Source organism: Halomonas sp. DP5Y7-2 (assembly GCF_019802025.1).
GTDB classification, from domain to species: domain Bacteria; phylum Pseudomonadota; class Gammaproteobacteria; order Pseudomonadales; family Halomonadaceae; genus Halomonas; species Halomonas litopenaei_A.
Map to the genome: position 1 here is coordinate 1 of NZ_JAHVHY010000002.1, position 230,686 is coordinate 230,686.

Below are 230,686 nucleotides of genomic sequence, written 5' to 3' on the forward strand. Positions count from 1 at the left end.
CTACGCTGTTGGCAATGCTGGCGTTGGCCCCATTACCGATGGCCACGCTGTTGCTGGCGCTGGCCTTGGCCACCGGGCCCATGGCCAGGCTGTCGGTACCGCTGGCATCGGCGCCATTCAGCGTCGAGTTGGCCTGGTAGTACTTAGCATCACCCTGCAGGTCGGTGATGGCGGAGGTATTTCCCCCAATGGCGGTGGTATTACCCTCAATGGACGTCTTATTGGCATCGGCCAACGTCTTGTTGGCGGTGATATTGCCTTCCGCCGTGTCCATACGGCCATCCAGCCCATCCACCTCCTGATTGGTGGCGTAGAGCTGGCTGCCATTGACCGCATCGGTACTGGTCGCGGATAGCTGGCCCGCCGCAACGTTGGTGATGGTGCGCTCACTGCCCGCTGCGCCCACACTGACGGTGCCCTTGGCATCGCCACCGGCGAAGGTGTGCTCGGTGCCCGCCACGGTGCCTTTTGCGGTATCTACGATAGCGGCCGTGGTAGCACCATTACCCAGGGCCACGCTGTCTGCCACCGAGGCATTGGCCCCATTACCGATGGCCACGCTGTTGGTGGCGCTGGCCTTGGCCTCCGGCCCCATAGCCAGACTGTCGGTGCCGGTGGCCGACGCCGCCGTGCCGGTGGAATTGGCCTGATAGTACTTGGCATCACCCTGCAAATCGGTGATAGCAGTGGTATTCCCATCAATGGCGGTCTTGTTGCCATCGATCAGCGTCTTGTTGCCATCAATCGACGTCTTGTTGGCGGTGACATTGCCCTCCGCCGTGTCCATACGGCCGTCCAGCCCATCCACCTCCTGATTGGTGGCGTAGAGCTGGCTGCCATTGACCGCGTCGGTACTGGTAGCGGATAGCTGGCCCGCTGCCACGTTGGTGATGGTGCGCTCGCTACCGACGGCACCCACGCTGACGGTGCCCTTGGCATCGCCACCGGCAAAGGTGTGCTCGGTGCCCGCCACGGTACCCTTGGCGGTATCGACGATGGCGGCCGTGGTGGCCCCGTTACCCAGGGCCACGCTGTCGGCCACCGTGGCCTTGGCGCCATTGCCGATAGCCACGCTGTTGGTGGCGCTAGCCTTAGCCACCGGACCCATGGCCAGGCTATCGGTGCCAGTGGCCGACGCTGCCGCACCGGTGGAGTTGGCCTGGTAGTACTTGGCGTCCGTCGTCAGATTGGCAATATCACTATTGATCGTGGTGATATCACCTCTGTTCTTGGCCACTTCTGTATTCGTAGCGAACAACTGACTTCCGTTCACCGCATCGGTACTGGTCGCGGATAGGCGACCTGCTGCCACGTTGGTGATGGTGCGCTCGCTACCGACGGCACCCACACTGACGGTGCCCTTGGCATCGCCACCGGCGAAGGTGTACTCGGTGCCCGCCACGGTACCCTTGGCGGTATCGACGATGGCAGCCGTGGTAGCACCGTTACCCAGGGCCACGCTGTCGGCCACCGTGGCCTTGGCGCCATTGCCAATAGCCACGCTATTGGCCTTGTCCGCCACCGCAGATGGGCCCATGGCCAGGCTGTCAGCGCCGGTGGCCGACGCTGCGGCACCAGTCGAGTTGGCCTGGTAATACTTGGCGTCCGTCGTCAGATTGGCAATATCACTATTGATCGTGGTGATATCGTCTCTGTTCTTGGCCACTTCTGTATTCGTAGCGAACAACTGACTACCGTTCACCGCATCGGTACTGGTCGCGGATAGCTGGCCCGCTGCCACGTGGGTGATGGTGCGCTCGCTACCGACGGCACCCACGCTGACGGTGCCCTTGGCATCGCCACCGGCGAAGGTGTGCTCGGTGCCCGCCACGGTACCCTTGGCGGTATCGACGATGGCGGCCGTGGTGGCCCCGTTACCCAGGGCCACGCTGTCAGCCACCGTGGCCTTGGCGCCATTGCCGATAGCCACGCTATTGGCCTTGTCCGCCACCGCAGATGGGCCCATGGCCAGGCTGTCGGCACCGGTGGCCGAGGCCGCAGTGCCGGTTGAGTTGGCCTGGTAGTAGTCAGCATCAGATTTAAGGTCAGCCAGCGCCGCCGTGTGACCATCGATGGTGGTCTTGTTGCCATCGATGGCGAGATTACTGGCGTGGAGCTGGCTACCGTTCACCGCATCGGTGCTGGTCGCTGACAAGCGGCCCGCCGCCACATGGGTAATCGTACGTTCAGTGCTGGAAACGGCATTACCTTCGCTATCTGTCGTCGCCGCAGAACCGACACTAACGGTGCCCTTTGGTGCAGTACCGGCAAAGGTGTATTTCGTCCCCGCTATCGTCGCATCAGTCGTGCCAACGGCCTGCTCCGTGGTCGTACCACTGCCCAGCGCAATACTCGAGGCTTCGCTGGCATTGGCCCCGTGCCCAATGGCGATAGCCTCCAGGGCGGACGCGGTACCGTTGGTGCCCATCACGATGGTGTGGTCGGCGCTCGCGGTTCCCGAGCTACCGACAACCGTCGCTCCCAGTCCGTCCACATTGGCATTATTGCCAATGATATTCGCCTGTTTCGATGCAGCAGACACCGTATTGCTGGATCCAGCAACGCCTGCAAAATCAGCGCTGATATCGTTGTTGTTGCCGAGCACGCGTACGGCGTTACCGTCTACGTCATTATGCATGCCGATAACGCTGGAGTACTGTGACGCGTCGCTGATCGTATTGGAGTCACCAATGGCGTTCGCACTCTCAGCGTTGGCACCGATAGAGCTGTTCGTGCCGATCACCACGCTATTGGCAGCGCTAGCGGTCAGTGCACTACCAAGACTCACCGCGCCATCAGCGCTTGACGTGCTTCCCTCCCCAATAGCGATGGCTTTGGTCCCGGTTGCACCAGACTCCCCCCCAAGGCGATGGCACCGTCTTCCGTCGCCTGCGCACCTGCGACGGTATTGCTGCCCATGGCGATGGCACCCACACCTGACGCTGTGGTTGGCGTCTGCAAGGTGTCATCGTTAAACAACTTGTCAATAGCGGCACCGATGGCAATAGACTGGCTTCCCGTAGCTTCAGCCCTTGCCCCCAACGCCATGCTACTTAACGCTGTCGCCCGCGCGCCTCCATCTGTATTGGCACCCAACGCAATTGCATTGTCGGCGAGTGATTGAACACCCCCCATCCTGGGCAAGCTGCCAGATACCGCCATGCCGCCACCTATCGCGATGCCATTCTTATGGCTGGTATAAGCGGAGCGGCCGATGGAAACACCGCCAGAACCATCAGTGACCGTCTGATCACCAAGTGCCACGCTAGACTGAGCGCTATTACCTGTCGTCGCTGCATACCCTACTGCAACGGACCCAGGGCCACCTGCCACGGCTCCAGCGCCGACCTGGACAGTGGTGGTTGCTCGTGTCAGTTGGCGGCTAGTTCGACTATCGCTACTGGCAGAGGTTAAGGTACTTGCATAGGGCTGCGTTTGGTCGGCATCGTCACTACTAGAGATTAGAGTGCCATCACACTCCAGACTTTCTTTCTCCGCATCTAGCACATCAACCTCAACAGAGACACCGTCACTACCCACCTTCTCACAAGGTGTCGTCCTCTCCGTCGTGGTCGCCATGACTGGTCCAGCTGCGCTTAATAACACCACTAACCCGAGTGAAGTGACGAGGGTCCGACCTGAATGCTCGTGCCCCGCCCGTCTAATAGCATCCGCGAGAGGTGTTAAGCCAGTGGGTATCCGCCCAATCCCGCTAACAAGTGCTTGACACTCCATTATCACTATCCTCTAACTTCAGCAATATTCATTCGCGAGCGCCATCTTTCCGTTGAGACAAAATATCGTCCCTCCAAGAAAACGCCTCTAGCATGATCAAGGGTCAAGGAAGCCACTGGGGAGAAAGGCGCCGACATTCGCAGTCGATCGAGCATCGGTTGAAGATGTACTTCATTCACCCGACCTTAGCGTGTCGTGATTCATCTCCTAAAACGCATCTGATGTAACTAAATATTCACATGTCAGCCAAAACCAACTCCGACCAACCATCTTGACCCAGCATAAAACTCGCATAACATATGTAACATTAGTCAGATACGAACACTTACACAAAGACTAATACTGATACCTACTGACAATCAACCAAATAATTAACTCATTAATCAGCCATTAAAATGAATATTAACATTACAACGTGCACACTAGATCCATTAGATCATACAAAAAGAATCGGGCCGCATGAAAAATATGGACGTTAACCCCAAAAATGCGAACTCATTATCCACCAAGAACAGGCAGGCCAACCTGTTGATTCTATTGATCTTATAAGCCATTAAGAAAAACGTGAATAAAACCTGTATTCTCACAGGATAAAGACTCGGCCACATGACCCAATAATACTTCATTAAAAACTATGAAGAATGCCATAGATCAACCTCCTAGACGCATGGGGCACCGAGGCAGTCAGTGGAGGTATTGGGCGGCCACAAGGTTATCTCTGTCGCCAACAGGAGATTTCAGGAAGTTAGGTTGCATCAGGTGCTGCCGCCAGCCGTCGGGACAGAGAGTCAGCCACCTGCATCATACAGTCACCTAGCAGGCGGGCTAACTGGCAACGCGACATGGGGTCAACACGACGATAGGCAACGGTCTTGCCCATCTCCTCACGTATAGATATACGACGAATCAAAAAAGCGCCCGGTATTTACCGGGCGCTATACACTTAACCATCGAGATGAGCGTCAACACGCCCATCTCAAGCGAGCATTACCTGGACTACTGAACCTTGCCTAAGTCCAGCAATACTTTGAGAGCGGCTACTATCACTACACCTCCAATTGACCGTTTTGAATCAGTTGGTTAAGGAAGTCGCCGCTGATGTCCCCACCCATGCTGACACCTTGTAGCAGAATGGTCTGATCGGCGTTCGCTCCGGAAGACGCGATACCGCCGTCCGATTTCACCGAGATCAGTGTGTCAGCGCCTTCCTGGCTGGCGACCAGATAGTCGGACACATCGCTCTCGACAGCGCCATCGAGAAGATCCGATAGGTCGAGCTTGTCCGCCTCGCCGCTGGCGGTGAAGCTGCCCAGGCCAAAGTCAGCGATGGTGTCCTTAGCGACGATACTGCTGGCATCTCCCTGCTCAAAAGCAAACACATCTGCCCCAAATCCCCCCATCAGCAGGTCATCGCCCGCACCGCCGATCAGCAGATCATTGCCCCCGCCGCCCACCAGCACATCATCTCCGGCGCCGCCACGCAGGGTATCGTTACCACCATCCTGGCGGGCTGAGTCCAGCAGCGAGGTGTAGTTGTCACTGATGTACTGACTCACCTGATCGCTTGTCGCCGTAACACCGTCATTGACCGCCCACTTCAGGTATTCGGTCAGGCCTTCATAGCCCAGGCCATCATGCCCCGCGGCCGTAAAGGCTTCACCGGTATCACCATTGGTCCAGACCAGATGATCGGTATTGATGGTGTCGCCGAAGATGACGTCGCTACCCGCACCGCCCTCCAGATTGTCGTTACCCAACGACTTGAGCGCATCGATCTGGCCACCATTTGCCAGGGCTGCGTCTAGATCATCGCTGTCATAGACGATATCCAGCTGGCCGTAGCTGGCCATGTCGTCATCGCCCAGCAAACGAGTTTCGAGCCGGATATCGTCAACATCCAGGCGATCATCACCTCCAATATTGTTCGCGACCTCGAAGACTAAACGGTACTGCCCTGCCTCCAGGAAGCCCGCATCCCAGGTGACCCAACTGCTGGTATCACCGAGCGACGAGCTCGAATAATGCTGCCAGCTACCGCCAACGAAGGTCTCGATGGTATAGCTGATCGAGTCTTCTGGAGATGTTTCATCCGTGCCATATTTGAAAAGCAACGCGGTCTTGAGGTTATCGCTTCCAGTTTCCGACACAAAGAAGGATGGGCTAATGACCTGAGCCGCAGTACCGTCAGCCTTCCAGTCTTCTATACGGAAGAAGCCAGCGGTCTGATAGGCTTTAGTGCCATCACCAGAGGTGCGCAACCAGTCCTCGACCCGTAGCGGCTCCATGGATCCGGCGAAGAAGCGGGCCAGGTACTCAGTTTCAACCAGCGTACCCGTATAGGAAATCCCATCCGTTCCCTGAACGTCGGTGTTGTCGAAGAAGCGAAGGACATCCGTCACCGTGCCTCGACCGATCCCGACGGCGTTGACCTCACTAAGGGATGACAGCTCTTCAAAGGCTTCAACCGCCTCGACGATGGCGTTCTTGTTGACCGCCCCCCCGCCATTGACGATGCCACCATTGTCATTGAGCCAATAGTTGGGCGCACCATCCGTCAGGAAGAAGGTCAGGTCTTCATAGTCGCTGTAGGCCGGATTGGCATCCTGCGCCGTCAGCCACTCGCTGGCCTTGCGAATCCCTGCTTCGTAGTTGGTAGCGCCTTGTGCGTCCAGGCCATTGATGAAGTTGATAACTGAATTGATGTCACTCCCGCTGGAGCCCAGGTCAAACGCAACATGCTGCACGGCGTTGCTGTCGAAATCGACGATCTGCAGATTGACCTTGCCATCGTGGCCAACCAGGTCGACCACGAGCTTTGTCAGGGCCTGCTTCACCAGCTGTATCTTGGTCAAGCCATCGGTTCCTGAACCCACCGCCATGCTGCCGGTGGTATCAACGATCAGCGAGATGTTGTAGTTGGTCGACGGCTTCAAGGTGGTCATCACGCCGCCTTGATCACCTACCAGAGCGTCGTCGCCCGCACCAGTAGTCGCACCATTGTCACCGTTATCGCCCACGAACAATTCATTAGACTCGGTCCGAGTCACCTGCACCCTGAGGTCAGCGGTCGCGGCATCACCATCACCGTCGGTGAGGGTATAGCGAATGCTGGCATTGCCATCGAAACCATCTGCCGGGGTAAAGGTCAGGGTGCCGTCAGCGTTGACGACAACGGAACCCACGTCCGCACCACCGACCACGTTGGCGCCAGTGATGCGAGCGCCATCGGCACCGGTACCGTCATTGGCCAGCACATTCACTGTGACTGGCTCACCTTCGGATGACATGGCGGAGTCAGCACGGGCGATCGGGGTGTCATCATCGATGATCACGCCCAGCTGACCACTTGCTGTATCACCGTCCGCATCCGTGATGGTGTAACCCACGTCCAGCTTGATGTCGTCTTCGACGCCTGCGACCGAATGATCCAACGGCTTTGCCAGGGTTACCTCGTAAGCACCGCTTGCGAGATCCGTCAGTTCAATCGTAAGCACCGGCCCCCCATTGGCACTTCCGACCAACGTCTGTCCATTGGCGCTGACCGACCAGCTGACGCTATGACCTTGAGATGTCAGATTCGGAAGTCCGCTGGTGCTCCACTTGAAGCTGCCAGCACCATCTTCCCCAAAACTGTAGCCAAGCGTCCCGGTCGCCACGGGGCTATTCTTCAACACATCATTGATACCACCCGCTACGCCACCCGCCAGCCCGTCTTCGTCAACGACTGCCAGAGGTACCTTGCCAGAGGGGTTCCCCTCGCCACCAGGTGTCGTCGGCGTGCCGTCGGTGCCTTCCACGGCTACCGATAGGCGGCCGACTGCCGTGTCTCCATCACCGTCAATTACGGTATAGTCGATCACCACATCGCCGCTATAGCCATCAGCGGGTTGGAACGTCAAAGAACCGTCGGCATTGACTGTCACCGTCCCGACGCTGGCGCCACCCACTACACTCGCACCAGTAACACGGGCACCATCGGCCCCCGTGCCGTCGTTGGCCAGTACATTCACCGTCACCGACTCTCCATCGGAGGTCGTTGCTGAGTCATTACGAACCACTGGGGTGTCGTCATCGATGATCACACCCAGCTGGCCATCCGCCGTATCGCCGTCCGCATCCGTGATGGTGTAACCCACATCCAGCTTGATGTCGTCTTCGATGCCTGCGACCGCATGATCCAACGGCTTCGATAGGGTGACCTGGTAGGCCCCGCTTGCGAGATCCGTTAGTTCAATGGTGAGTACTGGCGCTCCGTTGGCACTTCCCACCAGGGTGTGCCCATTAGCGCTGACCGACCAGCTGACGCTATGACCTTGAGATGTCAGATTCGGAAGTCCGCTGGTGCTCCACTTGAAGCTGCCAGCGCCATCTTCCCCAAAACTGTAGCCAAGCGAGCCTGTTGCGACGGGGCTATCCTTCAACACATCATTGATACCATCCGCTACGCCACCCGCCAGCCCGTCTTCGTCAACGACTGCCAGAGGTACCTTGCCAGAGGGGTTCCCCTCGCCACCAGGTGTCGTTGGTTCGCTACCGGTGCCACCGCCACCTTCCACCCATATAGACAGGCGACCGACTACCATGTCCCCATCACCGTCAACCACGGTGTAGTCGATGACCGCGTCGCCGCTATAGCCATCGGCGGGATGGAAGGTCAAGGAGCCGTCAGCATTGATCGTTACGCTGCCAACAAGGTCTCCTTCATCCACCGATGCGGTAAGGACTCCACCCGCGCCATCGGCGCCAAACCGATCGTTGTCGAGCACGTTAACGGTCACCGCTTCGCCCATCTGAGTTTCAGCGGTCTCATTGGCGACTACCGGACGATCGTCATCAACCACCACCTTGAGCTTGCCAGAGGCAGTGTCCCCATCAGCATCAGCGATGGTATAGCGAGCGTAAAACTGTATGTCGTCTTCCACACTCGGATTCACATGATCGAGCGGCTTGGACAGTACGACGCGGTAAAGACCGTCGAGCACGTTGGTCAGCTCGATGGTAATGACCTGTTCCCCGTCAGCATCCAAACCCTCAATGATCAACCCATTGCTTGATAGTGACCAAGTCACCGCACTGCCACCTGAGGTCAGGCTAGGCAAACCATCGGTGCTCCAGGTAAAGCTACCGGCTCCATCGTCGCCGAAGTCATACCTCAAGCTACCGGTGGCCACCGTCGGGTTGGTCGGCACATCCTGAATACCACCAGAAATCCCCCCGGCCAAACCATCCTCATCGACGATGGCCTGGGACGGCTCTGAGTCCGGGTCATCGTCAATTTCAGGCGTCGTCGGGCCCTCGCCACAGCCGCAGTCAATTTCCACGGTCGCACTACTCGTCGCACCGTCTCCATCCCCATCGGTGGTGACAATGTCAAAACGCAGCGTACCCGCCGCCAACTCGTTCGCAGTGAACTTCCAAGTGCCATCGGTGTTCACGATAAGAGTCCCAGCACCCGTCTCGATATTGCTGCCAAGCGGGTATTCGGTGCTGTCACCGGGCAGTCTCACCACGCTACTACGAATGCCATCAGCACCACCTGACTCGGCCCAGGTGCCGGTTACCACATCCCCTGGCTGCACGCCGTCAGGCGCGTCAATCCTGTTCATTGGTGAGTCGTCATCGACGTCAATGGCCAGACGGGCCGAGCTTTGGTTGCCGTTTTTATCGGTAATGGTGTAACCCACCGAGAAGACCAGGTTATCTTCCACACCAGATTCCGGGTGATCCAAGGGCCCCAGCAGAAATACCCTATATGCACCTGTCGCGACATCGGCCAATTTAATGTGCAGGATCGGCGTACCATCCGGCGTCTTAGCGGCAATCACTTGGCCATCCGCCGAGCGCTGGAAAGTCAGCGGTTCCCCTTGAGATGTCAGGGTCGGAAGACCATCTGCACTCCACTGAAAGGCGCCACTATCGGTAGGGCCAGCCGCACCGAAGTCGTAGGGTAACGAGCCCTGGAAGAGCACTGCCTTGCCCGCATCATCAGCGGCTCCCCCCACCAAGCCTCCGGCAAGACCGTCTTCATCAAGGTGAGCGATATCAGCAAAGTCCGAGTCGCTACTCGTGACGGCGGTACTGATGAGCTGTGTAGCATCTACATTTTGTGACGAACTCATTGATTAAGCTCCCTAGGCGACAACAGAGATACATTTTTTTACACGCCTACAGACTAGGAGACTCTTTTGCGGCCCAACATTGTACTCATGTGCACGCAACACTTACGGGAAGCAAAAATATATGGAATATGCACAATTTATGAGAAAAAGCTCAGCGCTCGCTCCAAAAAACCTCACGCATACGTTCAACGACGCAAAAGATAGATAAAAAAAATACTTACATTACAATATATTAAAAAATTCAGCATCGATTTACTGCAGGACATTACGCATACAGATGTTGCTTATATTTACAATAACGCATGCAACACATCGAGTTAGTAACGAATACAATCAAGTATGAAGAACCTCAGTTTCTGCTCGTATAGAATGCCGAAATATCTCAAAAAAAATGTCTAATAAATAGCTGAGTGCCCACCCTTTTCTCCTCTCCTTCCCAGCAGATAAGCCTCCCCTCTCTTTTCAAGAAAAGTCATACCCACAAAAAAAACGCCCGGACCAATGTCCGGGCGATGTGCGCGATGCAGCAGAGCAGAGGAGAGACTGCGCCGCTCTGTCAGCTGAAATCGATGCCGATACGCCGACCGACTTCTTCATAGGCCTCGATGACGCCGCCGAGTCCCTGACGAAAACGATCCTTGTCGAGCTTTTCTCGTGTTTCGGCGTCCCAAAGGCGACACCCATCAGGCGAGAATTCGTCTCCGAGCACAATCTTTCCGTGAAAAACACCGAACTCCAGCTTGTAGTCCACCAGCAGCATGCCGCCATCAGCAAACAGCTGCTTCAGCACCTCATTGACCTTGAAGGTCAGTGCCTTCATTTCGGCCAGCTGCTCAGAGGTTGCCCAGCCGAAGCTTTCCGCCAGCGACTCGTTGACCATGGGGTCATGCAGCTCGTCATTCTTCAGAAACAGTTCAAACGTCGGAGGATTGAGTGCCTGACCTTCTTCCACCCCTAGTCGCTTGACCAGGCTACCGGCGGCGATATTGCGCACCACGCACTCCACCGGAATCATGTCGAGCTTCTTGACCACACACTCGGTGTCCGACAGCAGTGTCTCGACGTGGGTGGGAATGCCCGCTTCCTCCAGCTTCGCCATGATAAAGGCATTGAAGCGGTTATTGACCTTGCCCTTGCGCTCCAGCGATTCCATGCGGCGACCATCGAAGGCGCTAGTATCATCTCGGAAGTGCAAAATCAGCCGATCAGGATCATCGGTGGCGTAGACGGACTTGGCCTTACCGGCATAGAGTTCTTCGCGCTTTTCCATGGGTGCCTCCACAGGCAATCAAAAGGGTTCTTAGTCAAAGGACCGAAGTCCTGAATCAATGGATCGCTTGCCAATCCAGGCCGTCGTCCTGGGCAGCCACGGTCAGGCGAGATTCATCGCCGCTCATCAGAGGCATCAGAGCCTCCAGAGCGAGTTCGGGGCGATTATTATGCTCCGACAGATGCGAGCAGACGATACGCTGAAGGCGGTCCAGCCCCAGTGTGGTCAGCAGTGCCGAAGCCTGGGCATTGGCCAGGTGCCCCCAGTGCCCGCCCACCCGACGCTTGAGGCTGGGCGGATAGGGGCCATCTGCGAGCATCTGGACATCATGATTACATTCGAGAACGAGCGCATCGCAGCCGCGAAACGCTCTCTGGACGTGCTCGGTGGGGTGTCCCAGATCCGTCAACAATCCCAGCCGAACATCGCTGGCGCTGATGCGAAACTGCACGGGTTCTCTGGCATCGTGAGGCACCGTGACGGCATCGATCTCCAGCCCCTTCACCGCAAACCGAGACTGGGGAGTGATCCAATGGGTACGAGGCAGGCGCCCCAGCTTTCCCGCTAACCAGGTGCCGGGCGTAAGGTGCACCGGCAGATCGTAACGGCGCGCCAGCGGGCCCACACCACGCACATGATCACCGTGCTCGTGGGTAACCAGCACGGCGTCGATCTGCCGCGGGTGAACGCCTAGCCGAGCCAGGCGTCGCTCGGCTTCCTTCAGCGCAAAACCACAGTCAACCAACAAAAGCGCATCGCCGTCGGTCACCAGGGTCGCATTGCCCTTACTACCGCTCCCGAGAGAGGCAAAGCGAAGGCCTCGGTGCACCGACTCGCTGGTAGATCCTTCCCCCATCAGCGCAGCAAGCCCTCCATGCGCTGCAGCAGCTCACGCTGGTCATCACCGGACAGAGGCTCCTCGTCGACCGCCCGAGCTTCCATCAATGTCTCCTGTCCCTGAGGCGTCAGCCGCATCTCGACGCGATGCATCGACTCGGTCAGGTCCATGGACATCAGTGAGTCAACGAAGCCGCGGGTGCGCTCGCTTTCGGTCACGTAGTCGATGACAAACCGCTTGCTGGCTTCATCTGCAGAGACCAATTCGCGACGATCTTCCATATCGAAGTTGTTCTCGAGCTGAAACGCCAGTTCGGCATAGGCCCGGTCGATATCGAAGGGCAGCACCATTACCCAATCGTCGCCACGGGGCTCGAAGCGGATGCTCTGACGATCCGCCGCTTGTTGGGCCGAGGCAGACGCGATACTGGCGGAGGCGCTGCGAGCCTCGAAATGACGCTGCAGCGAGTTCAGGCACAGACGGTTGAGCTGCCCCGCGGTATCACAGCGAATCTCGCTGGTACCCGTGCGCAGCCCCTGACGCAGCAACAGGCTGGCGTCGGAAGTCTCGATAACCCCAGTGGCGCTATCACTGCGCGTGATCTCGAGTCCCCGCTGCTCGGCAAAGCGCTCAAGCTCTGGCCACACCACCGCGGGCGCAGCACCCACCACCAGCCAGCGATCTGCATCGGTTTCTCGAACCGCCACATCACCGGCAGCCACCGCGGTGCTGGCTGACAAGGTCTGAGGCAAGGGCGCCGCAAAGTCACCCTCTCGAGCATAGAAACTGCCGCTCGCCTGAGGCACCGGCATGATGTCGCGGTAGCGGCTCTGGTCCCGGGTTCCAGGCAGCGTCAGAGGAGCCGCCTGCCGAGCGTCAGCATAGTCCTCGTTGCGGTCGTGATAGTGCCCTTCCTTGGCACAGCCAGCCAAAGCCAGTGCCGCGATCATCGCCAGCGGCAATCCTTTAAGCGCAGAATTCATGCGTCCACCTTGGTTGATAATTGAGTCCACGTCATCACGACCGAGAGGAATGCCGCAGCATCAGTCCTCGATCAGTCCCGCCAGCTGCAGCGCTTCGCTGATGGTGGAGTGGTATTTCTCGCTGAGCCAGGTCAGCGGCAAGCGGATCCCCGGCTCGATAATGCCCATACGGTTGAGCGCCCACTTCACGGGAATCGGGTTAGCCTCGATGCCGAGATTAGTGTGCAGTGGCAGCAACCGCGTGTTGATCTGGTGCGCTTTTTCCGTCTCGCCGGCAATCGCGGCGACACACAGGTCGTGCATGGCCTTGGGTGCGACATTGGCCGTGACCGAGATATCACCGTGGCCGCCCATCAGCATGAAGTCACAGGCCGTGGCATCATCGCCGGAGTACAGCATGAAGTCGCTGCCTTCGAGGCGTTCGATCAGGTCCTCTGCCCGCTCCAGGTTACCGGTGGCGTCCTTCAGGCCGATAATATTATCCACCTCGGCCAGACGCAGCACCGTCTCGTTGTAGATATCGGAGCAGGTACGGCCCGGCACGTTGTAGAGGATCACCGGCAAGTCACTGGTCTCGGCGATGACCTTGAAGTGCTGGTACAAGCCTTCCTGGGTCGGCTTGTTGTAGTAAGGCGCCACGGTCAGACAGTAGTCGGCACCGACTTCCTTGGCGTAGCGGGTCAGCTCCACCGCCTCGGTGGTGTTGTTGGAGCCAGTGCCAGCGATAACGGGAATACGGCCATTGACCTCTTCCACTACCGTGCGAATCACATCGAAATGCTCGGCAAAGGTCATGGTCGTGGGCTCACCGGTGGTGCCCGCCGCCACGATGGCATCGGTACCGTTATCCAGGTGAAAGTTAACCAGTTTGCGCAACACTTCCCAGTCGATATCGCCATTGGCCTTCATCGGTGTCGCCAGAGCGACGATACTGCCCGTGATCATCCTCGTTGTTCCTCTGTTGTCGGCTTGCCAAACACCTGATTTCCGCGATTCCGGCAAGCGTGGTTGGCCAAGGGGGTCGCGACCCGGGGAAGCGTGATCGTGACCAGAGCACAAATGGTACTCAGGCGGCCATACCCTGTACAGCCGCGTCTTTACATAGCGTGTTGCATTGCGTGTAATCGGACATCCATCTACGCCAATTTCGGAGCCCCCATGACTGTAACTGTTGGCGAACAGGTCCCCGACTTCAGCGCCACCGCCACCGGTGACACCACCTTCTCTCTGGCCGAGCAACGTGGCCGCCAGGTCGTGGTCTATTTCTATCCCAAGGCCAGCACCCCCGGCTGCACCACCGAAGGGGGCGACTTCCGGGACCACAAGGCCGACTTTGATGCTGCCAACACGCTGGTTGTTGGCGTGTCTCGGGATGGCATCCGCGCCCAGGAGAACTTCAAGGCCAAGCAGTCCTTCAACTTCGAGCTGATCTCCGACAAGGACGAAGCCGTCTGCCAGCTATTTGACGTCATCAAGCTCAAGAAGCTTTACGGCAAGGAACACCTGGGTATCGAGCGCAGCACCTTTCTGATCGACGCTGAAGGGCGACTGGCCAAGGAGTGGCGCAAGGTCAAGGTGAAAGGCCATGTGGAAGAAGTGCTGGCAGCAGCGCAGGCACTGAACGCCCAGCGCTAGCAGCAGGGCCAGGCCGCGACGGGGACGACCCGTCGCATCCACTGACCGACCGGCATCGACGCGCGAGATCAGCCGTCGGTGCCGGTACTCCCCGGTAGCCTTGCCATGCTGCGCTCCTTGATGCCCCGTGGCCAGGCATAGACCAGCGCCTTGAGCAGGGTCGCCAGCGGGATCGCAAAGAACACCCCCCAGAAGCCCCACACGCCGCCGAAGAACAGCACCGCCAGAATGATCGACACCGGATGCAGGTTGACCGCCTCGGAAAACAGCACCGGCACCAGCACGTTGCCATCCAGCGCCTGGATGACCCCATAGGCGACGATGACATACAGAAACTGATCCCCCAGGCCGAAATGAAATCCTGCCACGGCCGCCACGGGCAGTGTCGCCACCGCTGCGCCGATGTAAGGCACCAGCACGGAGAACCCCACCAGCACCGCCAGCAGCGCTGAGTAAGGCAGACCGAAAAAGGCGAAGGTGAAAAACGTCACCGTCCCGACGATGACAATTTCCGTCGCCTTACCCCGCACATAGTTGGCAATCTGGCAGTCCATCTCCTTCCATACCCGCGTCATCAGATCACGCTTGGCCGGCAGCAGTGACACCGTGAAGCCCACCAGGCGATCACGATCCTTGAGCATGAACAGCACCAGAATCGGCACCAGCACCAGATAGATGATCAATCCCAGCACGTTGCCGAGGGAAGCCAGCGACAGCGTCAGCGCACGCTGGCTCAACTGCGTTGCTTCGCGGCTCAGCACCCCGATCCAGTCCTGGACCAAGTCTGGAGTGATCAGCTGGGGGTAGCTCATCTGCAGGTCATCCAGCATCTGCTGACCGGCAGCGAACATCCTTGGTGCTTCCTGTATCAGGCTCGCCAGCTGATTCCAGATCAGCGGCAGCAACACCAGCGCCATCGCCAGCAGCACACCGACGAAGGCCAGGAAGACGGTCATTACCGCGACGAGATGCGGCACCTTGCGTCGCGTCAGGCTGTTGACCGCGCCCTGCAACAGAAAGGCCACTACCAGGGCGGTGAGGAACGGCGCCAGCATCTGGCCCAGCCAGATCACCACCGCAAAGCCGGCCACCAGCAGCACCAGCAGCAAAACCGCTTCCTCATCCGAGAAATAGTGGTCTACCCAGCTACGGAATACCGTCCGCAGGCTCATGCGTCACCCGCCTTGCGCAGCCAATAGACATAGACATCGTCGCGCTGTTCACGCCCTTCCAGCACATGAGAACTATGCTCGGCAAAGCTCTCGAAATCTCGCCAGGAGCCGGCGTCGGTCGCCCTGACTTCCAGCAACTGCCCAGGCGCCAGGCGTGAAAGCGCCTGCTTCGCCTTCAGCAGCGGCAGCGGACAGGGAAGTCCGCACGCATCTAGCACATCGTCAGGTTGCACTGCCATGATCTCTCCCGAGAGAATGCGATATTGGTCCGCCCCAAGCGTTGCCACCCCAAGGGCATACAGCCCCGCTGGCAAATTTGAGGCACTTTGATTTAAAGGCACTTTTCCGGCCGAATCAATGTCCCAAGGCAACCCCTTCATCGCTATCGACGAGGATCACGATGCTCAAGCGATCGCTGTTCGCCGCCACCGTTCGCCCCCTGCCCAGCGCGGGGTTGATCCTCGTTATGGCCCTGACCCAGACCGCGCCCCTCGCCCAGGCACAGTACCTGGACCAGGGCATTCGACTGAATGAGCCCAGAGAGCTCGACCTGCCCTCGCTGATGTCTACCGGCAGCAACGCCATCAGCGGTGAGGAAACCCGCCTAGGCCGAGCCTGGCTACGCCAGTTTCGCGCCCACGTACCTGAATGGCGGGACCCGCTGGCCCAGCACTACGTGGAAACCCTGGTAGGCCGTCTGGTGCCTTACAGCGATCTGGGCGGGATCAATATCGCGGTTACCCTGGTCGACAACAAGACCCTCAATGCCTTCGCCGTTCCCGGAGGTGTGGTCGGGGTCAACAGCGGCCTGTTCGGCTTCGCCACCCATGAAGCTGAGGTCGCCTCGGTTCTGGCCCACGAGCTGGGACACCTGTCCCAGCGACACTACGCGCGCAGCAAGGCTCGCGCGGAACAAACCCAGGTTCCCGCCATGGCCACCATGCTGGCAGGTTTGATCCTGGCCGCCAGTGGCGCCGGCGACGCCGGCATCGCTGCACTGGCCGGCAGCCAGGCGGCGATGATCCAGGACCAGCTGCGTTACTCCCGTCGCTATGAGGAAGAGGCCGATCGCATCGGGCTGCAGGCGATGGCCAGCGCCGGCTACGACCCCCAGGCGATGGTGGACATGTTCCGCTCCATGCAGCGCATGATGAGCCTGCAAGGTGGCACTCCTCCCGAATTCCTGTTGACCCACCCGATTACCGAGTCACGCATCAGCGATACCCAGTCAAGGGTCAACCAGACGCGCGTCAGCGGCTCCGCACCGGACGACCTGCAGTACCAGCTCATCCGGGCCAGGGCGCTGCTGGCGATCCACGAGCGCGCCCCGGGACAAGCCCTGACGGTACTACGTCAAGACCAGGCACCCGCCGATGCACAACGCTACCTGCAAGCCTTGATCGACGCCCGCTCGGGCCTGACCGACACGGCTCTCTCGGCGCTGGACAGCCTCTCCAGGGCTCACCCGGATACTGCGCTGCTACCGGCCAGCGCCGTCCAGGTCGCACTAGAAGGCGGCCGCGTGGATGATGCCATCGCACGCGCTCAACGCCAGCTGCGACTGATGCCGGGATATCCTCCCACCAGCCAACTGCTGGGCGAAGCGCTGCTTCAGCGCGACCCCGATGCGGCCTATCGCGAGCTGTTCGATCTGGCTCAACGGCGCCCTGAAGACCCCACCGTCTTCGGGCTGTTGGCCGAAGCCGCAGGCCGCAGCGGTCGCGAAGCGTGGGGGCACCTGGCGCGTGCCGAACAGCTGCAGCTGACCGGCGAGATCGATCGCGCCATTCGTCAGCTGGAGGTGGCCGAAGCGGTGGCGGATCGTCAGGGCGACCTTAACGCCAGAGCCAGCATTCAGCGACGCCGCGACGCTTTCCTCGACTACCGCCGCACGATGGAAAAATTCCGCTAGCGACAACGACAACGCCCACGAGATCCCTCTTCATCTAGGGCCTCGTGGGCGTTTCTTGCGGCAAGCGTTCTCCGGCGACGATCTCAGGCCTGGAACTCAAGCATCCGCGTCAGCGGCTTGAGCGCCTGAACCCGCAATGCATCACTGACCTGAATCTCACCCGAACCATGCCTCAATGCATCTGCCAGATTGTCGAGGGCGTTCATCGCCATCCAGGGACAATGCGCGCAGCTGCGACAGGTGGCGCCATTACCGGCAGTAGGCGCTTCAAACAGCGTCTTCTCTGGCACAGCCTGCTGCATCTTGAAGAAGATGCCGCGGTCGGTGGCCACGATCAGCTTGTCATTGGGCAATTCCTTGGCGGCCTTGATCAGCTGCGACGTGGAGCCGGCCACATCGGCCAGGCTGACCACCGCTTCCGGTGACTCCGGGTGAACCAGTACGGCAGCATCGGGATAGACCGACTTCAGATCCTCGACGCCCTTGGCCTTGAACTCTTCGTGGACGATACAGGCACCATCCCAGAGCAGCATGTCGGCGCCCGTGTGCTTCTGGATGTAGCCGCCCAGGTGCTTGTCCGGCGCCCACAGGATCTTCTCGCCCTTGGCCTTGAGGTGCTCGATCACGTCGACCGCGATGGATGAGGTGACGACCCAGTCGGCACGGGCCTTCACCGCCGCCGACGTGTTGGCGTAGACCACCACGGTGCGATCTGGATGCGCGTCGCAGAAAGCGGCGAACTCGTCCGCGGGGCAGCCCACATCCAGCGAGCAGGTCGCCTCCAGCGTTGGCATCAGCACACGCTTTTCCGGTGACAGGATCTTGGCCGTTTCGCCCATGAAGCGCACGCCGGCCACTACCAGGGTGTCTGCCTCGTGGCGGGCGCCAAAGCGCGCCATCTCAAGCGAGTCTGCCACGCAGCCGCCGGTCTCCTCGGCAAGCTGCTGGATCGCATCATCGGTGTAGTAGTGTGCGACCAGCACGGCATTATTGGCCTTCAGCAGTCGCTTGATCTCATCGACGCGAGCGGCGTCTTCCGAGGGAATACGGGTGGGGCAGTAGGGACGCGCGAGATGCTCTCGGATCTCGGCGCGGGAAGTCATGATTGTCATCGTGTCTACCACTGTGACCGGCAGGGAATCCCCCTGCAGATGGGACAGTGCCACCAGCCATCCGCTGCATGGCACGCCAGGAGGACCTCCGTCAGAGCGGCCAGCCCTTCAGGCCGGCGGCACCCTCCATGTGGGGTCCTCACCCTCGCCCATGCGTCTATCGCTACGGCGAGCTGCTACACAGTTTAACCCAGCAACCACAGGATGCCGAGTTCCGCTGCGTCAAGCTGACCAAGGAATGACGCCAGCACACCGGTGTGTCTCGGTCTGGCGGGCCTGACGGCAACGGGCCGTGGCCCTACGCCAGCGTGCAGCGTCATGAATACCCAACAAAAACGGCCCCCGCTCCGAAGAGCGAGGGCCGCGAAACTGGTGGGTCGTGTAGGATTCGAACCTACGACCAATTGGTTAAAAGCCAACTGCTCTACCAACTGAGCTAACGACCCAATCATGGAGGCAATCAGCCTGACCATGCACAGGTTCGGTTGGTGGGTCGTGTAGGATTCGAACCTACGACCAATTGGTTAAAAGCCAACTGCTCTACCAACTGAGCTAACGACCCTTCCGAACGGGTGCAGATATTACGGATATGCCCCTTTAGACGCAAGCCTTTTTTTCATTACCTGCGTTTTCTTGTCCCTCGGGGCATATCCGTGGGGCACCTCGACGCTGCACCCGGCCCAGGTCCGGGCTTGCCTTCGCGCCACAAACATCAGCCCTTGCGCATCAGCCCTTGCGGGTAGGCTTGCCACCACGCTTCATGGTCTGTACCGGACGGCGCTTGTGCTTGTCACGGCTCCAACGGTTCTTTTCATCAGGGGTCAGCTCAGGCACCTTGCGCGACTCAAGTCCCGCCACGCTGGCAAGATCGTCCACCTCGTCCTGGGACAGCTCCACCCACTCTCCGGCCTTGGCGCGCTTGTCGAGGAAGATGTTGCCGTAGCGCACACGCTTGAGGCGACTCACGGTGAGGCCTTGCGACTCCCACAAGCGTCTGACCTCACGGTTACGCCCTTCCATGATCACCACATGGAACCAGGTATTGATGCCCTCACCGCCGAACTCCTGCACGTCGGTGAAGCGTGCCGGGCCATCTTCCAGCATCACGCCGTCGACCATGGCCACGACATGCTCGCGCTTGACCTCCCCCATGACGCGAACCGCGTATTCGCGTTCGACCTCGGTGGAAGGGTGCATCAAGCGGTTGGCCAGCTCGCCGTCAGTGGTGAACAGCAGCAAGCCGCTGGTGTTGATGTCGAGTCGCCCGATGGCAATCCAGCGCTCTCCCTTGAGACGCGGCAACCGGTCGAACACGGTACGACGCCCCTCCGGATCCTTGCGCGTGCACAGCTCACCCTCCGGCTTGTTGTACATGATCACCCGACGCGGCACCTCATCAGCCGCGCGCAAGGTAATCGGCCGATCATCAAAGCTGACTCTATCGCGGTCCTCGACCCGATCACCCAGAGTCGCCACCGAGCCATTGACCTTGACCCGTCCATCGGAGATCGCGGTCTCCATCTCGCGGCGGGATCCCAGGCCGGCACGGGCCAGCACCTTTTGCAGTTTTTCGCTGGTGGTCGTCATTCATCGTTCTCGCTTTCTGTGGGTTCCACCCCCGAGGCAGTGTCATCGTCGACGCGGCCCCGGGCGCGTTCGGACAGCCTGGCTTCAAGATCGGCGAAGCTCAGCCCTGCCCGCTCGGACGCCTTCCCGGCGTGCTGCTCGTCGGCCATCCCGGCCGTCGTGTCGGCGCCCTCAATGGGCGCCTCGGTTTGATCGCCTGCCGCCCCCTCAGCCGTCCCAGCGTTCTGGTGAGGGATGTCTGCCTCATCCCGTCCTTGGCCTTCCTGAAGGTTATCCTGAAGGCCCTCCTGGAGGTCATCCTCCACAGGCTCGTCGGCCTGGGACAGCAGCGCGGGAGGTGGCGGAGGCGGCTCATCCTCGGTATCAAATTCCTCGAACTGCTTTAGCTCATGCATTGGCGGCAGTTCATCCAGCGTCTTGAGGCCGAAGTCATCAAGGAAGCTGCGGGTGGTGGCGTAGACCGCCGGACGGCCCGGTACATCCCGGTGTCCCACCACACGAATCCAGCCACGATCCAGCAACGTCCGCATGATCGAACCGCTTACGGTCACGCCGCGCACCTCTTCAATATCGCCGCGGGTGACCGGCTGACGGTAGGCAATCAGCGCCAGCGTTTCCAGCAGGGCGCGGGAATATCGCTGAGGCCGCTCGTCCCACAGCCTCGCCACCCAGTTCGCCAGGCGCGGACGAATCCGCAGCTGGTATCCCGAAGCGGTCTCGATCAGCTCCATGGCACCACTGACGTGGCGCTCGGTCAGACGCTCGAGCGCTTCCTTGAGACGTCGTCTGGTCGGACGCTCATGATCGTCAAACAGCTGCTCAAGCCGGTCCAGCGCCAGCGGCTGACCGGCAGCCAACAGCGCTGCCTCGACGATCTCGTCCAGCGCATCGGGCGTTTCCATCACGCTCATGCGGGCTTGTCTCCCTCGCTCAACCCCTCTCCGGTGGAGGCTGGTGCAGACTCATCGTAGGCATCACCGTGCCCATCGTCCAAACTCTCCTGGCCGGATATGTCGCCGTCCAGCATCTCATCTTCCACCCCCCCTTCCGCGAATGGCTCGACATCGAACGCGCTTTCGCCGTCATCGTCGAGCGCCTCGTAGGGGTCTTCTTCCTCGTCGCCGGCCAGTCTCGCTCGAACGTGGATCGGTGACATCGGCGCATTCTGCACAATTTCGATCATCGCTTCCTTGGCCAGCTCAAGGATCGCCATGAAGGTGACCACCACTCCGGCCCGGCCCTCCTCCAGCGAGAACAAGGCCTCGAAGGGCGTGTAGTGCTCATGGGTCAGGCGCTCCATGATGGCCAGCATGCGCTCGCGGGTGGACAGCACCTCGCTCTCGATCTGGTGCGCCTGGTTGAGTTCGGCGCGACGCAGGATACCCGCCAGGGCACCCAGCAATTCGTCGAGTTCCACCTCGGGGTGGATGATCCGCGACTCCACCGGAGGCAGTACCGCTCGGGCCGGAAACCAGTCGCGACCTATCCGCGGAAGCTCGGCCAACGCTTCGGCCGCCAGCTTGAGCCGCTCGTATTCCTGCAGGCGCCGAATCAGCTCGGCACGAGGATCTTCGTCTTCATCGCCGTCTTCACTCTTCGGCGGCCGCGGCAGCAGGGTGCGCGACTTGATCTCGGCCAGCATCGCCGCCATCAGCAGGTACTCGCCCGCCAGCTCGATCTCCATGGCCTTCATCAGCTCGACATACTCGATGTACTGATGGGTAATGGCGGCAACATTGATCGACAAGATGTCGAGATTCTGGCGGCGAATCAGATAAAGCAGCAGATCAAGCGGTCCCTCGAACGCCTCGAGAAACACCCGCAGCGCCTCGGGGGGAATGTAGAGATCTTCGGGTAATTCGGTGATCGGCTCATCAAACAGCCGGCCCAATGCCTGCACCTGGGTCGGCGCAGACGCCGTGTTCGCTGAGGAAGCATCCTCCCCCCCGGCATCGTTCTCGCTGGTTGTCGGCAAATCACTCACACACGTGAACCTGGTCGCGTTGGATCTGGCCCCGATGTGAGACCGACATGAAAGAACTACCGCTGCTTTACCGATCGCCCAGTTTATCAAGCTCTGCGCGTTCTGGCTAAGCCGAGACCGATGCCCTGAAGCGTCTGCTCAATGGCCTCGAGCCTCGACGACAGGGACGGTCGTTGCCTGGCTGCAGACGACAGCGCATGCTCCGCGCTGCCTGCGCTTTTGCACTCTTGCACTTTTGCACTCTTGCACTCTTGCACTTTTGCACTTTTGCACTACTGCACTACTGCACTACTGCGCGCTGTCGGCGGTGCGGTAGCGACCACGGTAGTCGAATAATTTCTCGCGAATCTGCCAGTGCCGCCCCACCTTGCGCCCTACCACAAAGTCCGGCGCTCTCAGCCGGTGCTGATCGTCGCAGACCTGCTGCGGCGTCGACGGCGCCAGTTCTACCCCAGGTGCACGGGCGTGATCACGCAAAAAGATCGCCGTAAAGGCCCTGCGCTGTGCCGGCGTTTCCAGCGCGAACCACTCCGACAGACTGGCGCCATCTTCGTCGTGATAGGTGACCTTGAGCCGAGGCAGGCCACGACCGTTGGTGGTCGCCTCAAGCTGCATGCCCGAGACTCGGAGCACTCTGGCATCCTTCAGCTTGAGCGCGTCGCGCAGCTTGTCATCGGCATCCACCAGCAACGCCTGACACCCATGGCAGCGTCGCGCCGCAATATCGTTCTCTGCGCCGCAGTCGCCGCAGGTCTTGAAGCGGAAGCGGAAATCGCACTGTCTTGCACCTGGCTCCGCCTGCGTCAACGCCTGCCCCTGGGCATCGACCAGCCCCTGACAGCGCCGACCGAAGTGCTCGATCACCAGTTCGCCATCGCGCTTTCCCCAGAAAAGGTTGGCATGTCCGCACTGCGGGCACGCCACCTGAACCGGCTCGCTATCGCTGTCTGGACGCGGGCTCCCCACCTCAGGCGCGTACAGGTCCCAAGGATTACCGGCATAGTCCAGGATCAGGCAGTCCTGCTTGCCCGGTGACAGACGCAGGCCGCGGCCGACGATCTGCTGGTAGAGACCGACCGACTCCGTAGGCCTCAGGATCGCAATCAGGTCCACATGGGGCGCATCAAACCCGGTGGTCAGCACCGACACATTGACCAGATACTTGAGGCGTTTAGCCTTGAACGCATCGATGATCCGGGTGCGCTCGTCCCCAGCGGTGGCTCCGGTGATCAAGGCGGCGTCCGCCGCGGGCAGATAGCCCAGAATTTCCTCAGCGTGGGCTACGCTGGCCGCGAACAGCATCACCCCCTGACGATCGGCAGCGCGCTCCATCACTTCACTGATGATGCCAGGCGTCGCACGGTGACCTGCCACGACACGATTCAGGTCCTCTTCGCGGTAGATACCGGTGCTGCCAGGCACCAGTCGGGAAAAATCGTAACGTGCCACCGCCGCATCAATCTTGACCGGCTTGGCCAGGTAGCCCTGGCGTACCATCAGCCTCAGCGGCTGTTCGAACACACAGTCGCGAAAGAAGCAGTCTTCATCCCCCCGCACCATGCCATGGTGATGACGATGATAGAGAAATCCCTGCCCCAGCCGATAAGGCGTCGCCGTCAGGCCCAGCACCTTGAGCGACGCGTTGCGCTGACGCAGGTGATCAATGACCCGATGGTAGGAAGACGAGGCCTCCAGCGACACCCGGTGACACTCATCGATCACCAGCAAGGTAAAAGGCCCGTGGGCGTTCTGTTCATCACTGACGGCATCCAGATGGCGCACCACCGACTGCACCGAGCCAAACACGACCTGCCGTGCGCTTTCCTTGCGGCCAAGGCCCGCGCTGAAAATATCTGCCTCCAGGCCGTAGGCCAGATACTTGGCGTGGTTCTGTTCCACCAGTTCCCGCACATGGGCAAGGACCAGCACACGGCCCTTGGCCAGCCGTGCCAATTCAGCAATCACCAGTGACTTGCCACTGCCCGTGGGCAGCACCACCACGGCGGGGTCATCGCTGCGACGAAAGTGACTGACCACTTGCGCCACGGCCTGCTGCTGGTAGGGGCGCAGTGTCGGTGTGCTTATTTGGTCAAATTTCGCACCAGCTACCGCCATTCGCGCAACACTCCTCTGCCGAGTTCGGCATGTCTTGATCTAGCGCAGGATACTTAACCCGTTCGATTCGTAGCATGGAGCGCCTGCGCGTGCGTGTCGAAGGGATAAAGGCCGCTATCGAAGGCGAAGCTGCCACCGGCATCACGACATGAGCGTCGTCAGGGTCCCCATCAGGGCGCCCAGCGGCGCGAGCCACCGCAGGTCATCCCACCAGGAAGGCGGTGCACTCTACGCCATCTTGGTAACCCGTCACAACAGGCTGACAGCCGGGCTCTCCCCGCCCAGCTGCGTCATCCATGTCGGCACCTCCCGCCGACCACCTTGTCCCCTTACCAAGGACCCCTTCATGATCCTTCGCCACTTTCGCCAGCTGGCTACGTGTTTCGTCATCGCCGGGTTACCGCTGCTGCACGGCTGCAGCGAAGAAGCGCCTCCCCTGACCAAGCAGGTGACTCGACCCGTCAAGTTACTGACCCTGGACGAGATCGGAAACAGCTCGATGAGCGCCTACCCCGGTGTCGTCGAGGCATCAGAGCGTACCGACCTGTCCTTCCGGGTTGGCGGCGAACTCAAGGAGCTGAATGTTCAGGCAGGCCAGGTCGTCAGCAGCGGCGAGCGGGTGGCCCTGCTCGACGACCGTGATGCTCGCAACGCCCTGTCCAACGCCCAATCCAGCTATGACCTGGCCCAGGCGACCTACCACCGCATGCAGGTCTCGGTGGAAAAGGGCGCCATCAGCCGCGCGGCCTTTGACGAAGCTCGCGCGGCCTTTCTCTCGGCCCAGGCCCAGTTCGACCTGGCCAAGGATCAGCTCGACTACACCGAGCTGAAAGCTCCCTTCGATGGCGTCATCGCCAGTGTTCCCGTCGACAACTTCCAGGTCATCGCCCCCCAGCAGACCATCGCGGTACTACAGCAGCCGGGCAATATCGACGTGACCTTCGAGCTGCCGGAACAACAGGTGCGCCGCCTCAATCGGGAGCGCATTCGCGATATCCAGAGCCGTGACGCTTCCCTGGCCTGGGTGCGTCTGGGTGACGATCCACGCCGTTTCCCGGCGCGCTACAAGGAGCACGACTCCCGCGCGTCAAGCGGCACCCTGAGCTACGAGGTCAAGCTGACCCTGCCCACCCCCGATGACGTCAACGTTCTGGCGGGCATGAGTGCCGTGGTGGAGATCGACATCAACGCCCTGACCGGGGACAGCGAGGGCCTGTGGCGGGTGCCTCTCGGCACCGTCGTCACCCTTGAGGATGCCCCGGACAACACCGTGGTGTGGCGCTACGTGGCCGACGACGAGACCGAAGGCCATGTCGAAGCAGTCGCGGTCGAGGTGCACACCACCAATGACGATGGCGTCTTCATTGCCGGTGATCTCCAGCCGGGAGATCAGCTGGTCACCGCAGGCGCCCACCTTATGCGTGACAAGCTGACGGTCACTCCCTGGGTCCAGGAAGCGGGGCTCTGACCATGATCGGCTATTTTCTACGCAACAAGACCATCAGCTGGATGATCACCCTGCTGCTATCGGTGGGCGGCGTGGTCTCCTTCCTTGGCCTTGGCCAGCTCGAATTCCCTGACTTCACCATCCGCATGGCGCTGGTCAGCACCGCCTACCCTGGCGCCACCCCACAGCAGGTCGAAGAAGAAGTCACCCTGCGGCTGGAAAAGGCCATTCAGGAGATCCCCAACCTCAAGCGGGTCAGCACGGTCAACAGTGCGGGCCTATCCCAGATCACGGTGGAGCTCGACACCGATGTCCAGGGTACCGCCCTGCCCCAATACTGGGACCTGCTCAGGCGCAAGATCGGCGATACCCAGGCCAGCCTGCCACCCGGCGCCGGCCAGTCGCTGGTGGTAGATGACTTCAGCGACGTCTACGGTCTGCTGCTCAACCTGTCCGGCGACGACTACAGCCTGTATGACCTGAAGAACCAGGCCGACTTCCTGCAGCGGGAGCTGCGCCTGGTCGATGGCGTCAAGAAGGTGGTCATTGCCGGCGACCGTCCCGAACAGGTCACCATCTCGCTCAACCGCGAGCGGATGCAGGCGCTGAACATCCCGCCAGATGCACTGATCGCCCTGCTTAACGCCCAGAATGCCGTGGCCGATGCCGGCAGCGTGCGTCGTGACGGCAAGATCATCTCACTGCAGCCTAGCGGCGAGTTCAAGAGCGTTCAGGCGCTGGAGGATCTGATCATCGGGCGCCCAGACGCCAACCCGGTACACCTGGGCGATATCGCCACCGTGACGCGTGGGCTGACGGACCAACCCGGGCAGCTCTATCACGCCGACGGAAAACCGGCGATCTCCATTGGCCTGTCCTTCGTTTCCGGTGTCAACGTGGTCAAGGTAGGCGAGGCAGTGGATGCGCGCCTGGCCGAACTAGAATCCCGCCTGCCAGTGGGCATGGAGCTGACGCCGGTCTACCACCAGCCCGAAGTGGTCAAGGAAGCGGTATCCGGCTTCGTCATCAACCTCATGGAATCGGTCGGCATCGTCATCGTCGTTCTACTGATCTTCATGGGCGTGCGTTCGGGCCTGCTGATGGGGCTGATTCTGACCATCACCATCCTCGGCACGCTGATGCTGATGGCCGCCCACGGCCTGCAATTGCAGAAGGTCTCCCTCGGCGCGCTGATCATCGCGCTGGGCATGCTGGTGGACAACGCCATCGTGGTGACCGAAGGCATGCTGATAGGCCTTGGCAAGGGCAAGAGCAAGCTCGCAGCGGCCAAGGAAGTGGCTGGCCAGAACTGGCTACCGCTGCTGGGTGCCACCGCCATCGCCATCACCGCCTTTGCTCCCATCGGTCTGTCGCCGGACGCCACTGGCGAACTGGTCGGTTCACTGTTCTGGGTGTTGTTCTACTCCCTGCTGCTCAGTTGGGTGACCGCCCTGACGCTGACGCCTTTCTTTTTCGACATGTTCTTCAAGGACGCACCGGCGGACGCGGAGCAGACAGACAGCGACCCCTACAGGGGACTGATCTTCGTTATCTTCGGCTGGCTGGTCGACAAGGGCATCCGCTTCCGCTGGCTCACCATCGCCACCTGCATCGGTTTGCTCGTCGGCGCCTTCGCACTGTCCTCCAATATCAAGAATGCCTTCTTTCCCGACTCCACCACTCCGCTGTTCTTTGTCGACGTGTGGATGCCGGAGGGCAGCGATATCCTCGAAAGCGAGCGGATCGCATCGCAGCTGGAGGCCCAGGTGGCCAAGATGGACCAGGTGGTCCACGTCACCAGTGTCATCGGCGGCGGCGCCCAGCGCTTTACCCTGACCTATTCGCCGGAGGACCGCTACGCCAGCTACAGCCAGCTGATCGTCGAGACCGACGACCTGAACAGCAGAGCCCAGCGCATGGCCGACATCATCACCCTGCTGCGCGACGAATACCCCCAGGTACAGTACAAGGTCCAGGCTCTGCAGGTGGGGCCATCGGCCAAGGCCAGCCTGGAGGCGCGGATCTACGGTCCTGATCCTGACACCCTGCGTACCCTGGCTACCCAGGTCAGCGACGTGTTCCGTGCCGATCCGCTGGTCGACAGCATCCGACTGTCCTGGGGCAATCGAGTGGAAGAACTGACCCCGGACTTTCTTGAACAGCAGGCCCGCCGCGTGGGCGTCACCCGCCAAGCCCTGCATCAGGCGCTGCTGATTCACAATGACGGTCAGGTCGCCGGGGTCTACCGCGAGGGCTCTGACCTGATACCCATCGTGCTGCGTGACGAAGCCTCCCAGCGCTACGGACTCAATGACCTTTCCAGCCTGAATGTGTGGAGCGCCGAACAACAGAAGTACGTCAGCGCCGGGTCCGTCATGGGACCGCTGCAGACACGTCTGCACGACCCATTGATCAAGCGCCGGGATCGTCAACGCATGTTGGCCGTGTACGCCGAACCGCTGCCGCTGTCCGGCGAGACGGCGGCCAATATCCTGGCCAGGCTGCAGCCGAAGATCGAGGCGATCCCATTGCCCGAGGGCTACCATCTCGGCTGGGGGGGCGAGGACGAAACCTCACGGGATGCCAAGGAAGCGCTGTTCAAGCTGCTGCCCCTCGGCATTCTCGGCATGTTTATCCTGACCATGCTGCTGTTTGGCAATCTGCGCCAGTCGCTGGCGATCTGGTCCATCGTGCCGTTGACCGTCATCGGCATCGTCGGCGGTCTGCTGGCATTCAACGCCCCCTTTACCTTCATGGCGCTGCTCGGCACCCTCAGCCTGGTGGGCATGGTGCTCAAGAACGCCATCGTGCTGGTAGAGGAAATCAAGATCCAGATGGGTGAGCACGATACGCCCTTCGATGCGATCATGGCCGCCGCCATCAGCCGGGTACGTCCCGTCTCCATGGCCGCGATCACCACCATGCTGGGCATGATTCCGCTGTTCGGTGATGCCTTCTTCGCGTCCATGGCAGTGGTCATCGTGTTCGGCCTGGGGGCGGCGACACTGCTGACCCTGGTGATTCTGCCCGTGATCTACGCCACCCTGTTCGGCATCTACCCGAACACACCGGCCCGGACGCCGGCCACGCAGTAACCAAGTCAGGCCCCCTACAGACAACGCTGAGGGTAGCGACAACGACAGGGCCCCGACGGTGCTGATGCACCGCCGGGGCCCTGTATCAATATCAGCAAGCGCTACGCCAAGGAGAGGCTATCTGGCCCGCGCCTCGTCACAGCCCTAGGCAAAGCGCGGCGGTCTGCCGTCCAGGCGGGCACGGCGGCTTGGCGCGCGCCCAATCAAAGCACTAGTCAAAGCGCGGCGGTCTGCCATCCAGGCGAGCACGGGTTGCTTCGCGCTGTTCCTGCCCGGCCAGCAGATTGCGCTGAAGCTCGGCCTCCATCGCCAGACGTCCGCGCTGGTCGAGACCGGGGGCTTCCCGCCACAACTTGCGCGCGGCGGCCACCGCCTTGGGCGAGCGTCGCGCCAGGTCGCCCGCCAGTTCAGCCGCAGCATCCCGCGGGTCCTCATCCAGGCGCGACGCCAGGCCCAGCACCATGGCTTCATCGCCGGCAAGATGACGCCCGGTCAGCATCATGTCTTGAAGGACATCGTGGCGCAGCCAGGCGGCGGTTACGCTGACCCCCATGTCCGCCATCAGCCCCCACTCGATCTCCGGCAACGCCAGGATCGCCTCGGGATGAACAATCCGAATATCTGCCCCCAGCGCCATCTGCAGACCTGCTCCATAGACATGGCCATGCAGCGCCGCCACCACCGGTGCGCCCAGCTCGCGCCAGCCCAGCGCCAGACGCTGAGCGGGGTTGATGCCACGGGCATCCGGGCTCAACAGCCAGGCGATGCGCTCCGGGGACGCCACCACCGAGGCCACGTCGAGACCAGAGCAGAAGCTTTCGCCCTCACCACTGAGCACCACCGCGCGAACCCCGACACGCTCGGCAAGCCACTGCTGGGCCTCCAGCAGAGCGTCGATCATCGGGGGGTCCATCGCATTGTGACGATCTGGCCGCTCAAGGTGAACGCTGGCCACGTGGTTGGCCAGGGTCACGCTCAGGCGATCATGGAAACGGCGCTGGGTGGGAGGCGACATGGAAGCTCCATCTGAAAAAGACCGATATCGGCAGCATCAAACTTGGCACCTGTTGCGTAGCAGCACAAGCTCAAGCATCAACCTTTCCTGCGAGTCATCATCGCCGGCAACGACAACGCCGCCCGAAGGCGGCGCTATCACAGGGTCTATCACCACAGGAGCTATCTCAGGGGCTATCTCAGGGGCTATCACCGGGGCTGTCTCAGGGGCTATCAGACACGCTGAGTCCTGAGAGGGACCTGGTTCAGCCCAGCCACACCCGCGCATTGCGGAACAACCGCAGCCAGGCGCCATCCTGGGTCCACTCTGACGGACGCCAGGAGTTGGTCACGGCGCGTACCACCCGCTCTGGGTGCGGCATCATGATGGTGACGCGGCCATCCGGTGTCGTCAGTCCGGTGATGCCGGACGGCGACCCATTCGGGTTGGCCGGGTAGCGCGTTGTGCACTGGCCGTAGTTATCGGTATAGCGCAATGCCACCTGCCCCGAGCCCTGCATGCTGCGCAGGTGGGCGCTATCGCGGAACTCGGCACGCCCCTCACCATGGGCCACGGCGATAGGCAGTCGCGATCCTTCCATCCCGGCCAGCAGGATCGACGGTGTCTTTTCTACCTGAACCATGGCCACACGGGCCTCGAACTGCTCCGACTCATTGCGCACGAAGCGCGGCCAGCTCTCGGCACCGGGAATCAGTTCCTTGAGCTGCGACAGCATCTGACAGCCATTGCAGACGCCCAGCGAGAAGCTGTCCTCACGGGCAAAGAAGGCGGCAAACTGCTCGCGAGCGCGCTCGTTGAACAACACCGACTTAGCCCAGCCACCGCCCGCGCCGAGTACGTCGCCGTAGGAGAAGCCACCGCAGGCGGCCAGCCCCTTGAACTCGTCCAGACCCACGCGCCCTTCCAGCAGGTCGCTCATGTGCACATCGACGGCCTCGAAACCGGCCTTGTCGAAGGCCCAGGCCATCTCCAGATGCCCGTTCACGCCCTGCTCACGCAGGATGGCCGCACGGGGGCGCGCCAGATTGACGAAGGGCGCCGTAATGTCCTCGTCCACATCAAAGGTAGGCGTGGCGCTCAGCCCGGGATCACGGGTATCCAGCAGGTTGTCGAACTCGTTCTTGGCGCACTCGGGGTTATCACGCAGGGCCTGCAGACGATAGCTGGTCTCGGACCAGGTACGCTGAGTCAGCTGGCGCGTGGTCTCGAGCAGCGGCTCCTCGAACAGCGTCACACGAATCTGGTCGTCGTAGCGAGGACGGGCGATGACGCCGCAGGTTTCGATCCCCGCCGCCGCGAACTGCGCCAGCACCTCTTCGGTGTGCTCACGGCTCACCTGGATGACGGCGCCCAGCTCTTCACTGAACAGCGCATTGACCGCCTCGGAGGCTTCATCGATCAACCAGTCCAGCTTGATCTCGAGACCGGCGCGGCTGGCAAAGGCCATTTCCAGCAGGGTGACGATCAGGCCACCGTCGCTGCGATCATGATAGGCCAACAGGCGGCCATCGGCGTTGAGCCCCTGGATCACGCTGAAGAACGCCTTGAGGTCCTCGGCATCGTCCAGGTCAGGACAATCGTTGCCAACCTGGCCATAGACCTGAGCCAGTGCAGAGCCACCGAGACGGTTGAGGCCGGCGCCCAGGTCGATCAGCAGCAGGTCGCTCTCGTCCTGATCCAGGCGAATCTGCGGCGTCAGCGTCTTCATCGCGTCGGTCACCGGGGCAAACCCGGTGATCGCCAGGGTCAGCGGCGAGGTGACGGCCTTCTGCTCGCCATCCTGCTCCCAGGCCGTGCGCATGGACATCGAATCCTTGCCGACCGGTACCGCAATACCCAGCGCCGGGCACAGCTCCATGCCTACGGCGTGCACGGCGTCGAACAATGCCTGGTTCTCACCGACGTGGTCGGCAGCACTCATCCAGTTGGCGGACATCTTGATATCGCCCAGCTTGGCGATGGGGGCCGCCGCCAGGTTGGTGATGGACTCGGCTACCGCCAGTCGCGCGCTGGCCGCGGGGTTGATCAAGGCCACCGGCGAACGCTCGCCCATGGCCATGGCTTCACCGGCATGGGTATCAAAGCTGGCGGTGGTCACGGCCACATCGGCCACCGGCACCTGCCACGGACCCACCATCTGGTCGCGCGCCACCTGTCCGGTGATGGAGCGATCGCCGATCGTGATCAGGAAGCTTTTGGACGCCACCGTCGGCAGTCGCAGCACTCGGTCCAGGGCTTCGCGAAGGTCCAGGTTATCGAGCATGACGCCCGGTAGCTCGAGGCTATTGCGCTCGAATTCCCGCTGCATTTTCGGCGGTTTGCCGAACAGAACGCTCATGGGCAGATCAACCGGGCGCGTATCGAAGTGGCCATCCACCACGGCCAGATGATGCTCGGCAGTCGCTTCACCGACCACCGCGTAGGGGCAGCGTTCGCGCTTGCACAGGGCGTCGAAGGTCTCGAGATCTTCGGGGGCCACCGCCAGCACGTAGCGCTCCTGGGCCTCGTTGCACCAGATTTCCAGCGGGCTCATGCCCGGCTCGGCGTTGGGCACTTCGCGCAGGCTGAACAGTCCACCACGGTCGCCATCCTTGACCAGCTCCGGCAAGGCATTGGACAGTCCACCGGCGCCCACGTCGTGAATGAAGCAGATGGGGTTGTCTTGACCCAGGGCCCAACAGCGGTCGATGACCTCCTGGGCACGTCGCTCGATCTCTGGGTTGTCGCGCTGGACCGAAGCGAAGTCGAGATCAAAGCTGGATGAGCCCGAGGCCATGGAAGAGGCCGCGCCGCCGCCCAGCCCGATGAGCATGGCCGGGCCGCCCATCACGATCAGCTTGCCGCCCACCGGGATCTCGCCCTTGGCAACGTGTTCATCACGGATGTTGCCGTAACCGCCAGCGATCATGATCGGCTTGTGGTAGCCACGACGCTCGATACCGCCGGCGCCCAGGGCGTCCTGCTCGTAGGTACGGAAGTAGCCCGTAAGGTTGGGACGCCCAAATTCGTTGTTGAAGGCGGCGCCACCGATGGGGCCCTCAAGCATGATGTCCAGCGCGGTGACGATCCGCTCGGGCTTGCCGTAGTCGAAGGCTTCCCAGGGCTGCACGAACTCGGGAATACGCAGGTTGGACACGGTAAAGCCGGTCAGGCCCGCCTTGGGCTTGCCGCCGATACCGGTGGCGCCTTCATCGCGAATCTCGCCGCCAGCACCGGTAGCGGCGCCCGGATGCGGGGCGATGGCGGTGGGGTGGTTATGAGTCTCGACCTTGGTCAGGATGTGGATTGGCTCCACCTTGCCGCCATAGCTGGCACGCTCTCCGTCCTTGCCGGTCAGCGGCGTGGGATAGAAACGTCGCGCCTCGCTGCCCTGGATGACGGCAGCATTGTCGCTGTAGGCGGACAAGATCCCCTCAGGCGAGGCCTGATAGGTGTTCTTGATCATCTTGAACAGCGAGTGGCTCTGGGCTTCACCGTCGATCAGCCAGTCGGCGTTGAAGATCTTGTGACGGCAGTGCTCTGAGTTGGCCTGGGCGAACATCATCAGCTCGACGTCGCTGGGGTTACGCCCCAACTCGACAAAGGCGTCGACCAGATAGTCGATCTCGTCCTCGGCCAGGGCCAGGCCGAGCTCGCGATTGGCGGTTTCCAGCGCGCTGCGGCCGCCTTCAAGAATGTCAACCTGGCCGAGCGGAGCCGGCTCGTGGTGGGCGAACAGGGTCGCCGCGTCGGCGCTATCGTGCAGCACGGTTTCGGTCATGCGATCGTGCAGGCCAGCGACGATGGCATCAAAGTGTGCTTGCTTGAGCTCACCGCGGACGCTCAAGCGGTAGCGAACACCTCGCTCCAGACGTTTGATCTGGGTCAAGCCACAGTTACGAGCAATGTCGGTGGCCTTGGACGACCACGGGGACTGGGTGCCAACCCGCGGCACCACCAGCAGCGTCAGGCCTTCCACGTCGGATTCCTGTTGCGCCGGACCGTAGTCGAGCAACCGTGACAGCAGGGCCTGCTCGTCAGCGTTGAGCTCCTCCCCCACATCGGCAAAGTGCACGTACTCGGCGTGCAGTGCCTCGATCTCGGGGACGGATGCACGCAGTTGAGCCAGCAGCTTGGCGTGACGGAAGTTGGACAGGGCGGGCGCTCCGCGCAGTTCGAGCATATCCAGGAGCCTCTGAAGGTCAGCGATAAAAGAAGGGGCCGCGGCGGGCGAGACGGCATATGATACTGGAAACCGGCGGGTGCGAGAAATCGTCGCGGATGACAGTTTCGCAGGGGCTGGGTAAGGTGGGCGCTCCACGGCCAGCGATGTCTTAAGATGAAGGACGGTTTACGTCACGCGCGACACCTGCGCACCCTTGTCACCATCGGCCTGGGCCTGGTTCTCGCATGCTGGCCCAGACCGCCCGTGCCCCCCTCCGACGTCACGCTGCAGCGAGTGCTGGAGCGCGACTTCATCACGGTGCACACCCGCAACACCCCCTTCACTTACTACGAGGGACGCCAAGGGCCCACAGGGTTCGAGTACGAGTTGATGCGGCGTTTCGCCGATCGCCTCGGGGTCAGCCTGAACCTCAGCGATGATCACCACGTGCAAAGCGTCCTCGACGCGGTGCGTGATCAGGGAGACTTGGGCGCCGCCGCGCTGCCGCTGGACCCGCTGGCACCGGGGCTGATGTTCTCGCGTCCGATTCTGTCGATGCAGCCCATGGTCGTCTACCGGCGTGACCTGCCACCGCCAGACGAGCTTGATGATCTGCTCGAACTGAACATCGGCATCGCCAAGGGCACCGGTATCAGTCGCGTCATGCACGAACTGCAGCAGCGTCGTCCCCAGCTCAGCTGGAAGGAGGCGGAGGACCTGGAAATCGCCGCCCTGCTGCGCCGAGTCGAAGATGGCGATCTGGACGCTGCGGTGGTCTATGCCCACCAGTTCCGGCTCAACCGACTGTTCTTCCCTGAGGTGGAAGATGGCTTCGATGTCGGCCAGCCGGTCACCATGGCCTGGGCCTTTGCCTCCCTGGACGGTCTGGCCCTGGTCGAACAGGCCAACGCCTTTCTAGAGGATTTGCAGGACAGCGGTGAGCTGGACCTTCTTGTCAGCCGCTACTTCGGCCACGATGACTATCTCGAGTATGTCGGTGCCCGGGTCTTCATCCACCACGTCAACCAGCGCCTGCCCCGCTACGATGAACTGTTCAAGCAGGCGGCAAGAGAGCAGCACTTTGACTGGAAGCTGCTGGCAGCTGTGGGGTATCAGGAGTCCCATTGGGACCCGGAAGCAACGTCACCCACCGGCGTCCGCGGCCTGATGATGCTGACCAATGCCACCGCCGAGGAAGTCGGCGTGGCCAATCGCCTGGACGCGGCCCAAAGCATCGAGGGAGGCGCCCGCTACTTGCGCAGCATCGAGGAACGTCTGCCTGACTCGATTCGCGGCGACGACAGACTCTACATGGCCCTGGCGGCCTACAACGTCGGCCTCGGGCACCTCTACGACGCCCGTGATATTGCCCGGATGCGGGGTGGCAACCCGGATCACTGGCGAGATGTTCGCGACGCGTTACCGCTCCTGCAGGAAAGCCAATGGCACAGCAAGACCCGCCATGGCTACGCCCGGGGTGGCGAACCGGTGATCTATGTGCAGAATATCCGCCGCTATCTTGAGATCCTCGATTACGTCGACCGCAGCCAACAGCAGTTTCACAAGCTGAATGCGCGCTTGCCGGACCAGGCGGATTCCGAGATCTTTGAACTCGTTCCGCCGATGCCATAGGACACCCCTGCCAATGTCGCGAATCGCCCTGGTCCTCACCCTGCTGGTTGCTGTGCTGGCAGCGACGGGCCTGATCATCAAGCCAGTGATGATCCAAGACCAGAGCTACATCGCCAGTTGGTCGCTATTGCTCGCGGTGAGCCTGGGGCAAGCCGCCTGGTACTGGCGGGGGGTGCGTCTGTCTGCTGTCTGTCTGGCGCCGGTGCTCGCCGTGCTGCTGTTGGGCCTGGCCAGCTACCTGCTGCCCGAGGGACTGATTCCTTACGCCACGCTCGAGCACTGGGCCGCGCGCCTGCCCGGCGTCAGCGGTATCGACAGCCTGCGTCCTCCGTTGATCGAGCTGTTCATTCTGCTGGCGCTGGCCGGAGGAGTGCTCGGACGCACACGTGCCAGCCTCGCCACGCCGCTGCTCCAGTCACTGTCACTGCTGTTGCTGATCACCGAGCTGTGGCTCGTGCTCAACGGCCACACCGACTCCCCGCAGAATCTTGCGGGCACCCCCGCCAGCATGGCGCTGCTGACGCTGCTTCTCGGCGCCCAGTTCAGCGGCGTCGTCGCCGGCTGGCGTCATACCCGTCCCGCCATTCTGCGCAGTCTGTTACCGTCCCTGGCACTGGTTTTGGTGACCATACTGGTGTGGCACCAGCAACGGCTGTACGAAGATCGCCGCCTGCAGGCCCAGATGCAGGAAGAGACGGAGCGATTGTCGGAGCAACTGAGCAACGAGGTGACGGCTCACCTTGAAGCAGTACGTCGCTTTGCCAGTTTCTGGAGCCTGCTCGACGTGCAACCTACCGCGACACAATGGCAGCGCCAGGCAGAACGTTACCATCGCGACTTTGCCTACTTCCTCAACATTGCCTACGTCGAACCCGACGGCACGATTCGCTACGTCTACCCCCGGGACGACGCCAATCTCGCCATCGTCGGGATCAATGCGCTGGACGTTAACCGCCCCTATATCGACGCCTTGTCACGGGCGCTGCGCGAGGGTGAAGAGGGGCACACCGGCGTCGTGCCCTTGCTGCAGGGAATGCCGGGCATGATCTACTACCTTCCCATCATCAGTGACCGCACCCAGCAGGTCACCGGGGCAGCCGCCATGGTGCTCAGCCTGCCGGTGCTGGCCGATCAGCTGTACGCCGCAACGCGCCTGAACCGGGAGCATAACCACATGCGCCTGGCCGTTGCCGACGATGTCATCCGTGACTGGCCGATAGCAGAGACACCCGGCCCCTGGACCCACGACAGCGTCATCGCCGTGGGGCGTCACGAACTGGTGGTGTCGCTCAGCGCCTCCTCGGCGTACCTGCTGGCCCAGCAGTCACGCCAGCCGGCCGCCAGCCTCAGCATTGGATTACTGCTGGCCTACCTGCTGTACATGGTGGTCTTCGGCCACCACCGCATGTCCGCGCAGCACACCAGCATGTTCCGCTCCAACGAGGAATTGCGTCGTGAAGTGCGCCACCGAACCCAGCTTCAGCGAGAGGTGGAATGGCTCGCCGGCCACGATGAGTTGACCCTGTTGCCGAACCGACGCTTATTTCTCACCACACTGCAGCGTGAACGACAGCGGCGTCCCTTGGCGGTCCTGCTGTGTGATATCGACCACTTCAAGAGCATCAACGACCAGCTGGGCCATCAGGCCGGTGATGAGGCCCTGCGCCGCTTCGCCAGAGTCGGGGCCCTGGCGATACCGGCAGATGCCGTGCTGGCACGCTACGGGGGCGAGGAGTTCGTGGTTCTACTGGTCGGGGATGATGCCGACAACGCCCTGGAAATCGCCGAGACCCTGCGCCAGGCGGTGATGCATAGCGGCATAGAACATGCCGATGGCCGCCCCATGACGGTCAGCGTTGGCGTCGCGACCCACGACGACCAGACTCTGGTTCCCGAAGATCTGCTGCATCGCGCCGACGTCGCGCTCTATCGTGCCAAGCGCAATGGGCGCAATCGCATAGAGACCGACGCCTGACGTCCCGTTGATCGCGGCCTATGAAGACGACTGGCTTGACGAGGATCAAGCCGCCGCCGGTTAAACGGGGGTTAGAGAGACACGAGGACATTAGGTTGCTTACCATTGGCGCATGACCGCTGAAATTTGCCGATATAAGCACATTTGCCAATACGGGAAAGGTCAGCAAGCCGCGCTGACAAGCAGCATCTGACATGTCTTCCCGGAGCCACATCATGCAACCCCTGCGGATTCCGCTGACGTTCGTCGCTCTGGCGCTGTCTGCAGCAGGACTGTGGGCAACGCTGGTAGTGTCAGACACGGCCTTCGGCGCCTCATCGACCGGCACCGCCCTTTGCCTGGCGCTGTTGATCGGCCTGGGCCAACTCGCCTGGTACCGCCAGCGACTATGGCTCAGTCAATGCCTGCTGGTGCCCCCTCTGGTCATAATGCTGGTGGTGCTGGCGAGCTACCTGCTGCCCGTGCCATGGCTATCCGCTCCGCTCTTCGACCAGCCATTGGCGCTCACCAGCTCGCCTCCACGTTGGGGCTTTAGCCCACCCAGCCTGTTGGATACCCTGCTGCTGACCTGTTTGAACCTCAGTCTGCTGCTGCGCACGCGGGCAAGTCTCGGTACGCCGCTCATGCACGCCCTGGCCGCGTTGGTCTGGGCGATGCTGGCCTACCTGCAATGGTGGCCTGGGGCGATGGTCCCCCTCGCACCCTTGGCCGGACCATGGTGCCTGACCGTCGCTGGCCTGCTGCTGGCCACCCAGTTTCTCACCGTCGCCACCGGATGGCGCCACACCTTATCCAGCATTATGCGTGGCCTGGGACCCGCCTTTCTGATCGCCAGCACCGCCATGGGGGTGTGGTACCTGCAGGAAAGTGAGGCCAATCACCAACTGATGGACAGAGCCCAGCGCGAGTCGGATCGACTTGCCCAGCAGATCAGCTCTCGGATCAATGAGAAACTGCTGGCCGTGCGTCGCCTGCGCCTGGACTGGGAACTCGACGGAGCCCTCCCGGATCCACTACGCTGGCAGGCGCAGACCCGAGCCTTTCTCGCTGACTTTCCCAACCTGGCCTTCATCGCCCTGGCAGACCCAGAGGGCAGGTTGAGACGGTTTCAGTCCGCACGTCACACCGGCCTGGATCGCGACGCAGCCCGCCATGTCGGACGGCTGATGCCAGACGCGCCAGACACCGCAACATCCCCCCGTGAGAGCGCCTCTTCCGTGCTGACCTTGCCGGACGGGGCACGCGGCATTATCAGCTTCCTGCCGGTCAGCTCGTCCGCCAGCCACCAGCGAATGGGCACGATCTGGCTGGCCTTCGATCTGGACCGGCTGACCACCCAAGCTATGCCTGCCGAGGCGCGCGACGGCCGTGTCTGGCAGGCCACACTGTGGGCGGGCAAGCGTCCGGTGTGGCGTCTTCCCGGCCCCGATATAGAGGGCCCCTGGTCGGTCAGCAGCAACATGACACTGTTGACGCACCCCCTGCGCCTGGAGGTTCGCCCCAGCCACGCGCTGCTCAGCCAACTCAAGCTGCACTACCCGGCCGCCTCTCTGTGCGCCGGCTTCGTTGTGGCCTGGCTGCTGTATCAGCTGCTCTACAGCCGTCATCAGCAGCGACAACAGCATCATCAGCTCGCCGGCACCAATATCGAGCTACGTCGCGAGATGCGTCGCCGTTCGCGACTGCAGAAAAACATCGAATGGCTGGCCGACCATGACGACCTGACAGGACTGTTGAATCGCCGCAAGTTTCTGGCGAACTTGCCGGAAAACGCCTCACAGCAGCCGCTGAGCCTGCTGCTGTGCGACCTGGATCACTTCAAGAGCATCAACGACCAGCAAGGTCACCAGGCGGGTGATCGAGCGCTCAAGCGTTTCGCCGAGACCGTTCGTAGACGACTGCCCGAGGGGGGACTCGCCGCCCGCTACGGGGGGAAGAGTTCGTCATCTACCTTCCTCAGGGCGACGCTGCGAAGGCCAGAGAGTGGGCCGAGTCGCTGCGTGAGGCGGTTCAGTCCAGCGGCATACAGCATGTCGATGGCCGCCCACTGACCGTCTGCATTGGCCTGATGACGCAGGCCCAAGGCCGCGTTGTGCCCAAGGATCTGTTGCATCAAGCGGACCTGGCACTCTATCGGGCCAAGCGAATGGGGCGCAACCGAGTGGAGGACGCCTCCGCCGCCCCCGAGGGAGCTGTCGAGAGCACAGACCTTCACGCTGAGCCCGGAGGCTGACGCCAGCTGCTGACGTACTTGAGTTGCCTGCCACCGGCCTCAGCTAGCGTCCTGCCCCTTGTGTGGTTCAGCCGCGGCGCGGCGCTCCACGAAAAATGCCTTCAACAGGCGAGAGGCGCGACTGGCCAGGACACCGCCTTGCACCTCCACCCGGTGAAAGTGCCAGGGCTGGGCCAACAGATTTGCCTTGGACTCAACCATTCCCGAGCGTGGCTCGCTGGCGCCATACACCAGGCGACGAATGCGCGCATGAATGACCGCGCCGCTGCACATCATGCAGGGTTCCAACGTGACGTACAGCGTGCACCCTTCCAGACGATAATTGGACAACGTGACGCCTGCGTCTCTCAGCGCCTGGACCTCGGCATGGGCGCTCGGATCATGACGGGAAACGGGGGAGTTGAATCCTCGGCCGACGATGTTTCCCTCGGCATCCACCACGATCGCCCCCACCGGCACTTCTCCCGCGCGCCCCGCCTGTTCGGCCAGCTCAAGCGCTCGGTGCATATAGAATTCATCACTGCGCAAGATGGGTCTCTCCCGTAAACTGGTCAACAAGCACATTACTGATTTCTGATCGCCGCGGCGAAGAACACCTTGTCGCAGCGGTCATCGACAGGCCGGTTCCAAGCCGGCTCATGGAGGATACGCGAATGTCCGACGCCTTGAAGGGCCTGGTTGACCTGCTGGGCCTGGAAATGCTGGAGGAGAACCTGTTCAGGGGCCGTAGCCAGGACCTGGGACTGCCTCAGCTGTTTGGTGGACAGGTGCTTGGGCAAGCCCTGTCCGCGGCCACTCAGACGGTCGATCCTGAGCGCCAAGTGCACTCGTTGCACGGTTACTTCCTGCGCCCGGGTGACGCTTCCATGCCGGTGGTCTACCAGGTCGACCGCGTGCGCGACGGCGGCAGCTTCACCACTCGTCGCATCACCGCTATTCAGAAAGGCCGCCCCATCTTCTTCTGCAGTGCGTCCTTCCACGGCCGTGAAGACGGCTTCAGCCATCAGGCCAGCATGCCCAGCCTCGATATCAGCGAGCCGGACGCCAGCGATGCGATACTGCGATTCCCCGGTCATCCCATCGAGTTTCGCCACGTCGAGGACAGCGCTGAGAAGGGGCAGCCTGCGCGCAAGCGACTGTGGTTCCGCCTGCGTGGCGAGCTTCCCGATGACGCCGCCCTGCACCGCTACCTGCTGGCGTACAGCTCGGACTTCAATCTGCTGACCACGTCGCTGGTTCCACACGGTATTCGCTTTGGCGATCCTTCACTGCAGATCGCCAGTCTCGATCACTCGCTCTGGTTCCATCAGGACGTCGTCGTCAACGACTGGCTATTGTACGACATGGACAGCCCTTGGGCAGGAGGGGCGCGAGGCCTCGCCCGCGGCAGCATCTACAACCGCAAGGGCGAGCTGGTGGCCTCCAGTGCCCAGGAGGGTCTGACACGGCTGCGCTAGGAGTCCTAGCGCCCACTCAGCACGAACAGCAAGGCGCTTGCTGTTCGTGCGAGCCAGCGGCGGCTGAGCATGTCGACGCCTGTACCCGGTCTCTCGCTGCGGGCTCAGCCGTCGGAAGGAACGTCCTTCTGGCCTGACCGCTGGTTCCTTGCGCGGATCTTGAGATTGAGCATCTCGACGGTGACCGAGAAGGCCATGGCGAAGTAAATGTAGCCTTTCGGAATATGGAAGCCGAGCCCCTCGGCCACCAACATGACGCCGATCAGAATGAGAAAGCTCAGTGCCAGCATCTTGATCGTCGGGTGACGATCAACAAATTCCCCTATCCCTTTGGCGGCCACCATCATCACACCCACGGCCGCCACTATCGCAATGACCATGACCGGAACATGGTCGACCATGCCCACTGCGGTGATGACGGAGTCCAGCGAAAACACTATGTCGATCACTGCAATCTGCGCCAGCACTGCCACCATGCTGGACGCCGCGGCCTTGGTCGCGGAAGTGTCGCCGGCACCTTCCACCGCCGCATGAATCTCGTGAGTGCTCTTTGCCAGCAGGAACAGCCCACCCAGCAACAGCACCAGATCACGCCCCGATATCTCCACGTCCAGTATCGTGAACAGGGGTGCCGTCAGGCTCATCACCCAAGCCAGCGATAGCAAAAGCGCAATGCGTGCCCCCATCGCCAGTCCCAGCCCCAGCATCCTGGCGCGCTGGCGCTGATGCTTCGGCAGGCGTCCCACCAGTATCGAAATGAAGATGATATTGTCGATGCCGAGCACGATTTCTAGCGCCGTCAACGTGCCCAGCGCAATCCATGCCTCGGGTGATGCCACCCAGTCGAACATGCCTTCCCTCCCGCCAGAACAGAGCCCAATGCGAAGGCAAGACGCCTTCCCGAGCACTATCAGCCACCTTCCGATTCAGCACAAGATGGTGAAGAAAAGAAGCCTAGGGAAGGAGAATGAGGGAACGAGGATGAGGGAATCAGAGCGAAGGAATGAGGGTGTGGGAGTGAGTGAAGAAAGATTGTGCGCGCTGGATCCTGGCCAACGAAGCCTCTCTAAAGACATCGCCACCTCGCCGGCACTGGCCGACGAGGGAGACCTACCGCTTGGATGCACGAGCGTGCCGCAACGGCACGCCAGGGCTTGGCCCCAACCTCAAAAGAGCATTACGTGAGGCGATCAAGGATGGTGCACGAGCACTCATGCTCGCCAACGTCGTCGATCAACACGCGATAGCGGGGTAAGGGATCCTGGTGGTCGTCCGGGCTAAGGCCTGATGTATCAATGATGTCTGCCGTATTGCCGGACACGAGCTGGTCATCTGCGACCATCACGAGCTCGCGACGGATCCGCAGGGTGTCGCCGATATGCATGATGCTTTCCTTTCGGTGGAGAGTGGGAGGAAGCTCCCTCGCCCACGGGATGCTCGGCACCGCCGTTCAAGGCAGTATCGAGCGCAGACCGGGTGATGCTGAGGGAATCCCTACGACAGCTCGTCCATCCTGCGCCCACGACTACCGCCCCGACATAACCTGGGTTAACGTAACCACAGGATTCATCTGCGTCACGATCACACCTCAAGGAGCCTTGCCGTGCCGTCCAAGGACAGCTGCATCGTCAGACACTTTCGTTATTACCGCAGCTTGAGCGAGCATGACCAGCAGTTGGTGGAAGCACTGGAAAAGTCCCCTCTGGACGTGACCGCAGGCTCGCAACTCTGGGAAGAGAGAGATCCTGCCAACGACTTCCTGACGCTGAGCGAAGGCTGGGCCTACTCCTATCGACAGCTGGAAGATGGATCGCGCCAGATTCTCGAGGTTTACCTTCCCGGGGACGTGATCGGGCTAAGGGAGTACGCCTTTCATCAGCGCCTGACCGGCGTACGCATGATCGAGGATGGAGTGGTTTGCCGCTTTCCCCATGATCGACTCGACGACATCTTTCGCCAGTCACCCAACCTGACCGCCATCCTGTTCGCCATGGCCAGCCGACAGCAGGTGCTGCTGACGGAACGCCTGGTCAACCTGTCGCGCCGCAGCGCTCGTCAGAAGCTCGCACACTTCATCATGGAAATGTATGAACGCCTGGCCAAGACCGCAGGACGACAACAGGACCATGCCCTGCGCCTGCCTCTGTCGCAGGAAATGCTGGCCGATGTGCTGGGCTTGAGTCCGGTACATGTCAGCCGCACCTTTACTGCACTGGACGAGGAAGGCCTTATCCATCGCAGCAGACATCGTCTGCTGCTGCCGGATCCGGCCGCCCTGGCTGACGCCGGACAGTTCGACAAGCGCTACCTGGCCGACAGCCTGTTCGCCGCGCATCGTTGACGCAGGTCGCTGACCGCGGTGGGGCCTGATCATCAGCGCCCCCTCGCTGCGGCTATCTTGTGCTGCCCTGCTTTCCCCTGCTTTCCCCTGTTTGCCCCTACCTGTCCGCCCACGCCTTCAGCTCGTCCTCGCCCGTTCCTGCCCATAGTTGACGCAGGTTGCATGCAATTTCGTTCCAAAGTCTAACTTCAGGCGCTGATGTTAGCCGCTACCCTTGTTATTGCATGCAATGTGAGAGAAGCGCCGTGACGTCTACCGACCACAGCACCGCCACGCCCGGCCCCACGGCCACCGCCCAGGTCCATGAGGCCATCAAGCAGCGAATTCTCGACGGGACCTATCGTCCCCTCCAGTTCGTTCGTGAGGCGGCGGTAGCCAGAGAGCTGGCGGTCAGTCGCACTCCAGTCAGAGAGGCGCTGCGCGAACTGGTGTCTGAAGGCTGGCTCGAGGCGATTCCCCATCAGGGCGCCAGGGTCAGCGAATGGACCGCAGACGATGCCCGGGAGGTCTTCGAGCTGCGCCTGGTCCTGGAGCCCATGGCCGTCGGCCTGGCGGCCAGGCGCATGGATCCCGCGACCATGACCCAACTGAAGGACCTGGCAACTCGCATGGAAGCGCTGACACAGGGACCACTCGGCGGCGCGGAGCACAGTGAGCTTGCCTCGCTCAATCACTGCTTTCATCGGCTGTTGATTCAGGCCAGCGGCAATCAGCGACTGGCCCAGATGCTCGAGAGTGTCGTGCGAACCTCGATCATCCGCCGCAACTTCGCGAGCTACGACCGCGAGGCCCTGCATCGCAGCATGCAGCATCACCGGGAAATGCTGACCGCCATCGCGGCAGACAATGCCGCTTGGGCCGAGAACGTGATGCGAGCCCACCTGCTCGCCGCCCGCGAATTGCATACCACTATCGTCACGTCGCCTGACACGGCCAGGTAACGCGCCCCATTGAACCTCTACCTACGGACTCCGCCATGAAAGACCTCATCGCCAACCTGCCTCTCGATGACCTGAAGGTGCTGGAACTAGGACAGTTGATTGCCGGCCCGACCTGCGGCCAGATCCTGGCCGACTTCGGCGCCCAGGTGGTCAAGATCGAGCCACCGGGCAAGGGTGACGCCATGCGCCAATGGGGCCAGACCGACGCCAACGGCGAGCCGCTGTGGTGGAACGTGATCGCGCGCAACAAGCAGTCGCTCACGCTGGACCTGCGCAAGCCCGAAGGTCAGGCCCTGCTCAAGCGCCTGGCGGCAGAGGCCGACGTGCTGATCGAGAACTTCCGTCCAGGCACCATGGAGCGCTGGGGGCTCGACTACAACAGCCTGTCTGCGGATAACCCTGGGTTGATCATGGTGCGGGTCACCGGCTTCGGCCAGGATGGCCCCTATGCCTCACGGGCAGGGTTTGCCGCTGTCTGCGAGGCCATGGGCGGCCTGCGTTACATCAGCGGTTATCCCGATCGTCCGCCGGTCCGGGTAGGTATCTCGCTGGGGGACACCCTGGCCGGCGTCCAAGGCGCCATGGGCGCGCTGCTCGCCCTTCACCAGCGCGAGCGCAGCGGGCAGGGCCAGGTGGTGGACAGCGCCATCTTCGAAGCGGTGATGGCGATGATGGAAAGCCTGATACCCGATTACGCCAGGGCCGGTAAGATTCGCGAACGCGCCGGCAGCTTCCTGCCCAAGATTGCGCCGTCCAACGCCTACCCCGCCAGGGATGGACGTGACGTCATCATCGGCGCCAATCAGGACACCGTCTTCCGCAGGCTGTGCCAGGCCATGGGCCAGCCAGGACTGGCAGACCACCCCGACTACGTCGACCATCGTGCCAGAGGCGACAACCAGCAGGCCATCGATGCGCTGATCGCCGGTTGGACGTCCCGCCACGATGCCCAGCACATCGTCGACCTGCTGGCCGAGGCAGGTGTGCCCGCCGGTCTCGTGTATACCGCCAAGGACATGCTGGAGGACGAGCACATCCGTGAGCGCGGCTCCATCGTCGACGTGCCTGACCGCAACGGCCAACCGCTGCCCATGCAGAATGTCTTTCCTCGTCTGTCGGCGACTCCTGGCCAGGTCCGCCATGTTGGTCCCGCCCTGGGCGAGCACACCGACACCATACTGGAAGACTGGCTGTCGATGGCGTCAGGCGATATCGACCAGCTGCGTAGAGACGGGGTCATCTGAGGGAGCGCTGACGTCATCAGCCGAGCGGCGCAGGCATTTATGCCGTGTTTCCCTAAGCCGCTGCTGCTCGTCAGTGCCGGCAACAGGCTACAACAACAACGAGGCCTCTGAATGGAACCCATCATCGTGCTGGCGCTGCTGATTGCGCTGATTGCCTTTGGCATCCCGATCTTTCTTTCACTCGGGCTTGCTGGCCTCGCGGGCCTCTATATGGCCCGCGGCTCCATGGCGTTCTTCTTCGCCCCTTCATCACTGTTTGGTCAGCTCAATGCGTTCGAGCTGATTGCCTTGCCCCTGTTCATCCTCATGGGCAACCTGCTGGGGGCAACGCCGGTAGGCAGCCATCTGTTCCGCGCGGCCCTGGCGTGGCTGCATTGGCTCAGGGGCAGCCTGGCCATTTCATCAGTGGGCGCTTCTGCGGTCTTCGGTGCCGTGTCGGGAGTCAGTCTGGCGGGGGTGGCAGCGGTCGGCTCCATCGCCGTGCCCCAGATGCTCGAACGTGGCTACAGCCGTTCGTTAGCGGCTGGAGCGGTCGTCAGCGCTGGCGCCCTGGCCATGCTGATTCCACCGAGCGTTCCCTTCATCATCTATGGCGCCGTGGCCAGCGTGTCGGTCGCCGACCTGTTCATTGGCGGCATCGTGCCAGGCGTCGTACTGGCGCTGGCCCTGTCACTCTTCATCTTTGTGCGGGTAAGCCTCAGGCCTGCAGAGGCGCCCGCCGTCGAGCAGCGTTTCAGCTGGCGAGAACGCTGGTACAGTCTCGCCCATATCTGGCATGCCGCATTACTTGTGCTGGTCGTGCTGGGGTCGATCTACTCGGGATTGGCCACCCCCAGCGAAGCCGCGGGGATTGGTGCCTTTGGGGCCCTACTCATCGCTGCGCTGGTGTTCCGCTGCCTGTCCTGGGCCTCCTTCGCCAGGATTCTCGCCAGTACGGCACGCATCAGCGGCGCCATTCTGCTGATTATCGGCTGCGCCAAGATCTTCGGCGACTATCTCAACATGGTCCGCGTGCCACAGCTTTTGACCGAGTCACTGACGGTGTCTGGTCTGCCTGACTGGGCGATCATGCTGGCCATCATGCTGCTGCTGATCCTGCTCGGCATGATTGTCGATGCGGTGTCCCTGATCGTGGTGACCACCCCTGTGCTGCTGCCGCTGATTCAGGCCATGGGCTATGACCCGCTGTGGTTCGGCATCGTCATGGTGCTGAACCTGGAGATCGCGGTCATCACACCGCCGGTGGGCCTTAATCTTTACGCGCTCAGAGGCGTCTGCCCCGAGCTATCCGTCGAGGAAATCATCAAGAGTGCGCTGCCCTTTGTCGCGGTGCAGTTCATCGTGCTGATGCTGTTCGTCATGTTTCCCAGCATCAGCCTATGGCTACCCGGCCTGATGCACTGACCAGACAAGCCTCAAACAACACTTCTGCCCAAGAGCCAAGCAACCGCTGAAGCAACGACAACGACAATGATAAGAGGACACGTTCCCATGACACTGACTCGCCGCCAACTGCTGAAGACCACCGCACTCGCCGGAGCCGGTACCGCACTGCTGGGGCCCCAGGCGCTCATGACACGGCGCGCCCAGGCCGCCACGACCTTCACCGGCGTCACCTATCTGCCACCGTCCTACAAGGCCTTGACCTACGGGTCGGCAGGATTCGTTGACTACCTGAGCAACAACGGGGGCGACGTCCTGGAGGTGGACTTCTATGATTCGGGCCAGCTGCTCAAGGCCGACGAGCAGCTTCCGGCGCTGCGCTCGCGCACGATCGATTTCATGTTTCATACCACCTCCTACATCACCCGCTCTCTCCCCATTCTTGGCATCACTGGCTTGCCCGGCGTCGTCGGGGAGCTGTACCGACACCCGGAGCGCCTTCGCCTTGGCAGCCCACTGTTCGAGCTGATCAACGAACAGCTGGCCAAGGAGAACCTCTACATGCTGTCCTCGGGCGGCGGGATTCTCGAGCCGGAATACATCTGGAGCACCCAGCAGCACGCAGTGCGTCAGCTAGACGATATTCGTGGCAAGAAGGTGCGCGTCGTCAGTTTCGAGGCCACCTCAGCGCTGGAGGCCTACGATATCGGCGCCGTGCGAATTCCCTCTTCAGAGACGTATATGGCCTTGCAGCGCGGCACCGTGGATGCGGGGGTCTTCAACATTTCGACCATCATCGGGCGCAGCCTTCAGGAGCAGGTCGACGTGTGCTACCAGCTGCCCATCACCGGCTTTTCGGTCGCCCCTTTCATGCTGCGAGATCGCTGGGACGCGCTGGATAACGACAGCCGGAACCTGCTGACTGACGCCGCACGCTGGTACGACGACAACTTCATCCACCACTGCAATGACGACATTTACCCCAATGACTACTGGCCCCAGGTGCGCGCCGAGAACGTCGAGGTCATCGCGCCCACCGAGGAGGACCTGGCGGCCTTCAACGAAACCACCCACAAGGTCTGGGATCACTGGAAAGGCGAGGTGGGTGAAGACATCGGAGAACGCGCCATTCAGCTGGCGCTGGGACAGTCGTGAGCGCCTGGGGTCATCGGAAGGAGAACGACAACACATGAACACACTTGCTCTGACATTGGTTCGTCTGGGCTGGGACAGGGTACTCACCTTGCTGCGGGCGGCATCCATGCTGGTGCTGGTCTTCATGATGGTGTCCATCTGCTACGACACCCTGATGCGCTACGCCTTCGCCGCCCCCACTCACTGGAGCCTGGAGATCAACTCCTTCCTGCTGGTCTATCTGGCCGTCATGGGCGCCGCCGAGGCCCAGCGCTTCGATGCCCATATACGCATCACCTTCTTCAAGGACAAGCTGCCCCAAGCGGTTCGCCGCTGGCTGGAGGTCCTTACGGGTCTTGCGGGCGTCATCTTCTGCGCCATTCTTGCCTGGCGTGGGGGGCTGATGGCGTATCAAGCCTTCGAATACGGCGAGCGGGTCTCAAGCTCTCTCGGCACGCCCATGGTGCTGCCCTACGCCTTGCTCCCCATCGGCTTCACCGCGCTGGGGCTGCAGTTTCTGATCGACACGCTAGCCAGCATGGGTCGCGGCGGACCGCTGCCGCCTCCCGATCAGCCGATCGCTGACCAGCCATCCCCTTCTGCCCTTGAACACTCTGGAGAATCGTCATGACTGCTACACCCGCCGCTGTCGAACTGGTCGAAGTCGCGCCCCGCGATGGCTTCCAATCGATTGCCGAACCCTTGCCCACCGAGCGCAAGATTCAGGTGATCCAGGCGCTGCTCGATGCCGGCATCACGCGCATGGAAATCGGCTCCTTCGTGAGTCCTCGCGCCATTCCTCAGATGGCAGATACCAGCGAATTGATTCACGCCTTCGCACATCGCAAGGACGTGCGCTTCTCCGCCCTGGTGCCCAACCTCAAGGGCGCGGAACTGGCCCTGGCCCATGACCTGGATGAACTGGTCTACGTGGTGTCGGTGTCAGAGGCGCACAACCTCAACAACGTGCGCCAAACGGTGGAGCAATCCCTTGAAGGGCTTTCCCGGGTGGTCGAGGCGCTGCGGGCCAAGGGCAATACCACGCTGCGCCTGGGTCTGGGCACCTGCTTCGACTGCCCCTTCGACGGCACGATCCGCTGGCAACAGGTGGATGACGTGCTGGAGCGGGCGCTAGCGATCATTGGCGATGTGCCGCTGGAGGTCGCGCTGTGTGACACCACTGGGCGGGCATCGCCCTACCAGGTAGCGGACCACTTCACCCAGCTGACGGAACGTCACCGCTCCTCGACGCTGGCCTGGGCCTTCCATGGCCACGATACCTTTGGCATGGGCGTTGCCAACGCGCTGGCCGCGGTGGCTCAGGGCGCCACCGCACTGGACGCGGCCAGCGGTGGGCTGGGTGGCTGTCCTTTCGCCCCTGGAGCCACCGGCAACACCGCCAGCGAGGATCTGGTCTATGCCCTGCAGGGCGGTGGTCTGGTCAGCGACATTGATCTGCCGCGCCTGCTGCACGCCGCCGACTTGATCGCCGCCCTGCCAGGGGGCAAGACAGAAAGCCACCTGCGGCGTGTCCCGCGGGATACCCTGAACAGGCCAGCCTCAGCCCCGGCTAGCCCATCGACTAGATAAAGCGCCAGCGCTTGAGCACGACCATCTCGACCGCGACAAGCACGACCATGAAGATGCAGAACAGCGCGAAGGCCAGCGGGCTATCGACACCGGGCATGCCGCCAATATTGACCCCAAGCAGCCCGGTGAGAAAGCTGATGGGCAGGAACACGCCGGAGATGATCGAGAGCAGGTAGGTGTTGCGATTGACCTTCTCCGTGTGCTGGTGAGCCTGGTACTGCTGCACCATCCCCACATGCTCGAGATAGAAATCCACCGACTCGTTGATGCGTTGAATGGTGTCTCGTCCATTGGCCAGGTCAAAGCGATCGTCGCCCAGCAATGGCGGCAAGTTGTCGATCATGGCCTCCAGGGCATAACGCTGGGGCTTGAGGAAGCGTCTCAGCTTGATCAGGCGCTTGTTGAGCGCCATCAGCACACTATTGTCGGTCTCGCGTGCTTCTTCCTGTGACGCGATAATGGCATCGAAGGGTTCGACAAAATCTTCGATCCGCTGGTGCAGCTTCTCGATGATCTCCACCACCACCGCTCCTAGATCATCCGGGCCGGTGTCCTGTTCCAGGTCATGGCGAATGTCGGCGATGGCACGGGAGGGCAATTTGCGGGTCGAGATCAGCACCCCGTTGTAGTGCAGGATGCGAATACTGAGCATGTCATCCGGCTGCTCGCCTGCGTTGAGGTTGACGCCCCGCAAGATCAACAGAAAGTTGCCATCGCCCAGTGACTCAAAGCGTGGTCGTGTGTCCTCGGCCAGAACACCGTCAATTGCGGACTCCGGGATACCGGCCTGTTCCAGCCGGTGATACGTCTCCTCGACATCCCGCTGAAAGTGGTACCAGGCGCCCACTTCGAGGGGGCCTGGTGCGGGCTCAGGCAGCTGGCGCCGCCCATGGGTGAACGACCAGGCATCGATAAAGAATGGCGCTGTCATCATGGCTCCATCATGGTTCAACACAACACCGGCGATAGGGCTGGCGATAGGGTTTGCGATAGTACCGGCGATAGAACGGCTACAACACGGTAAGGCTCAGCTCCGATATGCGCGCTGGCTGGCCGTAGAGGTAGCCCTGGAAACGATGGCAGCCATGCTGAATCAACCAGTCACGTTGCTCAAGGGTTTCCACCCCCTCGGCGATCACATCGAGCCCGAGACTGCGCGCCAGGGCAATGGTACTGGCCACGATGGCCGAGCTGGTGGCATTGTCGAGGACATCGCGAACGAACGACTGATCTACCTTCAGTTCGTCCAAGGGCAGGCGTTTCAGGTAGGCCAGCGATGAGTAACCGGTGCCAAAGTCATCCAGCGCAAAGGTCACCCCCAGTGCCTTGAGCTGTCTCATGGTGCGCTCGACGCCGTCACGGTCCCCGACAAACAGTGTCTCGGTCACTTCGAACTTGAGTCGCTCGGCAGGCGCCTTGGTACGGGCCAGGATGTCGCTGACCCTGGCCACAAAGCCCGGATCCTGAAACTGCCTGGGGCTGACATTGACCGACACGCTGGGACACGGCGTCTTCTTTGCTGCATCTGAGCCCGTTGTTCTCGCACCTTGCGTGACTGCCGCGCTCGTTGTCTCCCCTGGCTCTGTTCCCGCTGGCTGCGCCGCGATATCGCCCTGTGCCTGTTGCCAGGACACCAGAGTCAAGCAGGCCTGTTCGATCACCCAGAGTCCGAGCTCCTGAATCAGTGGGCGTTCCTCGGCCAGGGGAATGAACTCGGCAGGGGGCACCATCCCGCGCTGAGGATGCTGCCACCTCAACAGCGCTTCGACTCCAGTCAAGCGGTCGTATTCGTCGACTTGCTTTTGATAGGCCAGATAGAGCTCTCCACGATCGATCGCTCCGACCAGATCTTCGTAGAGCTGGGCGCGTTGCTGCATTCGCTGCTGCATGCCCGGGTCGAAGAAGCACACTGGCGTCACGGCGCGCGACTTGGCGTGGAAAAGTGCCATATCTGCCTGCTGCATCTGACGCTCTTTGGACACCTCATCACGGAACGGACTGATGCCAACACGGGCGGTGAGGGTCATGGGTCGCCCCTCGATCCACATCGGCGTTTCCAGCGTCGATAGCAGCTTGCTGGCGATGACCTCAGACAGGCGGGTAGCGGTTTCCAGCTCGGCCCCCAGGTGGCTCGCCACCACGATAAACTCATCCGCGCTGAAACGAGCCAGCGTATCGCTTTCCCGCAGTACCGCCTTGAAGCGCTTGGCGGCCTCGCGTAGCAGTGCATCACCACCACGATGCCCGAGGATATCGTTGACCTGCTTGAAGTTATCAAGATCGACAATCAGCAGAGCACCGTAGTGATTTTCGCGACGACTTAACGCCAATGCCTCTTCCAGGCGATCGAGCAGCAAGCGTCGATTCGCAAGGCCAGTAAGAGGGTCAAAAAAGGCCAGCTTGTGAATCTCCTCTTCGGCGGCCTTGTGTTCGGTGATGTCGCTAAGGGTCGCCACGTAGTTGCGCACACACCCCTGCTCGTCATGCACACTACTGATGGTCAGCCATTGCGGGTAGATCTCACCGCTCTTGCGGCGATTCCATATCTCCCCCTGCCACACCCCGTACTCTCTTATCTGGCACCACATCTCACGATAAAAATGCTCATCGTGTCGTCCTGAACGCAGAATGCCGGGACGCTGACCTCTCATTTCGCTCTCGGTGTATCCGGTGATCTCGGTGAACGTCTGATTGACGTTGAGAATCACGCCAGCTGCATCCGTGATCATCATTCCCAGGTGGGTCTCGAAGGCCACCGCGGCAATGCTCATGCGTGCTTGCAACATGCGATCCTGAGTGACATCACGCACCACCATCAAGGTCCCATCATGGACCCCAGTGTCACTGAACAGCGGACTGATCAACGCGCTGAACTCATGGCGCTCGCCATTAAGGCTCAAGCTATAATCAAGCCGATGGGCCTCGCCGCTGTCGATCTTCGATGCAAGAGTACTCCGCAGTCGTGCCGCAATGTCCTCAGGTAGAACGTCCGTGTAATGGCGTCCGATCAGCTGCTCGACAGGAGCCATCAACAGCCCTTCATCACCGGCATGGACGAAGGTGAAGACCCCTCTTCCATCCAACACCATCACCACATCCTGCATGGACTTGATCAACGCCTGTAGGCGATTTTCTCGCCGATGTGACGCCTGCTCTGCCCGCTGACGCTCGACCACCTCCCCGCGCAGCTCGGCCTGGACACGCCACTGTGCCAACATATGGCGCAACAGCCATCCACCGCTCAGAGCCAAGAGAGCGGCCAACGCCAGCAGCGACCACAGCCGCTGATACCAACCTGCCAACACCTCATCGGTCGTTTGCCCCACCACCAGCCATAGCGGCATCCCGTTGACCCGGCGAGCCAAAAAGAAGCGTGCCTGGCCATCCAGATGAGAGACTTCACGGAAGCGCAGTGTGTCAGGGGTGTTCGCCGTCAACAGCGGTGCTTCCACCCGGGGAACCACCTCACCTGTCGCCAGCGCCACATGGGGTACGCGAACCAGCAGACGCGAGGCGCTATCCACCAGTGCAATGCTTTCACCATCCACCAGCCCCAGGCCTGCGATCAGTTCGGCCAACGGCTGCGGATCCACCAGCGCCAGGGCCACGTGCTGCGATGAGGTCGGTGAGACACCGCGCTGCGCTACGGTCACCCGGAAACCATCGGCACGCGCTGTCCGGTGCAAGGGGGAGATCAAGGTGTCTCCAGGGGCCAGCGCTGCCAGGTGTTGATGAAAGCTATCGAGGGGAAGCCACCCATTGGCCAGCGCCGACTCTTGAGGTAAGGACAGCGGAGCCATCATCAGGCTATCGACCAAGGATAATTGCGCAGCCCGCTCGGTCAGCAAGGCATCTCGAGAGTAGCCTGCATCCACACCGTCGAGGGCATCGTCGAGGGTGAGAATTCCAGATAGCGTGCTGGACACCGTGTCGAAGGCGCCACTGACAAGGGCTTCTACTACACTCACGCGCGCCAGCAGACGCTGGTCGGTCCGTTCGAGCTCGCTTAGGTATTGCGCTCGCAAGGAACCGGCCAGCGTCACCACCAACACCATCAGAGCAACGACATAAATCGCGACGGCAAGACGCCGCCGCTGCCCTTGGGGCGACATTGGTCGGGACTCAGGCTCAGCGTGGCCTTCTGCTGTAGCGCGCCTGCCTGTCACCGACGCCACCAGCGGGCTTCACCCCGTCCGCCAGAGCGCTCATGACGTTGTCGGTGCAGGCCATGAGCACTCTCAGAAGCCTTCATGGGATAGGTCATCTCCGCTGGCGGTTGAAATAGCTGTCCAGTATCACACGAATGGTAGCCAAGACGTTGACTTGGCGCACATATAGCGAAGTTATCAGCTAAGAAAATGCAGGAAAACCGCCAAAGCACAACGAGGATTACTCCCCCAGAAACCCTCCGACCTGGCGTTGCCACAGCGAGGCGTATAGCCCGTCCTGGGCCAGCAAGCTGTGATGATCTCCCATCTCGACAATGCGTCCCCTGTCGATCACCACGAGTCGATCCAGCATCGCGATGGTGGACAGGCGATGCGCAATCGCGATGACCGTCTTGCCCTCCATCAACGTATAGAGCTGTTCCTGAATCGCCGACTCCACCTCTGAATCCAACGCGGATGTGGCCTCGTCCAGCACCAGGATGGGAGCATCCTTCAACAGCACCCGGGCGATCGCAATCCGCTGGCGCTGGCCGCCAGACAGCGTCACACCACGCTCTCCCACTTGCGCATCGAGCCCGCGCCGTCCCTGCGGATCGACCAGTTCATTAAGGAACTCATGCACATGCGCCTGACGCAATGCCTGCCACAGGCGTTCCTCGCTACATGGCTGGCTGCCATACAGCACGTTTTCGCGCAACGACCGATGCAGTAACGAGGTGTCCTGGGTCACCATGCCAATCTGCTGACGCAGTGACGACTGACTGACGCCGGCAATGTCCTGATCGTCCACCAGGATTCGTCCATCCTGGACATCGTGAAATCGCAACAGCAGCGATGCCAGCGTCGACTTGCCCGCACCCGAACGACCGATGATGCCGACTCTCTCACCCGGAGCGATCTGCAGCTCGAAGCCATCGAATACCTTGCGTCCAGGCAGCTGTCCCCGCGCATAGCCAAAGGTGATGTGGTCGAACACAATCTTGCCTCGAGACACCACAAGCCGGGGAGCGCCAGGCCGGTCTTGCACCTCAGGGACCTTCGACAGGGTGTTGATGCCGTCCTGCACGGTACCGATGTTCTCGAATAGACCTGCCACCTCCCACAGAATCCAATCCGACATGGAGCGCACTCGCATGACCAGGCCAATGGCGACGGCGGTCACTCCGAGTGATACCCATTCGTGGTACCAGGCCAGCACCACCAGCGCGGCCATGGCCACCAGCAGCATGGTGTTAAGCACCGTCAGCGCTACCGACAGTCCCGTCGCCAACCGCATCTGCCGATGCACGGTGTCCATGAAGCCATCCATCGCCTCCCGGGCGTAGGCCTGCTCGGCGCCGTCATCGGCAAACAGCTTGATGGTCTGGATGTTGCTGTAGCTGTCCACGACCCGTCCCGTCATCACCGCCCGGGCGTCGGCCTGGGCCATCGACACCCGACGCAACCGCGGAATGAACCAGCGCATCAACCCCAGGTAGCCTCCCAACCACACCAGCAGCGGCACCATCAGCCAGGGCTCTGCGCTGCCCAGCACCACCAATGCGCCGGTAAAATAGACCAGCACATACACCAGCATATCGAGCAGCTTGGTCACCGTCTCACGCATGGCCAGGGCGGTCTGCATGACCTTCTGGGACACCCGTCCCGCGAACTCGTCATGAAAGAACGATAGGCTCTGGTTCAACATCAAGCGGTGAGATAGCCAGCGCCCCAGCATTGGATAGTTGCCGAAAATGCCTTGATGGGTGATCAGAGACAGCACCAGTACCAGCAGCGGCAACCCCACCAACACCGCCACCCCCAACCCCACCAGCGGCATCAGGTGAGTATCGACAAAGCCGGTTCGATCCGCCTCGGCCAGCCAGTCCACCAGCTCGCCCATGGCGGTAAAGAACACCACCTCGGCGGCGGATACGAGGGCGGTGACCAGCGCCATGGACAGCAGCAGCCCGGCGAAGGGACGCGAGTAGTGCAGGATAAAGGGCCAAAGCTGGGGCGTCGGCACCGATTCGGGCTGATCCGGGTAGGGATCGACCAGCCGTTCAAAGAAACTCAGCATGTCGTGCTCTCAAGCGCATTGGCGCGCCAGTCTAGCGCTGAATGTGGTGCATCGGCACCCATGTCCCCAGCAGCAGACCTGGCCTACCGCTGGACCAATGCCATGTCGTGATTCGTCAGGCGCACCGCCCCTCGCTCGGTAACACGCACGGTGTTGCTCAAACCGATACCGAACTGCCCGGGAACACGCAGGCACAGGGGCAAGTGAAAGACCATGTTGCGCTCGAATCGAGTCGTCTGGCCCGGGGCGAGGTAACCGGTTCCCTCCACCCAACTAGGCGGAAACTGTGCCCCGACCGAGTATCCGTAGACCCCGGAATGAAAGAAGCTGTCGCGCTGCGGCGCCAGCAGCTGATCGGCCACGTTGGCGGCTTCCTCGAACCGGCGTCCTGGCACCATGGCCTTGCACAGCTCGGACTCCATGACGGCACAGAGCTCGGCTGCGCGCTGCATCTCGTCGGTGACGCTACCGATCACCACGGTGCGCATAACAGGGGCGGTATAGCGGCGCCAGACCGCGCCAAACTCCAGAAAGACCACATCCCCCTGGTGAACGGGGTGACGCTGATGGTTGACATGAATCGTGCCACTGCGCGGGCCGGTGGTCACGATAGGCGCCAGGCTGAAAAACTCGCTGCCAGCCTCCAGCATGGCCTGGGCGCCAGCGGCGGCGATGTGATTGTCGCTGACGCCCGGCTCGACCGCCTCAATGGCTCGTTCCAGTCCCTCAGCCGTCATCGCGGCGCTGCGCGCGAGACAATCGATCTCGGCGTCGCTCTTGACCAATCTCAGTGCGGCCATCAAGGGTCCTGCTGCGTGCTGGAAACGATCACCTCCCAAGCGTCCCTGAAGGTGCTGCATCACGCTGTGTCGAAGACCAGGGCTGTTGCCATCCACCCCGATGGCGCGACACTCTGACAGCACCTGCGCCAGCGGGTCGATGATCTCCTCGGGCGCCTCCCAGCGATAGCCGACAATCTCGTCGACCCGCGCGGTCACCACGGCGGGCCCGGTTTCGATCGAGGCCACCTGCAACAAGGTGCGCCGAGTCGTGACCACCAGCGCGGCATGTACCGACACTTCAAAGGTGTGGTACCCGCACAGATAGAAGATATCCGATGGCTGACACAGCAGCAGCGCATCCAGCCCCTGACGCTGCATCGCATCGCGGGTCCGGGCCAGCCGTCGATCAAACTCTTCAGCGGCAAAGGGAAGCTCGGCACCGGCCAGGCGTTCCGTCAACGCATGGCGATAGGCAAGATGATCCATAAGCGCTCTCCTTGGTCAGTATCCCCAGTGTAGACAGCTCATGCCCTATGCTTGGGCGACCCGGGCCGGTCACCCACCAGGGCAATCAGCCCTCTCGGCGGGAAATAAGGCTTCTCGCCAGGGGGCAGACTCTCGTAGAATTCTGTGTTCGTGTTGTCACGTCACAGGAATACGCAATGGGTAGGGCCTTTCAGAACCGCAAGGAATCCATGGCCAAGACGGCCGCCGCCAAGACCAAGGTCTACAGCAAGTATGGGCGCGAGATTTACGTCTGCGCCAAGGCCGGGGGGCCTGACCCCACCGCCAACTTGTCGCTGCGCAGTCTGCTGGACCGCGCCAAGAAAGATCAGGTACCCGGCCACGTCATCGAGCGCGCCCTCGAGAAGGCCTCCGGAGTGGGTGGTGAGGACTACTCCAGTGCGCGCTACGAAGGCTTCGGCCCCGGCAATGCCATGGTCATTGTCGAGTGCCTGACCGATAACCCCAACCGCACCTTCGGCGACGTGCGCGCCTGCTTTACCAAGACCAAAAGCAAGATCGGCACTCCCGGCAGCGTCAGCCACATGTTTGACCATCTGGCGATCCTGTCCTACGCCGGCGAAGACGAAGAAGCGGCGCTGGAAGCCCTGATGGAAGCTGACGTGGACGTCACTGACATCGAGAACGAAAACGGCGTGATCACCGTCTTCGCTCCGCCGACCGAATACGCCAAGGCTCGCCAGGCACTGCGCGATACCGTGGGCGCGGCAGAATTTGAGGTGGACGAGATCCAGTTCCTGCCTCAGGCGACGACCCCGCTGGAAGGGGACGACGTGGCCCTGTTCGAGAAGCTTCTCGACATGCTCAACGATCTCGACGACGTACAGAACGTGTATCACAGCGCTGAATTGGCGTGAGTGCGTAGCACTATTCATCTACCGGAACTGCTACATTGGATGTAGCAACCTGTAGCCGGGTGTCCGGCGGGAGCCTGCTTTCAGGCACGCTCTTCGCCCCACCCTGATGGTCAAGCACGTCGTCTGACGAGACGTCGAGACTCCCCTTACCGAATGCGAGGCTCCCGTGCATGGACCGACACTCGATTCTCGCCCAGACGGCACTCCAGCGCCCGGCCTCCATCCGCCATCGACGCCTGCGCAAACACCTGCTGACGCGCTGGGCCAGCCTGATGGGGGCTGGCGTTCACTTCCTGTTTATTCCGCTGTTCTGGTGGCTGGGCTATCCCGCGCTGGCACTGACCAACATCGTCAGCGTCGGCATGTGGCTGGGCGCCTATCTGGCCAACGAGCGGGGCGAACAGGATCGCGCTGTCTATCTGATCATCGCGGAGGCCTATTGCCACGCTATCATCGCCACGCTTGTGCTCGGCACCACAGCGGGCTTCCACTTCTACCTGCTGACCCTGGCCTGCTGGGCCGCGGTCACCCACTCGGTGAGGTGGGTATCGCTGCTGCTGGGGCTGATGGGGATGGTCATCTTCCTCTTCCTCGAATTTCCGATCGCCCAGCTGTTTCCCGTCGAGCAGGCAGCGCCCTTCCCGCTGATTCTGGCGACGCTGAATCTGGCGATCGCGCTGTTCACCATGATCGGCTTTGCCATGCTGGCAAGACACGTCTACGAAACGCAGGAAGAAAGCCTGACCAGCATGGCCACCCGAGACGCGCTGACCGGTCTTCACAACCGCCGCTACGCGGGGGAATACCTGCGTCAGCTGGCCAGTGACCGCAGGGAAGGCAAGGGCATCCCTTACAGTCTTGCCTTGATCGACATCGACCACTTCAAACTGATCAATGACAAGCATGGTCATCGCGTGGGCGACCAGTGCCTGATCCAGCTGTCGGACCTGCTGTTGCGTCATTTTCGACGCTCCGACGTACTATGCCGCTGGGGAGGCGAAGAGTTTCTGCTGATCTTCCCCGGCGCCGACCTTGGCGAAATACTGCCGGTACTGGAGAGCTTCAGAAAGCGACTGCACAGCTTGCCGATCATGCACAATGGCGATGTGATCTCGCTCACGGTCAGCGCTGGGGTGACCAGCCATTCTCCCGGCGTCAGCTACGATGCGCTGATCAACCATGCGGACAGACTGCTGTACCGTGCCAAGGCCGAAGGCCGAGATTGCATCGTCAGCGACCGTGCAGACGTCAGCACGACGACCGCCTGATAGCGCCTTGAAGGGACTGAGCTAAGCCGGGCCAGCCTAAGTCAAGCTAGCCCAGCCCAATTCACATCAGCCCAGCCCAGTTCACACCAGCCCAGCCCAGTTCACATCCGTTCAGGCCAGGTCAGGTCAGATGCACGACCTCGAAGCGCGCCAGGGTCGCGCCCTGGTCTCCCAGCAGGAACAGCTCGTCACCCAGTATTCGATAGCGGCGAGTCGCTTGAAGCGCTTCCAGCAACTCCTGTTCCTGGATCATCGTCTCTTGAGCGCAGGCCATTTTCGTCGTACCGAGCGGCGATAGCGCCAACGCGTCCGCTTCTACCTGGTAGTGGCCCATCAAGCGGTTGCAGCCGGTAAAGCCGGCGACGCGCCCCTCCTTTTCATGCAATACGAGATGCGCTTCACCGGTCAGCGGCGACTTGCCCGACAGTTCGACCAGCTTCCAATAGCGCCCTTCCAGCGGCTCTGACAGCACGGTCTCCAGTCGCTCCAGGCGGGCCCCTTGTTCACCCGCTTGATCCCCCTGGCCAAGCCAGCCACCATTGGCGCCCATTCGCCACTCATCAAACGGCTGAGGGACTGCCCCCATCAGTGCCAGACGACTCGCCTGGAGCTCATAGTCGCCGCGGTAGCGCCGGTCAGGCTGTTCCCCCGGCCCCAGGTGACGCTCCTTGAGCAGGAAGCGGCCAGCACCATCCAGGGACAGCTCGAGTCGTATGCCACGACAGTCATCGCAGGGTAGCTCTCCCAGGTAGGTGGCCGGCAGCGCCAGTGGCGCCTGTCCCTCTGACGGCTCTGCCGTATCGTCGTCTCGCTTGTCCATCGCGGCACTCGCTCCACCCGATACCAGCAGCGCCATCGACAGGACCGCCGCTACCACCAGCAGAAACACAGCGCCGGCCGCTGTTGGCCGAGGTAACACAGAGACATCTTTCATGCCGGTTCCTTGGATTATTGAACAACGTGACACCCGCTAGCTTCGACCCGCACCACCACCAGGGTTCCCTGAAAAGAATGGCCTGGTGCGGCAGGTCATGGGGAAGGCGGTATGTTCAGGGCGTGTCGCCGGCACTGACAGCAGACGCATTGAGTACCACGCGGTCGCGCCCGGCGTACTTGCCACGGTACAGCGCCTGATCGGCACGTCGCAGCAGGTCACTGGCCGACTCTCCCCGCTGGCGTCGCGCTACTCCCAGGGTGCAGGTCAACAGCACCGACTCGCCGCTATGCAGCAGCAGCGGTGTCGAGGCCAACCCATGGCGGATTCGCTCGGCCACTTCCATTGCCTGGTGCTCATCACGCTCCTTGAGCAGAATGACAAATTCTTCACCACCGTAGCGGCAGACAGGATCCACATCACGCACCACGTCCTCTATTACCGTTCCCAGGTGCTGCAGGGCGCGGTCCCCCTCGGCATGCCCCCAGCCATCATTGAAGCGTTTGAAGTTATCGATATCCAACATGATCAGTGACAGCGGGTGCTCACTCGCCTCGGCCTGAGCGATGGCTGCGGGCAGTGCTTCATCGAGATAACGCCGGTTGTGCACGCCGGTCAGCCCGTCCAGATAGCTCATGCCATGCAGCCGCGCCTTCTCTTCCAGCAATGTTTCGCGCTCGTGCTGCAGCAAGCTGATGCGATCGGCCAGGGCCAACGACAGCAAGATGGCTTCAAGCCCGGAACCCATTTGAAAACCGTGTAACGTCCAGACGTTATGGGGAATGATCCCATAGGTGACCAGCAGTAATAGCGATACCCCCACCACCAGCACCGACCACGCCATCAGCAGCCACTGGGCTGGGCGAAACCCTCGCCACAGGCCTCGTAGTGATGACACCAGAAAGGCCGCCAGCACTAGCGCACCCAGCACCGAGTAGATCACTACCGTCAAGAAGCTGGGTAGAAGCCAGGCCACCGCTATCGCCGCACACAACGGCCAGCACAACCAACGCATCAGCCTGTCCACCCAAGGGTCCTGAAAGGGCGTGCGCAAGAAGCGACGACAGAACTGGATACCGAAAATACTGATCACCGACAGGGAGGACAGCAGCAGCGCCTCGTTGAGGCGAGCGCCCATATGCGGAAAGAGCATCATCAAAAGGCCGTTCTGGCTCAGGAAGTAAAGCCCGGACCCGCTGAGAAACCCTAGGTACCACAGATAATTACCGTCGCGTAGACTGAACAGCAAGAGGCTATTGTAGGCAGCGAGTCCGGCAATCAGGCCGAAGTACAGCCCCTGGCCCAACAGCAGCTGACGCCAGTGATGATGCAGCTGGGCGTCATCGAGCACGGTAAGGTCAAAGCGGATCGCCTGATTGGTCACCACCTTAAGCAAGTACTCGCTCACTCCGTCAGGCAGCACAAACTGGGGAAGCGCTGCAGCGACACCCTCATTGTCGGCGAAATGCGCCGCCCTACGAACGGGATGGCAATCGTTCGCGGTGCATCCAAACAACTCGATGCCCTGTACCAGAGGATTCGAGAACACCAGGCGCTGGCCCGCCTGCACATTATGAATGACGACACGCAGCCACACGGGATGCGCCCTGAGGCCGAGGCTCACCTGCTCTTCCAGCCGACGTTGCACCAAGGCATCAGAGCTGTTGGGCGGCGGCGGCAGCTCATCTGTGTGGTCGAGCACCCACATTGTGACATTGGGCGGTGGCCGCGACGCTTCACCCGCCAGCTCCCAGGCCAGTGATACCACTGCCACCAGCAGTACCAGCCATAGTCGCCTATCCCTGCCGATTGCCGCTCCTGTCCCCCGAGACTGCATCGCAGCACTCCCCGTGACCCCGGTTCAGTGTAGCCAGTTTCCACTGGCGCTCAGCCGCCCGAGGCCGCAATCCGAGGACCTTTTGTTCAATCTCTCAGCATTCTTTTGTTCTGCCCCAGCAAGGACTCGCTTACCCAGTACGACCCAATAGAACCGACCCTAAAGGCCCCATCCAATAGAAACAGGGGACCGCCCCCGAGGGAGGGAGTGGCAAGGAGGACATATGCGAGTATGCTGAAACCTGGACGTGATGAAGGAACAGGAGAACGCTCACTTCACCAGCAAGGAGGTTACCATGAAGGTCTACAAGCCTCAGTGGCAGTGCACCCTGGACGTGACCGAAGGCGTGGAAACAACCGCAAGCTGGAAACACCGCCTGGCATGGCAGCTCAGGCACCTTGCCGACCGCCTCGAAGGCGGCAAGCGCACCCTCACCCTGGACGTGGATGTGCGGCCCGGCATCCCCCGTGAAGACGTGGATCGCTGCCTGGGCAAGGGCTTCGCCCTGTCCCAGACGTTGATGACAGAGCTGGCCCAGCACGCCGCCTGTGAAAACATCATGCGCGATGCCAAGGCAGAGCTTTACGAGAGCGACTGACCCACAACCTGGATCGACGACGCCAGGTCGACCGTACCCACTCAAACACAACACCCGCCCATCGGCGGGTGTTGTGATATTGGCAGCGTCATATCGACCGCTCTAGTGGCCTCGCAACAAGCAGCGAAGCAGGCTCTCCGTCACCATCTCGAGTATCAGGCTCCATCGGAAAGACTCCCTAGACAGGGCTATGAAACCGCAAAAAAATGCTTGAAAAAAACACCCATAAACAGTGGTCGAGGGCAAAGGTGACGACCTACCGCTACCGCAACATCTTTACTTTCAAACACATCAATTGAGGCGTCTAAGCGAAGACCTCTTCCTGGTATTTCGGAGTCTTCACTCATCTTCTTTCAGATACAACTATGCCTTTTCATACCCAGTCGTAAGAAATTTGAGCATAGCCTCAAATTAAACTTAGCATTTGTGTCTATTTTGCAAACACAACTATGCCAAAAAGAGCTTTTGACAATAAAACAATGTCGCAACACACATGCATTAAGCAATGCAACACACTGATTTTAAATTAAAAAAATAAACAAATTACTGCAAAATTAATACCCTTTATCTGAGTCACGAACAGGCATTTCAGCACAGCTCCATCCCCACACGTCTCCTACATCAATTCACATGCATATTCACCAGTGTGTCATTCGATGAGCAAAACAAAAACGCAGCAGATTCCAAGCATTTGTTTTATATATTAAAATTCTAGACACCATCAAACTTCACCTTACATGGCGAAGCAAATCGAGATCGGACGACACATCTCCTCCCCGCATACATAGGCAGCTTGCTCGCCTGATTCAGCACAGAAAATCTCGACGAGGGGCTCGCTCTCGTCTCAGGCACCACCTCTCTGTTACCTAAGGTTACATTGCGGCATTCTTAACGCCGTAATAGTGAGCATCGTAATCCTGATGACCAGATTACTAAGACGCCTTTATTCCAAAGGCCAAGTGATATCGACAGCACAATGCGCGGCATAGACTACCGCCGCTTAGTGCGACAGTAGGCAGAGAGTAGTGAACATGAAGACATCTTACGAAGACGCAAAGCTCAACTCGGGAACCATTTCCTTTACGCGCCGGCCACTCGCCGCCGCGATAGTCAAAACTGGGCGCGCACTTTTCCATTATCCCCTACTGCCAGCGCTAAGCCTTGTCGTAATGGCCGGCATGGCAACAACGGCTCAAGCGAACTCCATCAATACAGACGAGTCATGTACTGGAAGTACTCTGACGAATTCGGCCCTCATGGATCACGAGGGGACTCTTCTCAACACGCCGCAGGCCACCAACGGCAACGGGACCTCGCCCCTTTCAAACGACTGTAACGCCGCTGAAGGCGCCAGTGAGGCTACCGACGAGGACACCGCAGCGATCAGTGGTTTCAGCGCAGCCATCTCAACGAGGCAGTTAAGAGTGACCGGGGCTCAAGCCATCGAGATGGGCGACGGAAGTGAAGCCAGTGGCGGCAAGAGCATCGCCATAGGGGTCGATTCAGCGGCGTCAGGAGACCGATCAATCGCGCTGGGAGATGGCAATACGTCAAGCGCGACTCGAGCAGTGAGCCTGGGCAGTTCCGTTACCGCAAGCGCCGAAAATAGTGTGGTCATCGGCACGGATAGCTCGATCGCTACCAACGCGATCAATGCAACGGCGATCGGTTACTCCAATAGCGTGAGCGATCAGTCGAAGTACACCAGCGTACTCGGTATGAAAAACACTATCGATGGAAATGCCGTTCGCGTCCTTGGTAATAACAACGAGATCAATGCGGCCTATGCCGGCATTTCCGGCTCGAATAACACGGTATCCTCGGTTTCCTCACATGCCAATGTCGTAGGTAACAATGCTGCCGTCGACGGCCTCGAGGCTATTGTTGTGGGTAATTTCGGTGTTGCCAGCGCTGATCATACGATCGTGCTCGGTGCCGAGGGTGCTTCAACCGCCGCAGAAGCCATTGCGATTGGGCATGGCGCCAGCGCCAGCGAGGCGTCGAGCGTGGCGCTGGGAAGCAACTCGGTGACCGATGCAGCAGTGGCGACGTCGGGTATCACGCTCGCCGGTACGGACTACACCTTCGCCGGTAGCTCGCCAATCGCCACCGTGGGCATTGGCAGCGCTGGTCAAGAGCGCACCCTGACACATCTGGCCGCGGGCCGGGTCAGCGCCAGCAGCACCGATGCGATCAATGGTAGCCAGCTATACGCCACCAACCAGGCTGTGGAGGGCATCTCAAGTCGAGTGGATGACCTCGAGGGGCAGTACGCCAGCCTGAGCGACGATGCCCTGACCTATGACGCCGGCTCTGATAAAGGCAGCCTTACCCTCGGTGGAGAAAATGGCACCAGCATCACCAATCTGGCCGATGGCGACATCAGCAGTGGCAGCACTGATGCGGTAACCGGCGGACAGCTTTGGGACCTCAGTCAGCAGCTGAGCGGTGCTGGAGGTGGAGGCGGCCTTTATAGCAACATCAGTTCATCAGGGCCTGGCGCCCAGATCGATGCAGCAGATGGCATTGCCATGGGGGGCGGCGCGCGCGTTGAAGAGGGAGCTGAGGGCGGCATCGCCCTGGGCTCAGGTTCCGTCGCTGATCGAGGTGGAATGAACGGTGCCCGCGAGGCGTTCTCGGATGTCGCTGTTGGCTCTACCGCGGGAGCACTGTCGGTGGGTAGCGCGGGGGGTGAACGTCAGATCACCAACGTTGCAGGGGGCACCGAAGCCACCGACGCGGTCAATGTTCGCCAGCTTGAGTCCGTTCAGGCGGGCGCCGTCAACTACGACCGGCACGAGGATGGCAGCGTCGACTATGGCTCCGTGACCCTTGGCGATGCCGCTGCAGGCCCTACCACCGTTCACAACGTCGGACCTGGCGTCGCTGACACCGATGCAGCCAACGTCGGGCAGCTGAATGCCCTCAACCAGAACGTGCAGCGTCAGTTCAGTCGACTGGCGGACAAGATCGGTGACGTAGAGGACGAGGCGAATGCCGGCTCAGCTACCGCCATTGCCATGGCATCCGTTCCTCAGGCGTACCTGCCGGGGAGGAGCATGATCGCAGTCGGTGGAGGCAACTACTCAGGCGAATCCGCAGCGGCGGTAGGCGTTTCGCACCTGACTGAGAACGGCAAGTGGGCCTTCAAGCTCAACGGCTCCGGCGACTCTCAAGGGAATATGGGTGTCGGTGTCGGCGCAGGCTTCCACTGGTAACACGCACGGGTAGAACGCCTTTCTGGTACTAGAAAAAGCGAGATGGTGGTGGCGGGACTAGCCGATGATGCTCTGTCCAAGCCGGCAATGCTCCAGGTCGACAACGTCCCTGCCACTCACCATCCGCTTTCTTCTCTTTTGATGAGATTCCCTATCGTAAATCGTACGATAGCTAGACAGTGCTCTATGCCAAGCCATAGACGCCATCGCAGTTGGCAATATCGCTCTACGCCTGTGCATTCAGGTACTCGAACACCTCACCTATCATCTGACCTTTCCACCTGGCATGTACGCCATGGATCACTCATGTTTGCTCCATGTCGTTAAGGCACTTGTGGTTGGCACACTCTTACGCAGCAACACGTACCCATGTAACGTGGTGCTGTACGCTGCCCTTCGTGGCTCAATCCTCCGGGGCTCTGGCGTAGCCTGGTGGCCACCATCGGCGAACTCTCCGCGGGCGTCTCAGCGCTTGGCCGCTTTCGTATTTTCTGCTGGCTTCGTTCTTCTCTCGGTGTTCGCCGTCAATATCAGGACACACTACGAGAATGTCCCTATTTGCCTGGCCTGATGAGTCCATCCGCCCCCTTGACCCGCGGTGCCTTCATCAAGCGCTTCTCCGAAAGACTGCGGGACAAGAGGCTATGTAGGCCCACATTACGAGGTAAGTGCATCATGCAAACTGATCACCTGTATCTCAACGACGCTTATCACGTCACGTGCAGGGCCATCGTGTCTCATGTCTCAAAAGAAGGGCTACTGCTTGACCAAACGGTTTTCTACCCACAGGGGGGCGGCCAGGCAGGAGACAGCGGCTGGTTGACCCTGAAAGGTGGGTCCCGGTTACGGATTACAGAGTCGCGCAAGGCAGGTGAGGCATTTCCTGACAAGAATACCGTGCTGCATATCCCGGCTCTTGGTCAGACACCCCTGATTCAGAGAATCAAGCCTGGTGACGAGGTGTGTGCCAAAATCGACTGGCAGCGCCGCTACCGACACATGCGCCTACACACCGCCGCACATATGTTGTGTGCCGTGCTGCCGTATTCGGTCAACGGCTGCAGTATTACCGCTGACTATGCGCGCCTTGACTTCGTGACCAGCGACCCGCTGTCACGTGAACGCATTGAGACAGCCCTGGCGGCAATGGTCGAGGCGGCGCACCCGGTGACGGTCGAAACGATAAGCGACGAGGCATTGCAAGCCCATCCAGAGCTCGTGCGCACCATGAGCGTCTATCCGCCCATAGGCTGCGGGCAGGTGCGACTCGTGAACATCAAGGATACCGATTTGCAGCCATGCGGGGGGACCCATGTCGCCAATACACGGGAGGTTGGCGCGGTGAGCGTGATCAAGATAGAGAAGAAATCGGCAAGCACTCGCAGGGTGGTACTGGCACTGGAGTGGCCGAAGGCAGAATGAGTCACACGCCCAACGACGGATGCGCTCTCAGATCAAACCTCTCACGAGGCTACCTACAACCCGCTCCATATAATGCCGCGATGCTCGCTGAAGAAGCGAGCTCATTGCTTGCCCTCGGCATGGGAAAGGCAAGCGGCGTCCACGAAACCGTGGGAAGGAAGGACCGCTGCCGCAATGACTGAGCTGTTGGCTAGGCGGTCAGCAGTTCCATATTCCCTTGGTCACGCATTGGATGACGAAGCGCCTCCTTGGCGATATTCACTGCCAACGCCACCCTCGCTACCTCCCATACGCCAGCATCTATTTGGTAGCCCCCTCGCGCGTTGAGCCAATCAAGCACTTCTGCGAGATGCCAGATCGAAGCGCTACCTTCGTGAACCGGCAGGGGAAACGTGGCTCGGTGGGCGAGCATCAATTTCCGCATGGCCTGTCGGGAAACGCCCACGATGTCCGCCACATCGGTCAAGCCAACAAGGTCCGGCGAGGCCTCGATCAGGCGCGCGGAAGGAGCCGCGCTTTTGACATCGGCCAGAGCGGTGCGGACCGCCTCCTCAGCGCTATCCGCCTCGCGGGAGAACTCCAGCGCCAGACGACCAGGCTGCCCCACTCCCACTAGGGCGTCATCACAACCGGCTGCACCCAGCCGCTCTACCAGTGCATCCAGATCACTGTCGTGGTTAGCCAACTGATATTTCAGCGTGAAAATGTATTCCATGGCTCAATCCTCCGGTTCCGTCTCACTCCGGCGCTTGTGGGTGAAACATTTGTCCACCACCCTCCGAAGCGCCCGGGCATGGCTGCCGGGGTTTTTCGGCGTACTCCACACACTTGCGATACAGAACTCGCCACAGCGGCATTCATCATCATTGTAAGGACAGTAGATCTTGCCCCAGGCGTGGCTACCTCCTACCTCAACTCGATGGACGAGTCATTCCAAGGCTCGAGTATGGGAACGACAACCTAGGCTATAAAGCAGTTCCTCTCGGCCAAGCAGCCGGCTCACCATACTGACACCGAGCAGCTAACGACCACTAGCAGGGCATTCACACCGATGGAGTTGCTACCGCAATGGGTCAATACGTTGAGAAAAGCATCACTCTTTACCCTCAATGGGAGCAGAACTTGAACCGGAACATATGGCGAACGTCCCGGCACGAGCCAGGGCGCTTATAGCGCTGAATGTGCTGAACGAGAGAGTGGAGTGGCCCTTGCCCACCGTATTACGGGCATGTCACGGGCGTCGAGGCGCAGGATATGCTGACCGGCCTACATCCAGCACTAAAAAAAGCGACACAAGCTAATGAAATTCAAAAGCTTGCGTCGCCTTCTCAGTCACGACTGACCGTCACTTAACGGGGGATTATCATTCCCACTCAATCGTCGCCGGCGGCTTGGACGACACGTCGTAGGTGACGCGGGAGACACCGGACAGCTCGTTGATGATGCGGTTGGACACCTTCTCCAGCAGCTCGTAGGGCAGGTGCGCCCAACGGGCGGTCATGAAGTCGATGGTCTCGACGGCGCGCAGGGCGATAACCCACTCGTAGCGGCGCCCGTCGCCCACCACACCAACGGACTTCACTGGCAGGAAGACGGCGAAGGCCTGGCTAGTCTTGTGGTACCAGCCGGAGTTGTGCAGCTCTTCGATGAAGATGGCGTCGGCCTCGCGCAGGATATCGGCGTACTCCTTCTTCACCTCGCCGAGGATACGCACCCCCAGGCCCGGCCCCGGGAAGGGGTGACGGTAGACCATGTCGTAGGGCAGGCCGAGCTCAAGTCCCAGCTTGCGCACTTCGTCCTTGAACAGCTCGCGCAGCGGCTCGACCAGCTTGAGCTTCATGGTCTCCGGCAGGCCACCCACATTGTGGTGTGACTTGATCACGTGAGCCTTGCCGGTCTTGGCCGCGGCGGACTCGATCACGTCCGGGTAGATGGTGCCCTGGGCCAGGAAGTCCACGCCGTCGATCTTGGCAGCTTCTTCATCAAACACGTCGATGAAGGTGTTGCCGATGATCTTGCGCTTGGCCTCGGGGTCGGCCTCGCCCTCAAGCTTGCCGAGGAACAGGTCTTCGGCGTCGGCGCGGATGACGCGAACGCCCATGTGCTGAGCGAAGGTCTCCATGACCTGGTCACCTTCGTTCTTGCGCAGCAGGCCGTTGTCGACGAATACACAGGTCAGCTGGTCGCCGATAGCCTTGTGCAACAGGGCGGCCACCACCGAGGAATCGACGCCGCCAGACAGGCCCAGCAACACGTGGCGGTCGCCTACCTGCTCACGCACCCGGGCGATCTGGTCTTCGATGATCTTGGCCGGAGTCCAGTTGCGTTCGGCACCGCAGATGTCCAGCACGAAGTGCTCGAGGATGCGCTGGCCCTGCTGGGTATGCGTTACCTCTGGGTGGAACTGCACGCCGTAGAAGCGCTTTTCTTCCCAGGACATGGCAGCGATCGGACAGCTCGGGGTGGAAGCCGTCACGGTGAACGCTTCAGGCGCCTGGGCAACCTTGTCGCCGTGGCTCATCCACACATCCAGGAGGCCGCGACCGGTCTCGGGATCAACGTGGTCCTTGATGTCCTTGAACAGCGCCGTCTCGGCATCCAGGCGAATCTGGGCATAGCCGAATTCGCGCTTGTTGGAACCTTCGACCTTGCCGCCCAGCTGCTCGGCCATGGTCTGCATGCCATAGCAGATGCCAAACACCGGCAGGCCCATCTCGAACACGCAGGCAGGCGCCCGCGGCGAATCCAGCTCGGTCACCGACTCCGGCCCACCGGCCAGGATGATGCCATTGGGGCGATACTCGCGGATTTCTTCTTCGGTGATGTCGAAGGCGCGAATCTCGGAATAGACGCCAATCTCGCGAACCCGACGGGCAATCAGCTGGGTGTACTGGGAGCCGAAGTCGAGGATCAGGATCTTGTGGGCGTGGATATCGGTCATGGGAATTACCTTGCAGGCGGTGGCCAAAAGGCCTGGCGATCAAAGGGCAATAAAGTGAAAAAGCTGGAAGCGCCAAGGCGCTTCCAGCTTCAGGGCGACGGTAGACGCCTCACCCTACGCGATAGTTCGGGGCTTCCTTGGTGATCTGCACGTCATGCACGTGGGACTCGTTGAAGCCGGCACCCGTGATCTTGACGAACTCAGGCTTGGTGCGCATCTCGTCGATGCTGGCGCAACCGGTATAGCCCATGGACGCACGCAGGCCACCCATCAGCTGGTGCACGATGGCGCTCATCACCCCCTTGTAGGGGACACGGCCTTCAATGCCTTCCGGTACCAGCTTCTCGACACCGTCATCCTTGTCCTGGAAGTAGCGGTCGCTGGAACCCTGGGTCTGGGACATGGCGCCCATGGAGCCCATGCCACGATAGGCCTTGTAGGTACGTCCCTGGAACAGTTCCACCTCGCCCGGGGCTTCCTCGGTACCCGCCAGCAGACCACCCACCATGATGCAGCTGGCACCGGCTGCCACCGCCTTGGCGATGTCTCCAGAGAAGCGCACACCGCCGTCGGCGATCAGCGGAATGTCATAGGGCTTGACCGCCTCGGCCACGTTGGACACGGCCGTGATCTGGGGCACGCCCACACCGGCCACGATCCGGGTGGTACAGATGGAACCGGGACCGATGCCCACCTTGACCGCGTCGGCGCCTGCCTCGGCCAGTGCCTTGGCGGCGGCGGCCGTGGCAATGTTGCCACCGATCACCTGGATCTGGGGGAAGTGCTCCTTGACCCAGCGCACGCGCTCGATGACGCCGCGGGAGTGGCCATGGGCGGTATCGACCACGATGGCATCGACGCCAGCTTCTGCCAGAGCCTTGACCCGGTCAGGGGTCTCGGGACCAGTGCCCACGGCGGCGCCAACCAGCAGACGCCCATCTGCATCCTTGGCGGCATTGGGGAAGGTGCGCGCCTTCTCGATGTCCTGGAAGGTCACCAGGCCGCGCAGGCGGAACTCAGCGTCCACTACCAGCATCTTCTCGACGCGGTGTTCCTGCATCTTGCCCTTGATGACGTCCAGCGGGGTGCCTTCCGGTACCGTCACCAGACGCTCGCGCGGGGTCATGATGTCCGACACGCTGTCGCCATGGTTGGGCTGGAAGCGCATGTCACGCTCGGTGACCAGGCCAACCAGGGTCTCGCCTTCCACGACAGGGAAACCAGAGAACCCGTGTTCCTTGGCCATGGACAGCAGATCCTGCAGCTTGGCCTTGGGACCTACGGTCACCGGATCCTTGACGATGACGCTCTCGTGCTTCTTGACCTTGCGCACTTCCAGCGCCTGCTGGGCAATGCTCATGCTCTTGTGGATGATGCCAATGCCACCTTCCTGAGCCATGGCAATCGCCAGACGGGCTTCGGTCACAGTGTCCATGGCAGCAGAGGCGAGGGGGATGTTCAGGAAGAGGTCGCGAGTCAGGCGGGTCCGGAGGCTGACGTCCTTGGGCAGAACATCGGAGTAGCCGGGAACGAGCAATACGTCGTCAAACGTAAGTGCTTCTTGGGCCATACGTAGCATAATCGGCAACACCCACAGAGGCTTGGAGGGAGGGAAGAAGTTAATCGCGCATTATAACGTTTCGCCCCACCATCGGGCAATGTGCCCACTCGATACTGCCATGGCCCGGCCCTGTCCTGCGCCCTCTTGCACCGTCCTCAAGCCCGCCTGTGACGGGCGCTGCCTGCCCTCGATGAAGTCCCGCTATCGACGCGACAGCCCAGCTTCATCTGCGCCCACTGCTTATCTGTGTCGGGAGTCGCCCTGTGTCGAGAGTGACCCCGTGTCGATCGATGCTTTCGCATCCGCTGTTTCACCCTTTATCTCCGACGGTGCCTCTATCTCCGACGGTGCCTCGGTGCCGGCCTTGCCTGCGCTATCGCCAAAGCGTGCTTCCCAGCGATCGATAAACTCCTGGCGCCGCACAGGATCAACAAACGCCAGCAAGGACGCCTTGGGCAAAATCGGATACAGCCTCTCCCCGACCTGAGAGCGCAGCCGTGCTGCGGTATAGGGCCCGGTCACGTCGGGGCGAATGCTGAACAGTGGGGTCTGCCCCGCCAGCACATGCTGGCCGGCTCGACTCAACAGAAACTTGACGAAGGTGGCGGCCGCCTGCGGATGGCGGGCGTGACGATGAACGAACGCCAGACGCATCAGCACCAGGGAGTAATCCATGGGCACCTGCACGATGACCTCAGGATGCTCCTGGGCGTAGACCATGGCGTAGGACCCCAACAGGTTGTAGCCCAGCCAATAACGCCCGTCGCTCAGCCCCCGCAACATGTCTCGCGTGCTAGCTTCCAGCTGGGTGTCGACCGCCCCCATCGCCGCCACCAGATCCCAGAAGCGCGAGGAATAGCGTGCATCCTGCTGTGCCAGGGTATAGCCCACACCGCTGTCCAGCGGTGAGTAGGTCGTCACCCGGCCGGACAACCGCTCTGCCTCGGTGGCCAGCAGGCGGTGCAGGTCACCATGACTCTGGGGTGGCAGCATGTGTCGGGACAGGTCGAGTCGATAGGCCATCACCACCGGCTCGAAGGTAAAGGCGAACACCTCATCGCGCCAGCGCGCCCAGGCTGGCCAGCTGTCGACTTCGGGCCCCTGCAGACGCTGAGCCAGCCCCTGGTTGGCGCGGTCCATCTGCCAGGGCATCGCAGAGCTGATCACCACGTCAGGGGGCTCTGCTCTCCACTCCGCTCTCCACTCCGCGCCCCCTGGCTGAGACTCCTCGCTAGGATCGGCCGACGCGGAGCCTGCCACCACACTGCGATCCACCTCAAGCGTCGACCGGTCGATAAAGCTCAACGGAATCTCCGGATACGCGTCGCGGAAGGCCTCAAGCAGAGGCTCGACCACATCCAGATCAAGAGCGGCCGAGATCACCAGTGGATCCTCCACCGTCGGCACGCTGTCCTGTGAATCACCACAGCCCGCCAGCGACACTGCCACCAGCGACAGCGCCATCACCCACAGCAGCATGCTTCGCCAAGGCTTCATGCCTGCCCCCCTACTGGCACGTCGCTCTTCTCTTCTGACGCCGCTGTCAGCGGAGCCTGTTGCATCTCGTCGTCGGCCAGCGGCAGCGACAGTGTCACCCTCAACCCCTGGGGCTGGCAGTGCGCGAAGGACAGCGTTGCCCCCATTCGGCGGGCCGTGGTCTCGACGATGGCGAGTCCCAGACCTGAACCAGCGGTGTCCTGGCGCCCCGCCCGCTGGAACGGCTGGCCGAGGGTAGCCAGCGCCATATCGCTGACGCCCGGGCCATTGTCCACCACTGACACCTGAACACGCCGAGATGCCAAGTCCCTGGACGGGGTCTCTCGTTCCATCATCACCGTTATCGCGCTCCCTGCCGGGGTATAGCGCAGCGCATTGTCGATCAGATTGCCCAGCGCTTCTCGCAGCGCCCAACCCTCGACGCGCACCAGCACAGGCCCGGCGGGCACCTCGCCCAGCCCCAGGTCGTGATCCCGGGCCTGGTCTCGACCCGCCCAGTCCAGCGCAACATCGCGCACCAGCGCGGTCAGCTCCAGCGCCGGGCATCCCTGATCCTGGTCAAGGTGCCTAAGGCGCGCCAATGACAGCAACTGTCCCGCCAGGCGACTGGTATCGTCGACCCGCTGGTGCACCCGTACCAGCGCATCGCGCCAGTGCTCCGGGGAATGACTGCGAAGCCCGAGTTCACAGGTGGTCTTCAACCCGGCCAATGGGGTCTTCAACTGGTGGCTGGCATCGGCGGTAAAACGCAGCAGATCTTCTCGCCCCTGGCGCTGACGGGCAAACAGGTGATCCAGAGCCTGGACCAATTCGTGCAGCTCCTGGGGCACCTTGGCCGACAATGGCCGAAAGTCATCGGCACTACGCGACCTGAGCTGTCGTCGCAATCGTCGCAGCGGCAGCAGCACTGCGCGCACGGTTAGCCCCATCAGCGCGCTGGTCATCAGCACCATGGCCACAAACCGCGACAGGGAGCCGCGGAACAGCGCCCAGGCGAGCGCCTTGCGGCCTTCCAGGGTGTGACCGACCCAGACCTGTACCGGCAGCTGACTGACCCAACCCGCCGAGGCCACCCGCTGCCCATGGACCCGCAGATCACCCCGGGAGGTCATCAAGTCGCGGGACAGGCCACCGGCATCCAGCCTGTCCTGCCAGGCGGAGGGGATCACCACCGGCCAGTTGCGCGACAGCACGCCGCCGTCCTCGTCGAGCACCGCATAGAACACGCGATCCTGACTGTCGGTGGAGAGTATCTGCAGCGCCGCTTCGGGCACCACCACATGGGGCACCCCCTCTCGCCAGCGAACCGCTTCCGCGATCGTCAGTGCAGCCGCCTGCAATTGGGCATCGAAGGCGCGATTCGCCGCGCGCTGGCTGCTGATCCAGGCCTCCGCCATCAACGCCAGGCCCAACAGCAACACGGTGACCGACAACCACCCGAGCAACTGCCGTTTCAGCGAGCTCCCGAGGGTGATCACAGCATCGCTCCATGGCTAGACTGTCGAGACGACATCACGCGTCATCTTCCAGACGATATCCCAGCCCCCGAAACGTGCGAATCCGCAGTCCAGAGTCCTTGAGCCTTTTGCGCAGACGGCTGACATAGACCTCAAGGGCATTGGAGCCGACCTCACCAAAACCAAACAGACGCCCTTCCAGGGTTTCCCGCGGGGCAATGGCCCCGGCATGCAGCAGCAGGCTCTCGACCAACAGCAATTCGCGATGAGGCAGGGCCATGGGCTCACCGAACAGGCTGGCGGCACCGCTGGCCGGGTCGAAGGTCAGTGGGCCAAGGCTCAGGCGGTTATCGGCACGTTGCTGGCTGCGCCGCAGCAAGGCGCGCACGCGTGCTTCCAGCTCGGCTAATTGAAAGGGCTTGGCCAGGTAGTCGTCGGCCCCCAGGTCGAGTCCCCTGACTCGGTCATCGAGAGCATCCCTGGCCGTCAGCAGGATGACCGGCGTGCGATCGCCGCCATCACGCATCTCGGCCAGCAGCGACAGGCCATCACCGTCAGGCAGCCCGATATCGAGCAGCACCAGGTCGACGCCACCCTGGCGTAACGCTGAGCGCGCGGCGGCACGGGTCGACAGCACCTCGACAGTGTTGCCAAGCGGTGTCAGGGCCTCCACCAAGGAGCGGCTGATGAGGGCATCATCTTCAACGACGAGAAGGCGCATGAGACTAATGTCTTATCCGTAAATCAGGTGGATGACAGGTTGATGAAAGCTAGAAGGCCTAGCATCCGCTGGGCTGACGATACGCGCCGTATGCTTCGCTCCGGTTGGCCAGTGCTGCACGCCACTATCTTGCGCTAGCTTGCGCTAGCTTGCGCCAGCGCCGTGCCAGGCGCCGTCGGCAACACCCATCACTTTCGTCGACTCATAATAATATCTGATCAGGAGTACGCATGAAGACTACCATAGCCCTTCCCGCAGGCCTTGCTGCACTGCTGCTGGGTGCCAGCCTGGCGACCGGCACGGCCCAGGCTTCCGACGACGCCGAGTGCATCGCTCCGGCCAAGCCCGGCGGCGGCTACGATCTGACCTGCCGTCTGGCGGCCAATGGCCTGCTCGAGACGGGGCTGATCGAAGACCCGATGCTGGTGACCTACATGCCCGGCGGCATCGGCGCGGTAGCCTACAACCACGTCAACGGCGTGCGTACCGATGACCCCAACCTGATCGTTGCTGCCAGCACAGGCGCCGCCGTCAACCTGGCGCTGGGCAAGTTTGGCCAGTATGACGCCAGCGAAGTGCGCTGGGTCGGCGCGCTCGGCGTCGACTACGGTGCCATCGTGGTCAAGGCCGATGCTCCCTGGCAGAACCTGGAAGAGCTGATGACCGCGCTGCAGGAAGATCCGACCCAGGTCGCCTTCGGTGCCGGCGGCAGCGTCGGCAGCCAGGACTGGATGAAGGCAGCCCTCACCGCCAAGTCCGCAGACGTCGACCCCAGAAGCCTTCGCTACGTGGCCTTCGAAGGCGGCGGCGAAGCCCTGGCGGCTCTGCTGGGCAATCACATCCAGGTCTTCACCGGTGACCTCTCCGAGCTCAAGTCGCAGCTGGAAAGCGGTGATATCCGAGTCCTGGCCGCATTGGCCGAAGAGCGCGTCGACGGCCCCTACGCCGACATCCCCACCGCCGCGGAACAGGGCTATGACGTCGAGTGGCCGATCTGGCGCGGCTACTACATGGGCCCCGAGGTCAGCGATGAGGCTTACCAAGCCTGGGTCGAGAAGTTCGAACAGCTGGCCGAGAACGACACCTTCGCCGAGCTGCGGGAAGCTCGTGGCCTGTTCCCCATGGCGCTGTTCGGAGATGACTTCGACGGCTACGTGAAGGATCAGGTTGCCGAGTTCAAGCAGCTGGCCGCTGATGTGGGTCTGACACAATGAGTCTTGCCGCCGACCGCAGTCTGGGGATTGCCCTGATGGGGTTGGCGGCGTTTACCGCCGTCAACGCCCTGTCCCTCGAGGTGCCGTTCAGCTACGACCCCGTCGGCCCCAAGGCCTTTCCTCTGGGGCTCTCGATCCTGCTGGGCCTGCTGTCTGTGGTGCTGGTGATTCGTCCCGGCGAGAACGGCCACTGGCCGGACAAGCGCCTGGCGCTGCGCCTGGTCGGCGTCCTGGCCCTGCTGCTGGTCTACGCCTTGCTGTTCCCGCGCCTCGGTTTTGCCATCAGCTCGATGCTGGTGATCGCCGCCCTCGCCCGGCTATTCGAGGCAAGCTGGCCCAAGGCCATTGCCACCGGTGTGCTGATGGCCTTCGGCGGCCAGTGGCTGTTCACCCACGGCCTTGGCATCACCCTGCCCGGCCTGCCCTGGTAAGCCAGGCCACCGACGCGACCGCTTCCTGCTCAAGGTATCCCCATGTTCGACTTCCTTATCGAAGGCTTCGGCGTTGCCCTGACGCCACTCAACCTTGGCCTGGCCTTTCTTGGCGCCCTGCTGGGCACCCTGTTCGGGGCTTTGCCGGGGATCGGACCGATCAACGGTATCGCCATCCTGATGCCGCTGGCCTACACCCTGGGCCTGCCGGCCGAGTCCGCACTGATTCTGCTGGCGGGTATCTACACCGGCGCCGAATATGGCGGCCGGATGTCCAGCATTCTGCTCAACGTGCCGGGCGACGCCGGCGCCGTCATGACCACCCTGGACGGCCACCCGCTGGCCAAGAAAGGCCTAGCCGGCCCGGCTCTCGGCCTGTCTGCCGTGGCTTCCTTCATCGGCGCCACCATCGCCATCATCGGCCTGACCCTGTTTGCCCCGCTACTGGCCCGGGTCGCGGTGATGTTCGGTCCCGCTGAATTCTTCGCCCTGATGGTATTCGCCTTCTCTTCCATGTCCGTAATGATGGGCAAGGATCCGATCAAGACCGCCATCGGCGCCGTGCTGGGCGTACTGATCGGCACCGTTGGCGTCGACTCCGGTACCGGCGTCATGCGCTACACCTTCGGCATGCCGGAGCTCTACGATGGCATCGACTTTGTGGTGATGATCATCGGCCTGTTCGCCATCAGCGAAATCCTGCTGATGCTGGAACACGCCCATCGCAAGGACGTGGACAACGAGCTGCCACCGCTGGGACGCGTGTTCGTCAGCCTCAAGGAAGTGCTGGCCTGCAAGGGCACCATGCTGCGCTCAGGGGTGCTGGGTTTCATCATCGGGGTGTTGCCAGGTACCGGTGCCTCGGTCGCTGGTGCCGTCTCCTACACCACCGAAAAGCGCCTGGTCGACAAGGACAACACCTTTGGCACCGGTGACATGCGCGGCCTGGCCGCCCCCGAGGCCGCCAACAACGCCTCTGCCGCCGGTTCGTTCGTGCCCATGCTGACCCTTGGCATTCCCGGCTCCGGCACCACCGCCGTGTTGCTCGGCGCCCTGATGCTCTACAACATCACGCCGGGCCCGATGATGTTCTCGCAGAACCCGGAAGTGGCCGGTGGTCTGATTGCGTCACTGTATATTGGCAACCTGGTGCTGCTGGCTCTCAACCTGCCCCTGGCCGGGGTGTTCGCCAAGGTGCTGACGATCCCCCGTTGGGTACTGGTGCCCGCCATCGCCGTGCTATCCTTCGTCGGGGTCTATCAGCTGCATTCCGACCTGACCGCCATCTACCTGATGCTGATCATCGGCGTGTTCGGCTACCTGCTGCGCAAGCTGGGCTTCTCGCTGGCCCCGGTCATTCTCGGCTATGTGCTGGGCGGCTTGATGGAAGAGAACCTGCGCCGTGCTCTGGCGATCAGCGGAGGAGATACCTCCATCCTGTGGCAGTCCGGCATCTCGCTGGGACTGTGGATCGCCGCCATCGCGCTGCTGGTGCTACCGTGGCTGGTGCCGATGTTGCTGAAACGGCGTCCGTCGGCACAGTCTTGACGCTATCCCTGCGCGGCGCCTGATGGCGCCGCGCGCCGTTTAACCACGACCCACATCGACGGCCATCTGAACCGGTCGACCACTATCCCCGATATCGTTACTTACCCACGACCCACTGCCGGTCGCCCTGCCAGGAGACGCCATGCCCGCCATTCCCTCTTCTCTTCCCTCCGGCGCCTGGCGATTCCTTCCCACCCTGGCCCTGGGCTCGGTGGGCGGCTACCTGGCCTACCTCATCGATCTGCCGCTCCCGTGGCTGCTGGGGGCGCTGATCACCACCACCCTGATCAGCCTGACCGGCATCAAACTGGGTTCCCCCGGGCGCCTGCGCAAGGGGGTTCTGGTGGTGATCGGCGTCATGCTGGGTTCGGCCTTCACCCCGGAGCTTTCAGGCAATCTCTCTGCCTGGCTGGCCAGTGCCGCCATCATGCTCGCCGCCACGGCGGTGATGATGGTGGTCGCGGTCGCCTTCAGCTACAAGGTGGCGGGGCACTCGCTGGACACGGCCTTATATGCTGGAGCCCCTGGTGGACTGTCGGCGCTGCTGATGATGGCCCATGAGTCCGGCGCGGATCTCAAGGCGGTGGGAATCACCCACGCCGTGCGTATCCTGGTGCTGCTGCTGGCGATTCCTCCTATCCTCACCATCATGGGCCATGTAGATCTGGCCGGCGCCAGCAACGGGCCCACCCGCTGGAGTGAACTACCCACCCTGAGCGGAACCGCGTGGCTGGTGGCAGCGGCGGCGCTGGGCGCACTGGTAGGCAAGGTCCTGCGCCTGCCCAACGCCCTGCTGTTCGGCCCCGCCCTGGTGTCGTCGATACTGCACTTCTCGGGCATGACCCACGCGGTGCTTCCGCCTGCGTTGATCGCCCTGGCCCAGGTCGTCATCGGCACCTCGGTCGGCGTGCGCTTCGTCGGGGTCGCGCTGTCGGAGATGGCCAGGCATCTGGGGCTGGCCGTGGTGCAGGCACTGATTCTGGTGATTCTGGCGGTCATCGCCGCCTGGGTCGGCCAGGCCCTGACCGGCATGTCCGTCGCCGCGGCCCTGCTGGCCTACATGCCGGGTGGCGCGCCAGAGCTGAGCCTGGTGGCACTATCGCTCAACATCGAGCCGGCGTTCGTCACCTCCCACCATCTATTGCGCATCACCGTGCTGCTGATCGCCCTGCCGCCGCTGGTGACATGGGCCCACCGGCGACTCAAGCGCTAGGCTTTGTCCCTCGCCGCCTGCGGCTCATGCGTTGGCGCTGATGAAGTCCATCAAGCGCGGGAACACGTCTCGGTCGACCCGCGCCCCCATGAACACATCCTGGTGGCCATAGCCCTCGACAATGTCCAGGCGATGGCGACCAGGCGCCGCCTTCTCCAGTGCGCGGTGGCAGTGCAGATTGCTGTCGCTGAAGACTCGGTTATCGCGGCCGGTAAGCAGCAGGCATGGCGTCTCGATGCGCTCTGCGGCGACCAGGTAGTCATCGGGCAAGACGTCATACTCGGGCGCCTTGCGCATTCTCACGGTGCGATGCCCTCGGCGCAGCATCTTCATGACGTGACGGTGATAGTTGAGCCCTACCGGGCCATACAGGTCTCCACCTCGCCGGTGGGTGCGCTCGTCCAGGTTGTGATGGTGATATAGCGCCGGCCAGCCGGTGCCCCACATCAGCGACAGCATATGGCAGGCAGGCACGTCGCACTCCCGGTGAAACAGCGAGACGCCCTTCGACAGCAGCTTGCCCAGGGTCAGGCGAGGGTCGTCGCTCCAGCGCGGGCTGACATAAGGCTGCTGCAGGATGCGCTCAACGATAAAGGGAAACACGTGGCCCTTGACCATCGACCAGCGTGGCACGTGGGGCGTCAACGCCACACTGTTGAGCACGCAGGAGCGAATCCCCCGGATGGTGCCGCCGAACAGGGCCATGGCGACACTCATCGACCCAAGGCAATGAGCGATGACATGCAGCTGCAGCGCATCCCCGGCGGGATCGCCGGTCAGGCGACGAATCGCCGCTACCGCTGCCGGTATGTCATACACCGCGCAGTCATCCATGGAATAGCGGCTGGGCTGCAGGTTGTAGGGGTGGCGGTTGCTCATGCGGAAATCCAGCGTCCACACCTCGTCGATCCCTTCGTCCAGCAGAAAGCTCACCAGGTTGCGGTGTTCGGGCTGGATAAACATGTCGCTTGATGTCGTCAGCCCATGCACGATCATGACCGCCCGGCGCCCTTTGGCGCAGGAACTGGAACCGCGACTACGGACAAAACGCAGCAACGACAGCCCCAGGCCGTCACCGGTACAGAAGCCATGCTGGCTGATCTCGGCATCGGTCACGCCTTCCAGGGTGTGCAGTGCGATTTCCCGGACCATGGGGTCACCTCTCTATCATCGACCCTGCCGCCACCGAAGAGCCTCATCCTGCCCAGGCAGCAATGTCTTCTCAGGCCAACATCCGCGCCATGGCACGTTCGGCCAGGGCAGCGATGGTGCGTGATGGGTTCAGTCCCAGCGCGCGCGGCACGATGGCACCGTCGAGCACGTACAGCCGCGGATATCCGAATACCTCGCCGGCGTGGTCGACCACCCCGTCCCAACGGTTCTCGCCCATGGGGCAGCCTCCCAGGGGGTGAGGCGTCACCAGGTAATCCAACAGGCGCCAGCTGGGTGGCTCGATAGCGACGCCTCCGGTGAGCTCACTCAACTGCTTGTGTCGATCGCACAGGGCCTGAACCACCGAGCGTGACGCATCCACGCGGTAATCCAGCGACAGTGCGGGCTCTCGCTCCAGCCAACGGCGCGAGAGCCGCAGCACGCCATCGGCAACATCCACGCCCTGGCCGAACCACGGCATCAGGCAACGATCCGGGTCGTTGTGCTTGAGCGCTTCCGCCAACACCGCACGCCAGCCGCTTCGCAGCATGCCGGCGACAGAGGAATGGGCCAGCAGCCGCGACAGCGCATGGCCTATGAGGTCCGGGTAGCCGCCCTCCTCGACAAGGTAGCGCCGGCCCTGGTCGATACCGTCCAGAAAGTCGATGGCCGCACTGATGGTCGGGCCGCGACAGGGATCGATACGCCGATTCGGATACATCGCGGGCGTCAGGAAGTCGCCATTGGCGCACCAGCGATGGCCCAACAGGGGCGACAGTTCCGGCAAGGTGCGGTACTGGTCGCGGGCCCGCAGCAAAAGCTCGGTGGAACCCAGCGAGCCCGCCGCCAGGATCACCCGTTCGGCCCGCTCGTGGCGGATGGTTGGTGCGCCCTCGAGATGCTGAAAGGTGACCCGGTAGCCATCGCCCTCTGGCACCAGCGAGCGGACCAGGCTCAGCGGGCGAATATCGCAGCCAAGTTGCTCTGCCCTGGCCAGATAGTTGAGGTCCAGGGTATTGCGCGCTCCCACAGGACAGCCGATATCGCAGTAACCGCAGTGGATGCAGGTCCCCTGGGACTTGCCGTAGGCATTGAGGCTCTGCCGACTGTGCCGACGATGATGCGGCTCTTCCAGCCGGTAATGCCAGTCCGGGTCAAAGCGCACCGCCAAGGGCAGCGAGCGGAAGCGTTCAGGGTGCCCGCTGGCCTCCGCCGCCTGCTTCAGCAGCTTGTGGCGCTCGCTGACCTGAGCCGAGGGCACTTCACAGACCTCCAGCATTTGCCCGACGCGCTCCTGGTAGGGCGCAAGTTCGCTGTAGCTGATGGCCTCCGGCCAGCCGCTGTCGAAGGCAAACGGCTGGGCAGGCACCGAGACATTGGCGTAGACCAGAGAGCCACCGCCGACCCCCGCCCCCTGGGCCACCGCCATGCGCGGAAAAAAGCGCAGGTCGAGCCAGCCATGGCGGCCCCGCGGTTCTTCAACGTCGAAGCACCAGTCATCGTCAGGCCCCCGCGGGAAGTCCTCGCGCTCCCAACGCCGTCCTCGTTCCAGCACCAGCACCCGCTGGCCAGCCTCGGCCAGACGACAGGCCGCCACTGCGCCACCAAATCCGGAGCCCACCACAATCGCGTCGTAGCTCATGCGTCGGACTCCCGGCGGATCACCCAGGGGGCATACAGGTGCCACAGTTCACCGAAGAAGAAGCGACCAAAGTCCGCGACCGTCGCCAGGTCCCCCCGACCGCTGGGCGTCAATGTCCCGAGCATGGCCATCAGCTCCGCTACCCCCAGGTGGAGTACCCCCGCCCCTATGATGTCAGCGGTGTCGCTGACACCTTCATGCAAGGTGGTATACAGCGTCGTGGTGTCTCTCCACAGATCGGGCCCAGGATCATCGTGTACGCGCTTGACGCCATGCAGAAAGAGTCGCCTGTGGCCGTATTCCAGCAACGCATCGTAGACCATCTGACGCCCGGCTCCGGGCCCCTGGGAAAAAAGCTGAAAATCGCCTTCCAGAATGACCAGCCCCAGCCCCAGGGGGGCAAAGTCAACCACGCCACCCAGCTTGCCGTGGTGATGCTCGTCGGCCAGAAAGGCATTCATGTCGTCGATCTGGATCTTGGCGTGCAGCGCAAGCTCGGTGCCTTCGCGATGTCCCAACCGCTCACCGCGCTCGGGCATCTGGCTATCCAGCGAGAAGTGGCCGGACATGCTCTCCTCGAAGGTCAAGCCTGGCGCCATGGTGATTCTGTTCACACGCACCTCCCTGCCACGATGGTTGCTCCCCCGGCTCGCCTCAACTGCCAACGGTCATCGGCTACCAGGGACTCAGCTCGAGGTCGTTATAGGCCACGGTCTGGCCATTCGGTCCCGCTACCTTTACCTCGTGACCGTCCCTGTCCAGCACCCTCACCCTCAGCCGATGGCGCTGGCGATCCACCTCGAGGCGGCAGAAGTTCTCCTGCTGATAGAAGCCGTATGCCCGGTAGTGCAAGGTCATGGCACCGTTGAACAGCGGGAAGCCATCGCGCTGACCCGCCACCCGGGAGTCGTGCACGAAGCCGTTGGGGTCTCCATCGGCCCAGAAGAACGGCCAGTACAGGGCCGAGGAGGTAATGTCGTAGAGCCGCTGCCCGCCGCCGCCTCCCTCTTCTTCAACATGCATCTCAGCAATATTGGCGCAGTGAACGTCGCCGCTGAGAAAGATCACGTTGTCGATACCGGCGGTGACGATGTGCTCGATCAAGGCCTTGCGGGTCGTTGGAAAGCCGGACCAGCTGTCGCTGTCGGCTCGGCGTGACAGGTTGGTGCGCGCCAGGTCCGCCGCCGCCTGGTCGTCGTGGCCATCTAGGCTGGGGTCCAGTCGCTCGTCCAACGGGCTGGGGGCAAACACCGTGGAGGTCACGATGAACTTGGGGACCGCTCCCCACCGCGCCTGCTGGTCGCTCAGCCATTGCAGCAACAGATCAAGCTGAGAGGGGTGCAGGGGGTCGATACTGGGCCGCCCCAGCAGGTGATTGTCCATCACCCGCCCCTCTCGCCCGTAGGTGCGATGGGTGCGGGTATCGCAGACGAAGAAGGGATAACCGCCGCAGTCGAAGTGATAGTGCAGATGGCGACCGAAGCTGCGTGGCCCGTGGGACCACTGGTAGCTCATGTAAGCACCGATGGCGACGTTGAACAGCTCGCGCTTGGCGCTCAGCCGGTCGCGATGCCAGTTGTCCTCGATCTCGTGGTCGTCGAGGATCATGTACACCGGGGCCTGGCGCAGGAAACGCCGCGCCAGCGGCGAGCCAAAGGCCGTGCGATAGCGCTCCTGGAACTCCGCGAAGGTATCGGCCCGACCGATCGGCAGGTAGCGACTGTACTGGTCGGCGTAGATCTGGTCACCGACCAGCAGGCTGAAGCGCGCTGCCGCTCGGCTTCCTCGGGGGCGCAGGTGCTGCTGCATGGGACCGAAGATGCGGTCCGACTCCTTGGTCTTCCATAGCGTGCCTGGATAGCGACAGGACCCCAACAGAAAGGCCAGACGGGCTGACGGCTGCTCCGGAAAGGTCGTGAATTCCGCCTCGCAGTGAGCGCCCTCCAGGCTGGCCAGCAAGTTGGACATGCCGGCGATATCCGGCAGCCGCGCCACGATCTCGCTATCGCTGAGACTCTCGACGTCTGGGGTGGTGTCATCCAGGGTCAGGGTGGCGACACGCACCCGATAGCGGGTGTCCGGCGCCAGGGGCACCACGCCATCTGGCTGCCCCAGCGGAGCGACACCGTCCTTTGCGCCAAGGCCCTGCTCGGCACCCAGCTCGAAGGTGCCGGTGCGGTCGAATTCACGATGCAGGCGGAAGTAGAAAGCATGCGCCCGGGGTGGGCTGCCTGACAGCCGACACGGCATCCCGTTGTCTTCCACCACGGCTACCAGCCCCACGGTTCTCAGCGAGGCGCTAAGATCGACTCCGTCGTCGCTGGGGGCGATGCCACGCACCCACAGCCGGCAACTATGGGCGGTGGTATGTCCGACGATAGGCCCGATATCGGGCGAGCGCAGTCCCGACATGGGGCCTCCTGCGTCACGATGTCTCGTCCCTGTGTGTCCAGTCCCTGTGTGTCCAGTCCCTGTGTGTCCAGTCCCTGTGTGTCCAGTCCCTGTGTGTCTAGTCCCTGTGTGTCTAGTCCCTGTGTCCGCGTCACGATGTGTCCAGGTCAGTGTGTCTGCATCACGACGTCGCCTGCGCGGTGCGGTTCGCTACGGCTCCCACTTCCGCCATCGCTCAACGTTGTGCAAACGCTGCTATCACACACTGAGAGTAAAGATAGTTCGCCTTTGGTGAAGCGGCGACCTGGCCTCTGCTACCCTGTGGCTTCACTGCTGCCATGCCTGTTCCGACTGCCTGTCTTCTGGTGGAGTCGTTGTGACTGGCCTGGTTCACGCCCCACCCTTCAGGAATTGCCGTCATGTTGGATCCTTCGGACGACCCCCAGCACGTGCTATCGGTCAGCGATCTCAACCTGCGCGCGCGGCAGGCACTGGAAGCGGATCTTGGCGAACAGTGGATCGAAGGCGAGCTGTCTGGGGTCTCCAGGCCGGCCTCGGGCCATCTTTACTTCACCCTCAAGGACGAGCGCGCCCAGGTCAAAGCCGTGCTGTTCCGCACTCGGGCGCGTTTCGTCTCTACGCCCATGCGCGACGGTGACCTGGTTCGAGTACGCGCCAGGGTGTCGTTGTTCGAGCCAAGAGGGGACTATCAGCTGATCGTGGAGGCGGTCCAGGCCGCGGGCGCTGGGGCGCTTCTGGCGGCACTCGAGGCGCTCAAGACCCGCCTGGCCAACGAGGGCGTCTTCACCAACGCACGCCCCCTCGCCTACCCTCCCCGCCATGTGCTGGTGCTGTCGTCTGCCACGGGAGCCGCCCTGCGCGACGTGCTGGCGGTACTGAGCAAACGCTGGCCGCTGACCACGGTGACGTTGATTGCCGTGCCGGTGCAAGGCGCCGAGGCGGCACCGGCGATCATTGCCGCCCTTGGTCTGCTCAATCGCCAGCCAGCGCTCGATCCCGCACAAGACGTGGTACTGATCACCCGTGGTGGCGGCAGCCTGGAGGACCTGTGGGCCTTCAATGACGAACATCTGGCCAGAGCCATTCATCATTCCCGTCTGCCGGTGATGTCAGCGGTAGGTCATGAAACCGACCAGAGCCTGTCCGATCTGGCGGCGGATGCCAGCGCGCCGACGCCCTCAGCCGCGGCCGAACGGCTGGTGCCATCGAAACAGGAGCTGGTCAGCCAACTCAGGCAACTCGAAGGGAGACTCAAGGGCGCCCAGTTACGCCACTTGCAGCGGGAAGGACAGCGACTGGATCACCTGCGGGCGCGGCTACGCCATCCCGGGGAGGCCATCGTGCGCCAGCGCCAGACACTCGACCAGCTGCGCTCACGCATGGCGCGGGCCATGGCCGGGAGGATGAACGGCGAGCAGCAACGCTACCTCGATCTGACCCGGCGCCTGGCGCTACGCTCTCCACAACGGGCTCTGGCGGAGCATCACAAACAGCTGACCGATCTGAAGCGACGGCTTGTGGCTGCCCAGCACCAGCAGCTGACGCGACAGCGCCAGCGACTGAGCGCCACTGTGCGCGAGCTGCAGGCTGTCAGCCCACTGGCCGTGCTGGCTCGTGGTTACAGCATCCTGACCAATCCACGGGGTGAGGCGCTGACCCAGGCGAGCCAGACGCACCCAGGGGAGCACCTGCAGGCTCGCCTGCAGGAGGGGGTCCTGCATCTCGAGGTGATCGATACCGCCCCGGCCAGCGAGCGCTCCCCCACCGTCATCGATCCTGCCGGCTCCTGATCATGGGTCTTGGCCATGGAGAATGGCGGCGAATCCTGACAACGGGGACTGACAACGGCTTCTGGCGACGGAGCCCGACTGACTGCGGAAGCCGTCGCCGGCTGGCGCTCCTACGCCTGGCTAGCGCGCCTGATCGGCCATTCCCGGCTTGAACGATGCGGGTTCCAGCTCGTGACGGGACAGCAGCTTGTAGAAGTCGGTGCGGTTGCGGCCTGCGATGCGTGCCGCCTGTGTCACATTGCCTTCGGTGATCTTCAGCACCTTGACCAGATAGCTACGCTCAAAGCCTGCCCTCGCGTCGTTGAAGGTCGGCATGGCATTGTCTTCCGCCGCCAACGCCTGGGCCACCAAGGCTTCGGGAATCATTGGCGCACTGGACAGCGCCACGCACTGTTCCACCACGTTGACCAGCTGACGCACGTTGCCAGGCCAGGCGCAGGTTGCCAGCAGATTGAGCGCTTCCGGCGAGAAGCCCTTGACGAACGGCTTGTGGCGCGACGCCGCCTGGGCAACCAGGTGCTTCACCAGCAGCGGCACATCCTCGGCGCGATCCTTGAGCGCCGGCAGCTTCAGATTGACCACGTTCAGTCGATAGTAGAGGTCTTCACGAAACTCGCCTTCGTGCATGGCCTGGTCGAGATCGCGGTGGGTCGCTGACAGCACCCGCACATCCACCGGTACTGACGTGGTGGAGCCCACTGGCCGTACCTGACGCTCCTGCAGCACGCGCAGCAGCTTGACCTGTATCGCCAGGGGCATGTCCCCGATTTCGTCCAGGAACAGGGTGCCGCCATCTGCCGCCTGGAACAGGCCACCATGTTCGCTGATGGCGCCCGTAAAGGCGCCCTTGGCGTGGCCGAACAGCTCGCTTTCCAGCAGTTGTTCCGGCAAGGCACCGCAGTTGATCGCAATGAAAGGCTTGTCGGCCCGCGCGCTGGCCTTGTGAATCGCGTTGGCCAACAGCTCCTTGCCGGAGCCAGAAGGTCCGGTGACCAATACGCTGACGTCGGAGCCTGCCACCATCCTGGCCTGCTCGAGGATCCGCTCCATCTCGGGACTGCGGGTAATGATGGCCTCGCGCCAGCTGTCATCACCTTCGACACCGCTGGCGGTGTTCGACAATGCATCGTCAATGGCACCGAACAGCTCTTCACGGTCCACCGGCTTGGTCAGGAAGCTGAACACACCCTGGCGAGTGGCGCTGACCGCATCCGGAATCGACCCATGGGCGGTGAGGATGATCACCGGAAGCCCCGGCATGCGCCGCTGAATTTCCTGAAACAGCGCCATGCCGTCCATTTCATCCATGCGCAAATCCGACAACACCAGATCCGGGCGCCCTTCCTCCAGTCGCTTGAGCGCCTCGCGACCGCTCTCGGCAGTGGTAACGCGATAGCCGCGGCTTTCCAGGCGCATGCCAAGAAGTTTCAGCAGGCTGACATCATCGTCAACCAGCAGTACATGGGCACTCGTCTTGGCACTCAGGGTTGCTGCGACTTGCTTCATATCGCCGTCTCCACAGGTTTCATTCCGTCTGTTGGCGCAGATTGATGTTCTGTTCGATTTTGGTCAGCGCGTCCAGCTTGTCCGCCAGCGCCTGATTCTCCTCACGCAGTCGCGATAGCTCGCCATGGCGACGTCCGGCCCGCTGGCTGAGGGCACGGCGACCCTCCAGCTCGTTAAGCCAGTAGCGCATCAGCGGCTGCAATTCGCTGGGGGCCATGCTGAGGTCGGCCTTGTACAATTCGGAGGCCTGGTTCCACTGCGCCTCGCTGCCCCAGGCAAGCACCACGGCACGGCCAAGGCGTTGTTCCGGCGCGTGTCCCTCCAGCAGGGCCAGCATGGTATTGCGCCACTCGCGGTCCCCCCGCTGGGAGGCAAGCCCAAAGGCGACCCAGTCCGTCAGCATGCACTCTGACTCAGCGAAGGTGGGAATATCGGCATGGCATGCGCTCAGGTCGAGCGTTTCGACCTTGGGTGCGGTCACGCCACCAGGCTCGATAGGCAGGTACTCACAGCCGCTGAGCAGCGCCAACAGGGCGACAACAGCAGCGGGGCCGGCGGCGCGATATCGCGAGCGCCGGGGTGTCAGGGTCACACCCCTAGAGGTCATAGCGTCAGGTTCCTTGCGTGCTGGCCCGTCAATGCGGGCCTTGTATCGTTATAGGGGTCGCTACCGCGACCCTGTGGCGGCGCCACGGGCAGACTCAGGCGAAAGCACACCGGCCAGTCTGGATCGTCGACCAGTTCGAGCCGGCCATTTTGCAGCCGTGCGCAGTCTGCCGCCACCGACAGGCCAATCCCGGAGCCCTTGAGGGCGCCCTTGCGGCGAGCCCGGCCCTGATAGAAGGCCTCGAACAGATGCTCGCGATCCTGCTCTGCGATCGGATCGCCGGTATTGGCCACCTCAAGTTCCAGGCGGTCCTGGCGGGTCCGAGCACGAATAAGCAGCTTGCCGCCGTCTTCTCCATATGCCACCGCATTGGATACCAGGTTATCCAGCAGTCTGGCGGTGGCCTGGTGATCGGCGTTCCACTGCAGCGGACCGGAAAACACCTCGACCTGCATGTCCTTCGATTGCAGGCTGAGCCTGTGCTTGGCCAGCACCTCTCGCGCCACGGTCGCCATGTCGATGCGCTCGATGGAGGCACTGCGGTGATGCTGCAGCAAATTATAGTCCAGCAGCTGCTCGATCAGCCGTTGAAGCTCGGCGCCACTGGCGTCGATCAACTCCAGCACTTCTCGCTGACGTGGGCTGAGCTCACCTGCCACCCCATCAGACAGCAGGGCGGAGCCCTCTCGCACACTGGCCAGCGGCGTCTTCAACTCGTGGGACATATGCCGCAGGAACTGCTGCTTCTGCGCTTCGAGCTCTTCAAGGCGGTGGGTCAGCCAGTCCAGACGCTCACCCAGGGCGACCAGCTCCGCGGGACCCTGAACGCGACCAGCGAGACGATCCTGATGACCACTGCCGATGCCGAGAATACGCCGCTCCAACTGACGCACCGGGCGAATGATCAGCCGCGTGAACAGCAGCATCAACAGCAGGCTGGATGACACCAGCGCCCCCGTCTGCCACCACAGCCGCTGCTGCACCTGCTCGGCCCTTTCGCGTATGGCATCCAGGCGCTGATCGATGCGCAGGTTGGTGGCCTGGCGCATGCCTTCGACGTGTCGGGAAAAGGGGACAAAGGTGTCCAGCGAACCGATAAAGGCGTCCTGCTCCTTCTCGGGCAGGGTCGCCAGCTGATTCAACAGCCGTTCCAGTGCCAGGATGTCGGGATCCTCAGGCAGCAGCAGGCGCTGGCGCGCCAGCAACTGGCGGAATTCCGCCACCCTCTCGGCGTAGATGTCGAGCAGACTCTCTTCCTGAACCACGGCGTACTGGCGCGCCCCACGCTCCATCTCCACCGCCAGGGAGCCCAAGGTGCGGGCACGCCGTGTCTCCGACACCGCTTGACGAGCGCTGACTTCGGCCAGGCGCGACAATTCGGACAGCGCCTGGCCTGCCTGGTACATCAGTACACCAAGCGGCAGCATCACCACCACAAAGGCCAGCAATACCAGTTGCAACAACGAACGGGGGCGCCAACGGCGCGTAGCGGCAGTGGTCATGACCAGAGTTCTGTGAAGGAAGGTGAATGAAGCGTCCATCAATCCATCCAGAAGGATACCAGAGTTAGGCCACTCGCCCCGCGTCAACCTCTCATTCGGCATCGCTTGCGAAAAAAAAGGGGCCGGCTGAGCCGGCCCGAATACGCAGGGAACTGAAGGGTCGAAAAACAGATCAATCGATGGCCTGGTCCGCCCATTGAACGGTTTTCCGTTGGCCCGAAGGCCCGAAGCCAGAACACCGCCGTCGTCACCAGGGACCTGACGGTGTTCAGCGGATGGTCTCCCATCCCGCCTCGTTCTGGCCCCGTCGCCGCAGCGCCGGAGCAACATACTCCCCCGAAGGGGTCGGCATCCTTGCCAGAGCATCCTTGCTCTTCACGATACCTGTCCATGCCAACAAGGCCGGTACCGTCTCATCGCAACCTTGTGTTTCACATAGCGTGTCGCACATCACGCGGAGCAGACGCAGAGATCGACATAGACGCACAGGGCAGTGATTCTGTGCCAACCTCGGAGAAATAGACGGCTATCCGGCTAGTCCTCCCCGCTCGTTAAATACATAGCGAAAGCTGTGCCAAAAAAACATAAAAGTCATTAATATCAACAAGATAAAAAATACGAAACGCCACCAAACTGTGCTGTAAGCTCAATCAGCGTCGATCGACATGTCGCCCACGACCAAAAACGTCTCTGTTTGCCGACGCAATTTCAGGGTTTTTTCAGAAAACCAGGAAAAACAAAAAGATGCGGCGTCTCCTATTGGAGACGCCGCATCTTTTCTGAGACTCCCTACCAACAACAGGGCTTGTCGCTAGGGCGGATAAACCGGGCTGACCAACAGCGCTTGTCGGTGCCGACGGTCAATCTCCCCGCGAATGCACGCACGGCGATCATCGTGCCGGTCAGCTACTCACCCAGAGCTTGCCTAGGCTATAACCCCTTGCAGAGAACCTTGGACTGCCGCGCATGATTGTAGGCATCGCGCCTGAGCGGTGGGAGCTCGTCCAGCGCCGATGGCACGAAACCATGCTCCAGAAACCAGTGGGCCGTATGCGTCGTCAGTGCGAACAGACGCTGAATCCCCTGCCGCCGAGCCAGACGCTCGATCTCCGCCAGCAGGCGCTCCCCCCTGGCCCCACTGCGATAGTCAGGATGCACCGCCACGCAGGCCAGCTCGGCGACGCTTGCGTCAGTGAAACGGTGCAGTGCGGCGCAACCGATCACCATGCCATCCCGCTCGATGACCAGGTAGTCATCAATTTCATGCTCCAGTCGCTCGCGGGAACGTGGCACCAGCATACCGCGCTTCTCGAGGGGCTCCAGCAGCTCGAGCAACCCACCGATATCATCGATCTCGGCCGCTCGGAGCTGCTCATAGCGATGCTCGGTGATCATGGTGCCGACACCATCACGGGTGAACAGCTCGGCCAGCAATGCATCCGCATCACGCCAGGACAGCAGATGGGTGCGCGCCACCCCATGGGTGGCCGCCTCGCAGGCGGCCTCCAGATGCCGCGAGCGCTCTTCCGCCGGATCAGCCTCGGCCAACAGCGGGCGCGCCTGGGCAGGGGTGAGCTGGCGTAACAGCTGCCCGCCCTCATCGCACAGGCCGTCAGATTGCCCCAGCAGGATCAGCTTGTCGGCCTTGAGCGCCACAGCGACCTGCTGGGCGACTTCCGCCGCATCCAGGTCAAACACTTCGCCGGTGCTGGAGAAGCCAAGCGGTGGCAACAACACCAGCGACTGCTGGTCGAGCAAGGCTCGCACCGCACCAGAACGCACCCGGCGCACCTCGCCGGAGCGCTGAAAGTCGACACCGTCACGCACGCCCAGCGGCTTGGCCATGACCAGATTGCCGGACACGGTCGTCAGCTCGATGCCATGCAGCGGCGTATTGGGCAGCCCCAGCGACAGCCGTGCTTCCAGCCACAGGCGCTGCTCGGCGGCGACACGCTCCACCCGAGCCATGATGGTGTCGTCGGCCACCCAACGTGCCTGGTGGCGCACCGGAACGATGCCCTCACTGTCGAGCACGGCGTGCACCTGGTGACGAATGCCAAAGACCACCACCAGCTTGACCCCCAGGGTATGCAGCAGTGCCAGATCCTGGATCAGGGACTCGCCTCGGCCGGCTGCCATCGCCTCCCCTTCGACCAGCACCACAAAGGTTCGGCCTCGGTGGGCATTGATGTAGGGGGATGAGTGGCGAAACCAGTCAACGAAGGAGAAAGAGGTAGTCAAGGACCGAACCTGCTGCAGCGGACGAGGGGAATGATGGAGTCATCACTATATCAGAGCCTGCTGGCGCTCCACACCTGCGCGCCCAGGGTCGCAAACGACGACGGCGCCCGCAGGCGCCGTCGATAAACAGGGCAGACACCGAGATCAGTTGAAGATGCCCTTGAACATGAAGAAGAACATGATAGCGAGACCCGCACCCGCCGGCAGCGTGATCAGCCAAGACATCACGATGGTGCCGATGACGCGCAGGTTGAGCGCGGCCAGACCGCGTGCCAGTCCCACACCAAGCACCGCACCTACCAGCGTATGGGTGGTCGAGATCGGCAGACCGGTGCCCGATGCCAGCACCACCGTGGTGGCGGCGGCCAGGGTCGCGGCGAAGCCACGGCTCGGCGTCAGTTCGGTGATCCCGGTCCCCACGGTGGCGATGACCTTGTGGCCATAGGTCACCAGGCCGACGACGATACCCCCGCCGCCGAGCACCAGCACCCACCAGGGCACAGCCGACGCCCCTTGAATGCTGCCGTGCTCATGCACCACGCTGATGACCGCCGCCAGCGGGCCCACGGCGTTGGCCACGTCGTTGGAGCCATGGGCAAACGCCATGGCACAGGCGGTAAAGATCATCAGTACGCCGAAGACTCGCTCGACCCCTTCAAAGCCGAAGGCATCGGTCTTGCGCTGGCTGCGATCGATGCTGCGCTCACGCCAGACACCCAGACCCGCCAGCGCCACACCAAAGGCCAAGGCAATCAGCAGGCTCTCGAAGGGCGCCAGGTGCAGACCCACATGCTTGAGGCCCTTGGTCAAGGTCACCATGGCGACGATGAAGCCGACCAGGAACACGTACATGGGCACGTAGCGCTTGGCCGCGACGAACGGATCGTCGGCCTCGAAGACCAGGCGCTGGACCGATTTGAACAGCATGAAGCCAATGGAACCCGCCAGCAGCGGGGACACGATCCAGCTGGCGGCGATCTGGCCGACCTTGCTCCAACCGACGGCCTCGATACCAAGGCCGGCCAGGGCAAAACCGACAATCGCGCCGACGATGGAGTGGGTGGTGGACACCGGCCAGCCCTTCATCGAGGCGATCAACAGCCAGGTCCCTGCCGCCAGCAGCGAAGCCAGCATGCCGTAGACCAGGAGTTGTGGGTCGTTTTCGAGCAGCGCCGGATTGATGATGCCTTTGCGGATCGTTTCCGTGACCTGGCCACCGGCCAGCCAGGCGCCGAGGAATTCGAAGATGACGGCGATGATGATCGCCTGTTTGATGGTGACCGCCCGAGACCCTACCGAGGTCCCCATGGCGTTGGCGACGTCATTGGCGCCGACACCCCAGGCCATGAAGAAACCAAACACGCAGGCCAGTAGGATGAAGATGTCACCGTGCTGGGCAATGATCGACATGGGAGAAGATCCCTTGATTGCTGACTGAGGAAACTCTGAATGACGTCAGGCCGCGTTGGCGCGGCCTGTCGGGGCGACGGTCTTCAATTCGCCGTCATGATCTGGAGGCGACTGCCGACCCGCTCGGCGCGGTCCGACACTTCACCGATCCATTCGATGATCTGATAGAGGAACATCACGTCAACCGGCGGCAGGTCCTTCTCGAGGACAAACAGCTGTCGGCGAATGGCGATCTGCTGCTCGTCGGCACGTTGTTCCAGCGCGTGCAGATCACGAATCAGCTTCTGCATCAGCTCGGTCACGTTCTTGCCGAAGCCGGACTCGAGCAGGTCCTTGAGTTCTTCCAGGGCCTGGCGTGCCTGGGCGACACAGTCGACCGATGTGGCGATGTACTCGCGCATCGGCGTCGCCAGGGAGTCGGGCACCTGCATCTGACGCCCGAGCATGATGCCGGTGATATCGCGGGTCTTGTTGGCGATCTTGTCCTGCACGCTGACCAGATCGAGCAGGTCAGAGCGAGATACCGGCAAGAAAAGGGTATTGGGCAAGTTGAGACGCAGCTCGGTCTTGAGCGAGTCGGCCTCATGCTCGAGTCGAGTGATCACTTCGCGGTGCGCGGCGGCAGCATCCCAGTCACCCTGCAGCGTTGCCTCGAAGAACGGCAACAGCTCAGCAGAGCAGTCGTGGGCCTTTTCGATGTGGGCCAGCAGCGGTTGAAACGGGGAGCGGCCAAACATCGCCGAAAACGGATTTGATGTCACCATAGGGAGTCACGGACACTGGAGAAATGGCGGCGACAGTATAGTGACCCCAAACTGTCACGTCATGGAAAAGTTACCGTCATCACCACGCAATCTTGACCCGGTCCATATTCCCTTTGGCACGCCAGGACACCACTATGAGCCATGAAATCGAACTAAAGCTCGCCCTCGGACAGCATGGCCCCGACGCGCTGCGCCGCCACCCTCGCCTGGCCGGCGCCGACAGCCAGCGCAAGACGCTGATCAATACCTACTTCGACACCCCTGAAGATGACCTGAAAAAGGCACGCGTCGCCCTCCGGCTCAGGAAGATCGGCGACCAGTGGCTGCAGACCTTGAAAACCAGTGGCCAGGGCAGCTCCGGCTTGTCCACCCGTGGCGAGTGGGAGTGGCAGGTAGACGGCGACCAGCTGGACCTCGACGGTCTGCGTGACTTGCCGCCCTTTCAGGCGCTGGCCGATGACGTCGATATCGATGTGCTGCTGTCGCGCCTGAGGCCTCGCTTCACCACCAACTTCCAGCGCCAGCTGTGGTGGGTAGACAGCGATGGCAGCCAGATCGAAGTCGCCCTCGACGAGGGCTCCATCGAGGTGGGCGAGGCCTGCTGCGTCATTCGTGAGCTGGAGCTCGAACTCAAGCAGGGTGAGGCGTCGCGCCTGCTCGAACTGGCCGAGGGCTTCGCTGAAAGCGTGCCGCTGCGGCCTTCGGACTCGAGCAAGGCCGCACGCGGCACCGCCCTCACCCAAGGCTGGCAACTGCCCCCTGGCAGAGGACCACAGGATCGCCTGCACCAGGTGGTCGTTGCTCTGGATGCCTACGCAGATACCCAGCAGCAGCGCTGGTGCAAGGCCGCCTGCGAGGCGCTTGGACACCTAGCCGAGGACAGCGACAGTGCCGACATCAGCCGCGACGCTCACAGCTTGCGCGACGCGTTGCAGCAGGCACCGCAGGAGCAGGATTGGCTCACCTCGGAGATGGGAGCACTATTGTTGCGGTTGGGTCGCCGGCTACCCCAGAGCGTCGAGATGGAGTAACGTCAGTGACGAGGTGGCGCGCCGTCTACGGCGCGACCACCCCAGGCCTGTGTCCCGATCGATCAGGCCCTGTGTCGAGCAGCCCTTGTATCGAACAGACCCTGGCCGATACAGATCATGATCACGCTTATGTCTCGTACCACTGTCTCTCGGCCCTATCTCTCAGCCCTATCTATCAGCCCTATCTCCCACTACAGCGAAAGGAAAGCGCCCGTGATCAATGGCCATAAGCCGGCTGCCGAAGGCCTCAAGACTCGCGTGTTTCAGATCATCTTCGAGTCCGACACGCGCCTTGCCAAAGGCTTCGATATCGCCCTGATCACGGCCATTCTCCTCAGCGTGCTGGTAGTGGTGCTTGAGAGTGTGGATGGACTGCGCGCCGAGCATGGAGAGCTGTTTCGCTCGCTGGAATGGACCTTCACGATTCTCTTCACTATCGAGCTTGGCCTGCGGCTCTACTGCCTGGAGCGCCCACTCAACTACTTGAAGAGCTTCTACGGCGCCGTTGACCTGATCGCGATCCTGCCAAGTTGGCTGGCGCTCCTGATTCCCGGCGCACAGTCGCTGATCGTGATTCGTCTGCTCAGAAGCCTGCGCATCTTCCGAGTACTGCGACTGATGGAGTTCGTCGGCGAAGGCAGGTTGCTGATCGATGCCCTGAAACGCAGCGGCCATCAGATCTTTCTGTTTCTGTTCACCGTGTTCATGCTGGTCACGATCTTCGCCTCCCTGATGTACTTGATAGAGCCCAGGGAAGCGGGCTTCACCAGTATCCCCGTCGCCATCTACTGGGCGGTGGTCACGCTGACCACCGTCGGCTATGGCGATATCTCACCGGTCACACCGCTGGGCCAGGCGATCAGTGTGGTGGTCATGCTGATCGGCTACTCGATCATCGCGGTGCCCACCGGCGTGTTCTCCGCCGAGGTCATCCGTTCGATCCGATCAGACCGCTACTCGGACGAGGCCTGCCCTGGCTGCGGCCATGACCGTCATGAGCAGCGGGCCAAGTACTGCCTGATCTGTGGCACCTGGCTGGACGAGGAAACGCCGGACCCCAACGCCCCAGAGCCAGAACCCGAACCCGAACCCGAACCTGAGTCTGAATCAGAGGGCGACGCGGGCGATGAACAAACGCCCAGCCCTGCTGACGACAAATAGACAGCTCGCACTCACCATGCCTCGGGGCAGGCTTCCCCGGGGCAACTCCGGCTCGCCTACTCGGTGAACGGCGCAACATCCCCACGGCCTTCACGCACGATGACGGGCGGCATCTCGCGCAGGTCGATGACGCTGGTGGGCTCGAGCGTGCAGGCCCCGGCATCGATGATCAGGTCGAGATGCGCACCGAAGCGGTCACGAATCTCTTCCGGATCGGTCATAGGCAGCGTCTCGTCCACGGGAATCAGGGTCACGCTCATCAAGGGTTCGCCCAGCCGCTCCAACAGCGCTCTCGATATCTCGTGGTCCGGCACCCGCACGCCGATCGAGCGGCGCTTGGGATGCAGCAACAGCCGGGGCACTTCCGTGGTGGCGTTGAGGATAAAGGTGTAAGCACCAGGCGTATGAGCCTTGAGCAAGCGGAAGACGGCATTGTCCACCTTGGCATAAGTACCGATCTCGGACAGGTCCGAACACACCAGGGTGAAATTGTGCTTGTCATCCAACGAGCGCAGCCACTTGATCTTCTCGATGGCCTTCTTGTCACCCAGATGACAGCCCAGGGCATAGCCCGAATCCGTCGGATAGGCCACCACGCCCCCCTTGTGGATGATCTCCACCGCGCGATCGATCAAGCGCTTCTGGGGGTTGTCCGGGTGTATCTGAAAATACTGAGTCATGTCGCCTCCCTGGCGATGCAATAGAGCGTATGTAATGACAGCAGCGCATCAGGCATCCCGGGCATCCGCTGTCTTTCAGGCCTTGCTGTGAGCCTAGACCGAATTGCTCCGGACGGCGTCCTCGCTCACGCCGCTCAGGCGGTCCACCGAGACAGCTGCGGATGGGTCCATACCGGCCGCACGGCAGTGCGCGGGACCGCCGTCATGGTACCTGGCGCCAGATGCCCCCCAGGAAAATGAAAATCGCTGCCGAGGGATCCATATATGTCGCGTTCCATCAGCTGTCGCGCCAGATCCCGCGTGACGTCTGGATTCTGGGAACCGCTGACCAGTTCGGCTGCCTGTCCGCCAGCCGCACAGAACTCATCCAGCAGCAGACCACGCTTGCGCCGGGTCAGCTTGTAGCGCAAGGGATGAGCCAGCACCGCAACGCCGCCACTATCGAGGATCCATTCGACGATTTCCGACAGATACGGCCAATGCGATTTCACGTCACCTATCTTGCCGTTGCCCAGATACTTGCCAAACGCGGTCGGCAGATCGGCCACCAGTCCCTCGGCGACCATGACATGGGCAAAGTCCGGGCGATTGAGCGGACGATCACTGCCGGCCCAGGCACGCGCCTTGGCCAGCCCGTCGCTCAGCCCGATGCGCTCCAGCCGCTTGGCGATAGTGTCGGCGCGTTTTTCCCGCGCCAGCGCCTGCCCGGCCAGACCGCTTTCGAGCAGGGGACCGGCGCCACCAGGCAGCAAGCCCACCACATGGATATTGATCCCCCGCCACTGGCAGGAAAGCTCCGTGGCCGGCAGCAGTGACATGCCCAAGTCGCGGGCACGCTGGCCCGCCTCATCCACCCCAGCCAGGGTGTCATGATCGGTGAGAGCGACGTGGCTCAGCCCTTTCTGATGGCAAAGGTCCATCAGCGCAGTGGGTGCGAGAGCGCCATCCGAGGCCGTGGAATGCATGTGGAGGTCAACGGCGAGGGGCGCGCCTTCGAAGGTATCAACCAGCGCAGCGCGGCTGTCCAGCGCCGGCGTATCAGCAAGCGCAGGGGTATCAAAAAGGGAAGGCATGGGACAGGAAACTGGCTCCTCGACATGACGCCGGGCGGCGACTTTGACAGAATATGCCGTCCATGGTGCGCGTGGCGCCCGCCACGGTCAATGCTGACGCCCTGAACGCCAGCCTGTGCTGCCGCTCCCGTGACCGGTTCAACGGGCATTTACCTGTCCGCGCCGACGCCATCCGGTAATGCCAGTTAGCCTGCCCCAGCTGTCACGCTCGGGCCCTAATCGAGGAAGATGCGATGCTCTACGCTATCATCAGTGAAGATGTGGATAACAGCCTGGAACGGCGCCTGGCCGCGCGACCGGACCATCTGGCCCGCCTTGAAGCGCTGCGTGACGAAGGACGACTGGTGTTGGCTGGCCCGCACCCCGCCGTCGACAGCGACAACCCTGGAGATGCCGGATTCAGCGGCAGTCTGGTCGTGGCCGAATTTGCCGACCTGGCCACCGCCCAGGCCTGGGCGGACGCCGATCCCTACGTGATCGCGGGCGTCTACGCCAACGTCAGCGTCAAGCCTTTCAAGAAGGTCCTGCCCTGAACCAGGCACGCGCGACCCCGACACGTCGGTCGGGGCGCCATCACCCCTGAATCCAACGCAGCACCCTGTCAGCCAGCAAGCCAATGCGTCAGGCGTTCCGCTACCAGATCCTGGAGCCCCTCGCTGCGACGGCGCAGACGCCATTATCCACAGCAGCTTGTTCACAGAGACTGTGGAAAAGTCTGTTGAAACGCCGCGGACGCATTGCTGCAGCCCTGCTGTCACGCTTATGACAGCAAGATGATCATTTCTTGACCAGCTCCCACCCGCAGGAACCGATAGCCGTGACCCACGCTCCCGACGGCCTTCCCGCCCTGACCTCCGCAACGCCGGCCGAGCTTGAATGGCGTGAGGAAAGCAGCGGCCTGAGCCCGCACTCACGCGTCTTCGACGACGTCTACTTCTCCCGCCATGACGGTCGCGCGGAGACCGAGCACGTGTTCATTCACGCCAATCACCTGCCCCAGCGATTCCAGGAATGGACCCTGGAGCGGCCCTTCGTGATCGGCGAGACAGGCTTCGGTACGGGTTTGAATATGCTGTGTGCCTGGCAAGCCTTTGACCAGCACGCCCCCGCCGGTGCTCGCCTTCACCTGGTGTCCACTGAGCGCTACCCCATGTCCGCCGCTGACCTTGCCCAAGCGCTGGCGGGGTGGCCAGACCTGGCGGATCGCGCCGCCGCGCTCATCGAGGCCTGGCCTGAACCGGTCATCGGCGTTCACCGATTGACGCTGTCCCCGCGGGTGACTCTGGACCTCCACATCGGGGACAGTAGCGAGCGCCTGGCATTGCTGGATGGCCGAGTGGATGCCTGGTTCCTGGATGGCTTCGCCCCGGCCAAGAACCCTGACATGTGGCAACCCGCGCTGTTTGAGCAGATGGCGGCGCGCTCGCGCCCAGGCGCGACGTTTGCCACCTTCACCTGCGCGGGTATCGTCAAGCGTGGCCTCAAGGCAGCGGGCTTTCAGTGGCGCAAGGTCCCAGGCCATGGACGTAAACGCGAGATGCTGGCCGGCGAGATCGACACGCCCCCAGCCGACAAGCGGCGTCAGGCCACCCCCTGGTATAGCCCACCGCCAGCTCTGCCCCATCGCCGGGTGGCCATCATCGGCGCCGGGATCGCCGGCTGTGCCACCGCCGAGGCGCTGGCTCGCCGTGGTATCGAGGTCACCTTGATCGACAGCACTGCGCCCGGGGCCGGGGCGTCGGGCAACGAACAGGGCGCCCTCTACGTCAAGCTGGCGGCCGATACCAACCACCAGAGCAGGGTCTACCTGGCTGGTCTGCTCTATAGCCAGCGTTGGCTGGCTCGGCTCGACGGCGAGGGTCAACTGTGGTCACCCTGTGGCGTGCTGCAGCTGGCTCATGGGGACCGCGAGGCTCGTCGTCAGCGGCGCTTCCTCGAGCATCACCCGCTGCCGCACTCGGTGGTGCATTCGATCGATGCCGCGCAGGCATCACAACTGGCAGGAGTGCCTGTGACAGCGGGTGGGCTCTGTTATCCCGGAGCGGGCTGGGTCAAGCCACGCGCCCTGTGCGAGTTTCTGGTCGCACGTCCTGGCGTGAACCTCGTGAAGGCCCAGATCCACGATCTGAGGGCGTCAGACCAGGGCTGGCGTCTGCTCGGCACCGCAGCGGATGGCAGTCAGGTGGCGGTTGACGCAGACCAGGTCGTCATCGCCACTGCCCACCAGGCAAACCAGTTCGCGTATACCCAGGGGCTGCCGCTGCAGCCGGTCAGAGGCCAGGTCAGTCGCTGGCGACTGCCCCCCGACGCGCCGGCGCCGCAACGGGTCGTCTGCGCAGGCGGCTATGTGGCTCCGCCCCTGGAGGGCGTACTGACCTTTGGCGCCACCTTCGTCCCCGGCTGCAGCGATGCCGACACGCTGCCAGAGGATCATGCGGCCAATCTAAGAGAACTCGACCAGACCTTGCCTGGCTACACCGACCGGCTGCGTGCACAGGGAATCACGCTAAGTACCGAGTCTCTCGACGGTAGAGGTGGCGTACGTTGCGCCAGCCCTGACAAGAGCCCCTACGCAGGCCCGCTGCCCGACCAGCAGGCCTGGGTCGAGGACTATGCGGTACTGGAAAAGGACGCCACCCGAGTGCCTGATACACCAGGTCGTCACCATCGGGGGCTCTGGATCAGCGCCGCCCACGGCTCCCGTGGCCTGGCCAGCGCGCCACTGTGCGCTGAGGTGCTGGCATCACGCATCTGCGACGAACCGCTGCCACTAGAAGCGCCACTGGCCGACCATCTGCACCCCGGGCGCAGGGTGATCAGAGACATCATTCAAGGCAAGCGTCGCCACTGATACCCGCCCTTGCTGCACTGGGGGATCGCCAGCGAAGGGGCGCTAGACGTGAGTCGAGCGTCCCTTCGCTGTTTAGATATCGCCTTCTTCCTCGTCGTCAGCCAGATCCCTGCCAAAGGCACGCCACTGGGCCAGTGTCAGCACTTCGGTACTCTCGGTCTCCAGGTCGTGGGCGATGATCAACTCTGAGCGCTCCAGCTGGGCCTTGAGTTGCTTGACCCAGCCGTGCATGCCTTCCCCTGTGTCTGTGGTGTCGTAGCCCTGACGAGTCACAAAGCTCTCGAGCAGTGCATCGAGGGTCTCGCCAGGCAGCATCCGATACGGCACTTCCACGAAGCGACTCATGCGTCCTCCTTATCGCTCGCTTCCCATTGCGCTAGACGCTCGAGAAACGTGGCTTCATCGATGACCGGGACACCGGCTTGTTCGGCCTTGGCCAGCTTGCTTCCCGCACCGGGACCAGCCACCAGGCAATGGGTCTTCTTCGAGACGCTACCCGAGACCTTGGCACCGAGCGCCTGCAGGCGCGCCTTGCCCTCATCCCGCGTCATGGTTTCCAGGGTGCCGGTCAATACCCAGGTCTGGCCTTCCAGCGGTGTTGCCTGCTCGCTGACGCTGATCTCGTCCCAGCGGACTCCAGCCTCCAGCAACGCCTTGATGGTATCGACGTTGTGCTCCTGGTCGAAAAAGGTGGCCACATGCTTCGCCACCACCGGCCCTACGTCCTCGACGGCTTCCAGGGCCTCCCCATCGGCCTGCATCAGGGCCTCCAGACTGCCAAAGTGGCTAGCCAGGTTGGCCGCGGTGGCTTCACCCACTTCGCGTATCCCTAGCGCATAGATGAACCGACCCAGCGTTGTGTCTTTCGAGCGCTCGAGCGCCTTGACCAGATTGGTCGCGGACTTCTCCGCCATGCGAGGCAGCCCGGCAAGCTCCGGTGTCGTCAGCGAGAACAGGTCCGCCGGCGTCTTGACCATGTCACGATCCACCAGCGCCTCGATCAGCTTCACCCCAAGCCCATCGATATCCAGCGCGCGACGTGAGGCGAAGTGCTTGAGCGCTTCCTTGCGCTGGGCAGCGCAGTAAAGCCCGCCGGAGCAGCGAGCCACCGCCTCGCCCTCGATACGCTCGATCTCGGACTCACAGACCGGGCAATGCTGGGGAAAGGCGATGTCTTGGCCCTCGCCGTCGGCGGCAGCCTCGACCACCCGAACCACCTGAGGAATAACGTCCCCTGCGCGCCGAATAGCGACACGATCGCCAATGCGCACACCCAGGCGCGCAATCTCGTCCGCGTTGTGCAGGGTCGCATTGGACACCGTGACGCCTGCCACGCTGACAGGCTCCAGTCGCGCCACTGGGGTGATGGCGCCGGTTCGGCCGACCTGGAACTCGACATCCTTCAAGGTGGTGGTCTGCTCCTGGGCGGGAAACTTGAAGGCTATCGCCCAGCGTGGCGCGCGGGAGACGAACCCCAGCTCCCGCTGCAGGCGCAATTCATCCACCTTGATCACCACGCCATCGATGTCCACATCCAGGGAATCGCGGCGCTCGCCAAGGCGCCGGCAGTAGTCGATCACCCCCTCGGCGCCGGTGACCACCTCGAGGTCACGGCTGACCGGAAGCCCCACCGCTGCCAGTGAGTGCATCAGCTCACTGTGGGTCCTGGCGCCCTGATCCGGCTCCAGCCTGGCGACCTGATAAGCGCTGAATTCCAGGGGACGCTTGGCCGTCACTCTGGGATCGAGCTGACGCAGACTACCGGCGGCGGCGTTGCGGGGATTGGCGAAGACCTTGCCATCCTGCTCCCGCGCCCTTTCGTTCATGGCTTCAAACTCCCGGTGGCGCATGACCACCTCGCCACGCACCTCCATCAGGCTAGGTGCCTGGTCACCGCGCAAGCGCAGCGGAATCGACTTGAGGGTCTTGAGGTTGGACAGAATTCCCTCTCCGGTGCGGCCATCTCCGCGGGTGGCGCCGCTGACCAGCACACCCTGCTCGTACACCAGCGACACGGCGGCGCCATCCAGCTTCGGCTCGCAGACAAACGACAGCGCCTCAGGCGAGAGCTCCAGCCGTTCGGCCACGCGGTTCACGAAGGCGCGAAGCTCCTCATCGTCAAAGGCGTTGTCGAGGGATAGCATCGGCAGCGCATGGGTGACTTCCGGAAATCCATCGGCAGGCTTGGCCCCCACCCGCTGGGTCGGGGACTGCGGGCTGGCGAGGTCGGGGTGCGCCTGCTCGAGCTCGCTCAATCGACGCAATTTGCGGTCATACTCGATGTCCGGCAGACGCGGATCATCCAGCACGTAGTAGCGATAGTTGGCGTCATCGAGTTCGGTGCGCAGTTGCGCCACCTCGTCGCGAATCGAAGCGTCGGTGGTCATGTCAGCCCTTTGGCGAATAGCAAACGTCTTGGTCTGGCACCATTTTACCCCATGCCCCTCGGGAAAAAACCGCTGCGGGACCGCTCTCGCCAGACGACGCAAATGCAAGCGGCCCCGTGTTTTCACGGGGCCGCTTTCTCTTTACTGCTGACTTGACCGGCTGTCTGGTATCGCTGTCACGGTGGCAGTCTTCGCCATGCATCACGCCGTAGCCGTCGGTCGATGGAGAACGAGCGTCGCCGCTCCTCTCAGTTGACCTGGTAGCGATGCAGACGATGCCTGCGCTCGAACTCCTGCACGCGCTGACGAGCGAACTCCACGGTTTGAGCGGTCATTACACTGCGGTTTTCATCCTTCAGCTCGCCCCCCATGTGGCGCACGATCACCATGGCGGTCTCGACCATGGCCTCAAAGGCAGCCGAGCTGTCCTTGGCGCTGGGTAGCGGCATCAACAGGGTGATGCCCGGGGTCGTGAAGTCGTCCATCGCCTCGATCGGGAAGGTGCCCGGCTTGAGCACGTTCACCATGGAGAACTGCAGGGCGCTGCCCTCGTCCTCGGTCTCGAACCGGTGGAAGATCCCCATCTCACGACTGTAGCGCAGGCCGCAGGCCATCATCAGCTCTAGCAGCGTTGTGCCGGGGAAGCCGTTCTCATCACGGGACATGACGCTGATGACGATGATTTCCTCGGCGTTGCTGAGACTGTCACGGGCGTGCTCGGCATTGACATCATGACGAAGCGCCTTTTCCAGCACAGGATGCGGGCGTACCTTGCCGCCGTGCCCGCTATCGAAACCTTCGTCGTAAGCGGCATAACCACTACCATCCTCGACGTCAAACTCGGGCTCGGGAACCTCTGCTTCCCAGCGCGGCTCGGCCGCTGGTGCCTGGTGGGAGGCCTGAAGCGTCTGCTCGTGCTCGGCTGTTGCCCGCTGGCGCTCGGCTGTTGTCCGCTCGCGCTCGGACCGCTTCAGCGCAGCTTCCCGCTCTGCGGCCAGGTGCTGTCGCTCTGCCTGCTCGCGTTCCCGCTTGGCGGCGTTTTCGGCATCCTGCTCGGCCTTGCGCTTGGCAGCTTCTGCTTTCTGCTCAGCCTTGAGGCGGGCCTTTTCCGCTTTCTGCTGTTCACGCCGTTCGCGGCGCTCGCTGACGCTCTTCTGCAACGAGGCGCCAAAGCGCTGCATGGAGCTTCCCATACGGCGTGAGCGATCCTTGAGCGAGTCACCCATGCCCTCGAAGTCGACCAGGCGATACTGATCTTCGTCGAAGTCTTCATGATCTTCAGGATCGGCAGCCAGGTGCATGGCGTTCGGGTCGCGTCTTGCGGTGCGCTCTTCCGCACCCTTGACGCCAGCTTCACCAGTGGTGTCGCTATCGTCAGCGGTGGCAGACAGCACCGGCTCGCGACGATCCCCAGCATCGGCCGAACCAGCCGCTTCTGCGTCCACGTGCGCCGCCGGTGTCTCGGCAACGCTCGGGGTGTTGGCGGGTGGAGCCTCTGACGCTTCTGGGGCCTCGCTCGGGATAGCGGGTGCAGGGGCTTTTTCTTCAACACCAGCCGCAGGCGCTGTCCTTTCAACCTCAGCGTCAACACCAGCCGCAGGCGCTGTTCTATCCACCCCAGCCGCAGGCGCTGACCTTTCAACCTCAGCCGCAGGCGCTGTCGTTTCAACCTCGGCGTCAACACCAGCCGCGGGCGCTGTTCTATCCACCCCGGCCGCAGGCGCTGTTGTTTCAACCCCAGCCGCAGGCGCTGTTCTATCCACCCCAGCCGCAGGCGCTTTTTCTTCAACCCCAGCCGCAGGCGCTTGAGCAGTCGTCACCCCAGCCCTACCACGGTGGGCCTGACTGGAGCGGAATTCGGACAATACCCGAGAAGGTCCAGGATGCTCCTGGCGCTCAAGCTTGGGTTTGGGCTGCACACTGGAGAAATCGGCGGGCTTGATCACCCGAGCCCCTCCGTTGGGCAGCTCCCAATTGATTTCTTCCTCGCGCGCTCTCTCTTCGGGGTCATCCAGATCAGTGCCCCCGTCTACTGTGTCACGTCTGGCGGACACATTGACGCCAGGATGGCCCGCAACGGCGGCCTCCTGTGCCTGGCTTCGATCCAAGCCAGCGTCATCGAGAACGTCTCCCTGCACCTCATCCAGGCGGGGAGTGCGACGTTGGCGCTGCAGGCGACGCGCCCCATCGATAACGATGAGGGTCACCAGTGCCAGCCCCAGAATGATCAGCCACTCTCTTAGTTCCATGGGTCGTCATGCCTTTGCTAAGGCGCCATGCCTGATGGTTGTCCGTCAACAGCATAGCGTGATTGCGAAAAAAAGGGCCACTTTTTTGTTTGTCAAGCGTCGGATTTTTTCCGCTCTTCTCGACAATGCCCTTCGCATTCGCCCTTCCAACTCCCTTTGCTTACCTTGCCATGCAGCATCATGGTCTTATTGGGACACCCTATTATAACCGCCTTTAAAGTGCATCATGCTTCTGCCAAAGCCGCAGCTTCGTCAACGCCAACAGACACCAGACGAGAGACACCGGGCTCCTGCATGGTGACACCCATCAATCGTTCCCCGGCTTCCATGGCGATCTTGTTATGGGTGATATAGATAAACTGCACGCTGTCGGACATCTCCTTCACCAACTTGGCATAGCGGCCAACATTGGCATCGTCCAGAGGTGCATCCACTTCATCCAGCATGCAGAACGGTGCCGGATTCAATTGGAAGATCGCAAATACCATCGACAGCGCGGTGAGGGCTTTTTCTCCCCCTGACAGCAAATGAATGGTGCTGTTCTTCTTGCCCGGTGGTCGTGCCATGATCGCCACGCCGGTCTCCAGCAAATCCTCGCCTGTCAGGGTCAACCATGCGGCTCCGCCCCCAAAGACTCGCGGAAAAAGAGACTGCAGCCCGGCGTTGACCCGCTCGAAGGTATCGCGGAAACGGGCACGGGTCTCCTGGTCAATGCGCCGAATCGCCTTGTCCAGTGTCTCCAACGCTTCATTCAGCTCGGCCTGCTGCGCCTCCAGATAGTCGCGCCGCTCGGCCTGCTGCTCGTACTCCTCGATGGCCGCCAGGTTGATGGCACCCAGCCGCCGGATCTTCTCACCCAGCTCTTCCAACCGGGTCTGCCAGGCCGATTCGGTGGCATTCGGGTCGAGCTGCTCGGTCAATGCCGCCGCATCGTGCCCCAACTCCTTGAGCTGTTCGTCCTGGGTCTCGGCCTTCAGCGCCAGCGCCTGCACCTGCATGCGCGCTTCCTGCAGCCGCTCACGAACCCCGTCCAGGTTACGTTCATGGGTCTGTCGCGCCTGCTCGTCATCCCTCAGGCGCTCAACCAGCGCGGCCGCTCTGGCCCGGGACTCGTTGAGCTGACGCTCCTCCTGCTCACGCCGATGCAGCAACTCATCCAGTTGCTCACGACGCTCTTCATCAGGCTCATGCAGGCCTTCGCGGGCCTCTTCAAGCTCTGCCACACGCTCTTCCAAGCGTGCACGGGTATCCCCCGCACGGCCCTGCTGCTCGGCCAGGCCGGCTCTTTCGGTGGTCAGCCGCTGGTGCTCCAGCGTCAGTTGCTGAGCCCGTTCGGCCAGCGGGCGTTGGCGAGAACGCAACGTGGCGAGACGCTCGCGGGCCTCGCTGCGGGAGCGCTCGAGGCGCTCGCGTACGCTGGCGCCGTCTTCGAGGCGGGCCATCGCCGTTTGCCACTGCTCGCGCATTTCCTCGATGGCGAGCCGCGCCTCTTCATCTGCCTCACTGAGTCCTTCCAGCTCTTCGTGGATCTCCGCACCCCGACGTGAAAGGTGCTCCAGCCGGCTGGCCAGGCCGCTGTCCTGAACCGCCAGCTGCTGCCGCTGCTGGTCGAGCTCGCGCTCGGCAAGACGCAGCTGCTCAAGCTCGTGCTCGGCCTGGTCCATGGCCTGCTGGGCGCTTTCCCGTGCCTCGTCCAGCGCCTCCAACCGCTGCGCTTCCTGCGCCAACGACTCGCTGGCCTCACTCAGCCGTGCGCGACTGACCAGCAACGCGTCAGGACCTTCCCCGTGACCGCGCTGGCGCGCCCAGTCAGGTCCTAGCCACAGACCGTCAGCCGACATCAGGCTGTCGCCGGGATCAAGCTGGGACCGAGCCTGCCAAGCGGCGTCGCGGGACTCGACGCAGCGAATTCGCGACAGCCAGCTGGCCGCGGCACCGGCTCCGGACACCTTGGCTGCCAGGCTATCGCCCGGGGGCGACCCTGGGGAGGCAGACGACAGCAAGGCGAGTTCCGCGTCCAGGGGCTCGCCCAGGGCATTGCGCAGGCTGCTGTCAGGCGCTAGCCGAGCCTTGAGCCAGGGCGCCAGCACCCATGACACCACCTCTTCCCAGCCGGGCTCGACCACCAACTGCTCGCCCAGGCGCGGGGCCTGGTCAAGCTGATGGGCGGCGAGATGGCGGTCGAGCCCTTCGTCGTGGTCGGCCAGGGCGGCCTCGATCAATGCCTCCAGCGAGGCGATTTCACCGGTCAGGGCGCTGTGCCGTGAGCGAGCCTGCTCCCGGGAGGCATCATGCTCGGCGATCTGGCGGCGACTGACGTCACGCTGCTCACTGACACTCTCTCGACGTTGCTCGAGCTCCTGGGCGCGGGCGTCATGCTCGGACAGCTGCGCACGCACTTCGTCGCGCTGAGCACTCAGTTCGGACAGGTCGGGCAACTCACCCAGCTGCTGACGCCGCTTGGTCTGATCGCCAGCGATTCGCTCCAGCCGCGCCTCCAGTTCGCGCAGCCGATCCTGGGTACGCTCGGCCTCATGACTGTCCCCACGCCAGCGTTCGTTGAACGCTTCCCACTCGGCATCGGCGTCTTCTACCGCGGGCTCGGCTTCCTCCAGCGCTGCCTCGAGCTCGGCCAGTTGTTCGGCCAACTCTTCCTGCTCGGGTCCCAGTGTCTCTAGCCGGTCATCCAGGGCCGCCAGACGTTCGCTGTCGGTCTCCCCCAGGCGATCCAGCTCACCTAGCTCGCGCCTGGCACTCTCAAGATCTCGGGCGAGCTGTTGATCCCGGGTGCGGGTATGCTCGAGCTCCTGTTCCAATCTAGCGATGGCGGTGGTGGTCTCGTAGAACCTCGCCTGACGCTGGTCCAGCTCAGAGGCCAGGCCGTCGTGCTCGGCACGCGCCTCTTCCAGGCGCGTCTCGCACTGGCGCATGCCCAGCACCTCGCGCTCGACGGCGGTTTCCAGCTCGCGTACTCGACTGTCCTGCTCGGTCTGGGCGGCTCGCAGGGCACGCCCCCGCAACAGCGCCAACTCCCCCTTGACCCGATGCTCTTCCTGCTTGAGCGACTGATACCGTTTGGCGGCTTCTGCCTGTCGCTTGAGTCGCTCGAGCTGCTTGTCGAGCTCTTCTCGAATATCGTCCAGACGATCCAGGTTTTCCTGGGTCCGACGCATGCGATTTTCCGTCTCGCGTCGTCGTTCCTTGTACTTGGAGATACCGGCCGCCTCTTCGAGGGTAGAACGCAGCTCCTCGGGCCGAGCTTCGATCAGCCGCGAGATCATTCCCTGGCCGATGATGGCGTAGGATCTGGGACCAAGGCCGGTCCCCAGGAACAGATCGGCGATATCGCGGCGACGGCACTTCTGGCCATTGAAGAAATAACTGGACTGGGCGTCACGGGTGACCTGGCGCTTGACCGATATTTCGGCGTACTGGGCGTAGACGCCCCCCATGGTCCCGTCACGGTTATCGAACGTCAGTTCAATGGATGCCATGCCCACGGGTTTGCGCCCGGTGGAGCCATTGAAGATGACGTCGGTCATCGACTCGCCGCGCAGGGTCTTGGCCGAGGATTCACCCATGACCCAGCGCACGGCATCGATGATGTTCGACTTGCCGCAGCCATTGGGACCGACGATCGCGGTCATGTTGCTGTCGAAGGGCACCGTGACCGGGTCGACAAAGGACTTGAAGCCGGCCAGCCGGATCGACGTCAGACGCATGGGTTATTCAATCACTTGATCGATGACAAGCGTGACAGGATCCTGATCCGAGGCCCCCACTGCAACCCCTTCACGCTGTCCCATCAGATCACCGGGCTGCGGCTGCGCCTGACCGCTGGGTGAGACCCGTGCCAACAGGCGTACTTGGTCGACATCCTCCAGGCTGGCCATCGGCGACATGGCATCACCGGCATCCAGGGTAATGCTCGCTGGCAGCTCGGCCAGGGTCAGGCGCTGGATCGCCAGAGGAGGAAGCTTGCCGTCGCTGTCACGGGCCACCACGAACACGGTGGTGGATGGGGGCAGCCGGTCGGTCTGCAGCGTTTGTGCCAGAGACAGGCGAATGCGAATGGCGTGCTGACCCGCCGGAGCGAGACGTTGCTCCGCCTGGGCCACGCCCTGCCGCATGGCTTCCTGCAGGGGGGAGCCGTCTGCGGCGGACAGACCTCTGCGCCAGTACCCCAGGGCCGCCTGATAATCATCCTGCTGAAAGGCCTCGACTCCCAGGAACCACATGGCGGAGGGCAGGTTCGGCGCCTCACGACTGGCCTCCCGTGAAAGCGCCAGGATACGCTCGTTCAACCGCCCTTCGTTGGTGAAGTACTCCATCTTGGCCAGCTCACCAAGCCACCAGGGGGAGCGCCCTTCCAGCGCCAGCACCCGCTCGATGGCCTGACCGGCCTCGCGGTAGGCGCCGCTATCTCGGTAGAGGGGATAGAGGGTTTGCCACACGCGGGGATTGTCGGGCTGGCGGTCGGCCTGGGCCTCAAGGCGCTCCAGCATCAGCGCCAGGCTGGCCGCGGGGTCGTTACGCACCTCTTCGATGGTGTGATAAAGCACCAGATCGCCTTCGGCACCTTCGCGCTGATACCACACCACACTGGTCACGATGACCAGCAGCAGCACCACAGGAATCGCCAGCTTGCCCGATCCCGCTGACTTGAGCGGAGCCCGCTTTAGCCGTTCGGTATCGTCGAGCAGCGCACGCTTCAGTTCGCTGACATCCTCATCGAAACGGGTAGCGTCAATGTCGCCGCGAGACCTGGCGGCCTCAAGCGAGGCCAGGCGACGGCGATACACCGCCACATTCTGGGCAGCCGCATCGTCGTTGGCTTCCAGCTCGCGCTGACGTTGCTCCAGAGACGCCGCTCGCCGTAGAGGCAGGATCAGCAGCCAGGCAGCCGGTAACAGTAACAGGGCAAAGGCGAGCCACAGCAGCGTCATGAGCGTCTCTCTCGATCAATCAGTTCGTCCAGACGGGCCTGCTCTTCGGCAGACAGCTGCCGGACACTCACCCGACGGCGAGAGCGAATGATGGCCCACAGCGCCAGCCCGCCGACCACCACCAACGCCCCAGGCAGCCCCCACAGCAGCAGGGTGCGACCTTCCAGCCGGGGGTTGTAGAGCACGTAGTCGCCAAACCGCTGGACCATGAAGTCGATAATTTCCTTGTCAGACCTGCCGTCATTCAGCTGTTCATAGACCTTGTCACGCATGTCCGCGGCAATCGGCGAGTTGGAGTCTCCAATGGCCTGGTTCTCGCACTTGGGGCAGCGCAAGGTCGCCGTTAGCGACTGATAGCGCTGCTCCGTCACCGGACTTTCAAAGCGACGCACTTCAATCGCTTCTGCCATTACCGGCAGGGCCAGCAGCCAGCCCGTCAACAGCAGCACGCTGGCCAGCCAAGGGTGACCTTGAGAAGGTGCCTTCAGCGCCATTTCTCCACCTCCGGCATAATGATGCTCTCCACGTCATCAGCAGTGATGTAACCGGTGTGGTGGTAGCGAATGATACCGTCTGCGTCTACCAGAAACGTCTCGGGAGCCCCGTAAACGCCGAGATCAAAGCCCAGGCTGCCCAGTGGATCAAACACGTTGAAGGCAAAAGGGTTACCGAACTGGGTCAGGAACGCCTGGCCCTGCGCGCGCTTTTCCGCATCGCTGGCAGCGGTCTCCTTGTAGTCGACACCGATCAAGCGCACGCCTCGGTCCGCCAGGTCCAGAAGCTGCGGCATTTCCTGGCGACAGGTGGGACACCAGCTGCCCCACACGTTGACCAAGGTCACCTCTCCCTTGATATCCCCTTCATCCACGCGCTGCTGGGGATTATCCAGCGTGGTCAGCTCGAAGGCGGGAAACTCGCGCGCCATCAGCGCCGACTCTCTGTCGAAGGGGTTGATCGACAGCCCCTGATACAGGAAGGCTCCCAACACCAGAAACAGCACCAGTGGCACCAATAGTAGTAGCCGTCGTTTCATGCCCGCACTTCCTTGGAGGTGACCTGACTGGCGCTGACCACGCCGGAGCTGGCCGCACTGCTCGACTCGCGCTCAGGTGCACGGGTGCTGAGCTGGCGTCGATAGCGACGGTCCGCCACGGCCATCATGCCGCCTGCCGCCATCAGCAACGCCCCCAGCCACAGCCAGCGAACAAAGGGTTTAATCTGCACCCGCAGCGCCCAGCTGCCATCGTCGAGCTCTTCGCCCATGGCCACATACAGGTCATGGAACAGTCCCGGACGCAGCGCGACCTGGGTCATCGGCATCCCCCTGGCAATATAGAGGCGCTTTTCTGGATGCATCTCGAAGCTCCGCGTGGCGCCTTGGCGGGTCACTTCGATGGTCGCAGCATCGGAGACGAAGTTGGGCCCCCTGCGCTCATCCAGAGCGGTCATGTGGAAACGGATGCCAGCGACATCGACGCTATCGCCGACATTCATCCGCACATTGCGCTCCACCGAATAGTTGGAGACCAGAGCGACACCGACAATCGTGACCGCGAGGCCTAGGTGGCCCAGCACCATGCCCCAGTAAGCTGGCGTCAGGCGCATCACTGCCTGGCGTCGGGAAGCGCCGCGGGAGGTCTTGTCCCACAGGTCCCGTGCCAGCGACAGCACCAGCCACAGGGCTGCCACCAGGCCAATGGACGCCTTGAGATTCCATGCCCCGGTATAGGCGAGCGGTGCCAGCACGCCAATGACCAGCGCAGCGGCTCCCGCCAGCCACAGCCGCGACAGCAGCTCGCGACCACTCATGCGCTTCCAGCGGGCGCTGGGCCCCAGCCCCATGAACACGCATAGCAATACCGTCAACGGCACGAACAAGGCATTGAAGTAAGGCGGCCCCACGCTGATCTTGCCGAGGTTCAGCGCATCCAGCAGCAGCGGATAGACCGTCCCGAGCAGCACCGTCACCGTCATCACCACCAGCAGGATATTGTTGACCAGCAACAGCGCATCCCGAGACAGCCAATTGAAGCCGCCTGGCTGGCTGACCCGCGGCGCACGCAGGGCAAAGATCAGCAACGACAGGCCGACGGTGATACCCAGCAGGACCAGGATGAACAGTCCCCGCGACGGATCATTGGCAAAGGCATGGACCGAGGTCAGAACGCCGGAGCGGACCAGGAAGGTCCCCATCAACGATAGCGAGAAGGTGGTGATCGCCAGCAGCACCGTCCAGCTCTTGAAGGTCCCGCGCTTTTCGGTCACCGCCAGCGAATGGATCAACGCAGTGCCGGCCAGCCACGGCAGCAGGGAAGCATTTTCCACCGGGTCCCAGAACCACCAGCCGCCCCAGCCCAATTCGTAGTACGCCCACCAGCTGCCGAGGGCGATGCCGACCGTGAGGAAAGCCCAGGCGATGTTGGTCCAGGGTCTCACCCAACGGGTCCAGGCGCTGTCGAGACGCCCCCCCAGCAGGGCCGCAATGGCAAAGGCAAAGACCACGCTGAAACCGACATAGCCCATGTACAGCATCGGCGGATGAATGATCAGGCCGACGTCCTGCAGCAGCGGATTGAGGTCTGCACCGTCCGCCGGAATATTGGGCAGCGAGCGCTCGAATGGGTTGGACGTGATCAGCACGAAGGCCAGAAAGCCGACGCTGACCAGTCCCATCACTCCCAGCACCCTCGCCACCATGTCAGGCGGCAGGCGACCCGAGAAGCAACCGACCGCGAAGGTCCAGATTCCCAGGATAAGGCTCCACAGCAGGACCGAGCCCTCGTGGTTGCCCCACACCGCGCTGAACTTGTAATACCAGGGCAGCAACGAATTGGCGTTGTTGGCCACGTTGACCACGCTGAAGTCATCCAGCAGGTAGCTGGCTGTCAGGCAGCCGTAGGCGATCAGCAGAAAGGCCAGCTGGCCGGCCGCCATGGGCCTGGCATAGGCCATCCACAAGGGACGTCGCGTGGCAGCCCCCGCCAGAGGCAGCACCGCTTGCACCACTGCCATCAACAGCGCGATAACCAGCGCATAGTGTCCGATCTCGGGGATCATCTTGATCAGCATGACATCACCTTGGTCTGCCCGGTCTGTGCGTCACTGGGGGGAACCCGGCGCGGCTTGCTTGTAGTCGGCGGGGGAATAGCCGGCCTTTTCAAGCGCCTCGGCAACCTCGGGCGGCATGTAGTTCTCGTCGTGCTTCGCCAGTACCTTGTCGGCAGCGATGATGCCATCACCGGTCAATTTACCGACCACCACGACCCCCTGCCCTTCGCGAAACAGGTCAGGCAGGATGCCGCTGTAGCGGACTTCAACGTCGTCGACATAGTCAGTGACCACGAAGCTGACGTCCAGGCTGTCGCTATCACGCCGCACGCTGCCTTCCTTGACCATGCCTCCGGCCCGCAGCTGGCGGTCGACGGGAGCTTCTCCCGCGGCAATCTGCACTGGACTGAAGAAGAGATTGATATTGGAGCGCAACGCATACAGCGTCAGCCCCACCGCCACCGCACACAGCGCCACCAGCCCGAGCACCAGCAACATCCGATTTCGACGTTTAGCCCTCATGGCGCCCCTCCGTGGACTTCAGCGCCGCGGCGCCTTCTCGCCTGAGTCGACGACGCAGGGTGCGCCGAACGTCACGACTTTCACCACATACCAGCAACACGCTAAGCAGCAGCACCCCCAGAGTGGCACCCCAGGCCGTCCAGACGTAGGGGCCATGGGAGCCCATCTGCCACAACTCAGCCAATGATTCGAATGCCATCACGCATCCTCCTTGAACAGCTCCTTGACCCAGCGCTTGCTGCCTTCGCGGCGTAGAATTTCAGTGCGCGTGCGGGTCAGGGTGAAAGCGGCAAAAAAGGCATAGAAACCCAGCACCATGATCAACAGCGGTAGCCACATCTCGGTAGGCATGGCCGGCCGTTCGGTGAGGGTGAAGCTGGCCGGCTGATGCAGCGTGTTCCACCACTCCACCGAGTACTTGATGATCGGAATGTTGATTACCCCGACCATGGCCAGCACCGAGGCCGCCTTCGAGCCGCTAAGTGGACGCGGAAAGGCGCGCCGGATCAACATCACGCCCACGTACAGGAACAGCAGAATCAGCATCGAGGTCAGGCGCGCGTCCCACTGCCACCAGGTGCCCCAGGTCGGCTTGCCCCAGACGGAGCCTGACAGCAGCGCAATCGCGGTCATGGCGGCGCCCAGGGGCGCCATCATCGCCGCGGCCATGTCGGCGATCTTGACCTTCCAGACCATGAACACGAAGCCTGACGCGGCCAAGGCGATAAAGATCGACTGGGCCAGAAACGCCGCCGGCACGTGGACGTAGATGATGCGAAAGCTGTTGCCCTGCTGGTAGTCGGATGGCGCAAACGCCAGTCCCCAGACGCTCCCCACCACAATCAACGCCAGCGCCAGGCCCCAGCACCATGGTGCCAGCCTGGCCGCGATGCCGTAGAACCAGCGCGGCGACCCCAGTTTGTGAAAGAAGGCCCACATGAGCGTTGTACCTCGATCAAGCGTGAAATCGTGTCGCCGACATCAGCGCATCAGCCATGCACGCTAATGCGCAGTGACGCGGCAATCGCCAACGGTGCACTGGCCAGTGCCAGCGCCAGCATGGCGCCGATCACCGCCAGGTGAGGCAGCCACTCGCCCCCCGACAGCGCCGCCCCCATGGCTCCTGTACCGAAGATCAGGACCGGCATGAACAATGGCAGCACCAACAGCGACAACAGCATGCCTCCGCGGGCCAACCCTACCGTCAATCCAGCGCCAATGGCCCCGATCAGGCTGATGCAGCCGCTGCCCACGGCCAGGGTGACACTCAAGGCCAGGTAGCTGCCCTGGGGCAAGGCCAGCAGCACTCCCAGCAACGGGGCCATCAGTGCCAGCGGCAGACCTGTGGTCAGCCAGTGCACCAGCACCTTCGCCACCACCAACAGTGACAGCGGGTGGGGAGCCAGCAACAGCTGCTCCAGCGTGCCGTCTTCATAATCCGCGCGGAACAATCCATCCAGCGACAGCAGCGCGGACAGCAAAGCCGCCACCCACAGCACGCCGGGGGCTATCCAGGCCAGACGCTCCGGTTCCGGCGAAATTCCCAGGGGAAACAAGGTGATGACCATGGCGAAGAACACCAGCGGGGTCAGCGCGTCAGCGGGACGCCTGGCCACGCCGACGAGATCTCGCTGAAAGGTCGCCCATAGCGCCATCCCCAGACCCGCGCCGGCCTCCTTGACCGCCACCACCGCGGGCTCGACGTCAGTGGAACAAGCGCTCATGCCACCTCCCGGGCAGGGCCTGACAGGGACAGCCTGCGCAGACCAGGCACATTGGCCAGGGCATGATGGGTGGTGACCAGTACGGCACCGCCCCGGCCGGCGTGCTCGACCAGACGCTGCTCCAGCGCCGACACGCCATCGACGTCAATGGCCGTGAAAGGCTCATCCAGGATCCACAGTGGATGACGACTGAGCACAAGGCGGGCCAAGGTCACTCGGCGTTGCTGTCCAGCGGACAGCTGGGAGGCCACCACATCCTCGAAGCCCGCCAGGCCGACCTCGGCCAGCGCTGCGCCAAGCTCGCGATCGCTACATCGGCGACCTGCCAAGGCCTGATACCAGCGCAGATTTTCCATCGCCGTCAGGTGGGCCTTGATACCCGGCGCGTGGCCAAGGTAGAGCAGATTGGCCAGCAAGTCGGCGCGTGCCTTGGACAGCGCTCTGCCGTCCCATAACACCTGCCCTTCCACGTCGCTGATCTGGCCGCACAGCACCTTCAGCAGCGTCGTCTTGCCGCTGCCGTTGGGGCCCTCGATCCGCAGAACGTCGCCTGCCCCGAGAATGAGGTCGAGCCCATGAAACAGCCAGCGACCGTCGCGCTCACAGGCCAGTTGTCGGGCTTCAAGACACAGACGCAAAGGGCACTCCACTGCCAGGACCGAGAGGGGGAAAACACGCACAGACTTTACACCGATTGCCACATACGAACCAGACAGCCGGCCCCTCGTACCAGCGCAATCGCACAGCCAATGCACCTTTCGTTGATCCATGGCACTTGCGCGAACGCTAGGCCCTGCTATCTTTCTCGTGTACTGTATGAATCGACAGTATCCAGTATGACCCGCCGCCGGAGCCCAGCCCGCGCCGCACTTCCGTACCCGTGACAGCCCGACCCTTACCACCAGGGAGACACCGTGCCATGGATATCGCGACCTGCCAGTTCCTTCAACGCCTGCCCAACCTGCCCATCGCCGACAGCTGGGAGCCCATTGACACCCCCGATGCGCTGGTGGACATCCCCCTGCTGGGACATGTCTCCGCCGGGATGCCCATCGAAGCCTGCCTCGACAACGCGACTCTGCAGGTACCTTCGCGCATGGTGCGTCGCAACACCTACGCGCTGAAGGTGTGCGGCAACTCGATGATCGATTGCAATATCTTCGACGGCGATGTGATCATTATCGAACGCCAGGAAAGCGCCGAGAACGGCGAAACCGCGGTGGTGATGATCAATGATCAGGAGGTCACCCTGAAAAAGCTGTACATCGAGAAGAATGGCGTGCGGCTTCAGCCCGCCAACGAGACAATGCCGCCCATCTACCTGAAAAACAGTGACATTCGGGTGCTTGGACTGGTGATGGGCGTGGCTCGCCAGGCAGAACTGGTTGCCTGATGCGCTACCCGATACCGGATCTCGCGGCAGGCGAATGGCACGTGGCGGAAATTGAGGTGGAAAAAAGCCGCTTCATCACCTGGGTGGCTCACGCCCCTGATGTGGACGCTTTCAATGTGCTGCTGGCCGAGGCCCGGCGACAGCACCCCAATGCCAGCCACCACTGCAGCGCCTATCTGGCTGGCCCTCCCGGCGAGCAGGTCCACATCGGCTTTTCCGACGACGGCGAGCCAGGCGGCACCGCGGGACGTCCCATGTTCCAGGCGCTGGAGGGTGACGGAATCGGCCAGACCGCAGCGGTGGTGATTCGCTACTTTGGCGGCACCAAGTTGGGCACTGGCGGACTGGCGCGGGCGTACACCCAGGCCCTGGTCAAGGCCCTGGAGACACTGCCCAGGCGCGAATGCGTAGAGCGCCGCCAGGTGCGTATCCAGGTCGACTTTGCGGGCGAAGCCGACGCGCGCCAGTGGTGTGAGTCCCGGCACATTCCTGTCGACGCGGTCGACTACGCGGCCGAAGGCGTCAGTCTGACCCTGGGCTGGCCCACTGACGCGCCCGTGGACCTGAGTGAGTTGAGCACCCGCCTCAAGGGACGCATCGCCATTGCCCTGGACGACGAGCAAAACGACATGGTCGTCTAAACCAGAAGGCCCTTGCAGCCCGACGGTTTGACTCGCGCCCTGTTGACGCGCCCAAGCATGCACACCCAACCTATGCACACCTCGTGTTTGCACACCAAGGTGGTGACACGCCTATGCATGGGCAGGGGCTGATGCAGCCCCGATGTAGCGCTTGCGCTTGTCCGCCTTGAGCCGCGCCACATCCACCACCACCAGGCCGTCGATGCAGTAGCCAAACGCCGTGTCGACGCCAAAGGCCTTGAACGACACCCCGCCAGGCTCAGCGACATCGACATACTGCTTGTAGAGTGCGGGCACACCCGCCCCCATGGTCTGAAGCGCGGCCTTGAGGCGCAAGAAATCCTCTGCCACATCATTGCCATCAAACAGGCGATCCGCCTCTTCGCGCCCGGCGCGGGACAGTGGGCAGACCGCCTTGGCCCGAATCAGGCTGTCGCCATCGGCATGATAGTGCCGGTAGTAGCTGACCAGCAGGTCCTTGGCCAGCGGTGGCAAATGGTTGGGTATGGTGACGGGGCCAAACATCCAGCGCACCTCGGGATGGTGGCGAAGATAGGCGCCTAACCCATGCCACAGGTAATCTAGACTGCGCCGTCCCCAGTAGCGTGGCTGGACGAAACTGCGGCCCAGTTCCAGCCCATGACGCCACTGCTCCCAGGGCGCCTGGTCGAGGTGAAAGATGGTCGCACTGTAAAGCCCCTCGATGCCGATGCTGTCGAGGATGTGGCCCACATCCCCCAAGCGGTAAGCCCCGGCGATTTCCAGATCGCGGTCATCCCACAGCACCAGATGACGATAGTGCTCGTCGTATTCGTCCAGGTCGCGCTTCTTGCCCGTCCCTTCACCGACACGGCGAAAGGCAATCTCCCGCAGCCGTCCGATTTCCCGCATGACGGCGGAATCTGGCTGGTGCTCAAACAACAAAATCTGCTTGCCATCCGGGGTCTTACCCAGCACCTCAGCCTGCGCTAGCTCTTCGCGCAGGTGCTGGCGGTTCTCGGGATGAGCGATCCCCGCCTCGCTGACAAACACCCCCTTCTTGCCGCGCCCCAACCGATAGATATGCTTGCGCAGCAGCTTCAGCTTCGCCTGAGTCGCCAGGTCGTCTCGATCAAACCGAGCCAGCGGAATTTCGCCGCCGATCTTGATCGTGATATGGCGCCCCTGCTGGCGAAACATCTCGTTGGGTAGCAGCAAGGTCCCCAGCGGGGAGTACAGCGACGTCAGGGAGTAGAACAGCGGAGAGTTTCTGCCGCCCACATGCACCGGCAGGATGGGCGCGTTGGTGCGCCGCGCCGCATGCAGGAAACCGGACAGCCAGTTGCCATCCCGGATGCCTCCAGGACCTGCCCGCGAGACCTCCCCCGCGGGAAACACGATCACTGCCTGCTCATCGTCCAGGGCGTCGACGATACCCTGCAGGCTCTTGCGGAAACCGCGGCGAGACAAGTTGTCCACCGGCAACAGCAGCGGCGCCAGGGGAGACAGCTGCATCAGCAGGTCGTTGGCGATGATTTTTACATCCGGCCTCACGTCCGCCACCATGCGCACCAGGGCAAGGCCATCAAGGGCGCCCAGTGGATGATTGGCCACGATGACGACCCGACCGGCCACCGGAATGTTGTCTCGATCTCGCGACGACAGCGAATAGCCGAAATTCAGGTGATCAAGCACCGCATCGATAAACTCGAGCCCACCGGCACGCCGATGCTGCTTGAGGAAGGCATTGATCTCACGCTCGTGTACCAGACGCTTGAGGCCGGACATCAACAGCTGTCGTCCCCAACGAGGCCAGCCCCCGACCTTCGGCGCCTTGGCCAGCAGAGCCTTCTCTACATCGATCATGCGCATTCCCCCTGACGTGTCGAACGTCAGACTAGGAAGCGAGCATGACAGAAGCGTGGCGATTCGATGTTGAGCGGATGACGTGCCCGACGCAGCTGAACGGCAAAAGCATGCGGCGCCCCCACCTTTCAGCAGGGGCGCCGCATGTGGCTGCCAGGATCAGACGTCACGCCGACCCTGGGCATATGGCGTAGTGCCGGGACCTATCCGAGGTACTTGATCATCACCCCAGCCGCCACCGCGGAACCAATGACGCCTGCCACGTTTGGCCCCATGGCATGCATCAGCAGGAAGTTGTGAGGATTGGACTCGAGCCCGACCTTGTTGGACACTCGCGCCGCCATGGGTACCGCCGACACGCCGGCAGAGCCGATCAACGGATTGATCGGGTGCTTGCTCACCAGGTTCATGAACTTCGCCATCAGCACCCCGCACGCCGTGCCAATGGCAAAGGCCACCATACCAAGACCGAGGATGCCCAAGGTTTCCACTGCCAGGAAACGGTCGGCCATCAGCTTGGAGCCCACCGACAGCCCCAGAAAGATGGTCACCGTGTTGATCAGCGCATTCTGTGCGGTATCCGACAGACGCTCAACGACGCCACATTCGCGCATCAGGTTGCCGAAGCAGAACATGCCCAACAGGGGTGCAGCGTCAGGCAAGAACAGCACCACCAGAATCAACAGCGCCAGAGGAAACACGATCTTCTCGAGCTTCGACACTGGGCGCAGCTGGGTCATGGCGATGCTACGCTCCTTTTGCGTCGTCAACGCCTTCATGATCGGAGGCTGAATCAACGGCACCAGCGCCATGTAGGAATAGGACGCCACGGCGATGGCACCCAGCAGTTCCGGCGCCAGAATGCTCGACACGTAGATCGACGTCGGCCCATCGGCGCCGCCGATGATGCCGATCGCAGCGGCCTGATTGAGGCTGAAATCCATCCACCCCATCGCCGTCATCGCTACTGCCCCCAACAGGGTGGCAAAGATTCCGAACTGGGCCGCAGCACCGAGAAACAGGGTGCGAGGGTTGGCCAGGAGCGGGCCGAAATCGGTCATCGCCCCCACCCCCATGAAGATCACCAGAGGCGCAATACCTGAGGCAATCGCCACGTTGTAGAACTGGAACAACATGCCGTGGGCATAGCCACCGTCCATGGCCACATCGTTGGCCGCGCGAATCAGCGCCGGGGACATGTCCCCGTGCAGCGCGTCAGACAGGGTGTGGCGCCAGATATCCAGCTCAGCACCGGTGGGCAAGCTGATCCCCAAGGCTTGAGCCATCTGCGCCAGCAGTTCAGGGCGACCCAGATGAGCGGCCTGCTCTGCCGCGGACAGCGCCAGACCCGCCTCGGGAATATTGGCGAGAATCCCACCAAAACCAATCGGCACCAGCAGCAGCGGCTCAAACTTCTTGGCGACGGCCAACCACAGCAGCAGTAGACCCACCACCAGCATCACCGCCTGGCCGAGCGTCAGGTTATACAGGCCGGAGCCGTACCAGAGCGTCAGTATCTTCTCCATGACCCGTCCTTAGAGCACTACCAGTACATCACCGACAGCTACGCTGTCACCCTCAGCCACCTTCACATCGGACACGGTTCCCGACGACGCAGCGCGTACCTCTGTTTCCATCTTCATCGCTTCAAGGATGATCACCACGTCGCCCTCCGCCACGCTATCACCGGGTTTGACGTTGACCTTGAAGATGTTGCCCGCCAGCGGCGCCTGCACCGTGGCTCCGGATGAGGCCTCGCCTCCAGCGGCGGACGCCGGAGCTGGCGTAGCGGACGCTGCTGCAGGCTGAACCTGGGAAATATCTCCCCCTTCGGCAACCTCGACCACATAGGCGGTGCCATTGACGGTGACGGTGTAGGTGTCTGAACCACCGGACTGAGCCGCCGACTTGGCCGGAGCACTGGCCGCGGGCTCTGTTGCGGCCGGCGCCGTCTCGGCTTCGGGAGCAGGCTCAAAGGCGTCTGGGTTGTCCCGGTTTTTCAAGAACTTGAGACCGATCTGCGGGAACAGTGCATAGGTCAGCACATCATCGACCTGCTGCTCCCCGTCGGCCAGGCGAATGCCATCCTGCTTGGCCTTGGCAAGCAGCTCCTCGGTCAGGCGCGGCATCTCCGCCTCAAGGCGATCCGCCGGACGCTCGGTCATCGGCGAGGCGCCCTCCAGCACACGCTGCTGCAGGTCTCGCTCGAAGGGCGCAGGCGCGGCACCGTACTCCCCTTTCAGCAGTGCCTGCACCTCCTTGGAGATAGAGGCGTACCGCTCCCCCATCATCACGTTCATGACCGCCTGGGTGCCCACAATCTGTGAGGTAGGCGTCACCAGAGGAATGAAGCCCAGGTCTTCGCGCACCCGCGGAATCTCGTTCAGTACATCGTCGAGCCGGTCACCCGCACCCTGCTCTTTCAGCTGGTTCTCCATGTTGGTCAGCATGCCACCAGGCACCTGAGCCACCAGAATGCGTGAGTCAATGCCCTTGAGAGAACCTTCAAATGCGGCGTACTTCTTGCGCACTTCGCGGAAGTAGGCCGCAATGTCCTCGAGCGCTTCAAGATCAAGGCCGGTATCGCGGTCGGTTCCCTTGAGCATGGCCACCAAGGATTCAGTGGGGCTGTGACCGTAGGTCATGGACATGGAAGAAATGGCCGTATCGACGTTATCGACACCCGCCTCAGCCGCCTTCAGGGCCGTCGCCGACGATAGACCGGTCGTGGCGTGACAGTGCAGGTGAATGCGAATATCCAGCGCCGACTTGAGCTTGGTGACCAGCTCATAGGCATCGTAAGGCGTCAGCAAGCCCGCCATGTCCTTGATCGCCAGGGAGTCGGCCCCCATGTCAGCGATCGACTGCGCCAGCTCTACCCAGCTGTCCAGGGTGTGTACCGGACTCTTGGTATAGGAGATCGTGCCCTGGGCATGGCCGTCGTTGGCCTTCACCGCCTTGATCGCACGCTCGAGGTTGCGCGGATCATTCATGGCGTCGAAGACACGGAAAATGTCCACTCCATTGGTCTTGGCGCGCTCGACAAAGCGATCCACCACATCGTCGGCGTAATGACGGTAGCCGAGCAGATTCTGCCCACGCAGCAACATCTGCTGTGGAGTACGTGGCATGGCCTCCTTCAACGCCCGTATCCGCTCCCACGGATCCTCACCGAGATAGCGGATACAAGCGTCAAAGGTGGCCCCACCCCACGATTCCAGTGACCAGAAGCCGATGTTGTCGAGCTTCTCGGCGATGGGCAGCATGTCATCGATGCGCATACGGGTCGCAAACAGAGACTGGTGTGCGTCTCTCAACACGACATCGGTGATGCCAAGTGGGCGTGCAGTGTCGCTCATGGTCGAGTCCTTATCATTATGGCTTGTCGATACCAAGCGCTTTCGTCGAAAATCACGGCCGCCGGCACTGTGCGAGGGAGCTCATCAACAACGTGGTTTGACGAGCCCACTGACAGCGCCTGGCAGACTCATCGCTTTTGGCGGTGACGGTGAACAGCAGCAGCGATTACCGCCATCAGAGTGTCGTCCTGCGTCGGCGCCGCTCTTGAGCGGGGAGCGGAAGCCTCGGCTACCGGCTCCGGGAAGAAGCGCCCGATGACACGCGACATCAGTGTCGTCGTGACCACCAGAACCGTAAGAAAAACAAAAACGAAGCCCATCCCAAGGGCCATGAGGGACAAACCCTCGCTAACAAGCTGTGATTCGTTCATGCGGGATCCTCCGCTTTACGACGACTAAGTTGCCTTGATCTTTCTAGATCATTCGGCTTGCGCATATTTTTTGTTGCTATACCCTGCCACACCCCCGGCGTATAGCCATGGTCTAAAGGTAGCAGTTTTGGTTGTTAATTTACTACATAGACATAGGTTGGACGAAGGTCGCATAGGGCTGGCGCCCATGGAGGGCGTCATTGATGCCAACACCCGCGACCTGCTGACCCGACAGCAGGGCTTCGACTGGACGGTCACCGAGTTTGTCCGCGTCGTTGACGCACGCCTGCCGCCCCGAGTGTTCTACAAGCACTGCCCTGAACTGGCGACGCAAGGCGTCACGACGCCGTCACGCATCCCAGTACACCTGCAATTGCTCGGCTCAGACCCGGACGCCCTGGCAGCCAACGCGCGACAAGCGCTGCGCCTGGGCGCCATCAGCCTGGACCTCAACTTTGGCTGCCCGGCCAAGCTGGTCAACCGTCACGACGGCGGCGCGTCGCTGATGCGCGACCCTCACCGACTGGCCGCTGCTGTCGCCGCAGTGCATCAAGCCGTCGGCGAGGACATCCCGGTGACCGCCAAGATCCGGCTCGGATTCTCCCACCGCCGCCTGGCCCTGGACTGCGCCCTGGCAGCGGAGGCCGCCGGCGCCAGACAGCTGGTCGTCCATGCGAGAACCCGCGACGAAGGCTATCGCCCGCCGGCCCACTGGGAGTGGATCGGCAAGATCCGCCAACGCCTGCGCATCCCGGTCGTGGCCAACGGCGACATCTTCACCCTCGAAGACTACTGGAAGGCACGCACCCTGTCGGACTGCACCGACGTCATGCTGGGCCGCGGCGCCCTCGCCGACCCCCTCCTCGCCCCGCGCCTGAAACATTGGCAGCTCACCGGCGAACGCCTTCCAGCCACGACCTGGGCACAGCGCGCACAAGTGCTCATGGAATATGCTGCAATGCAGCGTAGCATACTCCCGGCGAAAGTGGTGGTATCACTACTAAAGCAGTGGATGAACCACATGAGAGCACGTGACGAGGAGTCCGCAGCCCGCTTCAAGGCCTTGAGACGCATCACCGATCTCGATGACTTTATCGCCGGACTCTCCGCTGACACCCCCGAATCCGGCTCACCCGCCCGCCACAGGGCACTAAACGCCAGACCCCAGGCGATAGCCGCAGACTGACACCCGTTTGTGCCGAGCATAAAAAAAGGCGTCCATCGAGAGATGGACGCCCAAACGATCGCGACCGGGCGGCGAGCCCGCAAGCCGGTCAGCATGAAAAAACGCGAGAGTAGACCGCTGCCACTAGCTCCTGAGGCGAGTGCAAGTCACCGTCGACCGACAAGCGCTCAACAGGACACTCAAGCAGAACCGTCGCAGCACGGTAACAAACAGAAAACCCGCCCTCCGGAGAGAGCGGGTGAAATTCTGGCGCGCCCGGGAGGATTCGAACCTCCGACCACCTGATTCGTAGTCAGGTACTCTATCCAGCTGAGCTACGGGCGCGTGAGCAATACATCGTATTGCAGGTGACATGTGCTCATTCCTTCCTGCAGCGCTTGGCGACGTCAGGACAGCACAAACCACGATGTGCAAGTGTATGGCGCGCCCGGGAGGATTCGAACCTCCGACCACCTGATTCGTAGTCAGGTACTCTATCCAGCTGAGCTACGGGCGCGTTTCACACTTACGATAACAAGACGACAGATACGCCTTCTTGTCAGTACCCATGAAGACCTTTGACTGCCGCTACTCGCTTCACTACAGGCAAATGGCGGAGAGGGAGGGATTCGAACCCTCGATGAGGCTATAAACCCCATACTCCCTTAGCAGGGGAGCGCCTTCAGCCACTCGGCCACCTCTCCCTCATCGGCACGGTGCGTATCCTACCGAGACTTAAGGCCTTTGTCCAGCCCGTGACAAAAAAAGTTGCGCAAGGTCTCTGCGCTGTCACTCGTCATCAACGCTACCGTCATCCGCTTTCTCACGCTGAATGCGCTGATAGATCTCTTCGCGGTGTACAGCAACGTCCTTCGGCGCATTGACGCCGATACGCACCTGGTTTCCCTTCACTCCTAGAACCGTAACGGTGATATCGTCACCGATCATCAGAGTTTCGCCGACGCGGCGTGTCAGGATAAGCATGACTGATCTCCTTCTCAGACTTGTTACGTGAGCCGCTACGCCGTCCCGTCTCCGAACGACGTGCCCTCTTTCTTGGTGGCGAGCACTAGCGACTCATGACACCTGATTGTGCCGTTTAAGGGAAGCCCCCTACCGCCGTAGCGGTACCGGGGACTCCTTAAAGCGTAGATGGTGTGCGCCGCGTCGAGGAATTTATTCGCTCTCGATGTCTGCCTTATCGAGACCAAAAGCCTTGTGCAGGGCGCGCACCGCTAGCTCCATCTGCTTCTCGTCAATCACCACGGAAATCTTGATTTCCGAGGTGGACACCATGCGGATGTTGATATTTTCCTCGGCCAGCACGCGGAACATCTTCGAAGCGACCCCCGCGTGAGAGCGCATACCGACACCCACCAGTGACACCTTGGCGATGTTATCGTCTCCACGCAACTCACCGCCGCCCAGATCAGGGATAACCTGCTGCTCGAGGATGCGCATGGTCTGCTTGTAATCACCCTTGGCGACCGTAAAGGTGAAGTCAGTGTAGTCACCCGCCGGCGCAACGTTCTGCACGATCATGTCGATTTCAATGTTGGCATCGGCAATCGGACCCAGGATGCGCGAGGCCACGCCCGGCACGTCAGGAGTGTGCAGCAGGGTCAGCTTGGCTTCATTGGCGGTGAAGGCGATACCGGAAATCAGCGGTTCTTCCATGGAATCCTCGTCTTGGTCAGAGTCTGCAACGATCAGGGTGCCGGGGCCGTCTTCAAAGCTAGACAGCACACGCAGCGGGACATTGTACTTACCGGCGAATTCGACAGCGCGAATCTGCAGCACCTTGGAACCGAGACTGGCGAGCTCCAGCATCTCTTCCACGGTGATCTCATCCAGGCGCTGGGCCTTGCTGCAGACGCGGGGATCGGTGGTATAGACACCGTCTACATCGGTATAGATCTGGCACTCATCAGCCTTGAGCGCGGCCGCCAGCGCCACACCGGTGGTATCTGAACCACCACGACCAAGGGTCGTGATATTGCCTTCCGCATCGACGCCCTGGAAGCCGGCAACGACTACCACCTGCCCGGCATCCAGATCCTCGCGCATCTCATCTGTCTCGATACGCTGGATACGCGCCTTGGTGTGAGCGCTGTCGGTCATGATGCCAACCTGCGAGCCGGTGTAGGACGTCGCGGGCACTTCCAGCTTGTGTAGCGCCATGGCCAGCAGGGAAATGGTCACCTGCTCACCGGTGGACACCAGCATGTCCATCTCGCGGGGGGTAGGCTCGTCGTTGATCTCGTTGGCCAGACCGATCAGGCGATTGGTCTCGCCACTCATGGCAGATACCACCACCACGACCTGATGGCCCTGGTCTCTAAAGCCCTTGACCTTCTCGGCGACCGCCTTGATCCGCTCCACCGAGCCGACCGACGTCCCACCAAACTTCTGTACGTATAGTGCCATATGCCGTCATCCTCGCTCGTTGGATTCCAATGAATGAAACTGTTGTCTCTGCGAAGCTGTATCTGCACAGCGCTGTGTCAGACAGAAAAAAGGGCCGTGGACTCTCTCGAGTCCACGACCCCGCAGGGGCTACAACCTGGCATCGAGCCAGGCGGGCACACTCTCCAGTGCGCCAGGAAGCGCCTGAACGTCACTCCCCCCTGCTTGTGCCATATCCGCGCGGCCACCGCCCTTGCCACCGACCTGACTGGCGACATGATTGACGAGCTCGCCAGCCTTGACCTTGGCGGTCAGATCATCGGTGACACCGGCAATCAAGCTGACCTTGCCAGTGGCCTCATCCGCCACACCGAGCACCACGATGCCTGAGGACAGCTTGTTCTTGAGCTGATCCAGCATGCCGCGGAGTTCCTTGCCTGACACGCCCTCCAGGCGGGTGGACAGGACCTTGACGCCCTTGACCTCGACCACCTTGGCCAGCATGTCGCTGCCTGCCGCGCTGGCCAGCTTGGCCTTGAGCCGCTCCAGCTCCTTCTCGAGGCCGCGATTACGCTCCACCAAGCTCTCGACCCGCTCCTCCAGCTGTTCAGGCTTGGCCTTGAGGCGCTCGGCCACCCGCGACAGGCGCGCCTCCTGCTCGGCGAAGTGGGCCAGCGCCCCCTCACCCGTGATCGCTTCAATACGACGCACGCCAGAGGCAATGCCGCTTTCCGCGACGATATGGCAGCAGCCGATATCGCCACTACGTGCCACGTGGGTGCCGCCGCACAGCTCTATCGAGAAATCGTCGGCACCGATGGTCAGGACGCGGACGCTGTCGGCGTACTTGGCTTCGAACAGCGCCGCGGCCCCCTTCTCCTTCGCCTCATCGAGGGTCATGGTCTCGACGCGGGTCGGAGCATTGGCCAGCACCTGCTCGTTGACCAGGCGCTCCACTTCCTTGAGCTGCTCGGCGGTCATCGCTTCAAAGTGGCTGAAGTCGAAGCGCAGGCGCTCGGGCGTCACCAGCGAGCCCTTCTGCTGAACGTGCTCGCCCAACACCAGGCGCAGCGCCTTGTGCAGCAGGTGTGTGGCCGAGTGGTTACGCACGGTAGCGGCACGCAGGCTGGAATCCACCTGCGGCGTGACGTCTGCGCCCACGACCAGCTCACCCTCCAGCAGCATCCCCTGATGCAAGTGGTGGCCGGACTGCTTCTGGGTATCCTTGACCAGGAAACGTCCCGAACCAAAGGACAGATAGCCGGTATCCCCTACCTGCCCGCCGGATTCTCCGTAGAACGGGGTACGATCCAGCACCACCACGCCGGACTGCTCCTGAGTCAGCCGCTCCAGAGCATTGCCTTCGCTGTCATAAAGCCCGACCACGCGCGCCTGGTCGTCGAGGCGGTCATAACCGGTGAATTCGGTCGCGCCATCCAGCTCGATAGTGGCGCTGTAGTCGGCTCCAAACTGGCTGGCGGCACGGGCACGCTCGCGCTGGGCCTCCAGCTCACGGTTGAAGCCCTCTTCATCGAGGGTCACGCCACGCTCGCGACACACGTCTGCCGTCAGGTCGTAGGGGAAACCGTAGGTATCGTAAAGCTTGAACACGGTCTCACCGGCCAGGGTATCCCCATCCAGTTGCGACAGTGCCTGCTCGAGCAGCCCCATCCCGTGGTCCAGGGTGCGTGCAAACTGCTCTTCTTCCTTGAGCAGCACGCGCTCGATCTGATCGCGGGCCTTGCGCAGCTCGGGATAGGCCTCGCCCATCTCGCTGTCGAGGGCCGCCACCAGCTTGTGGAAGAATGCATCCTGAGCGCCGAGCTTATGCCCGTGGCGGATGGCACGACGAATGATCCGGCGCAGGACGTAGCCGCGCCCCTCGTTGGAAGGCAGCACGCCATCAGTGATCAGGAATGCGCAGGAGCGGATGTGATCGGCGATCACCCGCAGCGACGGAGACGCCAGATCGTCGGTACCGGTAGCCTCTGCAGCGGCCTTGAGCAGATTCTGGAACAGGTCGATCTCGTAGTTGGAGTGCACGCCCTGCATGACCGCGGCGATCCGCTCGAGGCCCATGCCGGTGTCGATGGACGGCTTGGGCAGCGGGGTCATTTCACCGCTGGCGTCACGATCGAACTGCATGAACACCAGGTTCCAGATCTCGATGTAACGGTCGCCATCCTCTTCCGGACTGCCGGGAGGACCACCCCACACCTCAGGGCCATGGTCGTAGAAGATCTCAGAGCTGGGCCCGCAGGGACCGGTGTCGCCCATCTGCCAGAAGTTGTCCTCATCCAGCTTGGAGAAGCGCTCGGGATCAATCCCGATCTCGTCCTTCCAGATGCGCTCGGCCTCATCATCACTGATGTGCACCGTGACCCACAGCTTTTCCTTAGGCAGCCCCAGCACGTCGGTCAGAAAGGTCCAGGCAAAGCCGATGGCGTCACGCTTGAAGTAATCGCCAAAACTGAAGTTGCCCAGCATCTCGAAAAAGGTGTGATGGCGAGCGGTGTAGCCGACATTGTCCAGGTCATTGTGCTTGCCTCCAGCGCGCACACAGCGCTGGGAGGAAGTGGCCCTGACATAGTCGCGGGGATCACGCCCCAGGAACACATCCTTGAACGGCACCATGCCGGCATTGGTGAACAGCAGGGTCGGGTCGTTGCCCGGCACCAGGGAGCTGGACGGCACGCGAGTGTGACCGTGCTCCTCGAAGAACCTCAGGAAGGCCTGTCTGATATCTGCGCTTTTCATGAAATACCCGTGACGATGAGCGATAGAGCGCGTCGAGCCGGCCAGCTGGCGTGGCACGCCGGCAGCTACCGGGCATGACACCACACCCCGGAGCCGTCGCAAAAGAGGACATTATAGCGTAGTTGTCAAGCGACTAAAGTGGGTCACGTAAAACACCTGCACACGAGCCCTGGGATGGGCGGACAACCACACCGCTTTATATGAGCCTTCAACGATACTAGGTATCTGCCTGAGACATGGCGCGCAGTGCCTCGCGGACGTGATCAAAATCAAACCCTCGCCCGGCCAGGAAGCGCTCTCGCCTTGCCCGCTCTTTCGGGTCGCTTGCCGGCCCTCTGCCGAATCGACGCTCGAGGGCCTCGGTCGCCAGTTGATACCAGTCCACCGACTCCTCCTGTTCTATCTCTCTCAGGGCGTCTCTGGCCAACTCCCGGTCGACCCCACGCTGCCCCAACTCCGCCAGCATCTTGACCGGCCCCTGCCCGCGCAGCACCCGTCCACGCAGAAAGCTCTCGGCGAAGCGACGATCACTCTGCAGGCCCTGCTCGGCCAGTTCGTCCAGCAGCGCTTCGACCTCATCATGCTCGTGCCCTCGGCTCAGCAACCGTGTCGTCAGCTCTTGACGACCATATTCACGCCGGGCGAGCAGTTCGACCGCCTGCTCCCGTGGCGACATCTCCGTTCTCGCCTTGCGCATGCAAGCCTCCCGTCTGTGCACTGCATGACCACCAGCATTCATGCTCGGCGTGGTACGGCGCGCGCCCCACCCACCTGGTGAACGTCAAAACGCAACGGGCCCCTAGCAGGGGCCCGAATGGCGATGGAGGCCGGCGTTGCCTACCCCCATCCAGTACCGCAGCAGCGAATTACAGCAGGTCATCGCCGAAGTCGTCACCCGCTGGTGCGGCTTCCGCTTGCTTGTCCTGCTCTTCCTTCTTGGGATCTGGCTGGACCAGCAGCTGAGCACGAATCTGAGACTCGATCTCTTCCATGATCGCAGGGTTGTCTTCCAGGAACTGGGCGGCATTGGCTTTGCCCTGACCGATCTTGTTGCCCTGGTAGCTGTACCAGGCACCTGCCTTGTCCACCAGCTTGCACTGGACGCCCAGATCGACCACTTCGCCGGCGTGATAGATGCCCTTGCCGTAGAGAATCTGGAACTCGGCCTGGCGAAACGGCGGAGCCACCTTGTTCTTGACGACCTTCACCCGGGTTTCGTTACCGGTGACCTCATCGCCCTGCTTGACCGAACCGGTGCGGCGGATATCCAGGCGCACGCTGGAATAGAACTTCAGGGCGTTACCACCAGTGGTGGTTTCCGGGCTGCCGAACATCACACCAATCTTCATACGGATCTGGTTGATGAACACCACCATGCAGTTGGCGTTCTTGATGTGGCCGGTAATCTTGCGCAGCGCCTGGGACATCAGACGCGCCTGGAGACCCACGTGGGAATCCCCCATTTCGCCTTCAATTTCCGCCCTGGGAGTCAGGGCCGCCACCGAGTCGATGATGATCACGTCCACACCGCCGGAACGGACCAGCATGTCGCAGATTTCCAGGGCTTGCTCGCCGGTATCCGGCTGGGAGACCAGCAGATCATCCAGGTTAACACCGAGCTTTTCTGCATAGCTCGGGTCAAGGGCGTGCTCAGCATCGATAAAGGCACAGGTCTTGCCGTCCTTTTGTGCCTGAGCGATCACCGACAGCGTCAGCGTGGTCTTGCCCGAGGATTCCGGGCCAAAGATTTCCACGACGCGCCCGTAAGGCAGACCGCCAATGCCCAGGGCGATATCCAGACCCAAGGAGCCGGTGGACACCGACGGCATGACCACCCTGGGGGCATCGCCCAGACGCATGACCGTGCCCTTGCCAAACTGGCGATCGATCTGAGAAAGAGCGGCGTCAAGCGCCTTGCTGCGGTTTTGATCCTGCGCCATTTCGGAGCTCCTGTAGACAATGGATCGGGGCCGAACGGCGTGTCCTGGTCCCCATCGGGCCCTGCGCCGGACCCTGGCAATTACTGTATGACTGAACAGTAGTATGACGAAAAAATGCGCTGACCACCACCCCTGCTCCAGGCCTATTGCTGCCATCGGAGTCCAATGCCAGCGAGCCGCCGGCCGCCAACATCATCACCCTGGGGGCTAACGCTAGCTTTGGCGTTAGCTCAGCCGATCAATCAGCCCCTGCAGCGCGTAGGCAATGGCTTGGCGGCGCACGTCATCGCGATTTCCTGCAAAGTGGCAACGTTCTGCCACGCATACGCCATCTGCGGCAAAGGCAAACCAGACCGTGCCCACCGGCTTATGGTCGCTGCCCCCGCCAGGCCCCGCAACACCACTGATGGCGACGCCATGGGATGCGCCACTTTCGGCACATGCTCCAGCCACCATGGCTTCGACCACTGACTCACTGACGGCCCCGTGGCGCTCCAGCAAGGCCAATGGCACCCCCAGCAGGCGCTGTTTGGCGGCATTGGAATAGGTCACATAGCCTGTCTCGAAGTAGTCCGAGCTGCCTGCGATATCGGTGATCGCGGTGGCCACGCCGCCACCGGTGCAGGACTCGGCGGTGGTCACCTGGACCTGACGCTTGAGGCACAGTTCACCCAAGCGACTCGACAGCACTCGGATATCTTCTGGTGCAGGCGTCATGGAGATAGCTCCTGAAGTGAAGGTGGGGGGCACGGGCCGCAACGCTGGGGCCGAAACGATAGGGCCGCGACGTCATGCAGGCGCGCGGGATACGACGCCAACATCGTGCCCGCAACTCGGGATCAACGCATTGCGGCGACCTCAGTCGCCGCAATGTGCTCTACCGCCGATCACAGGATTGACGACGAGGCCACCTAGCGCCTCGCGATAATCCACACCGCGTGAACGATCCCGGGAATATAGCCGAGAAGCGTCAGCAGGATGTTCAGCCAGAAGTGCAGACCGAAGCCAACTTGCAGGAAGACACCCAGCGGGGGCAGCAGGATGGCCAGAATGATGCGAATAACGTCCATATACTTGCTCCTTTATTCAACGTCCTTGAATCATCACCCAACTTGGATCATCGCCCAAGAGGGATCGGGAAGCGTGGTCCTTGCAGTGACATCTGTTGGCTGATGCTCCCAGGGGCAGCGGTGACTCCGTCACCGCCTTTGCTCGCGCCCTGAGGCATACCACCTAGGGTAGCCGGAGATCTCTCCGACAAACAGATGCCGTGTCGCGCATGCATCATATTGCCATGATGTAGGCGGTTCTATCATCCCCCTCCGTCGTCCTGGCTGCGCTACAGATCGGCCCGTAGGCCATGCTATCCTTATGGGCTTTCGTCGGCCTTGTTCCGACCGATCCTCGCTTTATCCATCCGCCCACCAGCGCATTGAGATTCCATGAACGACATGGCCAAGCCCAGTGCTCCCAGCCATACGCCGATGATGACCCAGTACCTCAGGATCAAGCGCGAGCATCCTGACGTCCTGCTGTTCTATCGTATGGGGGACTTCTACGAACTGTTCTACGACGACGCCAAGCGCGCCGCGGCACTGCTTGATATCACGCTGACACAGCGTGGCCAGTCAGCAGGCAAGCCGATTCCCATGGCCGGTATTCCCTACCATAGCGCCGAGGGGTATCTGGCTCGCCTGGTCAGTGCGGGCGAATCGGTGGCCATCTGCGAGCAGATCGGTGACCCGGCGACGTCCAAGGGCCCGGTAGAGCGTCAAGTGGTGCGGATCGTCACCCCAGGCACCCTGCATGATGAGGCACTGCTGGATGCACGCCGCGACAACCTGCTGGTGGCGGTAGCTCCCTATGGCGACCACCTTGGCCTGGCCTGGCTGGAGGTCTCCAGCGGACGCTTCAGCGTGCTCGAGGTCGACAGTGAAACCGAAATGCTGTCCGAGCTGACGCGCCTGGATCCGGCTGAACTGCTGGTGCCGGAAAGCCTGGAACTACCCGCCTCCATGTCCGAGCGACGCGGGCTTCGACGCCAGAGTGACTGGCTGTTCGATCATGAAAGTGCGCACCGGGTATTGTGTGATCAGTTCCGGGTTCAGGACCTCAAGGGGTTTGGTTGCGCACACCTGCACTCCGCCATCATTGCGGCTGGTGTGCTGATGGACTACGCCAGGGACACCCAGCGCAGCGCCCTGCCCCATGTCACCGCGATCGGTGTGGAAAATCGTGACGATAGCGTGGTCATTGATGCAGCAAGCCGGCGCAACCTGGAGATTGACATCAACCTGGGAGGTACCAGCGACAACACCCTCGCCAGCGTCCTGGACACCACCACCACGGCAATGGGCTCGCGCCTGCTCAAGCGTTGGCTGAACCGCCCGCTGCGAGACAGGCAGCAGGTCATGGGACGTCAATCCGCGATCAGCTTGCTGCTGGACCAGGAAGGCTACGAGCCGCTGCGCGACGAGTTGAAGGCCATTGGCGACATCGAGCGCATCCTGGCCAGGGTGGCGCTGGGCAGCGCTCGCCCGCGGGACCTGGCGAGACTGAGAGACGCCTTCAATGCGTTACCCGCTCTGCGCGATCAGCTGGCTGGCTACGCTGAAGGCACCACGCTTGACGAACTGCGCGTCCATATCCAGCCGTTTCCCGAGCTGGCGGACTTGCTCACCCGTGCGCTGATCGACAATCCCCCGGTGGTCATTCGGGATGGGGGCGTGATCGCTGACGGTTTCGACAGAGAACTGGACGAACACAGAGGGCTGGCAGAGCACGCCGGTGACTACCTCGTGCAACTGGAAGCACGGGAGCGGGCACGCACCGGACTCGCCGGGCTCAAGGTGGGGTACAACCGCGTCCATGGCTACTTCATCGAGATTCCTCGGGCCCAGGCCAAGGAAGCCCCTGCGGATTATATCCGGCGCCAGACACTGAAGAACGCAGAGCGCTTCATCATCCCGGAGCTCAAGGAGTTCGAGGACAAGGCGCTATCCGCCAAATCCCGCGCACTGGCCCGGGAAAAGCTGCTTTATGATGGCCTGATCGACAGCCTCAACGCGGAGCTCGCTCGCCTGCAGGCCACCGCCAGAGCACTGTCTTCCCTTGATGTGCTATGCGCCCTGGCCGAACGCGCACGGGCACTGGATTTTGTACGCCCCACGCTCGCTGATGTGGCCGGGTTCGATATTCGCGGTGGACGCCACCCGGTCGTCGAACAGGTCAGTGACACGCCATTCGTGCCCAACGACCTGCTGATGGATGACGACCGCCGCATGCTGGTCATTACCGGCCCCAACATGGGCGGTAAATCGACCTACATGCGTCAGGCCGCGTTGATCACCCTGCTTGCCCACTGTGGCAGCTTCGTTCCCGCTGACAGTGCCACCATCGGCCCGGTGGACCGCATCTTTACCCGCATAGGGTCCAGCGATGACCTGGCCGGTGGCCGCTCCACCTTCATGGTGGAAATGACCGAGACTGCCAACATCCTGCACAACGCCACAGATCATAGCCTGGTCTTGATGGACGAAATTGGCCGCGGCACCAGTACCTTTGATGGACTGTCGCTGGCCTGGGCCAGTGCCGAACACCTGACCCGCACGCGGGCCTTCACCCTGTTCGCCACCCACTATTTCGAAATGACCGCTCTGGCCGGAGATTCTGCTGCGGTGGCCAACGTGCACTTGACCGCTGCAGAGCACAATGAAGGCATCGTGTTCATGCACCGGGTGGAAGAAGGCCCAGCCAGCCAAAGCTACGGTCTCCAGGTCGCGCAACTGGCCGGCGTCCCCCAGTCCGTCATCGCCGAAGCCAGGATCAAGCTCGCCGCGCTGGAGCAGCAGGAAGTGGATCATGGACAAGGCCCGTCCAGCCTGTCGCGAGCGGAGCCTGCCCCCCAGCAGGCAGACCTGTTCGCCAGCACGCCTCACCCCTTGATCGAAGAGCTCGAGCAACTGGCCATCGATGAACTGTCACCGCGTCAGGCACTGGAGCTTCTATACCGCTGGAAATCGTCAGTATGACCGTGCACCCCGCGCTTGCCCCTACAGAAGTGCGGGTCTAGAATGTGGCACCCAAGGACCGTGCATTATAAGAAAGCCATTTCCATATAACTTTAAGGCTTAACACGCGACAGGCGAAACGACGCTCAGCTCCTCTGCGTCGGGGCGTGAGCTACCCATGATCCGGAGCGTCGCCATGGCGACCTTTCGGGCGCAAGTGACCAATGATTGAGCGGCCAGCACCGAACTGGCCCGAGGAAGGGAGACTGGCATGACATTCGTCGTCACCGAAAACTGCATCAAGTGCAAGTACACCGATTGCGTCGAGGTCTGCCCGGTGGACTGCTTCTACGAGGGTCCCAATTTTCTGGTGATCCACCCGGACGAATGTATCGACTGCGCCCTGTGTGAGCCCGAGTGCCCGGCCGAGGCCATCTACTCCGAGGATGAGCTACCCGAGGGCCAGGAGGCGTTCATCGAGATCAATGCGGAGCTTTCCGAGGTGTGGCCCAACATCACCGAAAAGAAAGATCCACCGGAAGACGCCGAGCAGTGGGACGGCAAGACAGGCAAGCTGGAGCAGCTCGAACGCTGATCTGGCACGACAAGCCACTACCTGCTCAACACAATAGCCGCCCAACGAGGCGGCTATTGTGTTGCTGGCGGTGTGGCGAGCATCCTTCAGACGATAGCTCCATGGCGCTCGCTTGCCCGGCCATCAGGCGTCTCTCCGAACTCGGCTGGCCGTTTTCACTGTCCAAACGACCTGTCCAAACCACCTGCCCGGACCCGCTGTTCAGGGCAGCTGTTCGAGCCGACCGCGCCGGCCACCAGGCCCAGCATCTCGTCACGACAGCCAACCTGCTGGCATAAAAAAAGGCGGCCCGTAGGCCGCCCGCTCCAAGCATTTCCTTGGGCGGCTCCCTCCGCCCGACTCCCTGAGTGCCCTCCGTGCCCAGAAGCGACATCCTGTCGCACCAGGCGCACTCTTGACTCTAGAACGCATCCCGAAAACACCCAACTGAATCGAACGTCGAGCCACATGCCGTGATGGTCCTGCGATCGGCGTTCCATGCCTGCCTGTTGTTGCCGAACCTGTCTACCTCCATGCAGACGAATCCGACCACACTAGGCGTCTCGCAGTCCTGGCAAGCAGCCTGATGCCGCGAAGCCTGACCTCTCGATTCATGAGTGCATTCTGTCAGCTTTGGGCATCATCTCAAGTCGCCTTATTTTGCACTGCGACATGTCCTACGTGACACGCTTCTTTGCGACGCCCCAAAAAATATATAGAAATTAACAACATAAAAAAGGCCCGCGATAACATCGCGGGCCTCTTCGGGTCATATGGGGTTAATGTCCTACATAAAATGTAGTCAATGTCTTACAAGATGTGAGGACACAACCACCGCAAAGGGTTTATCAAACCCTACGCCTGTCCCTTGATCGCCGCGCGACCTGGGTAAGTAGCGCGCTCTCCCAGCTCCTGCTCGATGACCAGAAGGCGGTTGTACTTGGCGACACGATCACTACGGCACAACGAACCCGTCTTGATCTGGCCCGCGCAAGTGCCTACCGCCAGGTCGGCGATGGTCGTGTCTTCGGTTTCACCGCTACGGTGGGAGATGACCGCCGTGAACCCCGCGTCCTGTGCCATGCGGATGGCATCCAGCGTTTCGGACAGTGAACCAATCTGATTGAACTTGATCAGGATGGAGTTGCCGATGGATTCATCGATACCACGCTTCAGAATCCGCGTATTGGTCACGAACAGGTCGTCACCGACCAGCTGGACACGGTCTCCCAGCTTGGCAGTCAGAGACTTCCAGCCGTCCCAGTCGGACTCGTCCAGGCCGTCCTCGATGGACACGATCGGATACTCGTTGGCCAGACCCACCAGGTAATCACCGAAGCCTTCGGCGTCGAAGCGCTTGTCCTCGCCTGCCAGCACGTACTGGCTGTCCTTGTAGAACTCACTGGCGGCACAGTCCAGCGCGAGAGTGATGTCCTTGCCGAGCTCGTAGCCGGCGTTCTCAACGGCCTGCTTGATGACCGCCAGCGCCTCGGCATTGGAAGACAGGTTAGGGGCAAAGCCACCTTCATCACCTACGGCGGTGGCAAGACCCCGCGACGACAGCACCTTCTTCAAGGCATGGAAGATCTCGGCACCGGCGCGCAGGCCTTCGCGGAAGCTGGCGGCACCCACCGGCTGCACCATGAACTCCTGAATGTCGACGTTGTTGTCGGCATGCTCACCACCGTTGAGGATGTTCATCATCGGCACCGGCATCAGGTACTGCCCCGGCTGGCCGTACAGCTCAGCGATGTGGGCGTACAGCGGTACGCCCTTGGCGTTGGCCGCTGCCTTGGCGGCGGCCAGTGACACCGCCAGGATAGCGTTGGCGCCCAGGTTTTCTTTGTTGTCGGTACCATCGAGCTCGAGCATGGCGTCGTCCAGGCCACGCTGATCACGCGCATCCATGCCCACCAGAGCGTCACGAATCTTGCCATTGACCGCGTCGACGGCCTTGAGCACACCCTTGCCCAGGTAACGACCCTTGTCGCCGTCACGCAGCTCCAGCGCCTCGCGGGAGCCGGTGGAGGCGCCGCTCGGCGCGCAGGCGACGCCCACGGCGCCGCTTTCCAGGCGCACTTCTGCCTGGACGGTGGGGTTACCGCGTGAATCCAGCACCTCTAGGGCGCGAATATCGACGATCTTGGTCATCTCGATGGGTCCTTGTGGGTGATAAAGCTCGTGTCAGCGTTGTCGATCTACTCTGGACGTGCCATAGGCCCTTGGGTCAGGCCCGTCAGGCTATCAGAGGTAGCGCTAGCGTATCTCGATGGACGGAAGCTGTTTCACGACGTCGTCCAACGTCTTGATCTGTGCCAGGAAGGGCTCGAGTCTATCAAGCGGCAAGGCACATGGGCCGTCACATTTTGCCGAGTCGGGATCCGGGTGCGCTTCCAGGAAGAGCCCGGCGATACCGACGGCAACCCCGGCACGGGCCAGGTCCAGCACCTGCGCACGGCGTCCGTCCGCACTGTCGGCGCGTCCGCCCGGACGCTGCAGTGAGTGGGTGACGTCAAACAACAGCGGGAAGCCGGTGTCTTTCATCTCGCCGAAACCGAGCATATCGACGACCAGGTTGTTGTAGCCAAAGCTGGAACCGCGCTCGCACAGCAGCAGCCGTTCGTTGCCGGCCTCACGGAACTTGGTGATGATATGGCGCATCTCGTGGGGGGCAAGAAACTGGGGCTTCTTGATGTTGACCACCGCCCCGGTCTCGGCCATCGCCACCACCAGATCCGTCTGGCGCGCCAGAAACGCCGGCAGCTGGATAACGTCAGCCACCTCAGCGGCGGGCGCCGCCTGGTAGGGCTCATGAACGTCAGTAATCACCGGCACATTGAAGCGCGACTTCACCTCGTCGAGGATCGCAAGCCCCTTGTCCAGCCCAGGCCCACGGAAGGAATGCACCGAGCTGCGATTGGCCTTGTCGAAGCTCGCCTTGAACACATAAGGGATATCGAGCTTGCCGGTCACCTCGACGTAGGCCTCGGCCACCTCGAGCGCCAGCTCGCGGGATTCAAGCACATTCATCCCGGCAAACAGCACCAGGGGCAACGAATTGCCGGCCCTCAGGCCGGCAAACTCGATAATACGCTGGGCGTCAGACATCAGTATCACTCCTGATGGGTGGACTGGGCGCGGGTGCGCTTGGCCTTGTGCCCGAGTGCCGCATTGACGAAACCGGTAAACAGCGGATGCCCGTCACGCGGCGTCGAGGTGAATTCCGGATGGAACTGACACGCCACGTACCAAGGGTGATCCGGCAGCTCGACCATTTCCACCAGGGAGTTGTCGACGCTGCGACCGGAGATGACCAGTCCTGTCTTCTCGAGCTCTTCAATAAACTGGTTATTGACCTCGAAACGATGGCGATGACGCTCGACGATGACCTCGTCGCCGTAGGCGTCACGCGCCTTGGACCCCTTGGCCAGCCGGCACTCCTGGCCGCCCAGGCGCATGGTGCCGCCGAGATCGGAGGCCTCATCACGGATTTCGATCTTGCCCTCCGGATTGAGCCACTCGGTGATCAGGCCCACCACCGGATGCTGGGTATCGTGGGTGAACTCGGTGGAGTTGGCATCGTCCCAACCTGCCACATGACGAGCGTACTCGATCACCGCTACCTGCATCCCCAGGCAGATGCCCAGGTAAGGAATGTCGTTTTCACGGGCGAAGCGCGCGGTGGCAATCTTGCCTTCGACCCCGCGCTCACCAAAGCCACCCGGCACAAGAATCGCGTCCTTGCCTGCCAGCCGCTCGGTGCCGTGACGCTCGATATCCTCGGAGTCGATGTAGTCGACGTTGACCTTCACGCGGGTCTGGATACCCGCGTGGATCAAGGCTTCGTTGAGCGACTTGTAGGCGTCCAGCAGCTCCATGTACTTGCCGACCATGGCGATGTTGACCGACTTCAGCGGATTGAGCTTGGCATCGAGCACCTTGACCCACTCGCTCAGATCGGCCTCGCGGGCTTCCAGACGCAGCTTGTCGCAGACGATGTCATCAAGGCCGTGCTCGTGCAGCATCAGCGGAATGCGATAGATGGTATCGGCATCCTGAAGCGGCACCACCGCACGCTCTTCGACGTTGGTGAACAGCGCAATCTTGCGACGCTCGGTCTCTTCCAGCTCGACCTCGCTGCGGCAGATCAGGATATCCGGCTGGATACCGATAGAGCGCAGTTCCTTGACGGAGTGCTGGGTCGGCTTGGTCTTGGTCTCACCCGCCGTCTGGATGTACGGCACCAGGGTCAGGTGCATGAAAATGGCGTTGCTGGCGCCCTTCTCGCTGCGGATCTGACGGATGGACTCAAGGAACGGCAGTGACTCGATGTCGCCAACGGTACCGCCGATCTCGACCAGCGCTACGTCGAACCCTTCACCACCCTCGTACACGCGACGCTTGATTTCGTCGGTGATGTGCGGAATCACCTGCACCGTACCACCGAGGTAGTCACCACGGCGCTCCTTGCGCAGCACGTGCTCGTACACTCGGCCGGTGGTGAAGTTGTTGGCCTGGGTCATCTTGGTCCGGATGAAGCGCTCGTAGTGACCCAGATCCAGGTCCGTCTCTGCGCCATCCTCGGTGACGAACACCTCGCCGTGCTGGAAAGGGCTCATCGTGCCCGGATCCACGTTAATGTACGGGTCGAGCTTGAGCATGGTGACCTTGAGGCCGCGAGCCTCGAGAATCGCCGCCAGCGAGGCCGACGCAATGCCCTTGCCAAGAGAGGACACAACGCCGCCGGTCACGAAGATATATCGTGTCATGGAGAACCTGTCGAAACGTGATCGGTAGGCCCGGCAGGAAGCCGCGCCAGGATGGGACGACAGACTAGCAGAATTCGATCAACGGCTCAATTTGCACAACAGGGAAGCTTCTTCTCTCTGCCCAACTCGCCAGCGCTTTGGCGCCCGCCCTCCTGATCGAACGGGCGCCAGCATCACTCTCGGTTTCTAGATATCGAGGTAGTCGAGGATACCCTCGCCCGCCTGGCGGCCTTCATACACGGCGGTCACCACGAGATCGGAGCCGCGTACCATGTCACCACCGGCGAAGATCTTTTCATTGGTGGTCTGGAAAGCAAAGCTGCCGTGCTCCGGCGCTTTCACCCGGCCACGCTCGTCAACCTCGATACCAAAGGTCTCGAACCAGGGGGCCGGACTAGGCTGAAAACCGAAGGCAATGACCACGGCGTCCGCCGCAATGATTTCCTCGGATCCTGGCACCACTTCAGGACGACGACGTCCGTTCTCGTCGGCCTCGCCCAGCCGCGTGCGCACCACCTTGACGCCTTCGACTCGCTCCTCACCGACGACCGCCACCGGCTGCCGATTGAACAGGAAGTCGACACCTTCCTCCCGGGCATTGGCCACCTCGCGACGGGAACCCGGCATGTTCTCTTCATCACGACGATAGGCGCAGGTGACTTCCCTGGCACCCTGCCGGATGGCGGTACGGTTGCAGTCCATGGCCGTGTCGCCGCCACCCAGCACCACCACCCGCTGGCCTTCCAGAGACACGAAGTCCTCGGGGTTCTTTTCGAAGCCCAGACGATGATTGACGTTGGCGATCAGGTAGTCGAGCGCCTTGTGCACGCCGGGCAGATCCTCGCCCGGGAAGCCACCTTCCATGTAGGTGTAGGTACCCATGCCGAGGAACACCGCGTCGTACTTCTCGAGCAGCTCGTCGAAGGCAATGTCCTTGCCGACGTCGACGCCCAGGCGGAACTCCACGCCCATCTCCTCGAATACGGCGCGACGGCGCTCCATGACGGTCTTTTCAAGCTTGAATTCCGGAATGCCGAAGGTCAGCAGACCACCGATCTCGGCGTACTTGTCATACACCACCGGCTTGACCCCATTACGCACCAGAATATCCGCGCAACCGAGCCCGGCGGGTCCGGCACCGATGATGGCGACCTTCTTGTCGGTCCAGGTCACCTGACTCATGTCCGGGCGCCAGCCCATGGCAAAGGCCGTGTCCGTGATGTATTTCTCCACGGAGCCGATGGTCACGGCGCCAAAGCCATCATTGAGGGTGCAATCACCCTCGCACAGGCGATCCTGGGGGCACACCCTGCCGCATACCTCGGGCAGCGAATTGGTGCGATGAGACAGCTCTGCCGCCTCGAGAATGTTGCCCTCGCTGACCAGTTGCAGCCAGTTGGGAATATAGTTGTGAACAGGGCACTTCCATTCACAGTAGGGATTGCCGCAGTGCAAGCAGCGATGGGCCTGACTCGCCGCATCCATGGGCTTGAACGGTTCGTAGATTTCAGCGAACTCACGGGCGCGGGTGCGCGCCGCTTTCTTCTGCGGATCCTGACGACCGACGTCGATGAACTGGAAGTCGTTGCTCAAACGGTTTGCCATGATGTTCTCCTGCCTTTTTCGGGACGCCGTCGGGTTATTCGGGCTGACGCGTGGACTGGGCGAGCAGACCGCTCAGGCTCGCCGCCTTGGGCTTCACCAGCCAGAAATGGCGGATGAAGTCGCTGAAGTCCTCGAGGATCGCCTGGCCGCGTTGTGAGCCGGTCTCGGCAACATATTCCTCGATGGTCTCCCTCAGGTGTCTCCGGTAGGCCTCCATGGCCTCGGTATTGACGCGATGGATCTCCACCAGCTCGTGGTTGTAGCGATCCACAAAACAGCGATCTTCGTCGAGCACGTAGGCAAAGCCGCCGGTCATGCCTGCACCGAAGTTGACGCCAGTTTCACCGAGCACGCAGACGATGCCGCCGGTCATGTACTCACAGCAGTGATCGCCAGAGCCTTCGATGACCGCATGGGCACCGGAGTTGCGCACGCCAAAGCGCTCGCCGGCCGTGCCCGCAGCGAACAGCTTGCCGCCGGTCGCGCCGTACAGGCAGGTATTGCCGATGATCGCTGTCTTGTGGCTGTCGAACTGACTGTTCTTCGGCGGCGTGATGACGATCTTGCCACCATTCATGCCCTTGCCGACGTAGTCGTTGGCATCCCCTTCCAGGTACAGGTTGAGCCCGCGAGCGTTCCATACACCAAAGCTCTGACCCGCCACGCCGGTAAAGCGTGCCGTCACCGGGGCATCGTCGAGACCAGCCTCGCCATACTGCTTGGCAATGGCCCCAGAGGTCAGCGCCCCCACCGAACGGTCACAGTTGGTGATGGTGAAGGACACGTCGGCCCCGGCCTTGGACTCGATCGCCGACTTGAGCGCATCGAGCACCTCGAGGTTCTTGGCACCAGGGTCATGTGGCACGTTGCGGCTGACCTGGCAGGACTGGGGCGCATCTGCCGGCACGTGATCGTTGGCCAGCAACGGCGTCAGGTCCAGCTTGTTCTGCGACGGTGTCAGGCCTTCAAACACCTCCAGCAGATCGGTGCGGCCAATCAGGTCGGTGAGCTTGCGCACCCCTACGAGCGCCATCAGCTCACGCACTTCTTCAGCAATGAAGCGGAAGTAATGCTTGACCATGTCCACCGTGCCGCGGAAGTGTTCATCACGCAGATACTGCATCTGGGTCGCCACGCCGGTGGCGCAGTTGTTCAGGTGACAGATGCGCAGGTACTTGCAGCCCAGGGCCACCATCGGCGCCGTACCAAAGCCGAAGCTCTCGGCACCGAGAATCGCCGCCTTGATCACGTCGAGACCGGTCTTCAGACCGCCGTCGGTCTGCAGTCGAATCTTGTCGCGCAGGCCGTTGATACGCAGCGCCTGATGCACTTCCGGCAAGCCTAGCTCCCAAGGCGAACCGGCATGCTTGATGGAGGTCAGCGGACTTGCCGCGGTACCACCGTCATAACCGGACACGGTGATCAAGTCTGCATACGCCTTGGCCACACCGGTCGCGATGGTGCCGATACCCGGCTCAGACACCAGCTTCACCGACACCTGGGCATCAGGATTGACCTGCTTGAGGTCGAAGATCAGCTGAGCCAGGTCCTCGATGGAATAGATATCGTGATGTGGCGGCGGCGAGATCAAGGTCACCCCCGGCACCGAGTAGCGCAGACGGGCAATCAGCTCGTTCACCTTGCCACCCGGCAACTGGCCGCCTTCACCAGGCTTGGCACCCTGGGCGACCTTGATCTGCAGCACCTCGGCATTGACCAGATAGGCCGGAGTAACGCCAAAACGACCAGAGGCGATCTGCTTGATCTTGGAGCTTCTGATAGTGCCGTAACGTGAGGGGTCTTCACCGCCCTCACCAGAGTTGGAGCGCCCACCGGCCTCGTTCATGGCCTGCGCCAACGCTTCATGGGCCTCAGGAGACAGTGCCCCCAGGGACATGCCGGCGCTGTCGAAGCGTGGCAGCAGGTCCTCGACCGGCTCGACCTCCTCAAGCGGAAGCGGCTCGGCGGCGGGCTTGAGCTTGAGCAGGTCACGAATGGTGGCTGGGTCACGCTCATTGACCAGTTGGGCAAACTTCTTCCACTTGCTGTAGTCGCCCTCCTGCACCGCCTCCTGCAGCGCTTTCACCACATCGGGGTTGTAGGCGTGATACTCGTGCCCGTGAACGTACTTCATCAGGCCGCCCTGGGAAATACCCTTGCGCGGCTTCCAGGCGTCCTTGGCCAGCGCCACCTGGGTCAGCTGAATCTCGTTGAAGCCAGTACCCTGAATGCGCGACGCCATGCCGGTGAAACACAAATCCATGACTTCCGAGGAAAGCCCCACCGCCTCAAACAGCTGGGAGCCACGGTAGGACGCCAGGGTCGAGATACCCATCTTCGACAGGATCTTGTAGAGCCCTTTCTGCAGGCCCTTGCGATAGTTCTCGCGAGCATCAGCGGGGTTGCCAGAGAGCTCACCGCTACGGTGCATATCGGCCATGACCTGATAGGCAAGCCATGGATAGACCGCCGTCGCCCCGACACCGAACAGCACCGCCATCTGATGCGCGTCGCGGGCATAGCCGGTCTCGACGATCAGGTTGACGCGAGGACGCAGGGCCTTGCGACCGAGTTCGTTGTGGATCGCGCCCACCGCCAGTGCCGGATGGATCGGCACCTGCCCCTGGGGAAGGTCAGCGTCGGACAGGACCAGAATGACCTTTTGCTCATGCACCGCGGCTTCTGCCTCACGGCAAAGCTCCAGCAGCGCAGCCTTGAGCCCCTTCTCTTCCGGGTCATAGCCCAGCGACAGGGTGTGACTGGCGAAGGCGGGGTCGTCCTGACTCACCAGGGCGGTGAACTTGCGTGGCGACAGGATCGGGGTGGTCAGCACGATCCGGTGGGCGTGTTCAGGGGTCGCCTTGAACACGTTGCGCTCGGCGCCGATGCAGGTCTCAAGCGACATGACGATGGCTTCACGCAGCGGATCGATGGCCGGATTGGTCACCTGGGCGAACTTTTGACGGAAGTAGTCCGAGAGCATGCGATGCTTGCCCGACAGGACCGCCATGGGGGTGTCGTCACCCATGGAGCCGACGGCTTCCTGACCGCTTTCTCCCAGCGGGCGCAGCACCTGGTCGCGCTCTTCGAAACTCACCTGGAACATCTTCTGCTGCACCTGCAGCGTTTCAGGGTCCATATTCTTGAAGGCGGCAAGCTCGGTCAGGGCAGACTCGAGGAACTGGGCTTCCTGCTTCAGCCAGCGCTTGTAGGGATAGGCAGACTTCAGCCGCTCATCGATGTCGCTGGTGTGCAGCACCTCACCGGTCTCGGTGTCCACCGCCAGAATCTGACCGGGACCGACACGTCCCTTGGCGACCACGTCTTCGGGCTTGTAGTCGTAGGTGCCGATCTCGGAGGCCAGGGTAATGAAGCCGTTCTTGGTGATCACCCAGCGGGCCGGACGCAGGCCGTTGCGGTCAAGCATGCACAGCGCCTGACGCCCATCGGTCATGACCACGCCGGCAGGACCGTCCCACGGCTCCACGTGCATGGAGTTGTATTCGTAGAAGGCGCGCAGGTCGCCGTCCATGATTTCCACGTTCTGCCAAGCAGGCGGCACCATCATGCGCACCGCACGGTGCAGCTCCATGCCACCGGTCAACAGCACCTCCAGCATATTGTCCATGCTCGAGGAGTCGGAACCGGTGGTGTTGACGATCTGGTCGAGGCTGGCGATGTCGGGCAGCCGCTCGGAGATGAAGTTCTCCTTGCGCGAGTTGGCCCAGCCACGGTTGGCCTCAATGGTGTTGATCTCGCCGTTATGGGCCAGCAGACGGAACGGCTGAGCCAGCGGCCAACGGGGGGCGGTGTTGGTGGAGAAGCGCTGGTGAAACACGCAGATAGCGGTTTCCAGACGCTCATCACCGAGATCCTGATAGAAGGCCGGCAGATCTACCGGCATGACCAGCCCCTTGTAGGACACCACTTCACTGGACAGCGAGCTTACATAGAAGTCGGGCTCATGAATCAGGGCCTGCTCGGCCAGACGACGAGCCATGAACAGGGAAACATCAAACGCTTCTTCCCCCGCACCCGGCTCGACAAACAGCTGACGGATCCGCGGCAGGCAGTCGAGGGCCATGGGACCACAGACACTGGGGTCGACCGGCACGTCGCGCCAGCCGATGACCTTGACACCACGCTGGGTCAGGCAGTCTTCCAGTGTCTGTCGGGCGGCCGTCTCGCGCTGGTCGTCATCCGGCAGAAAGATCACCCCTACGGCGTAGCGATCCCCCAAGGCCACATCAAGGCTCTCCTGAGCCACCTGACGCATGAAGCCGTCGGGCATCTTCAACAACAGCCCGCAACCATCGCCGGTCTTGCCGTCGGCCGCGATACCACCGCGGTGGGTCATGCAGGTAAGGGACTCGATGGCAGTGCTGAGCAATTCATGGCTAGCCTGCCCTTCCATGTGGGCGATCAGGCCAAACCCGCAGTTGTCACGGAACTCGCCAGGCTGATGAAGACCTTTGTTCATGGGCGCGCCTCGGGTGAAAGGGTTGTAGTCACAGCATTTTCGCGATATTGTTATCGGCTTTTCTTTTTATTTAGCGCCCACTCGGGCCATCGCTAACTGCAGGAAAAATGGGTTCCCAGCATAGCCAGCACCCCGCCCTTGCGCAATTACCCGCGACCTCCAGATAGATAAAAAAACACCGTAAATCTGAAGGTTGCACAGACAGGCAAGAAAAAAAACGTATCAGGTCAACCACTTGGAAGTGTTTTCCAGCAAGTTCGACTACCCCGATTTCGCCACTAGACTTTAGTCGTAAAAACTGTCGACACCCCATGCCGATCAGGCATATGACATACTGATCGACGCATGAACGCTGTTCGTGAACCTGCTCGCCATCCGCCCTGATTGCCTGTGACTGGCTGACAGACTGACGGAGCCCCCCCCCTTGCATCAGTCTGTCGCGAGCGACGCTACCCTCAGACACGCAAACGCCCGCACAATGGCGGGCGCCGGCGATCCACGCTCGAGCAAAACCGGTCGGGCACTACCCTCTGCCGCAGCCCAGCATCAGCAACGCGGGAACTCCTTGATGCAATCGTGAAGGACCGCGGATGGCGTCTGATCATGGACGCAGGCCTTGCCGAGCTCCTGCAGCAGGATCAGTCGAATGCGATCGTCGAGATTTTTCTTGTCAAGCTTCATGCGTGACACGAAGTCCTCCACACTCATCTCGGCCGGCGCCGACACCGGGAGACCACAGCGCTCGATCAGCCGCCGTGTGCGGTCGACCGCTTCGCTATCGATAAATCCGAGCCGCATCGACAGGTCGGCAGCCATCATCATGCCCGCTCCCACTGCCTCGCCGTGCAACCAGGCACCGTAGCCCATATGGGCCTCGATGGCATGACCAAAGGTATGGCCCAGATTCAACAGCGCCCGAACACCTTGCTCGGTTTCATCCAGGGCCACGATCTCGGCCTTGATCGCACAGCTACGCTCGATGGCCGTGGCCAGAGCCACGTCATCCAGCCGACGTAGCGCGTCGAGCTGCTGCTCCAGCCATTCGAGAAAAGCGCGATCGTAGATAAAGCCGTACTTGATCACCTCGGCAAGCCCGGCGGACAACTCCCGCTGGGGCAGCGTCGCCAGCGTCGCCGTATCGATCAGCACGGCACGGGGCTGCCAGAAGGCACCAATCATATTCTTGCCCAGGGGATGATTGACCCCGGTCTTGCCTCCCACCGAAGAGTCCACCTGAGACAACAGCGTGGTCGGCACCTGAATGAACGAGATGCCACGCTGATAAGACGCTGCGGCATACCCGACCATATCCCCGATCACCCCGCCACCCAGGGCCACGAGCGTCGAGCGGCGGTTGAAGCCAGCCTCCAGCAAGGCATCCCAGATGCGCGACACCCCTTCGATATTCTTGTACGCCTCCCCATCGGGCAGTACCAGGGTTTCGATACGCAGCGTTTCGTCCGCCCGGGCGAGCGCCGTCGTCAGGCGCTCGAGGTAGTGCGCCGCCACGGTCTCATTGGTCACCACCATCACCTGCCGCCCGGACAGGTGCGAGACCAGGCGCTCGCCCTGGTCCATCAGTCCCGCACCGATATAGATGGGGTAGCTACGCTCTCCCAGGGAGACGTTCAACGACAAGGGATCAGCAATCGATGCGGTGGTCATGAGGAAGCCTTGCAAGTCAGGGGGTCGAGAAGACGATGGACACGCCGCACGATATCGTTGACCACGGAGCGCGGTCCGCGGCGATCCGTACGCACTACCAGGTCGGCGGTGGCACGATACAGCGGGTCGCGCAGCGCAAACATGTCACGCAAAAGCTGCTCGCGATCACCGCGCTGCAACAGCGGACGGTTGCGATCCTTGGCGGTACGCTTGAGCTGCTGTTCCACGGTGGTATAGAGATAGATGACGGTGCCACCCTCCCGGATGCACTGTCGATTTTCCTCGCGCAGCACGGCGCCACCACCCGTGGCAATGACGACCTGGTCGTAATCGACCAGCTCGCTGATCATGCTGCTTTCACGATCGCGAAAGCCACTCTCGCCCTCGACATCGAAGATCCAGGGAATATCCGCGCCGCAGCGTGCCTGGATCTCATGGTCGCTGTCGTAGAAGGGACGTGACAATTCGGCCGCCAGCAGGCGGCCGATGGTGCTCTTTCCAGCCCCCATGGGGCCTATCAGAATCAGGTTCGGTACATCCTGCATCAGTGATTCGCCAGGCCGTCGTCGAGTATCCGGGGTGTAATGAATACCAACAACTCTACCTTATCGTTGACGTCCTCGGTATAGCGAAAAAGCCTACCCAGCACCGGCAGGTCACCCAGCAAGGGGGTCTTGTAGAGGGTATGCAGCTGCTGCGTGGTCAAAATTCCGCCCAACACCACGGTTTCACCGTTATCCACCAGCACCTGGGTCTGAATCTCGTTGGTATCAATAGCGGGCTCGCCGTCGATGCTCTGCTCGGCCAAGGTATCGTTGTTGATGGTCAGATCCATCACCACCCGGTCGTCACCGGTGATCTGTGGCGTTACCTCCAGCGCCAGCACGGCCTCCTTGAACTCCACGTTGGTGGCGCCACTGGAAGTGGACTCCTGGTAGGGAATCTCCGTACCCTGCTTGATCAGCGCCGTATGCTGATTGGAAGTAATCACCCTGGGCTCGGAAATGGTCTGGCTCTTGCCTTCGCTCTCCAGCGCTCGAAGCTCCAGGTCCAGCAGCACGTCACCGGCCAGATAGCCGATGTTGAAAGAGTTACCCGCTTCCAGGGCATCTCCCAGGTCCACGGACATGCCGCCGTAGGTATCCCCTCGATTGCCCGAAATCACATCCCCGATGGTGATATCCCCACTATCGCCGACGGTCTTGCCATGGCGACTGCTGACACCCCAGTTGACGCCGATTTCCTCGGCGGTATTGTCCCTGGCGACGACGATACGCGCCGAGATCTGTACCTGCTTGACCGGTACATCGAGCCGCGCCAGGGTTCTTCTGATCTCGAGCAGCTGAGCCGGCACATCCTGGATCAGCAAGGTGTTGGTGCGCGGATCCGTGGCGACCCTGCCGCGCTCGGTCAGCAGACCAAAGCCACTCTCACCTCGCAGCAGCGCGGCCAGCTCACTGGCCTTGGCATAGCGCACCTCGACATGCTCCGTCACCAGCGGCTCCAACAGGTCGCGTCGAGAAGCGGCCTCCAACGAGAGTCGGTCCCGCTCGGCAAGCTCCGCCACCGGGGCCACCAGCAGGATATCGCCCTGGCGGCGACTACCCAGCCCCTGGGTCTGCAGCACCATTTCCAGGGCCTGGTCCCAGGGCACGTTATCGAGATTCAGCGTGACGCGACCACTGACGCTATCACTGACCACGATATTGAGGCCGGTGAAGTCACTCAGCACCGACAGCACGGAACGCACCTCGACATCCTGGAAGTTCAGCGTGATCGGCGCGCCCTGATAGTCCGCCTGCGGATAATCTGCCGCCTGCACGCTGCAGGACGCCACTCCCAAGATGACCGGCACGAGCCAGAGCAACAGCCCCCGCCTGCGGTGCTTGCGGCCCTTCATCGGGCTGCGCCATGATTTCATCAGTCTCTGCATGTTCGCCCCGCGTCATTGAGTTGCTGTGGCGACGACGGACCCTGCTGGCCCTTCGCCCACCGACACCAGGCGATCCCGCCAGGCATAATGCTCCGGATGATCGGCTTCCAGCCTGACCGCATCGGGTTCGATGGCCGCCACCTTGACCGCTGGAGAGGCCAGCGACTGCCCCTCCATTACGGCATGCACCCGCCCTCCAGGCGTCTCGAACAAGGCCCAGCGCTGGGACTGGCGCTCCAGCACCCCGACCAGGGTCAATTCGTCCAGAGCAAAGGCGGCCAACCCTTGGGGATCGCGCTGCACCTGGCCGGCGAAGCGAAAGGGGCTTCTCGACTCGGCATACAGGTAGTGAAGAATCGGAAGCTCAACGCTCTCAGGCAGCTCTCCTGCCGGCTGGCGCCATTCGGTGGTCAGCGCCGCCGCCAGTCGTTCATCCAACGCTTCCAGGCTGTCGTGTTCACAGCCCGTCAAGACACAGCCCGTCATGACACAGGCCAGAACCAGCCACAGACGGGTGAACTCTCCCCGACAGCGGCTGCTCATTGACGCCGTACCTGCTCATCGGAGACTCGCACAGCGGCGGCCGACGCATCGCCAATACTGTAGGTCTGCACCCGAGCACTCAGCTCAAGCTGGCCTTCCACGGGCAGCAGACTGAAGTCGTGAATGGTCACCAAGCGCGGCAGATTGGCGAGGTCAGCGATAAAGCCACCGATGGCGTGATATCCCCCCCGCACCCGCAGCTCGAAGGGACGCTCCACATAGAGCGCCAGCGGACGAGGCTGCCCCAGCGCCAGCTCCTGCAGTGCCAGCCCCCGGGCTCTGGCCTCATCCCCGATACCTTCAAGCAGCGAGGGGATATCAGCCCCATCCGGCAGCATCTGCCGACGCTCGCTGACCATCTGATCCAGATTCACCAGCACGCGCTTCATGCGATCCAGCTCCGCCAGCTCACGCGCCCGCGCTTCAAACTCCCCGATCGCCTGCTGCTCCTGCAGCTCAAGCTGCTCCAGGCGTATCGCCAGCGGTCGCACGTAGCACACCAGCGTCACAACAAGCGCAACGCAAAAGGCGCTGGAGCCCACCAGCACGCGCAACATCCATGGCCAGCGCCCGGCCTCACCCAGCTCCAACCGTCGCCAGTCGACCACACCCAAGCGACGCCACTCTTCCCTTAGGCGCAGCCACCGGGAGCGCGATGATGGCACCCCCGCTATCGCGTCGGCCCCATGCCCCACCGCCCTGCGCCTATCCAGTGACGGCATCATGGCCTTGGCCTCTCGACGGCGTGGGACGCCAGCTGCAACTGCACGACAAAGTGCTGGCGACCATGCTGTGCCCCTACCCGAGACAGCTGCGGCTCCAGGAACGTCGGCACTCGCTCAAGGGCACGCAGCTGCTCGACCAGGCGCGCACTGTCGACCGCCTCCCCCTCGAGGATAAGCGCATCATCGCGGCGCTCGACCCGGTCATAACGCACGCTATTGACCAGCGTCGCAGCCAGACCATTGACCACATCCAGGGTCTGCCGACGCTGGTCCTGCAACCGAGACAGCAGTGCCTCTTCCTGGTCAAGCAGCGCCAGCTGCCGGTCAAGGTCCGCCATTTCCCGCGACGTTGCCTCGAGCTGCGTCATCGCCTGCTGCACGTGCTGGTCGCGCTCAGCCATCAACGACAGCTGCCACTGCAGCCACAGCGACGCCAGCAAGGCCACTCCCACGCCTGCTGCTGCAGCCATGACCACCGTCAGCCAGAAGCCATGGGTACGCCGCACCCTGGCCGCGTCGCGCCAATCGAGCAGATTGATGCGCACCCGGCTCATGCCCGCCCCCTCAGCGCCAGGCCACAGGCGGTCAGCAGCGCGGGGGCCTCGGCGCGCACGGCGTCGACGTCCAGGGATGATGCAATGCTCATGCCCTCCAGCGGATCGACCAGGCTGACCGGCAATCCGATCGACTCAGATAGCCGTTCGGCGAAGCCGCCGATCAGGCTGGTGCCCCCCGCCACCAACAGGCGACTCAGCGGGCGAAATCCCCCCGACACGCGATAGAGCTGGAGCGAGTTTTCGATATGGCCGATCAAGGTATCGAGAAACGGCAGCAGCACGGCATGCCCATAGTCCCCCGGCAAGCCGCCGCGTTTCTTGGCGAAACCCGCTTCATCAAGACTCATGCCGTAGTGACGCTGGATGGCCTCGGTCAACTGCATGCCGCCGTAAAGACTGTCGTGGCTATAGATGATCCGCCCTGCCTCAAGCACATGCAGCGCATTGAGATAGGCACCAACATCCACCAGCGCCAAGGCCTCATCCCCCATCTGCAGACGCCGATAGAGCCCAGCCATGGCTCGTTCGATGGCAAAGTTCTCCACATCGACGGCGGCCGGCACCAGCCCACTGGCCTCCAGCGCCTGGGTCAATTGCTCGACATCGTGGCGTCGACACGCCACCAGCAACCACTCCCGAAATGCCGGATCATCGACACACTCACCGAGGCATTGAAAGTCGAATGCCACCTCACGGAACGGAAACGGAATGTGCTTGTCAGACTCCCACTCGATCCGGGCTTCGACCTGGTCCTCGTTCAAGTCCGCCGGGAAACGCAGCAAGCGTGTGATCGCCGCTCCAGAAGGGACCGCCACGGCGGCATGCCGACTGCGCGGGGCGGCGCGCTCGACGACACGGGACAGGACCTCGATCACCTCGCCCATATCGCGAATACGGCGTTCGACCACGGCTCCCTGGCGCAAGGGTCCCACCGCATGGCTGACCACTCGGTGGCCACCCGCTACCGACTCAAGCTCGATCAGCTTGACCGTGGCAGACGTGATATCCACACCCACCAGGCCATTGGCCCTTGAGGTAAACCACATGTCGTCGTCGCATCCGCAGCTATGGCATGCACCCGATGCACATTACCGTGGTGCCAGCCTAGCCAACCGTAGGCAAGAGGTTACTGATCTATGCCACGACTTTGTGCAACAAGGCGGGTAATTCGTCACAAAGGTGGTGACGGCTGCGCCCAGTTCCTATAATGGCCGACGCAAAGGATTGCCTTTTTCAGTGATATACCCCGCCGTTTTCGTTTTCAGCATGGACACCGCGATTTCATGAAGTATCTCAGAACGCTCTTATTCTCTGCCGTGTGGCTAGTGATCTCACTGGGCGCCGCAGCAGCCTTGGGTGTCGTTGGTGCCGCCCTCTATTTTGCGCCCGGTCTTCCCGATGTCCGCCAGCTGCAGGACTTCGAGCTGCAGACCCCGCTGCGCATCTACACCAGGGACAACCAGCTGATTGGCGAATTCGGCGAGGAACGCCGCATGCCCGTCGATTTCGATGAGATCCCCGAGCCCATGCTGCAGGCCCTGATGGCCGCTGAGGACGCGGCGTTCTTTGAACACCCGGGGGTGGATCCGAAAGGGCTGGCGCGGGCCGTCAAGCAGCTGATCACCAGCGGCGGCACGCCCCAGTCCGGGGGTTCGACCATCACCATGCAGGTAGCGAGAAACTATCTGCTGACGTTGGACCGCACCTTTACCCGCAAGCTGCGTGAAATCCTGCTGTCGCTGCAGATGGAACAGATTCTGTCCAAGCAGGAAATCATGGAGCTGTACGTCAACAAGATCTTCCTGGGCCACCGCGCCTACGGCATTGCCGCTGCGGCAGAGGTCTATTATGACAAGCCGCTGGACGAACTGACCCTGGCCGAAAGCGCCATGATTGCCGGGCTGCCCAAGGCGCCTTCGTCCTTCAACCCGCTGGCCAATGCCGAACGCGCTCTGATTCGCCGCAACTGGATCCTGTTCCGCATGCGCGAGCTCGGGTATATCGACCAGGCAGCCTACGACGACGCCGTCCAGGCCCCGATCACGGCTAGCCGTCACGTCGCCCGTGCCGAAGTTCAGGCCGATTATGTCGCGGAGATGGCGCGCCAGTTTGCCACCGAACGTTTCGGTGACGAGGCCTATACCGGCAGCTATCGCATCACCACGACCATCGACAGCGAGCTGCAGCCCATGGCGCGCCAGGCGCTGGCCAATGGCCTGATCGCCTACGATACCCGCCACGGCTGGCGGGGCCCGGAAGACACCGATATCCCGCAAAGTCTGGCAGAAGCGCAGGACCAGACCGAGCGCACTGGCCTGGAAGAAGAGCTGTCTGGCTCACCCGAGGTGATGGAGACCGCTCGTCGTGCCGCAGAACGCAGTCAGACAACGGTCGAAGGCATCGATGGCGACGTCAGCAACTGGCTGCAAGTGCTCGAGCGCACCCCCTCCTTCGGCCCCCTGGAGCCCGCCATTGTGGTGGCGACCGATGGCCGTGAAATGAAGGTTCTTACCCACGACAGCCAGCTGATCACCCTGGACTGGGCGGGCCTTGAGTGGGCAGCACCTTACAAGAGCGCTCGCTATCGTGGGGCCAAGCCCACGGCAGCCTCCCAGATCGCCAGTCGCGGTGATCTCGTGCGCATTCTGCAGCGCGAAGACGACAGCTGGCGACTCTCCCAGCAGCCCGATGCGGAAGGCTCGCTGGTGGTGATGGATCCCAAGACCGGTGCGATTCTGGCCCTGCAGGCGGGCTTTGACTTCGATGCCAGCAAGTTCAACCGCGCCATTCAGGCACGTCGCCAGGCGGGCTCGATCTTCAAGCCGTTTATCTACCTGGCAGGCCTCAACAGCGGCGATGTGACCCCCGCCACCGTGATCAACGACGCCCCCGTCGTGCTCAACGATGGCAGCAACGAACTGTGGCGCCCATCGAACTCCAGCGGCGACTTCCTTGGCCCGACCCGTCTGCGCACTGGTCTGGCACGATCGCGCAACCTGGTTACCATCCGCCTGCTGCAAAGCATTGGCCTTGATCGCACCATCGATTTTCTGGTCGACTTCGGCTTCTCCCGAGAGCGTCTGCCTAACGGTCTGTCGCTGGCTCTGGGTAGCGCCAGCCTGACGCCACTGGAGATGACCAATGCCTACGCCGTGCTCGCCAACGGCGGTTTCCGCGTCACTCCCTGGTTTATCGAAAAGATTACCCAGGGTGAGCAACAGACGCTGGTGGAAGAGGCAAGCCCGCGGGTGGCATGCCGTGAGTGCGAGGAAGGACAAAGCACCACCGAGATCGACGGCAAGACCTATGAAGTCGCTCCGCGGGTGGCCAATGCCCGCGCGGTCTACCTGCTGCGTGACATGTTGCGTGACGTGGTCGAACGCGGCACCGCTCGTCGCGCGCTCTCCCTTGAGCGCAGCGATATCGTCGGCAAGACCGGTACCACCAACGATCAGCGCGACGCCTGGTTCGCGGGCTTCAACGGCGACTACGCCACCACCGTATGGGTCGGCAAGGACGACAACACTCCCACGGCGGAGTACGGCGCCCAGGCCGCACTGCCGATCTGGGTCGACTTCATGGGCCAGGCGCTGGCGGGCAAGCCGGAGAACATTCCGCCGCAGCCGCCAGGTATCGTGACGGCCCGCGTAGACGCCAACACCGGCCGGTTACTCGGCGACAACCAGGGCGGTGGCATCGAGGAAATCTTCGACGAAGATCACATGCCCAGTGTCCAGCCCCGTCGCGTGGAAAGCGCCGTGGAGCGTCACAGCGGCTCCCAGGGCACTGGCGCCTACGAAGCTATCTTCTAGCCTCATCCCGCAAGTCGCTTCTCCCCCGCCCGGGGGAGAAGCAAGACTGCCGCCATGGCGGCATCCTGATCTCTTCCCCTAGCCTTATCCAGGTGACCACCACATGGTGCTTTCCCGCTTACGCACGCTGGCAGCCACACTGTGCTTCTTTGGGCTTTTTGTGCCGATATCGCCATCCCTGGCCGATTCCTTCTACGCCCCTGCGGCGCCGAACGACGACGCCCCCGACTTTATCGGGCATGTCGAATTTGGCTATACCCGCCTCTCCGGCAATACCAACACCGAGACCGTGCTGGGCAAGACCCAGCTGACCTGGCTCAACGGCGCCTGGCTATCGCGCTTTCGGGCCGAAGCCCGCCATGCCAGCGAGGACAGTGAAACCAGCGCCGAACGCTACATGACCTCGTTTCGTCAGCGCCGCGAGCTGGTGGGTCCTCACTATCTGTTTGCCTTTGGTCGCTGGGAGAAGGACCGTTTCAGCGGCTACGATCATCAGTTCACCGCCATTACCGGTTACGGCCGGCAGATCCTCGACTCTCCCCGTGCCCATCTTGAGCTTGAGGCAGGCCCAGGCTATCGCGCAGACATCCTGCCCGACGAGGACGATCAGCGCCTGGCCGTCGCCTACGGCGCCATGGAAGCCGGCTACATCCTGAGCGCCAGCGCCAGTCTTGAACAGGAACTCTCGGTCGAGACCACGCGCAAGAACTCGACGCTACGCTCTTACACCGCACTCGATACCCGGATCAATGCGCACATGTCGCTGCGACTGTCGCATGAGATAAAGCACAACTCGGATCCACCCGAAGACGCCGAAGCACGGACGGATCGAATTACGTCAGCCTCATTACGCTACGAGTTCTAAGACGACGTCAGCCTGGATCAGCGCCCGTGCCAGCGTTGGTGAACCAGCCGCTCTCGATACACCAAGCACTGCGCTCCCTGATCGAGCCCGCCCATACAAAAAAGCCCATACAAAAAAGCCCTCCAGTGGAGGGCTTTTTCATTACCGCATGACCAGAGAGCCACGCTTGAGACGGCGCTCAGCTGCCGTAGACGTCGTCGATGGTCTTCAGCGGATAGTGCGAAGGATAGGGCTTGCGTGCCACCCCTGAGTCGACAGCCGCCTGGGCGACGGCGGAGGTCACTCGCTCCAGCAGGCGCACATCCACCGGGGTCGGAATGATGTATTCCCGGCCAAAGCTCATGGCGTCACGCTCGTAGGCATCCAGCACCGCCTGAGGAACAGGCTCGCGAGCAAGGTCCTTGAGCGCATGGACCGCCGCTACCTTCATCTCCTCGTTGATGCGAGTTGCACGCACATCCAGCGCGCCACGGAAGATGAACGGGAAACCCAGCACATTATTGACCTGGTTGGGGTAGTCAGACCGCCCCGTCGCCATGATGACGTCCGGGCGGGTTTCCCGGGCCAGATCGGGATGAATCTCGGGGTCCGGGTTGGTGCAGGCAAAGACGATGGGATCCTTGGCCATTTTGCGGATATGGTCGGCCGTCATCAGGCCGGGGCCGGACAGGCCGATAAAGACATCCGCGCCATCGATGGCGTCGTCCAGGGTGCGCTTGTCGGTATCTACCGCAAACATCGCCTTGTGCTGATTCAGGTCTTCCCGCCCGCTATGGATGACTCCCTTGCGGTCGAGCATCACCAGGTTGGCGGGATTCGCACCACAAGCCACCAGCAGCTTCATGCAGGCAATCGCAGCAGCACCAGCCCCCATGCAGACGATCCGCGCCTGCTCAAGCGACTTGCCGGCGATGTCGAGCGCATTCAGCATGCCCGCCGCCGTCACGATGGCGGTGCCGTGCTGGTCATCATGGAAGACCGGGATCTTGCAGCGCTCAACCAGGGCTTGCTCGATCTCGAAGCACTCCGGCGCCTTGATGTCCTCGAGATTAATGCCACCCCAACTGTCGGCAATGCGCGCCACCGTGTCGATGAACGCCTGCGGACTCTCGGCATCGACCTCGATATCGACCGAGTTGATGCCGGCAAAGCACTTGAACAGCACCCCCTTGCCTTCCATGACCGGCTTGCTGGCCAGCGGACCGAGGTTGCCAAGGCCAAGGATGGCGGTGCCATCGGAAATCACCGCGACGGTGTTGCCCTTGCCGGTATAGCGATAGGCATTCTCCGGGTCCCGAGCGATTTCGCGCACGGGCTCCGCCACGCCAGGACTATAGGCAAGCGCCAGGTCCTTGGCGGTGGCCGTCGGTTTGGTCAGCTCGACCGACAGTTTGCCGGGAATGGGAAGTGCGTGATAGTCCAGCGCAGCCTGCTTCTTTGCGTCTGTCATGCTTGGTGTCCGGATATCCTTGTGGAACGTGGCCACACAATATAGAAAAATATTCCATTTCTCAACATTGGCACCAAAAGCGATATTTACACGCTCGTTTGAAGATGTTCGCTGACAATGTCGACAACTTTTGCTGCATTGCACCAACGTCTAACAAAGCGCTGAATCCATCAGCCGAGCGACGCAAGCGTCCTTAGAAGACTAGACCTCAGCGACATCTTACGCATTGATGCGCCGCAACAGCGATACCCAGAAACGTGGTGCGATGCGTCCTCCAGATACAACAAACCCGCCAATGCTGGCGGGTTTGTGACGGGCAAAGCCCGAGCGTCATCATGACATTGCGCCGTCGCCTGACGACGGCGCCCATCAGACGATCAACGCTTGAGTGCAGCACCAAAGCGCTTGTTGAAGCGCTCGACGCGGCCACCGGTGGTAGCCTGCTTCTGCTTGCCAGTGTAGAAGGGGTGGCACTGAGAGCAGACGTCCAGGTGCAGGTCGTGACCGACAGTGGAGCCGACTTCGAAGCTGGCGCCGCAGGAGCAAGTCGCGTTGACCGTCTTGTAATCCGGGTGGATACCTTGTTTCATCGTGAACCTCACTTTTCGGTATGCCGCCACCTGATCCATTGCCAGGCACCGCATACGGGTAATGGCACGGCCATCGTGCATGCTGTGACGCACCACCGTGCCGGCCGGTGAACCGCCTGCCTGTTACAGGCGGCGGAGCATTCTAGCAGACTTCATTGTGGAGGCCAATTGCCTGACACCCCTGCCCCGCGCGTACTGCGCATTGCTATTCCCTCACCTCTGCGCAGACTGTTCGACTACCGTCCTGGCGGCCCAGTTCCGCCCGACGGCTGGCAGGAGGGCCTGCGCGTGCGCGTCGAATTCGGTCGTCGGCAGGTGGTGGGCGTCATCGTGGCCTGCGCCGATGACAGCGACTTCCCACTGGACAAGCTGAAGCCCATTCAGAGCTGTATCGACAGCACGCCGCTACCGGCGGACTGGCTTTGGCTGTGCCGGTTCACCGCACGCTACTATCAACATGCGCTGGGCGACACCCTGGCACATGCCATGCCGGTGCTCCTCCGCCAGGGGCGACCACTGCAGGCCCGCACCCGTGAGCGCTGGATGATCAATGCCAACGCCGACCGCTCGCGACTGGGACGCGCGCCTCGCCAGGCCGCACTACTCGAGATGCTGGGCCAGCATCCTCACGGCCTGACGACCCAGGTGGTCCTGGCACAGTCCTTCAGCCGAGACCAGCTGGGCTCCCTGGAAGCCAAGGGACTGATCATCCGCCATGAGGAAGCGCTCGCCGCGGCCCCCACGGACGACACCAAGGGCCTGCTCGCCAGCCCCGCCCTCAGCCTGAACGACGAACAGGCGAAAGCGCTCAATCGGTTGCACCAGGGCCTGGATCGCTTTCACCCGTGTCTGCTGCACGGTGTCACGGGAAGCGGCAAGACCGAGGTCTACCTGCAGCTGATCGAGGCCGTCGCGGCCAAAGGTCGCCAGACCTTGGTGCTGATTCCGGAAATCGGGCTTACCCCCCAGACCCTGGGACGCTTCCGCCAGCGCTTTCGTGTGCCCGTCGTCGCGCTACACTCCGGTCTGACCGACCATGAACGCCTGGATGCCTGGGAAGCCGCTGCCAGCGGCAGAGCGCTGATCGTCATCGGCACCCGCTCGGCCATCTTTACGCCGCTGGCGAGGCCAGGCCTGATCATCGTCGATGAAGAGCACGACGGCTCCTTCAAGCAGCAGGACGGACTGCGCTACCACGCGCGAGACCTGGCGGTGGTGCGCGCCAAGCGCGACCAGACCCCGCTGCTATTGGGTAGCGCAACCCCCTCATTGGAAAGCCTGCATCGCGCGTTGACAGGGGACTACGCCCACCTGCGGCTGACCCAGCGAGCCACCCGCCACGCTCCCGCTCGCCTGGAGCTTGTCGACCTGAAGGGGCGCACTCGCCGCGGAGGCCTGATTCCACCGGTTATCGACGCCATCAAGGCCACTCTGAGCGCCGGACATCAGGTCCTTGTGTTCATCAATCGCCGCGGCTTTGCACCCACCCTGTCCTGCCATGCTTGCGGCTGGATGGCGGACTGCGATCATTGCGATGCTCGCATGACGTGGCATCGCCAGCCTCCCATGTTGGCCTGCCACCACTGCGACCGCCGGCGAGTCCTTCCCGACGCCTGCCCAGAGTGTGGCAGTGCTGACCTGCGTCCGCTGGGCAGCGGCACCGAGCGCACCGAGGAAAGCCTGGCCGAGAGTTTTCCCGACGTTCCCGTGCATCGTATCGACCGTGACAGTACCCGTACCAAGGATGCCCTGGAGAAGATGCTGACTGAGGTGCGCCGTGGCGAGCCGGCCATCCTGGTGGGCACTCAGATGCTCGCCAAGGGACACCATCTGCCTCATGTCACTCTAGTGGTCGTGGTCAATGCCGACGCAGGTCTCTATGCCAGCGACTTTCGTGCCCTCGAGCATTCCGCTCAGCTGCTCGAGCAGGTGGCCGGCCGCGCCGGGCGCGCGGCCCACCCGGGCAGGGTGCTGGTACAGACCATGCACCCGGACGACCCGAACCTCCGCTTGCTGGCAGACCGGGGCTATGACGCTCTGGCCCAGACACTGCTGGATGAGCGACGCATCGCCGCCCTTCCTCCCTACCGTTTCATGGCCCTGCTGCGCATGGAGGGGCCTCGAGAAGAGGCACTGACCACCCTGGCACGAGAGCTCGCCCGCGAATTGCGCGATCACATCAAGCAACAGGCGCTCGAACTCGACTGCCTCGGCCCAGTGCCCGCCCCCATGGAGCGGCGACAGAACCGCTACCACTTGCAGCTGGCGCTGATGTCTGACAAGCGCAGTCAGCTGCACCCTGCCCTGGCGTGGCTGGCACAGCGGCTGGAGGCCTGGCCCGACGCCCGACGCGTTCGCTGGTCGATCGATGTCGACCCTCAGAGCCTGAGCTGATCCGGAATTTCCATGAGCAGACGTCCGGCCTTTAAAGGCTGGACGCAATCATCGATAATGCACGGTCTGCCTGCCGACTGGCGCCCTGATCGCCGCGCTCGGCCACCGTGCCACAGGACATAGACGCCTCATGAAAGACACTATCGTTGCGCTGCTGGATGCCGCCCTTGCCGAGCTCAAGCAGCAGGAAGTCATTCCCCAGGAACTCGCCCCCACCTACAAGGTCGATCCGACCAAGGACAAGGCTCACGGTGACTACGCCACCAACCTCGCCTTGATGCTGGCCAAGCCCGCCAAGTCAGCCCCGCGCCAGATAGCGGAAAAACTGGTGGCCGCTCTCCCGCAAAGCGATGCTGTCGCCAAGGTCGACATCGCGGGCCCAGGCTTCATCAACTTCTTCGCCGCCACGGATGCCGCTGCCCAGGTCGTGCGCCACGTGCTGGATGCTGGCGATACGTTCGGCCGCAGCCTGACAGGCCAGGGAGAGAAGGTGCAGGTGGAATTTGTCTCGGCCAACCCGACCGGCCCGCTGCACGTGGGACATGGCCGTGGCGCTGCCGTCGGCGACTGCCTGTGTCGCCTGCTTGAGGCCACCGGCTACGACGTCACCCGCGAGTTCTACTACAACGATGCAGGCGCTCAGATCAGCAACCTGGCGCTGTCCGTCCAGGCCCGCGCCAAGGGTCTCGGGCCAGACGACGCAGGATGGCCGGAGGACGGCTACCGCGGCGACTATATCACCGACGTGGCCAACGCCTACCTGGCCGGTGACACCGTCCATGCCGACGATCGCCATGTGACCGGCAAGGGCGACCCCGATGACCTTGAGGCCATCCGCGACTTCGCCGTGGCCTATCTGCGCCGGGAGCAGGACCTCGACCTGCGTGCCTTCGGCGTCAGCTTCGACGTGTACTTCCTGGAGTCCTCGCTGTATGAAGACGGCAAGGTCGAGGAAACCGCACGCCGCCTGGCAGAGAATGGTCACACCTATGAGCAGGAAGGCGCTCAGTGGCTGCGCACCACGGACTTTGGCGATGACAAGGACCGGGTAATGCGCAAGAGCGAGGGCGGCTACACATACTTCCTGCCGGATGTGGCGTACCACCTCGACAAGTGGCAACGGGGCTTCACCACCGTCGTCAATGAGCAGGGGGCCGACCACCACTCCACCGTGACCCGGGTACGCGCAGGGCTGCAAGCCCTTGACGTGGGTATTCCCAAGGGCTGGCCCGACTACGTGCTGCACCAGATGGTGCTGGTGACCCGTTCAGGGGTCGAGGTCAAGCTGTCCAAGCGCGCGGGAAGCTATGTCACCCTGCGTGACCTGATCGATGAGGTCGGGCGAGATGCCACCCGTTTCTTCCTCGCTGCCAGGCGGGCAGACTCCCAGCTGACCTTCGACATTGATCTGGCGCGCTCCCAGTCCAATGACAACCCGGTCTACTACGTGCAGTACGCCCACGCCCGCGTCTGCAGCGTGCTGCGCAAGGCCGAGAGCGAAGGCCTGGCCTTCGACCACGCCACGGGCATGGCCAATCTGGGCCTGCTCGAAGCGGATCAGGAAAAGGCGCTGCTCAATCGACTGGCCCGCTACCCCGAGGTGGTCGAACACGCCGCCAAGGCTCGCGAGCCCCAGCAGATCGCCCAGTATCTGCAGGACCTCGCTGCCGATTTCCACAGCTGCTACAACGCCTGCAAGGTCATGGTCGAGGACGCTGCCTTGCGCAATGCCCGCCTGGCACTGGGCCTTGCTGCGCGCCAAGTGCTGCGTAATGGGCTTGACCTGATGGGCGTCGGCGCGCCGGAGGAGATGTAAGCCATGGCCACTCGCAAGGCGCCGCCCCGCAAGCGGGGAGCCACCAGCAGCCAGAAGCGCAAACAGCCCTCCACGCGCGGCCGCGGCGGCATTCCCGGCTGGCTGTGGGCGGCCGTCGGCCTGGCGGCTGGCTTTCTTCTGGCACACCACCAGAACGGCACCGCGCCATGGCAGGATCCGCGATCGCCGATCGCTGCGGTACTGCCCAAGCCATCGAGCAATGATGGTCAGGGCGGTGGAACAAGTAGTACTTCCACCAGCGGCGGACAAGGTCAGAGCAGCGACAGCGAACCGCCCATGCCGACCTTCGAGTTCTACACCCTGCTCCCCGAGTCAGAGGTCATTGCGTCAGACGAGGAAGTGCCCGAGTCCACGGCTCGTCGACCGGAAGCGGCAACGTCCAGTGATGATGCCATCTCGGACGATGACCCCATTGCCGCCGTGATCGCCGCCAACTCCCGCGAGGACACATCGGCGAGCACGCCCTCCGAGACGCCCCGCAGCGCCGAACGCCGCTACATGCTGCAGGCAGCGTCATTTCGTGAAGTGGGCGATGCACGTCAACTGGCTGGCCGGCTTAAGGACTTCGGCTTGCTGGCCAAGATCAGTGAGGTCGAGGCCACCGGCGGGGCGACATGGCACCGGGTGCAGGTCGGTCCTTACAGCGACCGCAACGAGCTGGCACGCGCCCAGGACCTGATGAGCACCCAAGGTATCGAACCCTTGCTGATTCAACTGCAGAATTGATGCCTTACCCCGTCACTTGACGACGCCTTGCTGACACCTCAAGGCCCGCTTCCTGCCCCCAGGAGCGGGCCTTGTTGTTTACGACAGCCATCTTCATCCTGCCGGCTTCGACCTCTCCATAGAGGCTTGTTCCGTTTGCCCGTCACGCCATCGCTCTTTTGGAACCGCCTCCCGCAGCACCGTACTGGCCATCATCACCGCGTCTTCCGTCTTCTCTCTTGGCTACCTATCAAGTTAATGATCGTTGAGCGGGAGCCGTCATATCACCCTGTACCATTTTGACACGCTCCCCCTAGTACCGAAGTGCATGCAGCGCTGACCTAGCTCAACAGACATGCATGAAAAACAACACACTTGCATAAACAATACTCTTAAACGTCATCCAATGAGCTGATCAAGATAAATATCATCCTTCTTACATTACCCAAACACGCAGTAATTAGATTACCCACCTGCCCATGCAGCCAGTATAACCACTTTGTCCTTATCACTAGCATGGTTTTCGCCAGCGCATGCCCATTTGATGGGGTTACGCCTACAACCCTGAAACTGCACAACAATGGCGAGTTCTGTCATTGAGCGTCGGCACATTTTCCTCTACTAACAGGTGGATAGTGATGGCTGAAAGCAACGTTGAAACAGTGAACACAACCGCGTTCCTTGATGAAGATGGACTGACAGGCGGCAATGCTGGTGGAATCAATGACCTCCCCGGCACGGATATCACCACCCTGGGATTGATCAGTTTTTCCTACAAGAATGGAACCCCTGCCAGCAGCTCGCCTTTTACCTGGAACACCACAGGCATTCAGGCAATCACGTCCAGTGGCTCCGCCGTGACGTATTCAGTGTCAGGTGACGGTCTGACCCTGACAGCCGCCGACGAAGGTGGCGAAAAAGTCTTCGAACTTGTTATGCAAGACACCTCTTCGGGTCTGTTTGAGGCGACACTTTTCAAGTCAGCCGACCATGGCATTCCCACGGCGGAAGACGATCTGCTGTTGCAGGTTGGCTTCACCCTGACCGACAGTGCCGGCGCCACCTCGAACGATATGATCGCTGTCTTTATTGACGATGATTCGCCTGCCATCACTTACCAAGATGGCAGCGAAATCGAAGTTTCCACCACGCACACCGGCAACTGGACGCTCAGCGGCGGTGCCGACGGTCTGGAAGATGCCAGCGTCAAGGTGCCTGGCGACAGCACCAGCTATGCACTCGATACCGCCATTCAGCTGGACAATGGCGTGCTGACCATCAAGAGCGACGGCACATGGACCTTCACCATCGACAGGGACGTCATCGAGGATGACCCTAAACTCAGCTTCACCGTAACGGCCAGCGATACCGACGGTGACGTCACCAGCCGCACCTTCAATACGACGGTGAAACTCAAGGCTGTCCCCGTCACGCCCGAGACGGACGATGATCCCGCGACCACGTCGCCGACGGCTACCGTAGACGAAGATGGTCTAGAAGGTGGGGGCGAAGGAGGCATCGGCGATGTGCCTGGAAGATCTACCACGGCACGGGGCGAACTCGGCTACAGCTTTGGTGCCAACGAGCCCGCAGCGGGGAATGGGGCCTTTTCCTGGCACCTGGAGGATATGCCAGCCCTGACGTCCGGGGGCGAACCTCTCAACTACACCTTGAGTCCCAACGGACGGGTCATTCAGGGCAAGACGGCCGATGGAGACACGGTCATCGCTCTGCAGCTCAACGATCTGCAGCAAGGGAGCTATACCCTCTTCATTCAGCAGGGGCTGGATCACGCTGACGCGACCAAGGAGGACAATATCGAGTTCTCCGTCGGCTTCACCATCACCGATGCCGAAGGCCTGAGCGCAGATGGCAAGCTGAACCTCGTCGTCAATGATGACTCCCCCGCGCCGACCGAGGACACAGCCTCTACTGACAGCGCCACGGCGGTGACGGTAGACGTACTTGGCAACGACCTTCTCGGTGGCGACGGGGGCACGCTGACCCAAGTGAGCGTTCAGGGCGGCGCCGCTACCGGTACCGCCGCGATCAACGCCGACGGTACCGTAACCTTTACGCCTAACGTCACCTTCGCAGGAGACGCCGTCATCACCTATACCCTCATGGATAGAGACGGTGATCAGGCCAATGGGGAGCTAACAGTCGGCGTCGACCGGGCCGGTAACATAGGGCCGACGACACCAGGAGGCGATGGTGACCCTCTGACTGAAAATCCGATAACGGTAGTGGACGAGGAAGGTTTATCCGGCGGTGTGCAGGGCGGTGACTTCGATGCGCCAACCACCGAGAGCGAACGCTTCAGCAAGCTCGGATATGACTTCGGTATATACGGGGCAGCGGACAACGGCGCCTTTCGCTGGAGTCTCAGCGACAGCAACCTCCCCAAGCTCACCACCTCTGGCGAAGCCATCATCTTTCGCTTGAGCGGCGACGGGCACTCGCTGGTCGGCAGCACTGATGCAGGCGACGAAATTGTCATCATCCAACTGACGGATGTTGCTACCGGCACGTACAAGGTGGCCATCACCAAACCACTGGACCACCAGAACCCTAACGCCGAGGATGACCTCCGACTGTTGGTTGGCTATACGGTGACCGACAAACAGGGACTGACAGCCGACGGCGCGGTTCGGATCTTTATCGACGACGACTCTCCACTGGTACAGGACGATCAGGCCAGCACTGATAACCTGACCCCCGTCACGGTGGATGTCCTTGCCAACGACCAGGCCGGCGCTGACGGTGCGGGCAGCGTATCCGCGACCGTCACGGGCGGCAATAGCGTAGGGACCGTTGTCGTTAATGCCGACAACACCCTAACATTCACTGCCGCTCAGGGTTTTGCTGGCAAGGCCATCGTCGACTACACCTTCACCGATGGTGATGGTGATATCGCCCATGGCACGTTAAAAGTGAATGTAACTCAGGCATCTACCGGCCCGATTACCCCCGAGACCGATGACGATCCCGCTTCCAGCGCCCCTCGCGCAGTTGTGGATGACGAAGGCCTAGCCGGCGGCGTGCAAGGCGGCATTAAAGATGCAGCGACCACCGACACAGAACGTTTCGGCTCATTGGGATACGACTTTGGCAGCAATGGGGCTGCGGACACCGGAGCCTTCCGCTGGAATACGAGCAACCTTCCACGACTGACTACTGGCGGTCAAGCCGTCACTTTTGACTTGAGTGACAACGGGCAATCACTGGTCGGCAGTACCAGCTCTGGCGAAGCGGTCATTTTCATCCAGCTGACGGACCTGACTGACGGCACGTACAGGGTGGCCATCAGCAAGCCGCTTGACCACAAAAGGTCTGGTATCGAAGACGATATTCTGCTGAGAGTCGGCTATACCGTCACAGATAAGCAGGGGCTGACCGCGGACGGCGTACTGGACATCATCATTGATGATGACTCGCCGGTGGTACAGGACGACCAGGCCAGCACTGACAACGAGACTCCTGTCGTGGTGGATGTCTTGGCTAACGATCAGGCTGGTGCCGATGGCGAGGGCAGCCTATCCGCGACCGTTGTGGGCGGAAATAGCGTAGGCACTGTTACGGTCAACGACGACAACACCCTGACCTTTACTGCCGCACAGGACTTTACTGGGCAAGCCATTGTCGACTACACCTTCAGCGACGGTGATGGCGATACTGCCCAAGGCAAGCTCAAGGTGGACGTCACTCAGGCTGCCACCGGACCGACCACCCCCGAATCCGATGGTGATCCCTCATCAGACACCCCTCTTGCGGTAGTGGACGAAGACGGTTTGCTTGGTGGTAACGAAGGCGGTTCGGGCGACGTTGCAGGCACCGTTATCGAGACGACGGGGCTATTGAACTATGACTTTGGCTCTCGTGGCCCGGCGGGACCCCGTGAAGCCTTCACCTGGGACGCAGGTACACTGCCTCAGCTGACCTCAGGAGGCAGCCAGATAAGCTTCTACCTGAACGGCAACGGGCGCTCTCTGGTCGGCTTTGACGAGAATGACAACAGGGTCATTACCGTACAGTTGACCGACCTGGCGTCAGGAAGCTACCGAGTGGTGCTTAATAAGCCGCTGGATCACACCGACCCGACGGAAGAGGACGACATCGAGCTGGCGTTGGGCTATACCATTACTGACAGTGCAGGGGCCGAGGCATCTGGCACCTTGAACATTCAGGTCAATGACGACTCACCCACGTCAAGAAATGACAGCGTAGAGGCCGAGAACAACTCGCCTGTGACGCTTGACGTGCTGGCAAACAATGCGCTGGGCGCCGACGGCGGCCACATCAGCAAAGTGAGCGTCGCCGGTGGCGCCGACGTTGGTACCGTCTCGATCAACCCTGACGGCACCTTGACCTTCATCCATGCTCCCGGATTCGAAGGCACGGCTACAATCTCCTACACCCTCGTGGACGGTGACGGCGATACCGCCAGCGGTTCGGTCAAGGTCAATATCGTGGATAACGGCATTGCCCCCACGACCCCTGAGACCGATGGTGATCCTGCCACCACCTCACCCGTTACCACCGTCGATGAGGACGGCCTGGCAGGTGGCCTTGCCGGCGGCAACGGCGATGTGTCCGGCGAGACCGTGAAGACGACGGGATCTCTGGGCTATACCTTCGGCGAGGATGGTCCGGCCAGCACCGGCGCCTTCACCTGGCAGACGGCGGGTCTGCCGTCGCTGACTTCTGGCGGCGATGCCATCACCTTTAACGTCAGTGCCAACGGCACCGTATTGACGGGCAGCAAGGCCGATGGCACGCCGGTACTGACGGTCAAGGTCACCGACCTTGCCTCCGGCAGCTACGAGGTGGTCCTCAGCGATGTGCTTGATCATCCTATGATCAACATCGAGGATTCCATCTCCCTGAACCTCGGCTATGCGCTGAAAGATGGTGATGGCGATGTTGTCTCCGGCAAGTTGACCGTCAACATCAACGACGACATGCCGGAAGTGTTCATGACGGACCCGGCCTTCCTGGAAGATGGCGCGTCCGGCGCTATCAACTTTGCCACCCATGCGGGTGCCGATGGTGCCGATAGCGTGGTGTTCTATGAAGCCATCGATGGCACCGCAGCGCTGGACAGCGCTGGCAACGCTCTGGTCTACCTTGGAAAGCCCCTGACCTACGCACTGAGCGACGATGGCAAGATGCTGTCAGCGGTTACCGCTGATGGCGACGTCGCCTTCTCAGTGGCCCTGTCGGACGATGGGACCAGCTATTCTGTGATGGCCAGCGATGCCTTTACTACGGGTGAGACCAGTGACCTCGTGGTATCAACGGGTACCGCTGCCGGGGATAACAGCTTCATCGGCTACAACGTGGCAGACGCAGAGCCCGGCAACGATGTGCTGATCAGCTCCAAGGGCCAGACCATCGTTCGTGAGGGCAGTGCCTATGGGGTCGGTGATGCCAAGATCAGCGCTGGTGAGGTCATCCGCGTCGACTTCCTCAACAATGCGGTCATCAGCAAGAGTCAGGTATCCTGGGATAGCCATCAGTCCATCAGCCGCTACCAGCAGACGCTGCATGTCGATGGCAAGTCCAGCTCGAAGGCGTCGCTCTCGGTCTCCGCATTTGCCTTTGATGCCGATGGCGGCGCCGGCAGCACGGTACCTGCCCTGGGCAGTGGCACCCCCGTCGACCTCTCGGTCAGCGACATCTCGGTGTTCGATGCCGTGGGTGTCGAGGTCACCTCGGAAATCACCCTGACCGATACCGGCAACAGCATCACCGTGGCCGGCATCCAGGACGGATGGCGTATCGAACTCGAGAGCAGCCAGCCCTTCCAGGCGGTGGAAATCACTGGCCAGGCGGGCAATGACCTTAGCCTCGGCGGCATGGAATATCGCTCAGGTGGTGAAGGTGGCAGCCTCGATGTCACCTACGAGCTGACCGGTACCGATGGGGATGGCGACTACGCCGAAGGCCACCTGACCCTCGAGACCCGCGAGGAAGACAGCGTGCAGGCCGGTGGTGACGGCGATGACACTATCACCGCAGGCCACGGCGACGATGTCATCATCGGCGACGATGGCGGCAGCGCAACCATCATCGAGAACGGCAAGGACTACAACCTGGCTCTGGTGCTCGACTTCTCGGTGAGTACTGCGGCGTATACCGACATACCGAAAGACGGCTACCCCGGGTACTTCAAGACGCGTATCGAGATCTTGAGGGAGGCGGTCACCGAATTCGTCAATGGCCTCAAGGATCATGTTGGCGTCATCAACATGAACGTGGTCATCTTCAACGATCACGCCTACACCATGGAGTACAAGGACGTCGTCGGCAACAACCTGTTCCAGTCCATCATCGACCGTGTCAACGGCTGGGGCCCGGGTGGTTACACCAACACCGAAGACGCGTTCCGCAAGACAGAGACCTGGTTCAAGCAAGTCAGTACTGACGACGTGGAAAACCAGACCATCTTCTACACCGACGGTACGCCTCAGTTCTACATGGCGGGCGTGAACAACGACGCCAAGGTGTGGACGGCCAACACCACCCAGGTCACGATGCAGGAGACGGTAGATGCCTTCAACGACCTGACGCAGTACACCGATGTGCACGCGGTGGGCTGGGATGAAACGCCCAAGACCCGCACGATTCTGCCCGACGATACCAACGTCTCGCAGATCACCCAGTACTTCGACAACACCAACGTGGTCGGGGAATCTACCGTCATTCTGGATGACGGCACCGAATTCACCGGCACCATTGGCGAGGCGGAGATTGTCGACACCCAGTTCGAGCTCAACCTGGCCTTGGCCACCGGCTCCAAGGAAACTGGATACAACGGTCTTGGCAACGACACCCTGGATGGCGGCGGCGGCAACGACATCATCTTTGGTGATACCACCAACAGTGACGAGTTGAGCTGGACCAATGGCGACACGGGAGCAAGCTTCGCTGCTGGCACCCATGACGGCATGGGCCTGAGAGGGGTATTCGAGTTCCTGACGTGGTCTCCGGAGCACGGTGATGGTGAAGCACCGACCAATGCCCAGCTCAGCGACTACGTTCGCGACAACTACGAATCGCTGCTGGAAACCACTCGTACCCAGGGCGGTGACGACACCCTGAGGGGCGGTGCCGGCGATGACATCCTGATCGGCGGTGGCGGTGCAGACACCTTTGTCTTCACTCTCGCTGACGCAGGCGTCGAGGGCTCGCCCGCGACGGACACCATTGTCGACTTCCACACCGGTGTCTATGGCGCTAGTTCCAGTGCCGACAAGCTGGATCTGTCGGATCTGCTGGAAGATGCATCAGAGGCGTCGCTGTCTGACTACCTGCTGGCAGAACAGCAAGGGGCCGACACCGTGCTGCACATCGACGCAGGTGGCAACATCAGCGCCGACGGCAGCAACGCCAGCCAGGTCATCGTGCTGTCCGACGTCAGCATGTCGGGCTCCAGCGATGACTTCCTCAAGGGTCTGTTGGAGAACCACCAGCTCGATATCGAGTAAGGCTTGCATTGAGCCCCTATCGATACCCGCAGTAGCAAGGAAGCAGTTGGTGTAAAAGGAAGAAACAGCACCCGGCCTCGGCCGGGTGCTGTCGTTTACGGGCCCGGAGCGATGAATGCAGCGTCAGCCATGGCCAACGACAGTCTTCATGGCTACGCCACGAACGTATTCTGCCCCACCGCCAGCGCGATGCCCGCTGTGCCCGGTTGAAATCTCGGCATGGTGCCCACACCTCCCAGACTATCGTCTTCAACGAGGGACCCTTCCCTCGAAAGTCACAGGAAACCCGAGGCCGGTCGAATGCCGGGGTTTCCTCAAGGAGAATGCTCCATGACCACGATTGTTTCCGTTCGCCGCGGCGACCAGGTGGCGCTGGCTGGTGACGGCCAGGTGTCACTGGGCAACACGGTAATGAAGGGCAACGCCAGCAAGGTGCGGCGGCTCTATCATGGCCAGGTGCTGGCAGGCTTTGCCGGCGGTACCGCGGATGCCTTCACCCTGTTTGAACGCTTCGAAGCCCAGCTCGAGAAGTATCAGGGCAACCTGGTCAAGGCAGCGGTGGAGCTGGCCAAGGACTGGCGCACCGATCGCGCTCTACGTCGTCTTGAAGCCCTGCTGGCGGTCGCCGACAAGAAGGCCTCGTTGATCATTACCGGCAATGGCGACGTGGTCGAGCCCGAGCGCGGCATTATCGCGATTGGCTCCGGCGGCAACTTTGCCCTGTCCGCCGCCCGCGCACTGCTGGAAAACACCGAGCTGTCGCCCCGCGAGATCACCGAGAAGTCGCTGGAAATCGCCGGTGACATCTGCGTGTACACCAATCACCACGTGACCCTGGAAGAGCTTTGATCATGACCCAGATGACACCCCGCGAAATTGTCCACGCGCTGGATCAGTACATCGTCGGTCAACAGGATGCCAAGCGCTCCGTGGCCATCGCCCTGCGCAACCGCTGGCGTCGCATGCAGCTCGACGGTGAGCTGCGCCAGGAAGTCACGCCGAAGAACATTCTGATGATCGGCCCCACCGGTGTCGGCAAGACCGAGATTGCTCGACGCCTGGCCAAGCTGGCCAAGGCACCGTTCATCAAGGTCGAGGCCACCAAGTTTACCGAGGTGGGCTACGTCGGGCGCGACGTCGAGTCGATCATCCGCGACCTCACCGAAGCGGCCATCAAGCTGGTCCGTGAACAGGCAAAGGAAGAGGTCGGCCACCGCGCCGAGGACGCCGCCGAGGATCGCATCCTCGACGCCCTGCTGCCGCCGCCGCGGGGCCAGGAAGACGAACCGCGTCAAGACTCGTCCACCCGCCAGATGTTCCGCAAGAAGCTGCGCGAGGGTCAGCTCGACGACAAGGAAATCGAGATTCAGGTGTGTCCCCAGGCCCCCAATCTGGAATTCCAGACGCCGCCGGGCATGGAAGAGATGACCAACCAGCTCCAGAGCCTGTTCTCCGGCATGGGCAAGGGCAAGACCGAGACCCGCAAGGTCACGGTCAAGGAAGCCTTCTCCATCCTGCGCGACGAAGAGGCCGGCAAGCTGGTCAACGAGGACGACATCAAATCCCGCGCCGTGGAGGCGGTGGAGCAGAACGGTATCGTCTTCCTCGACGAAATCGACAAGGTGGCCAAAGGCAGCGGACAGTCCAGCGGCGGGGAGGTCTCCCGCGAGGGCGTTCAGCGCGACCTGCTGCCGCTGATCGAGGGCTCCACCGTGTCGACCAAGTACGGCATGGTGAAGACCGACCACATCCTGTTCATCGCCTCAGGGGCCTTCCACCTGTCGCGTCCGTCAGACCTGATTCCGGAGCTGCAGGGTCGTCTGCCTATCCGCGTCGAGCTGTCGGCGCTGACGCCGGAGGACTTCAAGCGCATTCTGACCGAGCCGTCCGCCGCCCTGACCCGTCAGTACGAGGCGCTGCTGGCCACCGATGGCCTGGAAGTGCAGTTCACCGACGACGGCATCGAGCGCATCGCCGAGATCGCCTATAACGTCAATGAAGGCACCGAGAACATTGGGGCTCGCCGTCTTCACACCGTGATGGAACGACTGCTGGAAGAAGCTTCCTTCAAGGGCTCCGACATTGGCAGCCCGCTGGTCATCGACCGCGCCTACGTCGACTCTCAGCTGGGTGAGCTGGCGATGGACGAGGACCTGAGCCGGTATATTCTGTAATACCCTGCCATGCCCGACGAGGCTTGAGCATCACTCCCACGGGCCGCCGCGCATCGCGCCGCGGCCCGTGTCGTGATGGTAGGCTGTCATGACCATCCCTGATGATCAGCTTCAACCACAAGGGCAGCAGCAAGCGCAAGATCGGCATATCACTCCGTGGAGATCGACATGACATCCCCTACCCCTACCCTGGTGCACTATCACAGGAAAGCGCGAGAGCTGGAGATTGGCTATGCCGATGGCTCTCGACACCGCCTGCCGGTGGAATACCTGAGGGTGTTCTCGCCGTCTGCCGAGGTTCGCGGCCACGGCGCCGATACCGCCACCCTGCAGGTAGGCAAGAAGGATGTAGGTCTTGCCGATATTCGCCAGGCCGGACGTTACGCGCTCAAGCTTCACTTCGATGACGGCCATGACAGTGGGCTCTACAGCTGGGACTACCTGGCCTGGTTGATCCGCGAGCGCGACGCCAACTGGGCCGACTACCTCGAACGCCTCGAAGCCGCTGGCGCCAGCCGCGAGCCGCTGGGTATCGAGATCCGTCAGCTGTAGCAGCACTCGTCTTTCCGAGGCCAGGCCACGGTCAAAGACAAGCCCGGCCCGCAAGGCTACAATGGCCGTTTTCTAGGCCCATCTCGCGACAGCTCACGACTCGGGAGTCCCATGGATAAGCGCACTACCCACTTTGGTTTTCAGGACGTGCCGGTCGACGAAAAGGCGTCACGCGTCGCCGATGTCTTCCACAGCGTGGCAGCCCGTTATGACGTCATGAACGACCTGATGTCCTTCGGTATCCATCGTCTGTGGAAGCGCCTCACTATCGAGCGCTCCGGTGTTCGCCCAGGCCACAGCGTGCTTGATATTGCCGGTGGAACGGGGGATCTGGCGCTCAAGTTCTCGCGTATGGTGGGCCCTCGCGGCAAGGTCGTTCTGGCCGACATCAACGCATCGATGCTGGGAGTGGGCCGTGACAAGCTGCTCGACCGCGGCGTCGGTGGCAATGTCGAGTACGTTCAGGCCAACGCGGAATGCTTGCCCTTTCCCGACAATACCTTCGACTGCATCACCATCGCCTTTGGCCTGCGCAACGTTACCGACAAGGATGCCGCGCTGGCGTCGATGGCGCGCATCCTGAAGCCTGGGGGCCGTCTGCTGGTGCTTGAGTTTTCCAAGCCCGGCAACCCCCTGCTGACCCGAGCCTACGACGAGTACTCATTTCGCCTGTTGCCGAAGATGGGCGAAATGGTGGCGGGTGATGCCGACAGCTATCGTTACCTGGCCGAATCGATTCGCATGCATCCTGACCAGGAGACACTGAAGGGCATGATGGAAACGGCCGGCCTCGAGCGTGTTGAATACACCAATCTCACCGGTGGTATCGTCGCCCTGCACCGCGGCATCAAGCTTTGAGGACATGATGGCCTTGACCCCGACCCTGCTGCTGGCCGGCATCGAGAAGACCGTCAACACCCTGCTTGCCCGCGACCCCGCTGCCCCCTCGCGGCTACGCCAGCTGGCGGGCCAGCGCGTCCTGCTGTGCCTGGAATCGCCGCCGGTGCAGCTGGGCCTGTGCTACCACCCTCAAGGGCTTGACCTGCTGCTGATCGACGAGGTCGAGGAAGCTGCCTGGGACGCGGTGGTCGAGCTGGACACGGATACCCTGGGACGCCTCGCCGGCGGTGCCGACATGGAGCGCCTGATGTTCGAGGGCCGCCTGGCGGTGCGCGGCAAGATCCACCTGCTGGAGGCAACCCGCGACCTGCTGCTGGACCTGGATCTGGACTGGGAGGCCGAACTCGCCCGCTGGCTGGGGGATCTACCCGCCCACCAGCTTGCCGAAGGGCTACGCGGTCTATCCCGCTGGGGGCTTCGCACCCAGCGGGAACTGTGCGCCGATGTCTCCGAGTACGTGTTCGAGGAAGCTCGCTGGCTGCCCGGCCGCCACCAGCTGGAAGCCATGCGCGACGCCCTGACCGAGCTCGAACTCGCCACTGATCGCACCGAAGCACGCCTCAAGCGCCTGACCCGCCGCCTGGCCCAGGAGAACGACGCCCCATGATCCTTCGCCCCCTGCGCATCATCTGGGTCGTCACCCGTTATCGCCTGGATACCCTGCTGCCCCTGGAGAAACTACCCTGGTGGCTACGCCTGGTGTTCACCTGGTCGCCGCTCAAGCTGGTGCCCGTAGGTGAGCGCTCACGGGGTGAGCGGTTGCGCCTGGCGCTGGAGTCGCTGGGACCGATCTTCGTCAAGTTTGGCCAGATGCTGTCGACGCGACGCGACCTGTTTCCCGACGATATCGCCAACGAACTCAAGCGACTGCAGGATCAGGTACCGCCCTTCCCTGGCGAGCAGGCAGAAGCGCTGATCGAAGAGTCCCTGGGTGAACCGCTGTCGGCGCTGTTTGCCGAATTTTCGCGGGAGCCGCTGGCCTCTGCATCGATCGCCCAGGTTCACACGGCGCGCCTGCACGATGGCCAGGATGTGGTGGTCAAGGTCATCCGCCCGGGCATTGATCGGGTCATGCGCCAGGACATGTCGCTGATGTATCTGCTGGCCAAGGCCCTGAGTTTTCTGCCCGAGGCACGCCGGCTGCATCCGCTGGAGGTGGTACGCGACTACGAGGTCACCCTGTTCGATGAACTGGACCTGACCAAGGAGGCGGCCAACACTTCCCAGCTCAAGCGCAACTTCGAGCGCTCGCCACTGCTTTACGTACCGTCGATCCACTGGCCGCTGACGCGCCAGAAGGTCATGGTCCAGGAGCGTATCCACGGCGTTCCGGTGGCCGATATCGATGCCCTCAAGGCCCAGGGGACAGACCTCAAGCGGCTGGCAGAGCGAGGCGTCGAAATCTTCTTCACCCAGGTCTTTCGCGACAATTTCTTCCATGCCGATATGCACCCGGGAAACATCTTCGTCTCGCGCCAGAATCCGTGCGATCCCCAGTACATCGCCATCGACTGCGGCATCGTCGGTAGCCTGACAAGGGAAGACCAGGACTATCTGGCCCGCAACCTGCTGGCCTTCTTCCACCAGGACTACTACGAGGTGGCGGCGCTGCACATCGAGTCCGGCTGGGTGGCAGAAGACACCCGCGCCAACGAGTTCGCCGCCGCGGTGCGTACCGTGTGTGAGCCGATCCTCGAAAAGCCGCTCAAGGATATTTCCTTCGGCCAGGTGCTGCTGGGACTGTTCCAGACCGCACGGCGCTTCAACATGGAAGTCCAGCCACAGCTGGTGCTGTTGCAGAAGACCCTGTTGAATATCGAGGGACTCGGCCGCCAGCTCTATCCCGATCTTGACCTGTGGGCCACCGCCAAGCCGTATCTGGAGCAGTGGATGAAAGAGCGCGCCGGCGCCCACGGACTCTGGGACTCCTTCAAGCGGCAAGCGCCGGAGCTCACCCGCCAGCTACCGGAACTGCCCGTGTTGGCCCACAAGGCGCTGTCGGAAACCGAAAAGCGCTCCCGACAGATCACACAGCAGGCCGATGTACTGACCCATATCCTGAGTCAGCTCACCCGCCAGGCCAAGCGCGTCCGACGGACCCGCCTGGGCCTGGCGCTGGCCGCCGTCGCACTGGCTTGGCAGCCATTGACGGCATGGCTATCGGGCCAGCCATGGCCCGTCCTGCTGGCGGCAGGCATTGGCACCCTGCTGGTGATCTGGAACTGACCCTTCATGGAACCTTCACCGATGAGCGATATTCTGAAGCAGCTCGACGCCGCCCTCACTGAACGTCGACACGCCGACCCCGAGTCCTCTTACGTCGCTTCCTTGCATCACAAGGGCCTGAACAAGATACTCGAGAAGGTGGGGGAGGAAGCGGTGGAGACCGTCCTCGCCGCCAAGGACGTTGACGCAGATCCAGCCAGTCAAGAGGCGTTGATCGCTGAAACGGCAGACCTGTGGTTTCATAGTCTGGTGATGCTCTCGCACCTGGGCCTTGACCATCAGCAGGTGCTGGATGAACTGGCCCGTCGCTTTGGCGTATCGGGCCACGAGGAAAAGGCGTCCCGCCCCCGCTGACAAGGCGGCCGGAACCAACGATTCAAGGCGCTTGGCGCCGTACATTGAGGAAGCACTTATGTTAGGTGGTATCAGTATCTGGCAGCTGCTGATCGTGCTCGGCATCATCATCCTGATCTTCGGCACCAAGAAGCTCAGGAATGTCGGCAGCGACCTGGGAGGCGCCGTGAAGGGCTTCAAGAAGGCCGTCAACGAAGACGAGGAGAAGTCCGAGGACGACAAGCCTCAGGCCCAGGTGCGTCATGACGAGCCCAACGGCACCCACACCTACGATGTCGAGGCAGAGCGCAAGCCCGAGTCCTCCGACGAACGCAAGTAACGCCACATGTTCGATATCGGCTTTCTCGAACTGCTGATCATCGGGGTGGTGGGGCTTCTGGTGCTGGGGCCCGAGCGTCTGCCCAAGGCCGCGCGTACCGCCGGCCTGTGGGTAGGCCGGATCAAACGCTCAGTGGCGGGCATGCAGCGCGAAATCAGCGCCCAGCTCGAAGCCGAGGAACTGCGGCAGAAACTCAAGGAGCAGGAGCGCAAGCTCAACGAAGGCGTCAGCCAGGCGAAGAACAGTGCGGCAAGCGCCAAGCGCAGTGTCGAGTCCATCGCCGACGCACCGCCTCGTGACAGCGCTCGCCCGCAGAGCGACGGCAGCACCAGCGCGGACCAGCGCCTGGACGCCGCCATTGACAGCGCCAGCCAGCCAACCTCGTCCGCCGACTCAGCTGCCACTTCCGATCACAAGGATTCCACCGCCCGATGAGCCATTCTGGTGACACGCCGCCGTCCGGTCAGGGCCACGCCCCGCTGATTGAACACCTGGTGGAACTGCGCTCGCGACTGATGCGCGCGGTGATCGCCATCGTGGTGATCTTCCTGGCGCTCTACGCCTTCTCCAACGACATCTATCAGTTTGTGGCAGATCCCCTGATGGAGCTGTTGCCGGAAGGCTCGCAGATGATCGCCACCGAGGTCGCATCGCCCTTCCTTGCGCCCTTCAAGCTGACGCTGGTGGTGGCGGTATTCGTGGCCATTCCCTTCGTGCTGCACCAGGCCTGGGCCTTCGTCGCTCCGGGACTTTACGACAAGGAAAAGGCCCTGGCGCTGCCCCTGCTGGCCTCCAGCGTGGTGCTGTTCTATCTCGGCGCGGCCTTCGCCTACTATGTCGTGTTTCCCCTGCTATTCGCCTTCTTCACCCAGACCGGGCCGGAGAACGTGCAGGTAATGACCGACATCAACCAGTACCTCAACTTTGTACTGAAGCTGTTCTTCGCCTTTGGCATTGCCTTCGAGATCCCGATCGCCACTTTCTTGCTGGTGCTTACCGGAGCCGCCAGCGTCGAAAGCCTGAGCGCCAAGCGCCCCTACGTCATACTCGGCTGCTTTGTGATCGGCATGCTGATGACGCCCCCGGACGTGGTCAGCCAGAGCCTGCTGGCCATTCCCATGTATCTGCTCTATGAGGTGGGGCTGCTGTTCGGCCGGCTCGTCAAGCGCCGCCGCGCTGATGCCGACCAGGAAGACAGCACCAGCGAAGACGCCAACGACGCCTGATCCCGGAGCATTGTGCAAACCTGCGCGTCGCTAGGGACACAGCAACCGACGCCTCTGTAGCGAAAGACCTGTAGCGAAAGACCTGTAGCGAAAGACGCAAAAAAGCCGACGTAAAAACGTCGGCTTTTTTGCTATCCAATCCCGATCACTGGGTGATGTGCGTACCGCACATTCAGTGATTCAGGTCCATCATCTCGTCGATGCGCTCGACCAGCTTGTTGATGCCTAGTGCCGCTTCGCTCATGCGGGTCGCCAGCATGTAAGCAGGCGTCGTGACGATACGGTGTTCGAAATCCACCACGATATCGTCAACGGCGCAGCTACGATGCAGCCCGCCCATGGCACTGATGCAGCCGCACACTTCCGGATCGCTGCCGATGGTCACTGCAATTCCCGGCCCCAGGACCTTAGGCACCAGCACCGGGGCAATGCACATCAGTCCGATCGGCTTGCGGGCGTCGTGAAACTCGATCAACAGCTCACTCAAGTCCTGGTGCACGTCCATATCGGACTTGGCTGTCGCATAGTTCGACAGGTTCTTGGCCACCCCGAAACCACCGGGCAAGATCAGCGCATCAAAGTCCGAGGCAGACAGCTCATCCAGCGGAGAAATCTCTCCCCGGGCCAGGCGCGCAGATTCCACCAGCACGTTCCGCGTCTCCTCGACCGCCTCGCCGCGGTGATGATCGACCACCGCCTGATCGATATCCGGTGCGAAGCAGCGATAGGCAATGCCCAGTTGATCCAGGCGCAGCAGGGTCAGGGTGGTTTCATAGACTTCAGAGCCATCCTGGACGCCACAACCTGACAGGACGATCGCTACCTGTTTACTCATTTCATTCTCCTTATGAGCGCACTTGGCTCTCCAGGGCGCCAAGTGCAGCCAAGACAGCCACTACTCTAGAGAGTCACCAAGGGTGCGACAAGACGCGACTTTCGACGAACAGGCGAGGAGGAATATACTCGACGGATGTCACGCGCCTGTCATCTAACGCCACCACACTAGCGCGTGGCGCCAAATCTCGTTCCCAGTGGAGTGCCGTCTTGAGTGCCATCACCCCTCGCCTGTTTCCTGCTGCTCGTCCCCGTCGCATGCGCAAGGACGACTTCTCTCGCCGCCTGATGCGTGAGAACACCCTGACCCCCGATGACCTGATCTGGCCAGTGTTTGTGCTGGAAGGCGAAGGTCGTCGCGAGGCCGTGCCGTCCATGCCCGGTGTCGAGCGCCTGTCGCTGGACCTGCTGATTGAAGAAGCCCGAGAAGCGGTCGAGCTGGGGATCCCCGCGATTGCCCTGTTTCCGGTCGTCGATGCCGACAAGAAAAGCGAGCTGGCGGAAGAAGCCTACAGCGCAGGCGGACTCGTCCAGCGCAGCGTGCGCGAGCTCAAGGCGGCCCTGCCGGAACTCGGCGTCATCACCGACGTGGCGCTGGACCCTTACACCAGCCACGGCCAGGACGGCATCCTCGACGAGCACGGCTACGTGGCCAATGACCGCACCGTGGAGACCTTGATCAAGCAGGCCCTGTCCCATGCCGAGGCGGGCGCCGACGTGGTGGCACCGTCCGACATGATGGACGGCCGCATCGGCGCGATCCGCGAGCTGCTGGAGCAGGAAGGTCTGCACAACACTCGCATCATGGCCTACAGCGCCAAATACGCATCGCGCTACTACGGCCCCTTCCGCGACGCCGTGGGCTCCGCGGCCAACCTGGGCAAGGCCGACAAGTCCACCTACCAGATGGATCCCGCCAACAGCGACGAGGCGCTCCACGAGGCGGCCATGGACATCACCGAAGGCGCCGACATGGTGATGGTCAAGCCAGGTATGCCCTATCTGGATGTGGTGCGCCGGGTCAAGGACGAACTGCGTGTGCCCACCTACGCTTACCAGGTCAGTGGTGAATATGCCATGCACATGGCGGCATTCGACCATGGCTGGCTGGATGCCGACAGCGTCATTCTGGAGTCCCTGATGTGCTTCAAGCGTGCCGGAGCCGACGGCGTGCTGACCTATTTTGCCAAGCGAGCGGCCAGACTGTTGGCAAGCTGACGAGGGGAAGGAACGGCGCCTTCCCGGGCCCTTTTTGAGGAATGACCATGGAAGACGCACAGACCGACAACGCCACCATTGAACAGGCCACCCTGGGCAAGTCCGATGTCTCGGTGGGAGACTCCCCCCAGGCCGATACCCCGGTGCCGCGGCTGAATCAGACGCGCACCGGGATCAAGCCCAAGGCTCTGCCCGACCCGGAGGCGGATCTTAGCGATCCCAGCCTCTACTTCAATCGTGAGTTGTCGCATCTGCAGTTCAACATCAGGGTGCTCGAACAGGCACTGGATGAAGCGCATCCGCTGCTCAACCGCTTGATGTTCCTGCTGATCTTCTCCTCAAACATGGACGAGTTCTTCGAAATTCGCGTCGCCGGCCTGAAGAGCCAGATCGCCATGGGCGATGACGCCACCGGGGCCGATGGGCGCAGCCCGCGCTCCGTGCTGGACGAGATTTCCAAGATCGCCCACGAGCATGTCGAACGTCAGTACCGCATTCTCAATGAGCAGCTGATTCCGGCAATGGAGGCACAGAACATTCGCTTCCGCCGCCGCAGCGACTGGACCAAGGCTCAGCGCAAGTGGGTCCATGACTACTTCTCCAACGAAATCATTCCGGTCGTCAGCCCGATTGGCCTGGACCCGTCGCACCCCTTCCCACGCCTGGTCAACAAGAGCCTGAACTTCATCGTCGAGCTGGAAGGCAAGGATGCCTTCGGCCGCGAAGGCGGCCTCGCCATTCTTCCGGCGCCCCGCTCCCTGCCACGGGTGATCGCACTGCCCAGCGAGCTGTGTGAGGAAGGCTTCAACGAGTACCTGTTCCTGTCCTCGATGATCCATGCCCACGCCGACGAAGTGTTCCCGGGCATGAAGGTCAAGGGCTGCTATCAGTTCCGCCTGACCCGCAACGCCGACATGACCGTGGACCCGGAAGAAGTCTCGGACCTGGCCTCGGCCCTGCGTGGTGAGCTGCTGGCCCGCCGCTACGGCAGCGGCGTGCGCCTCGAGGTGGCCGACAACTGCCCGGAAGGCTTGTCCGACTTTCTGCTCAAGCAATTCCAGCTCGAGCCCAATGACCTCTATCGCGTCAACGGCCCGGTCAACCTCACTCGCATGATGTCGGTACTGGGGGACGCGGAGCGCCCAGAGCTGATGTATCGCTCCTTCGTGCCGGGGATACCCAAGCAGGTCAAACAGCCCAACAGCATCATGCAGGCCATGCAGGAAGGCGATATCCTGCTGCACCACCCCTTCCAGTCCTTCACTCCCGTGGAAGACCTGTGCCGTGAAGCCGCTCGCGACCCGGACGTGCTGGCGATCAAGCAGACGCTGTATCGCACCGGCGCCGACTCCCCCATCGTCACCGCCCTGGTGGAGGCCGCCGGCAATGGCAAGGAAGTCACCGTTGTCATCGAACTGCGTGCCCGCTTCGATGAAGCCGACAACCTGGCCCTCGCCTCACGCCTGCAGGAGGCCGGCGCCATCGTCATCTACGGTGTCATGGCCTACAAGACCCACGCCAAGATGATGCATATTGTGCGCCGCGAGAAGGGCGCGCTGCGTCACTATGCCCACCTGGGCACCGGCAACTACCATTCCAAGACGGCCAAGCTCTACACCGACTACAGCTTGCTGACCGCAGACCCAGTACTATGTGCCGATGTGCACAAGGTATTCCAGCAGCTGTCCGGCATGGGCCGCACTCGCCAGATCGAAAAGCTGCTCCACGCTCCCTTCACCTTGCACGAGCAAGTCGTCGCAATGATCGAGCGCGAAGCCGACTTCGCGCGCAAGGGAAAGCGTGCCCATATCATCGTCAAGTGCAATTCCCTGACCGAACCCAAGCTGATTCAGGCCCTCTATCGCGCCTCCCAGGCCGGGGTCGAATGCGATCTGATCATTCGCGGCATGTGCTGCCTGCGCCCCGGACTTCCCGGCATCTCGGAGAACATTCGCGTGCGCTCGGTCATCGGTCGCTTTCTGGAGCACACCCGAGTCTTCCACTTCCACAATGACGGCAAGCCCGAAACCTGGGGCTCCAGCGCCGACTTCATGGCCCGCAACATGTTCCACCGGGTCGAGACCTGCTTCCCGCTGCTGGACAAGAAACTGGCCGCACGGGTGCGCAAGGACCTGGAAACCTACCTGGTCGACAACTGTCAGAGCTGGCTGTTGCAGGGCGACGGGACCTACATCAAGCAGGATCCCGGCGAGGCCGCCCCGATCTCGGCCCAGGAAACGCTGCTCTACGCCTATGCCGCCCGGGCCTGACGGCTTTAGCTCCAGGACACAGCGCTCCTAGAAAGCCCCCGCCAGCGATGCTGTCGGGGGCATATCATGCCGGCACCGCCAACATCACGGACATCAGGGCGCCTTGGCGCCAGCACCGCCCCTGTCGCGCCCCGCCCCTGTTGCCCCCTGCCCCAAAGCAAAGTCCCCGGCTCCGATGAAGGAGCCGGGGGCCGGTGCTGGACGCCGCAGTCAAAGGCGGCTAGCGAAGGCTAGAGCCCGATCTGGCCACCGTCTTCGCGCTGAATGACCACCGTGGCAGCACGCGGACGCACGCTGGAATCGGTGGCCTGGGTCGCATCATCACTGGCAGGCCAGTTGCCAGGATGCTGGATGTTGATGAACAGCGCCGTCTTATCAGGCGTCGAGAAGATACCCGTCACCTCGCAGCCGTTGGGGCCCACACAGAAGCGCTTGAGCTTGTCCTGGTTGGCACCGGACAGCACCGCAGCCGCACCATCGGCACGCTCCAGTCCTGCCGGCACCACCGCCAGAACCTGGTCATTGGTACTTTCGGCAACGCCCTCATAGCCATTGTCGGTCTGAATCCACAGGATACCTTGGCCGTCGCCGCGCTCGTCGAAGTAAAGACCGTCGGGACTGGCGAACTCGTTGTCTGCGGTCAGGCCCGACAGGTTATCGGCATCGCTGGCGGCGGCACCGAAGACAAAGACCTCCCATTCGAAAGCACTGGCATCTGCCCCCTCACGCCAGCGGATGATTTGCCCCGCCTCATTGTTGGCCCTGGGGTTGGCGGCATTGACCGGAGCGGTGGCATAGCCATTCCCCAACGCCTCGATGCTGTCGCCATCGCCGGTCAGGGTCGCCTCGGTGCCTTCCTCGGTACGCTTGGAGTTGTTGGTAAGGGTCATGTAGACCTCACCGGTGGAAGGATCCACCGCGCCCCACTCCGGGCGATCCATCGGCGTTGCCCCCATCAGGTCAGCGGCATCGCAGGTATGGATGATCACCCCTGCCAGATCGTCGGCACCGAGCTCCAGGGCCTCGGCCAGGGGGCGACCATCCTGGGTGGTGGCTTGCGGCGTCAGCGGCAACCACTGGCCACTGCCATCGGCATTGAAGCGAGCCACGTACAGCGTGCCCTCATCCATGTACTTGCTGCCTAGCGCCAGACGGTCGGCCTCGGCACCGGGCGCGATGGCATCCGCCGGGTCCCAGACCGCCCTGGACACGAACTTGTAGATGTACTCGTTGCGGGAGTCGTGGCCAGAGTAGAACACGACCGGCTGGCCAGCCTCCAGCTTGCCCGGCCAGCACCCCTCGTGGCGGAAACGCCCCAACGCCGTGCGCTTCACCGCTTGCTCGCCGGTGTACGGGTCGATCTCGACGATATAGCCGAACTGACGCGCCTCGTTGCGATAGTCGCCGGTGGCATCGCCATCGCCGGGGTTGCCGATCAGCCGGGTAAACTCGTCATCACGTTCGCTGGCGTCGCCCGCTGCGGTTTCCCAGCCATAGCGACCGCGCCCGGTGGCGATGCCAAGACGATCATCGTCCCGCGTCCGCCCTTCGTCCTTGACGAAATAATCCGGCCAGTTTTCTTCGCAGGTCAGATAGGTGCCCCAGGGGGTATACCCATTGGCACAGTTATTGTTGGTGCCCCGCGCCTGGGTTCCCCCCGGAGAGAACCGGGTCTTGACGTAGTCACTGCCGGCCACCGGGCCAGACAGGTGCATCGGCGTGGCACTGGTATAGCGACGGTTGTAACGGGATCCCTTGACGTGACTCCAGTGTCCGTTGGCGCCCTTCTGCACCTCTACGACCGTGACCCCGTGGGCATTGATTTCCGTTCGGACTTCATCGGCAGGACGCTTGCCCTCCGCCATGTTGGTGGGACCGCCCTGGGGCGCCCACAGGGCATTTTCATCAATGTACTCATTGTTCATCACCAGCAGGAAGCGCTCAGAGCCGCTGGCATCATCCAGAGCGAAGGGGTGCATGCCGTCGTGGTGCATGCCGACGCTGGCTGCCTGTCCCTCTGGCGTCATTGCCAGGTCTTCGCGCCATTGGGGGGCGCTGTCATCGAGCGGGGTCCCCCAGGGCACCAGTACCTGGGCGGTATACCCCGCAGGCACCACTACCGCATCCGTGCGCGACCCTTTGACCGCGTCGAAGGCCAGTGCCAGCGGCGTCTTGGACATGCCCGACCCATGCTGATCGGCGATAGCGGTCAGCCCGAAGCCCCCCAGCATGGACATGGCTGCCATGCCCATGCCGCCCTTCATCACAGCGCGGCGCGACAGGCGACGATCGAGTATTGAAGAAAAGGGCTCATTGCTGCTGGGGTTCAACAGGCGGTGATCTTCGATTTCCTTGCTCATTGCGCAGTCCTCTCTTGGCCGTCGACGTGTGGAACGTCGGCAGACGGGATGTCGTTGCCGGCTGCGGGCCGGTGGCGGGCGGTCACTCGCGCCGATCTGCGCTATTGGGTGCGCTATCTCGGCGATGTCGGTCCTCGCGACACCCTAGGATGTCTAGATGACAGGGATGTGACGATGCGGTACGCCGGACAAAGCATAAGAGGTAACTGAAATGTTAAAAGGGTAACAATTAGTGAAAGAAACTAAGCTTACGTGACGACAGAGTGATCCAACGCTTGCTCTCGACAGGACCAGAACCATGTGGCATCTGGGACACCGACATCAGCGCATTCTGCTCATGCCGCAAAAGGCACCCTCTAGCGATGAGGACCCAGAACCTTGCTGGCACTGGGTACATTGCACCGATCAAAGGCAGCAGCGAGGGGGGAGCCACTCCCGGCTGGATCTCCTTGGTCAACTGGATCCTGCCCTACCCTGCGTGCTGGTCATGCCACCCCACACTATCGCTCTGGTGGCGCTAGAGCGGGGGGTACTGGGCCATAGTGACCCGCAAGCGTCACTCGACACGCTGATCGCGAAAGAGCTGTGTGTGAGTCGACAGAGCCTGGCGGTACATGTGCTCAATCAAGACCATCAGTACCTGGATGTGATGGTGATCCAGCGGGGACTGCTGGCCCAGTGCTTGAACCGGCTTCACCGCCAGCAGCTCCACCCCACCTGGTGGTCCAGCGCCTTCCAGGGACTGCCGTTGCCAGACCCTGGACATCTGGCGGTACTGCCCTGGGGCGACGACTGGATGCTCAAGTGGCGTCAGCCCCAGGCCCTGGAGAGGGAGCGTTGGCTCAGCTGGCCAAAGAGCCAGGAGCTGGAGCAGCTCAGCCAACAGTTGCCCGATGAGCTGCGCGATTCCCCATGGAATTGCCCGCTCGCTCCCGACGCCTCCAGCAGTCTCGACTGCCTGGCATTCTTCGCCCGCCATCTACCCGTCGACCTGCCAAGGGTGCCGAAGGACATGCAGGATCCAGGGGAGCTCTCTCAGGCGACGCCTGAAACAGCATAAAACCAATCAACGAATGCAACATGGGTGACGCCAAGTGTTCTCCAGATGGCGAGAACGGCATAATGCTTAAGCTCATCACGACAATGGAGTGTCCATGCCCGCCTCAAGGCCTGCCCCCGAGTCTTTCTTCAGGAGCTCCCTCTCCAGAAGCTGTTCCTCCAAGCGCCCTGTCTATGGGCGCTGTGTCTCCAGGGGCGCTGTCTCTCAACCGGCTCGCAGGGACTTGAAGTGCTTAGTCTTGAAGTGCTTGGTCTTGAGCGGCATGTTGCTGCTGGGAGGCTGTGCGGCCTTCGCCCCAGCGCCACCGGCCCATCAGGACAATCTGTGCGACGTCTTTCGCCAGCAGCCGGACTGGTATGACGCGACGCGTGCCTCGTATGAAAAGTGGGGGACTCCCCCCTGGACCCAAATGGCGTTCATCAAGCGCGAATCGTCGTTTCGCAGCCACGTCAGGCCGCCCAGAACCACGCTATTGGGGTTCATTCCGTGGACGCGTCCCTCCTCGGCCTACGGCTACGCCCAGGCCCAGGACCCGGTCTGGGGAGAATACAGTGATGATGCGGGTGGGCTGTTCTCAAGCCGCAGCGACATGGACGATGCCACCGATTTCATCGGCTGGTACAACGCCCGAACGCAGCGCATGACCGGCGTCTCGCTGGCCAATCCGGAACACCTCTACCTGGCCTACCACGAAGGCCAGGGGGGCTATCAGCGCGGTAGTTATCGCGCCAAGCCTGCGGTCATGCGCGCGGCGCGCGAGGTCGCGACCACCGCCTCGCGTTATCGCGGCCAGTTGGCCGCCTGCGAGGCGGAGTTTCGTTGCGATGGATTCTTCGAGGTCTGGCCATTTTGCCGGGGTTGATCAGGCGCCCTCGGCCAGGCGCTCTGCGGCCACACTCAACAGGTGTTCGGTGGTCTCCCAGCCAATGCACGCGTCCGTGACGGAGACACCGTAGCGCAGCTTGCCGGGGTCCAGAGGCTGCTTGCCTTCATGCAGATGGCTCTCGAGCATCACCCCGATCAGCGCCGTATCGCCCGCCAGCCGCTGGGCCAGCACGTCGAGCAAGACTTCGCTCTGGCGGCGGTGGTCCTTGCGCGCATTGGCATGACTGCAGTCGACCATCAAGCGCGGCGACAGCCCGGCCTCGCGCAGAGCTCTACGCGCTGCCGCCACCGCAGCAACATCGTAGTTCGGTTCGCCGTGGCCGCCCCGCAGCACCACATGGGTATGGGGATTGCCCTGGGTCTCGACCATCATCGGCTGGCCGTCGCTGCCTACGGCAAAATGTTGATGGGGATGGGCAGCACTGTGCATCGCATCCAGGGCCACCTGCACATCACCACTGGTGGCATTCTTGAAACCGACGACAGCCCCCAGGCCACTGGCCATCTCGCGGTGCAGCTGAGACTCGGTCGTGCGCGCGCCGATGGCGACCCAGGCCAGCAGATCCTCCAGATATGGAGCGATCATCGGCTGCAGAATTTCGGTGGCGACCGGCAGCCCCATCTCGACGATGTCCCGCATCAGCTGGCGCGACAGTCCCAGGCCACGGCTCATGTTGCCTGTCCCATCCAGGTCTGGATCGTAGGCCAGTCCCTTCCAGCCCACGGTGGTGCGTGGCTTCTCGACGTAGACGCGCATGACCACCAGGACACGATCGCGGATACTGGCCGCCAGGCCGGCCAGGCGCTCGGCGTATTCCAGGGCCGCCTGGGGATCATGAATCGAACAGGGCCCCACCACCGCCAGCAGGCGGTCATCTCGGCCTTCCAGAATGTCGCGAATTTCCTGACGCTGTGCGTCGACACGGTCCGCCAGAGTGGCGCTCAACGGGTACTGCTGCTTGAGCGACAGCGGTGCGGGCAATGCGGTCCCGTTAGATCGATCCTGCACAGCAGTCTCTGGGGTCGTCGTGGCCATGTGGGAGGTCGTAGCAAGGGAGAGGGTCGCGGTCATGGTATCAGCTCCAAAGGGTCGTACATCGTTGAACATGTCGACCACCGAGGCGCTCACGGTCGGAGGTGGCCAGTTGGGCCGACCGCGTGTCGATAAATCGCCAGCCATACCCATAGGCGTAACCCTGGAAGTCGGCGTAGACGAAATCTCGATATGCGGTCATCGGTTATCTCCTGTTACCTGCCACTGCAGGCTGTCGCGACGCTCTGGAGCATCATGCCAAAAACAAAGAACCCCCGGACGGGCTGCCGTCCGGGGGTTCTGGGAGGCGGCCCTGGGTGGGAGCGCCTCGCGAGTGCCGACGTTGTCGTCAGGCCTCGCGCACCAGCGCCCCGGTATCAAACCAATACCAGGTAAAGCTGGACCAATAAAAGGACACGCCCGTCATCGCTTGCCCACCACTCAGCGACGCGACATCGGTCGCCAGCGCACCACTTGCGGAGCAAGATGCTCCGTCAGGGCAAGCTGTTGGCTGAGAGGTGACTGATAACATGGCGATCTCCTGAATCTGCCTTCATCCTGCCCGGCGCCGAGACAAATGGCAACCCCTGACACCTATCCTGCTGTTGCCAGCGTCACCCAGGCGATGGTCGCCGGCAGGCACGTCATGCCCGCCATCACCACCAGGCCAAGAAAGATCATCAGAAAGCCGCTCTCATCACGAAAGTCAGCCGGGTCGTGGGGGCTGTCATGGGCATTGCCATGCGTCTTGCCGTAATCGCTGGCGTGGCGCTGCTCAGGAGCGTTGTGGTGGGCCATGGAAGCCTCTTCTCATCGTTGGATTGTCAGGGCACACCACGAGTCTAGCTCACCAGGGCCTGCTGGCGAGGCCCCTCAGCGCAGATGGCGTCCGCCATCGACGGCCATCACGGTACCGGTCACGTAACGATTGTCGAGCAGGTAGCGCAGACTCTGATAGATCACACCGGGGCCAGGCACCATGTCCATCAACGACTTCGCTCGCGCCTTGGCGGCATAGGCCTCGTCATCCTGCTCGTTCAGCATGATCAGCGCCGGCGCGATGGCATTGACCTGGATCTGCGGGGCGTACTGGGCCGCGAAGGATAGCGTCAGGTTATCCAATCCGGCCTTCGTCGCCGCATAGGCCGCGTGCTTCTTGGACCCCTTTTGCACGACATAGTCGGTCATGTGGATGATATCGCGCTGGGGTTCGCTGCAGGCGTCGAGCAGGCTCTTGGCGTGCAGGTTGATCAGGTAAGGCGCCAGCATGTGGACGCGAAACAACCGCTCGAAGTTGGCCCCGGCGTCGCTGTCCAGGCTGTCCGGCGCCCAGTCACTGGCATTGTGGACGATTGCCCGCAAAGCGTTAGTCTGGCCCTTGAGGCGCTCGATGAAGTCAAGAATGCCGGCTTCACTGGAAAAATCAGCCTGAAGGGTCACGATGCCTCGCTGGCGCATGCTGTCCAGCTCCGCTCGCTCACGGCGATAGCTGACGATGACCGGATGTCCATCTTGCACCAGGCGCTCGGCACAGTGCCTCCCCAGCCGCTGGGCGCCACCGGTAATCAGGATCGGCGACGCGCTCACGGGGCCTCTTCCTTGATCAGGCTGCCGACCACCGGCACCAAGGGGTCACGCGGGGCATAGGCAAACACATCGGAAAACACCCGGGACGGCTCAAGACCCAGCGACGCCAGCACATCGACGCACGCATAGACCATGCCAGGAGAGCCGGACAGGTAGACATCGTCCTGTGACACATCCTCCAGGTGATCGCCCAGCGCCGCATCGATACGGCCATGGTGGGCGTATACCCGCTCACCATCGAAGCCTTCCTCGAAACCCGCCTCACAGACCGCGTGGAACACCAGGTTGTCGCACTCGGACACCCACTGTCGCGCCAGCTCCTCTGCATACAGGTCGCGTCGCTCCTTCGCTGCCCACCACAGGGTGATGGGACGCTCAGGATGCTGGTGACGGGCTGCCTCGACGATGGCCTTCATCTGGGCAAAGCCTGTGCCGGCGGCAATCAGCGTCAGGGGCCGGACACTCGATTCGTCCAGCACACAGTCACCGCTGGGCAAGCGCACCGTCAGGTGCTCCGCCACCACCAGCATGGCGCGCAGTTGCGCCGAGTTGGAGCGCTCCGGCCAGTGTTGAATGTGCAGCTCCAGTCTGCCGTCATCGCGATGGCGACTGGCGATCGAGAACGGCACCCAGCAGTCGTCTGACAGACGCATCTCCAGATACTGCCCCGGCGCATGCGCCATGGCCTCGGCGCGTCCTTCAAGCACCACACGAAATACGTCAGGAGTGAGATCCTCGACCTCGATAACCTGGCAGGTCAGGGTCCTTGCCGTCATGTCGACCTCTTGTCGGTGTCAGGGAGGGGAATACCATAGTCGTCCCAGCGTTCGCTGACCCGGGACTTTATGCTGTCGTCCATGCTGATCGCCACGCCCCACTCACGATCGGTCTCACCGGGCCACTTGCTGGTCGCATCCAGCCCCATCTTGGAGCCGAGTCCGGCGACCGGAGAGGCAAAATCCAGGTAGTCGATAGGCGTGTTCTCGACCATCACGGTATCCCGGGCAGGGTCCATGCGGGTCGTGATCGCCCAGATCACGTCTTCCCACTGGCGGGCGTCGACGTCGTCATCCAGCACGATAACGAACTTGGTGTACATGAACTGACGCAGAAAGCTCCAGACCCCCATCATCACGCGCTTGGCGTGGCCAGGGTACTGCTTCTTCATGGTCACCACCGCCATGCGGTACGAACAGCCTTCCGGAGGCAGATAGAAGTCGACGATCTCGGGAAACTGGCGACGCAGGATCGGCACGAACACTTCGTTCAAGGCAAGCCCGAGAATCGCCGGCTCATCCGGGGGGCGACCGGTGTAGGTCGAGTGATAGATGGCATCCTTGCGCATGGTCATGCGCGTCACCGTAAACACCGGAAACGTCTCTACCTCATTGTAGTAGCCGGTGTGGTCACCATAAGGCCCTTCTGGCGCCGTATCATCGGGGTAGAGAAACCCCTCAAGGATGATTTCGGCGGACGCCGGTACCTGCAGGTCCGCATGACCACACTTCACCAGTTCGGTGCGCGACCCACGCAGCAGGCCGGCAAAGGCGTACTCGGACAGCGAGTCGGGCACGGGGGTGACGGCGCCCAGGATCGTGGCGGGGTCGGCTCCCAGAGCCACCGCTACGGGAAATGGCTCGCCAGGATGCTGTTGCTGGAATTCCTGGAAATCCAGGGCCCCACCGCGGTGGGACAGCCAGCGCATGATCAAGCGGTTCTTGCCGAGCTTCTGCTGACGATAGATGCCCAGGTTCTGGCGGGACTTGTGCGGGCCCTTGGTGATCACCAGTGGCCAGGTCACCAACGGCGCCGCATCACCGGGCCAGCAATGCTGGATCGGCAGCATGTCGAGATCGACCTCGTCACCCTCGAACACCCGCGCCTGGACAGGTGCGGAGCGCACGGTCTTGGGCCCCATGCTCATCACCTGCTTGAAGATCGGCAGTTTTTCCCAGGCGTCTCGGAAGCCCTTGGGGGGCTCCGGCTCCTTGAGAAACGCCAGTAGCTCGCCGACCTCGCGCAGCGCTTCCACCGACTCCTGCCCCATGCCCATGGCCACACGCTTCGGGGTGCCGAACAGGTTGCCCAGCAGCGGCATGTCGCTGCCCTTCACATTCTCAAACAGCAGCGCCGGTCCGCCGGCCCTCAAGGTCCGGTCACAGATCTCGGTAATCTCGAGATACGGATCCACTTCCGCGCTAACGCGCTTGAGCTCGCCAGCCGCCTCAAGACCCGCGATAAAGTCACGCAAGTCGCTATACTTCATGCGAATTTCTCGCTGTCAAATACACCAAAGGGGCAGCATAGCATGCTGCCCCTTCGACTGACCTCGAATGAACGACGATCAGCGCCGCTTCATGGCCTCAAAGAACTCGATATTGGTCTTGGTGTCCTTGAGTCGATCAATCAGGAACTCGGTCGCAGCCGTATCATCCATGGGATTGAGCAGCTTGCGCAGGATCCACATCCGCTGCATCTCGTCATCGGAGGCAATCAGGTCTTCGCGACGGGTGCCACTGCGACGGATGTTGAGAGCGGGATAGACGCGACGCTCGGCCAGGCGACGATCCAGATGGGCTTCCATGTTGCCGGTACCCTTGAACTCCTCGAAGATCACCTCGTCCATCTTGGAGCCGGTATCGACCAGAGCCGTCGCGATGATGGTCAGGCTGCCACCTTCCTCGATGTTTCGCGCGGCGCCGAAGAAGCGCTTGGGCTTCTCGAGTGCATGGGCATCGACACCACCGGTCAGCACCTTGCCCGAAGACGGCACCACGGTGTTGTAGGCACGGGCCAGACGAGTGATGGAGTCGAGCAGAATGACCACGTCCTTCTTGTGCTCGACCAGCCGCTTGGCCTTCTCGATGACCATCTCGGCGACCTGTACATGACGCGCCGGGGGCTCGTCGAAGGTAGACGCCACCACTTCGCCGCGCACTGTCCGCGACATCTCGGTCACTTCCTCCGGACGCTCGTCGATCAGCAACACGATCAGCTGGCATTCGGGGTTGTTGCGCGTAATGGATGTCGCAATATTCTGCAACATCAGTGTCTTACCAGCCTTGGGCGGAGACACGATCAGACCACGCTGGCCCTTGCCGATGGGCGCCGTGAGGTCGATGATGCGGGCCGTCAGATCCTCGGTGGAACCGTTGCCGATTTCCATGCGCAGACGATCCTGCGGAAACAGCGGCGTGAGGTTCTCGAACAGGATCTTGTGCTTGGCGTTCTCCGGACGATCAAGGTTGATCTGGCTGACCTTGAGCAAGGCAAAGTAGCGCTCGCCTTCCTTGGGGGGGCGAATCTTGCCGGAGATGGTGTCGCCCTTACGCAGGTTGAAGCGACGGATCTGAGAGGGCGAGACGTAGATGTCGTCGGGGCCGGCCAGGTAGGAACTGTCGGCACTGCGCAAAAATCCGAAACCGTCCTGAAGGATCTCCAGTACGCCATCGCCGAAGATGTCTTCGCCGCTCTTGGCGTGCTTCTTCAGAATGGCAAAAATGATGTCCTGCTTGCGGGACCGGGCCAGATTATCGATACCCATCTCGCGTGCGATATCGAGAAGCTCCGGCACGGGCTTTTGCTTGAGTTCGGTCAGATTCATCAGAGTTCAGAAATTACTCGTGGAAGCCGGGCGACAGGGCGCCGTGGGGCGAAAAAAGGACACGCCGATTGAGTGCGTTCAGAGCCCGGGGCTGCTCGTGCGAGGCCTGGTAAAGATGATAGGGCCATGGGCTGGATTCTCCAGAAGGGAGAACCACGCCAGCGTCTGGACGAGGGAGCAGATTCATTCGCCATTGCCAGATCTCGATTGCTGGAACCCTTGGGGGGCTCTGGCAGAGCTGGCATCGTGCGGGCTGTCTGACGACTTGGGATGGTCACGCCGCGGCAGCGACGCGACCGGGAAAACACATTCGAAACAGGCGAATGACCCGATACTAGACAAGCCGGCGAGGGAACGCAAGCCCCCTGCCTCCCCCAGATCATTGACATACCAGAAAGCGATACGCAACCTTGACCCATCTCCAGTGAAGGACCCCACATGAACCAACCCTCGGATTCGCTCAGCGCCCTGCGTGAGACGCCCCATGACCCCGGCAAGGACCCTGCTCGCCTGGCCGCCATCGATCTGGGCTCCAACAGCTTCCACCTGCTGGTGGCCAATTATCAGGACGATCGGCTTCAGGTGGTGGCGCGACTGGGCGAAAAGGTCCAGCTGGCAGCCGGGCTCGACGATGACGGCTACCTCAATGAGGACGCCATGGCGCGCGCACTGGACTGTCTGGGGCGCTTCGCCCCCTTCCTTGAAGGGATTCCGGCGACGCGCATGCGTGTCGTGGGCACCAACGCCCTGCGCGACGCGCACAATAGTCAGGAGCTGATCGATCGCGCCGAAGCCTTGCTCGGCACGCGCATCGAGATCATCGCCGGTCGCGAGGAGGCCCGCCTGATCTATCTGGGTGCGGCCCATGCCCTGGCGGAAAGCGGTCGACGCCTGATCGTGGATATCGGTGGCGGCTCCACCGAGTTCATCATCGGCGAACAGTTCGAGCCCAAGGCGCTGGAAAGCCTCTCCATGGGCTGCGTCACCTTCACCCGCCGCTTCTTCGGCGATGGCGACATCACCGAGAAGCGCATGCGTAACGCCGAGCTTGCCGCGCTGTCGGAGCTCGCCAACATCCGTCGCCCCTATCAACGTCTGGGCTGGGATGATCCGGTCGGCTCCAGCGGCACCATCAAGGCGGCAGCTGCGGTGTTGCATGCTGCAGGTGACTCCCCAGAGGGCGTCATCACTCGCGATGGGCTGGCCAAGCTGCGCAAGCGTCTGATCAAGACCAAACAGCTGGACAAGGTGTCGATGGAGGGTCTGAAGGCCGATCGTGCACGAGTGTTTCCGGCCGGAGTGGCGATTCTCAGCGCTATCTTCGAAGCCTTTGAGCTGACGCAGATGCGCTTCGCCGATGGCGCCCTGCGCGAAGGGGTGCTCTACGACATGGCGGGCCGCAACAGTCCTGAGGACTCGCGCCTGAAGAGCCTGGAGACGCTGGCCCGCTACAACGCCGTGGACACACGCCAGGCCGACAATGTCGCCGCCTCGGCACGGGCCATGTTCGAGCAGGTCAAGCAGGACTGGAACCTGGACGAGGAGCGCGGACGCTATCTGGAATGGGCCGCCTGGATGCATGAGATCGGCCAGTCCATCTCCCATAGCCAGTTCCACCGTCACGGCGCCTATCTGCTTGAATACTCCGACCTGGCCGGCTTCTCGCGCCCGGAGCAGCGCCTGCTGTCATTCCTGGTGCGGGCGCACCGCCGCAAGTTTCCGCTCAAGGAGTGGCAAGCGCTGCCCGAAAGCGAACAGCGCGACAGCCAGCGCCTGGCCCGGCTGTTGCGCCTGGCGGTCATTCTCAACCATTCGCGCCCCGAGCAAGCGCCCGCGGCGCCGCGCCTCGAGGTGGATGACGACACCCTTCACCTGCACTACGAAGGTGGCGATGAGCCAGGACTCTTGTGCACCGGCCTGGAACGAGAAGCCGACTATCTTGCCAGCACCGACTTCGCGCTGGTGCTGCATGCGGTGACCGCGGACCGCTGACGACGTGGCCAGACAACAGACGCACGCTGGCGGGATCACCTAGCGGGGTCACGTACTAAGGTCCCGTCGGCGAGCAAACTCCCATCAGGGAATGGTCGTCCAGCCTTGTGCTACCGCGATCCAGGCCCCTGAAGCGGCATCCAGCACCGCGACGCATTCGTCGGCTCGCCACAGCAGCACGATATGACAACGCTGCCAGGGAGGCACCGCAGCCTCCTGCAGCAGCCGCTTCACATCGCGCCGTCCACGGCCTTCCAGGCGAATGCGCTCTCCCCCCTGGCGCGCTCGCAGCGTCAGCAGGCAACGCGCCTGGCCAGAAGGCGCGACCAGGGCAAGCGTCCTCCCTGCCACCACGACCTCACGCCCAGACCACCACGGCATCTCCGGCAGCGAGACCGGGGTCGTGCGGCTGTCCGCCAGCAGATACAAGGTGCCGCGCCAGCAGCGCGCTTCGCCACCTGACCAGTGGATCCTCACTTCGGCATCACGTCGTGCCCGGCACTGGGACATGATCTCATCCAGCCGTGTCCCCGGTGGCGTGGCCAGGTCCAGACAGCGCAGACACCAGCCCAGCAGCCAGCGCTGGCGCGGTCGCGACAGCGCCAGTAGCCCATTTAGCGGCAACCTGGCCGGATCGCCCCCCAGCCTGTCCAGATCCTCCTGGGCGTATTCCTCGAGCAGCGATACCGCCTCACCAGCATGCCGTGCACTGGCGGACAGCGCTTGAAGGGCGTCAGGCCAACGCTCCAGCAGTGACGGCACCAGCCGATGGCGCAGGAAATTGCGATCCAGCGACAGGTCCTGATTGCTGGGATCCTCGATCCAGGCAAGCCTTCGCCTGGCGGCCTCCTTCTCCAGCGCGAGGCGTCCGACACTCAATAGCGGACGGACGATGACCCGTCCTTGCTGCTGACGGCGTGTCGGCATGCCAGCCAACCCCATCACCCCCGACCGACGCAGGGCCGCCAGCCAGAAGGTCTCGGCCTGGTCATCAGCATGCTGCGCCAGCCACAGATGATCTCCAGGCTCCATGACATCCATAAAGGCCCGGTAGCGGGCCGCCCTGGCCGCTGCCTCGAGGCCCTTGCCCGCCGCCACATCGACACTGACCCGGACCACCTCCAGCGCGACGCCCTGCTCGCGACACAGGGCACGGCTGTGGCGCGCAAAGTCGTCCGCCGCCGGCTGCAGGCCATGGTGGACATGAATCGCCCTGAGCGCCCGCCCACGGCGCCGGCAGGCATCCGCGGCCAGTGCCAGCAGCACGCAGGAATCCAGTCCTCCCGAAAGCCCCACCCATAGCGTGCGATCATCGGGCAGGTCATCGATAAAGGGCGCGACAATGGCCTCAAGGCCAGGGGACTCAGACATGCCTGCTCTCCACCCGATACCCGGGCATCACATGCAAGCGGCCCCTATCGCAGAACGACAGGGGCCGCGGGGTTACCACGAAGACCCGACGCTTCAGGCGGGGGCGCCGTAGCTCATCAGGCGCTCATAGCGACGTGCCAACAGGGCGTCGCTGTCCAGAGCGTCCAGGCGCTCCAGACTCTCGCTGATGGCGTCACGCACTCGCGTCGCTGCCTCGTAAGGGAAGCGGTGCGCACCGCCCAGCGGCTCCTTGATCAGGTTATCGACGAAACCGAGCTCCTTGAGACGGCTGGCGGTAATCCCCATGGCCTGAGCGGCATCGCTGGCGCGTTCCGCGCTCTTCCACAGGATCGAGGCACACCCCTCAGGAGAAATGACCGAGTAGGTAGAGTACTCAAGCATCATCAGCTCGTCACAGACACCGATGGCCAGGGCGCCACCGGAGCCACCTTCACCTACCACGGTGGAGACGATGGGGGTCTTGAGACGCGACATCACCGCCAGGTTATAGGCGATGGCCTCACTCTGGCCGCGCTCTTCCGCGTCGATACCTGGATAGGCGCCAGGGGTGTCGATGAAGGTCAGCACCGGCATCTTGAAGCGCTCGGCCATTTCCATCAGACGGCACGCCTTGCGGTAGCCTTCCGGGCGGGGCATGCCGAAATTGCGGCGGACCTTCTCCTTGACGTCGCGGCCCTTCTGATGACCGATGATCATCACCGGACGATCATTGAGGCGCGCAACACCGCCGACGATAGCGGCGTCATCGGCAAACTCGCGATCACCATGCAGCTCATCGAAGTCGCTGAACACATGCTCGAGATAGTCCAGCGTGTACGGGCGCTGCGGATGGCGAGACAGCTGCGATACCTGCCACGGCGTCAGATCCTTGAAGATCGACTCGGTCAGCTTGCGGCTCTTTTCCTCAAGGCGCGAAATCTCGTCAGCCAGGCTGACCTGACTGTCGTTGCCGACCAGACGAAGCTCTTCGATCTTGGCCTGCAGTTCGGCGATGGGCTGTTCGAAATCGAGATAGTTGGGGTTCATGGGCCAGCCTTGTGATCATGGTCAGGCGGGCGCGACCGCAGGTCGCAGGCCCACCCATGGCAAATAAAAAGTGGTGTGCATTATCGCACCCTGACGGGGCCACGCAAGGCGCAGCCGTCCAGCGACCTTAACGCCGCAGCGTATTTTGGCCACCTCAGCGATACTTGAGACGTACGCCATCCTGTCCTTCGACATCCCGCAGGGCGATCAACAGGTCATCAGATGGCAGGACCTTCCACTGCTCGTCGAACTCCAGCCAGCCGGTAGCGTCGACATTGCGATAGCGCAGGCGCACCGGCAGGCCTTCCTCATGTCGATGGGGCTCAAGGCTTGCGCGCAGGCTGTCAATCAACCGGCCGTTCGCCTGACGACCATCCACCGAGACCTCCACCGCCTGGCCAAAGCGCGAGCGTGCCTGGACCATGGGGGTGACGTCCTTGCCTCGCAGGCGCAGGCCACCGGAGTAGTCATCGCTGGAGACTTCTCCTTCGACGATCAGCACCTCGGCATTGTCGAGCTGCTCACGCACGCTGTCATACAGCTCGCCGAACAGTGACGCCTCGATCCGCCCCGTGCGGTCGTCCAGGGTGAGGAAGGCCATGGTGTCGCCCCGCTTGGACTTCATGGTGCGCTGCGCCACCACCAGCCCGGCCACCCGCTGCGGCTCCCGGGAAGGCTTCAAGTCCGCGATGCGGGTCGAGACAAAACGTGCCAGTTCCTCTTCGTACTCATCGATGGGGTGGCCCGTCAGATAGAGACCAAGGGTGTCCTTCTCGCCGGCCAGCCGATCGCGATCGCTCCATTCCCGCACGCGCAGATAGTCCGCATAAGGATCGCTGGCCCCTTCATCGGCGTCCGGTGCAAACGCTTCGCCGAACAGGTCCATCATCCCGGCGTTGTGGTTCTTGTGACTCTGCGCAGCGGCCTTGAGGGCGTCATCCAGGGCCGCGCTGAGCACCGCACGATTGGGCCCCAGGTTATCCAGCGCTCCGGAGCGGATCAGCGCCTCCAGGGTACGCTTGTTCATGCGCTTGGGGTCGATACGGCGACAGAAGTCGAACAGATCGGTAAAGGGGCCTTCGGCGGTACGCGCCTCGACAATGGCGCCGATCGGACCTTCCCCCACGCCACGAATGGCACCCAGGCCATACACCACCCGGCCTTCATCATCGACCGTGAACTTGTAGCCGCCCACGTTGACGTCCGGTGGCGTGACCGTGAGCTTGAGATGGCGACACTCCTCGATCAGCGGCACCACCTTGTCCAGGTTGTCCATTTCGGTGGACATCACCGCCGCCATGAACGGGCCCGGGTAATGCGCCTTGAGCCAGGCGGTCTGGTAGGACACCAGCGCGTAGGCCGCCGAGTGGGACTTGTTGAAGCCGTAACCGGCAAACTTTTCCACCAGGTCGAAGATGTTGCCAGCAAGGTCCGCATCGATGCCGTTGGCCGCACAGCCTTCCATGAAACCGGTACGCTGCTTGGCCATCTCTTCCGGCTTCTTCTTACCCATCGCGCGCCGCAACAGGTCAGCCTGACCCAAGGAGTAGCCCGCCATCACCTGGGCAATCTGCATCACCTGCTCCTGGTACAGGATGATGCCGTAAGTCGGCTGCAGCACGGGCTTCAGCAGCTCGTGCTGGTAATCCGGGTGGGGGTAGGAGATCTCCGCCCGTCCGTGCTTACGGTTGATGAAGTCATCGACCATGCCGGACTGCAGCGGCCCCGGACGGAACAGTGCCACCAGTGCGATCATGTCCTCCAGCGAGTCCGGCAAGAGGCGCTTGATCAGCTCCTTCATCCCCCGGGATTCCAGCTGGAACACCGCGGTGGTCTCGGCCTTCTTGAGCATCTCGAAGGTCTTGCCGTCGTCCAGCGGGATCGCATCGATATCCAGCGCCCCCTTGCCCTCGCTGGCGCGCACCCGATCGACCATCTCCAGCGCCCAATCGATGATGGTCAGCGTACGCAAGCCCAGGAAGTCAAACTTGACCAGCCCGGCATCCTCGATGTCGTTCTTGTCAAACTGAACGACCAGCCCGGAGCCATCCTCGTCACATAACAGCGGTGAGAAGTCGGTCAGCTTGGTGGGCGCGATGACGACGCCCCCGGCGTGCTTGCCGGTGCCTCGCGTCACCCCCTCGAGCTTGAGCGCCATGTCCCAGATTTCCTGGGCTTCCTCATCTACCTCAATGAATTCCTTGAGCTGAGGCTCCTCTTCGATGGCCTTGGACAACGTCATGCCCACCTCGAAGGGAATCAGCTTGGACAGCTTGTCCCCCAGCGAGTACGGCTTGCCCTGGGCGCGGGCAACGTCTCGCACCACGGCCTTGGCCGCCATGGTGCCGAAGGTGACGATCTGCGACACCGCGTTACGGCCATAGCGCTCGGCCACGTAATCGATGACGCGATCACGTTTTTCCATGCAGAAGTCGACGTCAAAGTCCGGCATCGACACCCGCTCGGGGTTCAGAAAGCGCTCGAACAGCAGGTCATACTGGATCGGATCGAGATCGGTGATCTTCTGCGCGTAGGCCACCAGCGAGCCGGCACCGGAGCCGCGCCCCGGCCCTACCGGGACATCGTTGTCCTTGGCCCACTGGATAAAGTCCATCACGATCAGGAAGTAACCGGGGAACCCCATCTGCAGGATGATGTCCAGCTCGAAGTCCAGGCGCTCTCGGTAGCGCTTCTCGAGCGCCGCCCAGTCGTCGCTGTCGCGTGGGTGACTGTCCACCGGGTAAAGAGCGTCAAGGCGCTCGGTCAGGCCATCGTGGGAGATCTTGCGGAAGAACTCGTCCTGGGTCATGCCCTCGGGAATACCGTATTCCGGCAGGAAGATCTCGCCCAGGCGAACGTTGACGTTACAACGCGCGGCGATCATGACGCTGTTTTCCAGCGCCGCGGGAATATCGGCAAACAGCTCCGCCATCTCCTGTGGCGACTTGAGGTACTGTTCCTCGGTGTAGCGCCGCTCGCGACGGGGGTCATCCAGCGCCTTGCCCTCGCCAATGGCCACGCGGGTTTCGTGGGCCCAGAAGTCCTCACGCTTGAGGAAGCGCACATCGTTGGTCGCCACCACCGGAACCCCGGTGTCCATGGCCAACGCCACCGACGCATGCACGCAGTCTTCTTCCAGCGGGCGACCGGTCCGGGTCAGCTCCAGATAGAAACGGCCGGGAAACGCCTGACACCATTCATCCAGCAAACGCCGCGCATCGGCATGATGATCGCTGAGCAAATGGCGGCCCACGTCTCCTTCACGCCCACCAGACAGCGCAATCAAGCCTTCGCTCTGCTCCAGTACCCAGGCTTTCTCCAGGTAAGCCCGGTCCTGACGCTGGCCCTCGACCCAGCCGCGAGAGATCAGTTCGGTCAGGTTGCGATAGCCGACGTCATTCATCGCCAGCAGCGTCACCCGATACGGATGATCCAGGTCATGGGCGTTGACCAGCCACAGGTCGGCACCGATCACGGGCTTCATGCCAGCGCCCTGGACCCCGTTGTAGAACTTCACCAGGCCGAACAGATTGGATTCATCGGTCAACGCCAGCGCTGGCGCGCCATGCTCGACGCCAGCCTTGACGTAAGGCTTGAGGCGCACGAGGCCGTCAACCAGAGAGAACTCGCTATGGACGCGAAGATGAACGAAAGGAGCGGACATGTGAAAGCCTTACCTCGACCCGCCGTGGCGGGGCTGTGAATACGGGTCAGAATAGCGCCAGCTGGCGCTTGACAGGGGCAAAGGAGCGACGATGTTCGTCGAGTGGCCCCAGACGTTCCAGCGCGGCCAGATGTTCAGCCGTCGGGTAGCCCTTGTGGCGGGCGAAACCATAGTCAGGATAGCGCCGGTCGAGCGACACCATGGCAGCATCCCGCGCCACCTTGGCGAGGATGGATGCGGCGGCGATGGCCGGGTGACGGGCATCACCCTTGACCACAGCCTGGCCGGGAACATGATGCCCGGGGAGGCGATTGCCGTCCACCAGCAGGTATTCAGGCGAAGGCATCAGCCCATCGATGGCACGGCGCATGGCAAGATGCGTGGCGTGGTAGATATTGAGCTGATCGATTTCCTCGGGGCTGGCGGCTGCCACGTGGAAGGCCAGCGCACGTTCACGAATCAGCCCATCGAGGGCTTCTCGGCGCTTGGCCGACAACGCCTTGGAATCGGTCAGCCCGTCGATGGGCCGCTCGGGATCCAGGATCACCGCCGCGGCGACCACCGCGCCGACCAACGGCCCCCGCCCGACCTCATCCACCCCGGCCAGGAGCTGGCCATCATAGTCCACCACCAATGGCGGCAACGGCGCCTTCGCGGCGCGCCCCTTGCGAGCCGAATCAGCGGCCATCCTTGTCTCCTCTGGCCTGCGCAGGTCCAGCGCCGGTGTCGCTAACCTGAGAAGCCATCTTGTGAGAGGCGCCTGCAGCGGTCTTATGAGAAGCGCCTGCGGCGGTCTTATTAGAGGCACCTGCGGCGGTCTTGTAAGAAGCGCCAGCGTCGCTCCCGGCACTGTCCGGGTCCGCCACCTCCTGCGCGCACTCCGGGGCCACACTCGGTGGCAACGGCCGACCTGCCACCAGCGCTTCGATGGCCTCCGCCGCGCGACGGCTGGCATCACGCTGCAGGCCTTCATGCATCGCCGCGAAGCGCGTCTCGAGCGCGCTACGCCCCTGGGGATCCGACAACATGGACTCCAGCTGCCGGGCAATCGCTTCGGCACTGGCCTCGTCCTGAATCAGTTCAGGCACCAGCGACTCCTGGGCGATCAGGTTCGGCAGCGAGATCCACGGGGTCTTGACCATCCAGCGAGCAATCCGATGCGTCATCGGCGCCATGCGATAGCCCACCAGCATCGGCCGGTGACACAGCATGGCTTCCAGCGCCGCCGTACCCGAGGCGAGCAGAACCAGGTCGCTGGCCACCATGGCTTCGCGGGCCTGACCGTCCAGCAGCATGACGCGATCGCGAAGAGCCGGCCGCTGTTGCAGCAGAACCTCGAGCTCCTGGCGACGCTCGGGCGTGGCAGCCGGAATCACCACCCGCAGGCGCTCACGCGTTTCCACCAGTCGCTGTGCGGCCTCCACAAAGGTCGCCGCCATGAAACGCAGTTCATTGCGCCTTGAACCTGGCAGCAGCGCCAATACTTCTTCGTCCGGCTCGAGCCCAAACGCCCTGCGGGCAGACTGCCGATCGTTCACCAGCGGCAGCTCGTCTGCCAGCGGGTGGCCGACGAAGGCCACCGGCACGCGATGCTTGACGTAGAAGGCTGCCTCGAACGGCAAGAAGGTCAGCATGGCATCCACCGAGCGGGCAATGCCCTTGACCCGCCCCTGGCGCCAGGCCCATACCGACGGGCTGACGTAATGAGCCGTGGTGATACCCGCCTCGCGCAGCTGTCGCTCGAGCCCCAGATTGAAGTCAGGCGCATCGATGCCCACCATGATGTCAGGCTGCCATGCCAGCGCGTCGCGGCGCAGATGGCGACGCACACGCACCAGCTCGGGCAGGTGCTTGAGCACCTCGACCAGACCCATGACCGACAGGGTTTCCAGGGGATACAGTGACGTCAGGCCCTCGGCCAGCATGCGTGGCCCGCCGAGCCCACGAAACTCGACGCCAGGATGTCGCGCCTTGAGCGCGCGCATCAATCCCGCGCCAAGAATGTCGCCAGACAATTCTCCGGCGACCAGGTAGACACGGCGGACAGGGACGGCGTCACTCTCGGCTTGGCGAACGACGTGGGTCATGGGGGCTCCCCGGATCAGCGATGGAGTGTCCCGGGGGCAGCGGCCTCACCGGATGGTCAGGCAAGGCCGCTGTTCATCAGCGGATAATGCCCCGGGTAGACGCCTCGATGGAGGCCACGAAGGCGTCGGTTTCCGCCAGCGAGAACCGCTGGCGAATCTCGGCGACCGCTTGCTCGACGGTCAGTCCCTGCCGGTAGACCAGCTTGTAGGACTCGTTGAGCGCGCGGATCGCCTCACTGGCAAAGCCACGCCGCTTGAGGCCGACCACATTGAGACCATGGGCCTGAGCAGGGTTGCCGTTGATCATCACGAAGTCGGGTGTGTCCTTGGTGATGATCGAGCCTCCCCCGGCCATGGCATGGGAACCAAAGCGGCAGAACTGATGGATCGCCGACAGACCGCCGATGATGGCGAAATCGCCCAACTGCACATGTCCGGCCAGGGTCACCTGGTTGGCCAGAATACAGTCATCGCCGATGATGCAGTCATGCCCGACATGGACATAGGCCATGAACAGATTGCGCGAACCGATGGTGGTCTCGCTGCGATCCTGCACGGTGCCGCGGTGCAGGGTGACTCCCTCACGGACAACGTTGTCATCGCCCATCACCAGGCGCGTCGGTTCTCCGTTGTACTTCTTGTCCTGGCAAGCCTCGCCGACAGACGCAAACTGAAAGATGCGATTGCGCTTGCCAAGGACCGTCGGCCCCTGCACCACGACATGGGGACCAATCACGGTGCCTTCGCCAATCTCGACGTCGGGACCAATCACGCTGAAGGGCCCAACCTCGACATCGTCGGCCAGGCGGGCGCCGGGATCTACGATGGCGGACGGATGTATCAAGCGATCTTCCTCTCGGCGCAGATGATGTCGGCTTCACAGGCCAGCTCACCTTCCACGGTGGCACGGCACTTGAACTTCCAGATGCCGCGCTTGGCCCGCTCGACCTCGGCACGCAGCTGCAGGGTATCGCCAGGCATGACCGGACGCTTGAAGCGCACGTTATCGCTACCGACGAGGTAGTACACGTAGCCGTCGGCGGGCAGCTTGTTGACCGTCTTGAAGCCAAGAATGCCGCAGGCCTGGGCCAGCGCCTCGACCACCAGCACCCCCGGCATGATGGGATGGTGCGGGAAGTGACCATTGAAGAACGGCTCGTTGATGCTGACATTCTTGTAGGCAACGATGGTCTCGCCGTGGGTCAATTCCGTGACCCGATCCACCAGCAAGAAAGGATAGCGGTGGGGCAGATATTCGCGAATCTCGTTGATGTCCATAACCATCGTAGCGACCTCTAAAATGACAAGAGCCCTTCTCCGAGAAGGACACGAGCGGCGTCGGGCTTGCGCGCCGAGCCGACAATAGGCGGTGGATTATACCGACCTGAACCACCCCCTCAAGTATCGCTGGAATCCCGCTTCTCCAGGCGACTGACGCGCTTGGCGATACTATCGAGCTGCTTGAAGCGCACGGCATTGCGGCGCCACTGGCTGTTTTCCATTGCACCGGTGCCGGAGGAGTAGACACCTGGCTCAAGAATCGAGTTGGTGACCAGGCTCATGCCGGTGACCTGCACGCCGTCACTGATGGTCAGGTGTCCGGACAAGCCGACCCCGCCTCCCAGCATGCAGTGGCGTCCCACCCGGGTGGAGCCCGCAATGCCGACGCAGCCGGCCAGGGCGCTGTGATCGCCGATCTGCACGTTGTGCGCGATCTGTACCTGGCTATCGATCTTGACGTCGTTACCGATCACGGTGTCACCGAGTGCACCGCGATCAATGCTTGAACAGCTGCCGACCTCGACATCATCGCCCAGCACCGCGCCACCCAGCTGGGCAATCTTGCGCCAGCCGCTTCCATCGTGGGCAAAGCCGAAGCCGTCGCCGCCGATCACGCAGCCACTGTGCAAGATCACCCGCTTGCCGATGACCACCCCGTGATACAGCGTGACATTGGCATGCAGGAAACCGTCATCGTCGATCTGGCTGTCGCTTCCGATCACGCAGCCGGGACCTACGACAACGCGGTCGCCCAGCTTCACGCCGGATTCGACTACCGCATTGGGGCCGATGCAGACATCCTCACCCAGTACCGCATCGTCGGCCACCACGGCACTATGATGCACACCCGGGCGATGAGCGCCGACCAGGGGATCGAGCAACCTGGAGAGCTCGGCGTACCCCAGATAGGGATTGTCCAGCACCAGTGCGGGCACTGGACAGGCTTCTAGATGATCAGGATGCAGCAATACGGCAGCGGCACGTGTAAAGGGAAGGTCCTTGAGGTAGGCCCGGTTGGCGAGAAAGCTGACCTGGTCAGGCCCGGCATCCTTGAGCGTCGCCAGCCCTCGCACGCGCTGATCGCCATCGCCGTGCAGGCGCGCGCCCAGTTGGCTGGCGATCTCGGAAAGGCTTGGCTGGGTGCGTGATGATTTCATGAATGACCGTGATGCGGTAACGACAAAATTCGAGAAAGGAAGCGCTGGTCACGCGCTGTCAGGGCGTGTCCAGCAACCGAGTCACCTCGGCGGTCAGGTCGGGCAGATCGCGGCTGCTGTGCAGCACGCCATCCGGCGTGACCAGCACGTCCACATCGTGGCGATCAATGACCTGCGCCACCGCCTCGTCGACACGACCTTCAAGGCGACTTATCAAACGCTGTTCGGTTTCCTGGCGAGCGTTGAGGATATCACGCCTTAGCCGATCGAATCGCTGTCCCTTCTGTTGAAACTCCTGGACGCTGGCGGGATTCGGCTGCTGCCCTTGCTGGGCAAGCTCATCGGCCAACCCTTCCAGCTCCAGGCGAAGCACTTCAGCCTCTTGCTGCCACGGCCCCACCTGCTGCTGGAGGGACTGCATGGCACCTTGGGCCATGCGGGTGTCCAGCAGCGCTTGCTGCCAATCCAGCACCGCGACTCCCGAGGCCTGCGCCGCCTGCCATGGCAGGGCGGCACACGCCACGATGACTGCCAGGCAACGGCGCAGTCCACTCACTGACATCAGAACGTCTGACCGAGCGAGAACTGGAACACCTGGGTGTCATCCTCGTCCTTGTCATTGAGCGGTTCAGCGATACTGAAGGTTAGCGGCCCGACCGGCGTCAGCCAGGACACGCCGACACCCGCGCTGTAGCGAATATCACCGAACTCCACTCCAGAATCACACTTCTGGCGACCTTCGTCTTCAGACAGTACGTCATAGCACTCGGTCAGGAAGGTATTACCGGCATCAATAAACAGCGACGGCTGCACCGAACGCTTGTCTTCGACGAAAGGCATCGGGAAGATCAGTTCCATGCTGCCCTCGATCAGCACGTTACCGCCCAGCGTCTCGTCGTCACCGTCTTCACGCTCGGTCGTCAGCTGACCCAGGGTGTTGTCGGTGAAACCACGTACCGAGCCAAGACCACCGGCCAGAAAGTTCTCGTAGAACGGATAGGGGTCGCTCGAGTTGAGCGCGTCGGCGTAACCCACCTGTCCGCTGAACTTGAGTGACCAGGTTTCTTCCTCGTTGAACGGGAAGAACTGCTTGGCCTGGGCACGGGCCTTGTAGTACTCGGCGTCGCTGCCGGGCACACCCAGCTCCAGCGACAGGCGCTGGTAGTTACCGGCGGTGGGCATGATGCCCCGGTTCAGATCGTTTCGGGTCCAGCTACCGGTGACCGACAGGGTGTTGGCGTCATCACCTTCATCCAGCACGTAGCGCTTGATTTCCGACGGCGTGTCGTCATAGGTGTCGATCTCGAGCTTCTCGATGTTGGCGCCAAAGTTCATGCGCGTCAGCTCGTTGATCGGATAGCCGAAGTTGATGCCTGCCCCCAGCGCATCGGTGGAGTAGGTGGAGATATCGGAATCTTCGTAGTCGGTCGCGCGGTAGTAGAAGTTGTAGCCGCGAGAGATACCGTCAAGCGTCCAGTAGGGGTCAGTGAAACCAAAGTTGATGCTGGTGTAGGTATCACTCTTCTGGGCACCGATATTGACCCGATTGCCGCTACCCAGGAAGTTGTTCTGGGACAGCGAGGCGCCGTAGATGACGCCGGCACTCTGAGAGAAACCAAGGCTTGCCGAGAGCGAGCCAGAAGGCTGCTCTTCGACGTTGTAGGTGACATCGAGCTGGTCGCTTTCGCCCGGCACCGGCTCCGTCTGCACCTCGACCTGCTTGAAGAAGCCAAGACGTTCCAGGCGCTGACGCGATTGGGAAATGGCCTCGGTCGACGCCGGCGCGCTTTCCGCCTGGATCATCTCGCGGCGCAGCACCTCGTCCTTGGTCGTGGTGTTGCCGACAAACTGGATACGACGCACATAGGCGCGACGTCCGGGGGCGACCTGGAAGCTCAAGTCGACGGTTTCGCCGTCACTGCGTACTTCCGGGATGCCGTCGACCTCGGCGAAGGCAAAACCTTCTGCCCCAAGGCGCGAGCGCATGGCTTCAGAGGACGCAATGACCTTGCTGCGGGAGAACACGTCACCGGACTGGAACTGCAGCAGATCGCGGGCTTCTGCCTCGGCTACCTTCAGGTCGCCGACGAAGTTGATATCTCCGACGCGATAGCGGTTGCCTTCATCGACATTGATGGTGATGAAGATCCGGGACTTGTCAGGACTGATGGACACCTGGCTCGAGGTAATCTCGAAATTCACGTAACCGCGGTCGAGATAGTAGGAGCGCAGGCGCTCCAGGTCACCCGCCAGGGCTTCCCGGGAATATTCGTCGGCGGAGAACCAGCCAAAGAACAGGCCGGGATCATCCTCAAGCTCGAACTCATCAAGCAGGATATCGTCGGAAAAGGCCTCGTTGCCCACGATGTTGATCTGGCGAATCTTGGCAACGGCACCTTCATTGATATTGATATCGACGCGCACCCGGCCTTGGCCGACCGGCGTCACCTCAGTATCAATGCGGGCGCTGTAGCGGCCCTGGGACTGGTACAGCCCCTCCAGCTCACGCTTCATCTCGTCGATGGTCGACAGCTGCAGCACCTGGCCTTCACTGATCCCGGCCTGCTTCAGGCCGTTGCGCAGATCTTCATCGGTGATCTGTGAGTTGCCTTCGATATTGAGGGCGGAAATGGTCGGACGTTCCTCGACCTGGATGATCAGCACATCGCCCTCACGAGCAAGCTCGATATCTTCGAACAGCCCAGTGGCAAACAGCTGGCGCGCGGCGTCGGCCAGCTCGCGGTCATCCACCTGGTCGCGAGCGTTGACGGGAAACGCATTGAAGACGGATGCAGCGGAGACCCGTTGAAGGCCCTCCACACGAATGTCCGACACGGTAAAGGAATCCGCGTGCGCCACCTGGGCACAGGCGGTCAAGAGTGTCGCCAATCCGATGGTCTTGATTTTCATGCAGTCAATTCGCTCGCGTTGAGTCAGCGTACCTGTCCAGACAGGCACCTTATACATTTCTCCGCCTTACTGACAAGTTGACAGCGGCGTCTCAAAAAAGGGGCACCGTCTCCCGTCACTCGCCGCCACCACCCCTGGTGACGACTGCGGCGTCTCCCGACACTCGGGCCTTGCTGATGGTCTGTCGCCCTACCAGAGCCGCATCACATCAAAGTACAGGGCCATGATCATCAGCGTTCCGACCAGCGCTAGACCCACCTTCAGTCCGACCGCCTGGGTGCGCTCGGAGACAGGCCGTCCGCGCACCGCCTCGATCAAGTAATACAGCAGATGGCCACCGTCGAGCACCGGGATGGGCAACAGATTGAGCACCCCCAGGCTGATCGACAGGTACGCCATGAAGTTGACGAAGCTCTCCAGACCCGAGCGAGCCGTATCGCCCGCGATGCGCGCAATCGTGATCGGGCCCGACAGGTTGGTCGGTGAAATCAGGCCCACCAGCATCTTGCGCACCGCGTCGAAGGTCAACACTGTCATTTCGGCGGTGCGCGATGCAGCTTGCCCCACGGCCTCCAGAGGTCCGTAGCGGATATCTCGCTGATACTTCTGGGGCCAGTCTACCGGTGCAACGCCGGCACCGATATAGCCGATCTCGCTACCATCATCGAGACGGTTCCCGCGCGGGGTCAGGCTTAGCGTGACAGAGGCATCGCCTCGCTGCACGTCGAGCTCCATGGCCTCGCCGGGACGCGCCCGGACGCGCTGGACCAGGTCCGGCCAGTCCGCCACCGGCTCGCCATCAATCGCCACCACCCGGTCACCGGGCTGCAGCCCCGCCTGGACCGCTGGCTCGTTCTCGACCAGTTGGCCGATCACTGCCGGCATGTCCGGGCGCCACGGCCGGATACCCAGCGTTCCCAGCGGCTCCGGTGGGTCCTGCCCCACCAGCCAGTTGTCCACCTCGACCGGGTAGGTCCGGGCAACGCTGCTGCCCTCCGCCCGTGTCTCGATGGCCAGGCTGCCGCTGGCGCCAATGGCAGCCACCAGCTTCAAGTTGATGTCGTCCCAGGAGCGAACCGGCTCACCGCGGACGGCGGTGACTTCCATGCCCTGCTCCAGCCCCGCCTCGGCCGCCGGAGACTGCGGCGTCACCTCGCCCACTACCGGCACGACAGTCGTGGTACCCGCCACAAACAGCGCCCAATAGGCCACCAGCGCCAACAGGAAGTTGGCCAGCGGACCCGCTGCGACAATCGCAATACGCGCCCACACTGACTTGCGATTGAAGGCCTGATCCAGCTGGTCAGCCGGGACATTGCCCTCACGCTCGTCGAGCATCTTGACGTAGCCGCCCAATGGAATGGCGGCGATCGCGAACTCGGTGCCATGGCGGTCCACTCGCGACCACAAGGGCTTGCCGAAACCTACCGAGAAACGCAACACCTTCACGCCACAGCGGCGCGCCACCCAGAAGTGACCGAACTCATGGAAGGTGACCAACAGGCCGAGCACCACCAGCACGGCCAGAATGTTCTGAATCAGGCCCACCTACGTCTCCTTGGCAATGTCGCGTGCGTCGGCGCCAGCGCCGTCGTTGTTCCGGCAGCAGAGAATGAGAAAGGTTCCACTAAACAACGCATCAGCGGCGTGCCTCCAGCCAGGCCAGCGCATGACGCCGGGCCTGGCGGTCGGCGGCCAGCACCGCCTCCAGATCATCGGCGCGGCCATCAAAGTGGCCCTCCCTGACGTCCTGTACCAGCGCAGCAATGGCATTGAAGCTCAGGCGCCGATCCAGGAAGGCCTCCACCGCGATTTCGTTGGCGGCGTTGAGTACGGCAGGCTGCAGTCCCCCTTCCGCCATCGCCTCGCGAGCCAGACGCAGGCAGGGAAACGCCGTTTCGTCGGCCGGCTCGAAGTCCAGACGAGCCACCGCGAACAGATCCAGCGACTGCACACCGGCATCGATCCGCTCGGGCCACGCCAAGCCGTAGGCGATGGGCGTGCGCATATCCGGGTTGCCAAGCTGTGCCAGCACCGACCCATCGCTGTAAGCCGCCATGGAATGAATCACGCTCTGCGGGTGTACCACCACCTGAATCTGCTCGGGCCGAGCATCGAACAGCCAGCAGGCCTCGATCAGCTCGAGCCCCTTGTTCATCAGGGTGGCACTGTCTACGGAAATCTTGCGGCCCATCGACCAGTTGGGATGCGCACAGGCCTGGTCGGGGGTGACCTGGGCCAGCTGCTCGGAGGAGTAACCGCGAAAGGGACCGCCCGAAGCGGTCAGCAGCAGCTGGGTGACCCCATGCTGCGCCAACCCTCCACGGTGTTCACCGGGCAGACACTGAAAAATGGCATTGTGCTCGGAATCGATCGGCAACAGCGCCGCGCCGCTCTCCTCGACGGCCTGCATGAACAGCGCCCCCGACATGACCAACGCTTCCTTGTTGGCCAGCAGCACGCGCTTGCCCGCCCGCACCGCAGCCAGCGTCGGCAACAGTCCGGCGGCGCCCACGATGGCCGCCATGACCACCTCGGCTTCCGGCGCACTGGCGACCTCCGCCAATGCCTGATCACCGTGGCGTACCTCGGTGGCAAGGCCAGACTCCCGGAGCTTCAGTGCCAGCCAGTCGGCATCGGCTGCACCGCCCAGCACGGCCACCTCGGGATGGTGAGACAGGCACTGTTCCAGCAGCGCCTCGCGGGACCGGTGTGCCGTCAGGGCGTGGACGCGATAGCGGTCGGGATGCCGGGCGATGACGTCGAGGGTACTGGTGCCGATAGAGCCGGTGGCTCCCAGCACAGTCACCCCCTTTACTGCCTGTGCGTCAGAGCGCTTAGGATCTGTCATGACGCCACCAGCCAGGTAAAGAAAAGTGCGAAGACGGGAATCGCAGCCGTCAGGCTGTCGATGCGATCAAGCACGCCGCCATGCCCGGGCAACAGGGCACTCGAGTCCTTGATCCCGCGATGGCGCTTGAGCATGCTCTCGAGCAGATCCCCCAGCACCGAGATCAGGGTCACGGCCAGTGTCAGCAGCACCAGCGTGATGGCAGCGGACAGCGATAGCGCCTGCCACAGGGCAAACACCACCGCCAGACAGGCAGTGACGGCCATGCCACCGTATACGCCTTCCCAGGACTTGCCTGGGCTGACGCTGGGCGCCAGCTTGCGACGGCCAAAGGCGCGACCAACGAAGTAAGCACCGATATCGGCTCCCCACACCAGCAGCAGCACGAACAGTAGCCAGGCGGCGCCGCTCTCCCGCAGCAGGTTGAAGCCGACCCAGGTGGGCAGCAAAACCCAGCCGCCCATGGCCAGGCGCATGCAGGTCGACGACCACTGCGGCGTGCGCTCAGGATGCCCCAGCACCCACCACAGATTGATCGACCAGCCAACGGCGCCTATCACCAAGGGCCACAGGGCGTGAGACTGACCGGTTAGCCACATCACCAGCATGACCCCGGCCAGCGCCGCCGGGGCTAGCCAACGCCTCACTCCCCGATCCAGGCCTGCCAGGTTGGCCCACTCCCAGCCCGCCAGCACCACGATGGCGCCGGTGAACAGCGCGAAGGCGCCCCCTTCCAGTCCAAACAAGCCTGCCAGCGCCAACGGCGCCAGCCAGACCGCCGTAATGATTCGCTGTCTAAGCACCCTGGGCCTCTAGCTGTTCGTCAGTCATGCCGAAGCGGCGCTTGCGCTGGCAGAAGTCCTCCAGTGCGTCGTCGAAGGCCTCGCCATCGAAGTCGGGCCAGAGCACGGGCGTGAAGTACAGCTCCGCATAGGCCAGTTGCCACAGCAGGAAGTTGGAGATACGGCGCTCGCCGCTGGTACGAATGCACAGATCGACTGGCGCCGCGTCACTCAAGCACAGCTCCTGTGCCAGGGTGCCTTCGTCGATGGCATCCGCCTCGAGCTCACCCCGCGCGACGCGCTCGGCCAGCCGCCGCGCGCCGCTGGCGATGTCCCACTGACCGCCATAGTTGGCGGCGATGACCAGGCGCAATCCCTGATTGCCCTGCGTCAACCGCTCGGCATCTTCAATCCGCTTCTGGATCGCCGACGAGAACCCCGAGGTATCACCGATCACCGACAGACGGATATCGTGCTCGTGGAGCTTCTTGACCTCGCGCTTGAGCGCCATCAGGAACAGTTCCATCAGCGCGTTCACTTCAGCGGCGGGACGTTTCCAGTTCTCACTGGAGAAAGCAAACAGCGTCAGCGTCTCGATACGTCTCTCGGCGGCACGACGAATCACCGCTCTCACGGCTTCGACACCCGCGTGATGCCCGCGCACACCGGATAAACCGCGCGCCTTGGCCCAACGGTTGTTGCCATCCATGATCACGGCCACATGACGAGGCAGACTCGCAAAGGGCGGCAGCGGGCGAAGTTCGGGAGACGGCGTTGACTTCATGGGGTCTCGCATGACGTTTGAATCCAGCCTCACCGCATCCTGGCAGCAAGACAATCGGTTCATTTGTCGGCCATCGGCCAAGGCGATGGCCGACAAAGCAACCTCGGCCACTGGTCACATGCAACACGATAGCGCACGCCCAGTGCAGCGGCACCCCGGGCCTGCCGTCGCGGCAGCCCCGGAGCAGCGCCGGATCAGACCTGCATCAGGTCTTCTTCCTTGGCCGCCAAGGTCTTGTCGATTTCGGCGATGAAGCGATCGGTGATCTTCTGCACCTCATCCTCGCCCTGACGCTCTTCGTCCTCGGAAATTTCCTTGTCCTTGAGCAGCGCCTTGATGTCATTATTGGCATCACGACGGACGTTGCGGATCGCGACCCGCGCGTTCTCCGCTTCCTGACGCGCCTGCTTGATGTAGCCCTTGCGCGTCTCCTCGGTGAGCATCGGCATCGGCACGCGGATCACGTTGCCGGCGGACGCCGGATTGAGGCCGAGGTCAGAGGTCATGATCGCCTTCTCGACCTTGGGCACCATGCTTTGCTCCCAGGGCACGACGGTCAGCGTGCGGGCATCTTCGACGTTGACCGACGCCACCTGGTTCAGCGGCATCATGGAGCCGTAGTATTCGACCTGGACGGCATCCAGAATACTGGGATGCGCGCGGCCGGTGCGAATCTTGTTCAGGTTATGATGCAGCGACTCGATGGTCTTCTGCATTCTCGTTTCTGTGTCTTTCTTGATGTCGTTGATCACGATCTCACCCTCTGTCGATCAGCGTGCCTTCCTTGCCACCCACTACCAGGTTGAGCAGGGCGCCAGGCTTGTTCATGTTGAAGACCCGAACCGGCATGTCATGGTCACGCACCAGACAAATCGCGGTCAAATCCATCACCCCGAGCTTCTGTTCGAGGGCGTCGTCATAGGACAGTTGGTCATACTTGACGGCATCGTCGAACTTGACCGGATCCTTGTCGTAGACACCATCTACCTTGGTTGCCTTGACCACCACGTCGGCATCGATCTCGATGCCGCGCAGACACGCAGCGGAATCGGTGGTAAAGAACGGGTTACCGGTACCGGCGGAGAACAGCACGACATCGCCGGACGTCAGGTAACGAATCGCCGTGCGTCGGTCGTAGTGCTCCACTACCCCACTCATGGGAATCGCCGACATGACCCGCGAGCGGATGTTGGAACGCTCAAGCGCATCGCGCATGGCCAGGGCGTTCATCACCGTCGCCAGCATGCCCATGTGGTCACCGGTGACACGCTCCATACCGGCTTCATGCAGGGCGGCACCACGGAACAGGTTGCCACCGCCGATCACGATGCCTACCTGGACGCCGATGCCTACCAGCTGCCCAATCTCGAGGGCCATGCGATCAAGCACCTTGGGATCGATCCCGAACTCGGCATCCCCGGTCAACGCCTCGCCTGACAGCTTCAGCAGGATGCGCTTGTACTTCGACACATCGGCACGGGGCTTGTCGAGCTTGGACTGGGGGGAAGAATCGGCGCTACTCATGGCATTTCTCCACTGGGGACTGGATGGGTCGAGTGACGGTCGGTCAGGCCGTACGCTCACCGCTGACGCATACACGAAGGCGTGCGCTTTCGCGCACGCCATCTTTACACTGTGCTAGCACAGTATGGAACCTTGGGCCTCGGGAAACACATCCCTTTAGCTACGCTTGGCCTGTTCCATGACTTCCTTGGCGAAGTCGACCTCTTCCTTCTCGATGCCCTCGCCCACTTCGAAGCGAGTGAAGCCGATCACTTCACCACCGGCGGCCTTGACGAACTCGGCCACGCTCTGGTTCGGATCCTTGACGAAGGGCTGCTCGGTCAGGCTGTTCTCGGCCAGGTACTTCTTCAGGCGGCCCTGCACCATCTTCTCGGCGATCTGCTCGGGCTTGCCCGCCATATCCGGCTGCGCCAGGATGATGGCCTTCTCCTGGTCGAGCGCTTCCTGAGGCATGTCCTCAGGACGAGCAACGGCCGGGTTGATCGCAGCCACGTGCATGGACACGTCCTTGGCGGCTTCCTGAGTGCCACCCTTGAGCTCGGTCAGCACGCCGATGCGGCCACCGTGCACATAGGCACCCACCAGGTTGCCGTCAGCCGCATCGACGACCACAGCGCGACGCACGCCGATGTTCTCGCCGATTTTCTGGACCAGCTGCTCACGAGCAGTTTCCAGCTCGCCAGCGGTCACAGCGGCGACGTCTTCGCTCTTGGCAGCGAAGAAGGTATCCGCCACCTTGTCGGCAAACGCCTTGAAGTTGTCGTCACGAGCAACGAAGTCGGTCTCGGAGTTGATCTCGACCATCACGCCGTAGCTGCCGTCCTCGGACACGCGAGTCACGACAACGCCTTCAGCAGCGGTACGACCCGCTTTCTTGGCGGCCTTGAGACCAGAGTTCTTGCGCAGATCCTCAATGGCCTGCTCGATGTCACCGCCGGCTTCGGTGAGTGCCTTCTTGCACTCCATCATGCCGAGCCCGGTACGCTCGCGCAGTTCCTTGACCTGGGAGGCGCTGATAGCTGCCATGGTATTCACCTCTAAATGGTTCGACCTGGGTGTCGGAGAGGCCCTCGGCTTGACCGCGGGCCAGAGTAGAGAAAAGGGGGCCTCGGCCCCCTTTGCGCCTGTCCGGCGTGGATCGCTTGCGCGATCAGCTGGCCCAGGCGGGCCGAAGCTTACTCGGCAGCAGCGGCGGCATCGCCTTCGCTGTCGGTCACTTCGACGAACTCATCGGGGCGACCTTCCTTTGCACGACCGCAGGCATCGGCGATGGCCTTGACGTAGATCTGGATGGCGCGGATGGAGTCATCGTTGCCCGGGATCACGTAGTCGACGCCGTCCGGATCGGAGTTGGTGTCAACCACGCCGATGACCGGGATGCCCAGCTTGTTCGCTTCGTTGATAGCGATACGCTCGTGGTCGACGTCGATCACGAAAAGTGCGTCCGGCAGGCCGCCCATTTCCTTGATACCGCCGATGGAGCGCTCGAGCTTCTCTTGCTCGCGAGTCGCCATCAGGACTTCTTTCTTGGTCAGCTTCTCGAAAGTACCATCTTCGTGCATGGTCTCGAGTTCGCGCAGACGCTTGATGGACTGACGAATGGTCTTGTAGTTCGTCAGCATGCCGCCGAGCCAGCGGTGGTTGACGAACGGCTGACCAACGCGGTTGGCTTCTTCCTTGATGATCTTGCTCGCGCTACGCTTGGTACCGACGAACATGATCTTGTTGTTGGCAGAGGCCATCTTCTCGACCACATCGATCGCCTCGTTGAGCGCCGGAAGGGTATGCTCGAGGTTGATGATGTGAATCTTGTTACGAGCGCCGAAGATGAACTTGCCCATCTTCGGGTTCCAGTAACGTGTCTGGTGACCGAAGTGTGCGCCTGCCTTGAGCAGGTCACGCATATTGACGTGTGCCATGGATGACTCCTGAAAAATCGGGTTAGGCCTCCATGCACCCCATGGATCCGACCAGAGGTTTCCCTCAGGCACCCGGGACCATGTGTCGGTGCATGTGTGTTTTCAAGGCTCGAGGCTTCCACTGTGAAAGCCTCTTCTGTTTGCCGCCTTCCCGTAACGCGCCGCCTGGCGAGGGCGTCGCAGGCAGGGAGCGAAGGATCGTAACCCTTCCTTATCTCACCCGCTCCGTGATCGACACACCCATGCAGGGAACGGCGATTGCAGGAAAGCGCGCAGCTTTATACCATGGATGACTTTCGAATTGAAGTCGCCCAGCGTCTCGCGCGCTCGACGCCGCCGCATCGACACCCGCATACGGCCATTCTGCGCTGTGTCAGCCGCAGCCTCCTGCCCCATGGCGACCCCACACAGATCGAGATTCCATGAACGTACCCATCAAGACGCCCGACGAAATCGAAAAAATGCGCGAAGCCGGCCGCCAGGCGGCCAGCGTGCTGGAGATGATCACCCCTCACGTCGTCGCTGGTGTCAGCACCGGCCACCTGGACAAGCTGTGCCACGACTACATCGTCAATGAGCTCGGCTCGACCCCTGCCCCGCTCAACTATCATGGCTTTCCCAAGTCCATCTGCACCTCGATCAACCACGTGGTCTGCCACGGCATCCCCGACGACAGCAAGAAGCTGAAGAAGGGCGACATCATGAACATGGACATCACCGTGAAGACTGCCGATGGCTATCACGGCGACTCCAGCGTCATGTTCATCATCGGTGACACCATTCAGGGCGAGCGCCTGTGTCGCGTCACCCAGGAGTGCCTGTACCGCAGCATGGCGCTGGTACGCCCCGGGGTGCGGCTGTCCGAGCTCGCCCGCGCCATTGAAAGCCATGCCCAGGCCAACGGCTACTCCGTCGTTCGGGATTTCTGCGGCCACGGCATCGGCGCCGGCTTTCATGAGGATCCCCAGGTACTGCACTACGATGGCTACGCCCCGGAAGCCGACATCGAACTGGCGGCCGGCATGTGCTTTACCATCGAGCCAATGATCAACGTCGGCGACCATCGCACCAAGGTGCTGCGCGATGGCTGGACGGCGGTCACCAAGGACAAGGGACTGACTGCCCAGTGGGAGCACACCCTGCTGGTGACCGAGACCGGGGTCGAGGTGCTGACCGCTCGCTCGGATGAAGACCTGTCCTTCCTCGAGCGCTGAGAGCCCATGCTGCTGCACCACTACCGCTTCGCACCGGAATTCGAGCTGTTCGACGTCGACGACTTTGCTCGCCAGCTCGACGGCCAACGTTCTCCCATCGCTCCGTTCAAGGGGGCGCTAAAGGAGATTCAGGCCCGTCTCGATGAGCGCTTCCTGGGAGGCGCAGACATCCGTGACCTGGTACGCGGGCGGGCCTGGTGCCTCGACCAGCTGCTGGCCCTGGCCTGGTCACGCCAGACGGGACTGGACGACGGGGTTGCCCTGCTCGCCGTGGGCGGCTACGGCCGCGGCGAACTGCATCCGCATTCCGATATCGACCTGATGTTCCTGCTGAAAGACGATGACGACACCCCTTATCGGGAAGCGTTGACCTCGTTTATCACCTTTCTGTGGGACATCGGCCTGGAAATCGGCCATAGCGTGCGCTCCCTCAACGACTGCGCGCGCGAGGCCGAAGCCGACGTCACCGTCATCACCAACCTGCTGGAATCTCGCACCATTGCAGGGCGGGAGGCGCTGCGCCAGGCCATGCGTGAGCGGCTGGCGGCGGAGCACATGTGGCCGGCGGATCGCTTCTTCGAAGCCAAGTGGCAGGAACAGATCGCTCGCCACTATCGTTTCAACAACTCCGAGTATCATCTGGAACCGAACATCAAGAGCTCACCCGGTGGGCTTCGCGATATCCAGATGATCGGCTGGGTCGCCAAGCGCCATTTCGATACCGAGTCCTACGAGGATGTGGTGGCCAAAGGCTTCATGAATGACGCCGAACACCGCATCCTGAGCCAGGGCCAGGCGTTCCTGTGGCAGGTTCGCTACGCCCTGCACATGCTCACCGGGCGCGCCGAAGACCGCCTGCTGTTTGATCATCAGAACACCATCGCCGAGCTGTTTGGCTATCGCGACAACCCTGAGCGTCTGGCGGTAGAGCAGTTCATGAAGCGCTATTACCGTCATGTCACCGCCCTGGCTGGGCTCAATGACATGCTGCTGCAGCACTTCGACGAGCAGATCCTGCGCCCCGACGAGCCGATTGCGGTCACCCCGCTCAACGAGCGCTTTGAAGTCGCCGGTGGCTACATCCAGGTACGCTCGCGCACCCTGTTTCGGGACCAGCCCTCGGCCCTGCTCGAGCTGTTCTACCTGATGGCAGAACATCCTGAAATTGAGGGCGTGCGCGCCGATACCATTCGCCTGATCCGCGACCATCGACACCTGATGGACGATCGCTACCGCGATGACCCTCGCCACCAGGCGCTGTTCATGGCGCTGTTGCGCTCTTCCGGCAATGTCGCACGCCAGCTCCGTCGCATGAACCGCTATGGCGTACTGGGCAAGTATCTGCCGGCCTTTGGCCAGGCGGTCGGCCTGATGCAGCACGACCTGTTCCACATCTACACGGTAGATGCCCATACTCTGCGCCTGCTGAAATGCCTGCATGGATTTCGCAAGCCGGAGTCCAAGAAGGAATTTCCCGTCGCGGCCACCCTGATCCACCAGGTGCCGAAGATGGACATCCTGTGGATTGCCGGACTGTTTCACGACATCGGCAAGGGCCGCGGCGGTGACCATTCGCTGATCGGAGCGCGCGAGGTCGAGGTCTTCGCTGAGCGACACGGACTCAGCCAGCGCGACACCCGCCTGGTCAGCTGGCTGGTGGAGCATCACCTGCTGATGTCGATGGTGGCCCAGAAGCGGGACATCACCGACCCCGAAGTGATACGCGACTTCGCCGCCACGGTGGTCGATGAGACGCGCCTGGACTACCTGTACATTCTCACCGTCGCCGATATCACCGCCACCAATCCGACGCTGTGGAATGGCTGGCGCGCGTCGCTGATGCGCCAACTGCACGCCGAAACACGGCGCGCCTTGCGTCGCGGACTCGAGAACCCGCTGGAGCGTGACGACTGGGTGCGCGAAACCCGTGAAGAAGCCCACTCGCTACTGGCGACCATCGGCGCCGACATGGCGCGGGTAGATGCCCTGTGGCGCTCTCTGGGAGAAGACTTCTTTCTGCAGTACGCGCCGAGCGAAGTGGTCTGGCAGACCCAGGGCATGCTCGATCACGCCGGCAGCGACATGCCGCTGATCCTGATCAATGCCCCCACCGACGACATGCCCGAGGGCGGCACCAAGGTGTTCATCCATACCCGCTCCGTGGATGACCTGTTCGCCGCCACCGCCGCGGCAATGGAGCAGCTTGGTCTGTCGATCCACGACGCCCGCATCGCCACCTCGCTCAATGATTGGACGCTGAATACCTTCATCGTGCTCGACGATCACGACCAGCCGATTCGCGACGCCGTGCGCCTGGAGGAGATTCGCCGCCATCTGGTCGAGGAACTGGATGATCCGGACGACTACCCCACCATCGTGACGCGCCATACACCGCGCCAGCTCAAGCATTTCAAGGTCGCCACCCAGGTCGCCATTGAACAGGACCCCAACGGCGAACGCACCTTGCTGGAGCTTACTGCCCCTGACCGTCCAGGCCTGCTGGCCCGGGTCGGCAGCATCTTCATGGAGCAGGGCATCACACTGTCGGCGGCCAAGATCGCGACCCTGGGCGAGCGCGTCGAAGACGTGTTCTACGTCACCGACCGCGCCGGCCTCCCGATCACCGACCCGCAGCGCCAGCAGGCGCTGCGCGAGCGACTGATCGAAGTGCTCAGCGTGTAACGACGGGGAGCCGTCGGCGCCCGTGCATTTGAGGCGGGCCCGACGCTTCCCTATAATCGCCGACAGCCCCATTCCCGCGATGACAACGACGCCCCAAGGGCGCGCCAGGACCTCATGAACCCTGATCTCGATGCCTTGCAACCGTATCCCTTCGAGCGCCTGGCGGCGCTGAAGGCCGACCTGACGCCACCGGCGCACCTAAACCACAGGCCGCTGACCATCGGCGAACCCCAGCATCCGCCCTACCAGGCGGCACTGGACGCCCTGGTGCGCTATCAGGGGGAATTCGCGCGCTACCCCGCGATCGCTGGTCTGCCACCATTGCGCCAGGCCATCGCCGCCTGGGCCAGCCGCCGCTTTGCTCTGCAAGGCCTGGATGCCGAGCGCCAGGTATTACCGGTCAATGGCACGCGGGAAGCCATCTTCGCCTTCGTCCAGGCCTGCCTGGACCGCTCACGTCCGGCGCGTGTGGTGGTGCCCAACCCGTTCTACCAGATCTATGAAGGCGCCACCTTGCTGGCCGGCGGCCAGCCGCTCTATCTGGACTGCCGTGCTGACAACGGCTTCCGGCCAGACCTGTCCGCCATCGATGCCGACACATGGCGCGACGTTCAAATGGTGTTCATCTGCTCACCGGGCAACCCCACCGGCGCCGTAACGCCCCTCGAGGATTTTCAGCAGCTGATCCGCCTGGCCGACGAACACGATTTCATCATCGCCTCGGACGAGTGCTACTCGGAGCTGTATCTGGACGAACAGGCGCCACCTCCGGGCCTGCTCGAAGCTGCCGCCGCCATGGGGCGCCACGACTATCAACGTTGCCTGGTCTTCCACTCCCTGTCGAAGCGCTCGAACTTGCCGGGACTGCGTTCGGGTTTCGTTGCCGGTGATGCCGATCTGATCGCTCGCTTCCGTCGCTACCGCACCTACCACGGCTGCGCCATGGCCCTGCCGATTCAGCATGCGTCCATCGCCGCCTGGGCCGACGAAACCCACGTGCGCGACAATCGCGACGCCTATCGCGCCAAGTTCGCGGCAGTCACGGAGATTCTCTCGTCGGTGGTCGACTTTCCTACTCCGGAAGCCAGCTTTTATCTGTGGCCAGCAGTGCCCGACGGTGACGATGAGGCACTGACCCGGCGCCTGTATGCTGAAGCGCATGTCAGCGTGCTACCCGGCAGCTATATGGGCCGGATCGGTGCCGATGGCAGCAATCCCGGCAGTGGGCGCCTGCGCCTGGCTCTGGTCGATGAGCTCACCGCCACCTGCGAGGCAGCAGAACGCATTCGACACCTGCTGGCCAGCGGCTGACGTCGCTGCCACCACGACGCCCCACTTCGAGGACAGGCCATGCTGACGCTCTATGTGATCAAGAACTGCGACACCTGCCGCAAGGCGCAAAAGGCACTGGACGCAAGCGGACACCCCTACCAGGTGCATGATCTGCGCGCTGACGGTGTCTCTGCCGCCCTGCTCGAGCACTTTCTCGAGTCGGTTGCCGTCAAGACGCTGCTCAATACCCGCAGCACTACCTGGCGCCAGCTGCCCGACGACGACAAGCAGGACGTCGACGCCAACAAGGCCCGCGAGCTGATGCTGGCCAACCCGACACTGATCAAACGCCCGCTGCTCGACAAGGGTGATGACATCCTGGTCGGCTATCGCGACGGCGATTACGACGCTCTCTAACCCCGATTGAACACGTTCACTTTAAAGGACATACGGCATGCACAGCTTTGCACTTGGTATCGGCACTCAGAACACCCAGGGCGACTGGCTCGAGGTCTACTATCCGGCCCCCCTGCTGACCCCTGACGCCAGCCTGGTCGAGGCCGCAGCCAAGGTCCTCGATGCGCCCAAGGGCACCGCCGTGGTCAGCTTCCTGCCCGAGCACTGCCAGGCACTGGCTGATGCCCTGCGCGACGCAGGTCATCCAGAACAGGCCGACCTGGCCGCCAGCCTTGCTGCCAGCCAGCGCCCGCTGGTCGCGACCTTCATTGACCAGGACCTGCCTCCGCAGTCGGCCCCCGAGGTCTATCTGAAGCTGCACCTGCTGTCCCACCGTCTGGTCAAGCCGCACCAGCTCGACCTCACCGGCATGTTCGGTCTGCTGCGCAACATTGCCTGGACCAGCGAAGGTGCGATCGACGTCATCGAGCTGCCGGCGCGCCGCCTCAAGGCCCGCCTGGAAGGCCGCACCCTGTCGGTGGACTGCGTCGACAAGTTCCCCAAGATGACCGACTACGTGGTACCCGGCGGCGTGCGTATCGCCGATACCGCGCGGGTACGTCTGGGCGCCTACCTGGGCGAGGGCACCACCGTCATGCACGAAGGTTTCGTCAACTTCAATGCCGGTACCGAGGGCCCCGGCATGATCGAAGGACGCATCTCTGCTGGCGTGATGGTTGGCAAGGGTTCCGACCTGGGTGGCGGCTGCTCGACCATGGGCACCCTTTCCGGCGGCGGCAACATCATCATCTCCGTGGGTGAGGGCTGCCTGATCGGCGCCAACGCCGGTATCGGCATCCCTCTGGGCGATCGCTGCACCGTGGAGGCAGGCCTCTACATCACCGCGGGCGCCAAGGTCACCCTGCTCGACGACCAGAACCAGGAAGTTCGCACCCTGGCAGCCCGTGAGCTGGCGGGTCAGAGCGACCTGCTCTTGCGCCGCAACTCGACCAACGGCCGCATCGAGTGCCTGACCAACAAGAGCGCCATCGCCCTGAACGAAGCGCTGCACGCCCACAATTGATCCTGAGTGCGGCGGCCCCGGCCGCCGCCCCTCACCGAGACCGCCATGCCGACTACCGATCTTCCCGCCCCGACCGGCGCAACTGCGCCGTCCGAGACGCTTTCGCCCACCCTGGAGCTTGCCCTCGAGCTGCTGCGTCGTCCATCGGTGACACCGGACGACATGGGCTGCCAAACCCTGATGATCGAGCGCCTGGAGCGGCTTGGCTTCAACGTCGAAACGTTGCGCTTCGGCGACGTCGACAACTTCTGGGCGGTACATGGGCATCATGGCCCCGTCCTGGCCTTCGCTGGGCACACCGACGTTGTACCCACAGGCCCGGAGCACCAGTGGCAGACGCCTCCCTTCGCTCCTGAGATTGATGCCGACGGCATGCTCAGGGGGCGTGGAGCGGCTGACATGAAGGGCAGCCTGGCGGCAATGATCACAGCGGTGGAGCGGTTCATCCAGGAGCACCCCGATCATCCTGGGCGTATCGCCTTCTTGATCACCGCTGACGAGGAAGGACCGGCAGTGGACGGCACCCGTGCCGTCGTCGAATGCCTGCGCGAGCGCAACGAGCGTCTGGACTACTGTATCGTCGGCGAGCCGTCATCGACGGAGCGTCTGGGCGACGTCATCAAGAACGGGCGTCGCGGCTCGCTGGGTGGCGTTCTCACCGTGCGTGGCATCCAGGGACATGTGGCCTATCCGCATCTGGCGCGTAATCCGATCCACCAGATCGCTCCGGCTCTGGATGCGTTGGCCAACGAACACTGGGATTCGGGCAACGACTGCTTCCCTGCGACCAGCTTTCAGGTATCCAACCTGCGCGCCGGCACGGGAGCCACCAACGTCATTCCTGGCGAAGTGGAGGCCACCTTCAACTTCCGCTTCTCCACCGAGACGACCGACCAGGAGCTGCGTGATCGCACCGAAGCCATCCTGCGTGACTTCGACCTGGACTTCGATATTGACTGGACCTTGAACGGCCAACCCTTCCTGACCCGCGAAGGGGCCCTGGTCGATGCCGCCGTCGCTGGAGTACGTGATATCACCGGCATTACCCCGGTGCTGTCCACCTCCGGTGGCACCTCCGACGGCCGCTTCATTGCCACCCTGGGCACCCAGGTGGTCGAGCTTGGCCCGCTCAATGCCACCATCCATAAGGTGGATGAGCGTGTCCGCGCCGCCGATCTCGATGACCTCAGCCACGTCTATGAAGCCATCCTGACGCGGCTTTTCGCCAGCGCAACGAAGTGAGGTGATGATGGAGCGCTATCCCGATATCGAGATCTACCTGGGCGATTGCGACCCTGAGCGCATCAGTCGCTGGCTGGCAGAGACTATCGACGCTGCACCGCTGGTATCCCGCGGCAAGTTCAAGTGGAGCACTCAAGGGCAGCGCGAAGGCAGCGTGATCCCGGTGTTGCTGGTGGCCAAGGCGGCAGACGGTTTTGCCAGCCTGTGGCTCGACAGCGCCGACTCCCCTTGGGCTACTGACGCAGAGTTCGCCCGCGCGGCGGCCAAGGCGCTGGAGTGCGAGGTCCGCTGTTCCTTGGGCGGCTGGCAGCCTGGCGATGACCCTGACCGCTTCCTGCGGGTGCTGCCCGACGGCAGCGAAAGCGCCTTCGACTGGCCTGACTCCGGCCATTGAGGGACCGGCTCAAACGACGACGCCCCGCACATGGCGGGGCGTCTTCAGGGTAGCGACGATAGCGGAAAGGGGTCAGGTGATGACCGTTACATCGTCGGCTTGCAGCCCTCGCTCATTTTCGACCACGTAATAGCGGACCTTTTGGCCCTCGGCCAAGGTGCGATGTCCGCGACCGCGTATCGCCCGAAAATGCACGAACACATCGTCGCCACCATCACGTGTGATGAAGCCGTATCCCTTGTTGACGTTGAACCATTTGACCTCACCAATCTCGCGGTCGTCATCTTCGACATCAGCAAGATTGACCAGGCGCGGCGTCAGCGCATTAAGCGATAGGGTAGCCAGCAGCAACACGGCAAAGATGGCGCTGGCTGCAGCGACATAGCCGATCAGCAACGCCTCTTCACCGACAACCCCATGCAATGCCTCGACTGACACACCCGTGGCAAGACTCACCGCCAGGGCAATCAGCAGCGGCGCAGGAGCGGCCAGCAGCACACTGATCACACAACAACGAAAGAAAACCCTTTTATTCATGGACGTAAAAAACTCTCTTGGCATGATGAAGATAGATGGAAAGACCATGGGATCATCGTCTATGCCAATGACACAGGCGAGACCCTTCCGCCACGACTTCTTGGAAAAAGCCCAAGGCAGGCAGCAGACACGATGAACAGTGACACACCGCAACATGAGTCTATCACGGGTATTGACAAGCCGTCCGCCGATCTAGCAAAGCGTGTCGAAGATTTGGAGAGCCGGCTGGCCTATCAAGAACACTGGCTCGACAGCCTGGATGCGACCATCGCCTCCCAAGAGCGCCGAATGATGGAGCTGGAGCGCATCAACCGCCTGATGCAGCAGCGTTTGCGCGAACTGTCAGCGGATAATGAACGTGACCTTGGTGATGCTCCCGGCCCCGAGGACGAGCTTCCCCCCCACTACTGAAGCCCCCACCTCATAGATAAAAAAACACCGCCAGACGGATGCCTGGCGGTGCTGCTGTCAACGGCCTGACGGGGCGTCAGGCCGCTAGCGCTATGACTTTACACGAGACCGTCCAGATATCGCTCCACGTCCAACGCCGCCATGCAGCCGCTTCCGGCTGAGCTGACCTTGTGAAAAGGCGCCGGGCGATCACCTCAGACGAGGCTGTCCAGATACCGCTCTACATCCAACGCCGCCATGCAGCCGCTTCCGGCTGAGCTGACCTTGTGAAAAGGCGCCGAGCGATCACCTCAGACGAGGCTGTCCAGGTACCGCTCTACATCCAGCGCCGCCATGCAGCCGCTTCCGGCTGAGGTAATCGCTTGGCGATAGACATGGTCCATCACATCACCAGCGGCAAACACCCCAGCCACACTGGTCGCCGTGGCGTTACCTTCAAGGCCGGACTTGACCTTGATGTAGCCTCCGGCCATATCCAGCTGACCTTCAAAGATCGCGGTGTTCGGGCTGTGGCCGATCGCGATGAACACCCCAGGGGCGCTGATGTCGCGGGTTGCGCCGGTCTCGACGGACTTGAGTCGGGCACCGGTCACGCCGGTGTTGTCACCCAGCACTTCATCCAGCGTATGGTTCCATACCAGCTCGACATTGCCGTTCTCAGCCTTTTCAAACAGCTTGTCCTGCAGAATCTTTTCCGCCCGCAGGCTATCGCGACGATGCACCAGGGTAACCTTGGAAGCGATGTTGGACAGGTACAGCGCTTCCTCCACCGCGGTATTGCCTCCGCCGACGACGACCACTTCCTGATTGCGATAGAAGAAACCGTCGCAGGTGGCACAGGCAGACACGCCCTGTCCCATGAACTGCTGCTCGGAGGGCAGTCCCAGATAGCGGGCGCTGGCCCCGGTGGCAATGATCAGGGCATCACAGGTGTAGGTACCGTTATCCCCCTTGAGCGTGAAGGGGCGCTGACGCAGTTCCACTTCATGGATATGGTCAAACAGCACTTCCGTATCGAAGCGCTCAGCGTGACGACGCATCCGCTCCATCAGCTCGGGACCCTGTACACCAGCATCATCACCAGGCCAGTTGTCCACGTCGGTGGTGGTGGTCAGCTGCCCACCCGTCTGCATGCCGGTGATCAGCAGCGGCTTCAGGTTGGCCCTGGCAGCGTATACTGCGGCACTGTAGCCGGCCGGGCCGGAGCCCAGAATAATCAGACGTTCGTGGCGCGCTTCACTCATGGCTACCTCACTGGACCAGATGGCTGCAACGTCCAGAGAGAACGTGCAGCAAATTCAGAAAATGATTCGGCAGATTCGCCGCTGGTGACGTCGTCGTGCAGTCATCGAGGAGCTGCGTTCATCACCATGGGCCAAGCTGCGTCTTCTTCACCCTGCCTGCGGCCGACGGGGCGGGCTCGCCGCCCCGTCCACCACTGGCGCCAATCTACCCGAGACTGGCCCCAGCCATACCTTTACAGTGCGCTGGAGTGCGCGCCCAGGTACTTGGCAACACCTTCTGCGGTGTCCTTCATGCCTTCCTGGCCTTCTTCCCAGCCAGCGGGGCACACTTCGCCATGCTTCTGGTGATGCTGCAGCGCCTTGACCATGCGCAGCATCTCGTCAACGTTACGGCCCAGCGGCAGGTTGTTCACCACCTGGTGCTGTACCACGCCGTCTTCGTCGATCAGGAAAGAGGCACGCATGGCAACGCCGGCGTCCGGGTGCTCGATGCCGTAGGCCTGGGTGATCTCGTGCTTGACGTCGGCCACGATCGGGAAACCGACTTCACCGATGCCGCCGGCGTCGGGGCTGGTCTTGCGCCAGGCGTAGTGGGTGAACTGGGAGTCGATGGAGACACCGATCACCTCGACGCCCAGGTCCTTGAACTGCGCCAGACGGTTGTCGTGGGCGATGATCTCGGAGGGGCACACAAAGGTGAAGTCCAGCGGCCAGAAGAACAGCACGCGCAGCTTGCCGTTGCTGTCGGACAGCTTGAAGTTGTCGACGATCTCACCGCTGCCGGTTACGGCAGCAGCTTCAAAATCGGGAGCTTGACGTCCTACCAGTACGCTCATGAAAGTCTCCTTGGGGATTGAAGCGTGATAAGGGAAGCTATCTTTGTTCCCAGCAAGGCGTACAAGACAAGGGCATACCCTAGGCGAGCACGTCCTGCTGGGCCAATCGACCAGCATCACTGGTCCGATAGAGGCTCGCTATTGTCACCTGCCGAGGATGACGCCGCAATGACCCTGTCATTGCTCGGCGGTAACGCGCCTCGCGGCCGCCACTGGCCGGCCACCGCTCAAGCGCTTAGATGACCTCGTCATCGTCTCCGGCCACCACGGAGAGGATCTCTTCCGTCACCGGGTCCACCTCGATACGAAAATGAATGGGTGCGCAGCACTGAGAGCAGTCCTCCCAGGTTTCGTGGCTGCCCTGGGACGTGTCCACCAACACCTCGATGGTGGCATCGCAGTAGGGACAGTCGAGCGTCCACTCAGGCAATGTCGATTCATGCATGCCACGCCTCCGTGGTTGGCCAAGGCCTGTCGAA

Annotated in this window: 173 protein-coding genes, 5 tRNA genes and 2 pseudogenes; 63 read left to right on the forward strand and 117 right to left on the reverse strand. The window is 62.2% G+C overall.

The features are described 5' to 3' along the window. From KUW18_RS02695 to dapA, 7 genes are all read right to left on the reverse strand, one after another. On the reverse strand, positions 1-2,830 hold a 2,830-nt coding region (locus KUW18_RS02695), incomplete at its 3' end, for a hypothetical protein (protein ID WP_409995819.1). Beyond that, the gene (locus tag KUW18_RS02700; protein ID WP_222560766.1) at positions 2,785-3,579 is read right to left on the reverse strand and encodes a hypothetical protein; all 795 of its coding nucleotides are present in this window, start codon (positions 3,577-3,579) and stop codon (positions 2,785-2,787) included. The genes KUW18_RS02695 and KUW18_RS02700, both read right to left, overlap by 46 nt. A gap of 1,202 nt (positions 3,580-4,781) precedes the next feature. Further along, complete coding sequence (locus tag KUW18_RS02705) at positions 4,782-9,854, reverse strand: Ig-like domain-containing protein (RefSeq protein ID WP_222560767.1); 5,073 nt, start codon at positions 9,852-9,854, stop codon at positions 4,782-4,784. Positions 9,855-10,410: 556 nt separating this feature from the next. Beyond that, positions 10,411-11,124: a phosphoribosylaminoimidazolesuccinocarboxamide synthase gene (purC, locus tag KUW18_RS02710; protein ID WP_206940029.1), complete on the reverse strand. Its 714-nt coding sequence runs from the start codon at positions 11,122-11,124 to the stop codon at positions 10,411-10,413. Between the two features lie 55 nt (positions 11,125-11,179). Beyond that, the gene (locus KUW18_RS02715; RefSeq protein WP_222560768.1) at positions 11,180-11,980 is read right to left on the reverse strand and encodes an MBL fold metallo-hydrolase; all 801 of its coding nucleotides are present in this window, start codon (positions 11,978-11,980) and stop codon (positions 11,180-11,182) included. After that, positions 11,980-12,945 carry a lipoprotein-34 gene (locus tag KUW18_RS02720; protein WP_222560769.1) on the reverse strand — a complete coding sequence of 322 codons (966 nt, stop codon included), beginning with the start codon at positions 12,943-12,945 and terminating at the stop codon, positions 11,980-11,982. The genes KUW18_RS02715 and KUW18_RS02720 overlap by 1 nt, the downstream gene beginning before the upstream one ends. Positions 12,946-13,005: 60 nt before the next feature. After that, positions 13,006-13,890 carry a 4-hydroxy-tetrahydrodipicolinate synthase gene (gene dapA, locus KUW18_RS02725; RefSeq protein ID WP_206940035.1) on the reverse strand — a complete coding sequence of 295 codons (885 nt, stop codon included), beginning with the start codon at positions 13,888-13,890 and terminating at the stop codon, positions 13,006-13,008. A 213-nt stretch (positions 13,891-14,103) separates the two neighbouring features. On the opposite strand from dapA, the gene KUW18_RS02730 reads away from it, so the two are divergent. Then, positions 14,104-14,580, forward strand: coding sequence for a peroxiredoxin (locus KUW18_RS02730; RefSeq protein ID WP_222560770.1), 477 nt, complete (start codon positions 14,104-14,106; stop codon positions 14,578-14,580). Positions 14,581-14,648: 68 nt separating this feature from the next. On the opposite strand, the gene KUW18_RS02735 is transcribed toward KUW18_RS02730, so the two are convergent. After that, entirely contained in the window at positions 14,649-15,752 is a 1,104-nt protein-coding gene (locus KUW18_RS02735; protein ID WP_206940039.1) for an AI-2E family transporter, read from the reverse strand. Next, complete coding sequence (locus KUW18_RS02740; RefSeq protein WP_206940041.1) at positions 15,749-15,991, reverse strand: sulfurtransferase TusA family protein; 243 nt, start codon at positions 15,989-15,991, stop codon at positions 15,749-15,751. Before KUW18_RS02740 ends, KUW18_RS02735 begins: the two co-directional genes overlap by 4 nt. A gap of 161 nt (positions 15,992-16,152) precedes the next feature. Here KUW18_RS02740 and KUW18_RS02745 point away from each other — a divergent pair, with 161 nt between their 5' ends. After that, positions 16,153-17,664 carry a M48 family metalloprotease gene (locus KUW18_RS02745; protein ID WP_261389554.1) on the forward strand — a complete coding sequence of 504 codons (1,512 nt, stop codon included), beginning with the start codon at positions 16,153-16,155 and terminating at the stop codon, positions 17,662-17,664. A gap of 83 nt (positions 17,665-17,747) precedes the next feature. On the opposite strand, the gene nadA is transcribed toward KUW18_RS02745, so the two are convergent. The 7 genes from nadA to KUW18_RS02780 form a co-directional block, all read right to left on the reverse strand. Further along, on the reverse strand, positions 17,748-18,776 hold the full coding sequence (gene nadA / locus KUW18_RS02750; RefSeq protein ID WP_222237125.1) for a quinolinate synthase NadA: 1,029 nt from the start codon (positions 18,774-18,776) through the stop codon (positions 17,748-17,750). Positions 18,777-19,146: 370 nt separating this feature from the next. After that, positions 19,147-19,222, reverse strand: a tRNA-Lys gene (locus KUW18_RS02755). A 40-nt stretch (positions 19,223-19,262) separates the two neighbouring features. After that, positions 19,263-19,338: transfer RNA gene (locus tag KUW18_RS02760), tRNA-Lys, on the reverse strand. A gap of 164 nt (positions 19,339-19,502) precedes the next feature. Beyond that, positions 19,503-20,363 carry a 23S rRNA pseudouridine(2605) synthase RluB gene (gene rluB / locus KUW18_RS02765; RefSeq protein WP_222560771.1) on the reverse strand — a complete coding sequence of 287 codons (861 nt, stop codon included), beginning with the start codon at positions 20,361-20,363 and terminating at the stop codon, positions 19,503-19,505. Next, positions 20,360-21,274, reverse strand: coding sequence for an SMC-Scp complex subunit ScpB (scpB, locus tag KUW18_RS02770; protein WP_222483449.1), 915 nt, complete (start codon positions 21,272-21,274; stop codon positions 20,360-20,362). The genes rluB and scpB overlap by 4 nt, the downstream gene beginning before the upstream one ends. Beyond that, the gene (locus tag KUW18_RS02775; RefSeq protein ID WP_222560819.1) at positions 21,271-22,263 is read right to left on the reverse strand and encodes a segregation and condensation protein A; all 993 of its coding nucleotides are present in this window, start codon (positions 22,261-22,263) and stop codon (positions 21,271-21,273) included. Before KUW18_RS02775 ends, scpB begins: the two co-directional genes overlap by 4 nt. A gap of 372 nt (positions 22,264-22,635) precedes the next feature. After that, a complete protein-coding gene (locus KUW18_RS02780; RefSeq protein ID WP_222237122.1) occupies positions 22,636-24,462 on the reverse strand; it encodes a DEAD/DEAH box helicase in 1,827 nt (608 codons plus the stop codon). A gap of 346 nt (positions 24,463-24,808) precedes the next feature. Here KUW18_RS02780 and KUW18_RS02785 point away from each other — a divergent pair, with 346 nt between their 5' ends. Together KUW18_RS02785 and KUW18_RS02790 are read left to right on the forward strand one after the other, a co-directional pair. Then, positions 24,809-25,930, forward strand: a complete 1,122-nt coding sequence (locus KUW18_RS02785) for an efflux RND transporter periplasmic adaptor subunit (RefSeq protein WP_222483446.1) — start codon at positions 24,809-24,811, stop codon at positions 25,928-25,930. Between the two features lie 2 nt (positions 25,931-25,932). Further along, complete coding sequence (locus KUW18_RS02790; RefSeq protein ID WP_222560772.1) at positions 25,933-29,004, forward strand: efflux RND transporter permease subunit; 3,072 nt, start codon at positions 25,933-25,935, stop codon at positions 29,002-29,004. A gap of 211 nt (positions 29,005-29,215) precedes the next feature. On the opposite strand, the gene KUW18_RS02795 is transcribed toward KUW18_RS02790, so the two are convergent. Both KUW18_RS02795 and purL read right to left on the reverse strand, forming a co-directional pair. Next, positions 29,216-30,019: a crotonase/enoyl-CoA hydratase family protein gene (locus KUW18_RS02795; protein WP_222560773.1), complete on the reverse strand. Its 804-nt coding sequence runs from the start codon at positions 30,017-30,019 to the stop codon at positions 29,216-29,218. A 244-nt stretch (positions 30,020-30,263) separates the two neighbouring features. After that, complete coding sequence (purL, locus tag KUW18_RS02800) at positions 30,264-34,181, reverse strand: phosphoribosylformylglycinamidine synthase (RefSeq protein ID WP_222560774.1); 3,918 nt, start codon at positions 34,179-34,181, stop codon at positions 30,264-30,266. Between the two features lie 156 nt (positions 34,182-34,337). On the opposite strand from purL, the gene mltF reads away from it, so the two are divergent. From mltF to KUW18_RS19675, 3 genes and pseudogenes are all read left to right on the forward strand, one after another. Continuing rightward, entirely contained in the window at positions 34,338-35,795 is a 1,458-nt protein-coding gene (gene mltF, locus KUW18_RS02805; RefSeq protein ID WP_206940059.1) for a membrane-bound lytic murein transglycosylase MltF, read from the forward strand. A 13-nt stretch (positions 35,796-35,808) separates the two neighbouring features. Beyond that, positions 35,809-37,770: a sensor domain-containing diguanylate cyclase gene (locus KUW18_RS02810; protein WP_222560775.1), complete on the forward strand. Its 1,962-nt coding sequence runs from the start codon at positions 35,809-35,811 to the stop codon at positions 37,768-37,770. A 1,664-nt stretch (positions 37,771-39,434) separates the two neighbouring features. Then, a pseudogene (locus KUW18_RS19675) lies at positions 39,435-40,003 on the forward strand (GGDEF domain-containing protein). 39 nt (positions 40,004-40,042) lie between these two features. On the opposite strand, the gene tadA reads toward KUW18_RS19675, so the two are convergent. Then, positions 40,043-40,531 (reverse strand): tRNA adenosine(34) deaminase TadA, encoded by a 489-nt coding sequence (gene tadA, locus KUW18_RS02825; protein WP_222560777.1) that lies wholly within the window; start codon positions 40,529-40,531, stop codon positions 40,043-40,045. 125 nt (positions 40,532-40,656) lie between these two features. On the opposite strand from tadA, the gene KUW18_RS02830 reads away from it, so the two are divergent. After that, complete coding sequence (locus KUW18_RS02830; RefSeq protein WP_222560778.1) at positions 40,657-41,460, forward strand: acyl-CoA thioesterase; 804 nt, start codon at positions 40,657-40,659, stop codon at positions 41,458-41,460. A 104-nt stretch (positions 41,461-41,564) separates the two neighbouring features. Here KUW18_RS02830 and KUW18_RS02835 read toward each other — a convergent pair whose 3' ends face one another. Both KUW18_RS02835 and KUW18_RS02840 read right to left on the reverse strand, forming a co-directional pair. After that, positions 41,565-42,311, reverse strand: a complete 747-nt coding sequence (locus tag KUW18_RS02835) for a TerC family protein (RefSeq protein ID WP_222560779.1) — start codon at positions 42,309-42,311, stop codon at positions 41,565-41,567. A 326-nt stretch (positions 42,312-42,637) separates the two neighbouring features. Beyond that, positions 42,638-42,844 carry a hypothetical protein gene (locus KUW18_RS02840; protein WP_206940071.1) on the reverse strand — a complete coding sequence of 69 codons (207 nt, stop codon included), beginning with the start codon at positions 42,842-42,844 and terminating at the stop codon, positions 42,638-42,640. Between the two features lie 219 nt (positions 42,845-43,063). Here KUW18_RS02840 and KUW18_RS02845 point away from each other — a divergent pair, with 219 nt between their 5' ends. From KUW18_RS02845 to KUW18_RS02875, 7 genes are all read left to right on the forward strand, one after another. Continuing rightward, positions 43,064-43,801: a Crp/Fnr family transcriptional regulator gene (locus KUW18_RS02845; RefSeq protein ID WP_222560780.1), complete on the forward strand. Its 738-nt coding sequence runs from the start codon at positions 43,064-43,066 to the stop codon at positions 43,799-43,801. Between the two features lie 245 nt (positions 43,802-44,046). Further along, the gene (locus KUW18_RS02850) at positions 44,047-44,742 is read left to right on the forward strand and encodes a GntR family transcriptional regulator (protein WP_315900634.1); all 696 of its coding nucleotides are present in this window, start codon (positions 44,047-44,049) and stop codon (positions 44,740-44,742) included. Between the two features lie 35 nt (positions 44,743-44,777). Beyond that, complete coding sequence (locus tag KUW18_RS02855; protein ID WP_222560782.1) at positions 44,778-45,986, forward strand: CaiB/BaiF CoA transferase family protein; 1,209 nt, start codon at positions 44,778-44,780, stop codon at positions 45,984-45,986. A gap of 111 nt (positions 45,987-46,097) precedes the next feature. Next, positions 46,098-47,390, forward strand: coding sequence for a TRAP transporter large permease (locus KUW18_RS02860; RefSeq protein WP_206940080.1), 1,293 nt, complete (start codon positions 46,098-46,100; stop codon positions 47,388-47,390). Positions 47,391-47,477: 87 nt separating this feature from the next. After that, complete coding sequence (locus KUW18_RS02865) at positions 47,478-48,524, forward strand: TRAP transporter substrate-binding protein (protein ID WP_206940082.1); 1,047 nt, start codon at positions 47,478-47,480, stop codon at positions 48,522-48,524. A gap of 34 nt (positions 48,525-48,558) precedes the next feature. Next, entirely contained in the window at positions 48,559-49,134 is a 576-nt protein-coding gene (locus KUW18_RS02870) for a TRAP transporter small permease (protein WP_206940084.1), read from the forward strand. Beyond that, positions 49,131-50,093, forward strand: a complete 963-nt coding sequence (locus tag KUW18_RS02875) for a hydroxymethylglutaryl-CoA lyase (RefSeq protein ID WP_242520699.1) — start codon at positions 49,131-49,133, stop codon at positions 50,091-50,093. Before KUW18_RS02870 ends, KUW18_RS02875 begins: the two co-directional genes overlap by 4 nt. Here the strand turns inward: KUW18_RS02875 and KUW18_RS02880 are convergent. The 4 genes from KUW18_RS02880 to KUW18_RS02895 form a co-directional block, all read right to left on the reverse strand. After that, positions 50,086-51,027 carry a CorA family divalent cation transporter gene (locus KUW18_RS02880; RefSeq protein ID WP_222560783.1) on the reverse strand — a complete coding sequence of 314 codons (942 nt, stop codon included), beginning with the start codon at positions 51,025-51,027 and terminating at the stop codon, positions 50,086-50,088. The two genes, KUW18_RS02875 and KUW18_RS02880, sit on opposite strands and share 8 nt — an antisense overlap. A 76-nt stretch (positions 51,028-51,103) precedes the next feature. Beyond that, positions 51,104-54,205: an EAL domain-containing protein gene (locus KUW18_RS02885; RefSeq protein ID WP_222560784.1), complete on the reverse strand. Its 3,102-nt coding sequence runs from the start codon at positions 54,203-54,205 to the stop codon at positions 51,104-51,106. 277 nt (positions 54,206-54,482) lie between these two features. Beyond that, a complete protein-coding gene (locus KUW18_RS02890) occupies positions 54,483-56,321 on the reverse strand; it encodes an ABC transporter ATP-binding protein (RefSeq protein ID WP_222560785.1) in 1,839 nt (612 codons plus the stop codon). 83 nt (positions 56,322-56,404) lie between these two features. Continuing rightward, positions 56,405-57,589, reverse strand: coding sequence for a M24 family metallopeptidase (locus KUW18_RS02895; protein ID WP_222560786.1), 1,185 nt, complete (start codon positions 57,587-57,589; stop codon positions 56,405-56,407). Between the two features lie 176 nt (positions 57,590-57,765). On the opposite strand from KUW18_RS02895, the gene KUW18_RS02900 reads away from it, so the two are divergent. Next, complete coding sequence (locus KUW18_RS02900) at positions 57,766-58,485, forward strand: YebC/PmpR family DNA-binding transcriptional regulator (RefSeq protein ID WP_206940094.1); 720 nt, start codon at positions 57,766-57,768, stop codon at positions 58,483-58,485. Between the two features lie 170 nt (positions 58,486-58,655). Next, positions 58,656-59,753, forward strand: coding sequence for a GGDEF domain-containing protein (locus KUW18_RS02905; protein WP_206940096.1), 1,098 nt, complete (start codon positions 58,656-58,658; stop codon positions 59,751-59,753). 121 nt (positions 59,754-59,874) lie between these two features. Here KUW18_RS02905 and KUW18_RS02910 read toward each other — a convergent pair whose 3' ends face one another. Continuing rightward, positions 59,875-60,687, reverse strand: a complete 813-nt coding sequence (locus KUW18_RS02910; protein WP_222560787.1) for an META domain-containing protein — start codon at positions 60,685-60,687, stop codon at positions 59,875-59,877. A gap of 115 nt (positions 60,688-60,802) precedes the next feature. Beyond that, positions 60,803-62,524 carry a GGDEF domain-containing protein gene (locus tag KUW18_RS02915; protein ID WP_222560788.1) on the reverse strand — a complete coding sequence of 574 codons (1,722 nt, stop codon included), beginning with the start codon at positions 62,522-62,524 and terminating at the stop codon, positions 60,803-60,805. A 295-nt stretch (positions 62,525-62,819) separates the two neighbouring features. Between KUW18_RS02915 and KUW18_RS02920 the strand changes: the two genes are divergently transcribed. From KUW18_RS02920 to KUW18_RS02930, 3 genes are all read left to right on the forward strand, one after another. Then, entirely contained in the window at positions 62,820-63,122 is a 303-nt protein-coding gene (locus KUW18_RS02920; protein ID WP_206940099.1) for a hypothetical protein, read from the forward strand. A gap of 1,256 nt (positions 63,123-64,378) precedes the next feature. Next, a complete protein-coding gene (locus KUW18_RS02925) occupies positions 64,379-66,340 on the forward strand; it encodes a YadA family autotransporter adhesin (RefSeq protein WP_206940100.1) in 1,962 nt (653 codons plus the stop codon). A gap of 675 nt (positions 66,341-67,015) precedes the next feature. Further along, positions 67,016-67,762, forward strand: coding sequence for an alanyl-tRNA editing protein (locus tag KUW18_RS02930; protein WP_222560789.1), 747 nt, complete (start codon positions 67,016-67,018; stop codon positions 67,760-67,762). A 190-nt stretch (positions 67,763-67,952) separates the two neighbouring features. On the opposite strand, the gene KUW18_RS02935 is transcribed toward KUW18_RS02930, so the two are convergent. The 6 genes from KUW18_RS02935 to KUW18_RS02960 form a co-directional block, all read right to left on the reverse strand. After that, entirely contained in the window at positions 67,953-68,477 is a 525-nt protein-coding gene (locus KUW18_RS02935) for a helix-turn-helix transcriptional regulator (RefSeq protein ID WP_222560790.1), read from the reverse strand. 648 nt (positions 68,478-69,125) lie between these two features. Further along, on the reverse strand, positions 69,126-70,703 hold the full coding sequence (gene guaA, locus KUW18_RS02940) for a glutamine-hydrolyzing GMP synthase (protein ID WP_222560791.1): 1,578 nt from the start codon (positions 70,701-70,703) through the stop codon (positions 69,126-69,128). Positions 70,704-70,812: 109 nt separating this feature from the next. Then, the gene (gene guaB / locus KUW18_RS02945; RefSeq protein ID WP_206940104.1) at positions 70,813-72,282 is read right to left on the reverse strand and encodes an IMP dehydrogenase; all 1,470 of its coding nucleotides are present in this window, start codon (positions 72,280-72,282) and stop codon (positions 70,813-70,815) included. A gap of 222 nt (positions 72,283-72,504) precedes the next feature. Next, the gene (locus KUW18_RS02950) at positions 72,505-73,761 is read right to left on the reverse strand and encodes an ABC transporter substrate-binding protein (protein WP_261396408.1); all 1,257 of its coding nucleotides are present in this window, start codon (positions 73,759-73,761) and stop codon (positions 72,505-72,507) included. Then, positions 73,758-75,239 (reverse strand): sensor histidine kinase, encoded by a 1,482-nt coding sequence (locus KUW18_RS02955; protein WP_222560792.1) that lies wholly within the window; start codon positions 75,237-75,239, stop codon positions 73,758-73,760. Before KUW18_RS02955 ends, KUW18_RS02950 begins: the two co-directional genes overlap by 4 nt. 34 nt (positions 75,240-75,273) lie before the next feature. Then, the gene (locus KUW18_RS02960; protein ID WP_206940108.1) at positions 75,274-75,939 is read right to left on the reverse strand and encodes a response regulator; all 666 of its coding nucleotides are present in this window, start codon (positions 75,937-75,939) and stop codon (positions 75,274-75,276) included. A gap of 230 nt (positions 75,940-76,169) precedes the next feature. On the opposite strand from KUW18_RS02960, the gene KUW18_RS02965 reads away from it, so the two are divergent. The 4 genes from KUW18_RS02965 to KUW18_RS02980 all read left to right on the forward strand — a co-directional run bounded on the left by KUW18_RS02965 (position 76,170) and on the right by KUW18_RS02980 (position 80,345). Next, positions 76,170-77,153 carry a Bug family tripartite tricarboxylate transporter substrate binding protein gene (locus KUW18_RS02965; protein WP_222560793.1) on the forward strand — a complete coding sequence of 328 codons (984 nt, stop codon included), beginning with the start codon at positions 76,170-76,172 and terminating at the stop codon, positions 77,151-77,153. After that, positions 77,150-77,584 (forward strand): tripartite tricarboxylate transporter TctB family protein, encoded by a 435-nt coding sequence (locus tag KUW18_RS02970; RefSeq protein ID WP_222560794.1) that lies wholly within the window; start codon positions 77,150-77,152, stop codon positions 77,582-77,584. Before KUW18_RS02965 ends, KUW18_RS02970 begins: the two co-directional genes overlap by 4 nt. A 42-nt stretch (positions 77,585-77,626) precedes the next feature. Then, positions 77,627-79,132 carry a tripartite tricarboxylate transporter permease gene (locus KUW18_RS02975; protein WP_206940114.1) on the forward strand — a complete coding sequence of 502 codons (1,506 nt, stop codon included), beginning with the start codon at positions 77,627-77,629 and terminating at the stop codon, positions 79,130-79,132. 142 nt (positions 79,133-79,274) lie between these two features. After that, a complete protein-coding gene (locus KUW18_RS02980; RefSeq protein ID WP_222560795.1) occupies positions 79,275-80,345 on the forward strand; it encodes an AbrB family transcriptional regulator in 1,071 nt (356 codons plus the stop codon). 24 nt (positions 80,346-80,369) lie between these two features. On the opposite strand, the gene KUW18_RS02985 is transcribed toward KUW18_RS02980, so the two are convergent. From KUW18_RS02985 to KUW18_RS03000, 4 genes are all read right to left on the reverse strand, one after another. Beyond that, complete coding sequence (locus KUW18_RS02985; RefSeq protein WP_222560796.1) at positions 80,370-81,497, reverse strand: alpha/beta fold hydrolase; 1,128 nt, start codon at positions 81,495-81,497, stop codon at positions 80,370-80,372. 70 nt (positions 81,498-81,567) lie between these two features. Then, positions 81,568-83,139, reverse strand: coding sequence for a GMC oxidoreductase (locus tag KUW18_RS02990; RefSeq protein ID WP_222560797.1), 1,572 nt, complete (start codon positions 83,137-83,139; stop codon positions 81,568-81,570). Next, positions 83,136-83,753, reverse strand: coding sequence for a hypothetical protein (locus tag KUW18_RS02995; protein ID WP_222237091.1), 618 nt, complete (start codon positions 83,751-83,753; stop codon positions 83,136-83,138). The genes KUW18_RS02990 and KUW18_RS02995 overlap by 4 nt, the downstream gene beginning before the upstream one ends. Positions 83,754-83,814: 61 nt before the next feature. Beyond that, the gene (locus KUW18_RS03000) at positions 83,815-85,551 is read right to left on the reverse strand and encodes an alkaline phosphatase D family protein (RefSeq protein WP_222560798.1); all 1,737 of its coding nucleotides are present in this window, start codon (positions 85,549-85,551) and stop codon (positions 83,815-83,817) included. 398 nt (positions 85,552-85,949) lie between these two features. Here KUW18_RS03000 and xseA point away from each other — a divergent pair, with 398 nt between their 5' ends. Continuing rightward, positions 85,950-87,341 carry an exodeoxyribonuclease VII large subunit gene (gene xseA, locus KUW18_RS03005; RefSeq protein ID WP_222560799.1) on the forward strand — a complete coding sequence of 464 codons (1,392 nt, stop codon included), beginning with the start codon at positions 85,950-85,952 and terminating at the stop codon, positions 87,339-87,341. Between the two features lie 120 nt (positions 87,342-87,461). On the opposite strand, the gene glrR is transcribed toward xseA, so the two are convergent. The 6 genes from glrR to KUW18_RS03035 all read right to left on the reverse strand — a co-directional run bounded on the left by glrR (position 87,462) and on the right by KUW18_RS03035 (position 95,371). Next, on the reverse strand, positions 87,462-88,847 hold the full coding sequence (gene glrR, locus KUW18_RS03010; protein WP_222161611.1) for a two-component system response regulator GlrR: 1,386 nt from the start codon (positions 88,845-88,847) through the stop codon (positions 87,462-87,464). A gap of 19 nt (positions 88,848-88,866) precedes the next feature. Then, a complete protein-coding gene (locus KUW18_RS03015; RefSeq protein ID WP_261389557.1) occupies positions 88,867-89,454 on the reverse strand; it encodes a hypothetical protein in 588 nt (195 codons plus the stop codon). Further along, positions 89,451-90,956: a sensor histidine kinase gene (locus KUW18_RS03020; RefSeq protein WP_206940130.1), complete on the reverse strand. Its 1,506-nt coding sequence runs from the start codon at positions 90,954-90,956 to the stop codon at positions 89,451-89,453. Before KUW18_RS03020 ends, KUW18_RS03015 begins: the two co-directional genes overlap by 4 nt. Before the next feature lie 930 nt (positions 90,957-91,886). Next, positions 91,887-93,197, reverse strand: coding sequence for an amino-acid N-acetyltransferase (argA, locus tag KUW18_RS03025; RefSeq protein WP_206940132.1), 1,311 nt, complete (start codon positions 93,195-93,197; stop codon positions 91,887-91,889). A 144-nt stretch (positions 93,198-93,341) separates the two neighbouring features. Continuing rightward, the gene (locus KUW18_RS03030) at positions 93,342-94,607 is read right to left on the reverse strand and encodes an inorganic phosphate transporter (protein ID WP_206940134.1); all 1,266 of its coding nucleotides are present in this window, start codon (positions 94,605-94,607) and stop codon (positions 93,342-93,344) included. A gap of 83 nt (positions 94,608-94,690) precedes the next feature. Beyond that, a complete protein-coding gene (locus KUW18_RS03035; protein ID WP_206940136.1) occupies positions 94,691-95,371 on the reverse strand; it encodes a TIGR00153 family protein in 681 nt (226 codons plus the stop codon). 134 nt (positions 95,372-95,505) lie between these two features. On the opposite strand from KUW18_RS03035, the gene KUW18_RS03040 reads away from it, so the two are divergent. Both KUW18_RS03040 and KUW18_RS03045 read left to right on the forward strand, forming a co-directional pair. Beyond that, positions 95,506-96,402 carry an inorganic triphosphatase gene (locus KUW18_RS03040; RefSeq protein WP_222560800.1) on the forward strand — a complete coding sequence of 299 codons (897 nt, stop codon included), beginning with the start codon at positions 95,506-95,508 and terminating at the stop codon, positions 96,400-96,402. A gap of 216 nt (positions 96,403-96,618) precedes the next feature. Next, entirely contained in the window at positions 96,619-97,563 is a 945-nt protein-coding gene (locus tag KUW18_RS03045; RefSeq protein WP_315899912.1) for an ion transporter, read from the forward strand. A gap of 56 nt (positions 97,564-97,619) precedes the next feature. Here KUW18_RS03045 and KUW18_RS03050 read toward each other — a convergent pair whose 3' ends face one another. Beyond that, a complete protein-coding gene (locus KUW18_RS03050; RefSeq protein WP_206940141.1) occupies positions 97,620-98,243 on the reverse strand; it encodes an L-threonylcarbamoyladenylate synthase in 624 nt (207 codons plus the stop codon). A 134-nt stretch (positions 98,244-98,377) separates the two neighbouring features. Continuing rightward, positions 98,378-99,316, reverse strand: a complete 939-nt coding sequence (locus KUW18_RS03055; protein ID WP_222560802.1) for a PHP domain-containing protein — start codon at positions 99,314-99,316, stop codon at positions 98,378-98,380. Between the two features lie 233 nt (positions 99,317-99,549). On the opposite strand from KUW18_RS03055, the gene KUW18_RS03060 reads away from it, so the two are divergent. Both KUW18_RS03060 and mnmC read left to right on the forward strand, forming a co-directional pair. Beyond that, positions 99,550-99,849, forward strand: coding sequence for a YciI family protein (locus tag KUW18_RS03060; RefSeq protein ID WP_206940143.1), 300 nt, complete (start codon positions 99,550-99,552; stop codon positions 99,847-99,849). A gap of 284 nt (positions 99,850-100,133) precedes the next feature. Then, positions 100,134-102,167, forward strand: coding sequence for a bifunctional tRNA (5-methylaminomethyl-2-thiouridine)(34)-methyltransferase MnmD/FAD-dependent 5-carboxymethylaminomethyl-2-thiouridine(34) oxidoreductase MnmC (mnmC, locus tag KUW18_RS03065; protein ID WP_222560803.1), 2,034 nt, complete (start codon positions 100,134-100,136; stop codon positions 102,165-102,167). A 72-nt stretch (positions 102,168-102,239) separates the two neighbouring features. Here mnmC and KUW18_RS03070 read toward each other — a convergent pair whose 3' ends face one another. From KUW18_RS03070 to ccmA, 13 genes are all read right to left on the reverse strand, one after another. After that, a complete protein-coding gene (locus tag KUW18_RS03070) occupies positions 102,240-102,512 on the reverse strand; it encodes a YheU family protein (protein WP_222237084.1) in 273 nt (90 codons plus the stop codon). Further along, positions 102,509-104,554, reverse strand: coding sequence for an NAD-dependent DNA ligase LigA (ligA, locus tag KUW18_RS03075; protein ID WP_222560804.1), 2,046 nt, complete (start codon positions 104,552-104,554; stop codon positions 102,509-102,511). The genes KUW18_RS03070 and ligA overlap by 4 nt, the downstream gene beginning before the upstream one ends. 248 nt (positions 104,555-104,802) lie before the next feature. Further along, positions 104,803-106,803, reverse strand: a complete 2,001-nt coding sequence (zipA, locus tag KUW18_RS03080; protein ID WP_222560805.1) for a cell division protein ZipA — start codon at positions 106,801-106,803, stop codon at positions 104,803-104,805. Between the two features lie 224 nt (positions 106,804-107,027). Further along, positions 107,028-110,525 carry a chromosome segregation protein SMC gene (gene smc / locus KUW18_RS03085; protein ID WP_222560806.1) on the reverse strand — a complete coding sequence of 1,166 codons (3,498 nt, stop codon included), beginning with the start codon at positions 110,523-110,525 and terminating at the stop codon, positions 107,028-107,030. 3 nt (positions 110,526-110,528) lie between these two features. Next, positions 110,529-111,749, reverse strand: coding sequence for a c-type cytochrome biogenesis protein CcmI (gene ccmI / locus KUW18_RS03090; RefSeq protein WP_222560807.1), 1,221 nt, complete (start codon positions 111,747-111,749; stop codon positions 110,529-110,531). Beyond that, entirely contained in the window at positions 111,746-112,243 is a 498-nt protein-coding gene (locus tag KUW18_RS03095) for a cytochrome c-type biogenesis protein (RefSeq protein WP_222237079.1), read from the reverse strand. The genes ccmI and KUW18_RS03095 overlap by 4 nt, the downstream gene beginning before the upstream one ends. Further along, a complete protein-coding gene (locus tag KUW18_RS03100) occupies positions 112,234-112,782 on the reverse strand; it encodes a DsbE family thiol:disulfide interchange protein (RefSeq protein ID WP_206940160.1) in 549 nt (182 codons plus the stop codon). Before KUW18_RS03100 ends, KUW18_RS03095 begins: the two co-directional genes overlap by 10 nt. Beyond that, positions 112,779-114,818 (reverse strand): heme lyase CcmF/NrfE family subunit, encoded by a 2,040-nt coding sequence (locus tag KUW18_RS03105; RefSeq protein WP_315857830.1) that lies wholly within the window; start codon positions 114,816-114,818, stop codon positions 112,779-112,781. Before KUW18_RS03105 ends, KUW18_RS03100 begins: the two co-directional genes overlap by 4 nt. A 30-nt stretch (positions 114,819-114,848) precedes the next feature. After that, complete coding sequence (gene ccmE, locus KUW18_RS03110) at positions 114,849-115,319, reverse strand: cytochrome c maturation protein CcmE (protein ID WP_206940161.1); 471 nt, start codon at positions 115,317-115,319, stop codon at positions 114,849-114,851. Then, positions 115,309-115,518: a heme exporter protein CcmD gene (ccmD, locus tag KUW18_RS03115; RefSeq protein WP_206940163.1), complete on the reverse strand. Its 210-nt coding sequence runs from the start codon at positions 115,516-115,518 to the stop codon at positions 115,309-115,311. Before ccmD ends, ccmE begins: the two co-directional genes overlap by 11 nt. Then, positions 115,518-116,258 carry a heme ABC transporter permease gene (locus KUW18_RS03120; protein WP_206940165.1) on the reverse strand — a complete coding sequence of 247 codons (741 nt, stop codon included), beginning with the start codon at positions 116,256-116,258 and terminating at the stop codon, positions 115,518-115,520. Before KUW18_RS03120 ends, ccmD begins: the two co-directional genes overlap by 1 nt. A gap of 50 nt (positions 116,259-116,308) precedes the next feature. Beyond that, the gene (ccmB, locus tag KUW18_RS03125) at positions 116,309-117,043 is read right to left on the reverse strand and encodes a heme exporter protein CcmB (protein ID WP_224908690.1); all 735 of its coding nucleotides are present in this window, start codon (positions 117,041-117,043) and stop codon (positions 116,309-116,311) included. Further along, the gene (gene ccmA, locus KUW18_RS03130) at positions 117,040-117,681 is read right to left on the reverse strand and encodes a cytochrome c biogenesis heme-transporting ATPase CcmA (protein WP_222484977.1); all 642 of its coding nucleotides are present in this window, start codon (positions 117,679-117,681) and stop codon (positions 117,040-117,042) included. Before ccmA ends, ccmB begins: the two co-directional genes overlap by 4 nt. 281 nt (positions 117,682-117,962) lie before the next feature. Between ccmA and lexA the strand changes: the two genes are divergently transcribed. Together lexA and KUW18_RS03140 are read left to right on the forward strand one after the other, a co-directional pair. Beyond that, on the forward strand, positions 117,963-118,436 hold the full coding sequence (gene lexA / locus KUW18_RS03135; RefSeq protein WP_206940169.1) for a transcriptional repressor LexA: 474 nt from the start codon (positions 117,963-117,965) through the stop codon (positions 118,434-118,436). Continuing rightward, on the forward strand, positions 118,436-119,077 hold the full coding sequence (locus KUW18_RS03140) for an IMPACT family protein (protein ID WP_222483407.1): 642 nt from the start codon (positions 118,436-118,438) through the stop codon (positions 119,075-119,077). Before lexA ends, KUW18_RS03140 begins: the two co-directional genes overlap by 1 nt. A gap of 111 nt (positions 119,078-119,188) precedes the next feature. On the opposite strand, the gene KUW18_RS03145 is transcribed toward KUW18_RS03140, so the two are convergent. The 4 genes from KUW18_RS03145 to KUW18_RS03160 form a co-directional block, all read right to left on the reverse strand. Continuing rightward, positions 119,189-120,922 carry a lysophospholipid acyltransferase family protein gene (locus KUW18_RS03145; protein ID WP_206940173.1) on the reverse strand — a complete coding sequence of 578 codons (1,734 nt, stop codon included), beginning with the start codon at positions 120,920-120,922 and terminating at the stop codon, positions 119,189-119,191. A 203-nt stretch (positions 120,923-121,125) separates the two neighbouring features. Continuing rightward, complete coding sequence (locus KUW18_RS03150) at positions 121,126-122,448, reverse strand: sodium ion-translocating decarboxylase subunit beta (protein WP_206940175.1); 1,323 nt, start codon at positions 122,446-122,448, stop codon at positions 121,126-121,128. A gap of 9 nt (positions 122,449-122,457) precedes the next feature. Beyond that, on the reverse strand, positions 122,458-124,281 hold the full coding sequence (gene oadA / locus KUW18_RS03155) for a sodium-extruding oxaloacetate decarboxylase subunit alpha (RefSeq protein ID WP_222560808.1): 1,824 nt from the start codon (positions 124,279-124,281) through the stop codon (positions 122,458-122,460). Between the two features lie 128 nt (positions 124,282-124,409). Beyond that, positions 124,410-124,652: an OadG family transporter subunit gene (locus KUW18_RS03160; protein ID WP_206940179.1), complete on the reverse strand. Its 243-nt coding sequence runs from the start codon at positions 124,650-124,652 to the stop codon at positions 124,410-124,412. Positions 124,653-124,839: 187 nt separating this feature from the next. Between KUW18_RS03160 and KUW18_RS03165 the strand changes: the two genes are divergently transcribed. Continuing rightward, entirely contained in the window at positions 124,840-125,838 is a 999-nt protein-coding gene (locus tag KUW18_RS03165; protein WP_206940180.1) for a tRNA dihydrouridine synthase, read from the forward strand. Between the two features lie 247 nt (positions 125,839-126,085). Here the strand turns inward: KUW18_RS03165 and KUW18_RS03170 are convergent. From KUW18_RS03170 to KUW18_RS03215, 10 genes are all read right to left on the reverse strand, one after another. Continuing rightward, positions 126,086-126,162 (reverse strand) — tRNA-Arg (locus KUW18_RS03170). A gap of 95 nt (positions 126,163-126,257) precedes the next feature. Then, a tRNA-Arg gene (locus tag KUW18_RS03175) sits at positions 126,258-126,334 on the reverse strand. Between the two features lie 94 nt (positions 126,335-126,428). Continuing rightward, positions 126,429-126,521: transfer RNA gene (locus tag KUW18_RS03180), tRNA-Ser, on the reverse strand. Positions 126,522-126,606: 85 nt separating this feature from the next. Further along, positions 126,607-126,801, reverse strand: coding sequence for a carbon storage regulator CsrA (gene csrA, locus KUW18_RS03185; RefSeq protein WP_206940183.1), 195 nt, complete (start codon positions 126,799-126,801; stop codon positions 126,607-126,609). 192 nt (positions 126,802-126,993) lie between these two features. After that, positions 126,994-128,244 (reverse strand): aspartate kinase, encoded by a 1,251-nt coding sequence (locus KUW18_RS03190; RefSeq protein ID WP_206940185.1) that lies wholly within the window; start codon positions 128,242-128,244, stop codon positions 126,994-126,996. Between the two features lie 129 nt (positions 128,245-128,373). Further along, a complete protein-coding gene (alaS, locus tag KUW18_RS03195; RefSeq protein WP_222161598.1) occupies positions 128,374-130,980 on the reverse strand; it encodes an alanine--tRNA ligase in 2,607 nt (868 codons plus the stop codon). A gap of 217 nt (positions 130,981-131,197) precedes the next feature. After that, entirely contained in the window at positions 131,198-131,677 is a 480-nt protein-coding gene (locus KUW18_RS03200) for a regulatory protein RecX (RefSeq protein ID WP_222161597.1), read from the reverse strand. 169 nt (positions 131,678-131,846) lie between these two features. Continuing rightward, entirely contained in the window at positions 131,847-132,920 is a 1,074-nt protein-coding gene (gene recA / locus KUW18_RS03205) for a recombinase RecA (RefSeq protein ID WP_206940191.1), read from the reverse strand. 225 nt (positions 132,921-133,145) lie between these two features. Then, entirely contained in the window at positions 133,146-133,637 is a 492-nt protein-coding gene (locus KUW18_RS03210; protein ID WP_206940201.1) for a CinA family protein, read from the reverse strand. A gap of 194 nt (positions 133,638-133,831) precedes the next feature. Then, positions 133,832-133,990: a YqaE/Pmp3 family membrane protein gene (locus KUW18_RS03215; protein WP_206940204.1), complete on the reverse strand. Its 159-nt coding sequence runs from the start codon at positions 133,988-133,990 to the stop codon at positions 133,832-133,834. Between the two features lie 372 nt (positions 133,991-134,362). On the opposite strand from KUW18_RS03215, the gene mutS reads away from it, so the two are divergent. Then, positions 134,363-136,951, forward strand: coding sequence for a DNA mismatch repair protein MutS (mutS, locus tag KUW18_RS03220; protein ID WP_409995506.1), 2,589 nt, complete (start codon positions 134,363-134,365; stop codon positions 136,949-136,951). 250 nt (positions 136,952-137,201) lie between these two features. Further along, positions 137,202-137,525, forward strand: coding sequence for a ferredoxin FdxA (fdxA, locus tag KUW18_RS03225; protein WP_206940206.1), 324 nt, complete (start codon positions 137,202-137,204; stop codon positions 137,523-137,525). Positions 137,526-138,359: 834 nt separating this feature from the next. Here the strand turns inward: fdxA and eno are convergent. The 12 genes from eno to pilM all read right to left on the reverse strand — a co-directional run bounded on the left by eno (position 138,360) and on the right by pilM (position 154,827). After that, complete coding sequence (gene eno, locus KUW18_RS03230) at positions 138,360-139,655, reverse strand: phosphopyruvate hydratase (protein ID WP_206940208.1); 1,296 nt, start codon at positions 139,653-139,655, stop codon at positions 138,360-138,362. A gap of 105 nt (positions 139,656-139,760) precedes the next feature. Next, positions 139,761-140,612: a 3-deoxy-8-phosphooctulonate synthase gene (kdsA, locus tag KUW18_RS03235; RefSeq protein ID WP_206940210.1), complete on the reverse strand. Its 852-nt coding sequence runs from the start codon at positions 140,610-140,612 to the stop codon at positions 139,761-139,763. Between the two features lie 5 nt (positions 140,613-140,617). Then, positions 140,618-142,273, reverse strand: a complete 1,656-nt coding sequence (locus KUW18_RS03240) for a CTP synthase (RefSeq protein ID WP_206940212.1) — start codon at positions 142,271-142,273, stop codon at positions 140,618-140,620. Positions 142,274-142,459: 186 nt separating this feature from the next. After that, the gene (locus KUW18_RS03245; RefSeq protein WP_222483400.1) at positions 142,460-143,878 is read right to left on the reverse strand and encodes an FAD-dependent oxidoreductase; all 1,419 of its coding nucleotides are present in this window, start codon (positions 143,876-143,878) and stop codon (positions 142,460-142,462) included. Positions 143,879-143,912: 34 nt separating this feature from the next. After that, on the reverse strand, positions 143,913-148,358 hold the full coding sequence (gene gltB / locus KUW18_RS03250) for a glutamate synthase large subunit (protein WP_206940215.1): 4,446 nt from the start codon (positions 148,356-148,358) through the stop codon (positions 143,913-143,915). 546 nt (positions 148,359-148,904) lie between these two features. Further along, positions 148,905-150,023, reverse strand: coding sequence for a 3-dehydroquinate synthase (gene aroB, locus KUW18_RS03255; protein WP_206940217.1), 1,119 nt, complete (start codon positions 150,021-150,023; stop codon positions 148,905-148,907). Further along, a complete protein-coding gene (aroK, locus tag KUW18_RS03260) occupies positions 150,020-150,568 on the reverse strand; it encodes a shikimate kinase AroK (RefSeq protein ID WP_206940219.1) in 549 nt (182 codons plus the stop codon). Before aroK ends, aroB begins: the two co-directional genes overlap by 4 nt. Next, the gene (locus KUW18_RS03265; protein WP_315900635.1) at positions 150,568-151,944 is read right to left on the reverse strand and encodes a type IV pilus secretin PilQ; all 1,377 of its coding nucleotides are present in this window, start codon (positions 151,942-151,944) and stop codon (positions 150,568-150,570) included. Before KUW18_RS03265 ends, aroK begins: the two co-directional genes overlap by 1 nt. 24 nt (positions 151,945-151,968) lie before the next feature. Next, on the reverse strand, positions 151,969-152,499 hold the full coding sequence (locus tag KUW18_RS03270; protein ID WP_222483397.1) for a pilus assembly protein PilP: 531 nt from the start codon (positions 152,497-152,499) through the stop codon (positions 151,969-151,971). Next, entirely contained in the window at positions 152,496-153,224 is a 729-nt protein-coding gene (locus tag KUW18_RS03275; protein ID WP_206940224.1) for a type 4a pilus biogenesis protein PilO, read from the reverse strand. Before KUW18_RS03275 ends, KUW18_RS03270 begins: the two co-directional genes overlap by 4 nt. Continuing rightward, complete coding sequence (locus KUW18_RS03280; protein WP_222560810.1) at positions 153,221-153,778, reverse strand: PilN domain-containing protein; 558 nt, start codon at positions 153,776-153,778, stop codon at positions 153,221-153,223. The genes KUW18_RS03275 and KUW18_RS03280 overlap by 4 nt, the downstream gene beginning before the upstream one ends. Next, positions 153,775-154,827, reverse strand: a complete 1,053-nt coding sequence (gene pilM / locus KUW18_RS03285) for a type IV pilus assembly protein PilM (RefSeq protein ID WP_206940228.1) — start codon at positions 154,825-154,827, stop codon at positions 153,775-153,777. Before pilM ends, KUW18_RS03280 begins: the two co-directional genes overlap by 4 nt. A 237-nt stretch (positions 154,828-155,064) precedes the next feature. Between pilM and KUW18_RS03290 the strand changes: the two genes are divergently transcribed. Continuing rightward, positions 155,065-157,593 carry a penicillin-binding protein 1A gene (locus KUW18_RS03290; RefSeq protein WP_206940230.1) on the forward strand — a complete coding sequence of 843 codons (2,529 nt, stop codon included), beginning with the start codon at positions 155,065-155,067 and terminating at the stop codon, positions 157,591-157,593. A gap of 103 nt (positions 157,594-157,696) precedes the next feature. Beyond that, positions 157,697-158,458 carry a YdiY family protein gene (locus KUW18_RS03295; protein ID WP_206940232.1) on the forward strand — a complete coding sequence of 254 codons (762 nt, stop codon included), beginning with the start codon at positions 157,697-157,699 and terminating at the stop codon, positions 158,456-158,458. A gap of 178 nt (positions 158,459-158,636) precedes the next feature. Here KUW18_RS03295 and KUW18_RS03300 read toward each other — a convergent pair whose 3' ends face one another. Continuing rightward, positions 158,637-159,908, reverse strand: a complete 1,272-nt coding sequence (locus KUW18_RS03300; RefSeq protein WP_206940233.1) for a malic enzyme-like NAD(P)-binding protein — start codon at positions 159,906-159,908, stop codon at positions 158,637-158,639. Between the two features lie 377 nt (positions 159,909-160,285). Beyond that, a complete protein-coding gene (gene rpmE, locus KUW18_RS03305; protein WP_206940235.1) occupies positions 160,286-160,498 on the reverse strand; it encodes a 50S ribosomal protein L31 in 213 nt (70 codons plus the stop codon). A gap of 168 nt (positions 160,499-160,666) precedes the next feature. Here rpmE and KUW18_RS03310 point away from each other — a divergent pair, with 168 nt between their 5' ends. The 14 genes from KUW18_RS03310 to tatC all read left to right on the forward strand — a co-directional run bounded on the left by KUW18_RS03310 (position 160,667) and on the right by tatC (position 180,675). Then, a complete protein-coding gene (locus KUW18_RS03310) occupies positions 160,667-162,892 on the forward strand; it encodes a primosomal protein N' (protein WP_206940237.1) in 2,226 nt (741 codons plus the stop codon). A 130-nt stretch (positions 162,893-163,022) separates the two neighbouring features. Beyond that, positions 163,023-164,708: an arginine--tRNA ligase gene (gene argS, locus KUW18_RS03315; protein WP_206940239.1), complete on the forward strand. Its 1,686-nt coding sequence runs from the start codon at positions 163,023-163,025 to the stop codon at positions 164,706-164,708. Between the two features lie 3 nt (positions 164,709-164,711). Then, positions 164,712-165,455, forward strand: a complete 744-nt coding sequence (locus KUW18_RS03320; RefSeq protein WP_206940241.1) for an SPOR domain-containing protein — start codon at positions 164,712-164,714, stop codon at positions 165,453-165,455. Between the two features lie 641 nt (positions 165,456-166,096). Continuing rightward, positions 166,097-172,924: an Ig-like domain-containing protein gene (locus KUW18_RS03325; RefSeq protein WP_206940243.1), complete on the forward strand. Its 6,828-nt coding sequence runs from the start codon at positions 166,097-166,099 to the stop codon at positions 172,922-172,924. A gap of 330 nt (positions 172,925-173,254) precedes the next feature. Beyond that, entirely contained in the window at positions 173,255-173,773 is a 519-nt protein-coding gene (gene hslV / locus KUW18_RS03330) for an ATP-dependent protease subunit HslV (protein ID WP_206940245.1), read from the forward strand. A gap of 2 nt (positions 173,774-173,775) precedes the next feature. Then, positions 173,776-175,098: an ATP-dependent protease ATPase subunit HslU gene (gene hslU / locus KUW18_RS03335; protein WP_206940247.1), complete on the forward strand. Its 1,323-nt coding sequence runs from the start codon at positions 173,776-173,778 to the stop codon at positions 175,096-175,098. A 168-nt stretch (positions 175,099-175,266) separates the two neighbouring features. After that, entirely contained in the window at positions 175,267-175,650 is a 384-nt protein-coding gene (locus KUW18_RS03340) for a gamma-butyrobetaine hydroxylase-like domain-containing protein (RefSeq protein WP_206940249.1), read from the forward strand. A 111-nt stretch (positions 175,651-175,761) separates the two neighbouring features. Continuing rightward, positions 175,762-176,508 carry a bifunctional demethylmenaquinone methyltransferase/2-methoxy-6-polyprenyl-1,4-benzoquinol methylase UbiE gene (ubiE, locus tag KUW18_RS03345; protein ID WP_206940250.1) on the forward strand — a complete coding sequence of 249 codons (747 nt, stop codon included), beginning with the start codon at positions 175,762-175,764 and terminating at the stop codon, positions 176,506-176,508. Positions 176,509-176,515: 7 nt separating this feature from the next. Then, on the forward strand, positions 176,516-177,157 hold the full coding sequence (locus KUW18_RS03350; RefSeq protein ID WP_206940831.1) for an SCP2 domain-containing protein: 642 nt from the start codon (positions 176,516-176,518) through the stop codon (positions 177,155-177,157). Next, complete coding sequence (ubiB, locus tag KUW18_RS03355) at positions 177,154-178,776, forward strand: ubiquinone biosynthesis regulatory protein kinase UbiB (RefSeq protein ID WP_222560811.1); 1,623 nt, start codon at positions 177,154-177,156, stop codon at positions 178,774-178,776. The genes KUW18_RS03350 and ubiB overlap by 4 nt, the downstream gene beginning before the upstream one ends. A 21-nt stretch (positions 178,777-178,797) precedes the next feature. Further along, the gene (locus KUW18_RS03360; RefSeq protein WP_206940253.1) at positions 178,798-179,130 is read left to right on the forward strand and encodes a phosphoribosyl-ATP diphosphatase; all 333 of its coding nucleotides are present in this window, start codon (positions 178,798-178,800) and stop codon (positions 179,128-179,130) included. 58 nt (positions 179,131-179,188) lie between these two features. Beyond that, positions 179,189-179,449, forward strand: a complete 261-nt coding sequence (gene tatA, locus KUW18_RS03365) for a Sec-independent protein translocase subunit TatA (RefSeq protein ID WP_206940256.1) — start codon at positions 179,189-179,191, stop codon at positions 179,447-179,449. Positions 179,450-179,455: 6 nt separating this feature from the next. Further along, entirely contained in the window at positions 179,456-179,884 is a 429-nt protein-coding gene (gene tatB, locus KUW18_RS03370) for a Sec-independent protein translocase protein TatB (RefSeq protein WP_206940258.1), read from the forward strand. After that, positions 179,881-180,675, forward strand: coding sequence for a twin-arginine translocase subunit TatC (gene tatC / locus KUW18_RS03375; protein ID WP_206940260.1), 795 nt, complete (start codon positions 179,881-179,883; stop codon positions 180,673-180,675). The genes tatB and tatC overlap by 4 nt, the downstream gene beginning before the upstream one ends. Before the next feature lie 172 nt (positions 180,676-180,847). On the opposite strand, the gene elbB is transcribed toward tatC, so the two are convergent. Next, the gene (gene elbB, locus KUW18_RS03380; RefSeq protein ID WP_206940262.1) at positions 180,848-181,510 is read right to left on the reverse strand and encodes an isoprenoid biosynthesis glyoxalase ElbB; all 663 of its coding nucleotides are present in this window, start codon (positions 181,508-181,510) and stop codon (positions 180,848-180,850) included. Between the two features lie 209 nt (positions 181,511-181,719). Between elbB and hemB the strand changes: the two genes are divergently transcribed. Together hemB and ppk1 are read left to right on the forward strand one after the other, a co-directional pair. Beyond that, on the forward strand, positions 181,720-182,727 hold the full coding sequence (gene hemB, locus KUW18_RS03385) for a porphobilinogen synthase (protein WP_206940264.1): 1,008 nt from the start codon (positions 181,720-181,722) through the stop codon (positions 182,725-182,727). 47 nt (positions 182,728-182,774) lie between these two features. Next, positions 182,775-184,997, forward strand: coding sequence for a polyphosphate kinase 1 (ppk1, locus tag KUW18_RS03390; protein WP_206940266.1), 2,223 nt, complete (start codon positions 182,775-182,777; stop codon positions 184,995-184,997). 230 nt (positions 184,998-185,227) lie between these two features. Here the strand turns inward: ppk1 and KUW18_RS03395 are convergent, their stop codons facing one another. After that, entirely contained in the window at positions 185,228-187,357 is a 2,130-nt protein-coding gene (locus KUW18_RS03395) for a PhoX family protein (protein ID WP_206940268.1), read from the reverse strand. Between the two features lie 487 nt (positions 187,358-187,844). Here KUW18_RS03395 and KUW18_RS03400 point away from each other — a divergent pair, with 487 nt between their 5' ends. Together KUW18_RS03400 and KUW18_RS03405 are read left to right on the forward strand one after the other, a co-directional pair. Continuing rightward, positions 187,845-188,417, forward strand: a complete 573-nt coding sequence (locus tag KUW18_RS03400; protein ID WP_222484927.1) for a hypothetical protein — start codon at positions 187,845-187,847, stop codon at positions 188,415-188,417. Positions 188,418-188,679: 262 nt separating this feature from the next. Beyond that, complete coding sequence (locus tag KUW18_RS03405) at positions 188,680-189,279, forward strand: lysozyme-like domain containing protein (RefSeq protein WP_315899913.1); 600 nt, start codon at positions 188,680-188,682, stop codon at positions 189,277-189,279. On the opposite strand, the gene KUW18_RS03410 is transcribed toward KUW18_RS03405, so the two are convergent. The 7 genes from KUW18_RS03410 to rho form a co-directional block, all read right to left on the reverse strand. Continuing rightward, positions 189,280-190,374, reverse strand: coding sequence for a 3-deoxy-7-phosphoheptulonate synthase (locus KUW18_RS03410; protein WP_222161572.1), 1,095 nt, complete (start codon positions 190,372-190,374; stop codon positions 189,280-189,282). 4 nt (positions 190,375-190,378) lie between these two features. Continuing rightward, positions 190,379-190,537: a hypothetical protein gene (locus tag KUW18_RS03415; protein WP_206940276.1), complete on the reverse strand. Its 159-nt coding sequence runs from the start codon at positions 190,535-190,537 to the stop codon at positions 190,379-190,381. A gap of 392 nt (positions 190,538-190,929) precedes the next feature. Beyond that, the gene (locus tag KUW18_RS03420) at positions 190,930-191,133 is read right to left on the reverse strand and encodes a hypothetical protein (RefSeq protein WP_222560823.1); all 204 of its coding nucleotides are present in this window, start codon (positions 191,131-191,133) and stop codon (positions 190,930-190,932) included. Positions 191,134-191,208: 75 nt separating this feature from the next. Continuing rightward, entirely contained in the window at positions 191,209-191,922 is a 714-nt protein-coding gene (folM, locus tag KUW18_RS03425; protein WP_222560813.1) for a dihydromonapterin reductase, read from the reverse strand. After that, positions 191,919-192,698 (reverse strand): FAD-binding oxidoreductase, encoded by a 780-nt coding sequence (locus KUW18_RS03430; RefSeq protein ID WP_222161570.1) that lies wholly within the window; start codon positions 192,696-192,698, stop codon positions 191,919-191,921. Before KUW18_RS03430 ends, folM begins: the two co-directional genes overlap by 4 nt. Next, positions 192,695-194,188 (reverse strand): 4-hydroxy-3-polyprenylbenzoate decarboxylase, encoded by a 1,494-nt coding sequence (gene ubiD, locus KUW18_RS03435; RefSeq protein ID WP_206940282.1) that lies wholly within the window; start codon positions 194,186-194,188, stop codon positions 192,695-192,697. Before ubiD ends, KUW18_RS03430 begins: the two co-directional genes overlap by 4 nt. 78 nt (positions 194,189-194,266) lie before the next feature. Continuing rightward, positions 194,267-195,526: a transcription termination factor Rho gene (rho, locus tag KUW18_RS03440; protein ID WP_206940285.1), complete on the reverse strand. Its 1,260-nt coding sequence runs from the start codon at positions 195,524-195,526 to the stop codon at positions 194,267-194,269. Between the two features lie 438 nt (positions 195,527-195,964). Between rho and ppx the strand changes: the two genes are divergently transcribed. Then, positions 195,965-197,518, forward strand: coding sequence for an exopolyphosphatase (gene ppx, locus KUW18_RS03445; RefSeq protein WP_222560814.1), 1,554 nt, complete (start codon positions 195,965-195,967; stop codon positions 197,516-197,518). 84 nt (positions 197,519-197,602) lie between these two features. Here the strand turns inward: ppx and tilS are convergent, their stop codons facing one another. The 18 genes and pseudogenes from tilS to rpsB form a co-directional block, all read right to left on the reverse strand. Beyond that, on the reverse strand, positions 197,603-198,889 hold the full coding sequence (gene tilS, locus KUW18_RS03450; protein ID WP_222560815.1) for a tRNA lysidine(34) synthetase TilS: 1,287 nt from the start codon (positions 198,887-198,889) through the stop codon (positions 197,603-197,605). 93 nt (positions 198,890-198,982) lie between these two features. Then, a complete protein-coding gene (locus KUW18_RS03455) occupies positions 198,983-199,936 on the reverse strand; it encodes an acetyl-CoA carboxylase carboxyltransferase subunit alpha (RefSeq protein WP_206940298.1) in 954 nt (317 codons plus the stop codon). 154 nt (positions 199,937-200,090) lie between these two features. Then, positions 200,091-203,600, reverse strand: coding sequence for a DNA polymerase III subunit alpha (gene dnaE / locus KUW18_RS03460; protein ID WP_206940300.1), 3,510 nt, complete (start codon positions 203,598-203,600; stop codon positions 200,091-200,093). 46 nt (positions 203,601-203,646) lie between these two features. Then, positions 203,647-204,288 carry a ribonuclease HII gene (rnhB, locus tag KUW18_RS03465; RefSeq protein WP_206940302.1) on the reverse strand — a complete coding sequence of 214 codons (642 nt, stop codon included), beginning with the start codon at positions 204,286-204,288 and terminating at the stop codon, positions 203,647-203,649. A gap of 208 nt (positions 204,289-204,496) precedes the next feature. Then, a pseudogene (gene lpxB / locus KUW18_RS03470) lies at positions 204,497-205,687 on the reverse strand (lipid-A-disaccharide synthase); the annotation flags it as partial. A 76-nt stretch (positions 205,688-205,763) separates the two neighbouring features. Next, on the reverse strand, positions 205,764-206,531 hold the full coding sequence (lpxA, locus tag KUW18_RS03475) for an acyl-ACP--UDP-N-acetylglucosamine O-acyltransferase (protein WP_206940305.1): 768 nt from the start codon (positions 206,529-206,531) through the stop codon (positions 205,764-205,766). Then, positions 206,528-206,971, reverse strand: a complete 444-nt coding sequence (gene fabZ / locus KUW18_RS03480) for a 3-hydroxyacyl-ACP dehydratase FabZ (protein ID WP_206940307.1) — start codon at positions 206,969-206,971, stop codon at positions 206,528-206,530. Before fabZ ends, lpxA begins: the two co-directional genes overlap by 4 nt. A gap of 113 nt (positions 206,972-207,084) precedes the next feature. Next, positions 207,085-208,125, reverse strand: coding sequence for a UDP-3-O-(3-hydroxymyristoyl)glucosamine N-acyltransferase (lpxD, locus tag KUW18_RS03485; protein ID WP_206940309.1), 1,041 nt, complete (start codon positions 208,123-208,125; stop codon positions 207,085-207,087). Between the two features lie 58 nt (positions 208,126-208,183). After that, on the reverse strand, positions 208,184-208,687 hold the full coding sequence (locus tag KUW18_RS03490) for an OmpH family outer membrane protein (protein WP_206940311.1): 504 nt from the start codon (positions 208,685-208,687) through the stop codon (positions 208,184-208,186). Next, entirely contained in the window at positions 208,687-211,035 is a 2,349-nt protein-coding gene (gene bamA, locus KUW18_RS03495; RefSeq protein WP_206940312.1) for an outer membrane protein assembly factor BamA, read from the reverse strand. The genes KUW18_RS03490 and bamA overlap by 1 nt, the downstream gene beginning before the upstream one ends. A gap of 189 nt (positions 211,036-211,224) precedes the next feature. Continuing rightward, positions 211,225-212,583, reverse strand: coding sequence for an RIP metalloprotease RseP (gene rseP / locus KUW18_RS03500; RefSeq protein WP_206940313.1), 1,359 nt, complete (start codon positions 212,581-212,583; stop codon positions 211,225-211,227). A 91-nt stretch (positions 212,584-212,674) separates the two neighbouring features. Further along, entirely contained in the window at positions 212,675-213,886 is a 1,212-nt protein-coding gene (gene ispC / locus KUW18_RS03505; RefSeq protein ID WP_222483381.1) for a 1-deoxy-D-xylulose-5-phosphate reductoisomerase, read from the reverse strand. Beyond that, complete coding sequence (locus KUW18_RS03510) at positions 213,883-214,689, reverse strand: phosphatidate cytidylyltransferase (RefSeq protein ID WP_206940315.1); 807 nt, start codon at positions 214,687-214,689, stop codon at positions 213,883-213,885. The genes ispC and KUW18_RS03510 overlap by 4 nt, the downstream gene beginning before the upstream one ends. After that, entirely contained in the window at positions 214,682-215,452 is a 771-nt protein-coding gene (gene uppS / locus KUW18_RS03515; RefSeq protein ID WP_224908674.1) for a polyprenyl diphosphate synthase, read from the reverse strand. Before uppS ends, KUW18_RS03510 begins: the two co-directional genes overlap by 8 nt. Positions 215,453-215,646: 194 nt before the next feature. After that, the gene (frr, locus tag KUW18_RS03520) at positions 215,647-216,204 is read right to left on the reverse strand and encodes a ribosome recycling factor (protein ID WP_206940317.1); all 558 of its coding nucleotides are present in this window, start codon (positions 216,202-216,204) and stop codon (positions 215,647-215,649) included. A gap of 4 nt (positions 216,205-216,208) precedes the next feature. Then, positions 216,209-216,976, reverse strand: a complete 768-nt coding sequence (pyrH, locus tag KUW18_RS03525; RefSeq protein WP_206940318.1) for a UMP kinase — start codon at positions 216,974-216,976, stop codon at positions 216,209-216,211. A gap of 156 nt (positions 216,977-217,132) precedes the next feature. After that, positions 217,133-218,002 carry a translation elongation factor Ts gene (gene tsf, locus KUW18_RS03530; RefSeq protein ID WP_222483379.1) on the reverse strand — a complete coding sequence of 290 codons (870 nt, stop codon included), beginning with the start codon at positions 218,000-218,002 and terminating at the stop codon, positions 217,133-217,135. A gap of 149 nt (positions 218,003-218,151) precedes the next feature. Beyond that, the gene (gene rpsB, locus KUW18_RS03535) at positions 218,152-218,895 is read right to left on the reverse strand and encodes a 30S ribosomal protein S2 (protein ID WP_206940321.1); all 744 of its coding nucleotides are present in this window, start codon (positions 218,893-218,895) and stop codon (positions 218,152-218,154) included. 422 nt (positions 218,896-219,317) lie between these two features. Between rpsB and map the strand changes: the two genes are divergently transcribed. The 7 genes from map to KUW18_RS03570 all read left to right on the forward strand — a co-directional run bounded on the left by map (position 219,318) and on the right by KUW18_RS03570 (position 227,179). After that, positions 219,318-220,109: a type I methionyl aminopeptidase gene (gene map / locus KUW18_RS03540; RefSeq protein ID WP_206940323.1), complete on the forward strand. Its 792-nt coding sequence runs from the start codon at positions 219,318-219,320 to the stop codon at positions 220,107-220,109. A gap of 6 nt (positions 220,110-220,115) precedes the next feature. Next, complete coding sequence (locus KUW18_RS03545; RefSeq protein WP_206940325.1) at positions 220,116-222,791, forward strand: [protein-PII] uridylyltransferase; 2,676 nt, start codon at positions 220,116-220,118, stop codon at positions 222,789-222,791. Positions 222,792-222,905: 114 nt separating this feature from the next. Then, positions 222,906-224,102: a succinyldiaminopimelate transaminase gene (gene dapC, locus KUW18_RS03550; RefSeq protein WP_206940327.1), complete on the forward strand. Its 1,197-nt coding sequence runs from the start codon at positions 222,906-222,908 to the stop codon at positions 224,100-224,102. A gap of 39 nt (positions 224,103-224,141) precedes the next feature. Beyond that, a complete protein-coding gene (locus tag KUW18_RS03555; RefSeq protein ID WP_206940329.1) occupies positions 224,142-224,480 on the forward strand; it encodes an arsenate reductase in 339 nt (112 codons plus the stop codon). Between the two features lie 37 nt (positions 224,481-224,517). Next, the gene (gene dapD, locus KUW18_RS03560; RefSeq protein ID WP_206940332.1) at positions 224,518-225,543 is read left to right on the forward strand and encodes a 2,3,4,5-tetrahydropyridine-2,6-dicarboxylate N-succinyltransferase; all 1,026 of its coding nucleotides are present in this window, start codon (positions 224,518-224,520) and stop codon (positions 225,541-225,543) included. A gap of 45 nt (positions 225,544-225,588) precedes the next feature. Further along, complete coding sequence (gene dapE, locus KUW18_RS03565) at positions 225,589-226,785, forward strand: succinyl-diaminopimelate desuccinylase (RefSeq protein ID WP_206940334.1); 1,197 nt, start codon at positions 225,589-225,591, stop codon at positions 226,783-226,785. Positions 226,786-226,792: 7 nt separating this feature from the next. Continuing rightward, a complete protein-coding gene (locus KUW18_RS03570; protein WP_206940833.1) occupies positions 226,793-227,179 on the forward strand; it encodes a hypothetical protein in 387 nt (128 codons plus the stop codon). A 72-nt stretch (positions 227,180-227,251) separates the two neighbouring features. Here the strand turns inward: KUW18_RS03570 and KUW18_RS19850 are convergent, their stop codons facing one another. Beyond that, the gene (locus tag KUW18_RS19850) at positions 227,252-227,716 is read right to left on the reverse strand and encodes a cold-shock protein (RefSeq protein WP_206940336.1); all 465 of its coding nucleotides are present in this window, start codon (positions 227,714-227,716) and stop codon (positions 227,252-227,254) included. A 132-nt stretch (positions 227,717-227,848) separates the two neighbouring features. Between KUW18_RS19850 and KUW18_RS03580 the strand changes: the two genes are divergently transcribed. After that, positions 227,849-228,127: a SlyX family protein gene (locus tag KUW18_RS03580; RefSeq protein WP_206940338.1), complete on the forward strand. Its 279-nt coding sequence runs from the start codon at positions 227,849-227,851 to the stop codon at positions 228,125-228,127. A gap of 290 nt (positions 228,128-228,417) precedes the next feature. Here the strand turns inward: KUW18_RS03580 and trxB are convergent, their stop codons facing one another. The 3 genes from trxB to KUW18_RS03595 form a co-directional block, all read right to left on the reverse strand. Further along, on the reverse strand, positions 228,418-229,371 hold the full coding sequence (gene trxB, locus KUW18_RS03585) for a thioredoxin-disulfide reductase (protein WP_206940341.1): 954 nt from the start codon (positions 229,369-229,371) through the stop codon (positions 228,418-228,420). Positions 229,372-229,604: 233 nt separating this feature from the next. Further along, entirely contained in the window at positions 229,605-230,207 is a 603-nt protein-coding gene (locus KUW18_RS03590) for a peroxiredoxin (protein ID WP_206940343.1), read from the reverse strand. Positions 230,208-230,442: 235 nt separating this feature from the next. Next, entirely contained in the window at positions 230,443-230,652 is a 210-nt protein-coding gene (locus KUW18_RS03595; RefSeq protein ID WP_206940345.1) for a CPXCG motif-containing cysteine-rich protein, read from the reverse strand. Positions 230,653-230,686 lie beyond the last annotated feature (34 nt).

Bases quoted from the DNA above. Each gene is read 5' to 3' on its own strand.
- KUW18_RS02700 (WP_222560766.1), bottom strand. From the start codon at position 3,579: ATGGCGACCACGACGGAGAGGACGACACCTTGTGAGAAGGTGGGTAGT.
- KUW18_RS02705 (WP_222560767.1), bottom strand. From the start codon at position 9,854: ATGAGTTCGTCACAAAATGTAGATGCTACACAGCTCATCAGTACCGCC.
- purC (WP_206940029.1), bottom strand. From the start codon at position 11,124: ATGGAAAAGCGCGAAGAACTCTATGCCGGTAAGGCCAAGTCCGTCTAC.
- KUW18_RS02715 (WP_222560768.1), bottom strand. From the start codon at position 11,980: ATGGGGGAAGGATCTACCAGCGAGTCGGTGCACCGAGGCCTTCGCTTT.
- KUW18_RS02720 (WP_222560769.1), bottom strand. From the start codon at position 12,945: ATGAATTCTGCGCTTAAAGGATTGCCGCTGGCGATGATCGCGGCACTG.
- dapA (WP_206940035.1), bottom strand. From the start codon at position 13,890: ATGATCACGGGCAGTATCGTCGCTCTGGCGACACCGATGAAGGCCAAT.
- KUW18_RS02730 (WP_222560770.1), top strand. From the start codon at position 14,104: ATGACTGTAACTGTTGGCGAACAGGTCCCCGACTTCAGCGCCACCGCC.
- KUW18_RS02735 (WP_206940039.1), bottom strand. From the start codon at position 15,752: ATGAGCCTGCGGACGGTATTCCGTAGCTGGGTAGACCACTATTTCTCG.
- KUW18_RS02740 (WP_206940041.1), bottom strand. From the start codon at position 15,991: ATGGCAGTGCAACCTGACGATGTGCTAGATGCGTGCGGACTTCCCTGT.
- KUW18_RS02745 (WP_261389554.1), top strand. From the start codon at position 16,153: ATGCTCAAGCGATCGCTGTTCGCCGCCACCGTTCGCCCCCTGCCCAGC.
- nadA (WP_222237125.1), bottom strand. From the start codon at position 18,776: ATGACAATCATGACTTCCCGCGCCGAGATCCGAGAGCATCTCGCGCGT.
- rluB (WP_222560771.1), bottom strand. From the start codon at position 20,363: ATGACGACCACCAGCGAAAAACTGCAAAAGGTGCTGGCCCGTGCCGGC.
- scpB (WP_222483449.1), bottom strand. From the start codon at position 21,274: ATGAGCGTGATGGAAACGCCCGATGCGCTGGACGAGATCGTCGAGGCA.
- KUW18_RS02780 (WP_222237122.1), bottom strand. From the start codon at position 24,462: ATGGCGGTAGCTGGTGCGAAATTTGACCAAATAAGCACACCGACACTG.
- KUW18_RS02785 (WP_222483446.1), top strand. From the start codon at position 24,809: ATGATCCTTCGCCACTTTCGCCAGCTGGCTACGTGTTTCGTCATCGCC.
- KUW18_RS02790 (WP_222560772.1), top strand. From the start codon at position 25,933: ATGATCGGCTATTTTCTACGCAACAAGACCATCAGCTGGATGATCACC.
- KUW18_RS02795 (WP_222560773.1), bottom strand. From the start codon at position 30,019: ATGTCGCCTCCCACCCAGCGCCGTTTCCATGATCGCCTGAGCGTGACC.
- purL (WP_222560774.1), bottom strand. From the start codon at position 34,181: ATGCTCGAACTGCGCGGAGCGCCCGCCCTGTCCAACTTCCGTCACGCC.
- mltF (WP_206940059.1), top strand. From the start codon at position 34,338: ATGAAGGACGGTTTACGTCACGCGCGACACCTGCGCACCCTTGTCACC.
- KUW18_RS02810 (WP_222560775.1), top strand. From the start codon at position 35,809: ATGTCGCGAATCGCCCTGGTCCTCACCCTGCTGGTTGCTGTGCTGGCA.
- KUW18_RS02830 (WP_222560778.1), top strand. From the start codon at position 40,657: ATGTCCGACGCCTTGAAGGGCCTGGTTGACCTGCTGGGCCTGGAAATG.
- KUW18_RS02835 (WP_222560779.1), bottom strand. From the start codon at position 42,311: ATGTTCGACTGGGTGGCATCACCCGAGGCATGGATTGCGCTGGGCACG.
- KUW18_RS02840 (WP_206940071.1), bottom strand. From the start codon at position 42,844: ATGCATATCGGCGACACCCTGCGGATCCGTCGCGAGCTCGTGATGGTC.
- KUW18_RS02855 (WP_222560782.1), top strand. From the start codon at position 44,778: ATGAAAGACCTCATCGCCAACCTGCCTCTCGATGACCTGAAGGTGCTG.
- KUW18_RS02860 (WP_206940080.1), top strand. From the start codon at position 46,098: ATGGAACCCATCATCGTGCTGGCGCTGCTGATTGCGCTGATTGCCTTT.
- KUW18_RS02865 (WP_206940082.1), top strand. From the start codon at position 47,478: ATGACACTGACTCGCCGCCAACTGCTGAAGACCACCGCACTCGCCGGA.
- KUW18_RS02870 (WP_206940084.1), top strand. From the start codon at position 48,559: ATGAACACACTTGCTCTGACATTGGTTCGTCTGGGCTGGGACAGGGTA.
- KUW18_RS02875 (WP_242520699.1), top strand. From the start codon at position 49,131: ATGACTGCTACACCCGCCGCTGTCGAACTGGTCGAAGTCGCGCCCCGC.
- KUW18_RS02880 (WP_222560783.1), bottom strand. From the start codon at position 51,027: ATGATGACAGCGCCATTCTTTATCGATGCCTGGTCGTTCACCCATGGG.
- KUW18_RS02885 (WP_222560784.1), bottom strand. From the start codon at position 54,205: ATGTCGCCCCAAGGGCAGCGGCGGCGTCTTGCCGTCGCGATTTATGTC.
- KUW18_RS02890 (WP_222560785.1), bottom strand. From the start codon at position 56,321: ATGCTGAGTTTCTTTGAACGGCTGGTCGATCCCTACCCGGATCAGCCC.
- KUW18_RS02895 (WP_222560786.1), bottom strand. From the start codon at position 57,589: ATGGATCATCTTGCCTATCGCCATGCGTTGACGGAACGCCTGGCCGGT.
- KUW18_RS02900 (WP_206940094.1), top strand. From the start codon at position 57,766: ATGGGTAGGGCCTTTCAGAACCGCAAGGAATCCATGGCCAAGACGGCC.
- KUW18_RS02905 (WP_206940096.1), top strand. From the start codon at position 58,656: ATGGACCGACACTCGATTCTCGCCCAGACGGCACTCCAGCGCCCGGCC.
- KUW18_RS02910 (WP_222560787.1), bottom strand. From the start codon at position 60,687: ATGAAAGATGTCTCTGTGTTACCTCGGCCAACAGCGGCCGGCGCTGTG.
- KUW18_RS02915 (WP_222560788.1), bottom strand. From the start codon at position 62,524: ATGCAGTCTCGGGGGACAGGAGCGGCAATCGGCAGGGATAGGCGACTA.
- KUW18_RS02920 (WP_206940099.1), top strand. From the start codon at position 62,820: ATGAAGGTCTACAAGCCTCAGTGGCAGTGCACCCTGGACGTGACCGAA.
- KUW18_RS02925 (WP_206940100.1), top strand. From the start codon at position 64,379: ATGGATCACGAGGGGACTCTTCTCAACACGCCGCAGGCCACCAACGGC.
- KUW18_RS02930 (WP_222560789.1), top strand. From the start codon at position 67,016: ATGCAAACTGATCACCTGTATCTCAACGACGCTTATCACGTCACGTGC.
- KUW18_RS02935 (WP_222560790.1), bottom strand. From the start codon at position 68,477: ATGGAATACATTTTCACGCTGAAATATCAGTTGGCTAACCACGACAGT.
- guaA (WP_222560791.1), bottom strand. From the start codon at position 70,703: ATGACCGATATCCACGCCCACAAGATCCTGATCCTCGACTTCGGCTCC.
- guaB (WP_206940104.1), bottom strand. From the start codon at position 72,282: ATGCTACGTATGGCCCAAGAAGCACTTACGTTTGACGACGTATTGCTC.
- KUW18_RS02950 (WP_261396408.1), bottom strand. From the start codon at position 73,761: ATGAAGCCTTGGCGAAGCATGCTGCTGTGGGTGATGGCGCTGTCGCTG.
- KUW18_RS02960 (WP_206940108.1), bottom strand. From the start codon at position 75,939: ATGCGCCTTCTCGTCGTTGAAGATGATGCCCTCATCAGCCGCTCCTTG.
- KUW18_RS02965 (WP_222560793.1), top strand. From the start codon at position 76,170: ATGAAGACTACCATAGCCCTTCCCGCAGGCCTTGCTGCACTGCTGCTG.
- KUW18_RS02970 (WP_222560794.1), top strand. From the start codon at position 77,150: ATGAGTCTTGCCGCCGACCGCAGTCTGGGGATTGCCCTGATGGGGTTG.
- KUW18_RS02975 (WP_206940114.1), top strand. From the start codon at position 77,627: ATGTTCGACTTCCTTATCGAAGGCTTCGGCGTTGCCCTGACGCCACTC.
- KUW18_RS02980 (WP_222560795.1), top strand. From the start codon at position 79,275: ATGCCCGCCATTCCCTCTTCTCTTCCCTCCGGCGCCTGGCGATTCCTT.
- KUW18_RS02985 (WP_222560796.1), bottom strand. From the start codon at position 81,497: ATGGTCCGGGAAATCGCACTGCACACCCTGGAAGGCGTGACCGATGCC.
- KUW18_RS02990 (WP_222560797.1), bottom strand. From the start codon at position 83,139: ATGAGCTACGACGCGATTGTGGTGGGCTCCGGATTTGGTGGCGCAGTG.
- KUW18_RS03000 (WP_222560798.1), bottom strand. From the start codon at position 85,551: ATGTCGGGACTGCGCTCGCCCGATATCGGGCCTATCGTCGGACATACC.
- xseA (WP_222560799.1), top strand. From the start codon at position 85,950: ATGTTGGATCCTTCGGACGACCCCCAGCACGTGCTATCGGTCAGCGAT.
- glrR (WP_222161611.1), bottom strand. From the start codon at position 88,847: ATGAAGCAAGTCGCAGCAACCCTGAGTGCCAAGACGAGTGCCCATGTA.
- KUW18_RS03015 (WP_261389557.1), bottom strand. From the start codon at position 89,454: ATGACCTCTAGGGGTGTGACCCTGACACCCCGGCGCTCGCGATATCGC.
- KUW18_RS03020 (WP_206940130.1), bottom strand. From the start codon at position 90,956: ATGACCACTGCCGCTACGCGCCGTTGGCGCCCCCGTTCGTTGTTGCAA.
- KUW18_RS03030 (WP_206940134.1), bottom strand. From the start codon at position 94,607: ATGTCGATCATTGCCCAGCACGGTGACATCTTCATCCTACTGGCCTGC.
- KUW18_RS03035 (WP_206940136.1), bottom strand. From the start codon at position 95,371: ATGGTGACATCAAATCCGTTTTCGGCGATGTTTGGCCGCTCCCCGTTT.
- KUW18_RS03040 (WP_222560800.1), top strand. From the start codon at position 95,506: ATGAGCCATGAAATCGAACTAAAGCTCGCCCTCGGACAGCATGGCCCC.
- KUW18_RS03050 (WP_206940141.1), bottom strand. From the start codon at position 98,243: ATGACTCAGTATTTTCAGATACACCCGGACAACCCCCAGAAGCGCTTG.
- KUW18_RS03055 (WP_222560802.1), bottom strand. From the start codon at position 99,316: ATGCCTTCCCTTTTTGATACCCCTGCGCTTGCTGATACGCCGGCGCTG.
- KUW18_RS03060 (WP_206940143.1), top strand. From the start codon at position 99,550: ATGCTCTACGCTATCATCAGTGAAGATGTGGATAACAGCCTGGAACGG.
- KUW18_RS03070 (WP_222237084.1), bottom strand. From the start codon at position 102,512: ATGAGTCGCTTCGTGGAAGTGCCGTATCGGATGCTGCCTGGCGAGACC.
- ligA (WP_222560804.1), bottom strand. From the start codon at position 104,554: ATGACCACCGACGCTTCGATTCGCGACGAGGTGGCGCAACTGCGCACC.
- zipA (WP_222560805.1), bottom strand. From the start codon at position 106,803: ATGGAACTAAGAGAGTGGCTGATCATTCTGGGGCTGGCACTGGTGACC.
- smc (WP_222560806.1), bottom strand. From the start codon at position 110,525: ATGCGTCTGACGTCGATCCGGCTGGCCGGCTTCAAGTCCTTTGTCGAC.
- ccmI (WP_222560807.1), bottom strand. From the start codon at position 111,749: ATGACGCTGCTGTGGCTCGCCTTTGCCCTGTTACTGTTACCGGCTGCC.
- KUW18_RS03095 (WP_222237079.1), bottom strand. From the start codon at position 112,243: ATGGCGCTGAAGGCACCTTCTCAAGGTCACCCTTGGCTGGCCAGCGTG.
- KUW18_RS03100 (WP_206940160.1), bottom strand. From the start codon at position 112,782: ATGAAACGACGGCTACTACTATTGGTGCCACTGGTGCTGTTTCTGGTG.
- KUW18_RS03105 (WP_315857830.1), bottom strand. From the start codon at position 114,818: ATGCTGATCAAGATGATCCCCGAGATCGGACACTATGCGCTGGTTATC.
- ccmE (WP_206940161.1), bottom strand. From the start codon at position 115,319: ATGAGGGCTAAACGTCGAAATCGGATGTTGCTGGTGCTCGGGCTGGTG.
- ccmD (WP_206940163.1), bottom strand. From the start codon at position 115,518: ATGGCATTCGAATCATTGGCTGAGTTGTGGCAGATGGGCTCCCATGGC.
- KUW18_RS03120 (WP_206940165.1), bottom strand. From the start codon at position 116,258: ATGTGGGCCTTCTTTCACAAACTGGGGTCGCCGCGCTGGTTCTACGGC.
- ccmB (WP_224908690.1), bottom strand. From the start codon at position 117,043: ATGAGCGCTTGTTCCACTGACGTCGAGCCCGCGGTGGTGGCGGTCAAG.
- lexA (WP_206940169.1), top strand. From the start codon at position 117,963: ATGGATATCGCGACCTGCCAGTTCCTTCAACGCCTGCCCAACCTGCCC.
- KUW18_RS03140 (WP_222483407.1), top strand. From the start codon at position 118,436: ATGCGCTACCCGATACCGGATCTCGCGGCAGGCGAATGGCACGTGGCG.
- KUW18_RS03145 (WP_206940173.1), bottom strand. From the start codon at position 120,922: ATGATCGATGTAGAGAAGGCTCTGCTGGCCAAGGCGCCGAAGGTCGGG.
- KUW18_RS03150 (WP_206940175.1), bottom strand. From the start codon at position 122,448: ATGGAGAAGATACTGACGCTCTGGTACGGCTCCGGCCTGTATAACCTG.
- oadA (WP_222560808.1), bottom strand. From the start codon at position 124,281: ATGAGCGACACTGCACGCCCACTTGGCATCACCGATGTCGTGTTGAGA.
- KUW18_RS03160 (WP_206940179.1), bottom strand. From the start codon at position 124,652: ATGAACGAATCACAGCTTGTTAGCGAGGGTTTGTCCCTCATGGCCCTT.
- KUW18_RS03165 (WP_206940180.1), top strand. From the start codon at position 124,840: ATGGAGGGCGTCATTGATGCCAACACCCGCGACCTGCTGACCCGACAG.
- csrA (WP_206940183.1), bottom strand. From the start codon at position 126,801: ATGCTTATCCTGACACGCCGCGTCGGCGAAACTCTGATGATCGGTGAC.
- KUW18_RS03190 (WP_206940185.1), bottom strand. From the start codon at position 128,244: ATGGCACTATACGTACAGAAGTTTGGTGGGACGTCGGTCGGCTCGGTG.
- alaS (WP_222161598.1), bottom strand. From the start codon at position 130,980: ATGAAAAGCGCAGATATCAGACAGGCCTTCCTGAGGTTCTTCGAGGAG.
- KUW18_RS03200 (WP_222161597.1), bottom strand. From the start codon at position 131,677: ATGCGCAAGGCGAGAACGGAGATGTCGCCACGGGAGCAGGCGGTCGAA.
- recA (WP_206940191.1), bottom strand. From the start codon at position 132,920: ATGGCGCAGGATCAAAACCGCAGCAAGGCGCTTGACGCCGCTCTTTCT.
- KUW18_RS03210 (WP_206940201.1), bottom strand. From the start codon at position 133,637: ATGACGCCTGCACCAGAAGATATCCGAGTGCTGTCGAGTCGCTTGGGT.
- KUW18_RS03215 (WP_206940204.1), bottom strand. From the start codon at position 133,990: ATGGACGTTATTCGCATCATTCTGGCCATCCTGCTGCCCCCGCTGGGT.
- mutS (WP_409995506.1), top strand. From the start codon at position 134,363: ATGAACGACATGGCCAAGCCCAGTGCTCCCAGCCATACGCCGATGATG.
- fdxA (WP_206940206.1), top strand. From the start codon at position 137,202: ATGACATTCGTCGTCACCGAAAACTGCATCAAGTGCAAGTACACCGAT.
- eno (WP_206940208.1), bottom strand. From the start codon at position 139,655: ATGACCAAGATCGTCGATATTCGCGCCCTAGAGGTGCTGGATTCACGC.
- kdsA (WP_206940210.1), bottom strand. From the start codon at position 140,612: ATGTCTGACGCCCAGCGTATTATCGAGTTTGCCGGCCTGAGGGCCGGC.
- KUW18_RS03240 (WP_206940212.1), bottom strand. From the start codon at position 142,273: ATGACACGATATATCTTCGTGACCGGCGGCGTTGTGTCCTCTCTTGGC.
- KUW18_RS03245 (WP_222483400.1), bottom strand. From the start codon at position 143,878: ATGGCAAACCGTTTGAGCAACGACTTCCAGTTCATCGACGTCGGTCGT.
- gltB (WP_206940215.1), bottom strand. From the start codon at position 148,358: ATGAACAAAGGTCTTCATCAGCCTGGCGAGTTCCGTGACAACTGCGGG.
- aroB (WP_206940217.1), bottom strand. From the start codon at position 150,023: ATGACCACCGCATCGATTGCTGATCCCTTGTCGTTGAACGTCTCCCTG.
- aroK (WP_206940219.1), bottom strand. From the start codon at position 150,568: ATGCAGGATGTACCGAACCTGATTCTGATAGGCCCCATGGGGGCTGGA.
- KUW18_RS03265 (WP_315900635.1), bottom strand. From the start codon at position 151,944: ATGAAATCATGGCGCAGCCCGATGAAGGGCCGCAAGCACCGCAGGCGG.
- KUW18_RS03270 (WP_222483397.1), bottom strand. From the start codon at position 152,499: ATGAGCAGCCGCTGTCGGGGAGAGTTCACCCGTCTGTGGCTGGTTCTG.
- KUW18_RS03275 (WP_206940224.1), bottom strand. From the start codon at position 153,224: ATGATGCCGTCACTGGATAGGCGCAGGGCGGTGGGGCATGGGGCCGAC.
- KUW18_RS03280 (WP_222560810.1), bottom strand. From the start codon at position 153,778: ATGAGCCGGGTGCGCATCAATCTGCTCGATTGGCGCGACGCGGCCAGG.
- pilM (WP_206940228.1), bottom strand. From the start codon at position 154,827: ATGTGGTTTACCTCAAGGGCCAATGGCCTGGTGGGTGTGGATATCACG.
- KUW18_RS03290 (WP_206940230.1), top strand. From the start codon at position 155,065: ATGAAGTATCTCAGAACGCTCTTATTCTCTGCCGTGTGGCTAGTGATC.
- KUW18_RS03295 (WP_206940232.1), top strand. From the start codon at position 157,697: ATGGTGCTTTCCCGCTTACGCACGCTGGCAGCCACACTGTGCTTCTTT.
- KUW18_RS03300 (WP_206940233.1), bottom strand. From the start codon at position 159,908: ATGACAGACGCAAAGAAGCAGGCTGCGCTGGACTATCACGCACTTCCC.
- rpmE (WP_206940235.1), bottom strand. From the start codon at position 160,498: ATGAAACAAGGTATCCACCCGGATTACAAGACGGTCAACGCGACTTGC.
- argS (WP_206940239.1), top strand. From the start codon at position 163,023: ATGAAAGACACTATCGTTGCGCTGCTGGATGCCGCCCTTGCCGAGCTC.
- KUW18_RS03320 (WP_206940241.1), top strand. From the start codon at position 164,712: ATGGCCACTCGCAAGGCGCCGCCCCGCAAGCGGGGAGCCACCAGCAGC.
- hslV (WP_206940245.1), top strand. From the start codon at position 173,255: ATGACCACGATTGTTTCCGTTCGCCGCGGCGACCAGGTGGCGCTGGCT.
- hslU (WP_206940247.1), top strand. From the start codon at position 173,776: ATGACCCAGATGACACCCCGCGAAATTGTCCACGCGCTGGATCAGTAC.
- KUW18_RS03340 (WP_206940249.1), top strand. From the start codon at position 175,267: ATGACATCCCCTACCCCTACCCTGGTGCACTATCACAGGAAAGCGCGA.
- ubiE (WP_206940250.1), top strand. From the start codon at position 175,762: ATGGATAAGCGCACTACCCACTTTGGTTTTCAGGACGTGCCGGTCGAC.
- KUW18_RS03350 (WP_206940831.1), top strand. From the start codon at position 176,516: ATGGCCTTGACCCCGACCCTGCTGCTGGCCGGCATCGAGAAGACCGTC.
- ubiB (WP_222560811.1), top strand. From the start codon at position 177,154: ATGATCCTTCGCCCCCTGCGCATCATCTGGGTCGTCACCCGTTATCGC.
- KUW18_RS03360 (WP_206940253.1), top strand. From the start codon at position 178,798: ATGAGCGATATTCTGAAGCAGCTCGACGCCGCCCTCACTGAACGTCGA.
- tatA (WP_206940256.1), top strand. From the start codon at position 179,189: ATGTTAGGTGGTATCAGTATCTGGCAGCTGCTGATCGTGCTCGGCATC.
- tatB (WP_206940258.1), top strand. From the start codon at position 179,456: ATGTTCGATATCGGCTTTCTCGAACTGCTGATCATCGGGGTGGTGGGG.
- tatC (WP_206940260.1), top strand. From the start codon at position 179,881: ATGAGCCATTCTGGTGACACGCCGCCGTCCGGTCAGGGCCACGCCCCG.
- elbB (WP_206940262.1), bottom strand. From the start codon at position 181,510: ATGAGTAAACAGGTAGCGATCGTCCTGTCAGGTTGTGGCGTCCAGGAT.
- ppk1 (WP_206940266.1), top strand. From the start codon at position 182,775: ATGGAAGACGCACAGACCGACAACGCCACCATTGAACAGGCCACCCTG.
- KUW18_RS03395 (WP_206940268.1), bottom strand. From the start codon at position 187,357: ATGAGCAAGGAAATCGAAGATCACCGCCTGTTGAACCCCAGCAGCAAT.
- KUW18_RS03400 (WP_222484927.1), top strand. From the start codon at position 187,845: ATGCCACCCCACACTATCGCTCTGGTGGCGCTAGAGCGGGGGGTACTG.
- KUW18_RS03405 (WP_315899913.1), top strand. From the start codon at position 188,680: ATGTTGCTGCTGGGAGGCTGTGCGGCCTTCGCCCCAGCGCCACCGGCC.
- KUW18_RS03410 (WP_222161572.1), bottom strand. From the start codon at position 190,374: ATGACCGCGACCCTCTCCCTTGCTACGACCTCCCACATGGCCACGACG.
- KUW18_RS03415 (WP_206940276.1), bottom strand. From the start codon at position 190,537: ATGACCGCATATCGAGATTTCGTCTACGCCGACTTCCAGGGTTACGCC.
- KUW18_RS03420 (WP_222560823.1), bottom strand. From the start codon at position 191,133: ATGGCCCACCACAACGCTCCTGAGCAGCGCCACGCCAGCGATTACGGC.
- KUW18_RS03430 (WP_222161570.1), bottom strand. From the start codon at position 192,698: ATGACGGCAAGGACCCTGACCTGCCAGGTTATCGAGGTCGAGGATCTC.
- ubiD (WP_206940282.1), bottom strand. From the start codon at position 194,188: ATGAAGTATAGCGACTTGCGTGACTTTATCGCGGGTCTTGAGGCGGCT.
- rho (WP_206940285.1), bottom strand. From the start codon at position 195,526: ATGAATCTGACCGAACTCAAGCAAAAGCCCGTGCCGGAGCTTCTCGAT.
- ppx (WP_222560814.1), top strand. From the start codon at position 195,965: ATGAACCAACCCTCGGATTCGCTCAGCGCCCTGCGTGAGACGCCCCAT.
- tilS (WP_222560815.1), bottom strand. From the start codon at position 198,889: ATGTCTGAGTCCCCTGGCCTTGAGGCCATTGTCGCGCCCTTTATCGAT.
- KUW18_RS03455 (WP_206940298.1), bottom strand. From the start codon at position 199,936: ATGAACCCCAACTATCTCGATTTCGAACAGCCCATCGCCGAACTGCAG.
- dnaE (WP_206940300.1), bottom strand. From the start codon at position 203,600: ATGTCCGCTCCTTTCGTTCATCTTCGCGTCCATAGCGAGTTCTCTCTG.
- rnhB (WP_206940302.1), bottom strand. From the start codon at position 204,288: ATGGCCGCTGATTCGGCTCGCAAGGGGCGCGCCGCGAAGGCGCCGTTG.
- fabZ (WP_206940307.1), bottom strand. From the start codon at position 206,971: ATGGTTATGGACATCAACGAGATTCGCGAATATCTGCCCCACCGCTAT.
- lpxD (WP_206940309.1), bottom strand. From the start codon at position 208,125: ATGAAATCATCACGCACCCAGCCAAGCCTTTCCGAGATCGCCAGCCAA.
- KUW18_RS03490 (WP_206940311.1), bottom strand. From the start codon at position 208,687: ATGTCAGTGAGTGGACTGCGCCGTTGCCTGGCAGTCATCGTGGCGTGT.
- bamA (WP_206940312.1), bottom strand. From the start codon at position 211,035: ATGAAAATCAAGACCATCGGATTGGCGACACTCTTGACCGCCTGTGCC.
- ispC (WP_222483381.1), bottom strand. From the start codon at position 213,886: ATGACAGATCCTAAGCGCTCTGACGCACAGGCAGTAAAGGGGGTGACT.
- uppS (WP_224908674.1), bottom strand. From the start codon at position 215,452: ATGAAGTCAACGCCGTCTCCCGAACTTCGCCCGCTGCCGCCCTTTGCG.
- pyrH (WP_206940318.1), bottom strand. From the start codon at position 216,976: ATGAGTAGCGCCGATTCTTCCCCCCAGTCCAAGCTCGACAAGCCCCGT.
- tsf (WP_222483379.1), bottom strand. From the start codon at position 218,002: ATGGCAGCTATCAGCGCCTCCCAGGTCAAGGAACTGCGCGAGCGTACC.
- rpsB (WP_206940321.1), bottom strand. From the start codon at position 218,895: ATGGCACACGTCAATATGCGTGACCTGCTCAAGGCAGGCGCACACTTC.
- map (WP_206940323.1), top strand. From the start codon at position 219,318: ATGAACGTACCCATCAAGACGCCCGACGAAATCGAAAAAATGCGCGAA.
- KUW18_RS03545 (WP_206940325.1), top strand. From the start codon at position 220,116: ATGCTGCTGCACCACTACCGCTTCGCACCGGAATTCGAGCTGTTCGAC.
- dapC (WP_206940327.1), top strand. From the start codon at position 222,906: ATGAACCCTGATCTCGATGCCTTGCAACCGTATCCCTTCGAGCGCCTG.
- KUW18_RS03555 (WP_206940329.1), top strand. From the start codon at position 224,142: ATGCTGACGCTCTATGTGATCAAGAACTGCGACACCTGCCGCAAGGCG.
- dapD (WP_206940332.1), top strand. From the start codon at position 224,518: ATGCACAGCTTTGCACTTGGTATCGGCACTCAGAACACCCAGGGCGAC.
- dapE (WP_206940334.1), top strand. From the start codon at position 225,589: ATGCCGACTACCGATCTTCCCGCCCCGACCGGCGCAACTGCGCCGTCC.
- KUW18_RS03570 (WP_206940833.1), top strand. From the start codon at position 226,793: ATGGAGCGCTATCCCGATATCGAGATCTACCTGGGCGATTGCGACCCT.
- KUW18_RS19850 (WP_206940336.1), bottom strand. From the start codon at position 227,716: ATGAATAAAAGGGTTTTCTTTCGTTGTTGTGTGATCAGTGTGCTGCTG.
- KUW18_RS03580 (WP_206940338.1), top strand. From the start codon at position 227,849: ATGAACAGTGACACACCGCAACATGAGTCTATCACGGGTATTGACAAG.
- trxB (WP_206940341.1), bottom strand. From the start codon at position 229,371: ATGAGTGAAGCGCGCCACGAACGTCTGATTATTCTGGGCTCCGGCCCG.
- KUW18_RS03590 (WP_206940343.1), bottom strand. From the start codon at position 230,207: ATGAGCGTACTGGTAGGACGTCAAGCTCCCGATTTTGAAGCTGCTGCC.
- KUW18_RS03595 (WP_206940345.1), bottom strand. From the start codon at position 230,652: ATGCATGAATCGACATTGCCTGAGTGGACGCTCGACTGTCCCTACTGC.